This is a genomic window from Agromyces laixinhei (assembly GCF_006337065.1).
In the GTDB taxonomy this organism is placed as follows: Bacteria; Actinomycetota; Actinomycetes; order Actinomycetales; family Microbacteriaceae; genus Agromyces; species Agromyces laixinhei.
In genome coordinates, this window is sequence record NZ_CP040872.1 from 396990 (window position 1) to 623879 (window position 226890).

Annotated in this window: 215 protein-coding genes, 1 tRNA gene and 4 pseudogenes (2 of these 220 running past the window's edge); 127 read left to right on the forward strand and 93 right to left on the reverse strand. The window is 68.7% G+C overall.

Annotation, left to right across the window (positions count from 1 at the left end; genetic code table 11):
* Both FHG54_RS01895 and FHG54_RS16590 read right to left on the reverse strand, forming a co-directional pair.
* On the reverse strand, positions 1 to 206 hold the 5' portion of the coding sequence (locus FHG54_RS01895; protein WP_233437833.1) for a DUF1214 domain-containing protein. 733 nt of this gene lie to the left of the window's left edge; 206 of the gene's 939 nt are visible here — the first part of the coding sequence; the start codon lies at positions 204 to 206; its stop codon lies off the left edge, out of view.
* A gap of 1034 nt (positions 207 to 1240) precedes the next feature.
* A complete protein-coding gene (locus FHG54_RS16590) occupies positions 1241 to 1720 on the reverse strand; it encodes a hypothetical protein (RefSeq protein WP_233437834.1) in 480 nt (159 codons plus the stop codon).
* 333 nt (positions 1721 to 2053) lie between these two features.
* Between FHG54_RS16590 and FHG54_RS16595 the strand changes: the two genes are divergently transcribed.
* The gene (locus tag FHG54_RS16595) at positions 2054 to 2926 is read left to right on the forward strand and encodes a ParA family protein (RefSeq protein ID WP_276528347.1); all 873 of its coding nucleotides are present in this window, start codon (positions 2054 to 2056) and stop codon (positions 2924 to 2926) included.
* Complete coding sequence (locus FHG54_RS01905) at positions 2926 to 3906, forward strand: ParB/RepB/Spo0J family partition protein (RefSeq protein WP_139415652.1); 981 nt, start codon at positions 2926 to 2928, stop codon at positions 3904 to 3906. The genes FHG54_RS16595 and FHG54_RS01905 overlap by 1 nt, the downstream gene beginning before the upstream one ends.
* Positions 3907 to 3968: 62 nt before the next feature.
* Here FHG54_RS01905 and FHG54_RS01910 read toward each other — a convergent pair whose 3' ends face one another.
* The 6 genes from FHG54_RS01910 to FHG54_RS01935 form a co-directional block, all read right to left on the reverse strand.
* A complete protein-coding gene (locus tag FHG54_RS01910; RefSeq protein ID WP_139415653.1) occupies positions 3969 to 4928 on the reverse strand; it encodes a D-alanine--D-alanine ligase family protein in 960 nt (319 codons plus the stop codon).
* 17 nt (positions 4929 to 4945) lie between these two features.
* The gene (locus FHG54_RS01915; RefSeq protein WP_139415654.1) at positions 4946 to 6265 is read right to left on the reverse strand and encodes an aminotransferase-like domain-containing protein; all 1320 of its coding nucleotides are present in this window, start codon (positions 6263 to 6265) and stop codon (positions 4946 to 4948) included.
* Between the two features lie 136 nt (positions 6266 to 6401).
* Positions 6402 to 6725: a thioredoxin gene (gene trxA / locus FHG54_RS01920; RefSeq protein WP_139415656.1), complete on the reverse strand. Its 324-nt coding sequence runs from the start codon at positions 6723 to 6725 to the stop codon at positions 6402 to 6404.
* Positions 6726 to 6780: 55 nt separating this feature from the next.
* Positions 6781 to 7755 carry a thioredoxin-disulfide reductase gene (gene trxB, locus FHG54_RS01925; RefSeq protein ID WP_139415658.1) on the reverse strand — a complete coding sequence of 325 codons (975 nt, stop codon included), beginning with the start codon at positions 7753 to 7755 and terminating at the stop codon, positions 6781 to 6783.
* A gap of 138 nt (positions 7756 to 7893) precedes the next feature.
* Entirely contained in the window at positions 7894 to 9516 is a 1623-nt protein-coding gene (gene murJ / locus FHG54_RS01930) for a murein biosynthesis integral membrane protein MurJ (protein WP_139415659.1), read from the reverse strand.
* Positions 9509 to 11890 carry a DUF6049 family protein gene (locus FHG54_RS01935; protein WP_139415661.1) on the reverse strand — a complete coding sequence of 794 codons (2382 nt, stop codon included), beginning with the start codon at positions 11888 to 11890 and terminating at the stop codon, positions 9509 to 9511. The genes murJ and FHG54_RS01935 overlap by 8 nt, the downstream gene beginning before the upstream one ends.
* A gap of 106 nt (positions 11891 to 11996) precedes the next feature.
* On the opposite strand from FHG54_RS01935, the gene FHG54_RS01940 reads away from it, so the two are divergent.
* From FHG54_RS01940 to FHG54_RS01970, 7 genes are all read left to right on the forward strand, one after another.
* Complete coding sequence (locus FHG54_RS01940; RefSeq protein WP_139415662.1) at positions 11997 to 13463, forward strand: CCA tRNA nucleotidyltransferase; 1467 nt, start codon at positions 11997 to 11999, stop codon at positions 13461 to 13463.
* 185 nt (positions 13464 to 13648) lie between these two features.
* A complete protein-coding gene (rpsF, locus tag FHG54_RS01945) occupies positions 13649 to 14080 on the forward strand; it encodes a 30S ribosomal protein S6 (protein ID WP_139415664.1) in 432 nt (143 codons plus the stop codon).
* 5 nt (positions 14081 to 14085) lie between these two features.
* Positions 14086 to 14607 (forward strand): single-stranded DNA-binding protein, encoded by a 522-nt coding sequence (locus FHG54_RS01950; RefSeq protein ID WP_139415665.1) that lies wholly within the window; start codon positions 14086 to 14088, stop codon positions 14605 to 14607.
* 72 nt (positions 14608 to 14679) lie between these two features.
* On the forward strand, positions 14680 to 14940 hold the full coding sequence (rpsR, locus tag FHG54_RS01955; protein WP_022889097.1) for a 30S ribosomal protein S18: 261 nt from the start codon (positions 14680 to 14682) through the stop codon (positions 14938 to 14940).
* Between the two features lie 11 nt (positions 14941 to 14951).
* Entirely contained in the window at positions 14952 to 15404 is a 453-nt protein-coding gene (gene rplI / locus FHG54_RS01960) for a 50S ribosomal protein L9 (protein ID WP_139415667.1), read from the forward strand.
* Positions 15405 to 15914: 510 nt separating this feature from the next.
* Entirely contained in the window at positions 15915 to 17288 is a 1374-nt protein-coding gene (gene dnaB, locus FHG54_RS01965; protein WP_139418243.1) for a replicative DNA helicase, read from the forward strand.
* Between the two features lie 306 nt (positions 17289 to 17594).
* Positions 17595 to 18599 (forward strand): ImmA/IrrE family metallo-endopeptidase, encoded by a 1005-nt coding sequence (locus tag FHG54_RS01970; RefSeq protein ID WP_168197069.1) that lies wholly within the window; start codon positions 17595 to 17597, stop codon positions 18597 to 18599.
* Here the strand turns inward: FHG54_RS01970 and FHG54_RS01975 are convergent.
* From FHG54_RS01975 to FHG54_RS02000, 7 genes are all read right to left on the reverse strand, one after another.
* Positions 18578 to 19051, reverse strand: coding sequence for a metallophosphoesterase (locus tag FHG54_RS01975; RefSeq protein ID WP_168197070.1), 474 nt, complete (start codon positions 19049 to 19051; stop codon positions 18578 to 18580). The genes FHG54_RS01970 and FHG54_RS01975 overlap by 22 nt on opposite strands.
* An 83-nt stretch (positions 19052 to 19134) precedes the next feature.
* Positions 19135 to 19935, reverse strand: a complete 801-nt coding sequence (locus tag FHG54_RS01980; protein ID WP_338025702.1) for an ATP-binding protein — start codon at positions 19933 to 19935, stop codon at positions 19135 to 19137.
* On the reverse strand, positions 19839 to 20069 hold the full coding sequence (locus FHG54_RS16600; RefSeq protein WP_232333574.1) for a hypothetical protein: 231 nt from the start codon (positions 20067 to 20069) through the stop codon (positions 19839 to 19841). Before FHG54_RS16600 ends, FHG54_RS01980 begins: the two co-directional genes overlap by 97 nt.
* On the reverse strand, positions 20066 to 20458 hold the full coding sequence (locus FHG54_RS01985) for a Mu transposase domain-containing protein (protein WP_139415674.1): 393 nt from the start codon (positions 20456 to 20458) through the stop codon (positions 20066 to 20068). The genes FHG54_RS16600 and FHG54_RS01985 overlap by 4 nt, the downstream gene beginning before the upstream one ends.
* A gap of 32 nt (positions 20459 to 20490) precedes the next feature.
* A complete protein-coding gene (locus tag FHG54_RS01990; RefSeq protein ID WP_139415675.1) occupies positions 20491 to 21168 on the reverse strand; it encodes a hypothetical protein in 678 nt (225 codons plus the stop codon).
* A gap of 233 nt (positions 21169 to 21401) precedes the next feature.
* On the reverse strand, positions 21402 to 21821 hold the full coding sequence (locus tag FHG54_RS01995) for a zinc ABC transporter ATPase (RefSeq protein WP_198169652.1): 420 nt from the start codon (positions 21819 to 21821) through the stop codon (positions 21402 to 21404).
* A gap of 144 nt (positions 21822 to 21965) precedes the next feature.
* Positions 21966 to 22649: a ThuA domain-containing protein gene (locus tag FHG54_RS02000; protein ID WP_139415677.1), complete on the reverse strand. Its 684-nt coding sequence runs from the start codon at positions 22647 to 22649 to the stop codon at positions 21966 to 21968.
* Between the two features lie 168 nt (positions 22650 to 22817).
* Between FHG54_RS02000 and FHG54_RS02005 the strand changes: the two genes are divergently transcribed.
* The 9 genes from FHG54_RS02005 to FHG54_RS02050 all read left to right on the forward strand — a co-directional run bounded on the left by FHG54_RS02005 (position 22818) and on the right by FHG54_RS02050 (position 38731).
* A complete protein-coding gene (locus tag FHG54_RS02005; protein ID WP_232333573.1) occupies positions 22818 to 23801 on the forward strand; it encodes a LacI family DNA-binding transcriptional regulator in 984 nt (327 codons plus the stop codon).
* A 157-nt stretch (positions 23802 to 23958) separates the two neighbouring features.
* Positions 23959 to 25296 carry an ABC transporter substrate-binding protein gene (locus tag FHG54_RS02010; protein WP_232333572.1) on the forward strand — a complete coding sequence of 446 codons (1338 nt, stop codon included), beginning with the start codon at positions 23959 to 23961 and terminating at the stop codon, positions 25294 to 25296.
* A gap of 79 nt (positions 25297 to 25375) precedes the next feature.
* Positions 25376 to 26395 carry a carbohydrate ABC transporter permease gene (locus FHG54_RS02015; protein WP_139415680.1) on the forward strand — a complete coding sequence of 340 codons (1020 nt, stop codon included), beginning with the start codon at positions 25376 to 25378 and terminating at the stop codon, positions 26393 to 26395.
* On the forward strand, positions 26392 to 27276 hold the full coding sequence (locus FHG54_RS02020) for a carbohydrate ABC transporter permease (protein ID WP_232333571.1): 885 nt from the start codon (positions 26392 to 26394) through the stop codon (positions 27274 to 27276). The genes FHG54_RS02015 and FHG54_RS02020 overlap by 4 nt, the downstream gene beginning before the upstream one ends.
* Positions 27273 to 28004, forward strand: coding sequence for a hypothetical protein (locus tag FHG54_RS02025; protein ID WP_139415682.1), 732 nt, complete (start codon positions 27273 to 27275; stop codon positions 28002 to 28004). The genes FHG54_RS02020 and FHG54_RS02025 overlap by 4 nt, the downstream gene beginning before the upstream one ends.
* On the forward strand, positions 28001 to 30121 hold the full coding sequence (locus FHG54_RS02030; RefSeq protein WP_233437835.1) for a glycoside hydrolase family 36 protein: 2121 nt from the start codon (positions 28001 to 28003) through the stop codon (positions 30119 to 30121). The genes FHG54_RS02025 and FHG54_RS02030 overlap by 4 nt, the downstream gene beginning before the upstream one ends.
* Before the next feature lie 12 nt (positions 30122 to 30133).
* Positions 30134 to 31036: a family 43 glycosylhydrolase gene (locus FHG54_RS02035; protein ID WP_233437836.1), complete on the forward strand. Its 903-nt coding sequence runs from the start codon at positions 30134 to 30136 to the stop codon at positions 31034 to 31036.
* Positions 31033 to 33591: a family 43 glycosylhydrolase gene (locus FHG54_RS16875; RefSeq protein WP_233437837.1), complete on the forward strand. Its 2559-nt coding sequence runs from the start codon at positions 31033 to 31035 to the stop codon at positions 33589 to 33591. The genes FHG54_RS02035 and FHG54_RS16875 overlap by 4 nt, the downstream gene beginning before the upstream one ends.
* A 94-nt stretch (positions 33592 to 33685) precedes the next feature.
* Entirely contained in the window at positions 33686 to 38731 is a 5046-nt protein-coding gene (locus FHG54_RS02050; protein ID WP_139415686.1) for a discoidin domain-containing protein, read from the forward strand.
* Positions 38732 to 38736: 5 nt separating this feature from the next.
* Here the strand turns inward: FHG54_RS02050 and FHG54_RS16880 are convergent, their stop codons facing one another.
* Both FHG54_RS16880 and FHG54_RS16885 read right to left on the reverse strand, forming a co-directional pair.
* The gene (locus FHG54_RS16880) at positions 38737 to 39045 is read right to left on the reverse strand and encodes an ROK family protein (protein WP_267898516.1); all 309 of its coding nucleotides are present in this window, start codon (positions 39043 to 39045) and stop codon (positions 38737 to 38739) included.
* Positions 39046 to 39110: 65 nt separating this feature from the next.
* Positions 39111 to 39647: pseudogene (locus FHG54_RS16885) on the reverse strand (ROK family protein); the annotation flags it as partial.
* Between the two features lie 87 nt (positions 39648 to 39734).
* Between FHG54_RS16885 and FHG54_RS02060 the strand changes: the two are divergent.
* The 10 genes from FHG54_RS02060 (at position 39735) to FHG54_RS16995 (ending at position 48485) form a co-directional block, all read left to right on the forward strand.
* Positions 39735 to 40934 (forward strand): Gfo/Idh/MocA family protein, encoded by a 1200-nt coding sequence (locus FHG54_RS02060; RefSeq protein WP_210415456.1) that lies wholly within the window; start codon positions 39735 to 39737, stop codon positions 40932 to 40934.
* Between the two features lie 27 nt (positions 40935 to 40961).
* Positions 40962 to 42179, forward strand: coding sequence for a dihydrodipicolinate synthase family protein (locus tag FHG54_RS02065; RefSeq protein WP_139415688.1), 1218 nt, complete (start codon positions 40962 to 40964; stop codon positions 42177 to 42179).
* Entirely contained in the window at positions 42176 to 43057 is an 882-nt protein-coding gene (locus FHG54_RS02070; protein WP_139415689.1) for a sugar phosphate isomerase/epimerase family protein, read from the forward strand. The genes FHG54_RS02065 and FHG54_RS02070 overlap by 4 nt, the downstream gene beginning before the upstream one ends.
* The gene (locus FHG54_RS02075) at positions 43057 to 44100 is read left to right on the forward strand and encodes a LacI family DNA-binding transcriptional regulator (protein ID WP_198169649.1); all 1044 of its coding nucleotides are present in this window, start codon (positions 43057 to 43059) and stop codon (positions 44098 to 44100) included. The genes FHG54_RS02070 and FHG54_RS02075 overlap by 1 nt, the downstream gene beginning before the upstream one ends.
* Positions 44097 to 45221, forward strand: a complete 1125-nt coding sequence (locus FHG54_RS02080; RefSeq protein ID WP_139415691.1) for a glycerate kinase — start codon at positions 44097 to 44099, stop codon at positions 45219 to 45221. The genes FHG54_RS02075 and FHG54_RS02080 overlap by 4 nt, the downstream gene beginning before the upstream one ends.
* Positions 45222 to 45640: 419 nt before the next feature.
* The gene (locus tag FHG54_RS02085; RefSeq protein WP_232333568.1) at positions 45641 to 46123 is read left to right on the forward strand and encodes a DUF1097 domain-containing protein; all 483 of its coding nucleotides are present in this window, start codon (positions 45641 to 45643) and stop codon (positions 46121 to 46123) included.
* 108 nt (positions 46124 to 46231) lie between these two features.
* A complete protein-coding gene (locus tag FHG54_RS02090) occupies positions 46232 to 46918 on the forward strand; it encodes an alcohol dehydrogenase catalytic domain-containing protein (protein WP_233437838.1) in 687 nt (228 codons plus the stop codon).
* Positions 46915 to 47052 (forward strand): hypothetical protein, encoded by a 138-nt coding sequence (locus FHG54_RS16610; RefSeq protein WP_232333566.1) that lies wholly within the window; start codon positions 46915 to 46917, stop codon positions 47050 to 47052. Before FHG54_RS02090 ends, FHG54_RS16610 begins: the two co-directional genes overlap by 4 nt.
* 25 nt (positions 47053 to 47077) lie before the next feature.
* Entirely contained in the window at positions 47078 to 47680 is a 603-nt protein-coding gene (locus tag FHG54_RS02095) for a hypothetical protein (protein ID WP_139415692.1), read from the forward strand.
* A gap of 529 nt (positions 47681 to 48209) precedes the next feature.
* Entirely contained in the window at positions 48210 to 48485 is a 276-nt protein-coding gene (locus FHG54_RS16995; RefSeq protein WP_269748000.1) for a Txe/YoeB family addiction module toxin, read from the forward strand.
* 138 nt (positions 48486 to 48623) lie between these two features.
* Here the strand turns inward: FHG54_RS16995 and FHG54_RS02105 are convergent, their stop codons facing one another.
* The 3 genes from FHG54_RS02105 to FHG54_RS02115 form a co-directional block, all read right to left on the reverse strand.
* On the reverse strand, positions 48624 to 49262 hold the full coding sequence (locus FHG54_RS02105; RefSeq protein ID WP_139415694.1) for an NAD(P)H-dependent oxidoreductase: 639 nt from the start codon (positions 49260 to 49262) through the stop codon (positions 48624 to 48626).
* Positions 49263 to 49307: 45 nt separating this feature from the next.
* On the reverse strand, positions 49308 to 50024 hold the full coding sequence (locus FHG54_RS02110) for a hypothetical protein (protein ID WP_233437839.1): 717 nt from the start codon (positions 50022 to 50024) through the stop codon (positions 49308 to 49310).
* Between the two features lie 85 nt (positions 50025 to 50109).
* Positions 50110 to 51222, reverse strand: a complete 1113-nt coding sequence (locus tag FHG54_RS02115) for a sensor histidine kinase (protein ID WP_476725964.1) — start codon at positions 51220 to 51222, stop codon at positions 50110 to 50112.
* A 78-nt stretch (positions 51223 to 51300) separates the two neighbouring features.
* On the opposite strand from FHG54_RS02115, the gene FHG54_RS02120 reads away from it, so the two are divergent.
* Entirely contained in the window at positions 51301 to 51876 is a 576-nt protein-coding gene (locus tag FHG54_RS02120; protein WP_139415698.1) for a M15 family metallopeptidase, read from the forward strand.
* A gap of 59 nt (positions 51877 to 51935) precedes the next feature.
* On the opposite strand, the gene FHG54_RS02125 is transcribed toward FHG54_RS02120, so the two are convergent.
* The 4 genes from FHG54_RS02125 to FHG54_RS16235 are packed head-to-tail and all read right to left on the reverse strand — an operon-like array spanning position 51936 to position 54262.
* Positions 51936 to 52865 carry a hypothetical protein gene (locus FHG54_RS02125; protein ID WP_139415699.1) on the reverse strand — a complete coding sequence of 310 codons (930 nt, stop codon included), beginning with the start codon at positions 52863 to 52865 and terminating at the stop codon, positions 51936 to 51938.
* Positions 52866 to 52876: 11 nt separating this feature from the next.
* Entirely contained in the window at positions 52877 to 53431 is a 555-nt protein-coding gene (locus FHG54_RS02130; protein WP_139415701.1) for a PadR family transcriptional regulator, read from the reverse strand.
* Complete coding sequence (locus FHG54_RS02135; RefSeq protein WP_139415703.1) at positions 53428 to 54105, reverse strand: hypothetical protein; 678 nt, start codon at positions 54103 to 54105, stop codon at positions 53428 to 53430. The genes FHG54_RS02130 and FHG54_RS02135 overlap by 4 nt, the downstream gene beginning before the upstream one ends.
* Before the next feature lie 4 nt (positions 54106 to 54109).
* Complete coding sequence (locus tag FHG54_RS16235) at positions 54110 to 54262, reverse strand: hypothetical protein (protein WP_168197071.1); 153 nt, start codon at positions 54260 to 54262, stop codon at positions 54110 to 54112.
* 144 nt (positions 54263 to 54406) lie between these two features.
* On the opposite strand from FHG54_RS16235, the gene FHG54_RS02140 reads away from it, so the two are divergent.
* Together FHG54_RS02140 and FHG54_RS02145 are read left to right on the forward strand one after the other, a co-directional pair.
* The gene (locus tag FHG54_RS02140) at positions 54407 to 54895 is read left to right on the forward strand and encodes a hypothetical protein (RefSeq protein ID WP_210415457.1); all 489 of its coding nucleotides are present in this window, start codon (positions 54407 to 54409) and stop codon (positions 54893 to 54895) included.
* A 71-nt stretch (positions 54896 to 54966) separates the two neighbouring features.
* Positions 54967 to 55494 (forward strand): hypothetical protein, encoded by a 528-nt coding sequence (locus FHG54_RS02145; protein WP_139415705.1) that lies wholly within the window; start codon positions 54967 to 54969, stop codon positions 55492 to 55494.
* 66 nt (positions 55495 to 55560) lie between these two features.
* On the opposite strand, the gene FHG54_RS02150 is transcribed toward FHG54_RS02145, so the two are convergent.
* Positions 55561 to 55944: a DoxX family protein gene (locus FHG54_RS02150; protein WP_139415707.1), complete on the reverse strand. Its 384-nt coding sequence runs from the start codon at positions 55942 to 55944 to the stop codon at positions 55561 to 55563.
* Positions 55945 to 56452: 508 nt separating this feature from the next.
* Here FHG54_RS02150 and rox point away from each other — a divergent pair.
* The 3 genes from rox (at position 56453) to FHG54_RS02165 (ending at position 60733) form a co-directional block, all read left to right on the forward strand.
* On the forward strand, positions 56453 to 57907 hold the full coding sequence (gene rox, locus FHG54_RS02155; protein WP_139415709.1) for a rifampin monooxygenase: 1455 nt from the start codon (positions 56453 to 56455) through the stop codon (positions 57905 to 57907).
* A 129-nt stretch (positions 57908 to 58036) separates the two neighbouring features.
* Positions 58037 to 58534, forward strand: a complete 498-nt coding sequence (locus tag FHG54_RS02160) for a dihydrofolate reductase family protein (RefSeq protein ID WP_233437840.1) — start codon at positions 58037 to 58039, stop codon at positions 58532 to 58534.
* Between the two features lie 243 nt (positions 58535 to 58777).
* Complete coding sequence (locus FHG54_RS02165; RefSeq protein ID WP_139415713.1) at positions 58778 to 60733, forward strand: FAD-binding monooxygenase; 1956 nt, start codon at positions 58778 to 58780, stop codon at positions 60731 to 60733.
* Between the two features lie 23 nt (positions 60734 to 60756).
* On the opposite strand, the gene FHG54_RS02170 is transcribed toward FHG54_RS02165, so the two are convergent.
* Positions 60757 to 61470, reverse strand: a complete 714-nt coding sequence (locus tag FHG54_RS02170; RefSeq protein WP_139415714.1) for an IclR family transcriptional regulator — start codon at positions 61468 to 61470, stop codon at positions 60757 to 60759.
* 226 nt (positions 61471 to 61696) lie between these two features.
* Here FHG54_RS02170 and FHG54_RS02175 point away from each other — a divergent pair, with 226 nt between their 5' ends.
* The 4 genes from FHG54_RS02175 to FHG54_RS02190 all read left to right on the forward strand — a co-directional run bounded on the left by FHG54_RS02175 (position 61697) and on the right by FHG54_RS02190 (position 65703).
* Positions 61697 to 63286 carry a Re/Si-specific NAD(P)(+) transhydrogenase subunit alpha gene (locus FHG54_RS02175; protein WP_139415716.1) on the forward strand — a complete coding sequence of 530 codons (1590 nt, stop codon included), beginning with the start codon at positions 61697 to 61699 and terminating at the stop codon, positions 63284 to 63286.
* 85 nt (positions 63287 to 63371) lie between these two features.
* On the forward strand, positions 63372 to 64721 hold the full coding sequence (pntB, locus tag FHG54_RS02180; protein WP_233437928.1) for a Re/Si-specific NAD(P)(+) transhydrogenase subunit beta: 1350 nt from the start codon (positions 63372 to 63374) through the stop codon (positions 64719 to 64721).
* Between the two features lie 95 nt (positions 64722 to 64816).
* Positions 64817 to 65404 (forward strand): hypothetical protein, encoded by a 588-nt coding sequence (locus FHG54_RS02185; protein WP_139415718.1) that lies wholly within the window; start codon positions 64817 to 64819, stop codon positions 65402 to 65404.
* Entirely contained in the window at positions 65401 to 65703 is a 303-nt protein-coding gene (locus FHG54_RS02190; RefSeq protein WP_198169647.1) for a hypothetical protein, read from the forward strand. Before FHG54_RS02185 ends, FHG54_RS02190 begins: the two co-directional genes overlap by 4 nt.
* A 51-nt stretch (positions 65704 to 65754) precedes the next feature.
* Here the strand turns inward: FHG54_RS02190 and purB are convergent, their stop codons facing one another.
* Both purB and FHG54_RS02200 read right to left on the reverse strand, forming a co-directional pair.
* Entirely contained in the window at positions 65755 to 67137 is a 1383-nt protein-coding gene (purB, locus tag FHG54_RS02195) for an adenylosuccinate lyase (RefSeq protein WP_139415720.1), read from the reverse strand.
* Complete coding sequence (locus FHG54_RS02200; RefSeq protein ID WP_139415722.1) at positions 67134 to 67661, reverse strand: low molecular weight protein-tyrosine-phosphatase; 528 nt, start codon at positions 67659 to 67661, stop codon at positions 67134 to 67136. The genes purB and FHG54_RS02200 overlap by 4 nt, the downstream gene beginning before the upstream one ends.
* Positions 67662 to 67762: 101 nt before the next feature.
* Between FHG54_RS02200 and FHG54_RS02205 the strand changes: the two genes are divergently transcribed.
* From FHG54_RS02205 to FHG54_RS02215, 3 genes are all read left to right on the forward strand, one after another.
* Positions 67763 to 68662 (forward strand): aminoglycoside phosphotransferase family protein, encoded by a 900-nt coding sequence (locus FHG54_RS02205; protein WP_139415723.1) that lies wholly within the window; start codon positions 67763 to 67765, stop codon positions 68660 to 68662.
* A gap of 97 nt (positions 68663 to 68759) precedes the next feature.
* Positions 68760 to 69146: a hypothetical protein gene (locus FHG54_RS02210; RefSeq protein ID WP_139415725.1), complete on the forward strand. Its 387-nt coding sequence runs from the start codon at positions 68760 to 68762 to the stop codon at positions 69144 to 69146.
* Complete coding sequence (locus FHG54_RS02215) at positions 69139 to 70698, forward strand: alpha/beta fold hydrolase (protein ID WP_139415726.1); 1560 nt, start codon at positions 69139 to 69141, stop codon at positions 70696 to 70698. The genes FHG54_RS02210 and FHG54_RS02215 overlap by 8 nt, the downstream gene beginning before the upstream one ends.
* Here FHG54_RS02215 and FHG54_RS02220 read toward each other — a convergent pair.
* Complete coding sequence (locus FHG54_RS02220) at positions 70661 to 71047, reverse strand: phage holin family protein (protein ID WP_139415728.1); 387 nt, start codon at positions 71045 to 71047, stop codon at positions 70661 to 70663. The genes FHG54_RS02215 and FHG54_RS02220 overlap by 38 nt on opposite strands.
* Between FHG54_RS02220 and FHG54_RS02225 the strand changes: the two genes are divergently transcribed.
* From FHG54_RS02225 to FHG54_RS02240, 4 genes are all read left to right on the forward strand, one after another.
* A complete protein-coding gene (locus FHG54_RS02225) occupies positions 71046 to 72218 on the forward strand; it encodes a histidinol-phosphate transaminase (RefSeq protein WP_139415729.1) in 1173 nt (390 codons plus the stop codon). The genes FHG54_RS02220 and FHG54_RS02225 overlap by 2 nt on opposite strands.
* Before the next feature lie 16 nt (positions 72219 to 72234).
* On the forward strand, positions 72235 to 73377 hold the full coding sequence (locus FHG54_RS02230) for a thiamine pyrophosphate-dependent dehydrogenase E1 component subunit alpha (protein WP_139415731.1): 1143 nt from the start codon (positions 72235 to 72237) through the stop codon (positions 73375 to 73377).
* Between the two features lie 131 nt (positions 73378 to 73508).
* A complete protein-coding gene (locus tag FHG54_RS02235) occupies positions 73509 to 74468 on the forward strand; it encodes an alpha-ketoacid dehydrogenase subunit beta (RefSeq protein ID WP_233437930.1) in 960 nt (319 codons plus the stop codon).
* 63 nt (positions 74469 to 74531) lie between these two features.
* Entirely contained in the window at positions 74532 to 75995 is a 1464-nt protein-coding gene (locus FHG54_RS02240) for a dihydrolipoamide acetyltransferase family protein (RefSeq protein ID WP_139415735.1), read from the forward strand.
* 45 nt (positions 75996 to 76040) lie between these two features.
* Here the strand turns inward: FHG54_RS02240 and FHG54_RS02245 are convergent, their stop codons facing one another.
* Entirely contained in the window at positions 76041 to 76526 is a 486-nt protein-coding gene (locus tag FHG54_RS02245; RefSeq protein ID WP_168197072.1) for a GNAT family N-acetyltransferase, read from the reverse strand.
* A gap of 167 nt (positions 76527 to 76693) precedes the next feature.
* Between FHG54_RS02245 and FHG54_RS02250 the strand changes: the two genes are divergently transcribed.
* The 15 genes from FHG54_RS02250 (at position 76694) to FHG54_RS02320 (ending at position 90453) form a co-directional block, all read left to right on the forward strand.
* On the forward strand, positions 76694 to 77800 hold the full coding sequence (locus FHG54_RS02250) for a metal ABC transporter substrate-binding protein (protein WP_139415738.1): 1107 nt from the start codon (positions 76694 to 76696) through the stop codon (positions 77798 to 77800).
* 4 nt (positions 77801 to 77804) lie between these two features.
* Positions 77805 to 78593: a metal ABC transporter ATP-binding protein gene (locus FHG54_RS02255; protein ID WP_139415740.1), complete on the forward strand. Its 789-nt coding sequence runs from the start codon at positions 77805 to 77807 to the stop codon at positions 78591 to 78593.
* 47 nt (positions 78594 to 78640) lie between these two features.
* Positions 78641 to 79606 (forward strand): metal ABC transporter permease, encoded by a 966-nt coding sequence (locus FHG54_RS02260; protein WP_139415742.1) that lies wholly within the window; start codon positions 78641 to 78643, stop codon positions 79604 to 79606.
* Positions 79606 to 80448, forward strand: a complete 843-nt coding sequence (locus FHG54_RS02265; RefSeq protein WP_139415744.1) for a metal ABC transporter permease — start codon at positions 79606 to 79608, stop codon at positions 80446 to 80448. The genes FHG54_RS02260 and FHG54_RS02265 overlap by 1 nt, the downstream gene beginning before the upstream one ends.
* Positions 80449 to 80453: 5 nt before the next feature.
* Entirely contained in the window at positions 80454 to 80855 is a 402-nt protein-coding gene (locus FHG54_RS02270) for a Fur family transcriptional regulator (protein ID WP_139418255.1), read from the forward strand.
* A gap of 360 nt (positions 80856 to 81215) precedes the next feature.
* The gene (locus FHG54_RS02275) at positions 81216 to 82592 is read left to right on the forward strand and encodes a quaternary amine ABC transporter ATP-binding protein (RefSeq protein WP_139415746.1); all 1377 of its coding nucleotides are present in this window, start codon (positions 81216 to 81218) and stop codon (positions 82590 to 82592) included.
* Positions 82589 to 83536, forward strand: a complete 948-nt coding sequence (locus tag FHG54_RS02280; RefSeq protein WP_139415748.1) for an ABC transporter permease — start codon at positions 82589 to 82591, stop codon at positions 83534 to 83536. Before FHG54_RS02275 ends, FHG54_RS02280 begins: the two co-directional genes overlap by 4 nt.
* 64 nt (positions 83537 to 83600) lie before the next feature.
* Positions 83601 to 84497 (forward strand): glycine betaine ABC transporter substrate-binding protein, encoded by an 897-nt coding sequence (locus tag FHG54_RS02285; protein WP_157006566.1) that lies wholly within the window; start codon positions 83601 to 83603, stop codon positions 84495 to 84497.
* A 217-nt stretch (positions 84498 to 84714) separates the two neighbouring features.
* Entirely contained in the window at positions 84715 to 86085 is a 1371-nt protein-coding gene (gad, locus tag FHG54_RS02290; RefSeq protein WP_139415752.1) for a glutamate decarboxylase, read from the forward strand.
* Positions 86086 to 86096: 11 nt separating this feature from the next.
* The gene (locus FHG54_RS02295; RefSeq protein WP_139415753.1) at positions 86097 to 86747 is read left to right on the forward strand and encodes a hypothetical protein; all 651 of its coding nucleotides are present in this window, start codon (positions 86097 to 86099) and stop codon (positions 86745 to 86747) included.
* Positions 86748 to 86968: 221 nt separating this feature from the next.
* Positions 86969 to 87205, forward strand: coding sequence for a 50S ribosomal protein L28 (gene rpmB / locus FHG54_RS02300; protein WP_139415755.1), 237 nt, complete (start codon positions 86969 to 86971; stop codon positions 87203 to 87205).
* Positions 87205 to 87372, forward strand: coding sequence for a 50S ribosomal protein L33 (gene rpmG / locus FHG54_RS02305; RefSeq protein ID WP_022892462.1), 168 nt, complete (start codon positions 87205 to 87207; stop codon positions 87370 to 87372). The genes rpmB and rpmG overlap by 1 nt, the downstream gene beginning before the upstream one ends.
* A gap of 3 nt (positions 87373 to 87375) precedes the next feature.
* Positions 87376 to 87681 carry a 30S ribosomal protein S14 gene (rpsN, locus tag FHG54_RS02310; RefSeq protein WP_056654699.1) on the forward strand — a complete coding sequence of 102 codons (306 nt, stop codon included), beginning with the start codon at positions 87376 to 87378 and terminating at the stop codon, positions 87679 to 87681.
* Positions 87682 to 87972: 291 nt separating this feature from the next.
* On the forward strand, positions 87973 to 88260 hold the full coding sequence (locus FHG54_RS02315; RefSeq protein ID WP_139415757.1) for an HU family DNA-binding protein: 288 nt from the start codon (positions 87973 to 87975) through the stop codon (positions 88258 to 88260).
* Positions 88261 to 88482: 222 nt separating this feature from the next.
* Positions 88483 to 90453 (forward strand): bifunctional copper resistance protein CopD/cytochrome c oxidase assembly protein, encoded by a 1971-nt coding sequence (locus FHG54_RS02320; RefSeq protein WP_210415458.1) that lies wholly within the window; start codon positions 88483 to 88485, stop codon positions 90451 to 90453.
* 3 nt (positions 90454 to 90456) lie between these two features.
* Here the strand turns inward: FHG54_RS02320 and FHG54_RS02325 are convergent, their stop codons facing one another.
* Entirely contained in the window at positions 90457 to 91503 is a 1047-nt protein-coding gene (locus FHG54_RS02325; protein WP_139415759.1) for a hypothetical protein, read from the reverse strand.
* A gap of 101 nt (positions 91504 to 91604) precedes the next feature.
* On the opposite strand from FHG54_RS02325, the gene FHG54_RS02330 reads away from it, so the two are divergent.
* The gene (locus FHG54_RS02330) at positions 91605 to 92930 is read left to right on the forward strand and encodes an ATP-dependent DNA helicase (RefSeq protein ID WP_139415760.1); all 1326 of its coding nucleotides are present in this window, start codon (positions 91605 to 91607) and stop codon (positions 92928 to 92930) included.
* Between the two features lie 94 nt (positions 92931 to 93024).
* The gene (locus FHG54_RS02335) at positions 93025 to 94332 is read left to right on the forward strand and encodes a serine hydrolase domain-containing protein (RefSeq protein ID WP_168197073.1); all 1308 of its coding nucleotides are present in this window, start codon (positions 93025 to 93027) and stop codon (positions 94330 to 94332) included.
* 80 nt (positions 94333 to 94412) lie between these two features.
* On the opposite strand, the gene FHG54_RS17025 is transcribed toward FHG54_RS02335, so the two are convergent.
* Both FHG54_RS17025 and FHG54_RS02345 read right to left on the reverse strand, forming a co-directional pair.
* Positions 94413 to 96203: a response regulator gene (locus FHG54_RS17025; RefSeq protein ID WP_139415763.1), complete on the reverse strand. Its 1791-nt coding sequence runs from the start codon at positions 96201 to 96203 to the stop codon at positions 94413 to 94415.
* Complete coding sequence (locus FHG54_RS02345) at positions 96200 to 96841, reverse strand: DedA family protein (RefSeq protein ID WP_139415765.1); 642 nt, start codon at positions 96839 to 96841, stop codon at positions 96200 to 96202. Before FHG54_RS02345 ends, FHG54_RS17025 begins: the two co-directional genes overlap by 4 nt.
* A gap of 226 nt (positions 96842 to 97067) precedes the next feature.
* Between FHG54_RS02345 and FHG54_RS02350 the strand changes: the two genes are divergently transcribed.
* Positions 97068 to 98690 carry an MFS transporter gene (locus FHG54_RS02350; RefSeq protein WP_139415767.1) on the forward strand — a complete coding sequence of 541 codons (1623 nt, stop codon included), beginning with the start codon at positions 97068 to 97070 and terminating at the stop codon, positions 98688 to 98690.
* Between the two features lie 18 nt (positions 98691 to 98708).
* Here FHG54_RS02350 and FHG54_RS02355 read toward each other — a convergent pair whose 3' ends face one another.
* From FHG54_RS02355 to FHG54_RS02365, 4 genes are all read right to left on the reverse strand, one after another.
* The gene (locus FHG54_RS02355; RefSeq protein WP_168197074.1) at positions 98709 to 99413 is read right to left on the reverse strand and encodes an SOS response-associated peptidase; all 705 of its coding nucleotides are present in this window, start codon (positions 99411 to 99413) and stop codon (positions 98709 to 98711) included.
* 397 nt (positions 99414 to 99810) lie between these two features.
* Positions 99811 to 100284 carry a DUF6790 family protein gene (locus tag FHG54_RS02360; RefSeq protein WP_139415770.1) on the reverse strand — a complete coding sequence of 158 codons (474 nt, stop codon included), beginning with the start codon at positions 100282 to 100284 and terminating at the stop codon, positions 99811 to 99813.
* 71 nt (positions 100285 to 100355) lie between these two features.
* Complete coding sequence (locus FHG54_RS16890) at positions 100356 to 100481, reverse strand: hypothetical protein (protein ID WP_267898508.1); 126 nt, start codon at positions 100479 to 100481, stop codon at positions 100356 to 100358.
* Between the two features lie 81 nt (positions 100482 to 100562).
* Positions 100563 to 100633, reverse strand: a tRNA-Gly gene (locus FHG54_RS02365).
* A gap of 79 nt (positions 100634 to 100712) precedes the next feature.
* Here FHG54_RS02365 and dcd point away from each other — a divergent pair.
* Complete coding sequence (gene dcd / locus FHG54_RS02370) at positions 100713 to 101318, forward strand: dCTP deaminase (RefSeq protein WP_139415773.1); 606 nt, start codon at positions 100713 to 100715, stop codon at positions 101316 to 101318.
* Here dcd and FHG54_RS02375 read toward each other — a convergent pair.
* A complete protein-coding gene (locus FHG54_RS02375; protein WP_139415775.1) occupies positions 101290 to 102234 on the reverse strand; it encodes an alpha/beta fold hydrolase in 945 nt (314 codons plus the stop codon). The genes dcd and FHG54_RS02375 overlap by 29 nt on opposite strands.
* Before the next feature lie 66 nt (positions 102235 to 102300).
* On the opposite strand from FHG54_RS02375, the gene FHG54_RS02380 reads away from it, so the two are divergent.
* Complete coding sequence (locus FHG54_RS02380; protein ID WP_139415777.1) at positions 102301 to 102960, forward strand: TetR/AcrR family transcriptional regulator; 660 nt, start codon at positions 102301 to 102303, stop codon at positions 102958 to 102960.
* Positions 102961 to 103018: 58 nt separating this feature from the next.
* Here FHG54_RS02380 and FHG54_RS02385 read toward each other — a convergent pair whose 3' ends face one another.
* Positions 103019 to 103729 (reverse strand): hypothetical protein, encoded by a 711-nt coding sequence (locus FHG54_RS02385; RefSeq protein ID WP_139415779.1) that lies wholly within the window; start codon positions 103727 to 103729, stop codon positions 103019 to 103021.
* A gap of 252 nt (positions 103730 to 103981) precedes the next feature.
* Positions 103982 to 104347 (reverse strand): hypothetical protein, encoded by a 366-nt coding sequence (locus tag FHG54_RS16630; RefSeq protein WP_233437841.1) that lies wholly within the window; start codon positions 104345 to 104347, stop codon positions 103982 to 103984.
* A gap of 9 nt (positions 104348 to 104356) precedes the next feature.
* Between FHG54_RS16630 and FHG54_RS16635 the strand changes: the two genes are divergently transcribed.
* Positions 104357 to 104635 (forward strand): MarR family winged helix-turn-helix transcriptional regulator, encoded by a 279-nt coding sequence (locus FHG54_RS16635; RefSeq protein WP_232331304.1) that lies wholly within the window; start codon positions 104357 to 104359, stop codon positions 104633 to 104635.
* A gap of 171 nt (positions 104636 to 104806) precedes the next feature.
* Here FHG54_RS16635 and FHG54_RS02395 read toward each other — a convergent pair whose 3' ends face one another.
* The 3 genes from FHG54_RS02395 to FHG54_RS02405 form a co-directional block, all read right to left on the reverse strand.
* Positions 104807 to 106213 (reverse strand): MFS transporter, encoded by a 1407-nt coding sequence (locus FHG54_RS02395; protein WP_139415781.1) that lies wholly within the window; start codon positions 106211 to 106213, stop codon positions 104807 to 104809.
* 75 nt (positions 106214 to 106288) lie between these two features.
* Positions 106289 to 106882, reverse strand: coding sequence for a DUF2165 domain-containing protein (locus FHG54_RS02400; protein WP_139415783.1), 594 nt, complete (start codon positions 106880 to 106882; stop codon positions 106289 to 106291).
* 124 nt (positions 106883 to 107006) lie between these two features.
* Positions 107007 to 107897 carry a serine protein kinase RIO gene (locus FHG54_RS02405; RefSeq protein WP_233437842.1) on the reverse strand — a complete coding sequence of 297 codons (891 nt, stop codon included), beginning with the start codon at positions 107895 to 107897 and terminating at the stop codon, positions 107007 to 107009.
* Positions 107898 to 108154: 257 nt separating this feature from the next.
* On the opposite strand from FHG54_RS02405, the gene FHG54_RS16470 reads away from it, so the two are divergent.
* Together FHG54_RS16470 and FHG54_RS02415 are read left to right on the forward strand one after the other, a co-directional pair.
* Entirely contained in the window at positions 108155 to 108295 is a 141-nt protein-coding gene (locus FHG54_RS16470; RefSeq protein WP_198165678.1) for a hypothetical protein, read from the forward strand.
* Positions 108296 to 108612: 317 nt separating this feature from the next.
* Positions 108613 to 109026: a hypothetical protein gene (locus FHG54_RS02415; protein ID WP_139415787.1), complete on the forward strand. Its 414-nt coding sequence runs from the start codon at positions 108613 to 108615 to the stop codon at positions 109024 to 109026.
* On the opposite strand, the gene FHG54_RS02420 is transcribed toward FHG54_RS02415, so the two are convergent.
* Positions 109009 to 109707: a class I SAM-dependent methyltransferase gene (locus FHG54_RS02420; protein WP_139415788.1), complete on the reverse strand. Its 699-nt coding sequence runs from the start codon at positions 109705 to 109707 to the stop codon at positions 109009 to 109011. The two genes, FHG54_RS02415 and FHG54_RS02420, sit on opposite strands and share 18 nt — an antisense overlap.
* A gap of 304 nt (positions 109708 to 110011) precedes the next feature.
* Between FHG54_RS02420 and dnaK the strand changes: the two genes are divergently transcribed.
* From dnaK to FHG54_RS02440, 4 genes are all read left to right on the forward strand, one after another.
* Positions 110012 to 111886: a molecular chaperone DnaK gene (dnaK, locus tag FHG54_RS02425; protein ID WP_139415790.1), complete on the forward strand. Its 1875-nt coding sequence runs from the start codon at positions 110012 to 110014 to the stop codon at positions 111884 to 111886.
* Between the two features lie 2 nt (positions 111887 to 111888).
* Positions 111889 to 112542 carry a nucleotide exchange factor GrpE gene (locus tag FHG54_RS02430; protein WP_139415792.1) on the forward strand — a complete coding sequence of 218 codons (654 nt, stop codon included), beginning with the start codon at positions 111889 to 111891 and terminating at the stop codon, positions 112540 to 112542.
* A gap of 92 nt (positions 112543 to 112634) precedes the next feature.
* Complete coding sequence (locus tag FHG54_RS02435) at positions 112635 to 113630, forward strand: DnaJ C-terminal domain-containing protein (RefSeq protein WP_139415794.1); 996 nt, start codon at positions 112635 to 112637, stop codon at positions 113628 to 113630.
* A gap of 9 nt (positions 113631 to 113639) precedes the next feature.
* Positions 113640 to 114056 (forward strand): heat shock protein transcriptional repressor HspR, encoded by a 417-nt coding sequence (locus FHG54_RS02440; protein ID WP_139415796.1) that lies wholly within the window; start codon positions 113640 to 113642, stop codon positions 114054 to 114056.
* A 43-nt stretch (positions 114057 to 114099) separates the two neighbouring features.
* On the opposite strand, the gene FHG54_RS02445 is transcribed toward FHG54_RS02440, so the two are convergent.
* Entirely contained in the window at positions 114100 to 114825 is a 726-nt protein-coding gene (locus FHG54_RS02445; protein ID WP_233437843.1) for a hypothetical protein, read from the reverse strand.
* Between the two features lie 80 nt (positions 114826 to 114905).
* On the opposite strand from FHG54_RS02445, the gene FHG54_RS02450 reads away from it, so the two are divergent.
* The 5 genes from FHG54_RS02450 (at position 114906) to FHG54_RS02470 (ending at position 119312) form a co-directional block, all read left to right on the forward strand.
* The gene (locus tag FHG54_RS02450; protein WP_139415798.1) at positions 114906 to 116045 is read left to right on the forward strand and encodes a class I SAM-dependent methyltransferase; all 1140 of its coding nucleotides are present in this window, start codon (positions 114906 to 114908) and stop codon (positions 116043 to 116045) included.
* Positions 116046 to 116115: 70 nt separating this feature from the next.
* Positions 116116 to 116406 carry an ATP-dependent Clp protease adapter ClpS gene (gene clpS, locus FHG54_RS02455; protein WP_139415800.1) on the forward strand — a complete coding sequence of 97 codons (291 nt, stop codon included), beginning with the start codon at positions 116116 to 116118 and terminating at the stop codon, positions 116404 to 116406.
* On the forward strand, positions 116403 to 116894 hold the full coding sequence (locus FHG54_RS02460) for a DUF2017 family protein (RefSeq protein WP_139415801.1): 492 nt from the start codon (positions 116403 to 116405) through the stop codon (positions 116892 to 116894). The genes clpS and FHG54_RS02460 overlap by 4 nt, the downstream gene beginning before the upstream one ends.
* Before the next feature lie 79 nt (positions 116895 to 116973).
* Positions 116974 to 118101 carry a DUF998 domain-containing protein gene (locus FHG54_RS02465; RefSeq protein ID WP_233437844.1) on the forward strand — a complete coding sequence of 376 codons (1128 nt, stop codon included), beginning with the start codon at positions 116974 to 116976 and terminating at the stop codon, positions 118099 to 118101.
* Between the two features lie 56 nt (positions 118102 to 118157).
* Positions 118158 to 119312, forward strand: a complete 1155-nt coding sequence (locus FHG54_RS02470) for an epoxide hydrolase family protein (protein WP_139415803.1) — start codon at positions 118158 to 118160, stop codon at positions 119310 to 119312.
* 64 nt (positions 119313 to 119376) lie between these two features.
* On the opposite strand, the gene FHG54_RS02475 is transcribed toward FHG54_RS02470, so the two are convergent.
* Positions 119377 to 119787, reverse strand: coding sequence for an SHOCT domain-containing protein (locus FHG54_RS02475; RefSeq protein ID WP_139415805.1), 411 nt, complete (start codon positions 119785 to 119787; stop codon positions 119377 to 119379).
* A gap of 299 nt (positions 119788 to 120086) precedes the next feature.
* Between FHG54_RS02475 and FHG54_RS02480 the strand changes: the two genes are divergently transcribed.
* The 10 genes and pseudogenes from FHG54_RS02480 to FHG54_RS17175 form a co-directional block, all read left to right on the forward strand.
* A complete protein-coding gene (locus tag FHG54_RS02480) occupies positions 120087 to 121403 on the forward strand; it encodes an ion channel protein (RefSeq protein WP_139415807.1) in 1317 nt (438 codons plus the stop codon).
* A gap of 62 nt (positions 121404 to 121465) precedes the next feature.
* Positions 121466 to 123121: a SulP family inorganic anion transporter gene (locus tag FHG54_RS02485; RefSeq protein ID WP_139415808.1), complete on the forward strand. Its 1656-nt coding sequence runs from the start codon at positions 121466 to 121468 to the stop codon at positions 123119 to 123121.
* A gap of 39 nt (positions 123122 to 123160) precedes the next feature.
* Positions 123161 to 123832: a GAP family protein gene (locus FHG54_RS02490; protein WP_139415810.1), complete on the forward strand. Its 672-nt coding sequence runs from the start codon at positions 123161 to 123163 to the stop codon at positions 123830 to 123832.
* The gene (locus tag FHG54_RS02495; RefSeq protein WP_139415812.1) at positions 123832 to 124896 is read left to right on the forward strand and encodes an AI-2E family transporter; all 1065 of its coding nucleotides are present in this window, start codon (positions 123832 to 123834) and stop codon (positions 124894 to 124896) included. Before FHG54_RS02490 ends, FHG54_RS02495 begins: the two co-directional genes overlap by 1 nt.
* Before the next feature lie 82 nt (positions 124897 to 124978).
* On the forward strand, positions 124979 to 125407 hold the full coding sequence (locus FHG54_RS02500; protein ID WP_139415814.1) for a DUF6325 family protein: 429 nt from the start codon (positions 124979 to 124981) through the stop codon (positions 125405 to 125407).
* 4 nt (positions 125408 to 125411) lie between these two features.
* Positions 125412 to 125774, forward strand: a complete 363-nt coding sequence (locus FHG54_RS02505) for an SHOCT domain-containing protein (RefSeq protein ID WP_139415815.1) — start codon at positions 125412 to 125414, stop codon at positions 125772 to 125774.
* 78 nt (positions 125775 to 125852) lie between these two features.
* On the forward strand, positions 125853 to 126065 hold the full coding sequence (locus FHG54_RS02510) for a hypothetical protein (RefSeq protein WP_233437845.1): 213 nt from the start codon (positions 125853 to 125855) through the stop codon (positions 126063 to 126065).
* 434 nt (positions 126066 to 126499) lie between these two features.
* Complete coding sequence (locus FHG54_RS02515; RefSeq protein WP_139415817.1) at positions 126500 to 127060, forward strand: hypothetical protein; 561 nt, start codon at positions 126500 to 126502, stop codon at positions 127058 to 127060.
* A 28-nt stretch (positions 127061 to 127088) separates the two neighbouring features.
* Positions 127089 to 127520 (forward strand): hypothetical protein, encoded by a 432-nt coding sequence (locus tag FHG54_RS02520; RefSeq protein ID WP_233437846.1) that lies wholly within the window; start codon positions 127089 to 127091, stop codon positions 127518 to 127520.
* 176 nt (positions 127521 to 127696) lie between these two features.
* A pseudogene (locus FHG54_RS17175) lies at positions 127697 to 128098 on the forward strand (ATP-binding protein); the annotation flags it as partial.
* Position 128099: 1 nt separating this feature from the next.
* On the opposite strand, the gene FHG54_RS02530 reads toward FHG54_RS17175, so the two are convergent.
* Positions 128100 to 128780, reverse strand: coding sequence for a DUF2975 domain-containing protein (locus tag FHG54_RS02530; RefSeq protein WP_139415819.1), 681 nt, complete (start codon positions 128778 to 128780; stop codon positions 128100 to 128102).
* A gap of 356 nt (positions 128781 to 129136) precedes the next feature.
* Here FHG54_RS02530 and FHG54_RS02535 point away from each other — a divergent pair, with 356 nt between their 5' ends.
* From FHG54_RS02535 to FHG54_RS02545, 3 genes are read left to right on the forward strand one after another with little or no spacing between them, the layout of a single operon-like run.
* Positions 129137 to 130279, forward strand: coding sequence for a type III polyketide synthase (locus FHG54_RS02535; protein ID WP_139415821.1), 1143 nt, complete (start codon positions 129137 to 129139; stop codon positions 130277 to 130279).
* The gene (locus FHG54_RS02540) at positions 130276 to 131070 is read left to right on the forward strand and encodes a methyltransferase (RefSeq protein ID WP_233437847.1); all 795 of its coding nucleotides are present in this window, start codon (positions 130276 to 130278) and stop codon (positions 131068 to 131070) included. Before FHG54_RS02535 ends, FHG54_RS02540 begins: the two co-directional genes overlap by 4 nt.
* The gene (locus tag FHG54_RS02545; RefSeq protein WP_139415824.1) at positions 131063 to 132235 is read left to right on the forward strand and encodes an FAD-dependent oxidoreductase; all 1173 of its coding nucleotides are present in this window, start codon (positions 131063 to 131065) and stop codon (positions 132233 to 132235) included. The genes FHG54_RS02540 and FHG54_RS02545 overlap by 8 nt, the downstream gene beginning before the upstream one ends.
* A gap of 157 nt (positions 132236 to 132392) precedes the next feature.
* On the opposite strand, the gene FHG54_RS02550 is transcribed toward FHG54_RS02545, so the two are convergent.
* On the reverse strand, positions 132393 to 132833 hold the full coding sequence (locus FHG54_RS02550) for a nitroreductase family deazaflavin-dependent oxidoreductase (RefSeq protein ID WP_139415826.1): 441 nt from the start codon (positions 132831 to 132833) through the stop codon (positions 132393 to 132395).
* A gap of 169 nt (positions 132834 to 133002) precedes the next feature.
* Between FHG54_RS02550 and FHG54_RS02555 the strand changes: the two genes are divergently transcribed.
* Positions 133003 to 138351: a lamin tail domain-containing metallophosphoesterase family protein gene (locus FHG54_RS02555; RefSeq protein WP_139415828.1), complete on the forward strand. Its 5349-nt coding sequence runs from the start codon at positions 133003 to 133005 to the stop codon at positions 138349 to 138351.
* Here the strand turns inward: FHG54_RS02555 and FHG54_RS02560 are convergent.
* Together FHG54_RS02560 and FHG54_RS02565 are read right to left on the reverse strand one after the other, a co-directional pair.
* The gene (locus FHG54_RS02560; protein WP_139415830.1) at positions 138290 to 139336 is read right to left on the reverse strand and encodes an LLM class flavin-dependent oxidoreductase; all 1047 of its coding nucleotides are present in this window, start codon (positions 139334 to 139336) and stop codon (positions 138290 to 138292) included. The genes FHG54_RS02555 and FHG54_RS02560 overlap by 62 nt on opposite strands.
* A gap of 83 nt (positions 139337 to 139419) precedes the next feature.
* Complete coding sequence (locus FHG54_RS02565) at positions 139420 to 140115, reverse strand: YceI family protein (protein ID WP_139415832.1); 696 nt, start codon at positions 140113 to 140115, stop codon at positions 139420 to 139422.
* A gap of 107 nt (positions 140116 to 140222) precedes the next feature.
* Here FHG54_RS02565 and FHG54_RS02570 point away from each other — a divergent pair, with 107 nt between their 5' ends.
* Positions 140223 to 140708, forward strand: coding sequence for a hypothetical protein (locus FHG54_RS02570; RefSeq protein WP_139415834.1), 486 nt, complete (start codon positions 140223 to 140225; stop codon positions 140706 to 140708).
* 15 nt (positions 140709 to 140723) lie between these two features.
* On the opposite strand, the gene FHG54_RS02575 is transcribed toward FHG54_RS02570, so the two are convergent.
* Positions 140724 to 141434 (reverse strand): TetR/AcrR family transcriptional regulator, encoded by a 711-nt coding sequence (locus tag FHG54_RS02575; RefSeq protein ID WP_139415836.1) that lies wholly within the window; start codon positions 141432 to 141434, stop codon positions 140724 to 140726.
* 115 nt (positions 141435 to 141549) lie between these two features.
* Here FHG54_RS02575 and FHG54_RS02580 point away from each other — a divergent pair, with 115 nt between their 5' ends.
* The 3 genes from FHG54_RS02580 to FHG54_RS02590 all read left to right on the forward strand — a co-directional run bounded on the left by FHG54_RS02580 (position 141550) and on the right by FHG54_RS02590 (position 145786).
* Complete coding sequence (locus FHG54_RS02580; RefSeq protein WP_233437848.1) at positions 141550 to 142542, forward strand: ABC transporter ATP-binding protein; 993 nt, start codon at positions 141550 to 141552, stop codon at positions 142540 to 142542.
* A complete protein-coding gene (locus FHG54_RS02585) occupies positions 142535 to 143347 on the forward strand; it encodes an ABC transporter permease (protein WP_139415840.1) in 813 nt (270 codons plus the stop codon). Before FHG54_RS02580 ends, FHG54_RS02585 begins: the two co-directional genes overlap by 8 nt.
* A 225-nt stretch (positions 143348 to 143572) precedes the next feature.
* Positions 143573 to 145786, forward strand: coding sequence for an ATP-dependent Clp protease ATP-binding subunit (locus tag FHG54_RS02590; protein WP_139418262.1), 2214 nt, complete (start codon positions 143573 to 143575; stop codon positions 145784 to 145786).
* 3 nt (positions 145787 to 145789) lie between these two features.
* On the opposite strand, the gene FHG54_RS02595 is transcribed toward FHG54_RS02590, so the two are convergent.
* The 3 genes and pseudogenes from FHG54_RS02595 to FHG54_RS16900 all read right to left on the reverse strand — a co-directional run.
* Positions 145790 to 146953 carry a Fic family protein gene (locus FHG54_RS02595; RefSeq protein WP_139415842.1) on the reverse strand — a complete coding sequence of 388 codons (1164 nt, stop codon included), beginning with the start codon at positions 146951 to 146953 and terminating at the stop codon, positions 145790 to 145792.
* Between the two features lie 154 nt (positions 146954 to 147107).
* Positions 147108 to 147827, reverse strand: a complete 720-nt coding sequence (locus FHG54_RS16895) for an MFS transporter (RefSeq protein WP_267898509.1) — start codon at positions 147825 to 147827, stop codon at positions 147108 to 147110.
* A 64-nt stretch (positions 147828 to 147891) separates the two neighbouring features.
* A pseudogene (locus FHG54_RS16900) lies at positions 147892 to 148371 on the reverse strand (MFS transporter); the annotation flags it as partial.
* Between the two features lie 365 nt (positions 148372 to 148736).
* Between FHG54_RS16900 and FHG54_RS02605 the strand changes: the two are divergent.
* Positions 148737 to 150302 carry a carboxylesterase/lipase family protein gene (locus tag FHG54_RS02605; protein ID WP_139415844.1) on the forward strand — a complete coding sequence of 522 codons (1566 nt, stop codon included), beginning with the start codon at positions 148737 to 148739 and terminating at the stop codon, positions 150300 to 150302.
* Between the two features lie 375 nt (positions 150303 to 150677).
* Entirely contained in the window at positions 150678 to 151727 is a 1050-nt protein-coding gene (locus FHG54_RS02610) for a zinc-dependent alcohol dehydrogenase family protein (RefSeq protein ID WP_139415846.1), read from the forward strand.
* 90 nt (positions 151728 to 151817) lie between these two features.
* Here FHG54_RS02610 and FHG54_RS02615 read toward each other — a convergent pair whose 3' ends face one another.
* The 4 genes from FHG54_RS02615 to FHG54_RS02630 form a co-directional block, all read right to left on the reverse strand.
* Positions 151818 to 152411 (reverse strand): nitroreductase family protein, encoded by a 594-nt coding sequence (locus FHG54_RS02615; RefSeq protein WP_139415847.1) that lies wholly within the window; start codon positions 152409 to 152411, stop codon positions 151818 to 151820.
* A gap of 120 nt (positions 152412 to 152531) precedes the next feature.
* A complete protein-coding gene (locus FHG54_RS02620) occupies positions 152532 to 153608 on the reverse strand; it encodes a threonine aldolase family protein (protein WP_139415848.1) in 1077 nt (358 codons plus the stop codon).
* A gap of 37 nt (positions 153609 to 153645) precedes the next feature.
* Entirely contained in the window at positions 153646 to 154788 is a 1143-nt protein-coding gene (locus FHG54_RS02625; RefSeq protein WP_139418263.1) for an ABC transporter permease, read from the reverse strand.
* Positions 154789 to 154799: 11 nt separating this feature from the next.
* Positions 154800 to 155684 (reverse strand): ABC transporter ATP-binding protein, encoded by an 885-nt coding sequence (locus FHG54_RS02630; protein ID WP_139415849.1) that lies wholly within the window; start codon positions 155682 to 155684, stop codon positions 154800 to 154802.
* Positions 155685 to 155894: 210 nt separating this feature from the next.
* Between FHG54_RS02630 and FHG54_RS02635 the strand changes: the two genes are divergently transcribed.
* On the forward strand, positions 155895 to 157286 hold the full coding sequence (locus FHG54_RS02635; RefSeq protein WP_139418264.1) for an MFS transporter: 1392 nt from the start codon (positions 155895 to 155897) through the stop codon (positions 157284 to 157286).
* Between the two features lie 10 nt (positions 157287 to 157296).
* Here the strand turns inward: FHG54_RS02635 and FHG54_RS16240 are convergent, their stop codons facing one another.
* Genes FHG54_RS16240 through FHG54_RS02645 form a run of 3 tightly spaced genes read right to left on the reverse strand, consistent with a single transcriptional unit; the run spans position 157297 to position 158321 of the window.
* Positions 157297 to 157440: a hypothetical protein gene (locus FHG54_RS16240; RefSeq protein ID WP_157006661.1), complete on the reverse strand. Its 144-nt coding sequence runs from the start codon at positions 157438 to 157440 to the stop codon at positions 157297 to 157299.
* A gap of 25 nt (positions 157441 to 157465) precedes the next feature.
* Complete coding sequence (locus tag FHG54_RS02640; protein ID WP_139415850.1) at positions 157466 to 157987, reverse strand: SRPBCC family protein; 522 nt, start codon at positions 157985 to 157987, stop codon at positions 157466 to 157468.
* Complete coding sequence (locus FHG54_RS02645) at positions 157980 to 158321, reverse strand: ArsR/SmtB family transcription factor (RefSeq protein ID WP_139415851.1); 342 nt, start codon at positions 158319 to 158321, stop codon at positions 157980 to 157982. Before FHG54_RS02645 ends, FHG54_RS02640 begins: the two co-directional genes overlap by 8 nt.
* Before the next feature lie 325 nt (positions 158322 to 158646).
* On the opposite strand from FHG54_RS02645, the gene FHG54_RS02650 reads away from it, so the two are divergent.
* The gene (locus tag FHG54_RS02650) at positions 158647 to 159447 is read left to right on the forward strand and encodes a hypothetical protein (RefSeq protein WP_139415852.1); all 801 of its coding nucleotides are present in this window, start codon (positions 158647 to 158649) and stop codon (positions 159445 to 159447) included.
* A gap of 798 nt (positions 159448 to 160245) precedes the next feature.
* Here FHG54_RS02650 and FHG54_RS16640 read toward each other — a convergent pair.
* Together FHG54_RS16640 and FHG54_RS02660 are read right to left on the reverse strand one after the other, a co-directional pair.
* Positions 160246 to 160472 (reverse strand): annotated as a pseudogene (locus FHG54_RS16640) (calcium:proton antiporter); the annotation flags it as partial.
* Between the two features lie 326 nt (positions 160473 to 160798).
* On the reverse strand, positions 160799 to 165694 hold the full coding sequence (locus tag FHG54_RS02660) for a glycoside hydrolase domain-containing protein (protein ID WP_210415459.1): 4896 nt from the start codon (positions 165692 to 165694) through the stop codon (positions 160799 to 160801).
* A gap of 179 nt (positions 165695 to 165873) precedes the next feature.
* On the opposite strand from FHG54_RS02660, the gene panD reads away from it, so the two are divergent.
* On the forward strand, positions 165874 to 166287 hold the full coding sequence (gene panD, locus FHG54_RS02665; protein WP_139415853.1) for an aspartate 1-decarboxylase: 414 nt from the start codon (positions 165874 to 165876) through the stop codon (positions 166285 to 166287).
* A gap of 42 nt (positions 166288 to 166329) precedes the next feature.
* On the opposite strand, the gene FHG54_RS02670 is transcribed toward panD, so the two are convergent.
* The 3 genes from FHG54_RS02670 to FHG54_RS02680 form a co-directional block, all read right to left on the reverse strand.
* On the reverse strand, positions 166330 to 167058 hold the full coding sequence (locus FHG54_RS02670) for a response regulator (protein ID WP_139415854.1): 729 nt from the start codon (positions 167056 to 167058) through the stop codon (positions 166330 to 166332).
* Positions 167055 to 168374 (reverse strand): sensor histidine kinase, encoded by a 1320-nt coding sequence (locus FHG54_RS02675; RefSeq protein ID WP_139415855.1) that lies wholly within the window; start codon positions 168372 to 168374, stop codon positions 167055 to 167057. Before FHG54_RS02675 ends, FHG54_RS02670 begins: the two co-directional genes overlap by 4 nt.
* Positions 168375 to 168457: 83 nt before the next feature.
* Positions 168458 to 168844: a phage holin family protein gene (locus FHG54_RS02680; protein WP_139415856.1), complete on the reverse strand. Its 387-nt coding sequence runs from the start codon at positions 168842 to 168844 to the stop codon at positions 168458 to 168460.
* Positions 168845 to 168964: 120 nt separating this feature from the next.
* Here FHG54_RS02680 and FHG54_RS02685 point away from each other — a divergent pair, with 120 nt between their 5' ends.
* The gene (locus FHG54_RS02685) at positions 168965 to 170284 is read left to right on the forward strand and encodes an MFS transporter (protein ID WP_233437849.1); all 1320 of its coding nucleotides are present in this window, start codon (positions 168965 to 168967) and stop codon (positions 170282 to 170284) included.
* Between the two features lie 810 nt (positions 170285 to 171094).
* Here the strand turns inward: FHG54_RS02685 and FHG54_RS02690 are convergent.
* Together FHG54_RS02690 and FHG54_RS02695 are read right to left on the reverse strand one after the other, a co-directional pair.
* Positions 171095 to 171763, reverse strand: coding sequence for an SDR family NAD(P)-dependent oxidoreductase (locus tag FHG54_RS02690; RefSeq protein ID WP_139415857.1), 669 nt, complete (start codon positions 171761 to 171763; stop codon positions 171095 to 171097).
* Positions 171756 to 173216, reverse strand: coding sequence for a DUF6421 family protein (locus FHG54_RS02695; RefSeq protein ID WP_139415858.1), 1461 nt, complete (start codon positions 173214 to 173216; stop codon positions 171756 to 171758). The genes FHG54_RS02690 and FHG54_RS02695 overlap by 8 nt, the downstream gene beginning before the upstream one ends.
* Positions 173217 to 173567: 351 nt before the next feature.
* Between FHG54_RS02695 and FHG54_RS02700 the strand changes: the two genes are divergently transcribed.
* The gene (locus FHG54_RS02700; protein ID WP_139415859.1) at positions 173568 to 173897 is read left to right on the forward strand and encodes a hypothetical protein; all 330 of its coding nucleotides are present in this window, start codon (positions 173568 to 173570) and stop codon (positions 173895 to 173897) included.
* Positions 173898 to 173925: 28 nt separating this feature from the next.
* Here FHG54_RS02700 and FHG54_RS02705 read toward each other — a convergent pair whose 3' ends face one another.
* Positions 173926 to 175344: an NAD(P)-binding protein gene (locus tag FHG54_RS02705; protein WP_210415460.1), complete on the reverse strand. Its 1419-nt coding sequence runs from the start codon at positions 175342 to 175344 to the stop codon at positions 173926 to 173928.
* A gap of 174 nt (positions 175345 to 175518) precedes the next feature.
* Between FHG54_RS02705 and FHG54_RS02710 the strand changes: the two genes are divergently transcribed.
* From FHG54_RS02710 to FHG54_RS02725, 4 genes are all read left to right on the forward strand, one after another.
* Positions 175519 to 175809, forward strand: coding sequence for a DUF4190 domain-containing protein (locus FHG54_RS02710; RefSeq protein ID WP_139415860.1), 291 nt, complete (start codon positions 175519 to 175521; stop codon positions 175807 to 175809).
* 123 nt (positions 175810 to 175932) lie between these two features.
* On the forward strand, positions 175933 to 176547 hold the full coding sequence (locus FHG54_RS02715) for a TetR/AcrR family transcriptional regulator (protein ID WP_139415861.1): 615 nt from the start codon (positions 175933 to 175935) through the stop codon (positions 176545 to 176547).
* Positions 176544 to 177491, forward strand: a complete 948-nt coding sequence (locus FHG54_RS02720; RefSeq protein WP_139415862.1) for an NAD-dependent epimerase/dehydratase family protein — start codon at positions 176544 to 176546, stop codon at positions 177489 to 177491. The genes FHG54_RS02715 and FHG54_RS02720 overlap by 4 nt, the downstream gene beginning before the upstream one ends.
* Positions 177492 to 177535: 44 nt before the next feature.
* Positions 177536 to 178024, forward strand: a complete 489-nt coding sequence (locus FHG54_RS02725) for a DUF3995 domain-containing protein (RefSeq protein WP_139415863.1) — start codon at positions 177536 to 177538, stop codon at positions 178022 to 178024.
* On the opposite strand, the gene FHG54_RS02730 is transcribed toward FHG54_RS02725, so the two are convergent.
* From FHG54_RS02730 to FHG54_RS02740, 3 genes are all read right to left on the reverse strand, one after another.
* Complete coding sequence (locus FHG54_RS02730; protein WP_139415864.1) at positions 178014 to 178634, reverse strand: VOC family protein; 621 nt, start codon at positions 178632 to 178634, stop codon at positions 178014 to 178016. The two genes, FHG54_RS02725 and FHG54_RS02730, sit on opposite strands and share 11 nt — an antisense overlap.
* Before the next feature lie 106 nt (positions 178635 to 178740).
* The gene (locus FHG54_RS02735) at positions 178741 to 179304 is read right to left on the reverse strand and encodes a dihydrofolate reductase family protein (RefSeq protein WP_139415865.1); all 564 of its coding nucleotides are present in this window, start codon (positions 179302 to 179304) and stop codon (positions 178741 to 178743) included.
* A 41-nt stretch (positions 179305 to 179345) separates the two neighbouring features.
* Positions 179346 to 179828: an FBP domain-containing protein gene (locus FHG54_RS02740; protein WP_139415866.1), complete on the reverse strand. Its 483-nt coding sequence runs from the start codon at positions 179826 to 179828 to the stop codon at positions 179346 to 179348.
* A gap of 421 nt (positions 179829 to 180249) precedes the next feature.
* Between FHG54_RS02740 and FHG54_RS02750 the strand changes: the two genes are divergently transcribed.
* Positions 180250 to 188199, forward strand: coding sequence for a DUF11 domain-containing protein (locus FHG54_RS02750; RefSeq protein WP_168197075.1), 7950 nt, complete (start codon positions 180250 to 180252; stop codon positions 188197 to 188199).
* Positions 188200 to 188260: 61 nt separating this feature from the next.
* Here the strand turns inward: FHG54_RS02750 and FHG54_RS02755 are convergent, their stop codons facing one another.
* Positions 188261 to 189034: an ABC transporter permease gene (locus FHG54_RS02755; protein ID WP_168197076.1), complete on the reverse strand. Its 774-nt coding sequence runs from the start codon at positions 189032 to 189034 to the stop codon at positions 188261 to 188263.
* 86 nt (positions 189035 to 189120) lie between these two features.
* On the reverse strand, positions 189121 to 189849 hold the full coding sequence (locus FHG54_RS02760; RefSeq protein WP_139415870.1) for an ABC transporter ATP-binding protein: 729 nt from the start codon (positions 189847 to 189849) through the stop codon (positions 189121 to 189123).
* A 129-nt stretch (positions 189850 to 189978) separates the two neighbouring features.
* Here FHG54_RS02760 and FHG54_RS02765 point away from each other — a divergent pair, with 129 nt between their 5' ends.
* Both FHG54_RS02765 and FHG54_RS02770 read left to right on the forward strand, forming a co-directional pair.
* Positions 189979 to 191103 (forward strand): sensor histidine kinase, encoded by a 1125-nt coding sequence (locus FHG54_RS02765; protein ID WP_139415871.1) that lies wholly within the window; start codon positions 189979 to 189981, stop codon positions 191101 to 191103.
* Positions 191100 to 191750 (forward strand): response regulator, encoded by a 651-nt coding sequence (locus FHG54_RS02770; protein WP_139415872.1) that lies wholly within the window; start codon positions 191100 to 191102, stop codon positions 191748 to 191750. The genes FHG54_RS02765 and FHG54_RS02770 overlap by 4 nt, the downstream gene beginning before the upstream one ends.
* 42 nt (positions 191751 to 191792) lie before the next feature.
* Here FHG54_RS02770 and FHG54_RS02775 read toward each other — a convergent pair whose 3' ends face one another.
* From FHG54_RS02775 to FHG54_RS02785, 3 genes are read right to left on the reverse strand one after another with little or no spacing between them, the layout of a single operon-like run.
* Positions 191793 to 192758 (reverse strand): ABC transporter permease, encoded by a 966-nt coding sequence (locus FHG54_RS02775; RefSeq protein WP_210415461.1) that lies wholly within the window; start codon positions 192756 to 192758, stop codon positions 191793 to 191795.
* Between the two features lie 9 nt (positions 192759 to 192767).
* On the reverse strand, positions 192768 to 193802 hold the full coding sequence (locus tag FHG54_RS02780; RefSeq protein WP_139415873.1) for an aliphatic sulfonate ABC transporter substrate-binding protein: 1035 nt from the start codon (positions 193800 to 193802) through the stop codon (positions 192768 to 192770).
* 58 nt (positions 193803 to 193860) lie between these two features.
* Complete coding sequence (locus FHG54_RS02785) at positions 193861 to 194679, reverse strand: ABC transporter ATP-binding protein (RefSeq protein WP_139415874.1); 819 nt, start codon at positions 194677 to 194679, stop codon at positions 193861 to 193863.
* 219 nt (positions 194680 to 194898) lie between these two features.
* Here FHG54_RS02785 and FHG54_RS02790 point away from each other — a divergent pair, with 219 nt between their 5' ends.
* The gene (locus tag FHG54_RS02790; RefSeq protein WP_139415875.1) at positions 194899 to 195738 is read left to right on the forward strand and encodes an SDR family oxidoreductase; all 840 of its coding nucleotides are present in this window, start codon (positions 194899 to 194901) and stop codon (positions 195736 to 195738) included.
* 14 nt (positions 195739 to 195752) lie between these two features.
* Here FHG54_RS02790 and FHG54_RS16245 read toward each other — a convergent pair whose 3' ends face one another.
* The 8 genes from FHG54_RS16245 to FHG54_RS02820 all read right to left on the reverse strand — a co-directional run bounded on the left by FHG54_RS16245 (position 195753) and on the right by FHG54_RS02820 (position 200777).
* Positions 195753 to 196247, reverse strand: a complete 495-nt coding sequence (locus tag FHG54_RS16245) for a GNAT family N-acetyltransferase (RefSeq protein ID WP_168197077.1) — start codon at positions 196245 to 196247, stop codon at positions 195753 to 195755.
* 56 nt (positions 196248 to 196303) lie between these two features.
* Entirely contained in the window at positions 196304 to 196444 is a 141-nt protein-coding gene (locus tag FHG54_RS16250) for a hypothetical protein (protein ID WP_168197078.1), read from the reverse strand.
* 72 nt (positions 196445 to 196516) lie between these two features.
* On the reverse strand, positions 196517 to 197026 hold the full coding sequence (locus FHG54_RS16255; RefSeq protein ID WP_168197079.1) for a hypothetical protein: 510 nt from the start codon (positions 197024 to 197026) through the stop codon (positions 196517 to 196519).
* Positions 197023 to 198273, reverse strand: coding sequence for a serine/threonine-protein kinase (locus FHG54_RS02800; protein WP_139415877.1), 1251 nt, complete (start codon positions 198271 to 198273; stop codon positions 197023 to 197025). Before FHG54_RS02800 ends, FHG54_RS16255 begins: the two co-directional genes overlap by 4 nt.
* 60 nt (positions 198274 to 198333) lie before the next feature.
* Positions 198334 to 199068, reverse strand: a complete 735-nt coding sequence (locus tag FHG54_RS02805; protein WP_139415878.1) for a cation efflux transmembrane domain-containing protein — start codon at positions 199066 to 199068, stop codon at positions 198334 to 198336.
* Positions 199065 to 199400, reverse strand: a complete 336-nt coding sequence (locus FHG54_RS02810) for an ArsR/SmtB family transcription factor (RefSeq protein WP_139415879.1) — start codon at positions 199398 to 199400, stop codon at positions 199065 to 199067. The genes FHG54_RS02805 and FHG54_RS02810 overlap by 4 nt, the downstream gene beginning before the upstream one ends.
* 87 nt (positions 199401 to 199487) lie before the next feature.
* Positions 199488 to 200120: a dihydrofolate reductase family protein gene (locus FHG54_RS02815; protein WP_139415880.1), complete on the reverse strand. Its 633-nt coding sequence runs from the start codon at positions 200118 to 200120 to the stop codon at positions 199488 to 199490.
* A 78-nt stretch (positions 200121 to 200198) separates the two neighbouring features.
* Entirely contained in the window at positions 200199 to 200777 is a 579-nt protein-coding gene (locus tag FHG54_RS02820) for a dihydrofolate reductase family protein (RefSeq protein ID WP_139415881.1), read from the reverse strand.
* A 385-nt stretch (positions 200778 to 201162) separates the two neighbouring features.
* Here FHG54_RS02820 and FHG54_RS02825 point away from each other — a divergent pair, with 385 nt between their 5' ends.
* From FHG54_RS02825 to FHG54_RS02840, 4 genes are all read left to right on the forward strand, one after another.
* Positions 201163 to 201759 carry a TetR/AcrR family transcriptional regulator gene (locus FHG54_RS02825; protein WP_139415882.1) on the forward strand — a complete coding sequence of 199 codons (597 nt, stop codon included), beginning with the start codon at positions 201163 to 201165 and terminating at the stop codon, positions 201757 to 201759.
* Between the two features lie 236 nt (positions 201760 to 201995).
* Positions 201996 to 202730 (forward strand): MerR family transcriptional regulator, encoded by a 735-nt coding sequence (locus tag FHG54_RS02830; RefSeq protein ID WP_139415883.1) that lies wholly within the window; start codon positions 201996 to 201998, stop codon positions 202728 to 202730.
* 158 nt (positions 202731 to 202888) lie between these two features.
* Complete coding sequence (locus FHG54_RS02835; RefSeq protein ID WP_139415884.1) at positions 202889 to 203482, forward strand: small multidrug efflux protein; 594 nt, start codon at positions 202889 to 202891, stop codon at positions 203480 to 203482.
* A 98-nt stretch (positions 203483 to 203580) separates the two neighbouring features.
* Positions 203581 to 204294: a CPBP family intramembrane glutamic endopeptidase gene (locus tag FHG54_RS02840; protein ID WP_139415885.1), complete on the forward strand. Its 714-nt coding sequence runs from the start codon at positions 203581 to 203583 to the stop codon at positions 204292 to 204294.
* A 20-nt stretch (positions 204295 to 204314) separates the two neighbouring features.
* Here the strand turns inward: FHG54_RS02840 and FHG54_RS02845 are convergent, their stop codons facing one another.
* Both FHG54_RS02845 and FHG54_RS02850 read right to left on the reverse strand, forming a co-directional pair.
* A complete protein-coding gene (locus tag FHG54_RS02845; RefSeq protein WP_139415886.1) occupies positions 204315 to 205151 on the reverse strand; it encodes an exodeoxyribonuclease III in 837 nt (278 codons plus the stop codon).
* Between the two features lie 55 nt (positions 205152 to 205206).
* Positions 205207 to 205704 (reverse strand): DUF6328 family protein, encoded by a 498-nt coding sequence (locus FHG54_RS02850; protein ID WP_139415887.1) that lies wholly within the window; start codon positions 205702 to 205704, stop codon positions 205207 to 205209.
* Positions 205705 to 205795: 91 nt separating this feature from the next.
* On the opposite strand from FHG54_RS02850, the gene cofE reads away from it, so the two are divergent.
* From cofE to FHG54_RS02885, 7 genes are all read left to right on the forward strand, one after another.
* On the forward strand, positions 205796 to 206578 hold the full coding sequence (gene cofE / locus FHG54_RS02855) for a coenzyme F420-0:L-glutamate ligase (protein ID WP_139415888.1): 783 nt from the start codon (positions 205796 to 205798) through the stop codon (positions 206576 to 206578).
* A gap of 65 nt (positions 206579 to 206643) precedes the next feature.
* On the forward strand, positions 206644 to 207612 hold the full coding sequence (locus FHG54_RS02860) for a TIGR03557 family F420-dependent LLM class oxidoreductase (RefSeq protein ID WP_139418269.1): 969 nt from the start codon (positions 206644 to 206646) through the stop codon (positions 207610 to 207612).
* 13 nt (positions 207613 to 207625) lie between these two features.
* Entirely contained in the window at positions 207626 to 208363 is a 738-nt protein-coding gene (gene cofC, locus FHG54_RS02865) for a 2-phospho-L-lactate guanylyltransferase (protein WP_139415889.1), read from the forward strand.
* A complete protein-coding gene (gene fgd, locus FHG54_RS02870; RefSeq protein WP_139415890.1) occupies positions 208360 to 209376 on the forward strand; it encodes a glucose-6-phosphate dehydrogenase (coenzyme-F420) in 1017 nt (338 codons plus the stop codon). The genes cofC and fgd overlap by 4 nt, the downstream gene beginning before the upstream one ends.
* Positions 209377 to 209447: 71 nt before the next feature.
* Positions 209448 to 210698 carry a LolA family protein gene (locus FHG54_RS02875; RefSeq protein ID WP_139415891.1) on the forward strand — a complete coding sequence of 417 codons (1251 nt, stop codon included), beginning with the start codon at positions 209448 to 209450 and terminating at the stop codon, positions 210696 to 210698.
* A 10-nt stretch (positions 210699 to 210708) separates the two neighbouring features.
* Positions 210709 to 211644 (forward strand): ABC transporter ATP-binding protein, encoded by a 936-nt coding sequence (locus tag FHG54_RS16475; protein ID WP_139415892.1) that lies wholly within the window; start codon positions 210709 to 210711, stop codon positions 211642 to 211644.
* A complete protein-coding gene (locus tag FHG54_RS02885) occupies positions 211634 to 212518 on the forward strand; it encodes an ABC transporter permease (RefSeq protein WP_210415462.1) in 885 nt (294 codons plus the stop codon). Before FHG54_RS16475 ends, FHG54_RS02885 begins: the two co-directional genes overlap by 11 nt.
* A 37-nt stretch (positions 212519 to 212555) precedes the next feature.
* Here the strand turns inward: FHG54_RS02885 and FHG54_RS02890 are convergent, their stop codons facing one another.
* Entirely contained in the window at positions 212556 to 213134 is a 579-nt protein-coding gene (locus FHG54_RS02890) for a nucleoside/nucleotide kinase family protein (RefSeq protein ID WP_139415894.1), read from the reverse strand.
* A gap of 113 nt (positions 213135 to 213247) precedes the next feature.
* On the opposite strand from FHG54_RS02890, the gene FHG54_RS02895 reads away from it, so the two are divergent.
* From FHG54_RS02895 to FHG54_RS02910, 4 genes are all read left to right on the forward strand, one after another.
* Positions 213248 to 213583, forward strand: a complete 336-nt coding sequence (locus tag FHG54_RS02895) for an ArsR/SmtB family transcription factor (RefSeq protein WP_139415895.1) — start codon at positions 213248 to 213250, stop codon at positions 213581 to 213583.
* The gene (locus tag FHG54_RS02900) at positions 213576 to 214004 is read left to right on the forward strand and encodes an SRPBCC family protein (RefSeq protein WP_139415896.1); all 429 of its coding nucleotides are present in this window, start codon (positions 213576 to 213578) and stop codon (positions 214002 to 214004) included. The genes FHG54_RS02895 and FHG54_RS02900 overlap by 8 nt, the downstream gene beginning before the upstream one ends.
* Positions 214005 to 214177: 173 nt before the next feature.
* A complete protein-coding gene (locus FHG54_RS02905; protein ID WP_139415897.1) occupies positions 214178 to 214549 on the forward strand; it encodes a nuclear transport factor 2 family protein in 372 nt (123 codons plus the stop codon).
* Positions 214546 to 214905: a TfoX/Sxy family protein gene (locus tag FHG54_RS02910; protein ID WP_139415898.1), complete on the forward strand. Its 360-nt coding sequence runs from the start codon at positions 214546 to 214548 to the stop codon at positions 214903 to 214905. The genes FHG54_RS02905 and FHG54_RS02910 overlap by 4 nt, the downstream gene beginning before the upstream one ends.
* 90 nt (positions 214906 to 214995) lie before the next feature.
* Here FHG54_RS02910 and FHG54_RS02915 read toward each other — a convergent pair whose 3' ends face one another.
* The 5 genes from FHG54_RS02915 to FHG54_RS02940 all read right to left on the reverse strand — a co-directional run bounded on the left by FHG54_RS02915 (position 214996) and on the right by FHG54_RS02940 (position 220987).
* Positions 214996 to 215817: an ABC transporter ATP-binding protein gene (locus FHG54_RS02915; protein WP_139415899.1), complete on the reverse strand. Its 822-nt coding sequence runs from the start codon at positions 215815 to 215817 to the stop codon at positions 214996 to 214998.
* Positions 215814 to 217034: a putative F420-0 ABC transporter permease subunit gene (locus FHG54_RS02920; protein WP_210415463.1), complete on the reverse strand. Its 1221-nt coding sequence runs from the start codon at positions 217032 to 217034 to the stop codon at positions 215814 to 215816. The genes FHG54_RS02915 and FHG54_RS02920 overlap by 4 nt, the downstream gene beginning before the upstream one ends.
* Entirely contained in the window at positions 217034 to 218062 is a 1029-nt protein-coding gene (locus FHG54_RS02925; RefSeq protein WP_139415900.1) for a putative F420-0 ABC transporter substrate-binding protein, read from the reverse strand. Before FHG54_RS02925 ends, FHG54_RS02920 begins: the two co-directional genes overlap by 1 nt.
* Positions 218063 to 218167: 105 nt before the next feature.
* Entirely contained in the window at positions 218168 to 219373 is a 1206-nt protein-coding gene (cofD, locus tag FHG54_RS02930) for a 2-phospho-L-lactate transferase (RefSeq protein WP_233437850.1), read from the reverse strand.
* Between the two features lie 159 nt (positions 219374 to 219532).
* Positions 219533 to 220987, reverse strand: coding sequence for an HNH endonuclease signature motif containing protein (locus FHG54_RS02940; RefSeq protein WP_233437851.1), 1455 nt, complete (start codon positions 220985 to 220987; stop codon positions 219533 to 219535).
* Between the two features lie 419 nt (positions 220988 to 221406).
* Here FHG54_RS02940 and FHG54_RS02945 point away from each other — a divergent pair, with 419 nt between their 5' ends.
* Both FHG54_RS02945 and FHG54_RS02950 read left to right on the forward strand, forming a co-directional pair.
* Positions 221407 to 223455 (forward strand): elongation factor G, encoded by a 2049-nt coding sequence (locus FHG54_RS02945; protein WP_139415901.1) that lies wholly within the window; start codon positions 221407 to 221409, stop codon positions 223453 to 223455.
* A gap of 236 nt (positions 223456 to 223691) precedes the next feature.
* Positions 223692 to 226890: the 5' portion of a family 43 glycosylhydrolase gene (locus FHG54_RS02950; RefSeq protein WP_139415902.1), read on the forward strand. Its footprint extends 1160 nt past the window's final position; the window shows 3199 of its 4359 coding nt (coding positions 1-3199); its start codon is at positions 223692 to 223694; its stop codon lies off the right edge, out of view.

Genomic DNA, 226890 nt, shown 5'->3' on the forward strand with positions numbered 1-226890 from the left:
GTCAACGCCGCGCCGGCGCTGATGTCGACGACTGCAAAGCTGTACAGCGTGTCCCTGTTCAATCGGATGACGGTCTGCTGGTCGATCACGGCGGGTGCACGGTTATGAAGGAATCGGTTCACGCCTTGCGCATTGCCCTGAAGGTCGCGCATCATGCGGTGGGTCTCGGCGAGTGCGAAGTTGTCTGCATTGATGAGAACGGTCACCGCTCGATCATGGCAGCTGCGGGGCGGATATCCGCGGAACTGCGGTCGCGAGCGTTTCGCAACACGTCCTCGACGCCGTTCCACATGCTTCGGTCGCACAGTGGACACAAGGCGGCACACCCTCGCCGCACGCCGCGAACTTGCGTCTGGCGCCGCTACCCGAGGGCACGAAGAAGCGTCAAGCAGCGAGATGCCGCTCACGGAGCTGTCTGAACCTGTGTTCCCGCCCTCCCCCGAATTTCCTCTCACGCCGAGGCAGATCGTCTGACTGTCTATCACCTGCTTCGCTCGAACCGGCTCGCTCGGTGCTGACAGCTACAGCTTCGTGAGTGAGTGAATGAGGTGCTCCATCGCGGGCTCGCGACGTCGGCGCCGTTTCACGTGAAACGGCTCAAGAGGTATCGGGGCCGTGGCACGCGGTGTGTACCGCGCCCGCCTCCAAGCAGTGATCGCACGTTGCCGACGCCGGCCAGTTCTCTGTTTCACGTGAAACATCGAACTCATCTCGGCACTGCAGTCTGGCGATGGCCACGCCATGACCCCGGTGGTGTCGATCGGTCCCGCCTTCGCCGTCCACGCAGATCCCCAACCCACGGTGGCGCGCAGCGGATCGATCGTGTTCATGCGCCGCATCTCGCACAACTCGTCCGCAACACGGGACGAACGGTTCGGATCTCGACGACTTCGCTCGGCGACGGCCTGGGAGTCGGTCGCGGCGGTTAGGCTTGACTCTCGGATCGAGGCAGTCGCCATCGACGTCGGAATCGATCACACACCAACGAGTTGGAGCAGTCGGTATGGCACAGGGCGGGGGACGTGGATGGTTTCATCGCAAACGACATCGGCCCCCTGCCGGAGAACAGCCCTCGGCTCCTTCACACACTGAATCACCGTCCACTCAATCCGACGCGCCACCCACTCCCCCGCAGGTTCCGTCCGATTCGGCCGGGCGCCGCTCGGTCTCATCCGAAGCAGAACCCGCGCCCGCGGCGGCATCGGCGAGTTCTTTCAGGTCTCCCAGCCCAACTCCCGCTTCACCCGGAGCCGACCCGCCGCAGCAGCACCCAGCACCGCAGCCGATCACTCACACGCGTGTTGCCACTGACACGTTCGGGAACGATTCCGGCCGGGCAATCGATTGGGATGCGGCAACGGCCGCAGCTCTCGACGCCGACACTGAGGTGAACAGCGAGCCTGCGGAGCACCAACAGGTGGCCCCCGACCCACTGCTCGAGGACCTGATTCGTGAGATCGTCGGCGGGCCGGCCGTCGATACCGCCTCTGCCCTGCATCCCGACCGTGTGCCGGTTGCCCGCCCGCCGGTTGCCGACGAGACCCCGGTCGCGACGAGCCACGGAACCAACGAGCGCGCAGGGCAGGAGCAACCCGGGCAAGGATTTCCAGCGCAGGTAGAACCTGCACAGGACGCGCCAGCGCAGGTAGAACCTGCGCAGGACCCGCCCGTGCAGGTGCATTCCGCGCATGACGCGCACGTGCAGGTGCATTCCGCTCAAGAGACGCCCTCCCCCGGGCCATCGGCCACCGAATCGGCGGCGGCACCGATCGCTGCCCCGCCATCTGGACTCGCCCTCGACTCCTCATCAACCGCGTCCGCGCCGACTTCTGCGGCGCCGTCCGCGTCCGCGCCGACTTCTGCGGCGCCGTCCGCGCCCGCGGCGTCGTCTGCGGTGCCGACCGTCACTGCGCCGACGAACTCGCCGAGCCTGGCGACATCGCTGTCGAGCGCCGCTGGGCCGGCGGCTCCCCAGACGGAGATCGAGCCCCACGCACCAACCGAAGCCCCTGATGTTTCACGTGAAACGTCGTCTGATCACGGAGGAACTCCCCTGGCCTACGAACTCGCCGACGAGACCCGTCGGCGCATCGCACTCGACGAAGCGGTTCTTCCGCTCCCGCCGTCGACTCGCGTGCTGACGATCTCCAACCAGAAGGGTGGCGTCGGCAAGACGACGACCGCCGTGAACCTTGCCTCTGGACTCGCACGCGCGGGCGCCCGGGTGCTCGTGATCGATCTGGATCCCCAGGGCAACGCATCGACCGCGCTCGGCGTCGACCATCGCTCCGAGCGCAAGAGCGTCTACGACGTGCTGGTCTCCGATATGGCCCTGTCTGAAGTCGTGCAGCCCTCCACCGAGCACGAACTGCTCGATTGCGTGCCGGCGACCATCCACCTCGCCGGCGCAGAGATCGAACTCGTCTCGCTCGTCGCGCGGGAACAGCGGCTTCGCCGTGCCCTCGATGCTCACCTCGCCGCGATGGACCGCCCGTATGACTACGTCTTCATCGATTGCCCGCCGTCCCTCGGCTTGCTGACCATCAATGCCTTCGTAGCGGCGCGTGAGGTGCTGATCCCGATCCAGTGCGAGTACTACGCACTCGAAGGGCTTTCGCAACTGCTCAGCAACATCGAACTCATCGAGAAGCACCTCAACCCGGAGTTGCGACTGTCGACCATCCTGCTGACGATGTACGACTCGCGAACCAACTTGGCCCAGCAGGTCGCCCAAGAGGTTCGTGACCACTTCCCCGCCCAGACGCTCGCGACGATCATTCCGCGTTCCGTTCGAGTCTCCGAGGCGCCGAGCTACGGCCAGAGCGTGATCAGCTACGACTACGGTTCGAGCGGATCCCTGTCATATAGAGAGGCAGCCGCCGAGATCGCTCGTCGCGGGGCTGCCAAACCCGAGGAGTCGAACTGATGGCAACGAAACGAACTGGACTCGGGCGCGGAATCGGTGCACTGATACCGAGTGGAGACGACAGCATGCGAGTGCGCCCGGTCGACGTGTTCTTCCCCGACGCCGAGGCGCAGCAGCCCACGGCGGTCGCCGTGGTCGAGCAGGCCGCTGCGGCAGAGGGACTCATCACGGTGCCCGGCGCTCATCTCGCACGACTTGATCCGCACGACATCGTTCCCAATGCGCAACAGCCGCGCAGCGTCTTCGACCCCGACGACCTCGCCGAGCTCGTGCACAGCGTTCGGGAGTTCGGCGTCCTGCAGCCGATCGTCGTTCGACGCCACCCCGAGCTCGCCGGCAAGTACGAACTGGTCATGGGTGAGCGACGCCTCCGGGCCACCAAGATGGCCGGTCTCGAGGCGATCCCGGCAGTCGTCAAGGACACCGCGAACGAAGACATGCTTCGCGACGCGTTGCTCGAGAACCTCCACCGATCGCAGCTGAACCCGTTGGAAGAAGCTTCGGCGTACCAGCAGCTCTTGGCCGACTTCGGCATCACGCAGGAGGAGCTCGCGTCGCGCATCGGTCGATCACGTCCGCAGATCTCGAACACGCTTCGACTCCTGCGTCTTCCCGAGCCGGTGCAGCTGCGGGTCGCGGCCGGCGTGCTGAGTGCCGGGCATGCGCGGGCGATCCTCTCGATCGGTGATGACACCGAAGAGATGCAGCGCTTCGCCGACAAGATCGTCAACGAGGAGCTCTCTGTTCGCGCCGCCGAAGCGGTCGCGGCGAAGGATCCGAAGACGTCTCGCCCCAAGCCCGCGGCGGGCAAGCGGCAGGACTTTCTCGAAGACCTGGCCGTTCGCTTGGGCGACCGCCTGAACACGCGCGTCAAGATCGCACTCGGCGCGAGAAAAGGCCAGATCACCATTGATTTCGCGACGGTTCAAGACCTGCGCCGGATCCTCACCGATCTGGGCGAGGATCTCGACGGCGTGTGACCGTAACTCGCCCGGAGGATCCGTTCTGACGAACCGAAATCAGGTGATTGCTGCCACGGAGTTCAGTTCGTTCGGGTTCGGGCGGCTTCGACCAACGCACCGTAGAGCTCTTCCGGGCTGGCGCCCGACGCGGCGATCGCGAGCGGCACGAGCGAGGTCTCGGTGAGTCCGGGAATGACGTTCGCCTCGAGGAACCATGGAGTGCCCGCTGCATCGACGATGAAGTCGACACGGGAGAGATCGCGAAGGCCGAGCGTGCGGTGTGCGAGCACTGTGGCTTCGGACACGGTGGAGACCGCGTCGTCGTCGAGCCTCGACGGCGCGTAGAACGTCGTCTCCCCCGCGTTGTACCTCGCCTGAAAGCTGTACACGCCTGTGGTCGGTTCGATTTCGACCGCAGGCAGAGCACGCGGCCCGGCACCGGTGTCGACGACGGTGACCGCGAGTTCGGTGCCGACGATGCGTCGTTCGACGACCGCGACATCGGCGTAGGTGAACGCCTCGACCATTGCGCGGGGAAGGTCGTTCGTGTCTGTGACGATCGTGACGCCCTGCGCCGACCCGCCGGACGCCGGCTTTACGACGAGGTCGCCGTCGAGCGTCGAGCGAACGACCTTCAGCACACTTGATGCGCCGAGCTCACGGAACGACTCGTGCGAGAGCACGATCGACTCAGGGACCGCCACGCCGGCGGCTCCGAGCAGTGAGCTCGCGACGGGCTTGGACCACGCCCGGCGCGCGGCCGCCCCAGAGGATCCGACGACCGGAACCCCGATGGAGGCCAGCAGATCGAGCAACGATCCGTCTTCACCGCTCGATCCATGCAGTGCTGGGAATACGACGTCGGGCCGATCGTCTGTGAGGAACGGCAGCAGTCCGGCATCGGGATCACGAAGCACGACTCGGTGGCCCGCGGCGGCCAGCGCATCGGCGACACGACGCCCGGAACGAAGCGACACATCTCGTTCGTGGGAGATGCCGCCTGCGAGAACGACGACGTAGAGACCGGAAGAATCGCTCATGATCAGGTATTTCTCCACTACTTCAAGTCGGACGGGGCTGTGTCGTAGCCGGAGCTCTCTGGAAGCTGCAGCGTTCCGGTGCCGGCGAAGGTATCGAGCAGGTCGAGCTCGCCGTTCACCACGGTGGCAAGGCGGCGAACACCGAGACGGATCGCTTCGGGAGTGGGGTAACAGAACGATAGGCGCATCGCGTGGCGGCCGCGACCGTCGGCGAAGAATGCTGTGCCGGGTGTGTAGGCGACGAGCTCCTTCACCGCTCGCGGGAGCATCTGTTTGGAGTCGAGCACGTCGGGCATGGTCACCCAGACGTAGAAGCCGCCGTTCGGGTTGGTCCAATCGAGCTGCGGGAGGTGCTCCCCCAGCGCCTCGATCATCGCTTCCTTGCGTTCGCGGTACACACCGCGGAACGTATCGATCTGGGCGCGCCAGTCGGCCGTGGCCAGGTACTCGGACACCACCATCTGGCTGAACGAGCTCGGAGAGAGGATCGCCGACTCGGCCGCGAGGATGAGCTTCTCGCGAATCGCATGCGGCGCGAGGGCCCAACCGACGCGGAACCCGGGCGCGAGGGTCTTCGAGAACGTCCCGAGGTAGATGACACCCTCTGGATCGAGCGAGCGGAGCGCGTTCGGAGCCGGCTCGTCGAAGTGGAGCAGACCGTAGGGGTTGTCTTCGAGCACGAGAATCTCATTCGAGCGGCAGATCTCGAGGATCTCGGGCCGACGCTCGGCAGAGAGGGTCACGCCCGCAGGATTGTGGAAATTCGGAATCGTGTAGAGGAACTTGATCCGGCGCCCCTGCGCGCGCAATGCCGCGATCGTCTGCCGTAGCGCTTCGGGGATGAGGCCGTTCTCGTCGGTCGCGACATGGGCGACGTTCGCCTGGTACGAACGGAAGATGCCGAGAGCACCAACGTAGCTCGGCGATTCGGCGAGGATCACATCCCCGGGATCGATGAAGAGCTTCGTGACGAGGTCGAGGGCTTGCTGCGAGCCGGTCGCCGTCACGACGTTGTCGACGGTGCCGTGGATGCCCTCGAGTGACATGACCTCGAGGGTCTGCTCGCGCAGTTGCGGAATCCCCTGACCAGAGCCGTATTGCAGGGCCGTCGCGCCCTGCTCGCGAATGACCTTCTCCATCGATGAGCTGATGAGGTCGTGCGAGAGGGCGGAGACGAACGGCATGCCGCCGGCGAGCGAGACGACCTCGGGTCGCGATGCGACGGCGAACAGGGCCCGAACTTCAGAGGCGGCCAGTCCGGCGGTCCGCTCGGCGTAGTTCGCATACCAAGGGTCGAGATTGTTGCCGGTCCGCTGGGGGACGCCGTCAGTGGTCACTGCGCTCGTTCCGTTCTGTTCAGGATTTCCATCGTAGTTGCTGGGCTCTGGGTGATTGATCGAGGGGTGCGCTCGACCTCCGGAGACGCGAAAGACCCGCCCGGCGACTGCCGGACGGGTCTTCGTCGACCGCCGGCTACGAGATGTAGGCGGCGAGGTCGGCCTCGAGCGCGGGCTTCGGCTTGGCGCCGATGACGGTCTTGACGACCTCGCCCTTCTCGAAGACCTTGAACGCTGGGATCGCGGTGATCTGGTACTTCATTGCGAGGCCGGGGTTCTCGTCGACGTTGAGCTTGACGATGTCGAGTTTGTCGGAGTGCTCCGTCGCGATCTGGTCGAGGATCGGACTCACGGCACGGCACGGGCCGCACCATTCGGCCCAGAAGTCCACGAGCACGGCCTTCCCGTTGTTGAGGACCTCCTGCTCGAAGGTGGCTTCGGTTACCGCACGTGCAGTCATCTTGCGTTCTCCTTTGGTGTAGCGGATGTCGCTTGCTGAAACTGAGGTCGCCTGGTCAGTCGACCGCGACGAATTGGTTCTCGAGCAGCGCCTCGGCGGCGTTCTCGTTGCCGAGCGCGGCCAGGTAGTGCTCGGCGTCGAGCGCCGCGACCGTGCCGGAACCCGCGGCGGTGACCGCCTGACGGTAGTGCGGGTCGATGACGTCACCGGCAGCGAAGACACCTGGGAGGTTGGTCTTCGACGTGCGGCCGTCGACGGCGATGGTGCCCTCGGCGGTGAGGTCGAGCTTGCCGTGCACGAGGTGCGTGCGAGGGTCGTTGCCGATCGCGACGAAGAGGCCGTCGAGGTCGAGCCCGCGCTCGTCACCGGTCACCGTGTCGCGCAGGGTGACCCCGGTGACGGCCGTGTCGCCGTGGATCGCGGCGATCTCTGCGTTCCAGATGAACTCGATCTTCGGGTTGTCGAACGCGCGCTGCTGCATGATCTTCGACGCCCGGAGCGAGTCGCGACGGTGGATGACGTACACCTTGTCGGCGAAGCGCGTGAGGAAGTTGGCCTCTTCCATGGCCGAGTCGCCGCCGCCGGCGACCGCGATGGTCTTCTGGCGGAAGAAGAATCCGTCGCACGTCGCGCACCATGACAGGCCGTGACCCGAGAGCACCTCCTCTTCGGGGAGGCCGAGCTTGCGATAGGCCGAGCCGGTGGCGTAGATGAGCGCGGTCGCCTCGTGCACGTCGCCGTTGCCCAGCTTGACGCGCTTGACCGGGCCTTCGAGCTCGAGCTCGACGACGTCGTCGTAGACGACCTCGGTGCCGAAGCGTTCGGCCTGCTCCTGGAGCTTGGTCATGAGGTCGGGGCCCATGATGCCCTCGGGGAAGCCGGGGAAGTTCTCGACCTCGGTGGTGTTCATCAGTTCGCCACCGATCTCGACGGAGCTCGCGATGAGCAGGGGGTTCAGTTGCGCACGGGCGGCGTAGATCGCGGCCGTGAAACCGGCCGGGCCGGAACCGATGATGATGATGTCGCGCAAACCCGCTCCTGTCGTTGCTGGTGATTCGTGGCACTCGACGAATCGGATGCCACGAGAAGCACAACACAGTCTAGGTGGCCCCTATTCCAGCGGCCGGTCGCCGAACGGCGTGTGACGCGACGACACGTTGCCGCGGCCTCAGCGCCGGCCGAGCCTCGCGACGAGCGGGGCGGCGAATCCGCGCAGCTCGGGTGAACGAAGCATCCAGAGCGTCGCGAAGTACGCGATGCTCATCACCGTGCCGATGACGGCCATCGACAGGATGGCGCTCAACACGCTCGAGAACGCGAAACCGTCGAAGGTGGTTCCACCGAGTGCCCACAGCGCGACGAGACCGACGATCACCGGCACCACGAGCGCAAGTGCCGATCGGCCGTACGCCACCAGCATGCGTCGCGCGTCGAGCGAGCCGATGCGGCGCCGGATCAGCACCACGGCGAGCGCGGCCTGCACGGTGCCCGCGACGGTGATGACCACGGCGATGCCGAAGGCGACCCAGGCGCTGGGCAGGGCGATGCAGGCCAGGGTGCCTGCGACGATCAGCACGACCTGCACGAGCGTGATGAAGAACGGGGTCTTCGTGTCGTGGAGCGAGTAGAAGGTGCGCTGCACGATGAAGAGCACGCTGAAGGGGATCAGTCCGACGAGGTACGCCAGCACGACCAGGCCGGTCGACCACACGAGCGGCTCGAGTGGAGTGAACACGCGGGCGAAGAGGAACGCGCACACCATGAGCACGGCGGTCGCGATCATCAGGATGACGCCGACGCCGCGCACCGCGCTCGAGAGATCGTCGCGCACCTTGCGGAGGTCGTCGGCCGCGGCGTGCTCGCTCATTCGGGTGAAGTAGGCGGTGGCGATCGACACCGTGATCACCGAGTGGGGCAGCATGAAGATCAGCCAGGCGTTCTGCTGCATGCTGACTGAGGCTTCGTCGGGGGATGCCGCGGAGACACCGACCACGGAGGTCTCGACGAACCCGGCGATCGTCGTGAGCAGCAGCATGCCGAAGGTCCAGCTCGCGATGCCGGCGGTGGAACGGAGTCCGACACCTCGCCACGCGAAATCGGGTCGGTAGCGAAGGCCAGCGCGGCGCCAGAACCAGAAGAGCACGAGCGCCTGGGCGGCCACGCCGAGCGTCGCGCTTCCGGCGAGGAGCGCGATCATCGCCGGATCCCACTCGTTCGCCGGTCGTGTGCCCACGGCATCCGTGCCGAAGACGAGGGCGAACACCGCGAGCCCGGCGAGCGCGACGATGTTGTTCAGCACCGGCACCCAGGTGAACGGCCCGAACACGCGCTTGGCGTTCAGCACCTCACCGAGCAGTGAGTACATGCCGTAGAAGAAGATCTGCGGCAGGCACCAGTAGCCGAACGCGACGGCCAGTGCGAACACCCCGTCGCTCATGCGGCTGCCGATCAGCGTCGTGAGCAGCGGGGTGAGCAGCGTCGCGATGAGGGCTGCTGCCCCGAGGATGACGAAGCCGAGCGTCATGACCTTGTTGATGTACGCGACTCCCCCGTCGCGATGCGCCGCGGAGCGGACGATCAGCGGCACGAGCACCGCGCTCAGCACGCCGCCGGCGACGACCGCGTAGATCGTGTTCGGCAGTTGGTTCGCCGCGGCGAACGCGTTCGCGCCGGCGCCGCTTCCGCCGATGACGGCGGCGAGCAGTGCCGCCTTCACGAAGCCGAGAATGCGGGAGACGATCGTGCCCGAGGCGAGGAAGGCGCTCGCGCGCCCGATGCGATCCTCAGCCATCGCGGCGCCCGTCGTCGGCGCCGGCGGGCGGTGGCTCGGTGCCCGCGGACTCGTCGGCAGGCGGTGCCGTGCCGGCATCCGCTTCTGGGGCACCGGTCGTCTGGCCCGCGGCATCCGCTTCTGAAGCACCAGCCGCCTCGTCTGCGGCATCCGACTCGCCGGTTTCGCCGCTCGCCGCGGCCTCGGCCCGCCTCGTGCGAAGGCGACGGATGTTGCGCCAGATGCCGAGCCCGAAGAACACGACGACGATGATGCCGATGATGGCGGCGCCGAGGCCCTCCCAGTCGGCCTGCACGTTCGCCGGAATCGCGACGGGGACTCCGATCGGCACACCTGTGGGCGAGGTGAGCGACACACTGAGGGTGACGGCACCGTTGCCGATGCCGGCGGCGACCGGCACGGTGGCAGTACCCCGTGACTCTGGCGCGATCGTGACCGTCACCTGGTCTTCGACGACCAGTCGACCGTTCGACGGTGCCACGTTGACGATGACCGTGACGGGATACGGCAGGGCGTTCAGGATCGTCGTCGGAACGCCCGTCTCGGAGGAGACGACGTTGATCAGGCTGCTGGGCACCACCGATACCGAGTCGAGCGTTCTGCTCTGGGCCACGAGCCATCCGCCGACCGCGGCCTCCCAGGCGGGAATGTCGGCGATCCAGCCGACGTCGAGCAGGGCGAGCGCGTCGCGACGGGTCGGCCCGGTGAGCTCGCCGGGGTCGTCGAGCATCGTCGCGAACGCCGCCACGCTCTCGTCGGCGCGGATGATGCGGGCGACGTTGTCGAGGCGAGGCTGCGCCTCGGGAGCGTCGATGAGGGTGCGAGCGACCGGCGGCGCGCCGACGACGTCGGTGAGCGATGCCGCGGCGACCAACGGGTTCGCCGTCACTGCATCGAGGGTGGCGGAGACGCGAGCCGACTGGGCGCCGGCGCTGCGCGAGAGCGTCGCGAGCAGGGTGCCCCTGGGCTCGGCCGATGTGCCGATGAGGGCGAGTTCGGCGCCGAGCCGGCCGGTTGCGGCACGCCACTCGATATCGCTCTGCGCCTCGGTGGCTTCGCGCAACGGCGGCGTGAGCCGTGCGTCGGCCACGACCGCCGACGCACCGTCGACCGTCGATGAGGCGTTGGCCCACTGCACTCCGGGTTCCACGTTGCCGGGGGCGAGAATCGAGGTCGTGAGCCCCGACGCGCCGAACACTGCGAGATCTCCGGCCGCGACGGTGTCATCGGCGGGCCAGGCCAGGTCGGTGCGCGTATAGGGCCACGCCAGCAGCGCTTCGGCGGTGGGCAACTCCCCCGTCGCCGGTGTCGTGGGCGTCGGAGCCGGGCTCGTCGCACCATCGCCGTCGGGGACCCCGGGGTCCGCAGCGCCGCCGGCCTCCGCCGTGAAGTTCGCGGGGTCGAGCGCGTCGGTGAACGAGGTCGGCGCGAGCAGCGCAGGCATGCCGATCTGCGCCTGCGCCGCGACATCCGCATCTGCATACGCGAGCGGGAATATCTCATTCGGCAGCCCGGCGAGCCGCTCGAGCCACGCCACTGCCGAGACCGGCGCGGCGCTGCCCAGCGCGCGGATCGACGCGATGATGCGGGGATCGACGGCGATCGTCACCGGGCGGCCGACCAGGGCGTCGAGCTGCCGGGAGAGGAGTCCGAACGGCGACGTCCAGGTCGCGAGGTCATCGGCGCCGAGCAGGCCGGAGGCGGTGGGCGGCACGGTCACGGGCACCACGACGGCCAGGCTCGTCGGGCCGGTGACCGGCGCATTCGCGTTGGCGGCCACCTCTGCGGCCGTTGCGACCAACCGGCCATCGACGAGGAGTTCCGCACCGAATCCGAGCACCGGAGACGTGTCGATCGGATCGAGCGCCTCGGGAGGCAGCGTGACCGAGACCGTGTCGCTCTCACCCGGCGCGAGCACCGCCGTCGCGGCCTCGCTTGCGATCGTGCCGTCGATGGAGGTGAGCTCGGCCGCCGCCACATCGACGACGGGTTCGGGCGCCTGCGCGAGCCACGCATCGACCTCGCCGGGCTCGTCGATGTCGCTGTCGGATCGCACAACGCGAAGCGCCCCCGCCGAGACCGGCTCGGTGGTCGCATTCCTGACTTCGACCTCGAGAGTGACGGTGGCGTCGGGAGCGATCGTGGTCGAGACGGTCGGCGCGATGCGGAGGGTCACGCTCCCGGCGGCCGCCGGCTCCTCCGCGGCTGTCGCAGCCGATGGAGTCGGAGTCAGGAGCGCGAGCGCGGCGGCAGCAGCGGCGCCGACGACCAGGAATCCGTGCCGGAAGGGTGGCCCGGGGCGCGACCGCTGGGCGCTGTTCGTCGATTCGACTCGAGAGCACCGGCGGCGCGCAGGATTCGACTCGGGCACCATGCTGGCGATTCTACGGCGTGGCGCGCGGGCGTTCGCTCGGCGTCCACAGGGCCGTCGGCTTCCCTTCGCGCCGGGGCATCCGTCACCCGGGCCTTAATATGGGGGCATGCAGAGTGTCGCGGCGGCCCTCGACCGGCTGGGCGAGCTGGCGGCTTCGCCGACCGTTGCGAGACTGGCTTCGGCCTTCGAGGCATCCGGTCATGAACTGGCTCTCGTGGGCGGTCCGGTGCGCGACGCCTTCCTCGGGCGGCCCGTCAACGACCTCGATTTCACGACGGATGCCACGCCGGACGAGATCCTCGCGATCGTGAAGCCCATCGCCGAGGCGCACTGGGACATCGGCCGCGCATTCGGCACGATCGGCGCGAAGATCACCGGTGAGACCGTCGAGATCACGACCTACCGGGCCGACGCCTACGACGGCGCCTCCCGCAAGCCCGAGGTCGTCTTCGGCACGAGTCTCGACGACGACCTCACCCGGCGCGACTTCACGGTCAACGCCCTCGCCCTGCGCCTGCCGAAGCTCGAGCTCGTCGACCCGTCGGGCGGCGTCGAAGACCTCATGGCGCAGGTGCTGCGCACGCCGGCGGCGCCCGAGCGGTCGTTCGGCGACGACCCGCTGCGGATGCTGCGTGCCGCACGATTCGCCTCCCAGCTCGGGTTCACGGTCGAGCCGTCGACGGCGCAGGCGATGACCGACCTCGCGGCAGAGATCGACCGCATCTCGGCCGAGCGCGTGCGCGACGAGCTGGTGAAACTGCTGCTGTCGAGGGCGCCGCGCGGCGGCATCCGGCTGCTGGTCGAGTCCGGACTCGCCGAACGCGTGCTGCCCGAACTGCCGGCGCTCTCGCTCGAACGCGACGAGCACCACCGCCACAAAGACGTCTACGAGCACAGCCTGACCGTGCTCGACCAGGCCATCGAGTACGAACTCGAACGCGGTGTGCTCGAGCCCCCCGACCTCATCGTGCGGCTGGCCGCGCTGCTGCACGACATCGGCAAGCCCGCGACGCGTCGGTTCGAAGGCGGCGGTGCGGTGAGCTTCCACCACCACGATGTCGTCGGCGCCAAGCTCGCGCGCAAGCGGCTGCGCGCACTGCGGTTCGACAACGACACGATCGCGGCCGTCTCGCGGCTGATCGAGTTGCACCTGCGCTTCTTCGGGTACACGGATGGTGCGTGGAGCGACTCGGCCGTGCGCCGCTACGTGCGCGACGCCGGCGACCAGCTCGAGCGCCTGCACATCCTCTCGCGTGCCGACGTCACGACCCGCAATCGGCGCAAGGCCGACCAACTCGCCTTCGCCTACGACGACCTCGAGGAGCGCATCGCCGCGCTTGCGGAAGAGGAGGAGCTCGCGGCCGTGCGGCCGGAGCTCGACGGCGCCGACATCATGCGGCTGCTGGGCGTCGCGCCCGGCCCGGTCGTCGGAGAGGCCTACCGGTACCTGCTCGAGGTGCGGCTCGACGAGGGCCCCATCGGCGCGGATGCCGCGACCGAGCGCCTGCTCGCCTGGTGGGCGTCGCGCGAGGTCGCGGCCGACGGCTCGCCCGGCGGTTCGCCTGACGCCTGACGCCTGACGCCTGACCGCGCGCGCGGGGCCATGCGGCGAGCGGATGGCGCGGGCGCGGGGCATCCGCTATGCTGTCAAGGTTGCCCGTGTGCCGCGATTGTGCGGCCTCCATGGTGTGACGTATGCACAACCCTCCTGCTGCAGAGATCCTGTAGCCGTTTGAGTCCGAAGGAGGTGGGTTAGTCATGCACCAGTACGAGCTGATGGTTATCCTCGATCCCGAGATCGATGAGCGCACCGTTGCTCCCAGCCTTGACAAGTTCCTCAACGTCATCCGCAAGGATGGCGGCACCGTCGACAAGGTCGACATCTGGGGACGTCGTCGTCTGGCCTACGAGATCAACAAGAAGAACGAGGGCATCTACGCCGTCGTCGACTTCACCGCCGAGTCCAAGACCACCGATGAGCTCGACCGCCAGCTGAACCTCAGCGAGGCCGTCATGCGCACCAAGGTCCTCCGTGCCGAAGAGGCGATCGCCCAGGTCGCCGCCCACGCGAAGGCCCAGGAGGCGAAGGCCGCGAAGAAGGCCGCCGCTCAGGCGAAGGCCGGCGCGAAGGCCGCGGCCCCCGCGGCCGCAGTCGCCGCAGCTCCCGCTTCGGCCAAGAAAGACGACTAGTCCTCATGGCCGGCGAGACCATCATCACCGTGGTGGGCAACCTCACTGCAGATCCCGAGCTGCGTTACACGCAGAACGGCCTCGCGGTTGCCAACTTCACCATCGCATCCACTCCTCGTACGTTCGACCGTCAGGCCAACGAGTGGAAAGACGGCGAAGCGCTGTTCCTGCGTGCGAGCGTCTGGCGTGACTTCGCCGAGCACGTGGCCGGTTCACTCACCAAGGGGACCCGGGTCATCGCTTCCGGGCGTCTCAAGCAGCGTTCCTACGAGACGAAGGAAGGCGAGAAGCGCACCAGCATCGAGCTCGAGATCGACGAGATCGGCCCGAGCCTGCGCTACGCCACCGCGTCAGTGACGCGCGCCCAGTCCAACCGCGGCGGCAACAGCTCCTTCGGGGGCGGCGCCGGTGCCGACGAGCCGTGGGCACCCAGCGCCCCCGCAGCAGCAGCCCCGCAGGGCGGCGGCAGCGGCGGCGACGTCTGGAACACCCCCGGTACGAGCTACGGCGACGAGACCCCCTTCTAACATTCAGACGGGTTTCGAGACGGTCGCTGCGCGGCCTGCTCAACCCGCGAACCCAATCAGACAGGAAAGACAATGGCTGGAAAGTCGAGCGGCGATCGCCGCAAGCCGAGCCGCGGGAAGGGCGCGAAGAACGCCGCCCCGGCGAAGTCCATCAAGGTCGGAATCATCGACTACAAGGATGTCGCGACCCTTCGCAAGTTCATCTCCGAGCGTGGAAAGATCCGCGCCCGCCGCATCACCGGTGTCTCCGTGCAGGAGCAGCGCCTCATCGCCCGTGCCGTCAAGAACGCACGCGAGATGGCACTCCTGCCCTACTCGGGCTCCGGCCGCTAAGGAGCACGACAATGGCTAAGGTAATTCTCACCCACGAGGTCACCGGCCTCGGCACGGCCGGCGACGTCGTCGAGGTCAAGAGCGGCTACGCTCGCAACTACCTCGTTCCCCAGGGCTTCGCTGTGGCGTGGTCGCGCGGTGGCGAGAAGCAGGTCGAGCAGATCAAGGCGGCTCGCGCCGCTCGCGCTCTGCACTCGCTCGAAGATGCGCAGGCTCTCAAGGCCAAGCTCGAGTCGAGCAAGGTCAAGCTGGCCGTCAAGGCCGGCCAGGGCGGGCGCCTGTTCGGCTCCGTCAAGACCGCGGATGTCGCGGCTGCGGTTTCGACCGCCGGCCTCGGCGAGATCGACAAGCGCAAGATCGAGATCACGGCCCCCATCAAGGCGGTCGGCGAGCACGAGGCGACGGTGCGTCTGCACGACGAGCTCTCGGCGACGATCACCCTCCAGGTGGTCGCAGCGAAGTAGTTCGCGGCACCACGCACGACGGCGGCGGTTCGGGCTTCGGCCCGGGCCGCCGCCGTCGTCGTTTCCGGCGCAGCATCCGTCGACTCGCAGCATCGAAATCGTCGGATTCCGTACACCCGTCGCGGGGGTTCGCGCAAGTTGCGTGCGGCGTTTTCCGTGACTGTTGTGCACAGGTCAGACGACGTGCTCCAACAAGTTCGAAAGAAGTTTTCCCACACAGGTGTGAATAGATGAAAGTGCTGGTCAACTCAGAGTTCAACCAGTGTAATTCACCGACTTTCCACAGTTATCCACAGGAGTAGTGCACACGTTCGTCGGCGTTTCGCCCAGTTTGTCCCCAGAGTTATCCACAGGCTGGGTTGTGGGGTGCATACCGCCTTCCCTATCGTGAAGCAGCGCCACATCCACCCACGTGCCACACCGGTCGGCCGGCCTTGTCTGAGGCTCCCGAGATACTGAGTGGCGGGCGCGGGCCGCTCGCCCGTCTGAGCCGAACCGGAGGTCATGAAGTTGTCGATCGCGCACATCGGGCTCGCTGAACCGGCTGAAGACGGTGACGCCCGACGGGGCGAACGAGTTCCGCCGCACGACCTCCTCGCCGAACAGAGCGCGCTGGGCGGCATGATGCTCTCGAAAGACGCCGTCGCCGACGTCATCGAGACCATACGCGGCATCGACTTCTACGTGCCGAAGCACGAGGTCGTCTTCAACGCGATCCTCACGCTGTACTCGCACGGCGAGCCCACCGACGTGATCGCCGTCACCGACGAGCTCACGAAGACCGGCGACCTCCAGCGTGCCGGCGGCGTCGAGTACCTGCACACGCTCACGAGCATCGTGCCGACTGCCGCGAACGCCGGCTTCTACTCCTCGATCGTCGCCGAGCGCGCGATGCTGCGCCGACTCGTCGAGGCCGGCACACGCATCGTGCAGATGGGCTACCAGGGCGAGGGCGAGGTCACCGATCTCGTCAACAACGCCCAGGCCGAGATCTACGCCGTGACCGGCTCGGTCGAGACCGAAGACTACGTGCCGCTCTCCGAGGCCGTGACCGTGGCGATCGACGAGATCGAGGCGGCCAAGCACACCGACGGCAAGTTCACCGGCGTGCCCACCGGGTTCGCCGACCTCGACGACCTGACCAACGGCTTCCACCCCGGTCAGATGATCATCGTCGCGGCGCGACCCGCCATGGGCAAGTCGACGCTCGCGCTCGACTTCGCCCGAGCGGCATCGATCACGAACGACCTGCCGTCGGTGTTCTTCTCACTCGAGATGGGCAAGAGCGAGATCGCGATGCGTCTGCTCAGCGCCGAGGCATCCGTACCCCTGCAGATGATGCGCAAGGGCACCGTCGATTCGCGCGACTGGACCACGATCGCGGCGACGCGCGGCCGCATCAACGACGCGCCGCTCTACATCGACGACTCCCCCAACATGACGCTCGTCGAGATTCGCGCGAAATGCCGCCGTCTCAAGCAGAAGGTCGGGTTGAAGATGGTCGTCATCGACTATCTCCAGCTGATGACGAGCGGCAAGCGCGTCGAGAGCCGCCAGCAAGAGGTGTCGGAGTTCTCTCGAGCACTCAAGCTGCTCGCAAAAGAGCTGCAGGTGCCGGTCATCGCGCTGTCGCAGCTGAACCGTGGCCCCGAGCAGCGTGCCGACAAGATGCCCGCCATCAGCGACCTGCGCGAATCGGGCTCGATCGAGCAAGACGCCGACATGGTGATCCTGCTGCATCGCGAGAGCGCCTACGAGCGAGACAGCCCCCGCGCCGGCGAGGCCGACCTCATCGTCGCCAAGCACCGCAACGGCCCGACCCGCACCATCACGGTGGCGTTCCACGGCCACTTCTCGCGGTTCGCCGACATGGTGCAGGGGTAGTAGGCCCTGTGTAGGTTCCACGCGAAGATGTCGGATTCCAGATCGAGATGTCGGCTACTTGTCGGATCCGACACTTCGCGTGGATTTCGCCGAACTGCCTCTGATCAGTGCACTGCGAGACTTTCTCGTGCCGGGGCCCCGGATAGGTCGCCGCGCTTCACCGGACGTAGATCACGGACGAGGTGGCGAGCCGAGCAACCCATACCAACAGGAATATTTCTGCACATGAGACGCGTGATTCTCCGAGGTTCGGGTTGTGCTTCGGGTATGGCAGATTTTGCGTCGGAGGATCGCACGGGTCGGGTGATGCTCGGCACGGTGCGGGTGGCGCGTGGGCTGACTCAGGCGCAGCTGGCGAAAGCGTCAGGCGTTTCTCAGGCCGTGTTGTCGAAGGCGGAGTCGGGTCTGGTGTCATTGGATGAGTCTCGGTTGGCGGAGCTGGTTGATGTGCTCCGGGCACCGGCGAGCTTGCTGACTCTTCCGGTCGATGAGGGCGCGGTCCCGTATGTGTTTCATCGGAAGCGTTCGACCCTGCCGTTGTCGGTGGCGAATCGTCTGCGCGCCGAGCTGGAATGGCTGCACTTGCAGGTCACGGGAGTGGTGGCCGGCGAGGTTCAGGTCGGGCTGGCGCGGCACCCGCTCCCGCCGGACCGGTTCGAGACTCCGGAGGAGGTCGCGAGAGAGGTCCGCGCATCGTTGGGTGTGACCACGGGACCCGTGATGGATCTAGTGGCGGCGTTGGAAGCGGCCGGAGCCGTTGTGATCAAGCGCTCTCTGGGGTCCGAGCGCATCGACGCGATGGTGAGCTGGCCGGAGGCGCACCGCCCGGTCGTGCTGCTCGGGGATCACATCCCGCCGGACCGGCAACGGTTCTCCCTCGCCCATGAGCTCGCACACGCCGTGATGCACCAGGTTCCGTCCGAGTCGCAGGAGGTTGAGGCTGACCGGTTCGCGGCCGAGTTCCTGATGCCGGCACGGGACGTTCGAGAGGATCTGTCTCGGGGACCGGTGACGGTTCCTTCGCTGGCGCAGCTGAAGTCGAAGTGGCGGGTATCGATCGCAGCGCTGTTGCGGCGGGCGTGGGACCTGGATTCGATCAGCGACGGTCGCTATCGGCAGTTGAACATCGAGTTGTCGCGGGCGGGGTACCGCAGCATCGAACCCGTGGTGCTTGTCGACGAGGTTCCCTCCCTGATGTGGGATCTGGTCAGCAAGCGGTTGGAGCACGGGGAAAGCGTGGCGGACATCGCTCGCGACGCGTTCTTGAACGAAGAAGAATTCGCGGATCTCTACCTGAGGAGCGCAGCATGACGGACAAGATCAACACGCAGCACCTGCGAGTCACCCTTGTACGGGTAGTGGGAGGCGAGGATCCGGTACCCGCCACGGGTGCCTTCGATGACCTCCGGCAGGACGGTCGACCCGGCCGCCTCGTATAACGGCGCGAACCGTTCGATCGCCTTCTTCGACTGCGTCGCCGGCGACACCCGGTCGTGGTTGCCGGGCACCAGGTACCGCCGTCCGTTCAGCTGCGCGGTGAGAGCGATCGATTCCTCGATCGGGCCGAGCGCGACATCCCCGAGATGCAGCACCACATCCGTCGGTCCGACCGTCTCGTTCCAGCGGCGGATGAGTTCGGTGTTCATCTCGTCGACCGAGCTGAACGGGCGTTCCGCGAGCTCGCTGATCCGGGCGTGGCTGAAGTGAGTGTCCGCGGTGACGAAGTCGACCTGGTCGAACTCGAACCACGGATACTCACTCACGATTAGCGCTCCTCGCAGGTATGTGTGGTGTCTTGCAGAATCTAGCGGCGTCCTAGCGTTTCAGTAGACGGGGATAGATGTCGCTAGAGTTCGTCGAGATCGATCCCGAACTTCCGGGCGAGGTCGGTGGATATCACGCTGGTCGGGAGCCGGTGTTCCGGTGGCAGGTGAGCCATTGTTCCGGGAGATGGTGAGCCACCGCAACGTCGCGGGGTGAGCCGTTGCGCCCGCTGGGGGCGGGCTCCGCGCGGCCCTGCCCCCGGCGGTTGCTCAGTCGATCTGGGTGAAGTGCCTGCGCATGGAGTCGTCGCAGTGAAGGACGGTCGCGTGCGCGTTGGTAGTGATCCGGTCGACGATGGCGTCGGCGAGGATCTCTTCTCGTCCATCCGGTCGTGCCATTGACCTGGCGCCAGCTGTGTGCAGTAGATCGTCGACGCGGTCTTGTGTCTTCGATCGATCAGGGTGTGCAGTTGCTGGACTTGGGGTCTGGTCGGTGTCGTGAGGAACCAGTCATCGATGATGAGCAGCTCGACTTTGACCAGCGTGTCCAGGCACCGCTTCTTGTCGCCAGCGCGTTCGGCGATCGTGATCCGGTCGAACAGTTCGTCGGCGGGCAGGTAGAGCACCCTGCGGTGTTGCTGGCAGGCTTTGTTGCCCAACGCGCTGGCGACGTAGGTCTTGCCCGCACCGGTCGGCCCTTGCAGGATGACGTCGTGGTGTCTGATGAGGTAGCTGCCGATCGCGAGGCGGGCGATCAACTCGGTGTCCATGCTGCTGCGCCCGGGCATCACCTTGATGTCCGCGATGTCGGCGGCGGGCTGGGCGAGTCCTGCCTGACGGCGTAGCCGGTGCAGTTTGCTGTCGCGCCTTCTGTCGTGTTCCAGTCGACGGCCTGCTTGATCATCTCGGGACCTGTCAACGGCGCTGCCGATGTCACCTCGGCGAGGTTTTCAAAGTACTCGGCCATTCCCGATAGGCGCATCTGTTTGAGCCGGGTCAGGGTCTCGATATCGATCATGCCACCAGCCGACTGCGGTGCGCCTCGGGCATATGCATCGGCACGGTCGCGTATCGGTTTGTGACGCCGACGAACCGGGCGTGGGAGGCGACTCTCTCCGCCCCGTCGAAGACCTCCACGGTGTGTGAGGTGATCCGCACGTCGAGTTGACGGCCGATCAACAACGTGGAGGGAACCGAGTAGAGGTTCTTCTCGACCTGAACGTGATAGTTCGGGCCTGCCTTCGCCTTCCGCAGATCTGCCAGTTCGAACCGGACCTGCGGCAGTGGGACCAGAAGCGGCTGCTCGTCCCGGTAGAACACGATCCACGGGGAGTCTTCCCGTTTCTGGAACGGTTTCGCGTTGATCCGGTCGACCTCGGCGAAGATCGCCTCGTTCAGCTCCGCCAACCCCACGAACCGTCGGTCGCGTAGCACCGCGCTCACCTGCCCGGCGACGAACCGGACGCTGCCTTCGGCGACGGGCTTGTCTCTTGCCTTGATTCGGGCTGGGACGATCGCGGTGCCGTAGTGCTCCGCCAGTCGCGGGATTGAGCACCGGCTCGTATCGGTCTGCCTTCGATACCCCGGTGCGGAGGTTGTCGGGGATCAAGAGCCGCCCGGCCCCGCCGAAGTTTTCGAACGCGTGCACGGTGATCCAGGACCCGAGTGTCATATCGGCGAACGTCTCCACGTACGAGTACGCGCTGAATGAGAACGCAGCCACGAACAGCCACCCCGTTCACCGGCTGACCGGTGATCGGGTCGGCGTAGGCCATCGGATCCCCGGCCCAGTCGACCTCGACCGACTCGCCGGGGTTACGCGGGATCCGCATCGACGCGCCCGTCGCTTTCGCCCACCGCCGGTACTGCTCGTTGAAAAACGAGTACTGGTACGGCACCTCACCGGTCTGCCGGCATCTGGCGACGTATTCGTTCCACAACAGCAGCAACGTCACCGACGGGCGACCCAACTCGTGGTGCACGTACTCGAAATCCGGGGCCGCCCGGTCAGAGACCGATGCCGACGGATCCGGCAGCAGCAGCCTGCGGACCTCATCGACGCCGAGCTCGGCGACCTCACCGAACCCCACCCCTGCGGTGTTCGCCGCGGCGAACACCGCAGCGACCGTGCTACGCGAGCACCCCAAACGTCAGCGATGCCACGCTGGCTCACACCGTCAGCACGCAGCCGAAGGATCTGTTTGTAGTCGACCATCGAAGGCGACTCTTTTCGTCAGGTCCGCACCCGGGCGGCACGGACCTGACGAACCTCTCACCCACCGGCCACTCCAGCGGCCGAACGGCTCACCCCGCCACGTCGCGGTGGCTCACCCTCACCCGGAACAGTGGCTCACCCAACAACGGAACACCGGCCCTCAGCGAGCGCAATATGCAGGCCGGCGAGCGGGACCTCCCGAACCGTCGGCGGGACGCTCCGGGCGATGCGGGCGATCTCCTCGTCCTCCGCCGCATCCTCGGCGGGCGCGATCGCCGCCAGCTCCTGGACCACAACCTCGAGCGACGTGTTCTGGGCTGTCGCACGGCGCCGGATCTCGGCGGCGGCATGGGCGAGGGTGTACATCCGCTGCCACGGATAGTCGCCGTTCCGGGCGATGGCGACGGTGTCGCGGGTGTAACTGCGCTCATCGCCGGGGACGAGCCACCTTTCGGTGCGGTCCGAGGCGAGGAAGAAGTCGACGTAGCAGTTCCCGCACGGCATCCGGTACAACCCCGGCTCGGTGGGAGCGGACTCGGTGCCGCGTGCGATCATGTCGCGGATGACCTGCTCCCAGTCGACATCGCCATCATCGTGTGACGCGGGCGCCCCCTCCTGAGCAGAACAGGGCATGCCCACCTCCGATGCGGATCAACTCGAGGTCTTCGGATGTCCCAGACGGCCATCTGCTGACTTCTTCTACACCCGGATCTTCACCGCGGCCTCACCGAGCCCCCCACTCGCCCAGTGTGCGAGCGAGATCAGCATGCGAGCATGGCCGTCAGATTCGTAGGAGCGTTCGTCGTGGCCAAGGAGGTCGACGGCGATCCTGCTTGCACATTGCGTACGCGTCCATGCCGCCCGGTGTGCGTGTCGTGTCTGGTGGTGGTGCGCCACGGTGTGGTTGCGTCCGATTTCTTGGATGCGGCAGTACCCCTCGTCGAAGACGTCGAATGGGGCGATGGTCGTACCGTCGGGTAGCGTCCCTCCGGTGATGTGTGTGCGGGATGCCGGGGGGTGGAAGGAGAGGCCTGGCACCCACATGCCGCCGATCGCGGGGAACCAGTCGGGGTAGTCGCGCAGGGACGACACGGCACAGTGCAGCGCGAGCACTCCCAGCCCTCGGGCGAGGGCGGCGGCGAACCCTTCCACCGCGTCCGTCGGCACCGGTGCCGCGTCCTGCTCGCCTCGCCACGGGTCGCCGGCGTTGACGACGAGGAGGTCGATGTTCTGCAGGGTGCTCATCGCGTGGTCCACGTCGTCATCCACAGAGACGTTGAATCCGGCCGTGCGCAGAATGTCCGCGATGATCGGGCTCGTCCGGTCGAAGGGATGCCAGGGGTCGCTGTAGCGGCCGGAGCCACTGGCGATGAGTGCTCGCATCCGCGTTTCCTCCGAAGTGGCCGATGAACGCCAGCGGGTCTGGCGCCATGATCCCAACACACTAGCTAATGTGGATAGCGATATCACAGTCGACGGGAGGACCAGGTGCACGCAAAAGCTCCAAAGCCGCCGACGCTGACCGACGTAGCGCGCTTAGCAGGCGTCTCCGTGCCGACGGCGTCGCGCGCGTTGAACGGCGGGGTGCGTGGCGCACAGAGCGGCTCGGCGGAGCTTCGCCAACGCGTCACCGACGCTGCCCGCGCCTTGGGGTACTCGGTGAACCCCGCAGCACAGGCCACCAAAGGTGGCCGGTCGCGAACCGTTGCCGTTCTGGTCAGCGACATCGAAGACTACGGATCCGCGACCATGATCTCCGGCGTGATGCACGCCGCTGAGAAGCGAGGTGCCTCGGTCGCGGTGCGCACCACGAGAGACGACCCGCTGCGTGAGCACGAGTTGCTCGCTCAACTGCCCGGCGAGCGGCATCGTGCCGTTATCATCGCGACAAGTCGCACGACGGACGCGCACCGCGAAAGTGCTCTGGCACGACAATTGGATACCCTGGTCGAGCAAGGAACACGGGTTGTCGTCGTCGGTGACAGTTCGTTGGAGTTCCCATCCGTGACGGTCGACAATCGAGTGGCAGCTCGCCTGCTCGCTGACGGACTGGCAAGGGCCGGACTTCGACGCTTCGCAATCTTGTCCGCGCCGGCATCGGAGATCACGGCACACGACCGGGTCGATGGATTTCTTGCCGGACTCGCTGAGCACGACATCACCGTTCCGCGGCAAGACGTCATCCATCGCACCTTTTCGCGAGACGGTGGCTATGCGGCTGTACGTGCGCTCGAGGGCCGGCTGGACCAGTTCGACGTGCTGGCCGCCATGAGCGACGCGATGGCTGTCGGCGCGATCGCTCGACTGTACGAATTGGGGATCGATGTCCCCCGCGAGATCGAAGTCACCGGCTTCGACCACGTGCCCATGTTGGGCGACGTGCTGCCTCAGTTCAGCACCGTCGAGGTTCCGTTGGAGGCGTTCGGCGAGGCGGCGCTGTCCCTGTGCCTTGACGAGGACGACGTGCCTGCGGATACCACTATCGCGCTGCGTGCCACGCCGATCGTGCGTGGCACGGCGGTGAAGCGCCGCTGACGACGACTCGCTTCACAACCCTCCGCTTCAGCCACAGCTTGGTCTTGTTCGCAACAACCGGGTCGAACTTTTTTCGATCGAAGACTGGCAAACGATATCCATTTGAGCTAGCCTGACGTCGACGCAGAAGTCGTCGGCATGATTCAAGGGAGATCACATGTACAACGCAACGAGGCGCGGCATCCTCATGACCGGCATCGCGGTCAGCGCCATCGGCGCGCTGGCGCTCACCGGCTGCACCGCTGGGGGGAGCGAGGCTGCCGGCAGCCAGGAGAAGACCACCATTCGGTTCCTCTATGCAACCGGCGACGAGACGTGGAACAGCGTGGTGGACTCGGTCGTGACGACGTTCAACGAGCAGAGCGACACCACCACGGTCGAACTCGACCCGCTTCCGGCCGGGTCGGACTACGCAACCGCGCTGAAGACGGTCGACGCCACCGGCAACTGGCCGGCCATCGTCGACATGCGCGACACGCTCACCTATGTCAACGCCGGCAAGCTGGCCCCGATCCCGTCAGAGGTCACCGATCTGCTGGAGCCGACGGCATTCGCGGCGGCGGAGGACGGCAACGTCTACACCGTGCCCTACAGCGCCCTCAACGGCGAGCTCGGCATCAACATCATCTACAACAAGGACTACTTCGAGGAGAACGACCTCGAGGTGCCCGAGACCTACGACGACTTCATCACACTGCTGGAGGACATCAAGGCCAACGGTGATGTGCCCCTGGCGACGGCCGCCGGTGAGGTGTGGCCCTCCGACCAGCTGTGGAAGCCGCTGGCCGCGCCGATCTTCGCGGAGTACACCGACGAGGGCGGCTTCTGGAACGCCGCCGCCGAGAAGACGGCCACGGTGGAGGACCTGCGCGATCCGCTCGAGGAACTGCAGTACATCACCGACAACTTCGTCCTCGAGGGTTGGCAGTCCACCGCCGACGCGCAGACCACCACACTGTTGGTGAACGATCAGGCTGTCATGGCGACGTCGTCCGCCGGTCTGGGGCGACTCAACGACATCCACAAGGTGGACCCCGACTTCAACGCGGGGTTGTTCATCATCCCGGACGAGGACGGCAACATCAACGTCCTGAAGAACAGCGTGGTCGGCGACACCGCTGGTGGTCTCGCGATCTCGTCGCAGGCGGCGGAGGATGAGGACGAGCTGGCCTCGTCGGTCGAGTTCCTCGAGTTCTTCTACTCCGTGGAAGCGGCCAACCTGATGGAGGAGGCCGGATGGATCTCGCCCAACATCGTCGACTCCGACGAGGTCGTCCGTAACAACTCGATCCCTGGTGCCGAGGACTTCTTCGCCCTCCTGGAGAACCCGAACCTCGTCTGGTACGAGAACGCCCCCACCTGGAGCACGTTCAGCGCCTTCAACACGTTCTTCCGTCAGTCTCGCATCGAGATGCAGGACGGACAGTCGTCGCTGGACGACACCATCAACAAGACCCAGACCGAGCTCGACAACCAGGTCGCGGCTGCCGGCTGAGTCCCTTGCACAGGGTGGGTGGCGGCCTGTCCACCCCCCACCCTGTGGCCTTCAAGCATTCCGTCCAAGGGAGAACGACATGAGTGATCAGAGCGCTCAGGTAGGCCAATCCAACGCCGTCGGCCCCGGCGTGCTGCTCACGGGTGAACGACCCTTCGAGGGAGCGCCTATCGGCAGCCAAGAAGAGTTCATCGCCGGCGAGGACCGTCGCAAGCCCCGGCGCTGGAGCCGTGGACGCCTGGTGATGCTCGCCTTCGTCGTCCCGGCGCTGGTCATCTACCTGCTCATGGTCATCGTCCCTTCGCTGCAGACGGTGCAGCTGAGCTTCACCAACTGGGACGGCATCAGCGATGGCTACGACTACATCGGAATCAAGAACTACGAGGACATCCTCACCAGCGGCCGCTTCTGGAACGCCGTCCGCAACACGCTCATCCTCGGTCTCGGCTCGGCCATCATCATCAATGTCATCGCCCTGATCGTCGCGCTCATGCTCGACAAGCTGAACCACGCGCCGGGACTCTTCCGCACCGCGGTGTACCTGCCCGCTCTGGTCAGCGCCTTCATCATGGCAACGATCTGGAAGTACCTCCTCAACTTCAACTTCGGCAGTGTCAACACCGTGCTGCGGGAGATCGGGGTCCCCGACTGGGCACGCGACTGGCTCGGCGACAGCAGCATCGTGATCTGGGTGATCCTCTTCATCACCTGCTTCACTCTCGGCGGCAACACCACCCTCATCTACCTGGCGAATCTGCAGTCCGTTCCGCAGGAGTTGGTCGAGGCCGCCCGCATCGACGGCGCCAACGGCTGGAAGGTGTTTTGGAACGTCACCTGGCCGATGATCGCCGGCGCCGTGACCGTCAACATGACGCTCGCGATGATCGCCGGCTGGGTCATCTTCGACCAGATCCTCGTCCTGACCGCCGGTGGCCCCGGATTCGTCAGCGAAACGATGGCGTTCTTCATCTATAAGGTCGGCTTCGGCGAGTACCGCGCCGGGTTCGGATCGGCGGCCGCCGTCGTCCTGTTCCTCGTCGTGATCGTCAGCACCGTCGGCACCAACGCCTACATGCGCAAGAGGGAGATCCAGGCATGAGCACCACCACCACGCGCCGTCCCTTCCGGCTGCGGCGCAAGGAGAGCTCCGAGAGGAAGAAGTGGAGCGTCGGCGAGGTCATCGTGATGATCGTCCTCGCGGTGCTGGTGCTCATCGTCGCCTCGCCGGTCATCTACGCGCTGCTGAACTCGTTCCGCAGCTACTCGGAGATCACGATCGACCCGATGGGTCTGCCGACGCAGTTCACGCTCGACAACTACGTGCAACTGTTCCAGCAGACCGACTTCGCCGAGGCGATCCTCAACACGGTCATCATCACCGTCGGCACCGTGGTGCTGCTGGTGGCGATCGTGCCGATGGCCGCCTACGGCATCGAACGCGTCGGCGGCGGCACCTCCCGATTCCTGTACGTCCTGTTCATCGCCGGACTGATGATCCCGTTCCAGGTGCGGATGATCCCCCTGGTCGAAGGGTTCAACCAGGTCGGCCTCTACAGCACCCTGCTGTCGGTGATCCTGGTCCACCTGGGAGGCGCGGCGAGCTTCGGCATCCTGTTGTACTGCAGCTTCATCAAGGGCATCCCTATCGAGGTGGAGGAAGCTGCGCACGTGGATGGCGCCGGCAGGTTGCGCACGTTCTGGTCGATCGTGTTCCCAATGCTGCTGCCGGTGACGTCCGCGTTCGTGATCATTCAAGCGCTCGGGCTGTGGAATGACTTCTTCATCCCGCTGGTGTTCCTTGATTCGTCGTCTGCGGGCACGATCAACGTGGCTATCAACCGTATGGTGGGTCTGCTCACCTCGCAGTGGCAGCTCATTTACACCGGCGCGATCCTCGCGATCATCCCGTCGATCGCGATCTTCGCCGGTTTCCAGCGCTACTTCATCAAGGGCATGTCGGTCGGGGCGGTGAAGGGATGACCAGCCACCCTATTGCGCGCCGCCCGTCGCGGAGGGTCGGCCGCGTCGCGGCGCTGCTCGCCTATGACGGGCCGATCGCCACCGCACTGCTGCGCGTGTTCCAGTTCTTCCTGGTGGCGGTGTCGTTCCTGGCCTGCCTGGCGCCCATGCTCCTGTTCGACGCGTTGGTCGGCTGGCAGCCCACCCACCTGGCGCTGTGGCTTGGCGCCGCCTCGCTGCTCCCGGTCGCACCCGCCGTGCTGGGCGCGCTCTGTGCCGCCCGTCGGGTGCTGCTGATGCCCGGGGAGAGGGGCCCAGCTCGCACCTTCTGGCGCGGGTTCGGCCGCGGCGTCCGGTCGCTGTGGTGGGTGGCAGCCGGGGTGAGCGCCGCAGTGCTGGTGATCGGCTACGACCTCGCCCTGCTGGGCGACAGCGACACGATGCTGCTCGTCGCGACCATCGGGTTGGCGCTGCTGCTCGCGCTGATCGTCGGGATCAGCAGCGTCGCCGAGTCGTGCACCACGACCCGACCGCGGGCGCTGCTCGTGGCAGCGGTGCGAGCAATCATCGCGCGACCGCACGTCGCTCTCAGTTGGGTGCTGCTCATCGCCGCCGGCGTGGGCGCATCGATGCTGCCCGTGATCGGGGGAACGGTCGCGCTGTTCGCGCCCGCCCTCGTCGCCTGCGGGATCGTGATCTGCAATCGCACCCTGAACTTCCTCGCCGATAACAAGGAGCTCTCCTCGTGACCGACGCGCTGCAGCGCCTCCAGACCCTTCCCAACACGGAACTGCGACCGGAGGCGCCCACCACCGGCGTGCCGGAACGCGTGCGCGTCGCCGAAGCCACCTTCGATGTCGAATGGTCGGCCGATCGGCCGGCCGCGCTAGTGGTGCGCGACTCGCCGTTCGGCGGTCGCGCGTCCGTGCCGCTGGTGGAGATCTTCACCGCGGAAGAGCAGCGCGCGCGCACCAGCCAGGCCTACTTCCGCTCTGCCGTCGGCGCCCGTATGCGAGTGATCGCGGTGAGCCACGAGGAGGATGCCGCCGCCCGCCGCACCCTGGTGTCGCAGCGTGATGCGACCACGGGTTTGGAAGCTGACACCGTCATCAGCCAGCCGTGGGGCGTCTCCACGGTGCGGGCGCAGACCCGGCTGCGCAACGCCGGCACCCGCCCCGTTGTCATCACTGCGGTCACGTCGTTGTCTTTCGGGTTCGGTCTGTCCGAGTCCGACCTCGACGACGTGCGACTGGCCGTCGCCGACAGTGAGTGGCTGGCCGAGGACCGGTGGAGCGAGATTCCGCTGCGCGCTGTGCTGCCCGGGGTGTCCCTGGGCTTCCACGAGCAGGACGGCCGCGGACACTACGGGCTCAGCAGTCACGGCGCCTGGTCCAGCGGCGAGCACGTTCCGTGCGGCATCCTGACCTCTGGCGATGGCAGCGCTCTGGCCTGGCAGATCGAGACCAGCGCCGGCTGGCACGTCGACATCAGCCAGGCCCGCGACGGCGGCGTGCTGTCGCTGTTGGGACCCACCGACCTGGAGAACCACTTCGCGCACCGAATCGCCCCCGGCGACACATTCGACGCAGTGCCGGTTTCGATCGCCTCCTCGCATGACGGTCGCGACGGCGTGGTCGCGGCGCTAACCGCCTATAGGCGGTGGCTGCGCCGCGGCCAGGACACGTCCAGCCTCCCGGTCGTCTACAACGACTTCATGAACACGCTGATGGGTCAGCCCACCACCGAGCAGCTGCTGCCGCTGGTGGCCGCCGCCGCCGACGCGGGCGCCGAGGTGTTCTGCATCGACGCCGGCTGGTTCGCCGAACCTGAGATCGGCGACTGGTGGGCGACCGTGGGGGAATGGCAGGAAGCGAACACTCGTTTCACGGCGGGCCTGAAGCAGATCACCGACGAGATCCTTAGCCGCGGAATGCGGGTCGGCCTGTGGCTGGAACCCGAAGTCGTGGGTGCCGACAGCCCCGTCGCCGATGTATTGCCGGACGACGCCTTCTTCTGGCGGCACGGCCAGCGGGTCATGGAACACCGCCGTTATCATCTGGACTTCCGCCACCCGGCCGCCCGTGCCCACATGGACGAGGTCGTCGACCGGATCGTGGCGGAGTACGGCGTCTCGTACATAAAGCTGGACTACAACATCAACCCGGGCGCAGGCACAGAACGCGACGCGACCGCCGCCGGCGATGGACTGCTGGGCCACACCCGCGCCTTCCGGGAATGGCTGATCGACGTGCAGCAGCGGCACCCCGGCCTGCAGCTGGAGAACTGCAGCTCAGGCGCGATGCGGGCCGACTACTCGCTGCTGGAAGTCACCCACCAGCAGTCCACCAGCGACCAGCAGGACTTCCGGCTGTACCCGCCGATCGCGGCCTCGGCGCCGATGTCGATCCTGCCGGAACAATGCGCGAATTGGGCGTACCCGGCAGCGGGAATGACCGACGAGGAAACCGCTTTCACCCTCGTCACCGGACTCAGCGGACGGCTCTACCTCTCGGGATTCCTGCACGAGCTCACCAATGAACAGCGCGCACTTGTCGCAGACGCCGCTCAGCTGCACAAGCGGGTTCGCCGTGGCCTGTCCGCCGCGGTGCCGTTCTGGCCGCTCGGCCTGCCAGACTGGGACGCCGACACCATCGTGCTGGGGCTGCACACCGACGACGGCGACCTGCTGTTCGTCTGGGACCGTCACTCCGACGCTCGCACGCTCACCATCCCGGGCATCACCGGCACCGCAGCGCAGCTGTTCCCAGCACTCACCGGCGCTGCCCCGAGGGTCACCCTCGCGGGTCTGCAGCTGCAGACCCCGGCGGGCGCGGCGGCACGGATGCTGCACATCGCCCGGTCGTGAGAGGATGCGACGGTGAACGGAGGACTGATCCGTCCGGGCCGCACCTTCGTGGACGACCGCGGCAGCACCGCCCAGCTGCACGGCATCGGGCTGCACCGCGACGACGACGGCACCTGGTACGCGTGGGGAGAAGACAAGACCGCCGGCGGCACCTTCACCGCGGTTACGTGTTACAGCTCACCTGACCTCAGCACCTGGCGATACGAAGGCGACGCCCTGGTCGCCGGCGACGGCGACCTTGGCGCGGACCGGGTGATCGAAAGGACCAAGGTGCTGCGCCGCCCGGACGGCAAGTGGATCATGCTGTTGCACGTGGACACCGCGGACTACGGCTACGCGCGCGTCGGGTACGCGATTTCCGACACCCTGACCGGCCCGTACCGCTATCTCCACAGCGAACGACCGCTCGGCAACATCAGCCGCGACCTCGGGGTGTACCAGGAGCACGGCGTCTGGTACCTGCTGTCCGAGGACCGCGACAACGGGCTGCACATCTACCGGCTGCGAGACGATTACCTCGGCGTGGCCGAGATCGTCACCACGCTGCGGCAGCAGAACCGGCCCGAGATCGGCTACGAGTCGCCGACGCTGGTACGCCGCGACGACCGGTACTACCTGTTCGGATCCGACTTGACCGGGTGGAGCACGAACGACAACATGTACACCACCGCCACCGACCTTGCGGGCCCGTGGGGCCCGTGGCGGCCCTTCTCGCCAGAGGGGTCGGCCACGTTCGGCTCGCAGGTCAGCGTGGTCGCCGCCGCCGTCGACGGCGGGCACATCTACATCGGCGACCGCTGGCTGAAGGACGATCTCTTCCACTCGCCCGCCGCGTGGTTGCCGATCACCCTGCGCGACGGGAACGCCGAGCTGCGCTGGCATGACCAGTGGAGCGTCGAGGAGTTGCAGTCATGAAGGCCCTGCTGTCCATGGACGCCGCAGCGTTCCCGTTGGTGTTCACCGAACCTGAGCGACACCGGCTGGCACAGCTCGTGGACGTCGACCTGACCCGCCCCGATCGTCCGCTGGCGGACCTGACCGCCGCCGAACGCGAGTCGGTGGAGCTGCTCATCACTGGATGGGGGGCCCAGTGGCTCGGTGCCGCCGAGCTTGATCACCTGCCGCGGCTGCGCGGAGTGGTGCACTGGGGTGGGGGAGTGGGATTCCTGGACCCATCTGCCCCGACGCGCGGTATCGCGGTGTCCTCGGCCCGTGCCGCGAACGCGGTCCCGGTGGCGGAGTTCACATTGGCGATGATCATCCTCGCCGCCAAGGACGCGTTCTGGGTGTCGCGCATCTACGGGCAGCAGCAGGCGGAAGTGCTGCGGGAGGTGGAGCTTGCGCACACCGGTCTGTTCCGCCGTACCGTAGGCATCATCGGCGCCTCAAGCATCGGCACCCTGGTGATCCAGCTGCTTCGGCGCCACGACGTCGACGTGCTGCTGTTCGATCCGTACGCCACACCGGAGCAGGCCGGACGTCTTGGCGCGGATCTGGTGACGGACCTGGCTGAGTTGGCGCGGCGCAGCACCATCCTGTCGGTGCACGCGCCGGAGCTACCCGCTACTCGCGGCATGGTGTCCCGCGACGTGCTGGCCCAGCTGCCTGACGGTGCGACGGTTGTCAACACCGCCCGAGGCGCGCTGGTCGACCAGGCCGCGCTCGTCGAGGAGCTGACGGCGGGGTCGGCTGCGCGCCGTGCTCGACGTCACCGAACCCGAGGTGCTACCCGCGGGACACCTGCTGTACACCCTGCCCAACGTCTTCCTGACACCGCACCTGGCCGGATCGACCGGCAGCGAGCTGCAGCGCCTTGGCGCGGCAGCCGTGGCCGAAGTCGAACGATTCGTTATCGGCCAACCCTTCGCCCACCCCATCACCCCTTAGGGAGCACACCCGTGGGCGTCATTCACAACCCGGTCTTGCGCGGTTTCAACCCCGACCCCTCGATCCTTCGCGTCGGAGAGGACTACTACCTCGCGACCAGCACCTTCGAGTTCCACCCTGCGGTCCGGCTGCACCACTCGACCCACCTGGTCCAGTGGGAGGTCATCGGGCACGCCTTGGACGACGGGTTCGACCTGCGGGGGATCCCCGACTCTGGCGGTGTGTGGGCGCCCAGCCTGTCGTACGTGGACGGCCAGTACTGGCTGGCGTACTCGATCGTGCGATCCATGGACGGCGACGACAAAGACATCGACAACTACCTCACCACCGCACCCACGATCGACGGGCCGTGGAGCGCCCCGATCCACCTCGGCTCTCGCGGGTTCGACTTCTCCTTCTTCCACGACACGGACGGCACCCACTGGATTGTCGGCGTGCAGTGGGACCAGCGACCCGAACACCCCTCCTTCGGCGGCCTCGTCGTGGAGCAGTACCTCCCCGACCAGCAGCGCACGACCGGGTCTGCCCATCTCATCTACCGCGAGGATGGGCTGGTCGAAGGCCCCAACTTGTACCGGATCGGCGAGTGGTACTACCTGCTGATCGCCGCCGGCGGCACCGGTTGGAACCACAGCATCACCGTCGCCCGCTCCCGCACCCTGCTCGGTCCCTACCTGCGCGACCCGGAGATGGCGGTGCTCACCACCCGCGACGCCCCCGGCGAGCCGTTGCAGAAGGCCGGGCATGGCGAGCTCGTGCAGACCCCGGCAGGAGAGTGGATCTTGGCGCACCTGGCGAGCCGGCCGACCCTGCAGCTGGGGGCGCGGTACTCGACGCTGGGTCGTGAGACCTGTCTGCAGAAGGTGATCTTCGATCAGGACGAATGGCCGCGCCTCGCGCACGGCGGGCACCACGCCGCCATCGACGTCCCCGTCGGTCCAGCCAACGACGCCCTCGACAGCCCAACGGACGGGTTCACCGACGACTTCGCATCCGACAGCATCGATTCCCGACGCTGGTCGACCCTGCGCGCCCCGCTCGGCACCGCCGCCGACCTGCGCGGCCGGCCCGGCTGGCTACGGCTCCACGGCGGACACTCACCGGCATCGGTTTACGACCAAGCAATGCTTCTTACGCGCGTCGAGGAGCACCATACGAACGTCGAAGTGGTCGTGGACGCCGACCCCCGCAGCTCCCGGGAGAGCGCTGGGCTGATCGCCTGGTACGACCGCAACGGCTGGATCTGGTTGCAGATCACGTGGGACGACGAAAACGGCCGCCACGCCCGCGTGGTGCGCCGCGACGGGACGATCACAACCCGATCGGCGCCGGTCTCGGTCCCGCAGGGACCACTGCGCCTGAGCGCGGAACTGCGCGGCCCCGTGTTGACCTTCGCCGTCGGAGCGGCTGACGGTAACCCGTCGCCCGTGCCGGGAACCTACCCGGCATGGACGCTGTCGGACGACCACGGCCCTCGGCTGCGGTTTACTGGGCTGTTCCTTGGCGTGCGTGCGGACGATCTCGACGGCCGCCGTTGGACCGCCGACCTGACGGACTTCCGCATCCGGTTCACGCGGCCTTGAAAAAACCCGGGCCGGCACTTGACGTGTCGGCCTTCCTCTCGCCACAGTTAACGGCAAACGATATCCATCACACTGATGTGACACTCGGACCTCAATGAAGAAGGTGCAGATCGTGCAGAACCCTCATCTCTCCGCGGAGCAGCGCGGAGGATTCTGGCGCAGGATTCTGGCGATCGCCACAGCCGGCGTGCTCCTGGGTGCCGGCATTCAGGCAACTGTCGGTACGACAACTCCCGCGGCGCAGGCTGTGGAGGCCTGCACGGTGGAGTTCAACACCACCGAAAGCGCCGCTGGCTTCACGCACCCCGGAGTGAGCGTCACCGCCGAGCACCTCACCAACGCACGCACCCAAATCCAGGCGGGCGCGGAGCCGTGGGCCAGTTACTTCCAGGCCATGTCGACCTCGCCGGCGGCGGCCACCACCGTGACCTCGTCCAACGCGTCGACCGCCGACCACACCGTCGCGGCGTCCACGGCGTTCAACAGCCAGGGCTTCAACGCACGATTCATCGCGGATGGCCTGAAGGCGTACACCCAGGCGTTGATGTACGTGTTCACCGGTGAGCAGGTCTACCGCTCCAACGCGATGCGCATCATCCGCATCTGGGAGCAGATGGACCCAAGTCAGTACGCTGCGTTTGCAGATTCCCACATCCACACCGGCATCCCGCTCAATCGCATCGTGACGGCCGCGGAAATCCTCCGCTACGCCTCGTGCGACGTCGACGAAGCAGCGTGGACCGCCGAGGACACCACCGCGTTCAGTCGGAACCTCATCACCCCGGTGATCAATACGTTCCAGAGCGACCAGAACCATTTCATGAACCAGCACCTGTATCCGCTGCTGGGCGCCATGGCCGGCTATATCTTCCTCGACGACGCTGAAGGGTATGCGAAGTCGGTGGAGTGGTTCACTGTCAACTCCACCGCCAACGACCAGGGCTTCAACGGCTCGGTGGAACGGATATTCCGCCTGGTGGACCGCAACGACGCCACCGGCGAGCCCATCGCCGAGCCGCGAGTGCAGCACATAGAGATGGGTCGCGACCAGGCCCACGGCGGCGGCGACATCACCAACACCTACATCCTGGCCCGGCTGATGATGGCGCAGGGCACGACCGTCGACCCGACTGCCGGCACGATCTCGACCGCCGCAGACGCCGTCGGCCCCTACGAGTTCCTCGACGACCGGATCCTCGCCGCGGCGGACTACTTCTGGAAGTACATGCTCGGTTACGACATCGACTGGACGCCGGTCGGCTACGCGATCTCGCCCGACGGCACCGTCCGCGATACGTACGACCGCCCCTCGGAGGCGTACCGGGGTCGCTACAACACCGCCGGGTTCTGGGACCTGTACTACTACTACACGTACGAACGCGGCGTCGACCTGACCACCGCAGCGCCCTACTACGCCGAGGCGTTCTCGAAGCGGCTGCCCCCGGACTACTACTATCGCGGCGCGGTGACCCGCGCGTGGGACAACGTCGACGGCGGAGGGGACTTCTGGCTGTTCACCCCGGCCGCGGCCGCGGGAACGCCGGTCCCCAAGCCGCAAACCAGCGCGACGACGCTCCAGGTCGAGGACCGCTACACGCACATCTCCGGCGCCGTACACCAGGAGACGGAGGGAGACACCTCATTCGTCCGGCTGACCACCGGCGCCGAGCCCGCGAAGATCGCGTTCCTCAACGGCTCCACCACCAACAAGCGCATCGCGCTGAGGGTACGTGCCGATGAAGCGACCGAGCTGCGATTGTCGTTCGGCCTGAACGAGAGCATCATTGTCCCGGCCACCGGTGGACAGTGGCGCCAGATCGTCATCGACCTCACCAGTGCGGAGACCCTCGCCGACCTGGTCTACATCGAGACCGTCGGCGACGGCGGATCAGTCGACGTCGACAGCATCCTCGTCGACACCGCTGCGCTCAGCCCGGTGCGGTTCAAGGGCGCCGCGGAACGGGTGGTCACGGTCGCCGGCGACGCGGTGACGGCGACGCTGACCACCGAGGGCGGAAACGGGGCCGCGCTGACCTACGACAGCCGCGACCTTCCCGCCGGTGCGCAACTGGACGCCGCAACCGGCAAGCTGCAGTGGTCGCCCGCGGCAGCGGGGCGGCAGGAGGCGGTGATTTCGGTCACCGACGGCATCACCGTGTCTGCACAGCGCCTGCAGTTGATCGCCGGCGAAGACCGGGAAGCCGCGCTGCAGCTGGCACAGCAGGCTCGTGAGGCCGGCACGGTCTACACGCGCACCACCGACACCGCCTACGCCACCGCTCTGGACACGGCCGAAAGCGCCCTCGATGCGGACGATTCCGCGTTCCAGGCGGCTCTGACCGCGCTGACCAACGCCGTCGACGCGTTGACGCTCGTCTCGCCGAAGACCTCGTTGGGATCGCTGGACTACCCGGACCTGCTGGCAGCCTCCACCGCCGGCACCAACACCTCGTTGCTCGTCGACGACAACCCTCAAACCGGCACCGTCTACGGTCAGGCCGTCAACCTGTCGCACGTGTTCAATTTCGGACCGTTCGCCCGGGTGCAGGCCGACCGGTTCGCGCTGCGCTCGAACATATTCGAGGACCGGCTGGCGAACACAGCCGTGTTCGGGTCCAACGACGGTGTCTCATGGACCCGGCTCGCCCCCGGCGTCACCACCATGACGCAGGACATGCAATACCTCGACGTCGCCGAGGAACTGCGGTCCCAGACGTTCCAGTACATCAAGGTGCAGCTGCTGCAGCCGCTCCCGGACGTGCTCTACGGGACCGTGCAAAACCTCTTCGAGATCACCGAGTTCCACATCTTCGGCGAACGTTCCGAAGCCATCGGCGAGCTGACCAGCGTCACGCTCAGCGCCCCCGCGTCGCTGAAGAACCGCGTAGTCGCCGGGAGCACCGTCGCGTTGGACTTCACCGCCTCGGCCCCCATCGCCGACGTGAAGGTGACCATCGCCGGCAAGGATGCTCCCGCAACCAGCTCGGACGGCGGCCGCACCTGGAAGGCGACGGCGATCCTTCCCTCCACGGTTACCGCCGGCGCGCAGCTGCCGTTCACCATCGACCACACCACCAGCACCGGCCTAAAGGCCAACACCGTGCTGACAACCTCCGACGGCAGCAGCGTCTACGTGTCCACTGATCAGGGTCTGCTGGACAAGACCCTGCTCGCGGCGCCGGTCACCGCGGCCGCTGGCACGGCAAACCCGACTCCGGCGGCTGAGGCGGCCAAGCTGTTCGACCAGAACATCGCCACCCACACCGACACCCGGCTGTCCAACGGGAGAGCTGCTCTAGTCTGGGATCTCGCTGAGGGCGCGTCGATGTCGATCAGCGGTGTGGACGTGCTGGTACGCCAGGACCAGTACGGCACCAGCCGGCTGAGCAACCTCCGATTCGAGGGCTCCGTCGACGGCGCCACCTGGACGCCGCTGACCAGTAACGTACAGGCCGACCCGAACTGGCAGCGACTCACTTCGGTCAGCAACGAGGCGTTCCGGTTCATCCGGCTCACCAACGGCAACATCATCAACGTCGCTGAGACCCGGGTATTCGGCACCTACACCGCTCCGGTGACCGTCATCAGCTCGCTGAAGCTCTCGTCCTCGAACTCACTACGCAACTACGCCGTCGGCGGCGACACCGTCACCCTGGACATCACCACAACGGAGGCGCCGACGAAGATCTCCGCCACCATCGACGGGGCGCCCGCCGCCATCCAGACCGCCGGGTCTCCCACGACCTTCAAGGCCACCGTCATTCTGGCCGCCAGCGACCGGATCGGCTCCAACGCCGTCATCACCGTCGACCACACCACGGCCGACGGCCGACAGGCGGTCACCACTCGCCAGACGACCGACGGCTCCACGGTGCGCATCGGCTCGAACAGCGGCCTGGTGGCAAATCTGCTGAAGGTGGCGTCCAGCGTGACGCTCGCGGGTTCGCCCGACCCGTCTACCGTGGCACGTCCGCAGAACCTGTTCGACGGGTCGCTGACCACGTACACCGACGCCCGCATCGTGAACGGGTCCGCAGACATCATCTTCGACCTGGGCACTACCCGGCAGATCGCGCTGAACAGCGTCGAGTTGGCAGTCCGGCAGGACACTCTCGGGACGACGCGGGTGAAGAACATGCGCCTGCTCGGTTCGAACGACCGGCAGCAGTGGAACACCCTCGTGACGGGTGTGCAGCAGACCCTGGCGTGGCAGGGCCTAGCGGTGGATCCGACCCTCGCGGGCACCGGGTATCGCTACCTGCGCGTGACCAACGGTGACATCCTCAACCTCGCGGAACTGCGGCTGCACGGTGCGGTGATTTCGCCCATCGCATCGATCACACCGGCTGAGGCCACCACATTCCGCAACGAAGCACCTCAGCTTCCTGCGACGGTGGTGGCAGTCCGGGCCGACGGCTCGAACACTGTCGAGCAGGTGCAGTGGGCTGCGGTGGACCCATCGGCGTGGGCAACGGCCGGGACAGTCGAGGTCGCCGGCACCGTGCCAGGCACCACCGTGCCCGCGGTAGCGAAGGTCACCGTCACCGACGACGGCTCAACCGCCGCTCCCACGGTCGGGACGCTCTCGCACAACAACGGATGGGACACCGGCCTGCTCGACGGCGATTACATCATCACCTACAACATGTGGTGGGGTGAGAACACTCGCCGCATCATCCTGCGCGAGGGCGACGTCGTGATCGCCGAGAAAACGCTGAGTCGTAACACGCCGAACGTGCAAAGCGCGTCCTTCCCGATCAGCGGCAAGGCAAACGGCAACTACGTGTACACGGCGGAGCTGATCAACTCGAGCGGCACCAGCACCACCCAGCCAGTCACGGTCGTCGTCCGTGACGCCAGCCCCGGCAAACCGGTACTGAGTGCGGACAACTGGGATGGAGACGGGAAGTTCACTCTCACCGCCGACATGTGGTGGGGGACCAACGCCACCTCGTACGTCTTCATCGAGAACGGTGTGCAGATCGGGTCGGGCAGTTTCACAGGCGCGACGCCCGCCGCGCAGCGTGCGCAACTCACCGTCACCGATCGCCCGATAGGGACGCACACCTACGTCGTGGAGTTCCGAAACTCCGCCGGCGTGACCACCAGCTCGGAGCTCAAAGTAGCGGTCACGCGATGAGCTGATCAGGGGAATGTCAGCAACGCTGCTCCCACAAGGGGGGCGTCGGAGCCCAGAGCGGCGCGCACGACCCTGACCGTGCGCGCCGCAGGGAGCACCGCAGCGCTGCGAGCAGACTGCTGCACAAGGTGGACATAGTCGCCGGAGACCAGCGAGAACCCACCACCGATGACGATGAGGCCGACGTCCAGTAGCGCGCACACGCCAGCCAGAGTCTGCCCGACCGCTTTGGCTGATCGTTCGATCGCTGCGCGTGCAACCAGGTCCCCCGTTTGCGCGGACTCGGCAGGTCCATTCCGGTCTGGCCTGACCACCGTTGTCCCCGAGCCCAGGCCACCGTCGCCGGGCCGGACGCGACCGACTCCAGAGTTCCGGCTGTCGGATCCTCTGCAGATTCGTCAGCGGCGACGCGGAGCTGTCCGATATGCCCAGCGTTGCCGTGTTCGCCCCCGATCGGCACGCCGTCGATCACAATGCCACCGCCCACGCCCGTGGAAACCACCATCGACACGCTGTTCGAAACGCCCGATGCGGCGCCAAAGCGGGACTCAGCCAACGCAATACACGTCCCGTCGAGGGCTAGCCGTATCGGCAGAGCATCACCGACAACCTCCCGCACCACAGCGACGATCGGGAAGTCATGCACGGGAAGGTTCAACGGCGACACTGTGGCCTCCCCGCTGTTCAGCGGTCCCGCGCTACCGATCCCCACAGCGGTGATGATTTGAGTTGACAGCCGAGCGGACACAGTGCCCAACGCCACCTCGCCGAGAGCATCCCGCAGCTCAGCGAACCCCGCCCCCGGGCCGGTCTCGGATCGTCGGCGGCTCCCCGACGAAATCACTCCATCCCTGTCGACCAATGCCGCCTCGACCTTCGTCCCGCCCAGATCGATCGCCAGAACAACGTCGTCCATGTCTCTCCTCGGTCACCCGAACAGCAGTTGCGGAAAACGCATTCCCGCTGTCATAGTAGTGGATAACGATTGCCAAAGGAGCAGGGAATGTCAGAGACGACCACGACCATCGCGCATCACATCGACGTCCGCCCGGGGGTGCGCGAGATCGGGATCATCATGAACGGTGTCTCGGGCCGCATGGGCTACCGCCAGCACCTCGTGCGGTCGATCCTCGCGATCCGCGACCAGGGTGGCATCGAGCTGCCCGATGGCTCGAAGGTCACGGTGAAGCCAATGCTGGTGGGTCGCAGCGAGGCGAAGCTCGCCGAGCTCGCGGCGAAGCACGGCATCGAGGACTGGACGACGGATCTTGATGCTGCGCTGGCCGATCCGCGCTGGGAGATCTACGCCGATTTCCTCGTCACCAAGGCGCGGGCGACGGCGCTGCGGAAGGCGATCGCGGCGGGCAAGACGATTTACACCGAGAAGCCCACGGCGGAGTCGGTAGAGGAGGCGCTCGAGCTCGCGCGCCTGGCCGCCGCGGCCGGGGTGAAGACGGGTGTCGTGCACGACAAGCTGTACCTCCCGGGTCTGCAGAAGCTCAAGCGCCTCATCGACTCGGGCTTCTTCGGGCGCATCCTGTCCGTGCGCGGCGAGTTCGGGTACTGGGTGTTCGAGGGCGACTGGCAGCCCGCCCAGCGCCCCAGCTGGAACTACCGCGCCGAAGACGGCGGCGGCATCATCGTCGACATGTTCCCGCACTGGAACTACGTGCTCGAGAACCTTTTCGGCGAGGTCAAGTCGGTCTACGCGCAGGCGTCGGTGCACATCGCCGACCGGTGGGACGAGAACGGCGAGCACTACACCGCCACCGCCGAAGACGCCGCCTACGGCATCTTCGAGCTCGAGGGCGATGTCGTCGCGCAGATCAACTCCTCGTGGACCGTCCGCGTGAACCGCGACGAGCTCGTCGAGTTCCACGTCGACGGCACGCGCGGCTCGGCCGTCGTGGGCCTGTTCGGCGCCAAGATCCAGCACCGCAACGCGACCCCGAAGCCGGTGTGGAACCCCGACCTCGCCGACGACCACGACTACGACGTCGACTGGGCTGAGGTGCCCACCAACGACGTGTTCGAGAACGGCTTCCGCCAGCAGTGGGAGGAGTTCCTCGCCTCGTACGCCCTGGGCACCGACTACGCCTTCGACCTGCTGTCGGGGGCGCGCGGCGTGTTGCTGGCCGAGGCCGGCCTGCAGTCGAGCCGCGATGGCCGCAAGGTCGAGCTGCCCCCGCTGTCGCTGGACTGACCGGCTGGAACTGTAGAAGGAATCGGGATGTCAAACCTCACACTCTTCTCCAACGCGGGGGCCGTCTCCACGGTCGACTTGAACGACTCCCCGGGCTACACCAAGCCCGAGGGCGCGCTCCAGAGCCGCGTGGCGTACGCCGCGGCGCACGTCGTTCCGAAGACCTGGGCCGACAACACCCCGGGCCGGGCGGCCGAGGTCGACTGGGATGCCACGCTCGACTTCCGCCGCGCGGTGTACTCGTGGGGCCTCGGCGTCGCCGACGCCATGGACACCGCCCAGCGCAACATGGGCCTCGACGCCGCGGCGACGCGCGACCTCATCGCGCGGTCGGCCCAGGTCGCTCGCGAAGAGGGCGGCGCCGTCGTCGTCGGGGTCAACACCGACCACGTCGACGAGGAGCGCATCTCGATCGACGAGGTGATCAGCGCCTACAAGACGCAGCTGCACTTCACCGAGGAGCAGGGCGCCGGCCCTGTGCTCATGGCGTCGCGCCACCTCGCGCGCGTCGCGGACTCGGCCGACGACTACCGCCACGTCTACCGTGAGGTGCTGCAGTCGGCGACCGTGCCGGTCGTGCTCCACTGGCTCGGCACCGCGTTCGACCCGTCACTCGAGGGCTACTTCGGATCTCCCGACTGGCGTGAGGCCTCGGCGGTTCTCCTCGAGATCATCGAGGAGAACGTCGACAAGGTCGCGGGCGTCAAGATGAGCCTGCTCGACGCCGCGTCCGAGGTGTCGGTGCGCGAGCGACTTCCCGAGGGCGTGCGTATGTTCACCGGCGACGACTTCAACTACGTTGGCCTCATCGGCGGTCAGGACGTGCCCGACGCGACGCAGCCGGAGCGCAACCCCGAGAGCCCGCGTCAGCACTCCGACGCCCTCCTCGGCGCGTTCGCGGCGATCACGCCGGTCGCATCCGCGGCGATCCAGGCGCTGGATGCCGGTGACCCGGCGCGGTACGTCGAGATTCTCGGCCCGACGGAGGAGCTCAGCCGCCAGGTGTTCGCCGCGCCGACGTTCTATTACAAGACGGGCGTCGCGTTCCTGTCGTGGCTCAACGGGCACCAGTCCGCGTTCCAGATGGTCGGCGGGCTGCACTCCGCGCGCAGCCTTCCGCATCTGTCGCGCATCATCGAGCTCGCCAACGCCGCGCACGCGCTCGAGAAGCCCGAGCTCGCGGCGATCCGCTGGCACGCCATGCTCCGCCACAACGGCATTGGCGTCCCCGGAGTGCTCGCATGATCGTCGACCCTCGCCTGTCGATCAACCAGGCGACCATCAAGCACGCCGACCTCGCGACGGCGCTGCGCGTCACCGCCGAGGCGGGCGTGCAGGCGATCGGCCTGTGGCGCGAACCCGTGCAAGAGGTCGGCCTCGCGACGGCGGCGTCGATGCTGGCCGACTCGGGGCTGCGGTTCACCACCCACTGCCGGTCGGGCTTCTTCACCATGCCCGAGGGCGCGGCGCGCCGCGCCTCGATCGATGACAACCGCGTCGCCATCGAAGAGGCGGCAACCCTCGCCGCCGCCGGCGCGGAGGGGTCGACCGCGATCCTCGTGCTCGTCGCGGGCGGCCTGCCCGAGGGCTCCTGTGATCTGGTGGGCGCCCGCGAGCGCGTGCGCGACGCGATCGGCGAGCTGGCTCCGGATGCCTCGGTGGCAGGTGTCACCCTCGCCATCGAGCCGCTGCATCCCATGTACGCATCGGACCGCTGCGTCGTCTCGACGCTGGGGCAGGCGCTCGACATCGCCGCCGACTTCGAGCCGCATGTCGTCGGAGCCACCGTCGACACGTTCCACATCTGGTGGGATCCCGACATCCTGGCATCCATCGCCCGTGCCGGGCGCGAGGGACGCATCGCGACGTACCAGGTGTGCGACTGGAAGACCCCGCTGCCCGCGGACGTGCTCCTCAGCCGCCACTACCCGGGCGACGGCGTCGTCGACCTCGCGACGCTGACGGCAGCCGTCGAGGCCACCGGCTACGACCGCGACATCGAGGTCGAGATCTTCAACGAGGACATCTGGAACACGGAGCCCGGACAGGTCGTCCGGCGCACCGCGGCGACTTTCGGTGCGACCGTGTCACCCTCGCTCAGTAGTGTCGCAGACTCTCACTGATGAAGCAGACGATCATCACGATGGCGGCGGGCCGACGGAGCGCTTCATCTCCGACGCTGCACGACGTCGCGATGGCGGCGGACGTCTCTCTCGCCACGGCATCTCGAGTGTTGAACGGCTCGGCACGAAAGGTCGCCGATTCCTACCGTCAGCGTGTCGAAGCGGCGGCACAGCAGCTCGGCTACTCGGCGAACCTCTCGGCCCAGGCGACGGCGAAGGGAACCTCGGCGATCATCGCACTGCTCGTCGCCGATATCGCCGATCCGTACTTCGGACAGCTCGCATCCGGTGTCGGACGCGGCGCCGACGAGGCGGGCCTCGTGGTGACGATCGCGATGACGGCGCGCGACGCGGCGCGCGAGGTGCGTCTCGTCCGCGCCCTGCGTGGACAGCGGCCCCGGGGTGTGATCCTCGCCGCGTCGCGGAGCAACGAGACGTCGACCGCGGCGCTTCAGCACGAGATAGATGCGGTCACAGCCGCGGGGGGACGCGTGGTCGCTCTCGGCCCAGGTGCGGGTCTCACGGTGCGCTCCGTGCTCGTCGACAATCACGGAGGCGCACGCGAGCTCGGACTGGTGATGGCGAGTCGTGGCTATCGGTCGGCGATCATCCTCGCTGCATCCGAGGGCGTGCGTACCTCGGATGACCGCGTCGCCGGATTCACCGAAGGCTTCCTCGCCGGTGGCGGGGCGGTCGACCGGGTCTACCGCGACGGATTCACGCGAGAAGGGGGCCAGCGTCTCATGAGGGACGCGCTCGCCGACGGCGTGGAACCCGGCACGGTCGTCTTCGGCATCAGCGACGTCGTGGCGATCGGTGCGCTCTCCGTTCTGCGAGACGCGGGTCGCGCGGCCGTCGCGGTCGCCGGGTTCGACGACGTTCCCGCCAGCCGCGACGTGAGCCCGGCCCTCACGACGGTACGGGTTCCGCTCGAAGAGATCGGCTACCAGACCCTGCGTGCGGCCCTCGATGAGACGTGGCAACAGAACGACGGTGCGATCCGACTCGATGTGCTCGTGCGCGAGAGCACCCCCGAGCGATGAGCACGGCCGCCGGCACAGTCGTCTTCGCGCCCGACAGCTTCAAGGGCTCGATCGGCGCAGCGGATGCCGCCTCGGCACTCTCCGCGGGCTGGGCGTCTGTCCGGCCCGACGATCGCGTCGTGCTGCGACCCGTCGCCGACGGCGGCGAGGGCACGCTCGACGCGTTCGCGGCTGCCGTCGCGGGCGCCACTCGGATGCGGGTGAGCGTCACCGGACCCGACGGCACGCGGACGGATGCCTCGTGGCTCCGCCTTCCGCCGACGGAAGAGGCACCGGCTGGAACCGGAGTCGTCGAGCTCGCCTCGACGTCGGGCATCGAACTCCTCGGCGATCAGCGTCTGCCGTGGGACGCCGACACGACCGGGTTCGGGCAGGCGATCGCGGCCGCGCTGGACGCCGGCGTGTCACGGCTCGTGCTGGGGATCGGATCGTCGGCATCGACCGACGGTGGCACTGGCCTTCTCCGCGCACTCGGCGCCACCCTGACCGATCGCGACTCTCGGCCCATCGGTCGCGGCGCGCGAGGCCTTTCCGCCCTGATGCACGCCGACCTGACGGCGCTGCAACCGCCGCCCACGGGCGGCGTGATCGTACTGTCCGACGTCACCAACCCGCTCCTCGGCCCGCTCGGCGCCGCCACCGTGTTCGGGCCGCAGAAGGGCTTCACCCCCGACGACATCGCCGCCGTCGAGGATGGCCTCGGCCGCTTGGCGGGTCTGCTTCCCGCCGACCCACGCACTCCCGGTGCCGGCGCGGCAGGCGGATCGGGCTTAGCCCTCCTCGCGTGGGGTGCGCAGCTCGTGCCCGGTGCCGGCGCAGTAGCCGAGCTCGTCGGGCTGAGAGACGCGCTGGCTGCAGCATCCGTGGTCGTGACAGGCGAAGGGTCGTTCGACCGCCAATCTGCAGCGGGAAAGGCACCAGCCCACGTTGCTGAGGTGGCTGGATCGCTCGGCGTCCGCATCGCGCTGGCGGCGGGGCGCATCGCAGCGAACGCCGACCTGTCGGCGTTCGCGGCCGCCGTTTCGCTCATCGACATCTCAGGGTCACTGGACGCAGCGCGCACCGAGCCCGCGCGCTGGTTGCGCGAGGCGGGCGCGGTACTAGCCCGTTCCTGTGGGTGAGACACTCAGGCAACGAGAGCAGATCCAGTAGGAATCCGCCATTTCGCGTGGAATCCTGAGCCGCAAACAACTGCCAACATCGGTGGAATCCCGGCATCCTCCGCCATATCGGACGGGAACCTACACCTGCTGCCTGCTACGACGCTGTTGGCTCCATGTGAAGATGGCGGCTTCCACGGGTAGTTGGCGGACATACGGCGGTTTCGCCGTTTGCTGTGGACACTCGCTTCTGGATGCAGGCGGGCGTCATGAGCGAGCCGCTTGCGGCCTTCTTCATGGGTGGGGTGATGCGGTGATCCCACTGAGTCGAACCCATCTCACGATGCGATAGCGAGTGGTGCGGTGGCATGATGTCACCTTCATCCTGATCTTCATCGACCGAGCGGACACCGATGTCCGTTCAGAGTGGAGATTCGACGATGAAATCCGCAATCAACCCGAACGTGGCGGTAGGCATCACGATCGGTGCGCTCGCCGGCGTATGGACGTGGGTCAGCATCTCGCTGGGGATGCTGACCTGGGTCGCGTTCCTCACGTGGGCGCTGTTCTTCGCCGCCGGAGGCAAAGCCGCCGCGATCCGCACGGTTCTTCCCCCCGCACTGACGGGAGTGCTCTACGCAACCGTGCTCCTGCTCACGGCAGCCGCGGTCGGCGGAGATCTGATCCTCCCCGTGGGCGTCGCCGTGATCGCGTTCTTCATGTGCGCGCAGGCCAATTGGAAGACGCTTGCGTTCATCCCTGGCGCGTTCGCTGGGTGCGCAGCCGTGTTCGGCGCCGCCGGGGGCTGGCTTCCGGTCGCGGTCGCGCTCGTGATCGGGGCACTCCTCGGGTGGGCGAGCGAGGCGCTGGCAGGCCTGCTCACTCGTCCGCGCGCCGCGCGCGTCACCGCCGACGCATTGTGATGCGGTCGTCCGTTCTCACCATGCGAGAAACATTGTGGCCGAACCTCGGTGTCGGATCGCAGACTCGCATCGTACCGAAACGCACCAGCGCTCGATGAGGAGTCACACATGAAAGCCGTCCGTCTCCACACCTACGGAGAGAACCCCGTTCTCGACGAGGTCGCCGAGCCCACCATCACCGGACCCTGGGACGTCGTCGTCGACGTCGGCGCCGCAGGGCTGTGCCGCACCGATCTGCACATCATCGAGGGTCAGTGGGATCCGATCCAGCACCCTTCACTTCCGTACATCCTCGGCCACGAGAACGCAGGCTGGGTACGCGAGGTCGGCAGCGCCGTGCACAACGTCAAGCCTGGCGACGCGGTGATCATGCACCCGCTCACCAGCTGCGGACTGTGCCCCGCGTGCCGCGTCGGCCAGGACTCGCACTGCGAGAACGCCACCTTTCCCGGGATCAACGTGAACGGCGGCATGGCCCAGCAACTCCTCACGAACGCGCGTGCGGTCGTGAAGCTCGACGAGGGACTTGCGCCGATGGATGTCGCCGCCCTCGCCGACGCCGGGCTCACCGCGTACCACGCCGTGCGGAAGGCGGCGGATGTGTTGTTTCCCGGCACGCACGCCGTCGTCATCGGCGCCGGCGGTCTCGGGCACATCGGTATCCAGGCGCTCGCGGCGATCACCAGCGCGCGGGTCACGGTCGTCGACCGCAGCGAGCAGGCCCTTGAGCTGGCGAAGCAGCTCGGCGCGCATCACATCTCGTCGGCACGTACAACGATCTCGTGGAGCTCATGACCCTCACTGCGGAGGGGCGCGTCAAGCTCCATACCGCGGTCTACCCGCTCGACGCCGCTGTCGACGCGATCCACGACCTCGAAGCCGGCCGTCTGGTCGGAAGAGGCATCCTCGTCCCCGAAGACCCCCGTTAGAACACCGCACGATAGGAGCCGAACGATGGCGTTCCCCGCGAAGTATTCCCAGCTCAACGACACGGAGCTTACCGACGAGGCGCGCGGCGTCCTCATCCGCGTCCTCCGTGTCGCCTTCCCACATCCGTCGTTCCCCGACGGTCCGTACGAGCGCACCGCCGACACGATCCTCGCCGAAGCTCAGAACTCGACCTGGTTCCGCGTCACCGTCACGCAGGGCCTGCTCACCCTCAGCCACCTGGCGGGAGGCGACTTCCGCGATCTCGACGACGCCGCCGCAACGAGCGTTCTGCGCCGGATCGACGCGACCGAGTTCTTCGGCTTCGTCCGTCGTACCGCAGTCCTGAACCTCTACGACAACGCCGACGTCTGGGAGGTTCTCGGCTACGAGGGTCCGAGCTTCGACAAGCATGGGTACATCAACCGCGGGTTCGACGACCTCGACTGGCTGCCCGACCCGCGGATCGACACCTACGACGGCCCTGACGCCCTCGTCGAGATCGCCCCGAACGTGCCGCTCGCCGCCACGGGCACCATCACCATCAACGCCGCCGGTCGGCACAGGATCCGCGACACCAGCAACCAACCCGGACGGCGCGACGCCGAGATGGCTGAGGTGAAGAAGTGAACATCGACCACGACGAAGAGGCGATCGTCAGCCGATCGGCAATGACCTCGTCCGTCCATGGCGCCTGACCGCGCAACCACAGCCGAATCAGCACTTCAGACTGTGGACTCGAGAACCGTGAAATGTAGGGCGAACGTCCTACCTGAGACTCAACGGCCGCAGCATAGAGTCCGAAGTTGTCGACGACGTTGTCCACAAGGAAATGCACAACGGTGCGCGCAGCAGCCTCGAACGAAAGCAGATCATCCACTTGTCTAGAAAGCATCAAACGCGCCGCGGATTCGGCGTCCTCGTCGAAAACCGCCGAGGCGATGCCTGCGAGATCCCCGAAGAGGTCCTGACACGCTTCCGACGCAACGCCCGCGAGGCTCGCGATGTCATTCAATCGCAATCTTGGCGGTGCAGAGAGACCCAGTGATCGAGCCGTATCGATCAAGAGTCGCCGCGTCAAGCAGCCAAAGCCCGGACCTTTCTCGAAGCTTGATGGAGAGCCCTGCGGGCCTTCGAGCGACATCACCCAGAGGCTATAGTGCAAAGAATCGAATTGCCCAACCCTTGCAGGTTCGATACACGATCGCCGGCCAGGCCGCTTGGTGAGTGTGTCCGCGCCGACGAACGTGAACGGGCCCGCGTTGCCGAGGGGCGGTCCAGCAACGACAACGAGGGCATCGGCAAGCCTGAACCCCTGAAGCACGGATTCCACGGGCTTTGGTCGCGCCGCATTACTGACGAGCACCGCCTGATCTACAAGGTCGAGCACGACGAGATCCGCATCGCCGGCTGCCGATGTCGCTACGGGCGCTGAATGAGGGCAACACCTGACGCCGGCGGCTTTCGTGGCAGACACTGCCGCGTCGAAGCCCGCGGCCTCCCTGCATCGCAACATCGACATGGCCGTTCACGCTGAGCGAATAGGAGGGGTCAAGTCCCTGGCAGCAGGTGATCATGCCTTGGCATGGCGTACCGTTCGATCGGGTGCGACGAATGCCTCGCCGATGGCGCGAGCCGTCTCCAACCCGGCTCCGCGCTGGAGACCATTGCCGTCGCCTTCCACATCGAAGATGAGGTGGCTCTCGACGTCGGTGACTCCGCAGTACGCGAAGATTCCCACGTCGATCTGCGTTCGCATGGCATCGCGGTAGCCGTACTTGTCGTACGTACGCTCCCTGGACCCACCGATGCCGATGAGTGTCGTCGGGATATTTCGGAGCAGGGCATCAAGCGGTTTCCGACCGCGGTCGGCAACTCCCTCGCCGTACTGGTACGCCCAACCGCCGGTGAAGACGCGTTCGATCCACCCTTTCATCAGTGCCGGCATGCTCCACCAGTAGACAGGGAAGACGAGCGCGAGCCGATCAGCTGCTTCGACGCGCGCGTGCATCTGCGCGATGCCCGGCGGGATGGGCCCACCCCAGAAGTGTGCGTGGTCAGCCTCCGAGAATCGCGGATCGAATTCTTCGCGGTGCAAGTCCAAGACGTCGATTGTGTGGGCATCGCGTCGGAACGGCTCATGGAAGGCATCCATGATTGCGGAGGGGTACCTGTTCGCGAAGGGATGGGCGAAGACTGTCAACAGATGCATAGTGAAGAACCCCTTGTCTCGTAGTCGAGGTGTTGTGTGAGTGGCTCAGTTCCCAAGGCCATCGAGCAGCCAGTTGTACCGGAGGCGCAGGCCGCGTTCGAAGCTCGCTACCGCAGCACCCACTCCGAGCGTGATGTTGAGCCAGAGGGGGAGCTGGATGGGGGAGACGAAGGAACCGAAACGTTCCGCGATAGCCGGTGTCTCCGAGATCGTCTGCGCCAGCTGTGGAACGTTGACACCGACACCGATCAGCAGAAGCGCGATCGAGGTGGCGGCTATCCATCTGCTGAGGACTGGATGAGCGCGCTGCAGACGCAGGCGAAGCCCGACCGCCGAGCTCGGGTGGGGGATCAACCGCTGCTCGGAACGGTCACGCGTGACGTAATGCATGCGCTTCAGGCCATATGTGCCCAAGACGACTTCAATCACCCCCTGCTCGACGGTGAAGGAGGCCGGTAGCGCGGACTCGGCCACGTGCGCTCCATCTCGATAGAGGTGCGCCCGTTCGCCTTCGTCTCCGGCCTGCTCTCCGGAAAGGCGCACGTCCACGACGTAGATCGAGTCCGGCCCGTACCTCTGCGGGATGCGGAGCGAGAACAACGAACGACCCGAGAAGACCTGCCACCATCGGTACGGCTCGAGCGCCCGCCCGTCGCCTCGCCGGACGCGTGTTTCCTGGGCATCGGCGTCGAGATACTCGAGCATCCCGGATACGTCGTCATCGCCTTCGTCGAAATCAAGCATCATGCGATTCAATGCCATGTTCTCGCCACACGGTCAAGGCTCCGCTCTGGCCGAAGGATGTCGCCTTGGCGAAGGAACCGATGCTCGCGCTGTTCGTCAGCCGTCAGGCCTGCGTCGTCGTGGCTGGGAGCTCCACTGCGACGCGCAGCCCGCCGGCCTCGAGCGGCGTGATGGCGAGCACCCCGTCGTGGGCCTGGGTGATGCTCTTGACGATCGCCAGACCGAGACCCACTCCGCCATGAGAGTCACGGATGCGCTCGCTCCCGCGCTGGAACGGTTCGGTGAGCGTCGAGACCAGCTGCGGACTCAGCAGTTCGCCGCTGTTCTCGATCGTCAGCACGACCGACTCCGGATTCGCGCTCGTGTGCATCTGCACGGTGCCGTGCTCGGGCAGGTTGTGAACGATGGCGTTGTGCAGGAGGTTCGTCGTCAGCTGCAGCAGAAGCGCATGCGAGCCCGAGGTCGAGGCGATATCACCGGATGTCTCGACGGTGACATCGTGTTGTTCTGCCAGGCGCAGGAGTGTTTCGGTGGCTTCCTCAGCGAGCAGCGAGAGATCGACGCGCTCTCTCGGGAAGGATCGCTGGTCGGCGCGGCTGAGCAGGAGCAGCGCCTCGGTGAGGTTGATCGCGCGGGCGTTGACGGCGAGGAGACGTTCGGCGAGTTCGCCCGTGACGCCGCCCGGGTCGTTGCGGGCGACCTCGAGAAGCGTCTGCGTGATCGCCAGCGGTGTACGCAGCTCGTGGGAGGCGTTCGCAGCGAACCGCTGCTGTTCGGCGACTTGCGCTTCGAGCCGCGCGAGCATGGCGTCGAAGCTGTCCGCGAGCTCCCGGAACTCGTCTTGGCGGCCTTCCAGTTCGATCCGATACGACAGCGAACCGTTTCCAGCTCTTCGGGTGGCGTCCGTGATTCGCGCCAGGGGCACGAGCATGCGGCCGGCGAGAAACCATCCTCCGACCAGGCCGATGACCAACAGGAACACGAGGACCCAGGCGACGGCCGGGCCGAACGCTCGGACGAGGTCATCGCGGCCGGGAACGAACCCGCCGAATGTCTCGATCGCCCGAGCGGGCACGTAACGCAGGAGGAAGAGCCACACGGCCGCGAGCAGCAGGAAACTCGCCACCATCAGGAACCCCGCGTAGCTCAGGGTGAGCTTGAGGCGGACGCTCAACCCGGGCGCTCTTTCGGCAACCAGCAACCGCATGATTCCCATGCTAGGAGCCGGGGCGTATCGTCGGCGTATCGAGAACCGGATACGGGCTGGCAACGCCGCGCTGCCTTGACTGGCAGCATGAGTCATACGACAGCACGCCGACGCCGATTCCGCAGATGTCTCACCTTCCTGTTCGTCGGATCGGCCGTGGGCGCAGCGGTGATCATCGGTACGCTTCTCGCCCAGCCGGATTCGTCGGCCGCACAAGACGACGGCGTATTGCCGCACGGCACGAGCCTCACCGATGCCGGGTACCCCGGTATCGCCAACCTCGATACCGCTCTGATGCAGGCCCTCAACGACGCGGCGGCGGATGCCGCTGACGACGGCGTCGCGTTCCTCGTGAACGACGGCTGGCGCTCGCCCGCCTATCAGGAACAGCTGCTTCGCGACGCGATCTCGACGTACGGGACGGAAGACGAGGCGCGACGATGGGTCGCGACCCCTGCGACATCCGCTCATGTGTCAGGTGACGCGGTCGACATCGGTCCCTTCGATGGCACGTACTGGCTGTCGCAGAACGGCGCGCAGTATGGGCTCTGCCAGATCTACGTCAACGAGCCGTGGCACTACGAGCTGATTCCCGATGCGATCGATCACGGCTGCCCGCCGATGTACGCCGACCCCACGGAGGATCCGCGAATGCAGCAGTGATCGCACGCCGGACCCTGTGTGCTTCTGAGCCAGTCGACGTACGAGCCGTTCGCTGTGTATCACCCCGTCAGTACGGCGGACACCTCGGAGAGCGAGTTCAGGGAGGCGATGCGCCGTGGGAGTTCCTGCTCGACGGTCGGCCACGTGGCGGGGAGCAGCACCGTGGCTCGCGGGATGGGTGGCGCTGCGTGGAGGGGCACGGTGCCGTCCGCCCAGGCGCGTCCGGCCTGGGTCACCTGTTCCTGCATCGATGCGAGGGCGGCGGAGACATCCTCGGCGTCCACGACCGGTGATCCCGCGCGCACCGCTTGGCGCACCGCTTCCGCGGCTACGACGGCACCGATCGTGGTTTCGCCGGAGCCGGAGATTCGAGCGAACAGCCCACGCTTCTTCGTCGGCCCCGTCAGCGCACCGCTGTGCTCGAGTGCCTGCAGTGATGGTGTGCGGATGCCTTCCGACACCGCGGGCAAAGCCTCGATGTGCCCAAACGTGGCAGCGACGTCGACTCCCCCATGCTGCAGCGCCTCGGTGGCCCTGTTCTGGGGTTCGGATACGAGTGCTGCTGCGAGGTCACGGATGTCTGCAGCCGAACTCCCCCGCTGCGTCGCTCGAACAAGTGCACGCTCCACTGTGGCGACGAACTCATCCGTCCACCCCACCAGCGGCTTGCCCTCGTTCGCGGCTTGCCATGCGCCCTCGCGCAGTTCCGCGGCGGCCGGCGACTGCGCCGACGATTCCACGACGCGTTCACCGGTCTTCCAGGTTGCGGGATCGTCGCCGGTCGCCGCCATCGCCATCAGATAGCCGACGGCCTTCGTGCTCTGCTTCGTCGCCGCCAGCGCATGGCTCACCGGTTTCAGCTCATCCCAGATATCCAACGGTCCGTCGAGGATCTGCCGCAGCAGGTAGTCGGTACCCGTCGAATCCGTCTCATGCTTCGGCGCCCGAGCAAGAGCACTCTGTACCACCAGAAACGCGACGCGATCCAACTGAGCTGTCATCAGCCCACGCTATCGGGCGGCATGCGAGGGGTGCGAATCTCGATCGGCAGGGCGTCGAACCAGGCGAGGACCGCCCGCTCGTACTCGATGCCGAAGGTCAGTGTCGCCCGCGCGTACGGATCGCTCGACTCGGGCGGCGCGCCGGCCGCCTGCGCCTCGTACTCAGCCAGCTGCCGCTCGTGGGACTCGCGGTGAATGTCGATGAACCCTGCGAGGCGCTCCGCATCCACGAAGCTCCCGAAGCTGATCTTCAACAGGAGGGGGAATCGGATCGTCTCCGGTCCAGGCTCGGTGTTCGCCCACGCGAGGAAGGCTGACCGGCCGGCATCCGTCAACTCGTAGGGCTGGCGTTCTCGAGAGCCACGCGCTCCCGCGACAATGAGGCCATCGCCCACCATTCGAGTCAGCTCGCGGTAGACCTGGCTGCGGGTGAGAGACCAGAAGTCGCCGATCACCTGCTGGGCCTGCACCGTGAGGTCCCAGCCTGACATCGGCCCCCGGTGCAGGAAACCGAGGAGCGAGGCGGCTGTGGCGTTGAGGCGATGATCCGTCATGCCGGGCGCCCCGTCGCAGCCGGCGCGCGTTGACGATCGAGCCACTCCGCGATCCCGGCCAGGGCGGCATACGCGGCGAGGTTGCTCAGCACGATGATCGCGAGGGTCTCCGGGGTCACGCTCGTCACGACGTAGAAGTTGAACGCGATGAGACCGATCACGAGACCGATCATGCCGTATCTGCCGAGGGGGTTGCGAGCGACCGTCGCCCGCAGGTAGAGCCACAGCCCTGCGAGCAGCAGGGCCGTCTCGAGCGCGAAGGCCCACGTTGCGGCCAACCCCAGGCCGATCTCGAGTGAGTGATCGATGATCGGCAGCTCCGCTGGGTGGACGATGACGTCGAGAAGGTAGTGCGCGGCGGCCACCGCGGCGACGAGTGCCGCCGTGGCCGCTCGGGTCGACCCGCTGCCGATCGGGGCAAGGCGGACTGCCAGGTAGACCACGGCGGTCAAGACGAGCGTTCCCGCCATCCCGTGGCTGAAGGGCACGAAATCATGCTCGACGCCGCCGGGTCCCACCCCGCCCGGGATGAGCGCCACCCGCTCGATGCCGATCAGCACGAGGGCACCCCAGGCCACGTCAGCCAACTGGGCCGCGAGGAACAGCCCACCCAGAGAGGTCTGGGGCCGGACGACCTTGGCGGCCAGGCTGATCCCGTAGTGCCCGACGAACATCGGCCTAGGATTCCGGCACTCGCGCCGCTTTGCCGTTGGTATTGCCGCGAATGATGCGGTCGATGTGATGGCCCCGCGACATGCTGATGGCCGGAGCGGTGAGGTGGTAGGGCCTTCGGTCGCGCACGATCGTCTCACTGTTCGCCGGATAGTCCATTGTGGACTATGCTCGCAACCATACGACCGCCCACTGTGGACTGTCAAGGCAGCGTGGTGGACAGCGTCGACCTCACCCGATCGAGCGAGCCGGGTCATCTGACGGAGGGATGTCGGCCGGCGCGCTGCGCTGCAGGCTTGCTGCATGACACAGCTCCGCGGCCCTGCACGTACGCCGAACATCCCGCCCAACCGCGATCAGCCCGGCCACCAGCAGCGAACCCGCGCAGATCGACTGACGGTCGCCGCCGCGATATCTCTGTTGCTGATCAGTGCGCTTCACACGGCGGCCTTCGCGCTGCACCCGTGGTGGGGTGCCTGGGTGGCCGGCCCATTCCGAACCGAGCAACTGCCGCTCGATGCGGCCGTGCAATTCTGGGGGCTTCCCGGGGGCTTCGTCGTTCCCGGCGTGCTGCTCGCGCTCCTCATCCTCAGGGCCGGCCGGAACGGCCGGACGGTTCCGGTGTACGTCGGCGCGGTGCTCGGCGTCTGGGCGCTCAGCTGCGTGTGGGTGGTGGGTCCGAGCGGTTTCCTCCTCCTCCTGGTGCCGGCCGTGCTGTTGCTCAGCGCGAGCATCCGGGCGCGGCGTCGCGGCGAGCGTCAGGACGATCCGCGCACCCAGACGGCGTCATGACTGCCGGTCGATCACGCGTCGACGGGAGGCCGGCGCTTCCAGCCCGAAGTTCCCCGTCGGCGATCGTCACAGTGACGGCGATTCTCGGCACCATCGCCCTGCTCGCCTTCGCGACTGTGAACGTCGTGTTCGAGGGAACGGGCCGCTTCGCTGACGGGCCTCTCGCCGATTACGCCTCCGGCATCACGGTGATGAACTGGCTGGTGGTCGGTCTGAAGCTGTTCGGAGCGGCCGTGTTGATGCTCTCGGTGAGCGCACGAGCGAGCGCCGTCGCTCCCACTGTGATGACCCTCTTGCTCTGGGGGGCGTTCGGCACGTTCCTCATTTATGCGGTCGGCACGATCGGTGAGGCCGTTGCGATCGCGGCCGGCATCACGGGTCGCCCCGAACAGATCGATGCGGCCGGTGTGGGCTACGTGCTCGGTGCGGTGTTCTTTGCGACCTGCTTCGGAGTCGTGGCCGTCTCCGATTCCAGGCGTTGCGGGTGGCGACCCGTTCCGATCGTGCTCGGCATTGCCGGCGCGCCACTCCTCCTCGCCGGCATTCTGGTGCTCGCGCCGACGTTGCTGGTCGCGCTCGGCATCATGCCCCCGCTCTGAACCTGCCGCCGCACGGAGTCATGGCGTCGATGTCGAGCCCGGGCCCGCACCACTGGCAGGTCGCCATCAGGTGACGAACGGCTCGAGAACGAAACGGCCCCACGCGATGAATGCCGCGAGCACGAGATAGCTCAGGTTCAGCATCATGAGGCCGGATTCGCCCCGGCGCCCGTGGGTGATCATGGCGCCGGCCATCAACATCACCCAGCACACGGCGGTGATCGGCACCATGGCCGGTGCGATGCCGACAACGGCAGGCAGGATCAAGCCCACTGCGGCCAGGATTTCGAGCATGCCGAGCGACTTGACGAATGGCACGCTGGCGTTTCGAGTCCAACCCCCGCCGGAAGTGTTCGACAGCGCTTCTTTGGGGACGAATACTTTGGTGGCGCCTCCCGCGAGTGCGACAGCCGCAAGCACGCCGGCAGCGATCCAGAGGGCAATGTCCATCGTTCTCTCTCTCTTCCTTGTCGATAGTCGGCTTCATCTCATGGGACACGACAGAGCCCTGAGTTGTGACATCCGCAGACCCGCCTCTCCGAACTCCGATGCGACTCCTCGAAGGTGAGTGGCGGTGGATCTCCCGTTGTCGCGCTCGCGCTCCTCACCGTCATGGAGTTCGGGAGTACTGGGTTCGGTGGCGGGCTGATCATGATCGGCCTGATCGCATTGATCACCGGTGTGTACGGGTCAACCTCGCAAACGACCCGATCAACCTCTTCGCCGTCGACGGCTCGTGCCGAGACCGGACGATGTGACGCCACAATGCTCGACTTCTGGGCTGCGGGACGCCGATGTGACGCTTCACGCGGACTTCGTCGTCACCGAGCACGCGAACCGTCGACGACGGCTCAGTCGTCTCTGCGCCCTGCCCCTCCCAGTTTAACGCGAGGTAGGGGGCTTGCGGCAAGGCCCCGGTCGTGACGCAGAATCGTGGGTCGAAAGATAGGGAGTACGCATGATCGATGTGATCGTCGTGGGTGGTGGACCGAGCGGTGTGATGCTGGCGAGCGAACTTCGCCTGCAGGGTGTGTACGCCGTGGTGCTGGAGAAGGAATCGGAGCCGTCAAAGGTGGTGCGGTCTCTCGGGCTGCACGCTCGGAGCATCGAGGTACTGGACCAGCGCGGGTTGTTGGAGCGGTTCCTCGCACTCGGCACGACGCACTCGGTCGGCGGATTCTTCGCCGGCATCGCCAAGCCCTCGCCCGAGGGGCTCGACACTACGCACCCCTACGTCCTCGGCATCCCGCAGCCGATCACCGAGCGGCTGCTGACCGAGCACGCCACCGAGCTCGGCGTGGAGATCCGACGCGGCTGCGAGGTGGCTGGATTGATCCAGGCCGACGACTGGGTGACGGTCGAGCTGGCCGACGGCACCCAGCTTCGCTCGCGCTACGTCGTGGGCTGCGACGGCGGCCGGAGCACCGTGCGCAACCTGGTGGGCATCGGTTTTCCGGGTGAGCCGAGCAGGGTCGACACGCTGCTCGGCGAGATGGCGATCGCCGATCCGCAGGAGACGGTCATGTCGGTGATGGCCAAGATCCGCGAGACCGAGAAGCGCTTCGGCGCCATGCCGTTGGGCGATGGCGTGTACCGCGTCACTGTGCCCGCCGCCGGCGTCGCCGAAGACCGTGCGGTGCCGCCGACTCTTGATGAATTCAGGGAGCAGTTGCGCGAGTTCGCAGGCACCGATTTCGGTGTGCATTCCCCGCGCTGGCTCTCCCGCTTCGGCGACGCCACACGTCTGGCCGAGAGCTACCGGAGCGGGCGGGTGCTGCTGGTCGGCGACGCCGCCCACATCCATCCGCCGACCGGCGGGCAGGGTCTCAATCTCGGCCTTCAGGATTCCTTCAACCTCGGATGGAAGCTGGCCGCCGAAGTGCAGGACTGGGCGCCGCAGGGCCTGCTCGACACGTATCAGAAGGAACGGCGCCCGGTGGCCGTCGACGTGCTCGACAACACCCGCGCCCAGATGGAACTGCTGTCCACCGAGCCGGGACCGCAAGCGCTGCGCCGGCTGCTGACGGAGCTGATGGACTTCGAGGAGGTCAACCGGCACCTGATCGAGAAAGTCACCGCAACCGACATCCGCTACGACTTCGGGACAGTGCACCCGCTGCTCGGGCGAAGGCTTCGAGACCTGCGGATGTCGCGTGGTCGACTGTACGAGTTGATGCACGAGGGCCGGGGTCTGCTGATCGACCAGACGGGCCGGCTCTCGATGTCGGGTTGGGAGGACCGGGTCGACCTTGTCGTCGACGTTTCCGACGATCTGGACGTGCCCGCGGTGCTGCTGCGCCCAGACGGCCACGTGGCATGGGTCGGCGAGGAGCAGCAGGACCTCCTCGATCACCTGCCCACCTGGTTTGGCGCCGCAAGCGAGACGGCGCACGACGCCCCGGGGCCCCTCTGAGGTCGAGGATCCAACGTCTCAGACGCAACGGACATCGCAAGAACAAGAAGAGGAGGAACAGACATGGGGAAAGTCGCTTGGGGGTTCACCTGCTCGATCGACGGCTTCATCGCCGGACCCGGTCACGACATGAGCTGGATGTCAGCCGCGGAACCATCGGCCGATGGCGTCACCGAGCGCATGGCGGGCGAGGTCGCGGTGATCATTTCCGGCAGGGCAGGCTACGACGCCGCGAAAGCGCAGCAGGACGATCGGGATGAGATGACCTCCGAGGCATACGGCGGTGCATGGTCCGGAACCGAGTTCATCCTCACCCACCGCCCCGACGAGATCGCGGACGACCCGACCATCATTGCGCAGAACTGCGACGTCGTGGAGGCGATCCGCCGTGCACGGGAGATCGCCGGCGACCGGGACGTGCAGATCATCAGCGCCGATATCGCCCGCCAAGCCCTCGAACACGACCTGATCGACGAATTGCAGGTCTTCGTAGCCCCGGTGTTCCTCGGCGACGGCACCCGCATCTTCGACGTCCCCGGCGGGCGTCGCTACGACTGGGACCTCGTCGAGACCTACAAGGGCGCGGAACGTAGCTTCGGGAGGACCTACCGCCCGAAGCGGCGATAGCTCGATGCAATCGATGATCCGGACTGGCTCACCCCCGACCCCCGTGGCCGGGGGTGCCCAGCACGGAGACCTCGGCCCGATGAGGTCGATGCGCGCTTGCCCGAACCGGGGCACGGCTCTATGCTGGGTGCGCGATATGAGAATGTCCCGTTCGATTATCGAACAAAAGATCACACGATCGATCACCTGAGCGATCACCTGAGCGATCACGCAAGCACACCCACAGCGCAGTGAGGAGAGGCCGTGCAGTTCCATCACAACGGCTACGTGTCGGGCGATCCGCGAGTGCAGCCCGCGGCCGGCGTCGGCATCGATCGACCCGAGGAACTCCCCGACGAGGTCGACGTGCTCATCGTCGGTTCGGGCCCCGCCGGCATGGTCGCCGCCGCCCAGATGGCGCAGTTCCCCGACATCGTGACCCGACTCGTCGAACGCAGGCCGGGCCGGCTCGAGATCGGGCAGGCCGACGGCATCCAGGCCCGCAGCGTCGAGACCTTCCAGGCCTTCGGCTTCGCCGAGCGCATCATCGCCGAGGCGTTCCGCATCACCGAGATGGCGTTCTGGAAGCCAGATCCCGGCCAGCCACGAAACATCCGCCGTGCCGCGGTCACCCCCGATGACCCGAGCGGCATCAGCGAGTTTCCGCACCTCATCGTCAACCAGGCGCGCGTGCTCGACTACTTCGCCGAGTACGCACACAACTCCCCCGGCCGGATCAGGCCCGACTACGGCTGGGAGGTCGTCGGGCTCGAGGTCGCGAGGCCCGGCGACGACGGCGCGCTTCCCGAGCACCCGGTCACGGTGATGCTCGAACGGGTCACCGGGGTGGGCGTCGGCGCGGGCGACGCCTCGCATGCCGCCCCCCTCGAGGGCGAGCTCACCGGCGAGCGCCGCACCGTGCGCGCGAAGTACGTCGTCGGGGCTGACGGCGCACGCAGCCGGGTGCGCGAATCGATCGGCGCCAAGCACCTCGGCGCGCAGTCGTTCCACGCCTGGGGCGTGATGGACACGCTCGCGGTCACCGACTTCCCCGACATCCGCACGAAGTGCTCGATCCAGTCGGAGGCCGGCAACATCCTGCTCATCCCCCGCGAGGGCGGGCAGCTGTTCCGCATGTACGTCGACCTCGGAGAGGTCGGGGCCGACACCCACGGCGAGGTGCGCAAGACGACCCTCGACGAGATCATCGCCAAGGCCAACGACATACTGCACCCCTACGCGCTCGATGTGCGCGACGTTCCGTGGCACAGCGTCTACGAGGTCGGCCACCGCCTCACCGACCGCTTCGACGACGTGCCGCTCGAAGAGCACGGCACCCGAACGCCCCGCGTGTTCATCACCGGCGACGCCTGCCACACGCACAGCGCGAAGGCCGGTCAGGGCATGAACGTGTCGATGCAAGACGGCTGGAACATCGGCTGGAAACTCGGTCACGTGCTCGACGGCCGCGCGGCCGAGGCCCTGCTCGAGACCTATCACGACGAGCGGCACGTGGTCGCGAAGAACCTGATCGAGTTCGACCGCGAATGGTCGCGGCTCATGGCGACGAAGCCGGAGGATCTCGGCGACCCCGCCGAGCTCGAGGAGTTCTACATGCGCACCTTCGAGTTCCCCGCCGGGTTCATGACGCAGTACGAGCCGTCGATGACCGTCGGTTCGCCGGCGCACCAGGCGCTCGCAACCGGGTTTCCGATCGGAAAGCGCTTCAAGTCGGCCCCGGTCGAGCGAGTGTGCGACGGCAACCCGGTGCAACTCGGCCATCATCACCGGGCCGACGGGCGCTGGCGCATCTATGCATTCGCGGATGCCGCGGCTCCCGCCGTGCACGGCACGGCACTCGCCGACTGGGCGAACCGCCTGGCCGAGGCATCCGATTCGCCGTTGCAGGCGCACACGCCGGACGGCAGCGGCTTCGACGAGCTCTTCGACGTCAAGGTCGTGTACCAGCAGCCGCACGGCGAGGTCGATCTCGGCAGCGTGCCGCGGGTGTTCCTGCCCGAGTACGGCCCGTTCGGGCTGACCGATTACGAGAAGGTGTACGCGACCGACCCCGCGCACGATGTCTTCGAGCAGCGCGGGCTCGCTCGCGACGGCGTCGTCGTGGTCGTGCGCCCCGACCAGTACGTGGCGCACGTGCTGCCGCTGTCGGCGACCGACGAACTCGCCGAGTTCTTCCGCGGGGCGATGCTGCCGCGGTGAACCGGAATGGCGGGCGGCCCGGTTCAGCCCCCGTACGCGCGCCGCACGGCGTCGGCGGCGAGCCGCAGGCGCTCGGCGATCTCGGCCTCGGGCAGCGAGAACGAGACGTGGATCACCGCGATCGAGGCCGGCGGCTGCCCCGGCAGCACGAGCGGCACCGCCACCGACGCGAGCGAGGGGACGACCTCGTCATGGCTCAGGGCGTAGCCGCGACGCCGACTCTCGGCGATCTCGTCGCGCAGCCCGTCGGGCACCTCGGCGGGCCAGGCGCTCTCGGGCAGGCTGAGCAGGATCGCCTTGCCGGGCCCGCCGCGGGTGATCGGATGCCGGTGGCCCGGCCGGTACGACACCACCGCCACCGACTGGCGCGGCGAGGCGCTCACGAGCGTGACGGCGTCTTCGGCGTCGACGAGCACGGCGAGCAGGCACGTCATGCCGAGTTCATCGGCGACCGCAGTGAGCTCGGGCAGCGCGAGATGCTGCAGGTCGCGGGCGACGCCAGAGGCGAGGGCCGCGAGACCGGTGCCGAGGGCGAGGCGGCCGGCCGCATCGCGGGCGACGAGCCCGTGGCTCTCGAGGGTGCGCACGAGCCGGTAGGCGACCGAGCGGTGCACGCCGAGCTCAGCGGCGACCTCGTCGATCGAGCGGGCGCGGTCGGAGTCGGACAGGACCTCGAGAATCCGGATGCCGCGACTGAGCGTCTGCGACCCGGCCCGGGTGGCGTCGTCTGCGACCATGGTGCGCCCTTCCGGCATCCCTCGATGCCGCTCCTCGTTCGTCCGATACTAGAACGCCCTGATCGATCATCGGACGCGACGGAGTTCCGCAGCATGAAAGATCCGCGATTCCTTCGCGCCGATTCCGGCGTATTCAGCGCAGTGGGCGTCGCACGCGTTCTACGCTGAGCGGACGTGCCCGCGCGAACGGCAGCTTCGATGGAGAAGACGAATTGAGGAATTCCGCATGACCCGTATCGGGATCGTCACCGAGCAGAGCCCTGAGACTCGCGTCGCCGCCACCCCGGCGACCGTGAAGCAGTTGATCGACCTCGGCCACGAGGTCGTGGTCGAGGTCGGAGCCGGGGCGCGATCGGCATTCCCCGATGAGGCGTACCTCGCGGCAGGTGCCGAGCTCGTCGACGGCGCCGCCGCCCGCGCGAGCGGTCTCGTACTGCAGGTCAACGCACCGACCGAGGCCGAGATCGCCGGGCTCACGCCGGGCGCCACGCTCATCGCCCTGCTGGCCCCGGCGTTCAAGCCCGAGTTGCTCGAGGCCCTCGCCGCCCGCGGTGTCACCGCGCTCGCGATGGATGCGGTGCCGCGCATCTCACGCGCACAGTCGATGGACGTGCTCAGCTCGATGGCGAACATCGCCGGGTATCGCGCGGTCGTCGAGGCGGCGCACGAGTTCGGCCGGTTCTTCACGGGCCAGGTGACGGCGGCCGGAAAGGTGCCGCCGGCCAAGGTCCTCGTCGCGGGAGCGGGGGTCGCCGGCCTCGCCGCGATCGGCGCGGCGTCGAGCCTCGGCGCGATCGTGCGGGCGACCGATCCGCGTCCCGAGGTCGCCGACCAGGTCAAGTCGATCGGGGGCGAGTACCTGAAGGTCGAGGTGGAGGTGGAGCAGTCGACCGACGGCTACGCCAAGGCGACGAGCGAAGACTACGACCGGCGCGCAGCCGAGATCTACTCGGAGCAGGCGGCCGACGTCGACATCATCATCACGACCGCGCTCATCCCGGGGCGCGCGGCGCCGCGACTCATCACCGCCGCCGACGTGGCGAGCATGAAGTCGGGCAGCGTCATCGTCGACATGGCGGCGGGCATGGGCGGCAACGTCGAGGGATCCGTCGCGGGCGAGCGCATCGTCACGCCGAACGGCGTCGTGATCCTCGGCTACACCGACCTCGCCTCCCGCCTGCCGACGCAGGCCTCGCAGCTCTACGGCACGAACGTCGTGAACCTCGTGAAGCTCCTGACCCCGGCGAAGGACGGCGAACTCGTGCTCGACTTCGACGACGTCGTGCAGCGATCGGTGACCGTCACGAGAGACGGCGCCGTCACCTGGCCGCCGCCCCCGGTGCAGGTTTCGGCGGCACCGGGAGCTGCGGCATCCGCTTCGGCAGCAGGCGGTGCCGGGACCGCCGCAACCGCCCCCGTGACCAAACGGCCGATGTCGCCGGTCAAGAAGGTGGTGCTCATCGCGATCGGCATCGCGGCGCTCTTCGCCGTCAATGCGATCGCCCCGCCGCCGTTGCCGCAGCACTTCACGGTGCTCGTGCTCGCCGTCGTCGTCGGCTTCTACGTGATCGGCAAGGTGGCGCACGCGCTGCACACGCCGCTCATGAGCGTGACGAACGCGATCTCGGGCATCATCATCGTCGGCGCCATGGTGCAGATCACGAGCGAGGTGCTCGCCGTGCAGATCATCGCCACAATCGCCGTACTGCTCGCCGGCATCAACGTCTTCGGCGGGTTCGCCGTGACCCGACGCATGCTCGCGATGTTCGCGCGCGGAGCTGCCGACAACGCCAAGACTGGAGCCGACCGTGCCTGAGTTCGCCGCCGCCGAGGCCACGCCCTTGCTGACCCCGGCGTCGATCGCCGGCGCCGCCTACATCGTCGCCGCCCTGCTCTTCATCATGAGTCTCGCGGGGCTCAGCCGGCACGACACCGCCAAAGCCGGTGTCGGCTACGGCATCGCCGGCATGACGATCGCGCTCGTCGCCACCGTGTACGCGACGTTCGCCGGCATCTGGGGCTCGCCGCAGGCGACGACCGGTCTCATCCTGCTCGTCGTCGCCGCGCTCGTCGGCGGCGCGATCGGCCTCTGGCGGGCACGCATCGTCGCGATGACCGGCATGCCCGAGCTCATCGCCCTGCTGCACAGCTTCGTCGGCCTCGCCGCAGTGCTCGTCGGCTGGAACGGCGCGCTCGAGGTGACCGGCATGACCGGCGCCCTCCTCGACATCCACCATGCCGAGGTCTTCATCGGCGTCTTCATCGGCGGTGTCACCTTCACCGGTTCGATCGTCGCGTTCCTGAAGCTCTCGGCGCGCATGTCGTCGGCGCCGCTCATGCTGCCGGGCAAGAACGTGCTGAACCTCGGTGCCCTCGTCGCCTTCGTCGTGCTCACCGTCTGGTACGTCATCACCCCCGAGCTGTGGCTCCTCGTGGTCGTGACGGCCCTCGCGCTCGCGCTCGGCTGGCACCTCGTGGCATCCATCGGCGGCGGCGACATGCCGGTCGTCATCTCGATGCTCAACAGCTACTCGGGCTGGGCGGCCGCGGCGGCGGGATTCCTGCTGAACAACGACCTGCTCATCGTCACCGGCGCGCTCGTCGGCTCCTCGGGTGCCTACCTCTCGTACATCATGTGCAAGGCGATGAACCGGTCGTTCATCTCGGTGATCGCCGGCGGGTTCGGCATCGCGGCGCCCACCTCGTCGGGCGATGGCGAAGAGGCGCGCGAGGTCCGCGAGGTCACGGCAGCGGATGCCGCGGAGATGCTGCGTGACGCGAAGTCGGTCGTCATCACGCCCGGCTACGGCATGGCCGTGGCGCAGGCGCAGTACCCCGTCGCCGAACTCACGAGCCGGTTGCGCGAGCGCGGCGTCGACGTGCGCTTCGGCATCCACCCGGTCGCCGGGCGGCTGCCCGGGCACATGAACGTGCTGCTCGCCGAGGCGAAGGTGCCCTACGACATCGTCGAGGAGATGGACGAGATCAACGACGACTTCACCGAGACGTCGGTCGTGCTCGTGATCGGGGCGAACGACACGGTGAACCCCTCGGCCGCCGAAGACCCCGGCAGCCCCATCGCCGGCATGCCGGTGCTGCGGGTGTGGGAGGCGGGCAACGTGATCGTCTTCAAGCGCTCGATGTCGGCCGGCTACGCCGGGGTGGCGAACCCGCTCTTCCACCGCGACAACGCGCAGATGCTCTTCGGCGACGCGAAGGCCCGGGTCGAGGACATCCTGCGGGCGCTGTGAGTCGGCGCTCGCCCCGCGCATGCGGCACGGACTCGGCGCCCGCGCCGCCAACGTAGGATGGATCGGTACCCCAACCGATGTGAAAGAGGTCGCAAGTGGCCATCGCCGCCGCTCCCGAGCGCGCCCGGTACTGGGTCGTCCCGGTCGTCCGCGGATTCCTGGCACTCGCGCCCGCCGCCGCCATCACGTTCTCGCAGAACCACTCCCCCGAGTTCGGTCTGCTCGTCTTCGGCCTCTGGGCCGTCGTGTCGGGTCTCATCACGGGGGCGCTGTCGCTGCGATTCACGGAGGAGCGCGGCATCCGCTCGTTCTTCGTGATCGCCGCAGTGGTGACCGTCGCTGCCGGCCTGCTCGCGCTCACCGTGCCGGGCGGCCTGCCGTTCCTGCTCTACCTCGTGAGCGTCTGGGCGGCCGTCACCGGCATTCTCGAACTCTTCGCCGGCCTCCGCGCGCGGGGCCGCACCACGGCCGCCCGCGACTGGATCGCCGCCGGCGCGTTCACCGCGATCCTCGCGCTCGTCTTCCTCGTCATTCCGCTCGACGCCGTCACTGCGGTCGGCCTGCTCGGCGGCTACCTCGTCATCCTCGGCGTCTACCTCCTGATCGGCGGCTTCTCGCTGAAGTGGGCGGGCAGCCAGCCGGATGCCGCGACCGATGCCCCCGGAACGGAGCCGACCTCGTGACCAACAGCTCAGGTGACTACAAGCCGAGTCGTCGCGACGTGCTGCGCCCCATCGAGTACGTCGGCGGCGCCGCGATCGCCGCGATCTTCACCGGGCTCGTGGTGCTCATCACGGCGCGCGAGCCGATGCTCGCCCTGATCATCGCCGGCATCGTGTTCATCGTCGTGCTCGTGACGCTCGCCCTGCTCTCGATGGCGGTCAAGCCCAACGCCGAAGAGGCGGCCGAGATCGAGGGCGATGCGCCGGCATCCGGAGAGGCCCCGCCCGAGCCCGACGCGCCCTCCTCGCCAGGCCACTGATCGACTCGGCGGCATCCGCGTCGCGCAGTACTGCGGATGCCGCGGTGCTCGTCAGCCGAGGCGGTCGACGAGCTCCGAGGCGATGCCCGTGTACGACCCCGGCGTGAGCGCGAGCAGACGCTGCTTCGCCTCGTCGCCGAGCTCGAGGCCGCCGACGAACTCGGCGAGCTCTGCAGCGCCGACGCGCTTGCCGCGGGTGAGCTCCTTGAGCATGGCGTAGGGGTCGGCGATGGTCGAGCGGCCGGCCACCACCTCGGCGCGGATCACCGTCTGGATCGCCTCGCCGAGCACCTCCCAGTTGCCGTCGAGGTCGGCGGCGAGCACGGCGAGGTCGAGGTCGATCTCGCCGAGGCCGCGCTGGATGTTGTCGAGGGCGAGCATCGAGTGCCCGAAGCCGACGCCGATGTTGCGCTGCGCGCTCGAGTCGGTGAGGTCGCGCTGCATGCGGCTCGTCACGAGGGTCGCGGCGAGCGAGTCGAGCACGGCACTCGAGAGCTCGAGATTCGCCTCGGCGTTCTCGAAGCGGATCGGGTTGACCTTGTGCGGCATCGTCGACGAGCCGGTCGCGCCGGGCGCGGGGATCTGGCGGAAGATGCCGAGCGAGATGTAGGTCCAGATGTCGGTCGCGAGGTTGTGCAGCACGCGGTTGGCGTGCGAGACCTTGCCGTAGAGCTCGGCCTGCCAGTCGTGCGACTCGATCTGCGTGGTGAGCGGGTTCCAGGTGAGGCCGAGAGACTCGACGAACTCCTGGGAGACCTCGGGCCACGAGACATCCGGGGCCGCGACGACGTGCGCAGAGAACGTGCCGGTGGCACCCGAGAACTTGCCGAGGTACTCGGTCGCGTCGATCTGGCGCTCGATGCGGCGCAGGCGGAACGCGAAGACCGCGAGCTCCTTGCCCATGGTCGACGGCGTCGCGGGCTGGCCGTGGGTGCGGGAGAGCATCGAAGCGCCCCGGTGTTCGCGGGCGAGCGCTTCGATCGTCTCGATCACGGCGCGGAACTTCGGGAGCCAGACGGCCTGCACGGCATCGCGCACGGTGATCGCGTAGGAGAGGTTGTTGATGTCTTCGCTCGTGCAGGCGAAGTGCGTGAGCTCGGCGATCGCATCGAGACCGAGGTCGCTGAGGCGGCGGCGCACGTAGTATTCGACGGCCTTGACGTCGTGCCGGGTGGTGGCCTCGAGGCTCGCGAGCTCGTCGATGTCGGTCTGGCCGAAGTCGGCGACGACCTGGCGCAGGCTCGTCTTCTGGTGGTCGGTGAGCGGAGCGGTTCCGAAGAATCCGCGGTCGGTCTGGGCGATCAGCCACTCGACCTCGACCTGCACGCGCGCCCGGTTGAGACCGGCCTCCGAGAGGTGCTCCCCGAGCTCTCCGACCGCCGAGCGGTACCGACCGTCGAGGGGGCTGAGGGGCTGGGGAGGCAGCGAAGTCATCGGATTCCTTGTCTGAGTGCTGGTGCGAGTTGCCGGAAGAGCGCCGACGTCGACCGTTCAATCATCTCAAGGACTCGGTCGAAGGTCGCCGCGTCGGAATAGTACGGGTCGGGCACGTCGACCCGTTCGGTCGCGTCGGGGCTGAACTCGAGCAGCATCCGCACCTTCTCCTTCTCGGCAGTCGTCGGCGCCCAGTTGCGCAGGATGCGTGCCTGACCGCGGTCGAAGGCGACCACGAGGTCGAACTGCGGAAAGTTCGCCGGGTCGAACTGTCGCGCACGATGATGGCTCCCGTCGAAGCCCGCACGCTCGAGCGCATCGATGGTGCGCTGGTCGGCGGGCTCCCCGACGTGCCAGTCCCCGGTCGCGGCCGACTCGACGGCCAGCTGGTCGGTGAGGCCGGCCCGCTCCGCACGGGCGCGCAACACGACCTCGGCCATCGGAGAGCGGCAGATGTTGCCGGTGCACACGAAGGACACCCGGAAGGGTTGCGCGTCGTCACCCGAGGGTTCCGCTCGCGTCATGGGTTCCATTGTGGCCGACCTCGCGAAATCCCACACCACCAATTCGGGGGCGATACGCTGGGCGATCGATCGATGAGCGAGCCGGACGGCGGGGTGGACAGATGACGGATGCCCCCGAGCCCGACATCGTCGTCGATGAACACCTCGCTCGCGAGCTCGTGGCGGCGCAGCACCCCGATCTCGCCGGCGAGATCGTGTTGCTCGCGAACGGTTGGGACAACGTGATGTTCCGCCTCGGCGAGCACCTCGTCGTGCGGCTGCCGCGTCGGGCGATCGCGGCTCGCCTCGTGCTGCACGAGCAGCTCTGGCTCCCCGAGATCGCCCGGTTCGTCTCAGTGCCGGTGCCTTCGCCCGTGCGCGTCGGTCGGCCGGCACCCGAGCTCGGGTTCGACTTCCCGTGGAGCATCCTGCCGTGGTTCGACGGGGTGAGCGCGGCCGACGTCGCTCCCCCGGCGCGAACTGCATCGGCCCCGCGGCTTGCTGCTTTCGTCGCAGAGCTCGGAGTGCCCGCTCCTGCGGAGGCGCCGATCAACGCGTTTCGCGGGGTGCCGCTCGCCGCGCGCGATGAGGTCGTGCGAGGCAGGCTGGAGCGCGGGCTCGCGCTGGGCTTCGACAAGATCGAGGCGCTCCGCGCCGTCTGGAACCGAGGACTGGCCGCGCCGGAATGGACGGGGCCGCCGGTGTGGCTGCACGGCGACCTGCATCCGGCGAATCTCGTGCTCGCGGCATCCGGCGATCTCGCAGCCGTCGTCGACTTCGGCGACGTCTGCGCCGGCGATCCGGCGGGCGATCTCGCGACGGCCTGGCTCAGCTTCGACGCTCATGGGCGGGCCGCCTTCCGCGCCGAGATCGATCGGCTGCGCGAGACGGATGCCGCGATGTGGGAGCGCGCTCGCAGCTGGGCGCTCGTGCTCGGCAGCGCGATCGTCGACACGATCGGCACCGAGGGGCGCCTCGGCCGGGTCGGTGTGCACGCGCTCGATGCGGTGCTCGCCGAGTGAGCAGCACCGCTCCTCCACAGCACCGGGAGTCGAGCGATCGTGCACCGTTCGTGCTCCGGCGGCGGGGCCGCCCGGGTGCATCCGAGACGATCGACGCATGGAGGGACTGGATCCGGCAACGCTCATATTCGGTGACCCGAGCATCGAGCAGCGGCTCGCAGAGGTGCGGTCGGTGCGTCGCGCGGTGGTCGACCTTGCCGACGAGGTGGTGGATGCCGCGGCAGGGCTGCCGTCGTCGATGTGCACGAGTTGGCGGTCCGACGCATCGGCCGGCTACGCGACGCGGCTCGCGGAGCTCGGCACCGAGGTGCGGCGGGCGCGCGCCGCGCTCGACGACGCAGGCATCGGCCTCGAACGCGCGATCCGAGCGCTCGAGGCAGAGCAGGCAGCGCAGGCAGAGCAGGCTGCGGCGGGCGCTGCGGCCGCTGCGGCGGCGACCATCGGCCCGTCGATCGGCTTGACGCCGGCGCAGGTTCATGGGTGAGCTGACAGTGTCGGGCGGGTCGTCCGGTGCCGGATCCACGGCCGTCGACACGGCGGAGCTCTTCGCCGAGGCGGCACGGCTCGGCGCCTTCGCGTCGGTGCTCGACGGGTGGCGCGCAGCGTTCGTCGAGCAGAGCCGACGCCTCGACGTCGTTGCAGGCAGTGCGGCGGGGGTGCCGCTCACGCTCGCGCGCTCCTCCGACCCGCTCGGCGAGGCCGCCGTCGAACTCATGTGGGGGCGGGTGGCGGTGGAGCGCGCATCCGATCACGCGGCAGAGCTGCACCGGGCGCTCGTCGAGGCGGGCGAGCGATACGGGGCGTCCGAGGCGTCGATCGAAGGCTACGCGCGACTCGGCGGCCAGATCGGCGCGTGGATGCTGGGCTTCGGCCTGAGGGTCATGCCGATCGTGACCGTTCAGGCGATCGCGGCCGGTGCCGCCGCGATCGTGCTCGAACGCGGCGGCGACCTCGACGCGGTGCTCAACGACCCCGAGTTCGCCGCATTCGTCGCGAACGCGGTCGATTCGCTCGACGAGGTTGTCGCCGGCGCGCTCCTCGTGCCGCTGCCGCTCGCCACCGCTGTCGGCGAAGGCATCCGCGCACCGGAATCCGCCTCGGCGCTGCTGGGCGCCGCGGGTCTGTTCGGCGTCGCCCTCGGCAGCCGGGTGCTGGTCGACGGGCCGGTGCGAGTGAGCCGCCCGATTCCAGACGGGCGTGCCGACCAGAGCGCCGGCCCTCGCGTTTCCCGCACCGACGCGCATCCGCTCGAGGGACCGGTGAGCGCGCCCGCCGGCGTCGGCGACCTCGTCGATCGCATCCCGACGACCGATGGGGGCGCGCAGATCCGGGTGGAGCGCTACGGCGAGCTCGGCGACCCGCGGTGGGTCGTCTACATCGGCGGCACGGTCGACTTCTCGCTGACGGCCGGCACCGAGACGCACGACATGACGAGCAACCTGCACGGCATCGCCGACGATGCTGCGATCGATGCCTTGCGTTTCGCCGGCGCGGAGTCGGGCGCGGGCGAGCGCGCCGTGCGGGCGGCGCTCGCCGAAGCAGGGGCGGAGCCGGGCGACCCGATCCTGTCCGTCGGCCACTCGGGCGGCGGCGTCGTGGCGGCCGGGCTCGCCGCCGACCCCGAGCTGAACGTGGTCGCCGCGGTGTCCGTCGGCGGTCCGGTCGCGTCAGCGGAGATCCGCGAGGGAGTGCCCCTGCTCTCGGTCGAGCACGCGGAAGATCCCGTACCGGCGACGGGCGGCACGGGGCATCCGTCGCCCGGCCGCCTCACCGTCTCGCGAAGCGTGCTCGAGGAGGGCACCGGGTACGACGAGGTGCTGCCCGCTCACGGGCTCGTGCGCTATCGCGAGACCGCGCAACTCATCGACGCCTCGGAGGAGGAACGGCTCGTGGCGTTCCGCCGGCGAGTCGCCGAGTTCACGGGCGACGGCACGGGAGAGATGACCCGGTGGATCGGGACGAGAGGGCCCGATCCGGGCGAACCGGACCCGGGCGAGCTCAGCCCTTCGTCGCCGGACGCAGCACGAGCCCGATGAGCCAGCTGATGAGTCCGAGCACGAGGGCGCCGAGCACGCCCCACCAGAAGCTCTCGACCACGAGGCCGAAACCCATCAGGTCGCTGAACCAGTCGACGATGAGGAGCAGCAGGCCGTTGACGATGAAGGAGATGAGGCCGAGGGTCAGCACATAGAGCGGGAACGCGACGATTCTGATCAGGGTGCCGATGATCGCGTTCACGAGCCCGAAGATCAGGGCGACGAGCAGGTACGTGAGCACTGTCGCGACCTCGGTGTCGTCGTAGGGCACGACACTGACTCCCGAGACGATGAGTGTCGTCAGCCAGAGAGCGAGCGCGATGACGATGACTTTGACGATGAATCGCATGCCTCCACTCTTGCAGACGGCACCCGACGAACGAAGGAGTACGGTGGAATTCGTGACCGCACCGGAGCCCACGGGGGCGCGCGTACGCCTACGCCCCGAGATCGCCGCCCTTCCGCCGTACCGACAGGGCCGCCCCGCGCCCGCCGACGGCTACAAGCTCTCGAGCAACGAGAACCCGTTCGCACCGCTTCCCTCGGTCGCGAGGGTCGTCGCCGAGGCGGCGAACGAGATCAATCGCTACCCGGATGCCACGGCCCTCGCCCTTCGCGAGCGGCTGGCCGAGCGCTTCGGCGTGACGGCCGACGAGGTGCTCGTCGGTGCCGGGTCGGTCGCGCTCCTCGCCCAGTTCATCCTCGCGGCAGCGTCGCCCGGCGACGAGGTCGTCTACTCCTGGCGCTCGTTCGAGGCGTACCCCGGTCTCGTCACGGTGGCCGGAGCCACGAGCGTGACGGTGCCCAATCGCGCCGACCACGGCCACGACCTCGACGCGATGGCCGCCGCGATCACCGATCGCACCCGCGTCATCATCGTGTGCTCGCCGAACAACCCCACGGGCGTCGTCGTGACCGCCGCCGAGTTCGAGGCCTTCATGGCCCGGGTGCCCGCCGACCGGCTCGTGCTGCTCGACGAGGCGTACATCGAGTTCGTGCAGGGTGCGGGTGCCGACCTCGCCGTCGACGGCCGCACGCTCATCGGCCGCTACCCCAACCTCGTGGTGCTCCGCACCTTCTCGAAGGCCTACGGCCTCGCCGGTCTCCGCGTGGGCTACGCCATCGGCCCGGTCGAGTTGCTCGACGCGGCTCGGGCCACGGCGATTCCGCTCGGAGTCACGGCTGCCGCGGCATCCGCTGCGATCGCCTCGCTCGAACCGGCCGCCGAGTCCGAACTGCTCGAACGCGTCGCCGCGATCGCCGAACGGCGCGACCGTGTTCACGCGGCGCTCGCCGAACAGGGCTGGCCCGTGCCGCGCGCCCACAGCAACTTCGTCTGGCTGCCCGCGGGCGAGGCGACGATCGAGGTCGCCGAGCGCCTGTTCGATGCCGGTCTCGTGACGCGGCCCTTCGCCGGCGACGGCATCCGCATCTCAGTCGGCGAAGAGGAATCTGTGCAGATCCTCCTTACGATTCTCAGTGAGCTTGTACCGGGTTCACAAGAAACGGGCTCGCGGTAGCGGGTAGCGTGGAACGGTGACAGCCCGCGAACGAGACTTCACCGCGCCGACGGTCCAGCTTCTGACCCCAGAGGGCGAGCTTCGCGCCTCCGCCGAGGCCGAGGCGTACCTTCCGCTCGTCGAGGCGCTCCGCGACGCCGAACTCGAACGCTTCTATCGCGACATGGCCGTCTCGCGCCGCATCGACGTCACCGGCGCGAACCTGCAGCGGCAGGGCCAACTCGCCCTCTGGGTGCCGAGTCACGGTCAGGAGGCGGCGCAGGTCGGCTCCGCGCATGCGGCTCGGCCGCAAGACCACCTGTTCCCCTCGTACCGAGAGCACATCGTCGGCATGATCCGCGGGCTCGACCTGACGCACGTCTTCGCGCTGTTGCGCGGCGCCACCCTCGGCGGCTGGAACCCCGAGGAGAACGGCAACTTCCACCTCTACACGCTCGTGCTCGCCTCGCAGACGCTGCACGCCACGGGCTACGCGATGGGCCTCCAGTTCGACGGCGCGACCGCGACCGGCGACCCCGAGACGGATGCCGCGGTGCTCGTCTACTACGGTGACGGCGCGACCTCGCAGGGCGACGCCAACGAGGCGCTCGTCTTCGCATCGAGCTATCAGACACCCCAGGTCTTCTTCATCCAGAACAACCAGTGGGCCATCTCGGTGCCCGTCGCGCGCCAGTCGCGCACCCCGCTCTCGCTCCGCGGCGGCGGCTTCGGCATGCCGGGCGTGCGCGTCGACGGCAACGACGTGCTCGCGAGCTATGCGGTGACCCGTCAATCGCTCGAGGAGGCCCGCGCCGGCGACGGCCCCAGCCTGATCGAGGCGCTCACGTACCGCATGGGCGCCCACACCACTGCCGACGACCCCACGAAGTACCGCACCGACGACGAGGTGGAGTACTGGAAGGTGCGCGACCCGATCACGCGCTACCGCACGTGGCTCGAGAGCCGCGGGGCATCCGCCGCCTTCTTCGCCGACGTCGACGCCGAGGCGAACGACATCGCGGCAGACCTGCGCCGCCGCGCCCTCGAGTTGCAGGCACCGACGCGTGAGGCGATCTTCGAGCACGTCTACAGCGAGCCGCACCCGCTCATGGTCGAACAGGCCGCGTGGCTCGAGAACTTCGAGACCTCGTTCGAGCACCCGGCAGGAGGCGCGGCATGAGCGCGCGCATCGAAGAGGAGAACCACGTGACGGATGTCGCGAGCGACACGACCTCGACCGGCGAAGCGTCGCCGACCGGTGCAGCGTCGCCGACCGGTGAAGCGCCTGTGCGCGGTGTGCAGACCCTCTCGATGGCGAAGGCCATCAATGCCGGACTCCGCGAGGCGCTCCGCGCCGACGAGAAGGTGCTGCTCATGGGCGAGGACATCGGTCCCCTCGGCGGCGTCTTCCGCGTGACCGAGGGGCTCTCGGCCGAGTTCGGCGAGCGGCGCATCCTCGACACCCCGCTCGCCGAGTCGGCCATCGTCGGCACCGCGATCGGCCTCGCGATGCGCGGCTACCGCCCGGTCATCGAGATCCAGTTCGACGGCTTCATCTTTCCCGCCTTCGACCAGATCACGACCCAGCTCGCGCGCCAGACCGTGCGCCACGACGGCTCCGTCTCGATGCCCGTCGTGATCCGCGTGCCCTACGGCGGGCACATCGGCTCGATCGAGCACCATCAGGAGAGCCCCGAGGCGTATTTCGCGCACACCCCTGGCCTGCGCGTGGTGAGCCCGTCGAATCCGCACGACGCGTACTGGATGATCCAGGAGTCGATCCGCTCCGACGACCCGGTGCTGTTCTTCGAGCCGAAGAGCCGGTACTGGCCGAAGGGGCCGATCGACCTCGACCACGCCGGGCTTCCGCTGCACGCGAGCCGCGTCATGCGCAAGGGCACCGACGTGACCGTCGTCGGCCACGGCGCGATGATCGCGACGCTGCTGCAGGCCGCCGATATCGCCGAGACCGAGGGCCGGAGCATCGAGGTCGTCGACCTGCGCTCGCTCTCCCCCATCGACTACGGGCCGCTGCTCGAGTCGGTGCACCGCACCGGCCGGCTCGTCGTGGCGCAGGAGGCGTACGGCAACGTCTCCGTCGGCTCCGAGATCGCGGCGACCGTCGCCGAGCGCGCCTTCTACTCGCTCGAAGCCCCGGTGCTGCGCGTGTCGGGCTTCGATACGCCCTTCCCGCCGGCGGCGCTCGAGACCGAATTCCTGCCGAGCCCCGACCGGGTGCTCGAAGCCGTCGATCGCGTTCTGGGGTACTGACGCGGCGGCGCGCGGGCCACGACATGACGACGACGGCATAGATCGACTGCGAAGGTAAAGACCATGAGCGAGATCCGATTCCCCCTTCCCGACGTCGGCGAGGGTCTCACCGAGGCCGAGATCGTGCAGTGGCGAGTGGCGCCCGGTGATCGCATCGCCCTCGACCAGGTCTTCGTCGAGATCGAGACGGCGAAATCACTCGTCGAGTTGCCCAGCGCCTTCGAGGGCGTCGTCGCCGAACTGCTCGTCGAAGCGGGCAACACCGTCGATGTCGGCACTCCCATCCTGGTGATCCAGACGGATGCCGCGGGGCAGCCCGTCGGCGGTCCGGCCGCGACAGGCTCGGCCGCTGACGCTGACGCTGACGCTGACGCTGACGCTGACGCTGATGTTGCCGCGCCCGCGGGCGTTGCCGCCTCCGACGGTGGTGATGCCTCGGCGGCGGCACCCGGCACCGACGCCGCAGAGACGAGCGGCGCGGTGCTGGTGGGCCACGGCAGTTCGGGTCCGGCCGCGACGCGCCGGCGCCGCCACCCCGGCCCCGATGGCGCCCATAGCCACCTCGCGCCGGTCGCGCCCACTCCCCCGCCGGCCCCGGTCGACGTGACCGCCGGGTCCGCGACGGGTGCCGCGGCATCCGCTGCACCGACGCGCGCCGAAGCGAGGGTGCCTGTCATCGCGAAGCCGCCCATCCGCAAGCTCGCGAAAGACCTCGGCGTCGACCTGTCGCGCGTCTCGCCCACCGGCCCGATCGGCGACATCACGCGCGACGACGTGATTCGCGATGCGAGCCAGGCGAGCGTGTTCCGCAACATCCAGACGCCCGAGCGACCCGAGGGCCGGGAGGAGCGCATCCCGGTCAAGGGCGTGCGAAAGGCGATCGCGAGTGCGATGGTGCAGAGTGCGTTCCAGGCGCCGCACGTCAGCGTCTTCGTCGACGTCGACGCCACGCGCACGATGGAGTACCTGAAGCGGCTCAAGGCTTCACCCGACTACGCGGGCGTGCGCATCTCCCCGCTCCTGATCATGGCCAAGGCGATGATCTGGGCGGTGCGCCGCAACCCGACGGCGAACGCCCAGTGGACCGACTCCGAGATCATCGTCAAGAACTACGTGAACCTCGGCATCGCCGCTGCGACGCCCCGCGGCCTCATCGTGCCCAACGTCAAGGAGGCGCAGGCGATGACGATGGTCGAGCTCGCGACCGCGCTCGAGCAGCTCACCCTCACGGCCCGCGAAGGCAAGACGCAGCCCGCCGAGATGCAGAACGGCACGATCACGATCACGAACATCGGTGTCTTCGGCATGGACACGGGAACGCCGATCCTGAACCCCGGCGAGGTGGCGATCGTCGCGCTCGGCACGATCAAGCAGAAGCCGTGGGTCGTCGACGGCGAGGTGCGGCCGCGCTTCGTCACGACGATCGGCGCCTCGTTCGACCACCGTGTGGTCGACGGCGACGTGGCGTCACGGTTCCTCGCCGATGTCGCGTCGATCATCGAGGAGCCGGCGCTGCTGCTCGAATAGCACCGTGCACGTTCGGGTGCGGCGGTGCGGCGCGGTGCGGCGGTGCTAGAACCTCAGTTCGTACGTGATCGCGTCTGGGGTTCGACTCGCTTCGGCGAACCCGGCGTGCTCGAGTGTGCGGCGCGCGGGCAGATTCGAGACGTCGGCGTCTGCACGCACTCGACGCGCGCCCGCCGACCGGGCGCGCTCCACCGCGGCGAGCACCGTGTGGACGGCCAGGCCCTGGCCCCGCACCGCCGGCACGAGAGCGAACGCGAACTCGACGGCCCCGTCGTCGCCCGGCGGACCGAAGAGGTTCACTCCCCCGATGGCCGGGCCGTCTTCGCCACGGCGCACGAGGTACGGACCGAACGGCGTCGGGTCGCCGTTCTCCTGCACGCCGCGGAGGTACTCGCCGAGCAGTTCGGGCTCGTCGGTGAAGGCGTACGCGCCTTCCCATCCGTCGTGCGGGTCGACCTCGCCGGCGAGCACACGCTCGGCATCGGCGACAGTGAACGGATGCAAGGTGAGCGGAGATGTCGTCGTGACCACGTGCTTCACTCTTTCACGTCGGTACGACACTTGCCAGAGCGCTCCACAGGTCGACCCGGAAACGTCATCGTGCGTTGGCATTGCGGCCATTCGCGGGCGCCGTCACCACGGCGAGGGCGCGTGAGCTTGGTTTTGACAATCATTATCAATAAGCCTACGGTGGAACCATGCTTCCCCGAAACCTCTCACCCCGTCGACGGTCGAAGGTCGCGTCAGTCGGCATCACTTCGGCCGGTGCGACGATCGCCGTCGCATCGCTGGCGCTCGCCGGCTGCTCGGCGCCTGCGGCATCCGGAGCTTCGGGTGACGGGCCCAGCGTCGTCGCGACGACGACCCAGGTGGGCGACTTCACTCGAGAGCTCGTCGGCGGCGCTGCGGAGGTGACGCAGCTCCTCTCCGCGGGCCAGAGCGCCCACGCATTCGACCCGTCTGCGGCGCAGCTGCTGGCCCTGACCCAGGCCGACGCGCTCGTGGTCAACGGCGGCGGGCTCGAGAGCTGGCTCGATGATGCCGTACAGGCCTCAGGCTTCGACGGCACGCTCATCGACGCGAGCACCGGCATCGAGCTGTACGGCACCCACGACCACAGCTCCCACGACCACGGCACCGACGACCACGGCACTGAGGCCGAGCACGCCGAAGACCACGACGCCGAGACGACGGATGGCACTGACGAGCACGCCGGTCATGACCACGGCGCCGGCAACCCCCACATCTGGACCGACCCGCAGCTCGCCGCCACGATGGTGCAGAACATCGCAGCCGGGCTCGCCGAGGTGCCGGGGCTCGACGACGACGCGCTCGCGCAGAACGAGGCGCAGTACCTCGCGAAGCTCACCGCCCTCGACGAGTGGATCGCGGAGAACGTCGAGACGGTGCCGGTGGCCGAGCGGCTGCTCGTGACGAACCACGACGCCTTCACCTACTTCGTCGACGCGTACGACATCACGTTCGTCGGCAGCGTCATCCCGAGCTTCGACGACAACGCGGAACCGAGTGCCGCAGAGATCGACGCCCTCATCGACCGCATCCACGCGAGCGGTGCGCCGGCGGTGTTCTCCGAGGCATCCATCTCACCGAAGGCGGCCGCGACGATCGCCGACGAAGCCGGCGTCACCGTCTACTCCGGGCCCGATGCACTCTACGGCGACTCGCTCGGCGCCCCGGGCAGCGACGGCGCGAGCTACCTCGGCAGCCAACTGCACAACGCTCGGCTGATCCTCGAATCATGGGGCGTGACGCCTACCGCGTTGCCCGAGTCACTGCAAGGATGACTCCATGAACGACTCCCCCGTGCTGCGCCTTCGCGACGCTGCATTCACCTACACGGGCGGCACCGGGGTCAGCGGCCTGAACCTCGACATCATGCCCGGCGAGGCCGTTGCGTTGATCGGCCCGAACGGGGCGGGCAAGTCCACACTGCTGAAGGGCGTGCTCGGGCTCGTGCCGCGCACGGCGGGCACGATCGAGCTCGGCTCGCGGGTGCCAGGCGACGGCGCACCCGACGTACATGCAGCGTCCGGAATGATCGGCTTCCTCCCGCAGTCGGCAGATCTCGACCCCGACTTCCCGATCACGCTCGAACAGGTCGTGATGCAGGGCCGATATCGCAGGCTCGGCATATTCCGCTGGCCAGGGCGAGATGATCGCGCCGCCGTGCGAGGCGCGATCGCGACGGTCGGACTCGCCGAGCTCGCCAAGCGATCGTTCGGCGAGCTCTCGGGCGGCCAGCAGCAACGTGGGCTCCTCGCCCGAGCGCTTGCCTCCGAACCTCGCCTGCTTCTGCTCGACGAGCCGTTCAACGGTCTCGACCAACCCAACCGCGATGCCCTCATCGCGACGGTGCGCACACTCAAGACGCGTGGCGTGGCGGTGCTCGTCTCGACGCACGACCTCGATCTCGCGCGTCGCGTCTGCGACTCCGTCGTGCTCGTGAACGGTACCCAGCTGGCGAGCGGGCCGGTCGACGAGGTGCTCACGCTCAGCAACGTGCAGGAGTGCTTCGAGGGCGTTGAGGTCGAGATCGACGAGCACACCCTCGTCGTTCCCGATCACGAGGGCCACTGAATGCCGCAATCGACATACACAGCGGCGAACCCGACGATCGGCAGCGGATGTCGCTGACCGACGCGCTCTTCGGGGCCTTCGCCATCCCGTTCATGGGGCGGGCACTGCTCGTCATGCTCGTGCTCGCGGTCGTGGCCGGCGTCGTCGGTGTGCTGGTCAACCTCAGAGGCCTCGAGTTCATCAGCGACGGCTTGACGCACGCCGTGTTCCCCGGTCTCGCCATCGGGCTCGCGATCGGCGGCAGCGCCGGACTCCTGCCCGGCGCGGCGATCGCCGCCCTTGCAGGTGCGCTCGCCCTGACCTGGCTCGATCGCGCCGGCATCACCTCCGATGCCGCGATCGCCATCGTGCTGACCGCGACGTTCAGCGTCGGTGTCATCGTCGTCTCGCGCAGCGACGACTATGCCGGTGAACTCGAGTCGCTGCTCTTCGGCCGCGTGTTGACGATTCCGCCCGGCGAGGTGGTTCCGGTCGTCGTCGTGAGCCTCGTGGCACTCGGCACGGTGCTCCTCACCCTGAAGCAGCAGCTGTACCGGGCCTTCGACGCGAAGGGCAGCCGTGCCGCCGGCGACTCGGCCATGGTGCTCGACCTCACGCTCAATGCGGCGATCGCGCTGGTCGTCGTGGCGGCGGCGAGCACGATCGGCACGCTGCTCGTGCTCGCGCTGCTCATCGTCCCGGGCGCGGCCGCCCGGCTCATCACCGCCCGCATGTGGTGGCTCTTTCCCGCGGCAGCGATCTTCGCCGCGGTCTCGGCCTGGCTCGGCCTGTCCCTCGGCTTCGCGGTCTCGGTCGGCGCCGCCGTCGACCTGCCGGCCGGCGGCACGATCGTGGCCGTGTTCGTGATCGGCTACGGCCTCGTGCTGTTCGTGAGCTCGCTCGTGCGCCGGCCGGCCGGGGGAGACCGAGTGCGGGGGACACCGAGCCGCGTGACGCCGCCTCCTTCGCCAGACGCTCCTCGGGCGGCGGCCCCGGGCGCTGCCACGGCGCGACGTGCGGGGGGGCGGCGCTGATGGGCTATTTCGAGCGGGCGCTCATCGCCGCGATCGTCATCGGCGCCGGTGCCGGACTCGTCGGCAGCCTCGTCGTCGTACGGCGCCGCACCTTCTTCGCGCAGGCGTTGACGCACGGCACGTACCCCGGCGCCGTGGCGGCAGCGGCCCTCGGGGTGAGCGTGCCGGTCGGGGCGGCCGCGGCATCCGTCGTGCTCGTGGCCGTGATGTCGGGCATTGCGCGCGTGCGGCGCCAGGGCGCGCAGGTCGCGGCCGGCATCGTGCTCACGGGAGGGTTCGCGGCCGGTGTGCTGTTGCAGGCGTTGATTCCCGGCCTGCCGGTGCGCGCGGAGTCGTTGCTCATGGGGTCGATTCTCACGGCGACCACCGGAGACGTACTGCTCGCGGCATGCGTCGTCGTCGTCGCGGTCGTCTGCGTCTCCGTGTTCGGCAAGGAGCTCGCCTTCTCGACGTTCGATCCGAACGGCTTCCGCGCGGCCGGATACCGGGAATGGCCGATCGAGTTGCTGGTGCTCGGGCTCACGACCGCCTCGGTTGTCAGTTCGCTTCCGGCCGTCGGCGCGATCCTCGCGATCGCCCTGATCGCCGCGCCCGCCGCGGCCGCGCGACTCGTCGTGCGCTCGTTCCGGGGGCTCCTGTTCGCCGCTCCCGTGATCGGCGCGGCCGCGGGCGTGCTGGGGGTCATCGCCTCGCGCCTGTTCGCGATCGCAGCCGGCCCGGCGATCGCCCTCGCCGCGACCGCCTTCTTCCTTCTCGCTCTGGGCATCTCCAAGCTGCGGGGGCTACCGTTGAGGCGGGTCCCCATACCGGTGGAGACCGCAGAGGACGCTCGGATCGCATGAATCGAATGAAACGCAACACCTGGCAGCGGGAGGCCGTTCGCGAGGCCCTCGACGACACTTCAGGATTCATCAGCGCGCAGGCGTTGCACTCGTCGTTGCACGCGGCCGGCTCGCCGATCGGACTCGCGACCGTCTACCGCGCGCTCGGCGACCTCGCCGCGAGCGGTGACGCCGACTCCCTGCAATCGCCCGAGGGGGAGGCGCTGTACCGCGCGTGCTCCACGACCGGCCACCACCACCACCTGATCTGCCGCAACTGCGGCCTCACGGTGGAGATCGCCGCCGATGAGGTCGAGGCATGGGCGAAGACGGTCGCCGCCGAGCACGGCTTCACCAGTGCGGCGCATGTGGTCGACGTGTTCGGGCTCTGCGCGAACTGCACACGCTTGCAGTCCGCAGGGGAGTAGCGCGTGATCGCGGCAACCGAAACGCCTGATCAAGTCGAGTTTCACCCGCGTTGGTTTGGGTTGTCTCGATCGCTTCGATAGGGTATATGAGGTCCTGCAAGACCGAATCGCCCAGTCCGCGTGCCCTCATCCCGAACTTCGGAATGCTGATGCGTATGGTTCGGCGGCGTGGCATCCGGCCCCTATGACCGGTTGCACAGATGTCCTGTTTCGCCCGTGATCGCACTCTGTGACCGGGCTTGAGCCCAGACTTCCGAATCGCCGTGAACCCGGCCGTGACCCACGAGTCAGCACAGCCCGATTCCCGACTGCGTACTTCTTTCGTGCGCGGATTCAGGCGTGCGCTCCGGGAGCCCGACCATGTCCGAAACACCCGCGCTCGAGGTACGCCACCTCACCAAGTTCTTCGGCCGCAAGCCGCGCGAAGCGCTCGACCGACTGCGTGACGGCGCCAGCCGCGACGAACTCGCCGCGCTCGGCACCGCCGCCGTCATCGACGCCGACTTCGACGTGCGAAGCGGCGAGATCTTCGTGGTCATGGGGCTGTCGGGATCGGGGAAGTCGACGCTCATCCGCACCCTGAACGGCCTGCTCGAACCGACCGACGGCTCGGTCACGGTGATGGGGGAGACGATCACCGGCATGACGCCGAAGCGGCTCCGAGAGGTACGGCGGCGCCACGTCTCGATGGTCTTCCAGCACTTCGCGCTGCTCCCGCACCGCAGTGTGCTCGAGAACGCGGCATACGGACTCGAGATCCAGGGCGTCGCGCCCGCTGAACGGCGTGAACGCGCCGAGCGGATCCTCGACCGGGTCGGTCTCGGCGGCTGGGGCGACAAGATGCCCGACGAGCTCTCGGGCGGCATGAAACAGCGCGTCGGCCTCGCCCGTGCGCTCGCGTCCGACACCGACATCCTCCTCATGGACGAGGCATTCTCGGCGCTCGACCCGCTCATCCGCAAGGAGATGCAGGAGCAGCTCGTCGACCTGCAGCAGGAACTCGGCAAGACGATCGTCTTCATCACCCACGACCTCAACGAGGCGATGTTCCTCGGCGACCGCATCGCTGTCATGCGAGACGGCCGCATCGTGCAGCTCGGCACCGCCGAGGAGATCCTCACCGACCCCGCCGACGACTACGTCGCCCAGTTCGTGGCAGACGTCGACCGTTCGCGCGTGCTCACGGCCGGCAACGTCATGGAGGCGCCGCGCGCCGTCGTGAACGCTTCGGCCGGCCCACGTGCCGCGCTGCGTTCGATGCGCGACCTGCAGACCTCGATGGTGTTCGTCGTCGGCAGCGCCCGGCGCCTGCTCGGCGTCGCGCACGACCGTGATGTGCTGCGACTCGTGCAGCGCGGCGAGCGTTCCCTCGAGCCGGCGATCAGCGACGATCACCCGGTCGTGCGCGCCGAGGAGCATCTCTCCGAGCTCTTCGAGAGTTCGGTCGAGAGCCAGATGCCGCTCGCGGTCGTCGACGACCAGGGGCGCCTTCTCGGCGCTGTGCCCCGGGTGACGCTGCTCGCAGCCCTCGGCAACGTCTCGTCGAACACCGGCGAGCACGCCGTCATCGAGACGCACCAGAGGATTCCGGTCGACGTGATCACTGCAACGCTGCACAGCACGGCAACGGTGGGGGATGCCGCTGGCGACGCTTCGGCGGATGCCGCTGGCGACGCCCCGGGGGATGGCGAAGCCGATCCCGACTCGGCCGCCACGGCTGAAAGGAGCCGCGCATGAACGACTTCCGACTTCCGCTCGGCGAATGGGTCGAGGTATTCATCGACTTCCTGACGGGCGCACTCGCGGGACTCTTCGATGTCATCCGTGCACTCTTCCTCGGCCTCTACGACATCGTCGACTTCGTACTCGGCGCACCGCCGTTCTGGGCGATCATCATCGTCATCGCCGGCCTCGGCTACCTCGCGAAGGGCTGGAAGCTTGCGGTCGGCACCTTGGTGGGACTGCTCATCATCGTCGGCGTCGACCAGTGGGAGAACGCGATGGACACGCTCGCGCTCGTGCTGGTCGCCAGCGTCATCGCCGTCGCGATCTCGATCCCGCTCGGCATCCTCGCCGCGCGCTCCGACATCGCGTCGAGGATCATCCGCCCCATCCTCGACTTCATGCAGACGATGCCGGCGTTCGTCTACCTGATCCCGGCGCTCATCCTGTTCCGCGTCGGCGTCGTGCCCGGCATCGTGGCGACGATCATCTTCGCGATGGCGCCCGGTGTGCGCCTGACCGAACTCGGCATCCGCGGTGTCGACAAGGAGGTCGTCGAAGCCGGAGCCGCGTTCGGCTCGTCGCCGTCGCGCATTCTCCGCCAGATCCAGCTGCCGCTCGCGATGCCGAGCATCATGGCCGGAGTCAACCAGGTCATCATGCTCGGCCTGTCGATGGTCGTCATCGCCGGAATGGTCGGCGCAGGCGGGCTCGGCGGCGACGTCGTGGCGAGCCTGAACCGCATCGACATCGCGCTCGGCTTCGAGGCGGGCCTCGCCGTGGTGATCCTCGCGATCATCCTCGACCGCCTCACGGCTTCGCTCGGCAACCGCTCGCCGCGCCGTCGCCGGAACCGCGGCGCCGCCACCGGCGCGCCCGTCGACGGCGATGCGGCGAACGACGAGGAGAAGAACCTCGTCGGCGCCGGACCGCGCCGCGCGCCGAGCACCGGCATCTGACCCCACACACTTTGGGCGCCTGCACCGGTGCCCATGGAACCCGATCGATCAACGAGAGGAACGAATGAAGAACCACAGCAAACTCACCATCGCGGCGATCGCAGCGGTCGGCCTCCTGGGCCTGTCCGGCTGCGCGGCAGGAAGCTCCGGCGACACCGGCGGCGACACCGGCGAGAAGATGGACGTCACCATCGCAGTCTTCAACGGCTGGGACGAGGGAATCGCCTCGAGCTGGCTCTGGAAGACCATCCTCGAGGAGAAGGGCTACACGGTCGAACTCGAGAACGCCGACGTCGCGCCCGTCTTCGAGGGCCTCTCGTCGGGTGACTACGACTTCACCACCGACGTGTGGCTGCCCAACACCCACGAGAGCTACATCGAGGAGTACGGCGACGAGATCGTCGAACTCGGCGCGTGGAACGACGAGTCCAAGCTCACCGTCGCCGTGAACGAGGACGCCCCCATCGACTCGCTCGCCGAGCTCGCCGACAACGCCGACCTGTTCGGCAACCGCATCGTCGGCATCGAGCCGGGTGCAGGCCTCACCGCGGCCATGGAGGACTCGGTCATCCCGACCTACGGCCTCGAGGGCATGGAGTTCCTGACCTCGTCGACCGCAGCGATGCTCGCCGAACTCAAGGCGGCGACCGACGCCGGCGAGAACGTCGTCGTGACGCTCTGGGAGCCGCACCGCGCCTACGGCCAGTTCCCGGTCAAGAACCTCGAAGACCCCGAGGGCGCGCTCGGCGGCACCGAGACCATCAACGTCTTCTCGAGCAAGGACTTCGCCGAGAACTCGCCCCAGGCCGCCGAGTGGCTCGAGGGCTTCAAGATGGACACCGAGACGCTCTACTCGCTCGAGACGGCCATGTTCATCGACTACGAGGGCGACGACTACGGCCCCGTCGTCGAGCAGTGGATCGCCGACAACCAGGAGTACGTGGACTCGCTCACGAAGTAAGACGACACGTAGTACGTCACCGCGACGTGAACAGGCGGGTGACGGATGCCGCGGCATCCGTCACCCGCCTTGTGCCGTATACGGGCGGTGCTTCTTCGTTGCATCTGCGTGATGCCGGGGCATGACGCGGCGACGTAGGGTCGACGGTCAAATGGTGTGATCCGGCGGGTCTACGTGATGTGCAGGCTCGGTGCCGGACTGAGGAGAGGGACCGAAGATGGCTCACGATCCGAGTGTGCTCGCCCCGACGTACACGAGGACGGCGGTGCGTTCGGTCGCCCCGCGGTTCACGATGCCCGACGGCGAGATGGACCCGAAGACGGCGTACCAGATGGTGCACGACGAGACGATGCTCGACGGCAACGCCCGGCTGAACCTCGCGACCTTCGTCGCGACCTGGATGGGCGACGAGGCCGACCGCCTCTATGCCGGGTCGTACGACAAGAACATGGTCGACAAGGACGAGTACCCGCGCACGGCCGCCGTCGAAGAGAACTGCTGGCGCATCCTCGCGTCGCTCTGGAACGCGCCCGATGTCGCGAACGCGATCGGCACGTCGACGATCGGCTCCTCCGAGGCGTGCATGCTCGGCGGACTCGCCTTCAAGCGCCGATGGCAGATCGCCCGTCGCGCCGCGGGCAAGTCGACTGAGAAGCCGAACCTCGTCATGAGCTCGGCCGTGCAGGTCTGCTGGGAGAAGTTCTGCAACTACTTCGAGGTGGAGATGCGCCTCGTGCCGATCAGTGAAGAGCATCCGTGTCTCGACGGCAGCCGACTCGAGCACTACGTCGACGAGAACACCATCGGCGTGGTCGCGATCATGGGTGTGACCTACACGGGCATGTACGAGCCGGTGAAGGAGATCGCCGCAGCGCTCGACGCCGTGCAGGCGAAGACCGGGATCGACGTGCCGATCCATGTCGACGGGGCATCCGGTGCCATGATCGCGCCGTTCCTGCAGCCCGAGATCGAATGGGACTTCCGTCTCGAGCGCGTGCACTCCATCAGCACCTCGGGCCACAAGTACGGGCTGGTCTACCCGGGCGTCGGCTGGGTCGTGTGGCGCTCGCTCGACGCACTGCCCGAGGAGCTCATCTTCCGGGTCAGCTACCTCGGCGGCGACATGCCGACGCTCGCGCTGAACTTCTCACGCCCGGGTGCCCCGGTGCTGCTGCAGTACTACCAGTTCCTGCGCCTGGGGCGCGAAGGCTTCACCGCCATTCAGCAGGAGTGCCAGGATGTCGCGAAGTACCTTGCGAAGGGCATCTCGGAGATCGGCGCCTTCGACCTCTGGAATGACGGCTCGGACATTCCCGTGTTCGCCTGGCAGTTGAAGGCGGGCCACACCGACAAGTGGAACCTCTACCACCTGTCGGACCGGCTGCGCATGAAGGGCTGGCTCGTGCCCGCCTACCCGATGCCCGACAACATGAACGACCTCACGGTGCAGCGCATCGTGGTGCGCAACGGCCTCAGCCACGACCTCGCCGACGAACTGCTCGAAGACATCAGGGTCGAGACGGCGTGGCTCGATGCGCTCTCGTCACCCATGCCGGTCGAGGCGCAGAAGTCCGGGTTCCACCACTGAGCGGGAGTCTCGTGAGCGCGCGGCGCGTGCGACTGCGCCGCGAGGCCTGGGGCTTCGCGGTCGGTTCGACGTGCTTCCTCGTGGGCGCGTTCCCGTTCTACGCCGAGTGGGCGGGACCGGTCGTGGTGGGCGTCACGTTCTTCGCCGGCTCGATCTTCTTCACGCTCGCCGCCTTCATCCAGCTGAGCCTCAGCGGGCGCCATGTGCCGAAACGGGGAACGAACCAGGCCGACAGCTGGGACTGGTGGGCGGCAGCGATCCAGTTCGTCGGCACACTGCTCTTCAACATCAGCACTGCAGCGGCGCTCGCCGCGGCCATCGCCGACCCCGAACGGCTCGGTGCCGGCTGGCGGCCGGACGCATGGGGATCGGCAGCGTTCCTCGTCTCGAGCATGTTCGCCGTGGTCGCGACGAAGGACCGGGGTCAGCTCTGGGATCGGGATGCCCGCTCGTGGCACGGCACGTGGTTGAACCTCGTCGGCTCGGTCGCGTTCGGCGCCTCGGCGATCGGCGCGTACGTCGTGCCCGTGACCGATTCGCTCGTGAGCGCGTTCTGGGCGAATCTGGGCACGCTCATCGGTGCTCTGTGCTTCCTCGTGGCGGCGCTGCTGTCGCGGCGTGTGATCGACGAAGCGCCCGATTCGCTCGCGTCGGCCGGGTGACGTCGCGCCCGCGGCATCCGCTCGGTTCCGGTTCGGTTCCAGCTGTTGCGTCTCGTCTGGTAAGCTGACTCGTTGGCTGGGCACTTCCACTGCCCATGCCGCGACACTCCCCACCAGCCGCGCCCGATTCTCCATGCGAGAAATCGCGGCCGTCTGTGCGGGAGGTCAGCAGACAAGAGACCTTGGGAGGGGCATCCGCCCCTCGGTATTGGAGGAAACCAATGGCAGCAGTGTGCCAGGTGACCGGAGCCATTCCCGGCTTCGGACACAACATCTCGCACTCGCACCGCCGGACGAAGCGCCGCTTCGACCCGAACGTGCAGAAGAAGACCTATTTCGTGCCGTCGCTGCGTCGTAACATCACCATCAACGTGTCCGCCAAGGGCATCAAGGTGATCGACGCTCGTGGCATCGATGCAGTGGTCAAGGACATGCAGGCACGTGGGGTGAAGCTCTAATGGCGAAGGCGCAAGACATCCGGCCGATCATCAAGCTTCGGTCGACCGCCGGCACCGGGTACACCTATGTGACCCGCAAGAACCGCCGCAACAACCCCGACCGTCTCGTGCTCAAGAAGTACGACCCCGTGGTGCGCAAGCACGTCGACTTCCGAGAGGAGCGCTAAGACATGGCGAAGAAGAGCAAGATCGCGCGCAATGAGCAGCGCAAGGTGATCGTCGAGCGGTACGCCGCGAAGCGCCTCGAGCTGAAGAAGGCTCTCGTCGACCCCAACGGCACCGACGAGAGCCGTGAGGCCGCTCGCAAGGGCCTGCAGAAGCTTCCCCGCAACGCGTCGCCGGTTCGTCTGCGCTCGCGCGACGCCATCGACGGCCGCCCCCGTGGCGTGCTCACCAAGTTCGGTGTCTCGCGTGTCCGCTTCCGCGACATGGCGCACCGTGGCGAGCTGCCCGGCATCACGAAGTCGAGCTGGTAGGCGCCAGCCTCACGCTTCACCGAAAGGGGCGTCCAGGGTTTCCTGGGCGCCCCTTTTCGCGTCTGCGCGCGAGCGGCGCCGGTTCGATCGGGGTGCTCGAAAGGGTGAATTCGCTCCCAGCGGATGCGACACGCCGAGAAGAAGGTGCCGGAAACCGCCGGAAATCCGCGAGATTCCGCGGAATTCTGTTACATTCGAGGCGGCCTGATCGGCCACGGGGGCGGTTGAACGATCGTTCCCGAGAACTCACAACTGCTGTACCGAACAGCGAAGGTCCGAGGAGGACATTCAATGGCTGACAAGTCGCTCAACAAGACCGAGCTCGTCGCGAAGGTCGCTGCGTCGACCGGACAGAGCCAGGCCACCGTCGACGCCGTTCTCGGCGGCCTCTTCGAGGCGCTCGCGGAGTCCGTGGGATCGGGCACCAAGGTCTCCATCCCGGGCTGGCTCGCCGTCGAGCGCACGCACCGTGCTGCGCGCACCGGCCGCAACCCGCAGACGGGTGCCGAGCTCCAGATCCCGGCCGGATACTCGGTCAAGGTCTCGGCCGGTTCGAAGCTCAAGGCTGCTGCGAAGTAACTGAGACTTCACGACGGGGCGTGCGGCGTGAGCCGCGCGCCCCGTCGTCGTTCCCGCCCCGCCCCCGCACCCGCGCGCTCCCACTCTTTTCAGGAACTTTCCGGCTCGGCGGCACGATATGTCTGGTTTCCTCCTGAGAAAGGCACGTTTCCGGGAGGGGGTTCCTGAGAAACGAGGAATGGGGCGGGCGGAGGTTCGAGCGTCGGCGTCTAGGCTGGTTCGGTGCCCCGCTCCGTGCGAGTGCTCGGCCCCGCCGCACTCATCGCCGTCGCCATCGCCGCGACGCTCGCCGGCCTCGCCTTCGGCGGGGGAGCGGCCGAACAGCTGATCCAGGATCCGGGCCCTGTCGCCCGCTACGGCGTTCCGATCGCGAAGCTCTTCGTCAACCTCGGCGCCGCGGGCATGATCGGCGCCCTCGCACTCGCGGTCTGGGCGCTCAGCCCGAAACGACGCGAGTTCGACCTGGCACTCGACGTCGCCGCGGCATCCGCTGCCGTGATGACCGTCGCGAGCGCGGCCACCGGACTCTTCACCTTCCTGCTCGTCACGAGCGTGCCGTTCGACCTGAGCGACGAGTTCGGTCAGAAGCTCGGCCAGTTCGTCACGACGATCGAACTCGGGCAGGCGTGGCTCACGACGACGCTCGTCGCCGCAGCGGTCACGGTGCTGTGCTTCGCGGTGCGCAACCACACGGCCCTCGTCTTCGTCACGGTGCTCGCGGTCGCCTCGCTCGTGCCGCTCGCGCAGCAGGGGCACGCCGCCGGCGCGGCCGGCCACGCCGCCGCCGTCTCCGCGCTCGGTCTGCATGTCGCCTTCGCGTCGGTGTGGCTCGGCGGACTCGTGACGATCGTGCTGCTGAAACGCGAACTCGGGCCGAAGCGCCTGGCCGTCGTGCTCGCCCGGTACTCGACGGTCGCGCTCATCTGCTTCATCGTCGTCGCGCTCTCGGGGTACGCGAGCGCGGCCCTGCGCATCGGCACGTGGGACCAACTGGCCACGCCCTACGGCGGGCTCGTCGCCGCGAAGGTCACGGCGCTCATCGCGCTCGGACTCTTCGGTGCGGCCCAGCGCCGGTTCCTGATCGGGCGGATGTCGCGGGGCGACGGGTCCGGCAACGGCGCGTTCTGGTGGCTGGTCGTGGCAGAGCTCGCGTTCATGGGGCTGGCCTCGGGGGTCGCCGCGGCGCTTGCCCGTACCGCCACCCCGGTCTCGGAAGAGGAGGCGGGTTCGCTCGCGCGCACGCCAGCCGAGATACTCACCGGTGAGCCGCTGCCGCCGTGGCCGGAGTGGACGCGCTTCTTCACCGAGTGGCGCCCCGACCTCATCTGGCTGCTCGCGTGCGGCTTCGGCATCTTCTTCTACCTCGCGGGGGTGTACCGGCTCCGCAAGCGCGGCGACCGCTGGCCCGTCTACCGCACCGTGCTGTGGGTCTCGGGCCTGCTGCTGCTCGTCTACATCACCAACGGCGGCGTCAACGTCTACGAGCAGTACCTCTTCTCGGCTCACATGCTCGCGCACATGGTGCTCACGATGGCCGTACCCGTGCTGCTCGTGCCCGGCGCGCCGGTCACGCTCGCGGCCCGCGCCATCCGTGCGCGCAAAGACGGCAGCCGCGGCGGCCGTGAGTGGATCCTGCTCGCCGTGCACTCGAAGTTCGCGTCGATCATCGCGAACCCGCTCGTCGCCGCGGCGCTCTTCGTCGGCTCGCTGTGGGTGTTCTACTACTCGCCGCTCTTCCGCTGGACGATGCTCGACCACATCGGGCACGAGTGGATGATCGTGCACTTCATCATCACGGGCTACCTCTTCGTGCAGTCGCTGATCGGCATCGACCCGGTGCCGTACCGCCTGCCGTACCCGTTCCGGCTGCTGCTGCTGCTCGGCACCATGGCGTTCCACGCGTTCTTCGGACTCACGATCATGTCGAGCACGAGCCTGCTGCTCGCGGACTGGTACGGCGCGATGGGATGGGGCACCGACGCGCTCACCGACCAGCAACTCGGCGGCGGCATCGCATGGTCGATCGGCGAGATCCCGACCGTGGCGCTCGCGATCACGGTCGCCGTGCAGTGGGCGCGAAGCGACGAGAAGGAGTCGAAGCGCCGCGACCGGCACGCCGATCGCACCGGGGACGCCGAGCTCGAGGCGTACAACGCGCAGCTCGCCGCGATCGCGGATCGCGACCGGTCGTAGGGGTCACTTCAGCTGGATGGCTATGTTGCCGTCGGGCGTGATCGTGGCGGCGAGGGCGACGGTGAAGGGGCGGTCCTCTTCGAACGTGTAGTGGTGCCCGTCGAAGAGCGACTGCACCTTGACCGAGATGTGGGCGATGCCCTCGGTCGGCGGCATGTCGAATGACGACTCGCCGGGTGTCAGGGTGACCTGGGGCATGCTGACGATGCTCCAGACCGGCTCGCTCGCGACGCGGTCGTCGATCTGCACGCCGAAGGGGCACTGGGCGGGCAGCAGCACGGCCTGTGCGGCGCATTGGGTGAGGAAGTCGTCGACCTGGACCTGCACGCGGTCGACGAATGCTGCGGTCGGTTGCGCATCGACGGTGACCGGGGTGCGTGCCGAGGCACCGGCCTGCACGGGCACCGGCACGGCTTCGAGCAGCACCGAGGAGTACGAGAACTCGTAGACCGCCGGCGCGATCGCGAGGTACGGGGTGACCTGGGTGAACGCCGCGAGTTCGTCGCCCGACTTCGTGGCCCTGGAGTCGAGGGTGAGCGTGCCCACCGTGAACGTCGGGTTGTGTGCGGCCGTGACGTCGATCACGGCGAGCGGGCTGACCGCGAACTCCCAGCGGTTCAGCACGCCGTAGAGCGATTCGATCGGCCGCACGTCGAACGAGGACTCGACGATCGCCTCGGCGAGTCGGTAACTGGCGGTGACGGTGTGCGAACCGTCGGACTGCGCGACGTCGCTCATGATGCGCACGTCTTCGGGGCCTGATTCGACGACGCCGGTGCGGAGCATCGCGGTCGACACGTCTGCGGGCAGGCCGAGCTCGGCGAGCTCCGCCTCGTCGAGGGCGACACCGGGGGTCGTGGATGCCTCGGCGATGTCGTCGTTCGCGATGGCCGAGAGGTAGCGCTCGACGAAGCTCGACGAGCCGTAGATCGTCTGGTTCAGTGCGCCGAGCGCTGCGAGGAAGGCGCCCGCGAGCAGCACCGCCAGCGCGAGCCAGGCGGCGAGTGACAACAGCGAGATCTGACCGCCGCGCCCCCTGGAACTCCTCACCCGCTCCAGTGTAAGGGGCGGTTGGAGGCGGGCCGGTTACAGTGGGAGCGCCGTGCCCGCACCCGTGCGCGGCATCCGTTCGTCGAAACGAAAGCGCGCCCGTGCAGAACGTGACCCTCAGCCGTGAACAGGCCGCGGTGTTCCAGGCGATCGAGGGCACGCGCGAGCATGTCTTCGTGACCGGTCGCGCCGGAACCGGCAAGTCGACCCTGCTGAACCACCTGAACTGGAACACGCAGAAGCAGATCGTGATCTGCGCGCCGACCGGCGTCGCCGCGCTGAACGTCAGCGGCCAGACCATCCACTCGCTGTTCCGCCTGCCGATCGGCGTCATCGCCGACCATGACATCGAGCAGAACGACACGGTGCGCAAGATCCTGAACGCGATGGAGACCCTCGTGATCGACGAGGTGTCGATGGTGAACGCCGATCTGATGGACGCGATGGACCGCTCGCTCCGTCAGGCCAGGCAGCGGCCGCTCGAACCGTTCGGCGGTGCCCAGGTCGTGTTGTTCGGCGACCCGTACCAGCTCGCGCCCGTGCCGGGCGATGCCGACGAGCGCGCCTACTTCGCCGACACCTACGACTCGATGTGGTTCTTCGACGCGAAGGTGTGGCGCGAGGCCGACCTGCGCATCTTCGAGCTCGGCGAGATCCACCGACAGCATGACGACGAGTTCAAGCACATGCTGAACGCCGTGCGGCACGGGATGGTGACGGCCGAGATCGCCGGGGTGCTCAACAGCGTCGGCGCGCGGCGGCCGTTGCCCGAGCACGGCGCGATCACGCTCGCGACCCGCAACGACGCCGTCAATCGCATCAATCGCACGCAACTGCACCGACTGCCGGGGCAGTCGCAGGGCAACGAGGCAGAGGTGAACGGCGATTTCGGCGGACGCGCGTTCCCCGCCGACGAGAACCTCGAGCTGAAGGTCGGCGCGCAGGTGATGTTCCTGCGCAACGACACCGCGATCGGGCCAGAGGGGCAGCGTTGGGTGAACGGCACGATCGGCACGGTCACCTCCCTCGACCGGGCGGTTCGCGTCGACGTCGACGGCGAGGAGCACGAGGTCGACCAGGTCACCTGGGAGAAGTACAAGTACACGTGGGATCCGACGCGCAAGAAGCTCGAGAAGCAGATCGTCGCCGAGTTCACGCAGTTTCCGCTGAAACTGGCATGGGCGGTGACGATCCACAAGTCGCAGGGAGCGAGCTACGACGCCGCGATCGTCGATCTCGGCCAACGGGTGTTCAGTCCCGGTCAGACCTACGTCGCGCTGAGCCGCCTCACCTCGCTCGAGGGCCTCTACCTCGCGCGCCCGCTGCGGCCGAGCGACATCATCGTCGATCGCAACGTCGAGCGCTTCATGTCGGGTGCCGAGCGCGAGCCGGGTGCCGGCCGCGAAGTCACGGCACCGCAGGCATGACCGTGCATCCGACGTCATCGGCCCGCCCGTGCCGGCGCGCCCGTCTTGGCGGGTTACACTTTCACCGGACGACACACGGCTGATGGGGGGCTCGGTGGCTGGCCGCAACAGGGGCGCACGGCGGCGAGGACTCCTCGCCGTCCTACTCATCGGGGCATTCGGGCTTTCCGGATGCACCGGGGGTGCCGTCGACCCGCTGGCCGCACTCGACCCCGTCGAAACAGCCTTCGACGACGACCTGACCGCCGGGCTTCAGGCGGTGCTCGACGAGGCCGTGGTGCTCAGCGGATCGAGCGGCGGCATCGCGGGTGTCTGGTCGCCGTGGTCGGGGGAGTGGACCGGGGCCTCGGGCGTGGCCGACTTCAGCGAGAGCCCGGCGCCGCTCACCACCGACACCGAGTTCCGCATGGGCACGCTCACGACCGAGGTGACCTGCACCGTGCTGCTGCGTCTGGTCGACGAGGGCCGCGTGCAGCTCGACGACTCGGTCGCGGAGATCGTCGACTGGGTGCCGGGTCTCGACGGCATCACGCTCGGGCAGTTGTGCGCGCACACCTCGGGCATCGCCGACTACTACCCCGAGCTGCGCAGCCACTTCGTCTCGAACCCCGAGCGCGTGTGGCCGGCCAGCGAGCTGCTCGCGAGCGGTCTCGCATCGCCTCGCACCGGAGTTCCCGGCGAACACTGGGCGCAATCACGCACTGGTGTGCTGCTGCTCTCGATGGCGCTCGAGCGCGTCACCGGCCGATCATGGAACGACCTCGCCGACCAGTACGTCTTCGAGCCGCTCGGCATCGAAGACACCGTGCTCCCGTCGCCGACCGACACCGAGCTCGATGCCGGTCTGGGCGCGTACTCGGCGACGCTCGCACCGGATGGCACGCCCGACTGCGCGGTGATCCGTGACGTCTCGTCGCAGTCGAGCTCGATGGGGGGCGCTGCAGCGGGGGCGGTCTCGACCCTCGAGGACACCCGCCGGCTCGGCATCGCCTTCGCGACGGGCGCCCTGCTCGACGAGGGCACCGCCCGCACGCAGTGGACTCCGGTTCCACTCGGCGGTGACACTCCCACCTGGCAGAACCGGGGGCTCGGCGGTGCCGAGTTCGGCCCGATGCGCGGACTCGCCGGCGAGTCGACCGGAGCACTGACGGCGGCCTTCACCGATCCGGACACCGGACTCACCGTCGTCGTCGTGCTCAACAACTCGACCTCGGGCGACGACTTCGTGCGGGAGGTGGCCTTCGCCCTCGCCTCACTCGCGTCGAAGGCGGACGCGGCCGGGGGGCACGAGCAGCCGACCGTCGAGCTGCCGTGGTCGTTCGAACAGTCGACGACCAAGATGCGCGAGCTCGCGAAGTGCCCGGCGCCGGCCGCCGCGGCCGAACCCGCGCCCGCCGGCTGACGACGAGCGGCCGCCGACTGACGACGAGCGGCCTCCGACTTCGAGTTGCTCTTCGGCGGCGTCGTCGAAGCCCTGTCGATTCATGTCCCGTCGAGGTAGGCGAGGACGGCGAGGACGCGGCGGTTGTACGTCGTGCCCGGCTCTATCTGCAGCTTGGTGAAGATGGCGTTGATGTGCTTCTCGATGCCGCTCTGACTGACGTAGAGCTGCGTGGCCATGGACGCGTTGCTGTGGCCCTGGGCCATGAGCTCGAGCACCGATCGCTCGCGTTCGGAGATGCCGGCGAGCCGGCTGTCCGGCGCGCTCCTGGCGGTGATGAGCTGGCGGATGACTTCGGGATCGAACGCGGTTCCGCCGGCACGGACACGGTTGAGTGCGTCGAGGAAGCCGCCGATGTCCGAGACGCGGTCCTTGAGCAGATAGCCGACGCCGCCACGACCGTCGAGGAGTTCGCTGGCGTGGCGGCGTTCCACGTACTGCGAGAGCACGACGACCGCGACATCCGGCCATTCGAGACGGAGACGAAGTGCGGCGTGAATGCCCTCGTCGACGAAGTCCGGTGGCATGCGCACATCGACGATCACCAACTCGGGCGGGTCTGAAGCGACCGCCCGGAGGAGGTGGTCGGCGTTGCCGACGGAATGCGTGACGGTGTGGCCCTCGGCGGCGAGGAGCTGCGCGATGCCTTCCCGCAGCAGCGTGGAGTCTTCGGCGAGGGCTATCCGCATGGGATCACCGCCGTGACGACCGTCGGGCCCCCGGCGGGGGCTTTCGACTCGAAGCCGTCCGCCGTGCGCTGCGACTCGGGAGCCGATGCCCGACAGCCCGGCGCCGGCGGGATCGGCTCCGCCCTTGCCGTCGTCTCGGACGGAGAGGATGAGGTCGGCGCCCGCGCGCGCGACCTCGATATCGATCCGCGACGCGTCTGCGTGCTTGATGGTGTTGGTCACTGCCTCGCTCGCGACGAAGTACGCGGCGGCTCCTGCAGCGCGGTCGGTGACGTCGGCAGCGTCGACGTGAAGACGGATCGGCATGATCGTGCGGTCGCGGAGCGCTTCGAGCGCGGCCGGGAGGCCGTCCCTCGCGAGCATGGCCGGAAACGTGTGCCAGGCGACGCTTCTGAGCTCGTCGAGAATCTGCTGTGTCTGGGATCGGGCATCCCGGTGCAGCTCACGTCGTTCTGCTGCATTCGATGTGCGCTCGGCCCGTGCCAGAAGGATGGACAGCGCCACGACGCGCTGCTGAACGCCGTCGTGGATGTCGCGCTCGATGCGGCGGCGCTCGGCATCGACCGCCGAGACCACATCATCGAGAGTGGTGTGCAGTCGGGAGACCTCGCGAGCGAGTTCTCCGGCGCTCGGCCGTGTCGATGCGGCCCAGGTTCGACGGTCGAGCCACGCAACTCCCGCGAGACCCGAGACAGCGAGGAACAGCAGCACGATCCCTGGAAGCACGAAGTAGGCGACCGTCGCCCAGGTGACGGCCCCCGGCTCGGCGTCGAAGACGGCGACGGGTCGCCCGGTCGCGGCGCTCAGGAGCAGGTCGGCGGTGACGACGAGCCCCATCGCGATCAACACGTAGACGCACCCGGCAAGCGAACCGAGGATCGCCTCGACTCCGAGCAGCCTGATCAGGCGCCCGCCCGTGGGGCGCTCTTCTCGGCGCTCGCCATCCGCCCAGGCCAGTCGTCGCGCCACCCACCCGGCCGTCGTTCGGGCGGGCGCCGTGGAGACGGGCGCGGCGACGATGGCGATCAGGAGCGCCGGCACCAGGAGGGCGCCCGCCACCGATGCGAGCAGCGCTCGACCGGCACGGCGCACGGCGAAGGCGGTGCCGTGGCCGCCGCCGACCGTGACACCGCTGACGCTCATGAGGCCATCTTCCCACCTGCCCGCTGACGCAGTCGGAGTACCACGAACACGGTGACTCCGCCCGCCACCGCTGCGATCACGAGGAGCTGGAAGACGTCGGCGTACTGTTCGACCGCGGCCCAGTTCTCGCCGAGGAGATACCCCGCGAGAACGAAGATCGAGTTCCAGATCGCGCTGCCGGCCGTCGTCAGCAGCGTGAACCGCCCCAGCGGCATTCGCTCGATTCCCGCCGGGATCGAGATGAGGCTGCGGAACAGCGGGATCATCCGGCCGAAGAACACCGCCTTGGCGCCGTGTCGCGAGAACCATTCCTCGGCCCGGTCGACGTCGGAGACCTTCACCAGTGGAACGCGCTCCACGATGCGCCGCAGCCGTTCGCGGCCGAGCCACGCGCCGAGCCCGTAGAGGATCAGGGCACCCACCACCGAGCCGAGCGTCGTCCACAACAGCACTTCGACGATGCCGAAGGTTCCCCTGCTGGCCGTGAATCCGGCCAGCGGCAGGATGATCTCACTGGGCAGGGGCGGGAACAGATTCTCTGCGGCGATCGCCAGCCCGGCCCCGGGAGCTCCCAGCGACTCCATCAGGGAGACCGCCCACTGGGCGATCGCGTTCAGGTTCTCAGCGTCGTTCTGCATGCCATCGAACGTATGAAACGAACAGCGCTGCGTCAGTGGGGGCAGCCGTCGCAGCGGGTGCGGAAAACCACATCGCTTGAGCCGGAGTCATCGCCGCGCACGAAAGCCGCCCGGCGCGGGGCATCCGCTGTCATACTGACCTCGGCTGCAACTGCCACAGGTCGCCCGGGTCAGCCGGCCCGCCCGGCCGCACGTTCCACGTCGCGCTGTCGAAAGCGGGGATCAGATGAAGAAGTGGTCCGTCGTCGTGATCCTCGGGGCAGCGCAGTTCGTGATGGTGCTCGATGGCACCGTCATGAACGTGTCGATCTCGACCGTCGTCGACGATCTCGACACGACGGTCACCGCGATGCAGGCGGCGATCACGTTCTACACACTCACGATGGCGGCGCTCATGCTGTTGGGCGCGAAGCTCGGCGATGTCTGGGGCCGACGCCGTGCGTTCGTCGTCGGCTCGTGCGTCTACGCGCTCGGCTCGCTCCTGACGGCGCTCAGCCCGAACGTGCAGACGCTCTTCATCGGGTGGTCGGTCATCGAGGGCGTCGGTGCAGTGCTCGTGATCCCCGCCGTCGCGGCCCTCATCGCCGACAACTACGAGGGCACCGACCGCATCACCGCGTTCGCGGTCATCGGCGCCGTCTCGGGCGCCGCCGTCGCGGCCGGACCCCTCATCGGCGGGTTCCTCACGACGTACGCGAGCTGGCGCTACGTGTTCGTCGGCGAGGTGGTCATCATGATCATCGTCGTGCTCTTCACACGTGTGATCGCCGACCGCACGGCCCGGCAGGCCTCGCACATCGACGTCTGGAGCGTGCTCCTCTCGGCCGTCGGCCTCGTCTTCGTCGTCTTCGGCATGCTGCAGAGCAAGACGTGGGGTTGGATCACCCCGACGCAGTCGCCCGAGATCGGCGGCGTCCCGATCGCTCCCCTCGGCATCTCGCTCTGCGCGTGGCTCATCGTCGCGGGCGGCGGCCTCATCGCTCTCTTCGTGCGTCGTCAACGTCGGCTCGCGGCGACCGGCCGCCAGCCGCTCGTCGACATCGGACTCTTCGGGATCACGCGGCTCCGCAGCGGCCTCGCCGTGCTCGGAGCGCAGTACGCGATCACGGCCGGGCTGTTCTTCATGGTGCCGGTGTACCTGCAGATGACGCTCGGCCTCGACGCGCTCGAGACCGGCCTCAAGATCTTCCCGCTCTCGATCTCGCTCATCCTCTTCTCGATCGTCGGCACGCGCCTCTCGCGCCTCTGGTCGCCGCGTCGCATCGTGCGTGTCGGCCAGGTGGCGCTCGTGCTCAGCTCGATCATGCTGCTCGCCTCGGTCGACCTCGAGTTGGCGAACCTCGCGTTCGGCCTCGGCATGTTCGTCGCGGGTGCCGCCCTCGGCCTTCTCGCCTCGCAGCTCGGCAACGTCAACATGTCGAGCGTCGGCGAGGCGCAGACGAGCGAGGTCGGCGGGCTGCAGGGGGTCTTCCAGAACCTCGGCTCCTCGCTCGGCACGGCGCTGATCGGCTCGGTGCTGATCGGCGCGCTCGCGTCGAGTTTCGCCGTCGGCGTCTCGTCGAGCGAGCTCTCGGCCGAGACGAAGGCGCTCGTCAGCGAACAGACCGAATCCGGCCTCGCGATCATTCCGGCCGCCGACGTCGACGACATCGCCGCAGAGGTCGGCCTCGACAAGACCGAGAGCGCCGAGCTCACCCGCATCTACACCGACTCGCAGATCTCGTCGCTGCACACGGCGTTCTTCGCGCTCATCGTGATCGCCTTCTTCGCACTCTTCTTCTCGCGCGGCATTCCGAACGAGGTCATCGGCAAGAGGCCAGAGCGAGCGGATGCCCCGCCGGCGACGTGAGCCGGGCGGGGCGAGCGGTCAGCCGAGCGGATCGATCAGCGTCGGGTCGGCGGTGTCGACGGCCCGTGAGTTGTTGACCCGTCGGTCGACCTCGTAGTTCGAGATGGAAGCGGCAATGCGCTCGGACTCGGCGGTCATGAGTGCGATCATCTCGGCCTTGCCTGCGTCGTCGAGCTTCACCGGGGCGAGGTAGTCGTTCCATGCGTCGCGGCCGAGAAAGACGGGCATGCGGTCGTGCACCTCGCCCGAGGCATCCCGAGCCTCACGCGTGATGATCGACGTCGAAACCTCCCACTCCTCGCCGACCTTGCGCGCGGTGCAGATGCCGGCCGCGGCGAGCAGAGGTTCGTCGCCGTGCAGGAACCAGGCCTGCTTGTCGCCGGGCGCGCCGGTCCACTCGAAGTATCCGCGCATCGGAACGAGGCAACGGGATGACGCGAACGCGCCCTTCCACAAGCCGTTGGTGGCGACGGTCTCGATGCGCGTGTTGAACTGCGGGCGCTTCGACTCGTTCATGAACGACGGACGGAAGTTCCAGACGGCGGGGTCGACCGAACGCCTGACCTCGCCGGTGTCGCTGTTCTGCCGCTCGCGCACGATCGGCACGACCTGGGTCGGCGCGATGGAGAACTGAGGTCGCCAGTCGCGGTAGTCACCGCCTTCGGCGACGAACTCCTGGATGAGCTCGTCGATCTTGGCATCGTTCGCGAAACGGCCGCACATGGTGCCAGTCTGCACCCGACCGCCGACAGTGGCCAGTGGGCGCGGCCGCCAAGGGGGGCGGCTGCCACGGGGCGCGGTGCCGCCAGGCCGGTGAAGGGGTCTCACCGGCCCGGCCATCGATGGCCTACGCGGGTAGGGTCGCGGTCGCATCGATGGCGCACGCCTGCGCGCACGCGTCTCTCGGGGACGAAGAGCGGCGTACCCCCTCCTCTACTTCGCCCGGCCCGACACGAACGGTAGGAAGGAGGCTGCGAACCCGAATCGCGGTCGCCGCCGTGCGTGCCGGTGTCTCGACGCTACCACCGGAATGGCCCCCATCCGGGGGATACACGCGGAAAGCGGATGTCGCGTCGGCACCCCGAGGCAACGTCGGCGCCCCGAGGCCGCGCTGTCGTCGCTACGCCGCGCCGGTGACCAGCACCCACCCCACGTAGACGAGCACGATCACGGCGATGAGGAGGTCGGTCGCGAGGGCGATCCACTCCTTCGCGTTCTTGTTCGGCTTCGCGATGTGACGGATGCCTGCAAGAAGGAGGAAGAGCCCGCCCGCGAGTGCGGCCGCCGGTGCCCAGTCGGGGAAGAAGTAGCTCAGGATGCCCGCGGCGCCCATGCCGATGTTCGCGTAACCGAGTTCGCCCACGAGCTGCGTGGCGCCCGGTGCATCGATGCGGAGGATCTTCTTCATCGTGAACTGCGGCCGCAGCGCCTGACTGAGCCCGGCGGTGAAGAGCCGGATGCCGACGCCCCAGAACACCCATTGCTGACCTGCGATCACCACCAGCCCGGCATCCCAGTCGGTCGTGACGCCTTGCACGACGGTGGTGACGAGTGGTGCGATGACGGCGAGCGTGATGATGATGACCAGATACACGGTGCTCCTCACGGTGGTGGCGGGTTCCGATCCGTCTGCACGATCCGCAGCACATGGCGCCCGGCCGTTGACTACATCAGCGAGACCGACCAGGCGACGGCCGCGGTGCCGACGAGTAGCAGCACGCCGAGCGCGATCGCTTGGTAAGGCGGGTCTGCGGAAGAGCTCTGAACCTGGTGCTGTTCTTCCGCGCCCATGCCCACAGTGTAGGGGGATGAATGGCGCGGGTGGAGGAGCGGGTGACGGGGGTAAGGATCGCAGATCGCACTGGCCTTCAGAGCGGATGACGGGAATCGAACCCGCGCTATCAGCTTGGGAAGCTGAAGTTCTACCATTGAACTACATCCGCACGCGGCATCCGCCGGCCGCCGAAGCGACTGCAGAAGCAACGTCAGCCATCCTAGCAAGTGCGTTGCTACGCTGGCAGCGTGCTGCTCTCAGATCGTGACATCCGGGCCGAACTCGACGCGAACCGCATCGGACTCGACCCGTACGAACCGGGCATGATCCAGCCGTCGTCGATCGACGTTCGCCTCGATCGGTACTTCCGTCTCTTCGACAACCACAAGTACCCGTTCATCGATCCGGCAGAAGACCAGCCCGAGCTGACCCACCTCATCGAGGTGCGGCCCGACGAGGCGTTCATCCTGCATCCGGGGGAGTTCGTGCTCGCCTCGACGTACGAGGCCGTGACGCTGCCCGACGACGTCGCCGCCCGTCTCGAGGGCAAGAGCTCGCTCGGGCGTCTGGGTCTGCTCACGCACTCGACCGCCGGCTTCATCGATCCGGGCTTCACGGGCCACGTCACCCTCGAGCTGTCGAACGTCGCAACCCTGCCGATCAAGCTCTGGCCCGGCATGAAGATCGGCCAGATGTGCTTCTTCCGCCTGTCGTCGCCGAGTGAGCGGCCCTACGGCTCGGCCGAGTACAGTTCGCGGTACCAGGGGCAGCGGGGGCCGACGGCGTCGCGCTCGTTCCACAACTTCCACCGCTCGGATGTCGGTGTCACCGACGCCGGCTCGCAGGGCGAGTAGCTGCACCCGGCGAAACGGCCGACGCGACGGTCTCGTCGAGCAACGCATCAGAGGCGCCGCCGGCGCTCAGGAACGCCATCACCGCGTCGAGCGTGACATCGGCGCGCAGCACCCGGTTGTGGCCGAGGCCGTCGGTGGCGACGAGCCGGGCATGACCCCGATTCACCTCGAGCAGCCGCTCGGATTCGGTGAACGGCACCCGCCGGTCGCCGCGGTCGTGCACGAGCAGCAGCGGCACGTCTTCAGGCAGCGGATGCCGCACCGCCGAGTAGCGCGCGAACGGGTCGGGCCGCCCGGCGAACACGCGGCCGGCGAACCGTGCGGCGAGGGCCTCACGCGTGCGCGCGTCGAGGCCCAGCATCGCACCGAAGCCTTCGATGAAGACGGCCGGGTCGCCGGCGCCCGCGATGCCCACGACCCGGGTCGCCGGGGTGCCATCGTGCACGGCCATGAGTGCGGCGAGGGAGCCGAAGGAGTGCCCGACGACCCCGTGCCACGGACCCTCGCGGCGCGTGAGCTCGGCGATGATGTCGAGGTGGTCGAGGAGGTACGTGCCGCGACCGGGGGAGTCGCCGTTGGCCGGCGCGTCGAAGGCGAGCACACGGAACCCCTCGCTGCGGAGCTCACGCACGAGCGGGCTGAACACGCTCGCGCGTGATTGCCACCCGTGCGCGAGCAGCACTGAGCGCGCGCCCGCGCCCCACTCGTAGGTCACGACGTCGACGCCCGTGCCGCGGATGCCCGGAATGCGCACGGTGCCGCGACGCGCCGATCGATGCGTCGCCAGGTCGGTCGGGGCGACCGCAGTGGGGCGGCCGACCCGCATGAAGAGCGGGAGGGCGAGGGCGGCGCCGAGTTCGGGGGAGACGCGCGATGCGGCACGGACTCCGGTGGCGATGGCGGATGCTGCGGACACGGTGTCTCCTAACAGTACGAACGATCGTACGCACACTATACGTACGATCGTGCGTACAATCAAGGCATGATCGAAACCGACGGTCGACGACTCAGGGGCGACGCGTCGCGACGCCTCGTGCTCGACCACGCCGTCGACCTCGCCTCGATCGAAGGGCTCGACGGGCTTTCGATCGGCCGACTCGCCGACGCGGCGCACGTCAGCAAGAGCGGCGTCGCGACGCTCTTCGGCACGAAGGAACGTCTGCAGCTCGCCACGGTCGACGCGGCACGACAGCGATTCGTCGCAACCGTCATCGAGCCGGCCCGGCTCGAGCCACGGGGCATCCGTCGTATCGTCGCGCTGCTCGACGGCTGGATCGCGTACTCGCGAGACCGCACCTTCACGGGCGGATGCTTCTTCGCGGGGGCCACCTCGGAGTTCGACACCAAGCCGGGGCCCGTGCGCGACGCGCTCGCCGCAGCACTCGCCGAGTGGAACGGCTACGTCGCCGTCTCGTTCGGGTACGCCGTCGCGCAGGGCGAGCTCAGCGGGAGCGACGACCCCGAGCAGTTCGCCTTCGAGGCCACCGCCTTGCTCGATGCCGCGAACAACCGCTCGCTCCTCGGCGGCTCGAACCAGCCGTACGCCTTTGCGAGACGCGCACTCGTCGCGCGGCTCCAAGCGGCCGGGGCGGATGCCGCGGTGCTCGCCCGCCTCGCCGACGTCGACGACCTCGCCGCCTGACCCCGAAGCGCACCGACGCAGAGAGGGGCCCGCACATGCGGGCCCCTCTCGGTTCGGGTCAGGATGCGTCGTGGTGACGCTGATCAAGCTCGCCGCGGTGGCGTCGTCCGCCGTCACGGTCGCCCTTGCGACCGTGGCTGTGCCGGTCGGCTTCGCCGTGGACGTGCACGTGGAGGTGCACGTCGGTGCGGGCGGCGCTGTGTCCGCAGCGGCTGTGCCTCTCGCCGTTGCTCTCGCTGCGGCCGCGGCCGTGCTTGTCGCCATGCTGACGCTGGCCGTGGCTGCCGCCGTGCTGACGCCGGCCGGAGTCGCGGTGGTGTCGCCGCGGCATCCGCTCGCCTTCGACCCAGCCGAGCTCGCCGGCGATCGCCTCGAGCGAGACCATCGTCGTGGCGAAGTCCTCGGGGCTGACGGCGCCCGCGACCTTCGCGCGGAGCTCTGCGACGCGCTCCTGGAGTGCGGCGCGGGCGGCGTCGCCTGCGTCAGTCAGGCGCCAGGCGCCGGGCTCGCCCTCGACCCAGCCGCGCTCGGTGAGAGGCTCGACGCGCTCGGGGCGCGCTGCGAGCCGCTCGCTCATGCGAGGGTCGGTGACGGTGCCGGCGATGAGGTTGATGCGCCGCCAGTCGCGGCGGGTGATGCCCTCTTCTGCGAAGAGTTCGCGCATCGCGTCGTCGAGGCGGCGGTCGATGACCGTGAGCCAGAAGCCGAAGGGGCGGGGGCTCGCCGAGTTGTCGTCGGTGTTCTGAGTGGTGTTGTCGGGGGTGGTCATGGTGTTCCTTTCGTTGACGCGGTGCGCGTCGAGTGTCGCGGGCGGCACTGGAGGCTCGCCCGTAGGTCCGGGTGCGCTCGGGCGGCGTTCGCTCAGGAGGCGTTCGCTCGGGCGCCGTTCGCTCGGTCGGCGTTCGCTCGGTCGGCGTTCGCTTCGACCCGAGTGGAGCATCCATCTATTGCATGCACTGTAGCATGTATATGTACACTGACATATATGAACGCATCGAGTCAAGTCCCTCCCGGAGGACCCTCAGGATCGAATGCCGCGGCTTCCGCCTCCGACGACCCGATCGTGTTGATCGAGCAGGCCCTCGTCACGATGCGACGCGACCAGGAGCGGCGTCGGCTGCAGCGGCGGGCCGAGCACTTCGGCCAAGAGAGGCACGATGGGCACGGCAGCGAGCGTGCGCGCGGGCACGGGCACCCCGACCGCCGCCCCGGGGGCGACCCCGAGCACGATGAGCACGGCGATCACTCCGCGCATCGCGGTGGGCGCCGAGGCGGTGCTGGGGGGCGGGGCGGTCGTTGTCGAGGTCCGCGCGGCGAACCGGGTCGGCACGCACTCGCGCATGCGGCGCGCTTCCGCCTGCTCGATGCCCTTGAAGGTGCAGAGCACCCGGCGTCGGTGAGCGAACTCGCCGACGCGATCGGCGTCGATCAGCCGCGGGCGAGCCGGCTCGTGCAGGCCGCCGTCGAGGCGGGCCACGTGCGCCGCGAGGCGGACCCGTCGGATGCCCGGCGAAGCGCGCTCGTGCTCACCGCTGCAGGGCGCAAGCTGCTCGCCGACGCTCGCGATACCCGCCGCGACGCGGTCGAGACCGCGCTCGCCGCGTTCACACCCGAGGAGACCGATGAATTCGCGCGCCTGCTCTCGCGCTTCATCGCCGACTGGCCGCGCGACTGACTCGCATCCGGCGCAGCGAGAGCCGGTGCGCCGGATCGGGACGCCGCCCGCTGAGTCGCAGGACGATCCGGCATGGGTGCGGCGTGTCGTACGGCCTGTCGCAGCATCATCTTGCGATTCGCCGCCGCGCCGCCCGGCTGCGACTCGGTGCGCGGCGCCCGCGCTGCCCCACTACGTCGCCCGCGCGGTCGCCTTCACCGGAATGAGCAGCGCGAGCCCGAGCGCGATCACGAGCACGATGCCGAGGATGCCGTAGTACGGTTCGCCGCCGATCGTCACGAAGAGTGCGAACGCCGTCGGCGCGAGGAAGCTCACCGCGCGGCCGGTGGTCGCGTAGAGGCCGAAGACTTCGCCCTCGTGACCGGCCGGAATGAGCCGGGCGAGGAAGGTGCGGCTCGCCGATTGCGCCGGTCCGACGAAGAGGCAGAGGGCCAGGCCCGCGGTCCAGAAGACGATCTGGCCGCCGTCGTGCAGGAAGAACACGAGCAGGCCGCTCACGACGAGGCCGACGAGCGCCGTCATGATCACGGGTTTCGCGCCGAGCCGGTCGTCGAGGGCGCCCACCGCGATCGTCGAGATGCCGGCGACGATGTTCGCCGCGATCGCGAAGATGATGACCTCACCTGCCGAGAAACCGAAGACGGATGCCGCGAGCACGCCGCCGAACGTGAAGACCCCCGCGAGCCCGTCGCGGAACACCGCGCTCGCCAGCAGGAACCAGACCGTGTTGCGCTGCTCGTTCCAGAGCCGCTTGATGTCGCGGCCGAGGCGGGCGTACGAGGCGAAGAAGCCGATCTTCTCGCGTTCGACCGCGGCGGGGTTGCGATACTCGGGCACCGCGAAGAGCACGGGCAGGGCGAACAGCCCGAACCACAGGGCGGAGACGAGCATCGTCACGCGCACGTCCATGCCGTCGTCGCCGGTGACGCCGAAGAGGCCCACCTCTGGCTGGATGAAGCCGAAGTACACGATGAGCAGCAGCACGATGCCGCCGACGTAACCCATGCCCCAGCCGAAGCCCGAGACCTTGCCGATCGAGCGCGGCGTCGAGACCTGCACGAGCATGGCGTTGTAGTTGACGCCGGCGAACTCGAAGAAGACGTTGCCGGCGGCCACGAGGAAGAGGCCGAGCATCAGGTACTCGGGTGCCGGCAGCACGAAGAACATCGCGAGGGTCATCGCCACGACGATGAAGGTGTTCACGGCGAGCCAGAGCTTGCGGCGACCGCTCGTATCGGAGCGCTGGCCGGTGATCGGTGCGAGCACTGCGATCAGCAGGCCTGCGATCGCGAGCGCCCAGCCGAGTTGGGCCTCGACCGTGCCCTTCGGGCCGAACGACTCGCTCGTGAGGTAGACCGTGAAGACGAACGTCGTGACGACCGCGTTGAATGCCGCGGATCCCCAGTCCCACAGGCCCCACGCGAGAATGCGCCCCTTGCGTGCGCCGGCGTCGGTGACCGTCTCGACCTGCCCGGTGCCGACCCCGATCGTCGCTGCGGCGCCGTCGGGCGGCGTGAGGTGCGAGGGCGGGTAGTTGCGGGGCGCTTCGGGTGAGCGCGGCGACTGGGGGTCCGTCATGGCTGCATTCTCGTTCTCTCAGGTGAACAACCGGTGGCGGATGCCGCGTGGCGTGCGCCGCGGCATCCGTTGGTCTCAGTCGCGCTCTCGGGGCTGCCAATGCGCGCTCGGCAGGTGGATGATGACGAGCGCGATGAGCGCGAGCACCGAGTTGCGGAACGCGGGGTCGAGGCCGTTCCACGACGTCGACTTCCACATCTGGAACCACTCGCCGCCGATCGTGATGAAGCCGCCCATGAAGAGGGCCAGGAGCATCAGCAGGCCGATCGTCGAGAGAGCCCGGGCGACGCGATAGCCGTGGTGCCGCTCGCGGATCCAGAACACCACGGCGGCGATGAGCGCGATCGCCGTTGCCGACTCCCACACGATCACGCCCACGTAGCCGATGTTCTGAAGGACGGGGTCGGTGATGGCACGCCACATCACATCGGGGTCGAGGTCTTCGCCTGCCGGGGCACCGAAATTGGTGGTGTCCATCGCGAGCACGTGGTGCACGAAGGCCTGGTTCGTGCCGAAGTCGGTGATGTTGCCGAAGGCGACGAGCAGGATGTAGAGGCCGTTCAGCGCGACGAGCACGACGGCGACGACCGGCAGTGTGCCGAGGGCGAGCCAGCCGCGTCGGGTTTCGTCGGGAGCGGGTACTGCGGTGGCTGAGTGGTGGTCGGACATGGCGTCTCCTCACACGATGGGGTCATCGTCGACCCGTGGGCACTGTATCGCCAGCGCATGCCGCAGCGCACGCGCGACGCGCGGCATGGCACGGGAGTCGATGGCAGCGCGCCGCAGCATCCGCTCAGCTGTAGACCTCGGCGATCAGCTCGCCGAACAGCTGCTCGGCGTCGCATTCGAGGCGCTGCCGGGTGAACCAGTCGCAGACGTTCCTGCAGTCGCGGTGCAGCAGGTCGAAACCCTGCGGATTCGAGACCACGTCGACGACCTGCGGCAGGTCGATCGCGACGACCCGGCCATCGTGCACGAGCAGGTTGTACGGCGAGAGGTCGCCGTGCGTGAGCGAGGCGTGCGCGAGCGTGCGCATGAACTCCACGATCTGGTGGAACAGCTCGCGCAGCTCGTCGGGCGTCGCGCGCACCTGAGCGAGGCGCGGCGCGGCCACCCGGTCGTCGCCGATGAACTCCATGAGCACCTCGGTGCCGCCGACCTGCACCGGGTACGGCACGGATGCCCCGAGCTCGGTGAGCCGCCTCAGCGCTTCGAACTCGGCGTAGGCCCACTGCACGCGAGCGACTTCGCGCCCGAACGTCGTGCCCTTCGCGAGTGCGCGGGCGTCACGGCTGCGGCGCGTGCCGCGCCCCTCGGTGTAGACGGTCGAGCGATGGAAGTCGCTGTGCTCGCTGCCGCGGTACCGCTTGGCGGCGAGGAGCACGCTTCGGCCGAGCTCGCCGGGCTCGGCGCCGGGAACGGCGCGCTCGATGAGGTCGAGGTCCGCCTCTTTGCCGGTCTTCACGACACCCAGTTCGGTGTCGATCGCCGCGGCATCCGTCACGAGCCAATCGGGGCGCGGGCTGGGTCCGCGCTCGGAGGGGGTGGTCGCCGGCCAGGTCGACCAGCGTTGGTCGTCGCCGGGTTCCGTGGTCTGGAACACGAGGGCGACGGATGGCGCGCCGAAGGGCGGCGCGACGGAATCGTCGGGTACAGCGTCGTCGAGAGACGAGAGGAAGGTCACGGTGGTTCTCCGAGATCGGGAGGCCACCGTTGCGCCGATCGAATCGGCTACGGGCGGGCGGCCCCACAGGGAAGGGTGTCTGCGATGCGCACGACGATGACGGCGTTCATCAGGCTTCTCCTTCCGGTCTCGTTCGGTTCCGTGGCGAACGGATGCCGCGTTGCGCGACTCGCAGGCGAGCATACTCGCCGAGCGCCCACTCGTCTACGATTCGATTCTTCGGGGTTGCCGCACGAACTATCGGATAATCTGATCGGGTGAAGACCCTGACGGCAACCGAGGCGAGCCGAGCTTTCGCGGCGCCCCTCGACGGCGCCGAGCGAGGCGAGACGGTCGTCGTCACGCGCGGCGCGCGTGATGCGGTCGCACTCGAGGGGTCGGCGTGGGTCGACGACTGATCGTCGACACGGGCGTACTCTCACGACTGTCGGTTCCGCCCGCTACGCAGAGCTGCCGGGTGTCACCGCGCTCGTGATCGGGGTGTGATGCGCGCCCGCGGCGGAGAGGGTCGGCACATGCGCGCCGACACCGCGATCGAGGCATCCGGCACCGTCGTGCTCGTCGAGGGCGAGAGCGACCGGCTCGCGGTCGAGGCCCTCGCCGCGACTGGAGGTCGACCTGCTCGCGGCCGGCGCGGTGGTGCGCTCGATGAGCGGCGTGACCCAACCTGCACCACCACCTCGCCGCGCTCGCCGGGGAGTCGGCGCGCCGCCGCGTGGTCGGGCTGTTCGACGCGGGCGAGGCCGCCTACGTACGGCGCTGCATCGAGGACGCCGGGCTCGGAGGCGCAGATCTCGAGTCCGCCGGGTTCTTCGCGTGCGAGCCCGATCTCGAGGGGGAGTTCATCCGTGCGCTCGGTAGTGACCGCGTCGAGCAGTTGCTCGGCGAGCACCATGAACTGGGCCGGTTCCGCACGTTCCAGAACCAGCCCGAATGGCGCGGAGAGCCCGCAGACGCCCAGCTTCGGCGCTTCATGGGCACCCACGCCGGACGCAAGGCACGGTTCGCGCCGCTCATGGTCGACGCGCTCGAGGAGTCGCGGATTCCGGAGCCGATGCGCTGCGTCATCGAGGCCGTGGTCGCGCTCGCGGACGAGCCGGCGGCGGGCGATTCAGCGCCGGGTCGCTGAGAGCGCGATGCGTCGCGCCCGGATCTCGTCGTCGTACGCATCTCGAGCCGTGAGTTCGTCGACGACGAAGCCGGAGACCTCCGCCGCGCTGCGCAGCTCAGCCTCGGAGTACTCGGCCCAATAGACCCGGATGCCGGTGCCGAGCGGGTCGTCGATGACGCCGTCACCCGCGCCCTCCTTCGCGACGACGAGCAGCCTGCCGCCGGGCCGGATCGCCGCCGCCCACGCAGCGAGGGTGTCCGGGAGCTCTCGCTTCGGCTGGTCGTGCAGCGAGTAGTAGGAGACGAGCCCGTCGAGCGGACCGTCGTTCACGGCAGGCGCGACCGCGCGTTGATCCATCACCTCGAACCGGATGCCGGGTTGCTCCAACCGGGCGAGCTCGATGCATCGGGGTGACAGGTCGACGCCGAGCACGTCGAGGCCGTGTTCGGCGAGGAACGCCGCAACATGGCCGCACGGTCCGCACCCTGCGTCGACGACGCGCGCCCTCGTGCCGAGCCGCGCGGCGAACGCTGCGAGCAGCTCGCGATCGAAGGGCTTGCCGTCGAGCTCATGGCGGAAGAGCTCGAGATAGAGATCGGCGCGGGCGTTCCAGGTGCACAGGACATCGGCGACGCTGCCGGGCTCAGGAGCCGCCGCACGGCCGAGCGGGTCGGAGGCGGGCTGCGTCTCGAACGGCATTGCGGCATCGTATCCCGCGGTCGAGCGCGCGGTGCTCGGTTGACGTGCGGTCGCAGGCCTCTCCGACGGCAACGCTGAGCGTGACCTGTGAGTTGAGTCGAGTGCGCTCAAGTTTCGCGTTCTCGACTTGACACGAAAAGTCGGTGCTGCGAAGCTTGAGTCGGCAAGGCTCAAGTCTTGCCTCAGGTCTTTGGTTCGGTCCCGAGTTCGTCGAAGACGGGCCGGCAGGGTCGAACCGGTATCCGCTCAATGGTCGATGCGCTCTGCGCCTTGCGCCCGGCGAGGGGGAGAAGGAGAAACACACATGTCACGAGCAGTAGGAATCGACCTCGGCACGACGAACTCGGTCGTGTCGGTTCTCGAGGGCGGCGAGCCCACGGTCATCGCGAACGCCGAGGGTCTGCGCACCACTCCGTCGGTCGTCGCGTTCACGAAAGACGGCGAGGTGCTCGTCGGCGAGACCGCGAAGCGCCAGGCCGTCACCAACGTCGACCGCACCATCGCATCGGTCAAGCGCCACATGGGCACCGACTGGAAGTCGACCGAGGTCGACGGCAAGCAGTACACGCCGCAGGAGATCTCGGCACGCATCCTGCAGAAGCTGAAGCGCGACGCCGAGCAGTACCTCGGCGACACCGTCACCGACGCGGTCATCACGGTGCCGGCGTACTTCAACGACGCCGAGCGCCAGGCCACGAAGGAGGCCGGCGAGATCGCGGGCCTCAACGTGCTCCGCATCATCAACGAGCCGACCGCGGCCGCGCTCGCCTACGGCCTCGACAAGGGCAAAGAGGATGAGCTCATCCTCGTCTTCGACCTCGGCGGCGGCACGTTCGACGTGTCCCTCCTCGAGGTGGGCAAAGACGACGACTTCTCGACGATCCAGGTGCGCGCCACGGCGGGCGACAACCGCCTCGGCGGCGACGACTGGGACCAGCGCGTCGTCGACTGGCTCATCAAGCGGTTCAAGGAGTCGACGGGCGTCGACGTCTCGAACGACAAGATCGCCAAGCAGCGCCTGAAGGAGGCCGCCGAGCAGGCCAAGAAGGAGCTGTCTTCGAACATGAAGGCGTCCATCCAGCTGCCCTACCTCTCGCTCACCGAGAACGGCCCCGCGAACCTCGACGAGACGCTCACGCGCGCCGAGTTCGAGAACATGACGAGCGACCTGCTCGACCGCACGAAGAAGCCGTTCGAAGACGTCATCCGCGAGGCGGGCGTCAAGCTCACCGACATCGCGCACGTCGTGCTCGTCGGCGGATCGACGCGCATGCCCGCCGTCTCAGAGCTCGTGAAGCAGGAGACCGGCCAGGAGCCCAACAAGGGCGTCAACCCCGACGAGGTCGTCGCCGTCGGCGCGGCACTCCAGGCGGGCGTCCTCAAGGGCGAGCGCAAAGACGTGCTGCTCATCGACGTCACCCCCCTCAGCCTCGGCATCGAGACCAAGGGCGGCATCATGACGAAGCTCATCGAGCGCAACACGGCCATCCCGACCAAGCGCAGCGAGACCTTCACGACCGCCGACGACAACCAGCCGTCGGTCGCGATCCAGGTGTTCCAGGGCGAGCGCGAGTTCACTCGCGACAACAAGCCGCTCGGCACGTTCGAGCTCACCGGCATCGCGCCGGCTCCGCGAGGCGTGCCGCAGGTCGAGGTCACGTTCGACATCGACGCCAACGGCATCGTGCACGTGTCCGCGAAAGACAAGGGCACCGGCAAGGAGCAGCGCATGACGATCTCGGGCGGCTCGAGCCTCCCGAAAGACGACATCGAGCGCATGGTGCGCGAGGCCGAAGAGCACGCCGCCGAAGACAAGGCGCGTCGCGAGTCGGCCGAGACCCGCAACCAGGCAGAGCAGCTCGTCTACTCGATCGAGAAGCTCATCACAGACAACGACGAGAAGCTCCCCGCCGACGTCAAGTCCGAGGTGCAGGGCGATGTCGACGCGCTGAAGACCGCGCTCGCGGGCGAAGACGACGACGCGGTGAAGTCGGCCTTCGAGAAGCTCAACGCATCGCAGGGCAAGCTCGGCGAGGCGATCTACGCGCAGAGCCAGCAGGCCGATGCGGGTGCCGCGGCCGGTGAAGACGCGAACGCGTCCGGTGCCGAGAGCGACGAGGCATCCGACGAGGATGTGGTCGACGCCGAGGTCATCGACGACGAGGAAGAAAAGAAGTAGCCATGGCAGACGAGAACCAGAACCACGAAGAGCCGGTCATTCGCGACAAGCGCAGGATCGACCCCGAGACCGGTGAGGTTCGTCAGCCGGACCCCGACGCCGAAGGGGCGCCCGCACAGGGTGCCCCGGAGGCGACGGGCGACGAGGCGACGGATGCCGCGGCATCCGTCGCGTCTGAAGACGACGTCGACGAACTGACGGTCGACGACATCCTGAACGCGGCGAACGCCGAGGTGCAGAAGCCGAGCGACGAGCACCTCGCCGACCTCAAGCGCATCACCGCGGAGTACGCCAATTACCGCAAGCGCACCGAGGCGAACCGCGAGGTCGAGCGCGAACGCGCGGTCGGCGCGGCCGTGGCGGTGCTGCTGCCGGTGCTCGACGACCTCGACCGTGCCGAGAAGCACGGTGACCTCGAGGGCGACGCTCCGTTCGCGACCATCGCCGCGAAGCTGCGCGGCTCGGTCGAGAAGCTCGGCCTCACGGCGTTCGGCGAGGTCGGCGAGGCGTTCGACCCGCAGCGTCACGAGGCGATCTTCCAGCAGCCCGCAGACGACGTCGAGATCGATACGGTCGCCGACGTCGTCGAGACCGGGTACACCCTCGGAGGCACGCTGCTTCGCGCGGCGAAGGTCGTCGTGAAGACCCCGCAGTAACCGGATCGGCCGGCCCGCGGCATCCGTTCGCTGATGCCGCGGGCCGGCCGACTGGCAAGATCGAACGACACACACCACGAAAGGAGGCGCCGGTGGCCAGTCAGGATTGGTTCGACAAGGACTTCTATCAGGTGCTCGGCGTCTCCAAAGACGTGAGCGACGCGGAGCTCAAGAAGACGTACCGCAAGCTCGCCCGCAAGTACCACCCCGACTCCAACCCCGGTGACGCCGCCGCCGAGGCGAAGTTCAAGGAGATCAGCGAGGCGCACTCCGTGCTCTCCGACTCCGAGCAGCGCAAGGAGTACGACGCCGTGCGGGCCATGGGCTCCGGCGCCCGCTTCACCGCGCCCGGCGGCGGCGGCGGGGCAGGCGGGTTCGAAGACGTGTTCGGCGGCATGTTCGGGCAGGGCGGCGGTGGCCGCAGCCAGTCGTACACGTACCAGCAGGGCGGCGACTACGACGATCTGCTCGGCGGACTCTTCGGCAGTGGCGGCTTCGGCCAGACGACCGGCGGCTACCGAGGGTATGGCGGTCCGACCAAGGGGCGGGATGTCACGGCGTCGACGACCCTCGACTTCATCACCGCGACCAAGGGCGACCAGATCACCCTGCAGACCTCAGAGGGCAAGCCGATCACGGTGCGCATCCCGGCGGGCGTCGCCGACCGGCAGAAGATCCGCCTGCGCGGCAAGGGCTACCCATCACCCGACGGCGGAGAGCCCGGCGACATCGTGCTGACCGTGAGCGTGCGCAAGCACCCCGTGTTCGAACGCGACGGCCTGAACCTGCGGGTCAACGTGCCCGTGACGTTCACCGAGGCGGCGCTCGGCGCGACCATCCAGGTGCCGACCCTCGGCGGCGACCCCGTGAAGCTGCGCGTGGCGCCCGGCACGCCGAGCGGCCGAGTGCTGCGCGTCAAGGGCCGCGGCGTGCAGACGCCGAAGGGCACCGGAGACCTGCTCGCGGTCGTGCAGGTCGCCGTGCCGTCGCACCTGTCGAAAGAAGCCGAATCGAAGCTCGAGGAGTTCGCGGCGCTGATGCCCGACGAGAACCCTCGCGACGACCTGCTCGCGAAGGCGAAGGGCTAGGCGGTGGAGATGCACGAGAGAAGCCCGCTCTTCGTCATCTCCGTCGCGGCCGAACTCGCGGGCATGCACCCGCAGACGCTGCGCCAGTACGACCGGCTCGGGCTCGTCTCACCGACCCGCACGGCGGGCAAGTCACGGCGCTACTCGATGCGCGACGTTGCGCAGTTGCGCGAGATCGCCCAACTCTCGAGCGAGGGCGTGAGCCTCGAAGGCATCCGCCGCGTGCTCGACCTCGAAGACGAGGTGACGACGCTGCGAGCACGGGTGCGCGAACTCGAGGGTGCGCTCGCCGACGAGATGCTGAACCGCCCGGGCCGGCGTGTCTTCGCGGCCGGATCGGCCGGCGAGGTCATCTCGCTGAAGGCGGGCACGCGGGTGCGGCGCGAGAACGCCGTCGTCGTGTGGCGGCCGCTCGAGCGCGAGTAGCCGGAGCAGCGGGAATCGCCGGAGCAGCGCGAATCGCCGAGGGTCAGCGACCCCAGGCGGAGGCCGGCGCCTCGATGACCTCGTAGGGGCGGGAGCTCCAGTGGGTGCCGTAGCCGTAGTGGCTCGTCGCCCACGCCGAGGCCCAGATCGCCTGCGCCGTGGCGTCGGCGGAGTCGCCGCGAGCGAGCGCCGCGTCGACCGCGGGGTAGCGGCCCGACTGCAGGTTCTCAGCCGCGTAGTACGCCGCCTCGATGAGGGTCGGGTAGCTGCCGAGGCCCGAACCGCCCCCCGAGCCCTGGCCGTTGTTCAGCGGATTGTTGCGGTTCCACCAGTTGTCGGCGCCGTTCTCCTGGCGCATCCAGCGCATCATGAAGGTGACGTTCTCCTCGGTGACGGGCCACGCGCCCTCGACGAGCACGAGCTTGGCCCAGTCGACGTTCGTGCCGCCCGCGACGAGGCTCTGGGCGCCGGTGGTCGCGACGTAGGACTCGTGCGAGACGGCAGGGGCCACGACATCCGGTGCGACCGTGAGCTCTTGCACGTCGCCGAGATGCGGCGCATCGGCTGCGGCGACCGGCAGCACGGCGCCGGGCTGCGGCAGTGGGGCGAGGGCGAGACCGGCGAGCAGCCCGAGTACGGAGAGCACCGCGGCGGCGGCGAGGGAGTGACGCGAACGAGCGGGTGCGGAGGCGGTCTGCCGGGGACGCGTCGCGGGCGTCGCGACCTCATGTCGCGCCGCCCGTCGTCCCCCGGCTCGTGCGTCCTGCATGCGGCACCGAGGGTAGCAAACCCCGTCGAGAGTCGCATCCAGGGAAATCCGCCGTGATCGGGCGCGCGTAGCCTTGGGGGATGCCTTTCGACTTCGGCGCCCTGCGCCGCCGCCCAGACATCGAGGGCCAGGGACTCGAGGCATCGGATGCCGCCGACCGCCTGATCCTCGACGAGGCCGCGGCACTCATCGGCGAAGCCGGGCCGGGGGAGATCGTCGTCGTCGACGACGCCTACGGGGCGCTCGCGCTGGCTGCGGCGGACGCCGGGGCACGGGGCATCCGCGTGCATCAGGATCTCGTGACGGGGGAGCGCGCGCTCGCCGAGAACGCGGGCAGGCTCGGCTTGACGGGCGAGGTGCGATCGCTGCCGCTCGGCGCCGAACTCCTTGCGGGAGCGCGGCTCGTGCTCATGCGCCTGCCGCGTTCGCTCGACCGGCTCGACGAGGTGTCGCAGCTCATCTCGACCCACGCCGACCCGGGGGTCGCCGTCGTCGCCGGCGGCAGGATCAAGCACATGTCGCTCACGATGAACGAGGTGCTCGGTCGCGGTTTCGGGCGGCTCGACGTGAGTCGTGCGCGGCAGAAGTCGCGCGTGCTGCTCGCGCGCGAGCCGCTCGACGAGACGCGGTCACCGGCCGCGTCCGGCCCGTCGTGGCCGCGCAGCAGCAGGCACGACGATCTCGGCCTCACGGTGGTGGCGCACGGCGGGGTCTTCGCCGGCACCGGCGTCGACATCGGCACCCGGTTCCTGCTTGCGCAGCTGAACGACGCGGTTCCGGATGCCGCGACCGCCGTCGATCTCGCGTGCGGCACGGGTGTCGTGGCGTCGTGGCTCGCGCGGGCACGGCCCGAACTGGTCGTCAGGGCGACCGACCGGTCGGCGTCTGCAGCGGCATCCGCTCGGCTGACCGCCGAGGCCAACGGGGTCGCCGGCCGTGTGCTCGTCACCCGCGCCGACGGGCTCGAGGCGTTCGCCGATGCGAGCGAGCGCCTCATCGTGCTGAACCCGCCCTTCCACAGCGACGCCGCAATCTCGGCGGGCATCGCGGCGCACCTCTTCGCCGACGCTGCGCGGGTGCTCGCCCCGAGCGGCGAACTCTGGTGCGTGTGGAACTCGCACCTGGCGTACCGGCCGCTCCTCGAACGTGTGGTCGGGCGCACCCGGCAGATCGCGCGGAACCCGAAGTTCACGGTCACGGCCTCGCGGCGGGCGGCTTGACGAACGGGGATCACCCCGGCGACGGCGCTCGCGAGGTGCGGGCGCGCGGACATCGTGTCAGGCTTGGAGAATGACACTGACGCTCGAGCAACTCGACACCGAAGACGCCCTGCGCGCCGCGGTCGAGCTGCCGTGGCGCACGGTCGTGTGGGACGACCCGGTGAACCTCATGACGTACGTGAGCTACGTCTTCCGCAGCTATTTCGGCTTCCCTCGAGACGAGGCCGAGCGCCTCATGCTGTGCGTGCACACCGAGGGCCGCGCCGTCGTCGCCACGGGCAACCGCGAAGCCATGGAGCGGCACGTGCAGGCGATGCACGGCTACGGGCTGCAGGCCACGGTCGAGAAGGCCGAGCCATGATCGTCGCCGGGCTGGGCGGCGGCGACGGCGTGCGCATCGTGCTCGAGATCGAAGAGGCGATGCTGCTCTCCGAGCTCGCCGATCAGGTCGATTCGGTGCTGTTGCTCGGTGAAGCCGACGACCCGGCGCTCGGCCGGCTCCTGCCCGACGCGTACACCGATGACCGTGATGCCGCCCACGACTACACCCGCTACACGCGGGACAGCCTCGTCGACGGCAAGCGCCAGGCGGCTCAGCGCGTGCGCGATGCGACCGCGGTCGACGAGCACGGCGGCGCCGTGCAGATCGAACTCGACCAGTCGGAGGCATGGGGCTGGCTGACCTTCCTCACCGATCTGCGGCTCATTCTCGCCGAGCGGGTCGGCATCGTCGACGAAGACGAGGAAGAGGCCGACGAGACCCGCGACGACTACCTGCGGGCCGCCTACGAGTGGGCCGGGTTCGTGCAGGGGTCGATGCTCGAGGTGCTCGACCCCATCAGGGGCTGAACCGGTCGCAGGAACGTTCTCGACGGCTGGGTGTGCGTCGCTCCTCGGTCGGTGGGCCGATCGCTGGCATGCTGATGCCGTGAGTCGAGGAACAACGGCCATCGCACCGAAGCCGATATCGATCGGCCGCGTGCTGCGCCACCCGGCGGCCACCGCCGAATCGCTCGAGTCCATCGCGTTGCTCATCGGGGCGGCGACCTTCGTCGTCGGCATGGGCGTCGCCTGGTTCGTCTTCCTCGGTCAGGACCTGCCGATCGCCGGTCCCGGCTCACTCGGCGAGTTCGTCGCCGTCGGCTCCGCGGCCGCGACCCTCATCGCCTTTCTGCTCGGTCGTCTCGTGTTGAGAACGCGCAGCGCGGCGGGCTTCGCCGACGCCGCCGTGCCGGGCCTCGACGCTCCGGGCGCTCGAATCCACTGGTTCGACCTCACCGCGATCGCCCTGGCGCACGCGGCGATCGCGCTCCTCGGCTGGATCGGTCTCGCCGACCTGCTCGAGCAGAGCTTCCAGGGCGCGGTCGTCTTCACGATCCCGGGCGCCGTGCTCGCGGGCGTCGGCATGGCGGTCACCACCTACGCGGTCTTCCTCTCGTCGGCGCACCTGACACCGATGCTGCTCTCGTTCGTGCTCGCCCTCTTCCTCGTCGTCGGGGCGCTCGCGAGCATGCTGAGCGCGAGCGATCCGCTCTGGTGGCAGGAGAACCTGAGCGCACTCGGCATGACGAACGACGTGTCGTCGCTCGCGTTCAACATGACGCTCATCATCGCCGGCGTGATCGTCACGACGATCGCCCGGTATGCGACCGCCGCGGTGCCCGCGACGACGCACGTCGAGGTGCGCGGCCGCACCATCGTGCGCGTCGGCATGATCCTCATCGGCATCTTCCTCGCGTGCGTCGGCATCTTCCCGGTCGATCAGTTCTTCGTCGTGCACAACACGGTCGCCACGGGCATGGCGGTCGCCTACGCCGTGCTCGTGATCGGACTGCGCTGGTTCATCCCGTCGATGCCGAAGGTCTTCATCCTGCTCGGCTACGTCTACGTCGGGGTGATCGTCATGCTCGCCGTGTTCTTCGCGACCGGCTACTACAACCTCACCGCGGTCGAGCTCGTCGCGGCCGTGCTCATCTTCAGCTGGATCATCGTCTTCCTTCGCAACACCGGGGCGAGTCACGGTCCGTCGACGGATGCCACGGCGCCCCCTCTCTGAGTCAGTTCCGAGAATGCGGACAGGAACTGTCCAGTTGGGTGCGTATCGTCGCCGGTATGAATCACGAAGACACTGACATCCGGCCCTTCCGCATCGACGTTCCGCAGGCCGACCTCGACGACCTGAACCGTCGTCTCGCCGACACGCGCTGGCCCGAGGAGTTGCCCGGCGTCGGCTGGTCGTACGGAACCCCCACGAGCTACCTGCAGGGGCTCGCCGACTACTGGCAGAACACCTACGACTGGCGCGAGCACGAGGCGAAGCTGAACGCGTTCCCGCAGTTCACGACCACGATCGACGGCCAGAACGTGCACTTCCTGCACGTGCGCTCGCCCGAACCGAACGCCATGCCGCTGCTGCTCACGCACGGCTGGCCGGGCTCGATCGTGGAGTTCATGAACATCATCGGACCGCTCACCGATCCGCGTGCGCACGGCGGCGACCCGGCCGACGCGTTCCACATCGTGGCCCCGTCGATGCCCGGCTTCGGCTTCTCAGGCCCCACGCACGAGACCGGCTGGGACATGTCGCGGATCGCCCGCGCCTGGGCCGAGCTCATGGGCCGGCTCGGCTACGAACGATACGGCGCCCAGGGCGGCGACACCGGCTCGGTGATCTCGCCGATGATCGGCCGGATCGCGCCCGAGCGCGTCATCGGCGTGCATGTGAACGGCGGCCTCGGCTTCCCGTCCGGCGATCCGGCGGAGTTCGCGGCCATGACCGAGACCGAGCAGGCGCGGCTTGCGGCGTTGGAAGAGCAGATGGAGGACGGCGCCGGCTACGCCATCATCCAGTCGACACGGCCGCAGACGGTCGGCGTCGGTCTCTCGGACTCGCCGTCGGCGCAACTCGCGTGGATCGTGGAGCGGTTCAAGGAATGGACCGACCCCGCCGCCGAACTGCCCGAGGACGCGGTCGACATCGACCAGCTGCTCACGAACGTGAGCGTCTACTGGCTCACCGGCACGGCGACGTCGGCCGCCAGGCTCTACCGGGAAGGCCGTGCCAGCTGGGGGCAGGAGACCGAGCGGAGCGACGTGCCCTCAGGGGTCGCGGTGTTCCCCGGAGACTCCGGAATCCGCACGGTCGCCGAGCGCGAGCACAACGTCGTGCACTGGTCGGAGTTCGATCGCGGCGGCCACTTCCCGGCCATGGAGGTTCCCGAGCTCCTCGTCGGCGACGTCCGCGGCTTCTTCCGCGGCCTCCGCTGACGGAGGAGATGCAGAGAGGGCCGGATGCACGACGCATCCGGCCCTCTCACGTGCAGGTCTGGAATCAGACGGTCTGCGTTGGGTGCGCGAGCGCCTTGGCCTTCAGGAGGTCGAACTCCTGCTGGTTGATGCTGCCCGAATCGAGCAGGCCCTTCGCCTTCGCGATCTCATCCGACGGGCTCGCGGCGGTGCCGGCGGCCTGGCGGATGTAGTCGTCGGTCGCCGCCTGAGCCTGCTTGTACTCCTTCTGCGAGCGCTCGGCCATGCCCTTGCCGCGTGCGATCAGGTACACCAACGCGGTGAGGAACGGCACGAAGATCAGGAAGATGATCCAGAGCGCCTTCCACCAGCCGTTGAGCTTCTGGTCGCGGAACAGGTCGCCGATGATCGCGAAGAGCGCGAACAGATAGGCGATGAACGCGAACGCCATGACGAACCACCAGATCAGATCCCAGAAACTCTCCCAGAAACTCATATGCAGCCTTTCGACGAAGATCGAGCGCCCCCCAATTGAGCGCTGCTGAGGTGAACCTATCGCGTGGTGCGACCGCGCGTCCAGAGCATGTTCTGCAGGGCACGATGGCCGCGCGGCGGCGCACATTCCGGCCGCAGCGCCCGCGCGCCGGTATTCTCTGCTGCAGGAGGGACCATGGCGGACTGGGTGGCATGCCTCGACATCGTCGGCGGGAGCCTCGGCTCCGGCCTTTGCGCGCCAGGTGCGCGCCGCCATGACCTGCCGCCGGCACCTGTGGCGCCACCCGACGGGATCCGACCATGAGTCTCGCCATCCCGCCGCGCGACCCCGACGTCACGCCGAAGCGGCTCGCGCTGCTCGCGATTCCGGCGCTCGCGATCGGGGCGATCTCGGCCGTCGTGCTCTGGGCGCTCAACGGCGTCGCGAGCATGCTGGAGTCGGTGCTGTGGGCGACGATCCCCGATGCGCTCGGTGTCGACCCCTCGGGCTGGTGGATCGTGATCGTGCTCACGCTCACGGGACTCGCGGTGGGACTCGTGTTGCGGTACATCCCCGGTCACGGCGGCCCCGACTCGGCGACCACCGATCTCGTCGAGGAACCGCAGCCCCTGAGAAACCTGCCGGGCGTGCTGATCGTCACGGTGCTGGCGCTCGCGGGCGGGGTGAGCCTCGGGCCCGAGAACCCGATCATCGCGGTCAACACGGCACTCATGGTGGCCGCCATCGCACGGCTGATGCCTGCGGTGCCGAAGCAGCTCACCGTGCTGCTCGCGGCCTCTGCCACGATCGGAGCGCTCTTCGGCACCCCCGTCGCAGCAGCGCTCATCTTCACCGGCATCCTGGCCGCGCTGAAGTCGGGCGGCGCGCTGTGGGATCGCCTCTTCCTGCCGCTCGTCGCGGCCGGGGCGGGCTCCTTCACGATGCACCTCCTCGGTGCACCGCCGTTCAAGTTCGCCGTGCCGCCCTACGGAACCCCGCAGGCGTTCGACCTCCTCACGGGCGCGATCGTCGCGACCGCCGCAACGGTCGTCGGGCTCGCGATGCTCGCGGCGTTCCCGATCATCTACCGAGCGATGCATTCCCTGCGGCACCCCGTGCTCATCGCCACGGCGGGCGGGCTGCTCCTCGGGCTCCTCGGTCTGCTCGGCGGCCCCATCACGATGTTCAAGGGCCTCGAGGAGATCGGTGAACTCCTCGAGGATCCCGGCGCCTACAACGCGCCGCAGCTGGCCGCCATCGCCGGAATCAAGATGCTGGCGTTGCTCATCGCGGCGAGCTCGCTGTTCCGCGGCGGCCGCGTCTTTCCGGCCACCTTCATCGGGGTGGCCCTCGGCATGCTCGGCAATGCACTCATTCCCTCGCTGCCGCTCGGCCTCGCGATCGGCTGTGCGATCGTCGGGGTGCTCCTCGTCGTGACCCGCGACGGCTGGATCGCGATCTTCGTCGCCGTCGCCGTGGCCGGCGACATCACGATCCTCCCGATGCTCTGCGTGATCGTGCTGCCGGCGTGGCTCCTCGTCACGCGGGCTCCCGCGTTCCGGATCCTTCCGCCCGAGACGCCCGCGCCGCCGCCGGCCGCCTCACCGCCGGCCTCGACGACCGGGGGAGTCGAATGAGCATCGTGTGCGAAGCGGCATCCGCTCGCTAGTGTCGACCTGAGCAGACGGAGGGGGAACCGGTGCAGAGACCGCTGGCGGGCCTCAATGGCAAGAACCTCGTTCGCGAACTGACCGCGGGCGTCACGCTGCTTGCGATCGCGATCCCCCTGAACATCGGCTACGCGCAGATCGCGGGCCTGCCGGCGACCGCCGGCCTGTACGCGCTCATCGTGCCGACCGTGGTCTACGCACTCGTCGTCTCGTCGCGCCAGCTGATCGTGTCTCCGGATGCCGCGGCAGCCGCCCTCGTCGCCTCATCGATCGGCGGTCTCGCGACGGCCGGCAGCGACGACTATGCGACGCTCGCCCTCGCGCAGGCGATCATCTGCGGCATCCTCTTCGTGCTCATGTCGGTGTTCAAGCTCGGCTTCATCGCGAACTTCCTGTCGAAGCCGATCCTCGTGGGCTTCGTCGGCGGCCTCGCCCTCGACATCCTCGTGAGCCAGATCGCGAAGATGCTCGGCGTGAAGATCGACTCCGGCGGCGAGTTCGTCGACAAGGTCGTCGGGCTCGTCTCGGGCATCGGCACCCTGAACCCGTGGTCGTTGCTCATCGCGACGATCTCGGTCGCGGTGCTGATCGTCGGGCAACGATTCGTCAAGCTCGTGCCGTGGGCGCTCATCGTGCTCGTCGTCGCGACGGTGACGGTCGTGATCGCCGACCTCGACGACGCCGGGGTCGACGTGCTCGGCGAGGTGCCCGCCGGCCCACCCGCGCTCACCTGGCCGGTCATCGACTGGACGACGTGGCTCCTGCTCGTGCCCTCGGCGATCGCGCTCACGATGGTGACGACGGCCGAGGGGCTCCTCGTCTCTCGCGCGTACGGTGAGAAACGCAACTACGCCGTGCGGCCGAACCGCGACCTGCTCGCCTTCGGCGTCGGGAACATCGCGGCCGGCGCGAGCGGGAGCTTCACCATGGGGTCGTCGACCTCACGAACCGCGGCGATGGATCAGGCGGGTTCCCGCACGCAACTGCCCTCGCTCGTGCTCGCCGTCGGCACGCTCCTGCTCCTGCTCTTCGGCACCGCGCTGCTCGCCGACATCCCGTCGCCGGCGATCGGTGCGATCGTCGGCGTCGCGATCCTGCCGCTCCTCGGCATCACGGACTTCCGCATGCTGTGGCGGGTCGACCGCTTCGAGTTCACGATCGCCGCAGTGTGCTTTCTCGTGACGCTCTTCGTCGGCTCGATCGCCGGCATCGTCGTCGCCTTCGTGCTCGCGCTCATCAACCTCGCGAAGCGCGCGGCGAATCCCCCGATCGACGTGCTCGCGGCCGGCGACTCGCCCGCAGAATCGCTCCTCGGGGAGGCCCCGGCCGGCACGATGACGGCGCCCGGCGTGATCGTCGTCCGGCTCGCAGCGCCGTTGTTCTTCGCGAACGGCTCGGTCTTCGCCGACGCCGTGAAGAAGGCCGTCGCCGCCGTGCCCGATGGCACGGTGCAGCACGTCGTGATCGACATGGAGGCCGTCACCGACGTCGATGTGACCGGAGCCGAGAGCTTCACCGCGCTCGTCGCCTGGCTCGACGCTCGGAGCATCGAGCTCGGATTCAGCCGGGTTCGCTCGGACGCGCGCGACCGGCTCGCCGACCTCGGCCTGCTCGGCGACCGGCGTATCTTCGACACCAATCGGGCCGCGATCGTGGCCCTTTCGAGCACGCCGCAGGAGTTGTAGCAGACGGCGGCCCGGGCCGCCAGACAGGAGTGAGTCATCATGGGTGAGGTCATCGGCGGCATTCTGCCGCTCGCACTCGGTGTTGCGATCAGCCCGGTGCCGATCATCGCGGCGATCCTCATGCTGCTCTCGCCGAAGGCGAAGGGCACGAGCGTCGGCTTCATGCTCGGCTGGGTGCTCGGCATCGTCGTCGCGGTCGTGGTGTTCACGCTGCTCGCCTCGGTCATCCCCGAACAAGACCCCGACGCCTCGAATCCGATCGCCGGCGTGATCAAGCTGGTCCTCGGCGCGGGCCTGCTGTTCCTCGCGCTGAGGCAATGGCGCGGTCGCCCGAAGGCGGGTGAGGCGGCCGCACTGCCGAAGTGGATGTCGGCGATCGACACGATGACCACGATGCGGGGCGCGGTGCTCGGCTTCCTGCTCTCTGCCGTCAACCCGAAGAACCTGCTGATGGCCGCGGGCGCCGGCGTGATCATCGGCACGGGCGGCCTGAGCGGCGGCGAGATCACGCTGTCGATCGTGGTCTTCACGATCATCGCCGCGTGCTCGGTCGCGGTGCCCGTCATCGCCTACCTCCTCGCCTCCGCGAAGATGGCCGCACCGCTCGAGTCGCTCCGCGGCTGGCTCGTGCAGAACAACGCGACCGTCATGGCGGTGCTGCTCCTCGTCATCGGGGTCGTGCTCATCGGCAAGGGCATCGGCAGCTTCTGATGACGGATGCCGCGCGGCCCGCCGAGCCCGGGCGAGGCACCCTCGCGTACGGCAGCCGCGTGCTGATCACGCTCGCCGGCGCAGTCGTCGTGTTCGCCGGAGTCTGGTTCGCCCGCGACATCCTCGCACCGGCTGCGGTCGCCGCCGTCGTCGTGATCATCGCGCATCCGTTGCGCCGCCCGCTCGAGCGTCGCGGCTGGCCGGGCTGGCTCGCGACCACCGCGGTGATCGTGCTCGCGTACGCGATTCTCGCGATCCTCGGCACACTGCTCGTCGTGGCATCCGCTCAGTTCATCGGAATGCTCCCCGACTATGCCGACGAACTGGCTGCGACCGTGCAGTCCATCATCGACTGGCTCACCTCGCTCGGCATGACGAGCGAATCGGCCGCCGGGGCAGCAGCCTCGATCGATCCGCAGACGCTGCTCGATGTCGCGGCCGGCATCGCCGACGCCGTGTTCGGTGCCGCGACCGCATTCTTCTTCGTGCTCGCCTACGTCATCTTCATGGCAGCGGATGCCTCGCGCCTCGGTCGCGACGACCGGGTCTTCGGCACCGCGGCGGCCGACGTGATCGGGGCCCGCTACTTCTCGGGTGTGCGCCGGTATTACGTGGTGAACGCGTCGTTCGGTCTCGTCGTCGCCGTGCTCGACGGGCTCTTCCTGTGGTGGGTCGGGGTGCCGATCCCGCTCGTCTGGGCGATCCTCGCCTTCGTCACCAACTTCATCCCGAACATCGGCTTCGTGATCGGGGTCATCCCGCCCGCCGTGCTCGCGCTCGTCGTGGGCGGCTGGCCGCTCTTCGTCGTCGTGGTGCTCGTCTACAGCGTCATCAACGTCGTGCTCCAGGTGCTCGTGCAGCCGAAGTTCGTGAGCGACGCGGTGGGGCTGAGCCTCACCCTCACGTTCTTCTCGGTCGTGTTCTGGGCGCTCGTGATCGGGCCGATCGGGGCGATCCTCTGCATCCCGCTGACCCTGCTCGTGCGCGCCCTGCTGCTCGAGCCCGACCAGCGATCGGGGCCGCTGCGACGACTCTCGGGCGACCCGCAGGCACGGGCGACCTGACGTTCACCGGGGATTCGCACCGGACTCTGGTGCACTGGCCCCGTGCGCGCGTAGTCTGCAGACACGTGAGATTGGGGAGATCATGGCGGAGTTCGAATACGGCCCGGTGGAGCTGTATCTGGTGGGGTTCGAGGGCGACCGTCCAGACGCCGGCACCATCGAGGCGATCAGCGAGCTGATCGAGGGCGGTGAGATCCGGTTGCTCGACTTCCTCGTGATCTCGCGCGAGCCCGACGGCTCGGTGCAGATCACCGAGTTCGAAGACGTGAGCGACGAGTACGGCTTCGGCGCGGTCGAGCTCGAGGCGATCGGCCTCGTCGCCGACGAAGACGCCGCCGAGTTCGCCGAGGGCATTCCGCCCGGCACCTCGGGTGCACTGCTCGCGATCGAGCTCGTGTGGGCCAAGCGTCTCGCATCGAAGTTCGCACAGTCGGGCGGCATCGTGCTGCAGACCGAACGCATCCCCGCGCCCGTGGTGAACGCCGCGCTCGCCGAAGCAGAAGAGGAGTAGGAAGATGCCGTTCAGAAGAATGGGTCGCCCGGGGCTGATCGGCATGGCCGCTCGCACGGCCGTCGTCGCCGGCACCGCCACCGCCGTGAGCGGGGGCATGCAACGACGTCAGCAGGAGAAGGCCCAGGGCCAGTACGAACAACAGCAGTACGAGGCACAGCAGCAGCAGGCGCAGATCGATGCCGCGGCGCAGCAGGCCGTCGCCCAGCAACAGGCCGCGATGGGCGTCGCCCCTCCGCAGGCCGCAGCGGCGCCGGCAGGCGGGGTCGACATCGTCGCCGAACTGCAGAAGCTCGGCGCGCTGAAGGAGCAGGGCATCCTGAGCGACGACGAGTTCGCCGCCGCCAAGGCGAAGCTGCTCGGCTGAGGCGTGACTCCCCATAGCCGATCGACGCAGTGGGTGGAACCCCTGTCGCCGATCCTTTCGAGCTGCCTAGGCTGAGGCATGACCGTCTCACTCAGGGGTGTCTCAACCGTGGTTCCGTCGACCGTGCTCGTGCAAGACGAGGTACGCGACGTGTTCGCGGGGCAGCCCGGGCTCGGCCGACTCGGCCAGCGCATCGTCGCCACCTCGTTCAACGTGTCGGGCATCGAGACCCGCTACACGGTGCTCGACGAACGACGTGGCCGAGCGCCAGCGAAACCTCCTGAAAGCTGAGCTGCACGTCACTCGGATCAGGCTCGCTCAAGTCACCGACGACTCACAGCTGCTTCGTGAAGAGCTCGACGCCGCGCGCACTGCGGTCAAGCGGATGATGCGTGGTCATGTCGTCGACGTTGGCGCTTGAGCTGCGCACAGGTGGTCGCGGTAGCCGCCAGGGATACGTGGCTATGTCAAGTTGATTCGGGACCAGGTGACGGCTCGATTCAAGACCACCCCAACCGCTCCCGCCTGCTCGATCTTGGAACCCTTGGGGTATGCGGGCATCTCCTCATGACCGCGATGGCGATTCACGAAGGAGTGCTGATGCCACGATCCCGACCGCTGTTCTCGTAGCCGGATTGGCCCTTGGCGGTAGTGCGGCTGCACTCGACCGAGACCTCCTTCACAGAATTGGGAACCGCTCAGCCCTTGCCGGACATTGAAAAGTAGTGGACGAAGTTCGCCCACGTCTTGACGAGAGGATTGCGTTCTGGGCACTGCGAAAGGCAGTAGCGGCGATCGTGGCCGCGTCCTTCATGATGATCGGTCTCGGTGCGACGAGCGCCGTAGCTGCAGAACCGGACGCGTCGGATTCCGTGGTTGAGAACGGCACGACGTACGGCCCCAACGAGGATGTCGGGGCGGTTCGCGTCATAGATCGAACCTTCGAGAGCATGCCGATTCCCGCGACTGCGGCGAAGACGCTGCAATCGACAGGAGTGACCCCTTACGTCGCCACAGAGTACGCTCGATCGCGGCATTCCCACGGAATCAGCTCGGGGTGTGCCCAAACGGCATCCGTCAACGGCATCCTTTCGTCGTTTGCGTGGCCCTGGTGGTACCAGCGATCCTTCGTGACGGTGAAGGTCAACCCGGGTGCTACGGTTTCCTGGTCAACGACCCGGGCATGTCAGAACAGCGGATCTACGACATGGCATTCCGAGAATGCAATCGGCTCGTCTGTCACGGCGCTGTCGCCTGACGTCAATCTGGCGTGCAATCCCGGTTGACGCCGAAATTGATGTGTGAGAAGGAGGCATGATGGTCGAATCGGATTCCCCTGCTGAGTTGGGTCGTGCACGATTGAGCGTTTCCAAGATCGCCGTGTCGTTGATACTCGGTGTCCTCACGGGCGTTGTGGTCTACTACGTCATCGCGGTGGTCGCGACGGCGCAAGTCCCTGGGCCCTTCACGGTCCATCCCCTGACCTTGGCGTTGATCGCCATCGTCGGTGCCCTCGTGGTAGCCATTGCGTGGCGCTGGCCCGTCGTGGGCCTGACGGCCGGCGTTGTCATCGTCCTCGTGGTCGCCGCCGTTGTGGCAGCGCGAATCGGATGGTCGGCGGCGGGTTCGGATTGGCTGAATCCGTTCAATGCGGTGGCCTTCGGCGCAGCGAGCGGCTACCCGGCCCTCGTTGGCGCCGTGATGGCCAGCGTGTCCGGGTTGAGACTGCGCTCCCGAACCGCGTAACACCGAGCCACTGATCCTCAACATGGCTCCCGGTCACCTCGGGCGACCGGGGGCCACCCCTCTTGCCGTCGACGACGACGGCTATTCAGCAATGGGCGGCGGGCGGCGCCAGACGCTCAGGCGACCGACTGAGCAGCCCCACGAAGGTCACCACCACCCTCCGCCGCCAGCGGGGCATGACCAGGAAGTCGCCGCTGCCGCCGTCGAGCAAGCCTGCCGCAGACTCCGACTACCGACTATGCGAGCAGTCAAGGACGAAGCCGTGAAAGCGGCCGAACGGTGAGCAACTGTCCTGCCACGGCTTCCTCGCCGATGCGATGACCGCGACCGCCGCTCCACGATCCGCCGCGTCTCAGCCGCAAGCTCCCCCCGGGAACAAGTGGCTCGGCAACTTCGACTTCGACGCGATTCCGAACGTCAACGCCGCGACCATCCACACTCTCGCCACCGGCGACTGGATTCGCCGCGGCGACCCGCTCAGCCTGATCGGCGACTCCGGCACCGGGAAGAATCACCTCCTGATCGGGCTCGGCACCTCGCACGCGGCGGACAGATATACAACCTGGTATCAAGCCGCGGTCAGTCCTCGCCATCCACAACGGTGAGCTCCAACGTCTTACGTCGCAGCACGACCGCGCAGACGACGACAGCGAGGGCAGCGAGCAGGCCGAAGAGCATTGGCGGGCCGCCGACGCGCGCTACAGATCCGGCGTGGATGAAGACGCCTGCGAACAGCACGCCCGAAGAAATGAGAGCAAGAGTGAAGATCGTCGCCCACAATTTCCGTCGCCGAGGGCGGGTGTCTGCGGTCGCGGCAGACAGTACCTGCCAAGCGGCAATGAGGGCTAACTCAAACAATCCGATTGCGATTCCGATGACGATGACGTAGGGGCGCGCTAGGTCTGCATACTCCGGGTATTGGGTCGCAGACTGGGCGGCGGCGCTCGGGACGATCCAGAACTGTAGCAGTAAGGCAATAACGAACAGCGCAACCAGTGCGAAGCGCACTGTGGGAACGTGCTGGTTGGAGAGGACCATCAGAAAATTATCTCGCCTTGATTCTCGAAAACTGTGCCAACGAAGTGAGCGGCCGTGCGGGGCCTGGCTGAAGACCCGCGTCGCCCCATCTGTACCGAACGCCACATTGAATGACAGCAATGCCCAGACCACGAAAACACCCGCCGATCCGACCGTGGTCGTCAGGGCTCCCGCCGACTTGAGGATCAAGCGGCCACGCAGGGTTCCTTGCTGGGTGCTCACGCAACGATGATGTCCGGCACACCGGAATAGGTTGCATTACGGGCTCTCAGCAGACCCCCCTTTCTTCTCTTCGCGTGCGGTGAGGACTCGGAACAGGAGTTCGGCGGCCCCGGCGACTCGTACGACGACAACGCCCTCCCCTCGCGCCCTGCGGAGATGTCACTGCCGTTATAGCCACGTGTACGTGACGCTTGTGCCTCGCTAACCTGGCGAAATCGGACTCGCCGCGATCCCAGGACGCAGGCCATTGCGAGGACAATCAGCCCCAGAAGCTGAAGATAATTCGCGGTGAGCGGTTCCCTCCGAGCCTCGTGCGAGTCCTGTCGCGGCATCCGCTCGGCTGCCTACACTGAGTCATGACCGTCACTCTGAGGGGCCTCTCCACTGTCATTCCGCCGACCGTGCTCGTGCAAGACGAGGTACGCGACGTGTTCGCGGGGCAGCCCGGGCTCGGCCGTCTCGGCCAGCGCATCGTCGCCACCTCGTTCAACGTGTCGGGCATCGAGCGGCGCCACTCGGTGCTCGACGAGCTGCGCTGGGACGCGCGCCCCGACAACCCGGTGTTCTTCGACATCGACTCGGGTGAGCTGCTGATGCCGGGCACGAAGGTGCGCAACGAGCTCTACGCAGAACATGCGACGAAGCTCTACATCGAGGCGGGCCGCGCGGCGATCGAGGCGACGCCGGGCCTCGAGGCATCCGATGTCACGCATGTCATCACCGTCTCGTGCACGGGCTTCTACGCGCCCGGCCCCGACTTCATGATCGCCCGCGAGCTGGGGCTCGACCCCGGCGTCGAGCGCTACCACCTCGGGTTCATGGGCTGCTACGCGTCGATTCCGGCATTGCGCATCGCCTCGCAACTTGCGAAAGCGGATGCCTCGGCGGTGGTGCTCGTCGTCTCCGTCGAGCTCTGCACGCTGCACCTGCGCACCTCGAACGACCCCGACACGATCGTGGCGTCGTCGCTGTTCGCCGACGGTGCGGGCTCCGGAATCGTCACGGCCCGGCCGTTGGAATCGGGGGAGCGGGCCTTCGATCTCGACCGCTTCGCGACCCGCATCACACCGGTCGGCGAGGGTGACATGGCGTGGAAGATCGGCGACCACGGCTTCGAGATGGTGCTCTCCAACGCGATCCCGGCGATCATCGACGACCACATCACCGGTGCGCTCGAGCCGCTCTTCGCGCACGACGACGCGCTCGCCGCGGCGCTCGCGGGCGACGGGTCCTCCGACGCCGTCGAGCACTGGGCGATCCACCCCGGCGGGCGGTCGATCCTCGACAAGGTCGAGTCGCGGCTCGGTCTCACCGAGGCGCAGCTCGTGCCGGCGCGCGAGACGCTGCGCGACTACGGCAACATGTCGAGCGCGACGGTGCTGTTCGTGCTGCGCAACATCCTGCACTCGGATGCCGCCGCCGACGGCGACCGGGTCGCCGCGATGGCCTTCGGACCGGGGCTGACGGTCGAATCGGCGCTCATGACCGTTCGGGTGTGACGGTCGTGTCGCCCTGCTCATCTGCGTCGCCGGCGTCTGGGTCGCCGGCGGGCCTCGGGTCGCAGGCGTCTGGGTCGCCGGCGGGCCTCGGCTCGCGCGACGGCGAGGCGCAGGAGCTCATGGACAGCCCCGACGCCGATCCCGCGATGCTCGCGAAGACCTACGAGCGGTTCCGGCTCGTGAACGCCGTCGTCTCGGGGGAGCGCGCGGTGTACCTGCAGTGGGTGCGGCCGCGGCTCTCCCCGGTCTGGGGCACGCGCCTGCTCGACATCGGAGCGGGCAGCGCCGACCTGCCGCGACGGCTGCTGCGATGGGCCGAGGAAGACGGGCTGCGTCTCGAGGTCACCGCGATCGATCCCGATGCGCGGGCGATGGCGTGGGCGGCGGCGAAGCCGCCGACGGCCGGGTTGACGCTGCGGCGGGCCATGAGCGGCGAGCTCGTCGACGAGGGCGAGCACTTCGACGTCGTCATCTCGAACCACGTGCTGCACCACCTCGATGGGCGCGAGTTCGGGGCGCTCCTGCGAGACAGCGAGCTGCTGCTCGGCCCCGGCGGTCTCGCCGTGCACGGCGACATCGAGCGCACGCGGCTCGGCTACGCGGGCTTCTGGCTCGGCACACTGCCGTTCGCGGGCAACCTGCTCGCCGGTTCGTACATTCGCCCCGACGGGCTCACCTCCATTCGTCGCAGCCACACCGCGGCAGAACTCGCGCCCGTACTGCCCGATGGCTGGGCTGTGCGGCGGGCGTTCCCGTCGCGACTCGAGGTGATCTGGGGAGTGGATGTCTGAGGCATCCGCCGCCCGAAGCGGTGACGGCGGGCACGTTCGGATGCGCGACGTCGCCATCGTGGGCGGCGGACCCGTGGGCCTGTTGCTCGCCTGCCTGCTCGCGCAGCGCGGCCGCGATGTCGTCGTGCTCGAGCGGCGCACCGTGCGCTCGGGGCGGTCGCGGGCGATCGGCATCCACCCGCCGGGGCTGGGCGCGCTCGGCCGGGTCGGCCTCGACGCCGAGGTGCGGGATTCGGGCGTCGAGATCCGTGACGGACGTGTGACGTGCGAGGGCCGCGTGCTCGGGTCGATGTCGTTCGCGCGAGCCGGCTCGGTGTGGTCGCTGCCGCAGCTCGAGACCGAGGCCATGCTCGAGCGCCGTCTCGAGGACCTCGCGCCTGGCGCACTCGAGCATGGCGTCGAGGTGCGTACGCTCCGCGACCGGGGCACGCACGTCGAGGTCGCGGGCGACCGAGGCGACGGGACCGTCGCAGTACGCGCGCGCTACGTGGTCGGTGCCGACGGGGTGCGCAGCGGCATCCGCGACCTCGTGGGCATCGGCTGGGCGCCGCGTCCTGGCCGCGCGCACTATGTGATGGGCGACACCCGCGACGACACCGGGGAGCCGTCGACGGCGCTGCTGCACTTCGAGCCCGCGGGCGTCGTCGAGTCGTTTCCCCTGCCCGGCGGGCGTCGCCGGTGGGTCGCGTGGGTGCGGCGGCCGCCGCGGGAGGCCGGGGCGCCGCAACTCGCCACGATCGTCGCCGCGCGCGTCGACGGCCGGTTCGACGTGTCGGCCGCGGCTGAGCCGAGCGTCTTCGAGGCGCGCCAGCACCTGGCCGAGCGGATGCATCGCGGCCGCGTCGCGCTCGTCGGCGATGCCGCGCACGAGATCAGCCCGATCGGCGGTCAGGGCATGAACCTCGGCTGGCTCGACGCCCTCGCCCTCGACCGCGACCTTGCGGCGGCGCTCGACGCCGGCGCCCCGCTCGACGCGTTCGAGCGCTACGAGCGCGTGCGCCGGGTGTCGGCGTCGCGGGCGATCCGCCAAGCGGCGTTCAACATGCGCATGGGCGCGCCGGCCGCGGGCGGGCGCCTGCGACTCCGCAACGCCGCCGTGCGCACGCTCGCCGTGCCGCCGCTGAGGGCGGTGCTCGCCCGGGCGTTCACGATGCGCTGGCTGTAGCTCGCTGCATCCGTTCGCTGCTCGCTGCGCGCCGCGCCGCTCGCCGCGCCTCGCGTCGGAGGACGGTTCTCGCGTCGGAGGACGCCGACCCGTTGCCTCCGACGCGACCCGTTACCTCCGACGCGACCCGTTACCTCCGACGCTCAGAGCACGACGCTCAGAGCACGACGCGGGTGAGGCGGAAGACCGGGATCAGGCGCTCGGTCTTCAGTTGGTAGTCGGCGTAGGGCGGGTAGGCCTCGACGGCCCGTGCCCACCAGCGCTCGCGCTCTTCACCCTCGAGTTCGTGTGCCTCGTAGTCGTGCTTCTCGCCTCCGTCTTGCAGCTCGACGTGCGGGTGCTTCTTCACGTTCCAGTACCAGACCGGATGCTTCGGCGCCCCGCCGAGCGAGGCGACCACCGCGTACTCGCCGTCGTGCTCGACGCGCATGAGGGCGGTCTTGCGGAGTTTGCCCGACTTGGCCCCGACCGTGGTGAGCACGATGATCGGCATGCCCCGCAGGGTGTTCGACGCCTCGCCGTTCGACGCCTCGAACGCCTCGGCCTGCGTGCGCGCCCAGCCCGACGTGCTCGGCTCGTACTCGCCTTCCAACGGCATGGATCCTCCTCGTTCGGATGCACCATCCACGATACGGCGAGAATCTCAGACCCCTGCCGGGCCGAGCGTTCACCGCGGCGTCACCCGGCGTTCATCGACCGTCGCCGTCACGTCGACTTCGCTCGATACGGTCAGGCTCGTCCTCCGCCCCCGATGAAAGAGCTGCGCCGTGTCTGCATCTGGATCCGATCGATTCCGCACGCGGCTTCGCCGCTTCGCCGCACTCGCCCTGAGCGGTGCCCTCGCCGCGACCGGGGTTTCGCTCGTCGCGGTGCCCGCGTACGCCGCGAGCACCGCGGACCCGTCGACCTGGCCGCTCATCGTGAGCGAGATCGTCGCCGACAACACCGGGTACGACGACTTCGAGTTCTTCGAGGTGCACAACACCACCGGCGAGGCGATCGACCTCGACGCACGGGGCATCCGCTTCTCGTACCTGTACGCCGACGATGACAACACCGCGGCCGACGTGCCGCTGACCGTGCCGGCCGGCACGACGATCGCCGCGGGCGAGACGCTCGCGATCTGGCTGAGCTACCGCACCGCGACGGTCGACAGCTTCGCGAAGAGCGAGGCCGACTTCAGGGCGCACTATGCCGCGGGCCGGTCCGATGCCGACTATCGCGTCGTGCGCGCCGAGGGCCAGCCGGGCTTCGCGAACGGCGGTGACCGCGGGGTGCGGGTCAGCGAAGCCGGCGGCACCCAGCTCAGCCGGGCGTTCTACCCGGCGGGGTCGCTCGGGGCGGGAACCGCGGCGACCTTCCGAGTGCCCGCCGACGCGGAGGCCCGCTCGCTGCCGGTGCTCGATCGCCTGCAGGCCCCGACCCCCGGCGTGCTCGACCCCGATTCGCTCGTCGCCGACGACAACAACCCCGACCCCGGGGCCGAGCTGGCGCCGCGTGACCTGCTCATCACCGAGATCGCCCCCGACAACGTCGGCACCGACCGTTACGAGTTCATCGAGGTGCGCAACACCACGTCGAGGGCGATCGACCTCACCGACGCCGGGGCGCGGCTCGTCTACGACTTCGGTTCGGGCACGAAAGACCTCGTCTACCCGGCCGGCACGGTGATCGCCGCCGGTCAGGCGGCCGTGTTCTGGGTGTCATACGAGAACACCGCTGACCTCACCGCGGCCGACTTCCAGGCGCACTACGCCGACTCGGGCGCCGACAACTATCCGGTGGTGCCGGTCACGGGGCAGGCGGGGCTCGCCAACGCCGGCCCCCGCGGAGTGGCGATCGTCGCCGCCGGCGTCGAGATCTCGTCAGCGCAGTACCTGGCCGGTCAAGTGGGCCCGGGACTCAGCGCCCACTACCGCCTTCCCTCACGAGCGGATGCCACGAGCCTCGCGCTGCTCGCCGCGGCCGCAGCGCCGAGCCCCGGTGTCGTCGACCCAGAGGCGCTGCTGCCGGCACCGTTCGAGCCGCAGCCCGACCCGTCGCTCGTGACCGCGCCCCTGCAGATCACCGAGCTGCTGCCCGACTCGGCGAACATCGGCGGATCCGACGGCTATGAGTTCGTCGAGGTCTACAACGCGACCAGCGCCCCGGTCGACTTCGCCGACTACTCGCTGCGCTACCTCTACCCGCTCGCCGACCTCACCAACTCGTCGACGGCGCTGTGGCCGTCGTCGCCGCGCGAGGCGATCATCGAGCCCGGCGGAAGGCTCGTCTTCTGGATCAAGAACGGCTCGAATGCCGAGCTGACGGCGACCGACTTCAACGCGAAGTGGGGCACGGCCCTCACAGGCGGCACCGAGCTGCTCGAGATCGCCAGCGGCGGCATGGCCAACGGTTCTGCTCGCGGCGTCGAGATCGTCACGAACACCGGGGCGAGCGTCAACCGCGCCTATTACAACCTCGGCGGCGTCGACGACACGGTCGCCGATCAGGGCATCCAGTACGCCACGAACCCGGCGGAACTCGGGATCCAGACCAAGCTCGGCACTCAGGCAGCGACACCGGGGGCCGTGCACGCGACGCAGGTTCCCGCCGGCCTGATGGTCGTGCCCGTCGATGCGGTGGCCCCCGTGATCACCGATCGCACGCCCGCCGAGATCGACCCGTCGACCGAGTTCGCATTCGCGTTCACCGTGAGCGACGACGTCGCCGCGCGCACCGTCGCGCTGTCGTTCCGCACGAATCTCGACGCCGAACCGCAGCGCGTCGAGCTGCTGCGAACCGGAGCCGACGAATACACGCACAGCCTGCCCGCCGTCGACCTGATCGGCAAGCGTTTCGTCGAGTACACGCTGACCGCCAGTGACGGCACGAACGTCACGACGACGGAGCTGCGCACCCTGCCGGTCACGGGGATCGACCCGTCGCCGCTGCGACTGAACGTGACCGACGGGCAGTACGCGGCGGGCACCCTGCCCCTCTCGGCGGCCGGAGACGTCTTCCCAGCCTCCATCGGGCTGACCGTCGACGGGGCAGCCCTCGACGGCACTCCCGGCCTCGAATCCGAGCCCGTCTTCGCCTTCGAAGCGAGCCGCGTCGACACGTTCTTCAAGAACGGCGTGCTGATCGGCGACGAGGTGCTGCGCATCTTCGACGACGGCATCTACTCCGGATGGGAGACCATCACCACCCCGGTGCCGCGGGGCCACATCGAGCAGGGTGAGCCGCTCACGGTCAGTGTGTTCGCCGGCACGAAGGCCGCACCGGAGATCGACCCGAACGAGAACAACGACGACTTCAGCATCCGCAACCTTCGGCTCGTGCTTCCCGACGGGCGCTCCCTGCGGCCCGCGGGGTACGACGACGGCCAGTCGGAGCTCTCGATGGGCGACAGCACCGGCACGCTCGACGCCTTCCACTCCGAGTTCAGCATTCCCGAAGACGCGTTCACCGCGGTGAGCGCCGCGTGGAACACGACGAGCGTCACCGACGGCGCGCACCCCATCGGGGCATCCGATGGCACCACCGCCATCGAACGAACCGTCGTCGTCGACAACACCGCCCCGGCCATCGAGACGACGATGGTCGACGGCAAGCTCTACCAGGGCGAATTCATGATCGAAGCGGATGCCGCCGATGACGGTTCCGGCCTGGAATCGCTCTCCGCGACGCTCGACGGGCGGGCGATCACCCTGCCCTACGCCTCGTCGTCGATCACGCTGCCCGACGGCACGCACGAACTGGTGCTGACCGCGGCCGACGCGGTGGGCAACCAGGCGGTGCGCACGATCGCGTTCGACACTCCGGTCGAAGAACCCGGCAACGAACTCATCTCCCCGCTCGACGGCACGGTGGCGGCGCCGGGTGAGCAGCAGCTCGTCGCTCGAGCGGTCGACCCCTCCGGCGACCGCCTCGACGTGGCGTTCAAGGAGGGCTACCGGCTGACGCCTGCCGCCGGCGTCTCGGTGAGCTCGGGAAGCACGAACATCGCCGACTCGGTCGATCGGGCCGCCGGCCGGGCGCTCACCGCCGACGAGGCGACCGCGATCGGCCTGCTCGACCGGGCCGCCGTGCCCGAGACATCCGATACCGCCTTCCCCTACCAGCTCTTCACCGTCGACGTGCCGAGCGACGCGGGTGCCGACTTCCAGACGCGCGTGCGGTGGGACGGCTCGGCGAATGCGGGGGCGAAGGTGCTGATGTACGTGCTCGACGTCGAGGCCGGCGCGTGGGAGGAGATCGACCGGCACCTCACCACAGGCGGCGCCGCCACGGAGTTCGTGCTCGAAGCGCTCGTTCCCGCCGCCGGGCACGTCGAGGGCGGCACGATCACCGTGCTCGTGCAGCACTCCGAGGGCTTCGCAGGCGAGAACCTCTCCGATCGAACGACGGTCGTTCAGCCGCGCAATCCCGCCGACACGCCGCGTGCCGAGTACGACTTCACGCTCGGGTGGGAGTCCGACACCCAGTACTACAACGCCACGTACTACGACCGGCAGCTCGACATCCACAAGTACTTCCTGGAGGAGCGGGCGGACCTGAACCTGCAGTACATGTTCCACACCGGCGACATCGTGGATGACTCGGAAGACCCTGCCCAGTGGGCGAACGCAGACCCCGCCTACCGGATGCTCGATGACGCCGCGCTTCCCTACGGCGTGCTCGCCGGCAACCACGACGTCGGCCACAAGGGGGTCGACTACACGAACTTCGGGCTGTACTTCGGCGCCGAGCGGTACGCGGCCAATCCCTGGTGGGGCGGCGACCACGCCGACAACCGCGGGCACTACGACCTGATCAGCTCGGGCGGCATCGACTTCCTGATGCTCTACATGGGCTGGGATCCGGGCGACGCCGAGATCGCCTGGATGAACGAGGTGCTCGCCCAGTACCCCGAGCGGGTCGCGGTCATCAACCTGCACGAGTACATGCTGACCACCGGCGGCCTCGGGCCGATCCCACAGCAGATCTACGACGAGGTCGTCGCGCCGAACGCGAACGTGCGGTTCGTGCTCTCAGGGCACTACCACGACGCATTCACCCGGGTCGATGCCTTCGACGACGACGGCGACGGGGTCGCTGAGCGTCAGGTGACGCAGATGCTCTTCGACTACCAGGGGCTGCCGGAAGGAGGCCAGGCGTTCCTCAGACTGCTGCACTTCGACAATGCGGGCCAGCAGATCACGGTGCGCACGTACTCGCCGTACCTCGACCAGTACAACTCCGAGGATCCGACGCTCGCGCCGGAGCACCAGGAGTTCACGATCCCGTACACCCAGGCGGGCATCGCGCCGCAGACGAAGTCCCTGGCGACCGACGCGTTCCGGGCCGACATCCTCACGTCGAAGGTGATCGAACAGTTCGACGACGTCGAAAGCGGCAGCGAACTCTCCGCAACCTGGAACCCGGGCCTCGGCACGCACGGCTGGTACGTCTCCTCAGCGGATCCGTACGGTGCCGCCGCGGTCTCCGAGGTGCGACTGCTCACGCTCGAGGAGGACGGCGGGCCCGGAGAACCCGGCGGCCCGGGCGAGCCGGATGGCAAGCCCGGCGACGCATCCGTGCCGGTGCCGGGCGATGAACTCGACCCAGCGCTCGAGGGGGCGATCACCTCGCCCGCCTCGGCTCGCATCGGCGACCCGATCACGGTCGGCATCGGTGCGCAGCGCGCAGGCGAATGGGTCGCACTGTGGCTGCACTCCACCCCGACTCCGCTCGGCGGCTGGACACAGGTGGGTGCCGACGGCAGTGTGCGCACGGTCGTTCCGGCCGGCCTCCCGCTCGGGGCGCACTCGCTCGTCGTGCAGGACGCCGGCAACGCGGTGCTCGGGTGGAACCCGATCACGATCGAGGCGGCACCGGGCGACGCCGGGCTCGGCGGCGGGGGCAGTGGCATCGGCGCCGGGAGCGGAGGGGCCGGCGCCGACGGTGCTGCGGACGCCGGATCGAGCGGCCTCGCGGCCACTGGATTCACGGTGGCGCCCGCGGCCGTGACCGGCCTTCTCGTGCTCATCGCCGGTGGCGTGCTGCTCATGCTGCGCCGGCGGGAGGCGTTCAGCGGTTCGCAGGTTCCCAGCCGAGGCTCGGCGCCACGTGCTCGGCGAAGGCCGCGATGAGTCGCAGGTTGAACTCGACGCCGAGCTGGCTCGGGATCGTGATCATGAGGGTGTCGGCCTCTCGGATCGCCGCGTCGCGCTGCAACTGCTCGACGAGCTTGTCGGGCGTGCCTGCGTAGGTCTTGCCGAAGGTCGAGCGCATGCCATCGATGTAGCCGACGCCGTCGCCGTCTTGCCGGCCGCCGAAGTAGAGCTCGTCTTCGGCGGTCGAGATCGGGAAGATCGAACGACTCACCGAGGTGCGCGGCTCACCCGGGTGGCCGGCCTCCCGCCAGGCCGCGCGGAACGTCTGGATCTGCTGCGCCTGGAGCTCGTCGAAGGGCATGCCGCGGTCCTCGGTGAGCAGGGTCGACGACATGAGGTTCACGCCCCGGCGCCCGGCCCAAGCGGCCGAGTCGCTGTTGCCGGCTCCCCACCAGATGCGGGAGCGCAGGCCGGGCGAGTACGGCTCGATGCGCTGCAGACCGTTCGCCGTGCCGGTCGGGCCGCCGCCGCCGAACGGCGATGAGGCATCCGGTTCGGCGATGCCCTGGCCCTCGACGGCCTCGAGGAACCGGTCGAAGTGCGCACGGGCGATGTCGGCCCCGCGCGGGTCCTGTGAGCCGGTGTAGCCGAAGGCCTCGTAGCCGCGCACGACCGTCTCGGGTGATCCCCGGCTGACGCCGAGCGCGAGTCGGCCGCCCGAGATGAGGTCGACCGCTGCGGCCTCCTCGGCGAGGTGCAGCGGGTTCTCGTAGCGCATGTCGATGACGCCGGTGCCGACCTCGATGTGGCGGGTGCGCGCCGCGATCGCCGCGAGCAGCGGCATCGGCGACGCCTGCTGGCGAGCGAAGTGGTGCACGCGGAAGTATGCGCCGTTCACGCCGAGCTCGTCCATGCCCTGGGCGAGGTCGATCGCCTGCAGCATCGAGTCGGCGGCCGAGAGTTCGCGACCGCCGCCGAGCGGGCCGTAGTGTCCGAAGGAGAGCGTTCCGAAGCGTTGCACGTCTGGTGGAACGACCGGGCGCCGGAGGCTATTCCGGTGCGTGGATGCCGCGGCGCTCGCGGCTCAGCTGTGCCCGCCGGTGCTCAGCTCCGTGCGAGCACGAGCGAGAATTCGACGAACCCGTCGGGCTCGACCGAGACGAAGCCGAGGTTCGGTGCCTCGACGCCGAAGTCGGCGAAGGTGATCGGGATGCTGCCGGCGACCTGGCCGTCGGCGCCGTTCCAGACCGCGTCGATGTCGACCGTGACGGTGCGGGTGACACCCGCGAGCGTGAGGTCGCCTGTCGCCTGCAGGGTCTGTGCGCCGCCGACGACCGGTGCGGTGTCGACCGCGATCGGTTCGGCGAGCACGAAGGTCGCGGTCGGGAACTCGTCGACGCGCAGGGCGCTCGAGCGGAAGTACTCGTCGCGGTTGCCCGAGTCGGTGGCGATCGACGCCACGTCGACCTCGAGCGACGCGGCGGTGAGGCTCAACCCGTCGACCGTGAAGTCACCGGTCACATCGGAGGTGCGACCGGTGACGGTGACGTCGGTGCCGTTCAGCACCTCGTCGACCCGGTAGCCGGCGAAGGAGCCGTCGGCGACGGTCCAGTCGCCGGTCAGGTCGGGTGCTGCGGCACCGGGGTCGGACGTCGGAACTGCTGTGACGGAGGGCGCGGCCTCCGCCTCTCCGACGATGAGGTCGCGGTAGATGATGGGCCCGGCGATGGCGGCAGTGGCGCCGAGCACGAGCACCCCCGCGATGATCGAGGCGATGATGATCTTCGTTCGCTTCTGCATGCTGCTCCTCCGGGTCGGACATCGAGCCTTGCCGACGAACGTATGAGAAAGCATAGAATTGACTGGGATCTTCTCGAGATGACGGCGGATGACGCAGACTGTCGAACATGAGCGACCCACACCTCCTCGGGCCGGGCCTCTTGCCGACGCCGTTCACCGCCGACGAGATCCGCGACGCGAGCGGGTCGGGCAAGACGATCCGCATCCTCGTCGAGGAGCCCGGCGGCGAGACGTTCGAGCGTGTCAACCGCTTCAGCGACTGCGACGACGAAGGCGCGACCCTCGAACGCTGGCGGGTCGCTGTCGACGGCGAGGTCGACGGCGAGGTCGCGAGCGGGCGGGTGACCTGGCGCGAATTGCAGGGGCATGCCGCATTCGCGGCCGAGCGCACGACGCTGACCGAGGAGACCCTCGAGCTCCCGATCGGAAGCGTCGAGTGCCTGCGGTACGACACCCGCGACGAGACGCCGGATGCCCCGATCGAGACGTTCTGGTTCGCCCGGGCCTTTCCGGGCATGCCGGTGCGGTACGAGTCGCCGACGCCCGCCGGGATCGTGTGCACCACGGTGCTCGCCGTCGAAGCGACGCGCTGACGGGCTGGACGCGCCCTACGAACGCGCCTCTTCGGTTGACAGCTGCTCTTCGATCGCGGCGGCGATCCTGCGCTGGATGACCCGGTCGTGCAGTGCCGGCCCGGTTGCAGTGCCGTCGTCCTCGTACTCGCCCGCGCGGCTCGGATCGAGCAGGCGCCGCATGCCGGCGCGCGTCACGCGCTCGTCGAGCGCGGTGCTGCCGCTCAGGGCGAGCAGGGCGGCACCTTGGTCGAGGGCGGCGAGCAATGCCCCGACCTCGTTCGAGGCGAGGATCTCGTCTTCAGGGCGGGATTGCGCTGCGATCGCCACATAGGCGTCGGTCAGCTGCGACATCCGCTTGCCCAACTCGACGACCAGGGCCCCGTCGCGTGCGGCCGTCGCGATGAACTCGAGGGTCGCGAGCGCGAAGCCGCGGATCGCCTCGACGACCTCATCGCTCCCGTAACGGCCGGCGTCGACGTCGTCGGGCTGCTCGAAGAGATCCCACGAGCCGTCGGCGAGCGCCGTCTCGAGGTTCGCGTCCATCACCGCGAGGAAGAGGGTGGCCTTGCCGTCGAAGTTCGAGTACACCGCTCCCTTGGAGAAGCCCGCCTCGCGTGCGATGAGTTCGAGGCTCGCCCCGTGGTACCCGTCGCGACTGAAGACGGTTCGCGCCGCGAGGATCAGTGCGTCGCGCGTCAGCCGCTGGCTCTCCTGCCGCGAGCGACGGGAAGTAGGGGCGGCCATGCACAGATCATACGTCGAGACGGTGGTGTTGACATTCTCTAGGTATCTGAATACTGTCGGTATTCAAATACCGACAGTATTCCGGAGGGTTTCAATGGACCAGGATGTCCTGTGTGTGTCCGGCCTCACGCGCCGGTTCGGCACGACCGTCGCGAACGACGACGTCTCGTTGCGAGTGAAGCCCGGCGACGTCGTGGGCCTCCTCGGCCACAACGGCGCCGGAAAGACCACTCTCGTCTCGCAGCTCGTCGGCCTGCTCCGGCCCGATGCCGGCACGATCCGCGTCGGCGGCATCGACGCGGTCGCCGACCCGGCCGCCGCCCGGCGCCACGTCGCGATGCAGCCGCAGGCACAGGCTCCGATCGACGGGCTGACGCCGCGCACGGCGATCGAGATCGCCGGCCGCATCCGCGGCCTGTCGAACCGAGACGCGCGAGCCGGCGCCATCCGCTTGGCTGAGGAGCTGGATATCGGGCACTGGCTCGATCAGCGCGCCCTGCCCGAGGGTCGCGGCCTGTCGGGAGGCATCCGACGCCTCACCGCCTTCGCCATGACCGTCGCCGCTCCGACGCCGCTGCTCGTGCTCGACGAGCCGACGAACGACATCGACGCCTCGCGGCGACGCCTGCTCTGGAACGCCGTTCGCCGGCGTGGCGACGAGGGCGCCGGCGTGCTGCTCGTCACCCACAACGTCATCGAGGCGGAGCGGATCGTCGACGACCTCGTCATCCTGGACCGCGGCACGGTGATCGCCTCCGGTTCGCCCGCCCGGCTCCGCGGCACGCACGACGGCGACCTCCGCCTCGAACTCGAGCTCCCGCCGGGTGGGCCCGACCCCACCGCAGACGCCCGCGACCTTCCCGTCACCCCGCTGCGTCTCGTGCGCACAGGCCGCCGCGTGCTGCTGACCCTCCCCGCGGGCGAGGCGGCTCCGGCGGTCACGTGGGCGACCGGGCTGCGTGCCGAGAACCGGCTCGATGGCTACTCACTCGGGCCGACCACCCTCGAAGACGCGTACCTCGCCCTCACCGCGCGCGACGGCGAGCGCGACGACACGGCTCCGCGCACCATCGCCGCGACCATTTCGCAGGAGGCCCCGAATGTCTGAGCTGCCCACCGCGACAGCGCGCCCCGAACTCGACCCGGCACGGCAGTCGATCCCCAAGCGGGTGCACGTCAGCCTCTGGACCAGCTACATCACGCTGCTGCGCTGGACGCTGGCGCAGATCGGCAGCCTGTTGCCGCTCGTCATCATCATCCAGGCGCTCCTCGCCGCCGGCATCATCATCGGGTTCGGCTTCCTCATCCCCGACATCGACTCGTCGACGGCGATGTTCCTCTCGACGGGCGCGCCCACCGTACTGCTCCTCACCATCGGGCTGGTGATCGTGCCGCAGGGGGTCTCGCGAGCCCGTGCCGACGGCACCTTCGACTACATGCGCTCGCTGCCGATCGCCCGCCCGCTCCTGTTCGCTGCCGACCTCACGGTGTGGCTCATCATCGCGCTGCCGAGCGTGGCCGTAGCGATCGTCGTGGGGTGGCTCAGGTACGACCTGGTCTTCTCGTTCGACTGGCCCCTGCTCATCGCCGCGGCCATTCTCGTCACCGTGATGGCGACGGCGGTCGGCTACGCGATCGCCGTGAGCCTGCAGCCGATGCTGGCGCAGCTCGTCTCGCAGGTGCTCGTGTTCTTCGTGCTCCTGTTCTCGCCGATCACCTTCGCCGCCAGTCAGTTGCCCGAGTGGTTCCAGACGGTGCACGATTTCCTGCCGCTCCGCCCCGGGGCGGACCTCCTGCGGTCCGGATTGGCCGCCGACAGCTTCGAGGCGAGCGGCCGAGACCTGCTCGTGCTGATCGCGTGGTGCGTCGTCGGCATCGCGATCACCATTCGGGCGCTCGTTCGCCGCCGCTGACCGCGCTCAGGCCCTCGCGGCTCAGCCCGCGCCCAGCCGGTTGCCGCGACCCGCGACCTGCCCGCGACCCGCGAATGCGGCCCATCGAGCGCTGGCGCGCCACGCGGCATCCGTCTAGCGTGAGAGCCGGGGGAGATTCGGCGCGCAAGCCGGAATACCAGCCCTCTCGACAAAGTTGAGTTAAGTACACTCAAGTTTTGAACGAAGGGAGAGCCTGTGGCCAACATGCAGGGTGCGCCGAGCACGCAAGAGGAAGAGCAGAAGTCGGCGCTCGAACAGTACGGCGTCAACCTCACCGAGATCGCGAAGGCGGGCAAGCTCGACCCCGTCATCGGGCGTGACTCCGAGATCCGCCGCGTCAGCCAGGTGCTCACGAGGCGCACGAAGAACAACCCCGTGCTCATCGGCGAACCCGGCGTCGGCAAGACCGCCGTCGTCGAGGGGCTCGCCCAGCGCATCGTCGCGGGCGACGTCGCCGAGTCGCTGAAGGGCAAGCAGCTCATCTCGCTCGACATTTCGGCGCTCGTCGCGGGTGCGATGTACCGCGGCCAGTTCGAGGAGCGGCTGAAGGCCGTGCTGAAGGAGATCAACGACGCCGAGGGTCAGATCATCACCTTCGTCGACGAACTGCACCTGCTCATGGGTGCGGGTGGCGGCGAGGGCTCCGTCGCGGCCTCCAACATGCTGAAGCCCATGCTCGCCCGCGGCGAGCTGCGGCTCATCGGCGCGACCACGCTCAACGAGTATCGCGAATACATCGAGAAGGATGCCGCGCTCGAACGCCGATTCCAGCAGGTGTACGTCGGCGAGCCGAGCGTCGAAGACACGATCGCGATCCTGCGCGGACTCAAGGGCCGCTACGAGGCGCACCACGGGGTCACGATCTCCGACGCCGCGCTCGTCGCCGCGGCATCCCTGTCGAATCGCTACATCTCGGCCCGCCAATTGCCGGACAAGGCGATCGACCTCGTCGACGAAGCCATGTCGCGCCTCAAGATGGAGATCGACTCTTCGCCGGTGGAGATCGACCAGCTGAAGCGTCAGGTCGACCGCTTGCGGCTCGAGGAGCTCGCCCTCAAGAAGGAGAAGGACGACGCGTCGAAGGAGCGGCTCGGAAAGCTGCGCGAGACGCTCGTCGAGCAGGAGCGCGAGCTCGCCGGTCTCGAGGAGCGCTGGGCGCGCGAACGGATGTCGCTGAACCGCGTCGGCGAGCTGAAGAAGCAGCTCGACGAAGCGATGACGCAGCGTGACCGCGCCATGCGCGAGGCCGACTACGCGACGGCGTCGAAACTCGAGTACGAGACGATCGCTCGGCTGCAGCGCGACGTCGTCGAGGCGGAGCGGGCAGAGCAGGCCCCCGATGAGCCGCGCATGGTCAACGAGCAGGTCACCGAGGAGGACATCGCGCAGGTGATCGCCGCCTGGACCGGCATCCCCGTCGGCAGGCTCCTGCAGGGCGAGACCGAGAAGCTGCTGCACCTCGAGCAGGAACTCGGAAAGCGACTCATCGGCCAGAAGCGCGCCGTCGCGGCGGTCGCCGACTCGGTGCGCCGCTCGCGCGCCGGCATCAGCGACCCCAACCGGCCGACCGGGTCCTTCCTCTTCCTCGGCCCGACGGGCGTCGGCAAGACCGAACTTGCGAAGGCCCTCGCCGAGTTCCTCTTCGACGACGAGCACGCCATGGTGCGCATCGACATGTCGGAGTACGGCGAGAAGTTCTCGGTCTCCCGCCTCGTCGGCGCGCCCCCCGGGTATGTGGGATACGACCAGGGCGGTCAGCTCACCGAGGCCGTGCGTCGTCGCCCGTACTCCGTCATTCTCTTCGACGAGGTCGAGAAGGCGCACCCCGAGGTGTTCGACGTGCTGCTGCAGGTGCTCGACGACGGGCGTCTCACCGACGGCCAGGGTCGCACCGTCGACTTCCGCAACACGATCCTGATCCTCACGTCGAACCTCGGTTCGCAGTACCTGATCGATCCATCGCTCAGCTGGGACGAGAAGCAGCAGGCCGTGCTCGCGGCCGTGCGGCAGTCGTTCAAGCCCGAGTTCGTGAACCGGCTCGACGACATCGTCGTGTTCTCCGCGCTCAACGAGGAGGAACTCGGCGAGATCGTGAACCTCTACATCGACCGGCTCGGGGTGCGGCTGCACGAGCGGCGGCTGCAGCTCGGGGTCACCCCCGACGCTCGGGCGTGGCTCGCCGAACGCGGCTACGACCCGCTGTACGGAGCCCGGCCGCTGCGCCGCCTCATGCAGCACGAGATCGACGACCGGCTCGCCCGGGCGCTGCTCACCGGAGAGGTGCGCGACGGCGACACCGTCGTGGTCGGGCTCGAGGGCGACGGCGAGTCGCTCTCGGTCGCTCGCGCCGAGGTGCCGGTCGGAGGCGGGGCCGCGTCTGGCTCCGACGACGTCATCGACGCCGAGATCATCGAGTAGGACCTACCGGTCTTCGGTGCGGTCGTCTTCTTTGAGGATGCGCGGCAGGTATCCGAGATCGTCGAGTTGACGGATGACGAACTGACCCAGTGGTGCTCTCGCGAGTGACACCCGGTAGAAGCGTTGGCCGCGTTCATCGTGGACGAGCAGACCGCGCTTCACGAGCGACCGGATCGCCACCGAGCGTTGCGATGGGCTTCCCGGCAAGGCCGGCTCGAGGTCCCTCGCCTTCACGACCTCGCGGCGCGCCGCGATCTTGAGGGCTGCGCCTTCGTATGCGGTCGCGGCGCCACTGGCAGTCAGCCGGTCGATCGCAGGGTCGATCAGTTTGTCCATGACGAATGAGAAGTCCTGCATCTGCACCAGGCGTTCGAGATCGACGTGCAGGCCGCGTACGAAGAACTCGCACCAAGCCACGGTTCCTGCTGCCGAAAGATCATCGGCGGCCTCCAGCGCCGCGTAGTAGCCGTCGCGATCATTGCCGAACACCGCGGTGGGATTCACAGCACGGTACCCGGGAACCGAGTCGAACCCGTTGCGCCGCAACATCGCGTAGGTGAACAGGCGCGACACGCGGCCGTTGCCGTTCGTGAACGGATGGATCCAGACGAACCGGTGATGTGCGATCGCCGCGTGGAGCATCTGCTCGTGCGGAGGCATGCTGCGATTCGCGAAGTCGAGGAGCTCTGACATGTCGGCGTGAACATACACAGGCGATGGCGGCGAATGGGCTGAGTCGCTGATCGACACTTCATTGGCGCGATACTCGCCCGGAGTCCGGTCTCCCTCGCGACGCAGCCCGTTCGCGGCGATCCGATGGAGTTCACGGACGAAGACATGAGTCAACGGTTGAGACGGATCGATCGTGTCGATGAAGTCGATGCCGTCGAGGATGTTGGAGATCTCACGAAGCGAATCTGACGTCTGTGGTGCCGCCGATCCAACGGCTGGGAGATCGCTCAATGCGTCATATACCGTGGTGCGGTTGCCTTCGATACGCGCAGAGATCACACTCATGACGACACGGAACAAGGCATGGAGCTCCGTCAGGGTTCTTGCCGGAGTCGTCCCGCTGCCGAGATTGCCGCGGAGCCGTTCGATCTCGAATGCGTACCGCACGAGCTCCGAGCTGAAATCGACTGGTGGCAGTTCGTACTTCTTGTTCACGATGCTGGCCTCTATTTGTGGGCTGGTCAAGAACTATTTGTGCATGTTGTCGATTCTATCCCGGAAAATCAAGGGGTCTGTGGAGCGCTTGATCGTCACTATTTGCGAACGCGGTATCCGCTATTTGCGGAGTCCGGGTATGGCACGCCGCCGCTCAGGGCGCCGTGCTCTCCTCGGGTTCGGGGGCGCGCACGCCGTTCGCGCCCGCCGGGATGCGGCGCTCGAGGGCGATGGCGAGCACACCGATGCCGAGGCATCCGGCGACCATGATCGCGATGTACCACGCCCCCAATCCGTGGTCGAGCAGCATGCCCGCCGCGATCGGGCCGGCGATCGCCCCGCCCTGGAAGGCCGCAGAGTTGATCGCGTTGTAGCGGCCGCGATTGTGGTCGGAGGCGAGGTCGTTGTAGATCGCGGGAACCGTCGGCTGCAGTAGCGTCTCGCCGAACGCGAAGACGCCCATGAAGGCGAGCACGCCGATCGCGGCCGCCAGCGAGTCGGGCAGGAGCCCTGCGGTGCCGAGGATGAGCCAGGAGCAGGCCCAGACCCCGGCCATCACCCACATCACCCGGGTGCGCCGCTTACCGCTGATCTTCGCGAGCACGGCGAACTGCAGCAGCACGATGACCGCGGTGTTCACGGCGAACGAGAACCCGATGACCCGGGTCGAGACTTCGGCCACCTGCCGCGCGTACGCCGGGAAGCCAGCCTCCATCTGGCCGTAGCCGATGAACATGGCGAGGAACGTGAGCAGCGTCAGCCAGAGCACCGCGGGCTTGCGGAGGATCTTGCGGTACCCGCCCGCCGCTGCAGACTCCTCGCTCGGCTCCGCCTGCGTGTGCACATTGCGGAGCGGCCAGAGGAGCAGCGCCATCGGGCACCAGGCTCGTCGCGGCGTCGATGAGGAAGATCACGGTGAACGTCTCGGGCGAGTGCACGTCGACGTAGAAACCGCCGACGATGCCGCCGACCCCGATGCCGAGGTTCAGGAGGGCGAAGTTCACGCCGAAGTACTGCTGCCGCAGGTCGCCCGAGACCACCGCAGCGATGAGCGCATTGAAGCCGGGCCACGAGACGCCGAAGTTGACGCCGATCAGCACGAGCGCGACGGCGGCGACAGAGGGGTGCGTCGCGAAGGCGAGCAGGGTGCAGCCGGCGATCATCGAGACGAGGCCGACGAGCAGTACCGCCCGTGCGCCGAAGCGGTCGATGAGGGTGCCGCCCGGGCCCGTGACGATGAGTCCGACCACGGCGATGAGGCTCATGAGCGCGCCCGAAAGCCCGAGGTCGAACCCTCGCACCTCGTGCAGGTAGATGATCGTGAACGGCAGGGTGAGCCCTCGGCCGAGCGTCTGGATGGCGACGGTCGACAGCAGCCAGCGCCCCTCGGTGGGCAGGGCGCCCCAGAAGCCTCGCATGCCCGTCACCCATGCATCCTTTCGGATACCTCCGACATCGCGCGTCGAGGTCGCGGATCAGATCGTCGACATTCCCACGCGGCAGCCGGGGGAGCGCGCTCGTCAGCACCGATGCCGCGACCCAGCGCTGCGGATGCCCGGGAACGGCGGGCACGAGCTTGAAACCGACGCTGCGCCCGTGGCGCGTGATCTCGTGCTCTTCACCGCTGGAGCGCACTCGTCGGTACACCTCGGCCGGATTCTTGCTTCAGCTCACGAGACGTGATGGTTCGCATGCTCGATCGTCCTGCAGGTGTAGCGCACGTCTACAACGTGGGCGGGGCAGTAGCCACCCGCGGTTCACCTCGCGGGCGTAGGGTTCGAGCGTGCTGCTGAACTTGGGAACGCGCACCGACGGCGACCTGTTCGTGAAGACCGACGCCGGTGTCGTCAAGGGTGTGCGCCGGCGGGGAGTGCGCGTGTGGCGGGGCATCCCGTATGCGGCCTCGACCGCGGGCGACCGTCGATTCCGGCCGCCGCTGCCGCCGCCCGGCTGGGACGGCGTGCGAGACGCCGCGGAGTACGGGCCGGTCGCGCCGCAGAAGCGCAAGGGCCAGTTCATCGGTGCGTCGCCGCGGCTCGTGCGCAGCGAGGACTGCCTCAGCGTCAACGTCGTCGCGCCCGACGAGTCGGATACCCCGGCCGGCGGCCGACCCGTGATGGTGTTCATCCACGGCGGCGCCTACAGCGTCGGCTCGTCGGGCGAGTACCCCCGGCAGGGCGAGGGGCTCGTGCGCCGCCACGGCGTCGTCTACGTGAGCCTCAACTACCGGCTCGGAGCGCTCGGGTGGCTCGACTTCCGGCCGTACTCGTCGCCGCGGCATCCGTTCGAGTGCAACCTGGCGCTGCGCGATCAGGTGGCCGCTCTCGAGTGGGTGCGCCGCAACATCGGCGCGTTCGGCGGCGACCCCGGTAACGTCACGCTGTTCGGCGAATCCGCCGGCGGCAACTCGGTGACGACGCTGATGACCGTGCCCGCCGCCGAGGGGCTGTTCCAGCGGGCCATCGCCCAGAGCGCGCCGGTGAACGCCGTGTACCTTCCCGAGACCGCGGCGGCCTGGGCGCGCGAGTACGTCGGCATTCTCAGCGGCCTCGTCGACGACGACGACCTCGAGAGCGAATCGACGGATGCCGCGGCCACCATGCTGCGGGCAGCGGATCCCATGCTGCTCGCCGAGGCGACCACCGCCCTCACCGTGCGCACGCCCGACGAGAACCCGGGCACGATCAGCCTCGCGCCCGTCATCGACGGCGAGTTCCTGCCGCATCGCCCGCTCGACGCGTTCCGCGACGGACTCGCGCACCGGGTGCCCCTCGTGATCGGCACCAACGACCGCGAGGGGTCGCTCTTCGAGGGGCGCATCAGCATCCTCCCGTCGACGAAGCCGCGCATCCGCGCGATCTTCACGAACACGAAGAAGAAGGCGCGCAAGGCGATCAAGCGGCAGTATCCGGGCCTGCCCGAGCGGAGGCCGGCCGCCGATTTCGCCGGTGACTTCACCTTCTGGTTCCCGACCGTGAAGGCCGCCGAGCGGCATTCACGGTACTCCCCCGTCTACTTCTATCGATTCGATGCAGCCCCCCGGATGCCGCGGCTCCTCGGTCTCGACGCGACCCACGGCCTCGAGCTCTTCGCCCTGTTCGAGAAGTTCGACACCCCGGTCGGCACCGCACTCACGGTGTTCGGCGGACGGCGGATGTTCCGTGAGGTCGGGCGGCGGATGCAGCTGTGCTGGACGTCGTTCGCGGCATCAGGCGTGCCCGGCTCCGCGTGGCCGCGCTACGACGAGCTCGAGCGCGGCACCCTGGTCTTCGACGGCGTCGATCGCGTCGAGCTCGACCCGCGCCGTGAGAAGCGACTGGCGTGGCAGGAGTTCGTGCCGCACGTGTGAGTGTTCCGTCGTGCACGCAGTGGTGAGAATCTCGGGCGTGCGTGCGTGCGTGCGTGCGGGCCTGCGTGCGGGAGTGCGTGGGCGCGGGCGTGGGCGCGGGGGTGCCGTGGGTGCGGGGGTGCGTCGTGCGGGCGTGCGGGCGTGCGGGCGTGCGGGCCTGCGTGCGGCGTTGGAATGTAGGACTCAGGGCGGTTTGTAGGACGCGGTTGCACCGGCCTGTCCTACAAACCGCCGATCGTCCTACAGTCCCGCGCGCCCGGCGCGCGCCCCGGCCGCGCCCCGGGCCGCGCCCCGGGCGGAGCACGGGCCGCGTCCCGCACGATGCTCGTCGCGTAGCGGTGTCGCAGCGGCGGCCCGAGGCCTAGGCTCGACCTCATGCTCGCCACCGTCATCCACGCGCCCCGTGACATCCGAGTCGAGACCGTGCCCGACCCCGTGCTCTCGACCGGCGGCGACGCGATCGTGAAGGTCGTCGCCGCGTGCGTCTGCGGCTCAGACCTCTGGCCCTACCGCGGCGTGACGCCGACGCACGAGCCGCATCGCATCGGTCACGAGTTCGTCGGCGTGGTCGAGGCGATCGGGTCGGATGTCGCGGGGGTCGCCGTCGGCGACTTCGTGATCGCCCCCTTCTACGTCTGCGACAACACCTGCATCAACTGCCGCAACGGCGTGTCGACGTCGTGCCTGAACGGCGGGTGGTGGGGTTCAGACGATCGCGCCGGGGCGTTCGCCGACGGCGCGCAGGGGGAGCGCGTGCGGGTGCCGCTCGCCGACGGAACGCTCGTCGTCGTGCCCGGCCCCGTGGGCGATGACGAGGTGCCGGGGCTCCTCACGCTCGCCGACGTCATGGGCACCGGCCACCACGCCGCCGTCTCCGCAGGGGTCTCCGCGGGTGACTCGGTCGCCGTCGTGGGCGACGGCGCCGTCGGTCTCTGCGCGATCATCGCGGCGAAGCGGCTCGGCGCCACGACGATCATCGCGATGTCGCGGCATCCGGATCGCCAGGCGCTCGCCCGCCGATTCGGCGCGACCCACGTCGTCGAAGCGCGCGGCGACGACGGGGTGGCCGGGGTGCACGAGCTCACGGGCGGCATCGGGGCCGACCGGGTGCTCGAGTGCGTCGGCACGAAGGAGTCCATGGACCAGGCGATCCGATCGACCCGCCCGGGCGGCATGGTCGGTTACGTCGGGGTGCCGAACGGCGGGCCCGAACTGCCGGTGCGGCCGCTCTTCAACCGCAACGTCGGCGTGAACGGCGGCGTCGCTCCCGTGCGCGGCTATATCGAGGAACTGCTGCCCGACGTGCGGTCGGGCGCCATCGAGCCCGGGCTCGTGTTCGACCTCGAGCTTCCGCTCGCCCGGGCAGCCGAGGCGTACGCCGCGATGGATGAACGGCGCGCGACCAAGGTGCTGCTGCGTCCGTGAGCGCCGGCTCGATGAAGCCGCCAACGAGATCGCATGCCGATCCGCCGCATCGGCGCCCGGCCACCTGAGCGGTGCCGGGCGCCCGTTCGACTACTCGCCGAGCAGCACGAGCTCCTCGAGCGGCTTGCGCAGCCTCGGCGCGACCTCGCGCTCCCGGAGCACCTCGGGCAGGGCGTTGGCATCGCCGACCACGCCGATCGTCGTGATCGAGACGATCTCGAGGTTCGGGGCGAGCGCGAAGACCTCGTGCAGCTTCGCCGCATCGAAGCCGCCCATCTGGTGGGTGTGCAGGCCCTCGTGCTGCGCCTGCACGGTGAGGTGCGCGACCGCTTGGCCGAGGTCGTAGCGCGCCCACGGGTGCGGGTTTCCATCGGCGTCGGCGATCTCGGCGATGTTGATCACGAGGGCGGCGGCCGAGTCGGCCCAGACCTGGTTGAAGCCCGCCATCGCATCATGCGCTGCGGTGAAGGCGGACGTGCCGCGGCGGGCGACGACGAAGCGCCACGGCTGCGAGTTGTTCGCCGAAGGGGCCCAGCGCGCCGCTTCGAGCACGGTGCGGAGCACATCGGGATCGATCACGGCTGCGGGGTCGAAGGCCCGTGGGCTCCAGCGATCGACGAGGGCGCCGATGAGCGGTGCGGAGGTGTCGGCCCGACGGGAGGCGGGTTCGGAGACGAGCGTCATGCTGGTGCTGCTTTCTTGCGGGGGGGGGGGTTTGCCGGGGCGTCGTCGACCCGCTCGATGCAACGCGGGGGGTGGCATCCACTATTCCATGATTGTGCATGTTTCTTCCTGGGAGCGTACTCAGGCGCGCGTGAGCTCCTCGCGAATACCCGCCACGAACGCGTCGATGTCGGCCTCGCTCGTGTCGAACGAGCACATCCAGCGCACCTCGCCGCGCGCGGCATCCCAGTCGTAGAAGCGGAACCCGCCGTCGCGGAGCCGGTCGGCGACGCCTGCCGGCAGCGTCGCGAACACGCCGTTCGACTGCGTCGGCTGCGAGAAGCCGAGACCCGGCAGCTCGCCGGCGGCGATGCCCGCGTCGAGCGCGTCGCGAAGGCGCCGTGCCATCGCGTTCGAGTGACGCGCGTTCTCGAGCCAGAGTTCGCCTTCATACAGCGCGATGAGCTGCACCGCGGTGAAACGCATCTTCGAGGCGAGCTGCATGTTGAGCTTGCGCAGGTACTTCAGGCCCACGGATGCCTCGGGGTTCAGCACCACGATCGCCTCGGCGCCGAGGGCGCCATTCTTCGTGCCGCCGACGCTCACGACGTCGACCCCGGCGTCGCGGGTGAACGCGCGGAGCGGGAGATCGAGCGATGCCGCCGCGTTGGCGAGGCGCGCGCCGTCCATGTGGAGCGTCATGCCGCGCTCGTGCACGTGGTCGGCGATCGTGCGCACCTCGTCGGCGGTGTAGGCCGTGCCGAGTTCGGTGGTCTGCGTGATCGAGACGACGAGCGGCTGGGCGCGATGCTCGTCGCCCCAGCCCCATGCCTCGCGGTCGATGAGCTCGGTCGTGAGCTTGCCGTCGGGAGCGGGAACCGTGAGCAGCTTCATGCCGCCGACGCGCTCGGGTGCGCCGCCCTCGTCGGCGTTGATGTGCGCGGTGCTCGCCGAGATCACGGCGCCCCAACGCGGCAGCATCGATTGCAGTGCGGTGACGTTCGCGCCCGTGCCGTTGAAGACGGGGAACGCCTCGACGCCTTCGCCGAAGTGCCGCGCGAAGACCCGCTGCAGGCGCTCGGTGTAGGCGTCTTCTCCGTAGGCGGCCTGGTGGCCGTCATTGGCGGTGGCGATCGCGGCGAGCACTTCGGGGTGCACACCCGAGTAGTTGTCGGAGGCGAAGCCGCGGACGGAGGTGTCGTGGAGCTGTTCGGTCACCGAACCATCCTCGCACCCCTCGCCGCGCACACCGCGATCAGCCGCGCAGCGCCTCTCCCCACGGCACCCGCGAGCCGGTCTTCAACAGCGAGTTGCGATACATCCGCTCGCCGATCCAGACCGCGAGTGCCGCGGTGGCGAGCAGGATCGCGAGCGATACGAACGGCTCCCACCACTGGGCGGTGCCGAGGAAGACCCGCATGGGCATGCCGACCGGCGCAGAGAACGGCACGTAGCTCATGATCGCGAGCACCGTCGGGTTGCTGTTGAAGAAGATCACCAGGAAGTACGGGATCATCACGAGCATCGTCACCGGCGTCGTGACCGAGCCGATGTCCTCCGCGCGCGAGACGAGCGCCGCGGTCGCCGCGAACAGCGCCGCGAGCATCACGAACCCGATCGCGAAGAACACGACGAACCAGATGACGGAGCTGCCGAGCCCGCCGAGCAGCACACGCTGCCCGGTGAGCAGGAGTCCGAGCGTCGCGAGCGCCGCGATCGCGACGATCTGCCCGAACGCGAGCACGCTGTTGCCGATGACCTTGCCCGTGAGCAGGGCACGCGCCGACACGGTCGAGAGCAGGATCTCGACGACCCTGGTCTGCTTCTCCTCCACGACCGATTGCGCGATCGTCGTGCCGAACGTGATCGCCGACATGAAGAACACGATGCCGAACCCGAACGCGACGAGGTAGGCGATCGTGGGATCGACCGCGCCCGGGTCGAGCAGCTCGACCGTCGGGGTCACCGAGAGCGCCGAGACCACCGAGGTCGGCGCCTGGTCGAGGCCGAAGACGACGATGCCGAGCGGTTGGGATGCCGCGGGCGCGACGATCGCCTCGACGTCGCCGTCGCGCAGCAACTGCTCCGCGGCATCCTGATCGGCAGCCGGCACGACGTCGAGTGCCGCGTTGCTCTCGACGACGTCGGTCGCGCCCGCGACCGCGGCGACCTTCGGCACGTCGGACTGGCTGCCGAAGATGCTGCCGAGCATGACCGAGGCGAGCACGGCGAGCATGAGCACGCCCGTCGAGATGAGGAACGCCTTGCTGCGCAACCGCATCGTGATCTCTCGCCCGGCGATGAGGGAGACGTTCTCGACGAAGCTCTGCGTGCGGCGTTCGCCGCTCGTCGAGCGGGTCGACGTGCGCGTGGCCGCTTCGGCGGGTTCGGGGTGCATGGTCTTGTCGCTCACAGCACGACCTCCTTGAAGATCTGGGCGAGCGTCGTGTGCTCGCGGGTGAAGCTGACGACCTCGCCGCGGGTGACGGCCTCGGCGAGCGCGGCCTGCCGCGCGGCATCCGTCTCTGCCTCGAAGCGGGCCCAGCCGCCGTCGAAGTCGGCGACGCGGATGCCGGGCTGCTGACGCAGCCAGCCCAGGTCGCCGGCGGTGAGCAGCTCCCATCGCTCGGAGCCGTGCTCGGCACGCAACTCGTCGCCGCTGCCCGAAGCAGCGATGCGGCCCGCTGCGATGATCACGAGGTCGTCGCAGAGTCGCTCGACGATGTCGAGCTGGTGCGAGGAGAAGAGCACCGGTGCGCCGGATGCCGCGGTATCTGCCAGCACGCCCTGCACCGTCTCGACGGCCATCGGGTCGAGGCCCGAGAACGGCTCGTCGAGAATGAGCACCTCGGGCCGGTGCACGAGCGCCGCCGCGATCTGGGCTCGCTGCTGGTTGCCGAGCGAGAGCGACTCGATCGTGTCGTTCGTGCGCTCGCCGAGACCCAGACGGTCGAGCAGCTCGAGGGCGTTGCGGTGTGCGGCGGCCGCGCTCCAGCCGTGCAGGCGTGCGAGGTAGACCGTCTGCTCGAGCACGCGCATCTTGGGGTACAGCCCGCGCTCTTCGGGCATGTAGCCGAAGTTGCGCCGGTCGACGGTCGTGAGCGGCCGGCCGCCGAGGGTGACGGTGCCGCCGTCGGATGCGAGCACCCCGAGGATGATGCGCATCGTCGTGGTCTTGCCGGCGCCGTTGCCGCCCACGAACCCGGTGAGCCGGCCATTGCCGACGGTGAAGCTCACGTGGTCGAGTGCGAGGCGCTCGCCGTAGCGTTTGGTGACATCGTGGAGTTCGAGCATGGGTTCAGGCTACGGATGACGCGTGGGCTGCGTCATCCGTCGCGCGACGGGTTGCCCGCATCCGCCGCGCGACGGAGGGTGCCGGATGTCGCCGGTGCCGGTTACGCTCGCAGCGTGAATGAGCGGGTCGACGGATCCGACGGCGGAGGGTCGCCCGAGACGGCGGCACCACCGACGACGCCCGAGCGAGCCGTGCCGCCGCCGCACGGCATGCGCACGTTCGTGCAGGTGCTCGCGAACACGATGATCGCGAACGTGACCACGAGCTTCCTCTGGTTCGCGCTCACGTTCTGGGTGTACCTCGAGACGCGGTCGGTGCTCGCCACGGGCATCATCGGCGGCGCCTACATGCTCTTCATCGCGGTCTTCTCGATCTTCTTCGGAACGATCGTCGACCGTCACCGCAAGCACCGGGTCATGATGCTGTCGAGCCTCGTGACGCTCGTCTCGTTCACGGTCGCCGGTGTGCTCTACGTCGTGCAGCCCGAGTCGGCGCTGCTCGACCTCGGCGGTCCGTGGTTCTGGTTGTTCTCGGGCATCATCCTGTTCGGCGCCGTCGTCGAGAACATGCGCAACATCGCCCTGTCGACGACCGTGACCCTGCTCGTTCCCGAAGAACGGCACGCGAACGCCAACGGCATGGTCGGCACAGTGCAGGGGCTCGCGTTCCTCGTCACGAGCGTGTTCAGCGGGCTGGCGATCGGCATGCTCGGCATGGGGTGGACGCTCGCGATCGCCATCGCGGCGACCCTGGTCGCGCTCGTGCACCTGCTCATGGTGCGCATTCCCGAGGCTCGCCCCGTCGCCGACCGCGACCATACTCCGGCGATCGACCTGCGCGGCAGCATCTCCGCCATCCGCGGCGCACCCGGGCTGTTCGCGCTCATCCTCTTCTCGACGTTCAACAACCTCATCGGCGGCGTCTACATCGCACTGATGGACCCGTACGGTCTCACGCTCTTCCCGGTCGAGGCATGGGGCATCGCGCTCGGCATCTCCTCCTCGGGCTTCATCATCGGCGGCATCGTGATCGCGAAGTGGGGTCTCGGGCGCAACCCGATCCGCACGATGCTGCTCGTCGTCGTCGGCATGGGGCTCCTCGGCGCCCTCTTCACCATCCGCGAATGGTGGGTGCTCTACGGGGTCGGCATCTGGATCTACATGGCGCTGATCCCTGCGGTGGAGGCGGCAGAGCAGACCGTCATCCAGAAGGTCGTGCCGTACCGCAGGCAGGGGCGGGTGTTCGGCTTCGCGCAGGCACTCGAGGCGGCGGCGGCGCCGATCACCGCGTTCCTGATCGCGCCGATCGCCGAGTTCTGGATCATCCCGTACATGGAGTCGGGCGCCGGTCAGGCGACGTGGGGGTGGGTGCTCGGCGATGGCGACGCACGCGGCATCGCCCTCGTGTTCCTGTTCAGCGGGTTGGTGCTCGTGGTGCTCGCCCTCGTCGCGTTCAGCACGCGCTCCTACCGGATGCTCTCGGCGGAGTTCCAGGGCGCCCCGTCGGATGCCGCCGACGAGAAGATCGCCGGTGGGACGCACGCTGATGCGACGCACGCTGATGCGACGCCCACTGATGAGGCATCCGTCGATCGCAGATGACCGGCCGGACTCAGCTCAGCAGGTAGGCCACGCCGAGGTGCCCGCTGGGGTGCGAGGCCACATGGTCGAGTTCGAGCGGTCGGTCGCCGAGGTCAGCAGGGGTGAACGGGCGCCCGGCGCCGATCAGCACCGGCACGACGCGCAGCCGCAGCACGTCTGCTCGACCGTGAGGCGGCCCATCAGCGCTGCCCTCCGTTGTCGAGCGGCGCGTCGGGTCCGCCCGCGCGTCGCCCGTCGAGCGGAGCGTCGAGGCGACCGTCGAGTCGCCCGTCGAGCACGTGGAAGGCACTCTCCCAGCCGTCGTAGACGTTCTCGTCGCCCGGCACTCCGGCGATGCCCACGAGGTGGAACGTCATCTCGGTGCGATCGCCGAGGTCGGCCAACGTCACGGTGATGAGCGGGGCGCCCTCGTCGTCGGGCATTCCCCACGTGAAGACGAGCCGTTCGGGCTCGACCACCTCGCGGTAGACGCCTGCTGTCGGGTACTCGGAACCGTCGGGTGCGATCATCGTGTAGCGATAGCGCCCGCCGGGGCGCACGTCGAGCTCCACGCTCTCACGCGGCGTCACGACGCCCTCCGGGTGCCACCACGCTGAGGCCTCGTCGGGGTCGGTCCACGCCCGCCAAATGACATCGCGGGGTGCGTCGAAGACGCGTGTGATCGTGAACTGCTTCGTTGCGGAAGCGGTCTGCTCAGGCATCCGTCGGTCCCTTCATCTCACGGAGTCGCTCGTCGAGCTGATCGAAGCGTGCGTTCCACTCGCCGCGATGGCGCTCGACCCAGGCGGACGCCTCGTCGAGCGGTTCGGTGCGGAGGGTGCAGGTGCGCCATTGGGCCGACGCTGTGCGCTCGATGAGCCCGGCGCGTTCGAGCACCTTGAGGTGCTGCGATATCGCCGGACGGCTCATCGCGAAGGGCTCGGCCAGTTCGCCGACCGTCGTCGACCCGCCGCGGAGCCGTGAGAGGATCTCGCGTCGGGTCGGGTCGGCGAGCGCTTGGAACACGAGGCTGAGCTCGTCGGGCCCCTGCTCCATGTAAGCAACTCCTTAATTAATGATTTGCTTACGTTACGCCGAACTCGCGTCTGCGTCAAGCGGCGAACGATGTCGGGAATGGTTCTGCGTGACACAAACCCGCCTTTGTGACATACGACACTCAGTGTCACCAAAGCCCGCGCGTCGCGCCTCGGCTGGACGTTGGCGGACGGCCTGGAGGGTTCGGGCACCCGTTCCTTGAGCAGCCGCCGCGGAATATCCCCTGGACTTGTCGCGGGCTGACCATCACGAGTTCCCTCCTTGGCGGCATCCTCATTGGTGCTCGTACGCCGCCGCGCACATCGCGCTGGCAGACAACGACACCGTGACGGCGAGGACCCTGGAAGCGATCCGGGTCACCAACGCAGCCCGGCGCAGCGCGATGAAGGCACGCACCGAGGTGATCGTGCAACTCAAGTCGCTGATCGTGACCGCACCCGAGCCGATCCGCGCCGAGTACCGCGACCCGCCCTTGGGCCGCTCGATCACGCGGCTGACCGACTCCCGCGCGCGTGCCGGCGACGACGAGATCGCCGCCCGCACCTGTACCGCGTTCAAGCGACTCGCCGCCCGCTACCAGCAGCTTGACGAGGAGATCGCCGCCTACGACACCGACCTCGCCCACCTCGTCGACGCAGTCAACCCGGGCCTCGTGCAGACCCATGGGATCAAGACGGTCACCGCCGCGCAACTGCTGATCACTGCGGACTGGCGGAACGACGATATTGCGGGCTGCGGTATAACCGCCCGAGACCATCACCCCGAATCGGGTGCGGAAGATGGCAAATCCTGCTGCTGCGCCCTGTGGGCTCGGCAGCACCATCGTGTTCCGGCGTTGCAACCATTCAGGCCGATCGGACATACATTCAGAGAGGCGGTTTCAACCGCCAGTAAGGAGGCACCATGGTTCATGCTCGACAACCGGCTAGCCACCAAGTGGCTGGTGCGCGCAGAAGAGTCTCGGTGTCGGCAGTCTTGGGTGCTGGGCTTGGGGTCGTGGCGGTCCTCACCATCCCTCTGGGGGCGGTCTCGTTCGCGGTTGGGGCTGCCGCGATCGCAGGAGGCTTGGTTTCAAGGGAGAAAATGCGGCATGACTGGGCGCTGCAAGGAGTGCCGCTCTCGATGATCGCGGTGCTTCTGGGTGGTGTGGCGATCTTCTTTACCGGACCTGGGCTGCTCCTGTGGCTCTCGCATGAAGTCCAGATGACTTGGCCCTTCTAGCCGACGCAACCAGTGCGGGGTTCGACCTGATAGGTCGAACCCCGCACTGCTCCCGTATTAGCTCAGTAGTCCGTGACCCAAGCCGAACCTGAGTTGACGCGGAGGGACAGGTACAGATCCTCGCTGGTCGAGCCGGCCCAACTCTCGTAGCGGCAGTGCTCGTCGCGACTGCAGGCAAGCTCCCGCTTTGGCTGCCTCGAACGATCGACACCGTGGGCGTCGCCACGCACCCACCGTAGTATGTCTGCGCCCGTGCGGTGTCCGCCCGGGTGATCTGCGCGCCCCCGGTGTATCGCGTGTAGTTGGCAATGAAACTGAGCGTGGCGTATCCAGACGCCTGACTCACTTCGCAGCCACTGTACGATACGAAACCACCACCGGAACTCACGCTGCAGCCGGAGATTCCTAGAGTGCCGATTGCCCCGAGCGCCGGTGTGGCCACCCCCTCCATTTCCATGACCAAGATCGACCCATCCTCGAATCGCTCGATGGTGGTCAGGCCGTCGTCTAGGCCACCCTCCCCGGAGAGACGTGCGAGTGCGAGCGAGGATTCGACGACCCCCGCGGCGACGGCGCCGGACCAGGCGATGACTGGAGAGTTTCATGGATGTCGGAGTGTTCATGGGGTCGACACTATGGATCCGCGCCGAAGCCTGGCATCACGTTGTGGAGCGATTTCGGACCCGTACCGCCGTAGGGCGCCGAGGAGCAGGTTGGCTGGAGGCTCGCCCAGCACGACGATCTGATCGGTGAGGGCGCCGATGACGAGGACGGTGGGAATTGTCAGTCCAACTGTGGAGACCACGGCGCCATGAGAGAGATTGCTGACACGCTGGATCTCGCCCTGGAGCGCTGCTCGGACCGACGTGATCGATTCGGCAAGAAGACGATCATGGCGATCAGAATGCCGGAAAGCGCCACCGGTGCTCCGGCGGCGCGATCCGCACGAGCACCTCGGCACGATGCTCGGCGATGACCTGGGTGATGCATCGTGCCCGCTCACCCGCCGTGGCAAGCGTATTTCACCCCAGCCCCGCCCGCAGAAATGGCCGGTGAAGGCACGTCAAACGCCACACCGTTCGCGCTGCCCCGCCTGAGCGGTGCCCGGAAAGTGTCACGACAAAGACGACTCGATTCACCCCGCGCATGTCCGTGAACATGACACCTGATGTCATCTCACTCCGATACCGACAAACGACACGGCGGATGCCCCAGGGCGCGGCCCCGGGGCATCCGTCATCGGTGCTCGGCGTGGATCAGCCGCAGGAGCGCGCTTCGTAGTCCGCCGTGAGTGTCGTCGTCGCATCAGCGCCGTTCACGGTTGCACTGGCTTCGAACGTGACCGTTCCGTCTGGCACGCTCGATGCGCGGGTGGTGAACGAGTGCACCGCGTTCTTGCCCGCCGAAACGCTCGCGAACGACTTCTCTCCGTACGTCGAGCTCACGAGAAGCGAGATCGGCACGGTCTCGCGGTTGGTCGCCTTGACCGTGACATACGCCTTCGAGCCCACGCACCGGGTCTCGGCGACGGCGTCGAACTGCACCTGCGGCGCCGCCACCTCGCACTTCGCCCAGATGTTCGCCCAGTCGCCGTGGTCCTGGCCGACCCCGCCCTGCGGGTCGAGCACGAGGTCGAGCCGGTCGACGCCCGTCACGTCGACGACCGCGCTGCCGGTGGCGCTCGCCGCCGTCATGACCGCAGGGGAGCGCCACAGCTCGCTGTCGTCGCCGCGAACGAGGAACAGGATGGAACCGCCCGCGGCGATCTCGTCGTCGATGCCGTAGTCGAAGGAGACCGCGTTGCACTTGCCGCCGAGCTCGAGCGAGATCGTCGATGCGGCGTGCGCGCCGAAGCCCTTCGGGTACTGCTTGCCGCCGAGCGAGATCGCTGCGCCGTCGCCGGCGGCGTCCTCGCCGTTCGACCGATCGATCTCGACCGGACCCCAGCCGTTCGTCGCCTGCGTCAACTCCGCGTCGGAGAGGAAGTACCCGCCCGCCACGAGGCTGACGTCGTTCGACGCGAGCACGGCTCCGTCGTCGGTCGAGAGCTCGAGATGCAGTTCGTCGAGGCCGCTGCGCCCCTGCGGGTCGAGCACGAGCTCGACCACCTGGGTGTCCCCGGGGGCCACGGTGACGCTCACCGGCGCTCCGGCGAAGGTCGCGAGGCCCGTGGCCGCGAGCGTGACCGTTCGCGCCTCGGCCCCGAGGTTCCGCACAGGAATGCTCGCGGTGATCGTGTCGAGCGGGCTCGCGACGCTGATGCGATCGAGCTCGATCGGTGCGAGCGGAGCGACGGCGTCCACGATGCCGGCCCGCACGGTCACCGCCTCGATCACGCGATCACCGTCGGCCGAGACGACGACGTCCGCCGTGAACCTCTCCCCTGGGGCACCGCTCACGGGCATCGTCACGGTCCACGTGCCGGTCGTGCCCGCTGCGATGGGTTCGTCGCCCTGATGCGAGGTGACGCTGGTCGCGCCGGGCACGTCGACCGTCACGCCGGTCAGCGGTTCCGTGCCCGCGGTGACCGTCACGTCGAAGGTGGCGATGCCGCCGGCAGCGACCACGCCGCCCTCGATCGACGCGTCGACATCGGCGCCGTCGGCGTTCGACAGCGCGGTGATCAGTGCGGCGCGGTGGTCGAGCATCGTCGCCCACGCCGCAGGCGTTGACGCGCCCGCAGGGTCGATACCGGCGAGGGCGGCCGCGACGACCGGGTGATCGGAGCCGAGCTCCGCCTTGGCGATGTCGAGCAGTTCGGCGTCGTCCTGCCCGTCGCGGAACAGCTCCCATCGGGTCGACGAGACCGGGCCGTCCTCGCCCGGATAGATGATGTACTCGTCACCCTGGCCGTAGCGGAAGCTCGGGTCGGCGTACACATCCTCGGGCCATGAGTTGTACGTCCACCGCAGGTAGCCGTCGAGGTCGCGCTGCTCGACGACCCAGCCCAGCGTGCGGGTGTTGTACGGGGGCGTGGGCACCACGGTGTTCGGCACCGTCGGCTCGTTCCAGGTGTAGAAGAGCGTGGGCTTGTCGGCGGCGCGGCGCTCGTCGATGAGCGATTGCGGCACGTCGTCGAGGAAGCTCACGTTGAACGAGATCGCCTCGGCGATGTCCGCTTCGGCGAGCGAGTTGGCTGCGAGCGCGATCTTGTCGCGCCACTCGGGGCTCACCGTGTCGAGCACCGCGAAGGCGGCGTTCATGCGTGCGAGCGGCTGCTCGTCGAAGGCGAGTCGCGTGTCATCGAACCAGCCCTTCGCCTGCAGGTGCTCGGTGAACGCCGTGAGAAAGGCCTCCCACGCCTCGTTGTAGCGGGCATCGCCGACGACGACCGTCTCATCGACCCGCTCACCCGTGCGCGTGTCGGTGTAGGTGATGCGGTCGTAGTTCCGGAACTGCAGCATGGCGAAGACATGGATGTCGTTGCCGACCCCCGCGGCGCGGGCGTCGGTGACGAGGCGGTCGAAGACCGCGAAGTCGAAGCCGAACTCCGTGCCGTCCCAGGTCCAATCGACCGTCGAACGGTACGGGCTCCACGTCTGCGCGCGGATCTGGCCCTCGTGCTCCACGAGCCACGGGTCCTCGGTGATCGCGAGGTTCACGACGTCTTGGCCGGCCGCGGCGAGGTCTTCCCAGTACGGTTCGAGCGCCGCGAAGTGCTCTTCGCTCCACGGCTCGAGTCCGAGCTGGTCGGCGACGGCGTCGGGGTGCGACCAGAGGTCGAGCACGAACGGGCGGTCCGCGACCGGGCGGAGCGCGGTCTCGGGCACGACGACGCGCAGGGTGCGCTCGGCGATCGCTCCCGCAGCGCTCGACACCGCGACATCCGCTTCGTAGACGCCCGGCTCAGTGCCGGTCGGCACCTCGACCGTGAACCAGACCGGCTGGTTCCTTCCTGCAGGAACGTCGACCGAGCCGACCTCCTGCAGGGGGTCGGCGATGAGCCCGCCCTCGACCTGGTTCTCGATGTACTCGGGGTAGCGCACCGTGACGGCGCCTTCGATGCTCGCCGAGCCGCCGCCCTCGCCCACCTCGGTGAGCGTGGACACCGTCACGGCGAGGTCATCGACGTCATCGCCGGCGGTGACGGCGAGCTGTGCGCTCGCGCGCCCGTTCGGCGGAACCTGCAGTGTCAGCGGCTGGTCAGCGCCCGCGGCGGTTCCGGCCGCCCCGACGCGAGGCACGCGTGCGAACGAGGAGGTCGCGAACTCGCCCGATGGGACCGTCACGGAGGCGCCGCCCTCCTCGACGAGTCCTTCGGTCAGGTCGACGGGGAACAGGCGGGCGTTCGCCTCGATGGTCCGTCCGGCAGCCTGCGCGGTGGCGCGGTAGTTCGTCGACCACGCGCCGGCACCCATGTCGGCCGCGGTGATCGTATGGTTCGGCGAGTTGTTGCGGCAGACGTAGCTCACGCCCGGCGCGAGCGACGAGAAGTTGCAGGCAGCACCGCCCGCGGGTTCGACGAGCCGGATGTTCGTCAGCGTCACGTTGCCGGTGTTGACCACTTCGAGCCACGGCTGGATGCGGTCGCCGATCAGGCCGTCGGCGCCGCCCGTGTAGATGGCGTCGAGCACCGGGCGGAGCTCGAGCGCGGGCGCAGGCACGAGACCGGACGCCTGCACGCTGAGGGCGGCGTCGACGAACGAGGTGCCGCTCGCGGCACGGTATTCGAGTCGCACCGTGTGCGTGCGCGTGTCGGCGGTCGCCGGCGGCGTCAGGGGCACGGCCACGGTCGCGGATTCGCCCGCGGCGAGCGCGGGGACCTCGACTCCGGCACCGCTCCACGTCGAGTCGTCGGACAGCGCGATGGCGGCGGCGGGGAGCTCTGCTCCGCTCTGGTTCGCGACCGTGACCTGCACGGTGGCCTGCTGACCGGCGGTGAAGGTCGGCGGCGTCGCCACGCTGAGAGAGGCGCAGGCGCCGCCGAGCCAGTCGAAGTCGAAGCTCGTGTACGAGATGTGCCGGTAGCCCTCGCGCTCGTAGAGCAGGCCGTACGATCCGCCGAGCTCGCCGTCATCGCCGGGAAGGGGGGTGAGGGTCGAGTAGGCGGATGCCCCGGACTGCACGACCTTCTCGACCGGCCAGGTGGCGCCGCTGTCGCAGCTCATGCGAACCGTGAGGTTGCGGCGTACGTTCTGGTTGGCGGTGTTCGAATGCAGGAGGATCTGCGCGCGCGGGTCATCGGCGGGCGCATCGGGGAACGCGCGGATCACCGAGCCGTTGTTCGCGGGGTCGGGCAGTTCGCGATCCTGCGTGAACGCCGAGTAGGTCTCGCCGCCGTCGGTCGATTTCGCCGTCAACCGGTAAGGGGCGGCACGCGAGACGAGCAGCACGCTGCCGTCGGCGAGCTCGGCGACCTTGTTCTCGTCGGCACCCGGGCCGACCGGCTCCGAGGTGTTCCACGTCTCACCGTGGTCGTCGGAGTATGCGGAGACCGCGAAGTTGGCGCCGCCGATGCGCACCGTGTACTGCTGGATCAGTCGCCCGGCGTGCTCGCCGGTGCGGAGCTGGATGCCCTCGCCGCTCGCGGCGAACATGCCGGCCCAGTTCGTGCGGTCGCCCTTCAGCTCGCGCGTGATGCGGTGGTGCTCCCAGGTCGCGCCGTCGTCGCGTGACACCGAGTAGTCGGCGTGCAGCACGTTCGGGTCGTTCGGGTCGCTGCCCGTCGTGGAGCTCGCGAACCCGGCGTTGATCGAAGCGGCGTAGAACACGAAGATGTCGTCGGTCTCGCGGTCGACGACCACCGACGGGTCGCCGTAGCCGTTCGGCGCAGCGTCTTGGCGGATGACCTGCTGCTCCTGCCAGGTCGCGCCGCCGTCGGTCGAGCGGCGCATGAGCAGCGCGATGTTCGACGGGAGGTCGTTCATCGTCGGCCGGCCGTCGAAGATCGCGAGCAGGTCGCCGTTCGGGGCGGAGGTGAGCGACGGGATGCGGTAACGCAGCCAATCGCCCTCGCCTCGGCTGGCGATGTCGGCCAGCTCGAGGTCGGGGTCGAGGCCGTCGGCGGGCGCTGCGCTCAGCGCACTCGACGCGGCCGACGGTGTCTCGGTCGTGGCCTGCACCGGCGCGGCAGTGGCCGGCGAGCCGACCACCAGCAATCCGGCCACGAGCGAGAGGCTGGCGGCAACCGCCAGCGCGGGTCGATGCAGCATGGGGAGATCTCCTTCGATCGGCGACTGCCGCGGGGCATCACCGTGCGATTCCCCAGTTCGTGTCCGCTCACGGTAGTCGGACATCAGACGTCGCACAAGGGTCCGTTCGGAGTATGACGCTCCGAGCGCGAGCCGCGCCCCCGATTTCGACTCGGGGTCGCCGCAGTAGGCTGGAATCCGTGTTCCGCACCATGCTGAAGTCGAAGATCCACCGCGCAACCGTCACGCACGCCGACCTCCATTACGTCGGCTCCGTCACGATCGACCGCAACCTCATGGATGCCGCCGAGCTCCTCCCCGGCGAGCAGGTCTCCATCGTCGACGTGACGAACGGCGCGCGGCTCGAGACCTACGTGATCGAGGGCGAGCGGGGCTCGGGCGTGGTCGGCATCAACGGTGCCGCGGCCCACCTCGTGCACGAGGGCGACCTCGTCATCCTCATCTCCTACGCGCAGTTCGAGGATGCGGCGGCGCGCGCATTCGAGCCGCACATCGTGCACGTCGACCACGAGAACCGCATCGTCGCCCTCGGCCATGACGCCGCCGAGCCCGGCGAGACCGGCGCGCGGCGCTCGCCGCACGCAGCCGCCTGACGGGCGGCAGGTGCCGCGGCGTCCGTCGCGTTCATGCGTGGATCAGCCGCGAGGCCGCACCACCCCGTGCTCGTAGGCGTACACGACCGCATGCACCCGGTCGCGCAGGCCGAGCTTCATGAGCACCTTGGAGACGTGCGTCTTGACGGTGGACTCGCCGACCCAGAGCCGCTCCGCGATCTCGGCGTTCGAGATGCCCGCCGCGAGGTGCTCGAGCACCTCGCGCTCGCGTTCGGTGAGCGAGTCGAGTTCGACGGTGTCGTCGATACGATCGCCGGCGATCGCCGCTCGGTCGGCTGTGCGATGGCCGCCCGCTGCCCGGCCGGCAGCTGCTCGGCCGGCGGACGCGCCCGTGGCGGCCTCGATGACGCGCCGCGTGACATCCGGAGACAACAGGGCGTCGCCGCGGGCGACGACCTGCACCGCCTCGATGAGCTGTTCGGGGCTCGAGTTCTTCAGCAGGAACCCGCTCGCGCCGGCCTCGAGCGCGGCGAACAGGTAGTCCTCGCGATTGAACGTCGTGAGCACGAGCACCGCGGCGTCGGCGGCCTCGTCGGCGGTGATGCGCCGGGTCGCCTCGAGTCCGTCCATGCCGGGCATCTGCACGTCCATGCAGACCACGTCGGGGGCGAGCGCAGCCACCGCGGCGATCGCCTCTTCGCCGTTCGCGGCCTCGCCGATGACCTCGATGCCCTCCTCCGAATCGAGGATCGTGCGGAACCCGCCCCGCACGAGCGACTGGTCGTCGACCACGAGCACGCGGATGTTCATGCGGGCACCTCCTCGACGCGGCGCAGTGGGAACCGGGCGCGCACGAGGTAACCCCCGCGCGTCCGCGGCCCCAGTTCGAGGTGTCCGCCGGCCGCGGCGACCCGCTCCCGCATGCCCAGCTGCCCGAGGCCCGGGTCCGTGGCATCCGCTGTCGAACCGGGCCGGGGGCGGCGTACCGCACCGGTGTTCGTCACTTCGACTTCGACCGTGCGCTCGTCCCAGCGCACCCGCACCTCGGCCGTCGCAGCGGCGCCCGCATGCTTGCGCACATTCGTGAGCGCCTCCTGCACGATGCGGTAGGCGCTCAGGTCGACGACGGCGGAGACGGGCACCGCGTCGCCCACGATCGCGAGCGTCGTCGGCAACCCGCTGGCCGCAGCTTCGGTGACGAGCTCGCCGATGCGCTCGATGCCCCGAGTCGAGGTGCTCGTCGTCGTGCTCGTCGCGGCCTCGGCGTCGCTGCGCAGCGTGCCGAGCAGCCCGTGCAGTTCGTCGACGGCGTCGCGCGCGCTCTCCTCGATCGACGAGAGGGCGGTCGAGGCGGCGCCGGGGTCCTTGGCGAGCACGCGCCTGGCCGCGCCCGCCTGCACCCCGATCACCGAGACGTGGTGGGCGACGACGTCGTGCAGTTCGCGGGCGATGCGCAGTCGCTCGATCGCGACGGCGTGTGCGCGTGCGCGTTCCCGTTCGGCGGCGAGTTCGGCGGTGCGCTGCTCGAGTTCGGCGCGCGACCTCGCCGAACGGTACGCGCGGTCGCCGAAATACCACGCACCGCCGAAGTAGAGGAGGTTCGTGAGCACGTTGATGAGGCCGAATGCGAGATACGGCGAGACCAGTCCGTCGCGTGAGAAGTCGGGCAGGAAGTCCTGCATGGCCGAGTAGTAGATCTGGTTCCACAAGAGCCAGGCGAACATCACGACGACGATGACGCCGCGCACGATCGTCGCCCAGCGCCGGCTGCGCCCCCACGCGCCGACCGTGTAGATCGCGACGAACAGGCAGATGTTGCCGATGAGCCCGTCGGCGACCTCGGCGACGGCGCCCACGATGAACGCGGCGGAAGCCACGACCGCCACGATCTCCGGCTGGATGCGCCGAGCCGCGAGCGGCAGGCTCATCGCCGCGATCCAGATCGCAGAGCCCCACCACGGAGCACCCTCGCCCCAGCCCGTGATGCGGTACAGCGCCGAACTGGCGGCGAGGCCGACCGCGAGCACGAGGGCCAGCACGACGTCGTTCCGGTGGGCGCGACGCCCGGGCCGCGGGCGCACCCATTCGACGCCGTCGACGACGGGCGGAGGTGCGGCGGAGGTCATGCCCCCAACGCTAGCGATCGCGGCACCCGAGCGGATCCGCCGCCCGAGGGAGATGCCGGGCGCGACCACGCGGATGCCGCGGCTCAGGCCTTCGCCTTCTTCGCCTTCTCCTTCAGGAAGATGAGCGGCAGGAGCCATGTGCCGAGCGCCGTGATGATCCAGACGATGAGGGTCGCGAGGATCCACGTCACCACCCCGCTGATCGTGATGCCGCCCGGGAAGAGCGAGGCGATGAGGAGCGCGACGAACGTCGAGACGAGACCGATGCCGCCGAGGATCGCCGAGGCATGCTGGCGTGCCAGGTTGAAGATGAAGGGACTGAGCACGGCCTGCGCGATCGCGAAGACGAGGATCGCGACGATGAATCCGCCCCACTCGATACGGAATTCGGGCAGGATCCACGAGGCGACGAGCAGGCCGAGAGCGGCGGTCACGAGAGAGATCGCCGTGCGGATCAGGAAGCGGATCATGTCGTGATCGTAGCTGCGTAACGCATGGCGTGCCCAGCACCGCGCCGCAGCGGCATCCGCTGCTCTGCTGCAGGGAAGCCGGATGTGGCGGCCCGGTCGTGAAGCGAGCAGGATACGCACATGGCCGAACGCGCGATGCGCGACGAGACAGCGCCGAACCCGGCAGCGCGCAGGGTGCAGACGGTGTATTTCACGCTGCTGATCGGCAACACGCTGGCCGCCTCGTTCATCTGGGGCGTCAACACGCTCTTCCTGCTCGATGCCGGCCTCTCGAACTTCGAGGCGTTCGCCGCCAACGCCTTCTTCTCGGTTGGAATGGTGATCTTCGAGGTGCCCACCGGGGTCATCGCCGACACACTCGGCCGCCGGGTCTCCTACCTGCTCGGCACCATCACCCTCGCCGTCACGACCGCGCTGTACTACCTGCTCTGGGTGGGGCATTCGCCGTTCTGGATGTGGGCGATCGTCTCGGTGCTGCTCGGGCTCGGATTCACGTTCTTCTCGGGCGCCGTCGAGGCCTGGCTCGTCGACGCGCTCGCCGCGACCGGCTACACCGGCGGCCTCGAGCGCGTGTTCGGTCGCGGCCTCGCCCTCACGGGCGCGGCGATGTTCATCGGCTCGATCGCGGGCGGCGTGGTCGCGCAGGCCACGAACCTCGGCGTGCCGTTCGTCATCCGCGCGGGCATCCTCGTCGTCATGTTCATCGTGGCCGCCTTCGTGATGCACGACCTCGGGTTCACGCCCGCCGGGCGGGCACACCCGATCGAGGCGACCAAGCAGGTCTTCAGCGCGTCGGTGAAGTACGGACTCGGCCGGCGGCCCGTGCGGTACGTCATGTTCGCGTCGTTCTTCACGACGGGCGTCGGCTTCTACGTCTTCTACGCGCTGCAGCCCTACCTCGTCGAACTCTGGGGCGACCCGGGCGCCTACTCGATCGCGGGTCTCGCGGCGGCGATCCTCTCGGGCGCGCAGGTGATCGGCGGTCTCGCGGCACCCTGGCTGCGGCGGCGATTCGCGAAGCGCACGACGACGATCATCCTGAGCCTCGTCGTCTCGAGCCTCGTGCTGCTCGCCCTCGGGGTGAATCAGAACTTCTGGGTCGCGATCGTGCTGCTGACGCTCTGGGGACTCGTCGATGCCGCGGCGGGCCCCGTGCAGCAGGCGTACCTGAACGACATGATCCCGTCGCAACAGCGCGCGACGGTGCTCTCGTTCGACTCGCTCCTCGGCAGCTCGGGCGGGGCCGTGATCCAGCCCGTGCTCGGCCGGTCGGCCGACGTCTGGGGCTACCCCGGATCGCTGCTCGTCAGCGGCGGCATCCAGGCGCTCGCCGTGCCGTTCCTGTGGCTGAGCCGCAAGCAGGGTTCGCCGGCGGATGTCGCGACGAACGAGTCGCCCGTGACGCCCGAGTCGCCCGACGGGCGGGCCGAACTGGGGTAGCGGAGGCGCGATGCGGCGCCTCGGACACCGGTGTGTACCATGGAGTGGACACGCCCGAACGGCCGAGCGGTCGTTCCCGAGTTGCACGGGAGGTGACCGATGCGCAAGAAGATCGTACTCTTCAGTGCCACCGTCGCCGCCCTCTTCGTCGGGTCGGTCTTCATCGGCGTCGCTGCCGCAACGACCGGTGCGCCGGTGCTCTACGACGCGCGCTCGCCGCAGCCTGTCGCTCCGAGCCCCGGCGGGTACGACGTCGACGCCGGAGAGGCGAACGGCGCCGAAGCACAACCTGACGTCGACGGCGCCGAGACGGGCGACTCCCCGCTGCCGAGCCCGAAGCCGCCGAAGGCGACGCCGGCTCCGCAACCGCCGGCTCAGCAACCGCCCGCTCCGACGCCGGCCCCCACGACTCCGCCGCCCGCCGACCCGATGCCCACGCCCGAGGAGCAGCAGGCGTGGCTCGGCTTCCAGCAGCTCGTGCGCGCGTGCATGGTCGATGCCGGCCATGAGTACCTCGAGTGGGAATGGTGGACCACCGAGCCCCGCGACCCGACCTCGACCGCTCCGGCGATGCCCGACGGGCTCACGGCCGAAGCCGAGGCGGCCTGGCACCTCGCACTCGTGGGCGACGGCAGCGAGAACGACGGATGCATCGGCGAGGCCGTTCGCGCCGACCAGCGGCCGCCGGTCGCCCCCGCACCGCCGCCTTCGACACCGCCGCCGGGGGCCGACTCCGGGGCGGAGCCGGCGCGAGCGCCGAGCCCGAGGCGGAATCGGGCTCCGAAGCCGGAACCGTCGGCTGACGCCGCGTCAGGCCTGCAGGGTCTCGACGCGCCCGTTCAACTCCGAGGCATCCGTGCCCCAGAGATCGACGACAGAAGCCGCGAGCCGGTCTTCGAGGCCCGCGAGCGACTGCACGCGGAAGGTGACCGCGGCGGCGCTGTCGCCGGCCGTGTCGAAGCCCTGCGCGAGCGATCGCATCCACGACTCGCTCGCCGCCTTGACCGCTGTGTAGTTGGCGCCGCCCGCCGTCGGTCGTTCGACCGTGGTCGAGGAGACGATCGCGATGCGCCCGGCAGTGGAGGCGACGAGGTCGTCCCAGAACGCGCGGCTGACGTAGCGGAGCGCGGTGAACGATCGCTCGAGCACGCGGTAGTCCTCCTCGGTCTGGCCGGCGACGCCGCCGCCGCCGCGCCATCCGCCCACGAGGTGCACGACGCCGTCGACGTCACCGACGCGTGCGTGGACGCGCATCGCGAGCTCGAGCACGTCGTCGCCGTCGGTGAGGTCGGCGCGCTCGCCGATCACGCCGGGCAGCTCGGCCTCGAGCGCCTCGATGCGACCCTCGTCGCTGCCGACGGCGATCACTCGCCCGCCGGCGTCGAGCAGGGCGCGGGCGACCGCCCGGCCGGAGGCACTCGTCGCTCCAGCGATGAGCACCGTGCGGCCGGACAGGTCGTGTGCCACGGACTCAGGCATCTTCTGCCGTGATGCCGACCGTCGACTCGATGACGGGCCTCATCTTCTTGTCGAGCGCTTCGTAGAACATCGAGAGCGGGAACTCGTCGTCCATGACCAGGTCGGTGTATCCCTTGGGCGGGCCGGCGAGCACCTCTCGCGGCAGGCCCTCGGCCCACACCGATGCCGGGTTCGGCGTCACGACGCTCGTCACGAGGTCGTAGGCCGCGAGCCAGTGCACCGTCTTCGGGCGGTCGATCGAGTTCCAGTAGAGCTCGTCGATCGCGTCGCCGAGTTCGACGACCGCATCGGGCACCGCGTCCCAGTCGAAGCTCAGCGAGACGTCGGTCCAGTCGAGCACGTGCTTCTGGTGCAGCCACGCGAACAGCAGCTGACCGCCGAGCCCGTCGTAGTTGCGCACTCGCGAGCCCGTGATCGCGAAGCGGAAGATGCGGTCGAAGATCACCGCGTACTGCACGAGCTTCGCGTGCTCGAGGGTCTGCGCCTCGGTCTCCGAGAGCGGTTCGGCCGATTCATCCGCCGCCTTGGCCCGGAGTTCGCGTTCGATCCTCACCGACTCGCGGAACGCGGTGAGGTCGCACCGCAGCTCTTCGAGCGAGTAGAGGAAGAACGGCATGCGCTGCTTGATCATGAACGGGTCGAACGGCAGGTCACCGCGCATGTGGGTGCGGTCGTGGATGATGTCCCACATCACGAAGGTGCGCTCGGCGAGTTGCTGGTCGTCGAGCAGCGCCGCCGCGTCGGCGGGCAGCTCGAGCTTCGTGATCTCGGATGCCGCGCGCACGACCCTGCGGTAGCGTGCCGCCTCCCTGTCTTGGAAGATCGCACCCCACGTGAAGGTCGGGATCTCCCGCATCGCCACGGTCTCGGGAAAGAGCACCGCCGAGTTCGTGTCGTACCCCGGCGTGAAGTCGACGAGTCGCAGGCTCACGAACAGCTTGTTGGAGTAGTCGCCCGCTTCGAGCGCCCCGATGAACTCGGGCCAGATCGTCTCGACCACGAGCGCCTCGACGTGCCGGTCGGTCGACCCGTTCTGCGTGTACATGGGGAAGACCACGAGGTGGCGGATGCCGTCGATGCGGTGCCGTTGCGGCTGGAACGCGACGAGCGAGTCGAGGAAGTCGGGCACGCCGAAGCCCTCTGCCTGCCACCGACGGAAGTCGACGACGGATGCCGCGAGGTACTCGGCCTCGTGCGGGAACCGCGGGGCGAGGGCTTCGATCGACTCGGCGATCGCGTCGACGAGCGTCGATGCCTGCGCGTGGTCGGATGCGTCGGGCACCGAACCGTCTTTCACCTGCAGCGACTGGAGGGCGATCGCCGACTCCTTGAGGCGGAGCCACGCGGCATCCGACTCGACGCCCGCTGCGAGCGCGAGGTCAGCGGTGGTCGCACCGTCTTCGAGAACCTCGGGTTCGCCGATGATGGCGTCGGTCATGGTGTTGCTCGACATGTGAACCTCCGATCCTCGATGAGGGCAGCTTGGGTGGTGGCGCGCCGGGCGTGGTGCACCGGCTCCTTCAAGGCTAGACGCGAACTTCCCGCGATGTGTTGCGGGCCGGTGCTGCTTTCTTGCGTGCACCCGAGATTCCCCGGCGAAGTTCGCCGAGCGACGCAGACCTGTGCCGCGGCCGGTAGCCGGTGGCGCACTCCATTCGGAGCGATGTTCTCTCGACGATACTGAGTAAATCTCAGGAAATTCCGCCGACTTCTCAGGGGCCGGCCCCGATCCGGTGAACCCGCACTGTCCGTAGCTTCGGGGCATCCCATTCCTGGGGGCATCCATTCGGGAAGGAAAGAGATCATGAACACGAAGAAGGCGACACCGGTGATCGCCACCGTGTCGCTGGTGGTGCTGCTGAGCGGTTGCGCCGGGGCGGCGGGCTTCGCCGGTGCTGCGCACGGCGGCCAGGTGCGCGACGACCTCAGCCCCGCGGCGAACGCCGCGATCGGGCTCGCGCGCGGTCACGTGATCGTTCGCGACGACCTCTCGCCGACCCGCGGTGTGAAGAGCACGGCGACCGTCGACGTGGTCGACGACCTGTCGCCGCTCAGAAGCGGCGCATCCGTGCCCAGGTCATCCCAACCCGACATCGTGGTCGACGATCGATCGCCGCTGCGAGGTTCCCGCTGAGGCGACGGGCGCGCGGGCGCGCGGGTCGTCAGCCCGCGCCCGTCGCTTCGGCCAGCAGCGTTTCGAGCCGCCCGATTCCCGGCCGCACGAACCCCTGAAAGCGCGACATCGCATCTTGCACCTGCGGGTCGGCGAAGCGCTGCCGCAGCCCCCGCGAGGCGTTCAGGCGTGCCCCCTCGAGCCACCGCGCGATGTCGGGCTCCTTCGACCACGCACGATCGGCCCCCATCTCGGTGATGAGTCCGCGCACCCAGTCGAGCGGAACGTCTGGCAGCCGGTTCGGCGGGCACAGGCGATTCTTCTCGCGGATGTCGCGGCCGGTCGCCTCGACGTAACCGACGAGCGCCGCGTTGAAGGGGATGAGCCCTGACCTGATGGGCTGCAGGGTGATGCGGCGTTCCGCGAAGATCGGCACCGCCGGCGCCGGGTTCAGCCCGGGCGCGGCGCAGTGCACGTAGAGGTCGCCCGGCCGGGCCGGGATGGTGCCCGCTTCGAGCACGACCTCGTCGCGGGTGATGCGACGAACGCGCCCGAGCCGCACGACGTCGTCGATGCGGCGGAGGAGTTCGAGCTCGGCGGTGCTCATCGTCGGCGCCTTGTACATGGTGGGTGCGACCCGCTCGTCGACGCGGAGCAGCTGGCCGTTCGCCTCCAGGCGGTCGAACAGGTCGTCGAGCGACTGCGCGTGCGCTGCGGCCTCCAGTTGCAGGGCGATCCCGTCGAGCAGGTCGCCCACGAGGTCGCCGCCCTGCGCGTAGAAGCGGTTGCGCAACCACGGCTCGCGCGGCTTGATCCAGCGAATGGCGTCGGGCGGGGCGCCGGACGCCAGCAACCACAGGCAGGCGTCGATCGCCGTCTTGCCCGCCCCGATGACGACGAAGCGGCCTTCGGGCGGCTCGGCGACCCGGGTGAGCGCACCCACGGGGATGCATCGCACCTCGGATGCCACGTCGAAGGGCGGCGCCGACGTCGCCGGAATCGACGGCTCCAGATAGCGGGCGTCGACCACGGCCGTGCGGACGTCGACCTCGAACTCATCCCCCGAGACCCGGGAGACGAAGCAGGCATCGCCGGCGGCCTCGCACATCGGGTGATACCGGACCGACCCGCTCGGCACCAGGTTTCGGCGCATCACTCGGTCGTAGTAGCCGCAGATCTCGGCCGCGCCGGCCTGCTCGTACATGCCTGCGTTCAGCCCGTCGGCATCGATCGCGTCGTCACCGAGGGCCAGGGAGTTGACCCCGTAATATGCGGCGGGTTGGTGCAGGCGCACGAAGGGGTAGGCGTCGTTCCAATGGCCGCCGGGCGCGTGCCGCCGGTCCACCACGACGACATCGGCGTCGGCGTCGGCGATCAGTGCGTCGGTGAAGGCCATGCCGGCCGCGCCCGCGCCGATGACGAGATAGTCCGTTTCGAGGTGGTGCGTCACCATGGCTGCTCCCGCCATCAGGATTCCACGTGGTGACGGGCGTGTCCACGGCGGTCGGGCGCCGCACTCGGCGGCGGAGGGTCCGCCGTGATATTCCTCGACGGGCCGCCGCGGTCGTTGACAGCGGTGTTCAGGCACTGGGAGCATGCGGGTGTTCGCACCAATGCGACCACGAGAGCGAGGACTCTTCACATGACCGCATCCGTTCCGCAGCCCCCAGCTTCCGCTCCTCAGCCGGCCCAGGCTGAAAAGTGGAACATCCTGTCGATCATCGGCTTCGTCATCGTCTTCTTCGGATTCAGCGTCATCTCGATCATCCTGGGCTTCATCGGGCTCAGCCAGATCAAGAAGACCGGCGAGCGTGGCCGTGGGCTCGCCATCTGGGCGATCGTCCTGGGCTTCGCATCGATCATCATCGGCGCGATCGTGTTCTTCACGATCCTCGCGGTCGTGGCGGCGAACCCGAACGTCACCGTCAGCTGACATCACCGTGATCGAAGTCCCCGCCCGGCCCGATGGGGCTCGAGGCGGGGACTTCGTCGTGCAGCTCGGCGCGCGGTGCAACTACACTTGACGTAAAAATAACTATTGCTGTAGTTTACTCGCATGACCTCTCGCCGGAATCAGGTTCTGGACGCCGCCATTCGGGTGCTCGGCACCTCGGGCACCCGCAGCCTGACGCATCGTGCCATCGACACCGAGGCCGGGCTTCCGCCCGGGTCCACGTCCAACCTGTTCCGCACCAGGGACGCCCTCATGCAGGGAGTCCTCGAACGGGTGCTCGACCGCGATATCGAGGCCTGGAACCGTCTCGCCGACACGACCGACACGTTCGACATCGACTCCTTCGCGGTCGTCGCCGGGCGCATGATCAGTGAGCTCGCCGCAACGGATCGGGTGTTCGCGCTCGCGCGCTTCGCCGTCTTCGTCGAGGCCGGACTCAACGACGACCTGCGTCAGCGCATCGACGAGAACGCTGCACGCCTGTCGGCATGGGCGACACCGCTCATCGCCGCTCTCGGGTCTCGTGCACCGCGCCGCCACCTGAAGCTGGTGTCGTCCTACCTCGACGGCCTGCTGCTCAACCAGCTGGTGCTCCCGTCGCCGACCTTCGACCCCGCCGATGCGATCGCCGTATTCCTGCGCGCGGCGCTGCAAGACCCCGCGCCCGCGATCGCGTCCGCACCCGCGATCGCGTCCGCGCCGGAGTACGCACCGTGAGAGTGCTGCTCGCCGGCTCCACCGGTGCGATCGGTCGACCGCTCATCGGCGCTCTGCGCGCCGCCGGGCACCACGTGACCGCACTCATCCGCTCGCCCGGCAGCGCCGATTCCGTTCGCGAACTGGGGGCGGCGCCGCTGGTGGCCGACGTCATGCAGCGCTCATCGCTCCTGCGGGCCGTCGATGGCGTGACGGCCGACGCGGTCATCCACGAGGCGACCGCGCTGCGGGGCGCGGCGCCCCGGCTGCGGGCAGACGATCCGACCAACGCGCTGCGCCGCGCCGGAACCGAACACCTCCTCGACGCAAGCCGTGTCGTCGGGGCGCGGCGATTCGTCACGCAGTCGATGACGGGCGGCTACGGCTACCGGAACCATGGCATGCGGCCGCTCGTCGAAGACGCGGGGTTCGGCCGGCCGCACGGGGGCTACGCCGACTCCATCATCGCCGGATGCCAGTCCACGGAGCGTCAGGTGTTCGAGGCTCACGGGATCGACGGGATAGCCCTTCGCTACGGTCTCTTCTACGGGCCGAGAGCCTTCAGCGACCTGTTCGCGACCATGATGCGCAAGCGCACCCCGGTCATCCCGTTCGGAGGCGGCGGAACCAACAGCTGGATTCACGTCGACGACGCTGCAACGGCGACGGTGGCGGCGCTCGAGCGCGGTGTCGACGGCCAGGCCTACAACATCGTCGACGACGTGCCGATCGACTGGAACAGCTTCGCGGGCGCGGTCGCCGTCGCACACGACACACCTCGAGCCGTCGCGATACCGCGGTGGCTCCTGAGGCTCAGCGCACCGTATCTCGCAGCCCTCATGGTCGACACCTCGATGCGGGTGTCCAACACCAAGGCGCGCCATGAGCTGCGCTGGGCGCCGGCCTTCGCCTCCGTTCCCGACGGGCTGGCCGTGAGCGGTGACCGCGCAGATCTCCGGCGGTGAACCGGGCCGTTGCCGCGGCAATAGACGAGAAGGAGCCGAACCTCATGCAGGACTCCGCACGGCGCAGGGCCGGCACGACGGTGGCAGCGATTCTGCTGGCGGATGCCGCGGCCCACGTGTACTGGCTGACCGGCGCGACCTGGCCGGCATCGAATGTGCGCGACCTGTCGCTCGCGCTGCTCGGCGCCGAGTTCCCGTTCACGCCGCGAGTGCTGATTCCGTTGGCCGTCGCGCTCTGCGTCGGGGCGGCCTCGGCACTCGTGCTCTCCCGTCGCAGCGGCCCGAGGTGGGTACGGATACCTGCGCTGCTGGTGACCGCGACGGTCTGCGCGGCCACCGGCGCACGTGCGATCCTCGGTGTCATTTGGATCGCGGGTATCGGCATCGCGGGCAATGACGTGCTGTTCTGGCTGAACCTCGTGCTCTACACGCCGCTGTGCCTCGTGCTCATGGTGAGCAGCGGCCTGCTGGCCGTCGACGCATTTCGTGAGACGCGTGCGCGAGATGAATCCCGAAGGCGGGTCATCGGGTGACGACCCCCGCCTCCCAGGCGAAGCCGTCGGGGTCGCTGAACGAACCGTCGGCGTTGACCGCGATTCGATGCGAGCCGGTTCCCGTCGCGTCGACGACCCCGACCTGCTTGGCCAGGTTCTCCCGCTTGTAGAGCGCCAGCGTGATCGGGCCGGAATCGAACTCGACGTACTTGCTGCCATAGCTCTTCGACACGGTCACCCCCTGGCCGCTGTAGAACGCCTTGCTCGCCTTGACGTCGTCGACACCGAGCAACAGGACCAACTTCTCGATCGCTCCGGTCGCCGGGCCCGTGCTCGTCTTGTTCGCGCTCGCGATCTGCCAGACCGTGCCCTCTGGAGCACGCAGCGAACCGCCATACCCCCACAGGCTCTTGGCGACCGGCTTGAGCGTCTCGGCGCCCGCCTCGAGTGCCCGTGCGAACAGCGCGTCGACATCCGCCGGCTGCGCCAGGATGAGCGACGGAGCGAAGCCGCGGAAGCCCGAGGTCGGGGCCTCGGCACGGCGCACGCCGACCCGGCCGTCCAGTCCGAAGGCGTCGCGGTAGAAACGTTCGGCGGCTGCGACGTCGTCTGCGCCGGCCACCTCGAGAGTGATGCTGTGAATGTTCATGTCTCGACGCTAGAAGTGCCGCGGCGCAGATCCTTCTCCATTCCTGCCCGATACCGACTCATGCCCGATGTCGACGCTCCGTTCGCGAACCCTCGGTGGGCGGCGTTCAGCGTCTGGTCTCGTACCTGGTCAGCATCACGCCGCCGGGAAACGCGCGGGTCTCGACCAGGGTCAGGTTCACCCGGTTGTCGAGGGCGGTGAAGAACGGCGTGCCGCCGCCGACCAGCACCGGATGGGTGACGATCGCGTACTCGTCGATCAGGCCGGCTCGCATGGCCGCCGCGGCGAGTGCGGCACCGGTGACGTCCATCGGGTTGCCGTCGCCGGCCTTGAGCCTGGCGATCTCGGCGACTGCGTCGCCGGTGACCAGGCGGGCGTTCCAGTCGACCGTGCTGATCGTCGAGGAGAACACCACCTTCGGCATGTCTCGCCAGCGCCGGGCGTACTCGATCGCAGCCGGGGTGGCGCCCGGCTGCTGGTCGGCGGTCGGCCAGTGGGAGCTCATCGACTGCCACAGCCTGCGCCCGTACAGCGCCAGGCCTGTCGCGCCCACCCGGTCGGACCACCACTGGAACAGCTCGTCGCTCGGCACGCCCCAACCGAGGTCGCCGCCGGGCGCGGCGATGTAGCCGTCGACGCTCACGTTCATGCCGAAGGTCAGCTTTCGCATGACGCCAGCTTCCCACGAGCCGGCGCGGGCAACGCAACGCCCTAGACGTCTGCGGCGAAGGACGCCGCGCGGAGCTGCAGGTCCTCGATGCGCCGCAGGCGGGCCGCATCGACGTCGTAGCCCTCGTACGCGAGGGTCGGTGTCTTCCGCACGTTCCGCGAGCACTCGAAGTGCTGGCAGATGAGCGTGCCGACGGTGTTGCCGTTCCGGCCCGCCTTTCCAGACCGCTTGGCGCTGTAGAACACGACGTCGTTCGGCAGCTTGACGTCTTGGCACCAGGAGCACTGAGCGCGCGAGCGCGGAGAACCGTCGGCCTGCCGGAGCAGGATGCCGGTGACATCACCGGTGAGCGTTGGGATCACGGCATATGCGCGCCGACCGAACTTCGTGTCGCGCCAGCCGAGATAGTCGAGTGCGTCCCAGTCGATCGTGTCGAAATCGGCTGGAAGGGTGAGGTCGCCGACCTCTTTGCGGGAGGCGTTGACGAATGACGTGCGGAGGGTCTTCTCCGTGATGGGGAGCATGGTGTTCGCTTTCGATGACACCCTGGGCGCGCCGGATGCGCGCCGCACGAGCGGAAGTAATCAGGGTCAGCACTGTCGGCCACACCGAACGGCGTGACCGGGGGCGTCATGCCCTGATGCCGGCGATGTTGGCGCCGACCACCTCCTGGAAGCTCACCTGTCCAGCGTACATGGCAGGGTGATGATCGGCACGGTGGGGGCTCACGGTACGAAATGACCCCTGATCTGGTGTCAGTGCCCCCCACAATTCCGCTCGCGCTTCTGAAAGTATCGATCCGACCCCCGCACCCGATGGGGGGTCGCACGATGTCAGGCGTACCCGTACAACGCCGAAACCCGAAGGTCTCTGCCCCACCGAGGCCGCACCACCCTCACGCAGGCGCACCCGAACGGCGCCGAAACCACGAAGGCCAGCCCCGCCATGCTTACCCGACTCTTCGGCGCGCCCGCGCGCTCTCGCACGCCAGACTCCGCCCGGCACGGGCGACGCACGCTGCAGACCGGCATCGCCGCGCTCGCGATCGGCGCACTGCTCGCGATCGGCCTGCCGACGACGGCCTTCGCAGCGCCCGGCGACGGCGCGCCCGACGTCACCTCGGAGACCACGCTGACACCGGCACCCGAAGCGCCAGAGACCGAGGCGCCCGGGACCGAGGCGCCCGGGACCGAGGCGCCCGAGGCGCCTGAGACCGAGGCGCCCGAGACCGAGGCGCCCGAGACCGAGGCGCCTGAGACCGAGGCGCCCGACGCGCCGGTCACGGATGCCCCGGCGACCGAGCCCCCGGCGTCGCAGCAGCGCGTGGCTCCGCTGAGCGTCGACGGCGCTGGCAAGGCCGTGGCGAAGAAGCCGACGAGCACGACCTCGATCATCAAGGTGGCCAAGGGTGATGTGCGCACGGGATCGGGCAACGACGCCATCGCGCACACGTATGCGGTCGGAGCGCGCTTCCAGCTGCTGGCTGACGATGACGGCGATCCGGGCGCACCGCTCGGCGAGCCGTGGTCGGAGTGCACGATCACCGCCGATGACAACGGCATCTGCTACTTCTCGGTGCCCGACACCGACAGCGGCGGCGACAACGAGGGCGAGCGGTTCTGGGTGCAGGAGATCGCCCCGGCCGCCGGGAGCGTGGCCGCCGCGAACTACGACATCGCCGGTTCCTTCCAGACGGGCGGCGGCACCGACGTCACGCTCTACGCCTACCGCACGCCGCGGCTCTGGGCGAACACGAGCTACTCGATGCCGGAGGACCAGTCGAAGAGCAGCAGCATCTTCAACACGAGCGGGTTGTGGGCCAACAAGCTCAAGAACCCCACGCTGCAGCCGCGCTGCGACGCCGGGCTGAAGGTCGCGATGCTCTTCGACCTCTCGGGGTCGGTCAAGAACGCCAATGCCGCGGGCACGCTCGGCGAGGCCGGCAAGGGCTTCATCGACGCGCTCGCCGGCACGAGCTCGTCTGTGGCGCTCTTCTCGTTCGGCAACACCTCCCCGCGCGCGGGCACGAGCAACAAGCCGGCGCTCCGCAGTGCCGACACGGCCGCGACCGCGCTGAAGAGCGACATCCAGGGCTACATCGACTCGTTCACCGCCCCGGGCTACGACTCGAACGGCACCAACTGGGACCGCGGGCTCTGGGAGGTCGCCAAGCAGGCGAGCGCATACGACATCGTCGTCGTGCTCACCGACGGCAACCCGACCTTCTCGGGCGCGTCTGCGGACGGCCCGGGCAACAGCACGTACTTCCGTGAGCTCGAGCGGGCGATCTTCTCGGCCAACGCCATCAAAGACCTCGGCAAGCGCGTCATCACGGTCGGCATCGGCGCCGACCTCAGCGCGCACAACCTGAGCGCGATCTCGGGGCCGAACGGCTACACCCCGGGCTCGACGCTCAACACGGCCGATTACTTCAGCACCGGCTGGGCACAGCTGAAGCCCCTGCTGACCGACTTCGCCAAGTCCGTCACGTGCCAGGTGCCGATCACGATCCACAAGACCGAGGTGCCCGCGACCGGCCAGCCGAGGAACGGCAAGGACTGGACGTTCACCCCGTCGAATGTGACGAAGGGCGCGCTCAGCCCCAATGGCCCGCAGCTGACCGACGCGAGCGGCAACGCCGCGTGGACCCTGAAGTTCGCGGCGCCCGGCGATCAGGGCTCGGTGAGCTTCGCCGAGACCCAGAAGCCCGGCTGGGCGCTCGAGAGCGTCGTCTGCAACGGGCAGAACATGACCGTCGGCGGCGACGGCAAGTGGACGGTCTCTGCGAAGGTCGGCGACCCCGCGATCACCTGTGAGGTGCGCAACAAGCAGGCCGCCCCCGCCACGGTGAAGGTCAACAAGCAGTGGGTCGTCAACGGCGCGGCATCCGCTCTCAACACGATCCCCAGCGGATTCACCACCGGGCTGACGCTGGCTCCGGCACCTGCCGACACGCCGGTCGCCTTCGGCACGACGCACACCGGCTACGTCGCCGGCAACGCCCTCACGGTGGGCGAGCGGTACACGACGCCCACCCAGTGCAACGCGGTGACGACGAGCTACGAGACGGTTGCGGGCGCCGCGATCGGCCAGGCCGGTGCGGTCGCCGCGCTCGCCGCGGGTGCGAACGAGTACACGATCGTCAACACGGTCGAGTGCGGGGCATCCCTCACCCTCGAGAAGGTCGTCGTGAACGACGACGGCGGTCAAGCGAAGCCGGCCGACTGGAACGGCAAGCTGCAGGCCGGCGACGCCGCCTTCCGACACGGTGAGACCAAGACGGTCGCCGCGGGCTCCCACGTGCTCTCAGAGCAGCAGCTCGCGGGCTATGCGCAGACCGGCCTCACGTGCGTCGGCGGCACCTTCGACGCCGCGACCAAGACGGTCACGCTCGGCGCATTGGCGTCGGCCACCTGCACCTTCACCAACGACGACATCGCCCCGACGCTCCAGCTCCTGAAGAAGGTCGCCGGCTCGGATGTCTCGAACAACAACTGGGTGCTCGCGGCCACCGGAACCAAGGGCTCCTCGGTCACCGACCCCGACGGCGGCGACACCGCCGTCGTCGACGTGAAGGCCGGTGAGAAGTTCACCCTCGGCGAGACGGCGACGCAGTACGGCGCCGACTTCACCGCCGGTGACTGGGCGTGCACCGTCGACGGCGCTCCGCTCGCGGTCGAGCAGGGCCAGCCGGGAGCCGCGACGACGAGCACTGCGCTCACCCTCGGCCAGCACGCCGTCTGCGAGATCACCAACACCGCGAAGCCCGTCACGGTCACGCACGAGAAGACCCTCGTCGATGCCTCGGCCGCAGCTGACGGCAGCTGGAACCTCGAGTACCTCGTGACGGTGACGAACCCGAGCCGCGTCGCCGCGGCCGAGTACGACCTCGCCGACGAGTTCCGCTTCGGCGCCTCGGTGCTGCCGACGGCGGGCACCGCGATCGCGGAGTTCCGCGCGACCGGGTCGGCCGCCTGGGCCGCGATCGACGGCTGGAACGGCGTCGACGCGACGCAGCTCGCGAGCGATCGCGGCATCGCGAAGCAGGCGACGCACGAGTACCGGGTTCGCGTGAACGTCTCGATCGCGGCCGGCGCGGACTTCTCCGCAGGCGGCGCGCTCGACTGCTCGGCGAAGCACGATGAGCGCGCATTCCGCAACGTCGCGACGCTGAACGGATCGGTCGAAGACGACGCGTGCGGCGAACCCGCGCTGCCGAGCTTCTCGAAGACCGCAGGCTCCGCCGCCGCAGTTGCGGGAGCGCCCGGCCAGTGGGACCTCAGCTACACGCTCACCGTGACCAACGCGAGCGACGAGGAGCTCTACTACGGGCTCGACGACCCGACGCCCGCTCTGCCGGCAGGGGTCACCGCGGTCGGCAGCCCGACGATCAGCCCGCTTCCCTCGGGCCAGACCGGTCTGCCCTTCACCGGCGTGAAGATCGCCAAGGCGGGTGCTGAGCCGACCGAGCACGAGTACACGGTCACGATCCGCGTCGCCGTCGCAGCGGATGCCCCGGCCGCGGGCCTGAGCTGCGAGACGACGCCGGGCACGAGCGGCGTCGTGAACCGCGCCACGCTCACCTCGAGCGGCCAGGGCATCCCGGGCGACGCGTGCGTCGGCATCCCGGTGGCCGAGATCACCCATGAGAAGAACGTCGACTCCGCCTCGGTCACCCAGGCGGCCGACGGCACGTGGTCGGTCACGTACTCCATCACGGTCACGAACGACGACACGATCGGCGGCAGCTACGACCTCGCGGATGCCACGGCGTTCGGTGCGGGCATCAGCTACCCGGCCGACGGCGCGACGAGTGTCGTCGGCCCCGCCGGTGTCGCCGTCGCGACGGACTGGAACGGCCAGGACCGAACCGGCATCGCCGACGACGTGTGGATCGCCGCGGACGCCGAGCACGTCTACACCGTGACGGTCTCGCAGATCGCCGTCGGCGCCGGCGTCATCGGCACTGCCGCAGGCACCTGCCCCGACGCCGAGACGCCGGGCGCGTTCAACAACGTCTCGTCGCTCACGGTCGGCGGCGTCATCGTCACCGACGACGCGTGCGCGGCACCGACCCTGCCGGTGCTCTCCAAGACGCCCGGCTCCGCGACCCAGGCCGACGACGGCAGCTGGAACGTGGACTACACGATCACGGTCGACAACGCCGACGGGGCTGCTTCGCACTACGCACTGACCGACACCGCCGCGTTCACGGCCGACGCCGAGATCAACTCCTGGACGGTCGAGTTCGACGACGTCACGATCATCGACGCCGCCGACTACACCGACGGCATCATCGTGGCATCGAGTACGCCGCGCGAGATCGCCGCAGGCGCGACGCACGTCTACACGGTCACGTTCAACGTCGAGGTGCCCGCCGGTTCCACCGGCCTCGAGTGCACGGGTGAGCCCGGCTCGGGCTTCTTCAACTCGGCGACGCTCACGAGCGGTGCCGACGAGCGGGGCGACGCCACGTGCATCCCGGTCACCGAGGTCGGCGTACCCACGGTCGAGAAGACCGTGAAGAGCACCGTTCAGGGCGACGACGGAGAGTGGACGATCACGTACGACCTCGTCGTCTCGGGCAACCCCGCACACGTCACCCGCTACTCCCTGACCGACACGCTCGACTTCGGCGACGGCATCGTCGTGAAGTCGGCCGCATGGAACGGAGCATCCTCCGGCACGTGGAACGATCTGCCCGACACGCGCTCAGCGACCCTCGCGACCGACGTGAAGATCGGCGTCGCCCCCGCGACGCAGCGCTACACGGTCGTGGTCGTCGCCGCGGTCCCGGCCGGCGCCTTCACCGAAGCGCCCGCCCAGCTCGTCTGCGCGAACGACCAGGCCGACGGCGATGGAACGGCGTTCCTGAACCGCGCGACGCTCACCTCGGGCAACACGACGCCGCAGCACGTCGAGGCGTGTGCAGCGCCGGCCACGCCGAAGATCGAGAAGTCCGTCATCGAAGGCCCGGTCGCCGACGGTGACGACTGGAAGGTCACCTATCTCGTCACTGTGGCGAACACGCATGCCACGCAGGCGCTCCGTTACAGCCTGAGCGACACCCCCGACTTCGCCGAGGGCACGCAGATCGTCTCGGCGACGGCCGTGAACGACGCGGGCTTCGACACCACGGCCTGGAACGGCCGGGGTGAGACGGGCCTCGTCTCGAATGTCGCGCTCGATGGCGGGCAGACGCACCGGTACACCGTGACGGTCACCTTCTCGGTCGCCGCTGACGCCCAGGTCGGCGACTTCGTGTGCGGCGACGGGCAGGACGGCGCCGGACACGGCACGTTCAACTCGGCCACCGTGACCTCGGGTGCCGACTCCTTCACCGATGTCGACTGCGCGTCGATCCCCGTGACGGTCGAGCTGCGCAAGGTCTGGCGGCTGAACGGCGAGGAGTTCGCCGACGCCGACGCGCCCGCCTTCCTGCGAGGCGCCGCCTCGCCGACGCTCGACGGCGTCGAGCAGGAGTGGGGCACGGTCTACGGGCCGAGGGTTGCCGGCTCGAACGTCGTGATCGGCGAGAGCGTCGACGCGCTGCCCACGGGCTGCGTCGCGGGCGACGCCGCCGGCCTCGGCACGAAGAAGCTCTCGAAACCGCACAACGTCTTCACGATCACGAACCCGGTCGAGTGCGCGGCGAACCTCACGATCGACAAGGAGGCCGTGTCGTCGACGCAGCTCGAAGACGGGCGCTGGAAGAACGTGTACTCGATCACCGTCGACAACGACAGCCCCGTGATCGACGTCGACTACGACCTCACCGACACGCTCGAGGGCTACGGTGCGGGCATCACGGTCGACGAGGCATCCTGGACCGGCCGGACGGAAGGCTCGTGGAACCTGCTGCCGATCATCGGCGGACCGACCGCGACCCTCGCCGACGACGAGACGATCGACGGCGGCTCTGACGCACACGTCTACACGGTGACCGTGATCGCCACGGTCGGTTCCGACGCGTGGGCCGGCGGAGACGAAGCTCCGGTGCTCTGCGTCGGAACCGACGCCGAACCCGGCGACGGCGGATTCCGCAACTCGGCGACGCTCACGCCCGCCGGCGAGGAACCGCGCTCCGACAGCGCCTGCGATGAGCCCGCCCGCCCGAGCGTCGAGAAGACCGTGCTCGCCGAGCCCGTGCAGAACGCCGACGGTGACTGGACCGTGTCGTACGCGCTGACCGTCACCAACTCGAGCGAGAAGCCCGTCTTCTACGATCTCTCCGACACCCTCCGGTTCGCCGGCGGCGTGACGGTGCTGGATGCCGCGGCGACCAACAACGCCGGATTCGACACCGACGCCTGGTCGGGCGACGGCGTGCTCGTCGAGAACGAGACGATCGCGGCGGGTGCCGGTCACATCTTCACGATCACGGTGCGTGCCGAACTCGGCACCGACTTCTCGGTCGACGACGCGCTGTGCGGCGAATCGGGTTCGGGCTTCCTGAACACGGCCGTGCTCACGAGCGGCCGGGTCGACATCCCGGCCGAGGCGTGCGCCGAGATTCCCGTGGGCGAACTCGTGCTCGTCAAGCACGTCGACAACGGGGCGTTCGACGGTCTCGAGACCGCGCCGCACGAGCTCGCGACGCCGGGTGACTGGCGGCTCTCGGCCGACGGCCCCGAGCAGCTCAGCGTGACCGGCGACGACTCGGGCACGGCGCAGGTCGTGCAGGTCGGCGACTACCTCCTCACCGAAGCCGCCGACAGCGACAACCCGCTGCTCTGGGCATACAGCGAGGGCGAGTGGGCATGCAAGACCGACGGCACGTCGAGCTCGGCGACCGTCGTCGCCGGCGGCCGCACGGTCTGCGAGATCACGAACACGGGTCAGACGGTCGACCTCGCGATCGAGAAGCGGCACGTCGCGCAGATCGATGGCGAGGGCACCTGGTACGTGCCCACCGACACCGACTCGCGGTACTCGTACACCCTCACGGTGACGAACAACGGCGAGATCGCGGCACCCGGCGCGGTCGTGACCGACGAGATCCCGGCGACCCTTGCCGTCGACACGACGAACTGGACCGTGCCGGCCGGCTGGACCGCCGAGCTCACGGGAGCGGACGCCGACGGCTTCGGCGGCGTGCTCACGCTCACGGCCGGCGAGGACTTCGCGCCGGACGCGGAGGCCGTCTTCGGGTTCTGGGTGACGACCGCGGCCGAGCTACCCCGTGAAGGCGACGACCCGCAGGGCAAGATCGCCGACATCGTGAACACGGCGGTCGTGACGAGCGATGGCATCGAGCGAACGCCCGACGACAACACCTCGACCGAGCGCACGCCCGTGAAGTCGGTCGAGGTCTCCGCCGTCGGCATCTGCGAGGCGAACGCGCCGTGGGTCGACTACGAGGTGACGCCGTACAACACCGAGAACGTGGACCCGCTCACGATCGTGCTGGTGTGGTGGACGTCGTCGGCCTACGAGCAGCGCGACCCGTCGATCCCCGCGAGCGACTCCGCTGCGATCATGGCCGACGGCGCCTCGCGCGTCGACCCGATCACGATCCCCGAAGGCTGGACGCCCGGGCAGGCGATCAGCGGTCGTCAGCTCTGGCCCGGTGCGGCGATCGATGAGAACGGCACCGCGACGGCCTGGCCCGGCTGGACGCTGCAGCCGAACGGCGGCTGGAAGCTCGACCCTGCCGCACCGTTCTACGATCTGCGCGGCGGCACCGTCGTCGAGGTGCGCATGAACCCGTCGACGGCCGGGGTCGAGACGTACCCGCCGGCGACGCCGGACTGCAACCCGGCACCCCCCGGGCAGCTGCCCTCGACGGGCTACGACCCGGTCTGGGCCATCGGCCTCGGCGGAGCGCTCGTCACCGCGGGCGTGCTGTTCCTGCTCGCGTTCTGGCTGCGTCGTCGTCGCGGAGAGGCTGCGTAGCGAAGATCGGCCGACGCGAGTCGGGACGGGCCCGGAACCGAGAGGTTCCGGGCCCGTTCGGTCATCCGCGCCGTGTGACGGCCTCACGCCGTGCGCCGAGTAGCGCCGCAGCTCCCAGGATGACGGCTGAGCCGGCCACCCACGCCAGATGCACCCACACCGGCTGTGTCTCGGCTCCCGTCCAGAACTCGACGTCTGCGCCGGGCATGACCACGCCGTAGGCGAGCTGGCCGAAGTGGAAGGTCGGCAGGAACTCCGCCACCTCTCGCAACACCTGCGGAAGCTCGCCGAGCGGCACGAAGAACCCCGACATGAAGGCCAGGGGCAGGAAGACCAGGTTGGCGATCATGGCTGCCGTCCTCGGCCGGGCGACGAAGGCGATCGCGAACCCCAGGGTGCTGAAGGCCAGGACTCCCGCGAGCATGGTGGCGCCCAGCAGGAGCCACGACGCGGCAGGCATCTGCGCCCCGCCGACGGTGACCGCGAGAAGCGCGATGGCGACGACGACCAGGATGCCCAGCACCAGTGCGTTCGTCGTCTTGCCGGCGAGCGCGACCCAGGTGGGCATCGGGGTGGCCCCGAGCGTGCGGAACCAGCCGCGACCGCGCTCCTTCGCGACATCTTCTCCGAACGTGAAGATCGCCAGGGACACCACGCCGTATGCACTGATGGAGACCGCCATCGCGAGCCCGACGGTCGTGCCGCCCGGCAGCACGCTCGAAGCGTTGGGCAGCCCGAACATCGCGTACAGCAACACCGGGATGGCGATCACCCCGATGGCGAAGTCCGGGGTTCGCAGCCGCGTTCGCAGTTCGGTCGCGGCGGCGAGAAGCACCAGGCCCGCGACTCCGCCGTTCCGCCGCGGGCCTTCCGGGCGGGCGTCCGAGCTGCGGGAAGGTCGTGTCGATGTCTCACGGATGTTCATCGGTCTCCTTCTTTCTCCAGGGCGGAGGATCGCTCCGCGGTCAGCGAGAGGAAGACCTCTTCGAGGTCCTCGTCGCCGTGGTGCGTCAGTTCGTCGGCCGTGGCGTTCGCCACCAGGCGACCCTGCGAGATCACCAGCACGCGATCGGCGACATCGGATGCCTCGACGAGGTCATGCGTGGCGAAGAGGATGGTGGCGCCGCGCTGCACGCTCGCGCGCGCCTGCTCCCAGAACCCACGCCGCGACGCGATGTCCATGGCTGCCGTCGGCTCGTCGAGCAGCAGCAGCTCCGGCGCGCCGACCAGGGCGAGGGCGAGCAGGAGGCGCTGGCGCTCGCCACCCGACAGTGCGGTCACGGTCCGTCCCGCTCGTGTCGTCAGCGCCGTGCGAGCCAGCACGTCGTCGACGTGAAGCGACTGCGGGTAGCTGCGCCCGATCAGTCTGACGAGCTCCCTCACGGTCGTCTGCTCGGGCAGCCCGGCAGACTGCAGCATCGCGCCGACACGACGGCGGACGTGCCGCCCCGGCTGTTCGCCGAGCACCTTCACCGTTCCGGAGGTCGGGCGCACGAGCCCGAGGAGGACCTCGAAGGCCGTCGTCTTGCCAGCTCCGTTGGGGCCGAGCACCGCGACGATCTCGCCTCGTTCGACCACCAGGTCCAGTCCGTCCAAGGCGGAGACTCCGGCGTATTCCTTGCGCACATCGTGCATCTCGAGCACGGTCATGATGGGCTCCTCTCTTCACCGAAGACGCTACGGAGCACGGCGAGCCGTCGAACGTGCCGGTCGGCACCTCTTCGACCCGTGACCAATGGCAGGTCCCGCCGCCAAGCCGTCTCTCGTAGCATTCGGGGTATGGCGATCAAGTCGGAGGAGCTCCTGAGCGCCGTCGCGGGCCTTGCCGCCGCCCTCGTGGTGGGCATCGGCGCGCTCGTCGCCGGATTCGGCGCCGATGAGGATCCCGCCCGAGCCGTGCTGTGGTGGGCGGCCTATCTCGTGTACCTCGCGGTCTTCGTGTTCGACGCCGGCTTCCTCCGGAGCCGCCTGCCGTGGCCCTTCGCCGTCACCGTCGTCGTGCTGTTCGTCACGGAGTCGGTCGTGTGGTTCGCGGCGCCAGGTCTCAGTTCGTCGGCGCTGCTCTTCGTGATCACCACCGCCGTCGCATCGTTCGGGCTCGGGCCGCGAACGGTCGCGGTGCTCGTCGTGGTGCAGAGCATCCTGATCGCGGTCGGCGGTGCGAGCGCCGGATGGTCCCTCGCGGAGGTCGTCATCTCCACGCTCGCGTACCTGACCTTCCAGGTGTTCGCGGCGCTCGTCATCGCCGGCGCCCGGCGTGAGGCTGCGGCGCGGGCCGAGCTCGCGGCGGCTCATGCCGACCTCAGGGCGGCCACGGCATTGCTCGCCACCTCGAGCCGTGATGCCGAGCGACTTCGGATCGCCCGAGACCTGCACGACGTCATCGGGCACCAGTTGACGGCTCTCGCCCTCGAGCTCGAGGTCGCCTCGCACCGCACGGCAGGTGAGGGCCGGGAGCATGTCGTCAGGGCACGCGGCATCGCGAAGGACCTGCTCGCCGACGTTCGATCGACGGTCGGCGAGCTTCGCGACGCCCGTACCCGTCTCGAGCCCACGCTGCGCGCCGTGCTCGAGCGGATTCCGGGTCTCGAGGTCGACCTCACCGTGAACGAACGCACGCCGCTCGACGAGGCGCAGACGATCGCTGTCGTGCGATCCGTGCAGGAGATCGCGACCAATACGGTGCGCCACGCGCACGCGACGAGGCTCGAGGTGACGGTCGTCTGCGACGATGACGGCCTGAACGTGCACGCCAGCGACAACGGGGTCGGCGTGCGTCATCTCGAGCGGGGCAACGGCCTCACCGGCATGGGCGAGCGGATCGAGGAACTCGGCGGCGAGCTGCTGCTCGAATCCGCTCCCGGTCATGGCTTCAGCGTGACGGCGCGGGTGCCCGCCCGATGACACGCGTGGCGCTGGTCGACGATCAGACCCTGGTTCGCCAGGGCATTCGCAGCCTGCTCGCGCTCAGTGAGGAGATCGAGGTGGTGGGGGAGGGCGACGACGGCGACGCCGCACTCGAGCTGGTGGCGACGAGCGCGCCCGATGTGCTGCTGCTCGACCTCCGGATGCCGCGCCGTGACGGCATCGCCACGCTCGAGGCCCTCGCCGCGCGCGGCTCGACGGTTCCGGTGCTCGTGCTCACCACGTTCGACGACGACGAGCTGGTGCTCAGGGCGCTGCGGGCCGGCGCGAAGGGATACCTGCTCAAAGACGTGACCCTCGACCAGCTGGTGAGCGCCATTCGCCTCCTCGCGGAGGGCGGCACCCTCCTTCAACCGGGGCTGACCGATCGGCTCTTCCGGGCCGTCAGCGCCCGGCCGGCGGGGGTCGAGGGCTTCGAACAGCCCGAGTCGCTGACGACACGCGAGACCGATGTCCTCCGGCTCGCCGCGGCGGGGTACTCGAACGCGGAGATCGCGTCCGCACTCCACCTCGCGGCCGGCACGGTCAAGAACCACCTCTCGAGCGTGTTCCTGAAGCTCGGGGTGCGCGACCGCACTCGGGCGGTGCTGCGAGCGCTCGACCTCGGGATCCTCGACGACGCCTGAGCCGCCAGCTCATCGCCGTGCCGGTGTCGCGTGCGAGACCGGCTACGCCCAGCGGCGCACGGCCCAGCGCTCCACGAAGGCGACGACGGAATCGGTGAGCTTGCCGAGGAGTGCGAGCAGGATGATCGCGAGGAAGATGCGGTCGATGCGGCCGTTCTGCCCCGAGTCGTTGAGCAGGAACCCGAGCCCCATCGACGAGGCGATGAGTTCGGCCGCGACGAGGAAGAGCCAGGCCTGCGCGAGCGCCAGTCGCAGTGCCGACAGCACCGACGGCACCGCGGCCGGCAACTGCACGGTCGAGAAGAGCGCGACGCCGTGCAGTCCGAACGCGCGCCCGGCCTCGATGAGCTGCCGGTCGACGTGCAGCAGCGACGCGGAGACGATCGTGTAGACCGGGAAGAACGCGCCGATCGCGATGAGGATGATCTTCGAGTCCTCGCCGATGCCGAACCAGAGGATGAGGAGGGGGATCCAGGCGAGCGACGGCACGGCACGGATGCCGCCGAGCGTCGGGGCGAGCAGGATGTCGCCGAGCTTCGAGAGCCCCACGACCGCACCGAGCGCGAGGCCGATCGCCGCGCCGAACGCGAATCCGAGGAACACGCGCTGGGTCGAGATCGCCACGTAGAGTCCGAGCAGACCGCGCTCGGCGAGGTCGACCGCCGCGAGCCACACCATCTCGGGCGAGGGCAGCTGCGAGAGCGGCACGAGCCCCGAGGTCGAGACCCACTGCCAGAGCGCGAGCAGGGCGAGCGGGATGAGTGCGCCGCCGACGATGCGGAACCAGCGACGGTCGATGAGCCGAGCGGATGCCCCGGGCTTCGGTCGCGGCTCGGTGGGCGGGATGACGGATGCCTCGTGGGTGCCCGGCCGTCGGTCGACGCCCGACGATCCGTACTGGCCGGCCCCCGCGATCGCGAGGCCCGCCTGTGTGACGGGCGCGGCGAACTCGTCATCGACGGAGATCGTGCCCGTCGGGGCATCCGTTCGCTGCGAGGCGTGCGTCATGGTGGATCCCTACTCGAACCGGCCGGCGTCGGCCTTCGTGACGAAGGTGTCGTTGACGAGCGTGTCGAGTGCCTGGTCGACCTGGGCCTGGGTGGCGACGTCGCCGAGCTCGACGAAGATCGGGCCGATCTTCTCGAGCACCTTCACCTGCTTGTCGCCCGGAACGCCGTCGACGTCGAGGTTCGATCGCTCCTCGATGACCTTCGTCGCGATCGCGAGGTCGAGGCCGGCGACATCCGCAAGAATCTGCGCCGTCTCCTCGGGGTTCTCGGCGGCCCAGGCGCGCGCCTGCTCGTAGGCGTCGACGACGGCCTGCGCGACCTCGGGCTTGCCCTCGAGGAAGGTCTCCGTCGCGTTCAGGAACCCGTAGCTGTTGAAGTCGACGTTGCGGTAGAAGAGGGTCGCGCCCTCGACCTCGGCGCCCGCCATGATCGGGTCGAGGCCCGACCACGCGTCGACCGAGCCGTTCTGCAGCGCCGCCCAGCCATCGGCGTGCTGCAGGTTCTGCACCGTGATGTCGTCGGCCGAGAGACCGTTGGCCTCGAGCGACTGCAGCAGGAAGAAGTAGGGGTCGGTGCCCTTCGTCGCCGCGACCTGCTTGCCCTTCAGGTCTTCGACGGAGGTGATCGGCGAGCCGTCGGGTGCGACGAGGGCCGACCACTCGGGCTGGGAGTAGAGCGAGATGACCTGGATCGGCGAGCCGTTCGAGCGAGCGAGCAGTGCAGCCGAGCCCGCGGTCGAACCGACGTCGATCGCACCGGCGCGCAGGGCCTCATTCGCCTTGTTCGACCCGGCCGACTGCACCCAGTTCACGGTGAGGCCGGCGTCTTCGAGCCAGCCCTGCTCCTTGATGATGAGGCTCAGCGGGTTGTAGGTCGCGAAGTCGATGTTCAGCGTCTGGCCCTCGAGCGAGACGGCTTCGCCGTTCGCCGCGGGCTCGGGCTCGGCGGCCTGGCCTTCTCCGGCGACGCAGCCCGAGAGCAGGAGTGCTGCAGCTGCGGCGCCCGCGACGAGTGCGGTGCGGAGGAATGGGGTGCGGAACACGGTGGACTCCTTCAGTCGTGGTGGCTTCAGTGGCGGCGGCGCGGTGCTGTGGCGCCGGTCAGAACGGATAGTGCGGGATGGTCGTGGTGGCCTCGATGCCGCGTGCGGCGCCGTGCCGGTCGATGCCGAGCCCGTCGAGCAGGCGACCGCGCAGCTCCGCGAGTTCGGCCGAACCGCGGTCGCGCGGCCGGGAGCCGGGAACGACGACGATCTGCCGGATGTCGGCGCCGGGCGCCTCGCCGTCGGGGCCGAGCAGGATGACCCGGTCGGCGAGCTGCAGCGCCTCGTCGACGTCGTGCGTGACGAGCAGCACGGTCGTGGGTGCTGCGGCGTGCACGTCGAGCAGGAGATCCTGCATCTTGAGGCGGGTGAGGGCGTCGAGTGCGCCGAAGGGCTCGTCGAGCAGCAGCACGCCGGGGTTGCGTGCGAGGGCACGGGCGAGCGAGGTGCGCTGGGCCATGCCGCCCGAGATCTCACGCGGGCGGTGACCGGCGAACTCGGCGAGGCCGACGAGCTCGATCAGGCGTGCGACCTTGTCGCGGCCCACGGTCTTCGAGGTGCCGCGCGGCAGCCCGAGGGCGACGTTGCCGGCGACGGTCCGCCACGGCAGCAGCCGGGGTTCCTGGAAGCCGACGGCCGAGCGGGGGTCGAACGGTGCCACCGCGATGTCGTCGACGGTCACGGCCCCGGCGCTCGCGCGGTCGAGCCCGCCTGCGATGCGGAGGAGTGTGGACTTGCCGCATCCGCTCGGGCCGAGGATCGCGACGATCTCGCCCGCCTCGACGTCGAGGTCGACATCGCGCAGCACCTGCCGGGTGCCGGCGGCCGTGTCGAACGCGCGCCCGACACCGCGAAACGAGACGGATGCCGCGGTCATGACGCCTCCTCGACGGGTGGTGGGGTGGGATCCTCACGCTATACATCGAAGAGAACGCTGTCAGGCGGGCCCGACCCGCGGCGTAACACGAGGAATCCGCGCGGGATCTTGCGATCATCGAACATTCTTCGACAGCACGTCGTCAGGCCTGGTCCCGATCGCCCGTGATGCGGCGCCGTCTCTGCTCGGGCGACCGTGTGCATGGGCGAAGATGGACGGATGACGAGAACGGTTCGCGGCGCCAGGGTGCTGATCACGGGTGCTGCGGGCGGCATGGGTCGCATGTACGCCGAGCGGGCCGTGGCCGAGCACGCGGCATCCGTCACCCTCTGGGATCGCGACGCGGCCGCCCTCGCCCGCACCGTCGATGAGCTCGGCGCGATCTCGCGGGGGCGAACCCGCATCCAGTCGTTCGTCGTCGACGTCGGCGACCTCGGCGCCATCGCGAAGACCGCGCAGCGGGTGCGGCGCGAGGTCGGCAACCCCGACGTGCTCATCAACAACGCCGGCATCGTGCGCGGCAACCGGTACTTCTGGGCGACCGACAACGGCGATGACACCCGATCGACCATGCAGGTCAACGCACTCGCGCCGATGTACATCACGCGCGAGTTCCTGCCCGGCATGATCGCGAACGCGTACCGCGCGGCGCGCATCGTGAACATCGCGAGTGCCGCCGGCACGCTCGCGAATCCGCGGATGGCAGTCTATGCCGCGTCGAAAGCGGCACTCATCGGCTGGAGCGACTCGCTGCGTCTCGAACTCGAGCAGGCCGACCACGGCAACGTGCGGGTCACCACGGTGACTCCGAGCTACGTCTCGACCGGCATGTTCGCCGGTGCCCGCGGCCCCGTGCTCGCGCCGGTGCTCGACCCCGAGTACGTCGTCGACCGGGTGTGGCGGGCCATGCTCGCCGGGCGTCCGCTGCTCGAACTGCCCTGGAGCGTCGGACTCTCACGCGCGCTGCGCGGCCTGCTGCCGACGCGCGTGTTCGATCGCCTGATCGGCGACGGCTTCGGCGTCTACCGCTCGATGGACCGGTTCACCGGGCGGGCCTGACCCGGCTGGGTGAGTCAGGCTCCCGGCAGTTCCTTGCGCATATGCACTGAGGCAGTGAGGTAGCCGAGGCTCTCGTACAGCGTGATCGCCGCCACATTCGTGGCGAACGCGTTGAGGCCGAGCGACTTCGCGCCGTGCTCGCGCGCGATGGCATCCGCGCGCTGCATCACGACCCGAGCGATGCCGCGCCGTTGGAATCTGTCGAGCACGCGGAGGTCGTAGATCCACCAGTCCTCCGATCCGGAGCCGCCCCGCCACGGTCCGATCCAGAGCCATCCCGCCTCTTCGCCGCGAAGTGCGACCGTGAAGAGCAAGTGCTCGTCGACGAGCCGCCCGTCGGGAAAGAACTGCTGTTCCGATTGGATTCGAGCCGCATCCGCGGCCTCGGCGCTGTCGCCGGCCTCGAGGCGCGCCTCTTCGTACTCCCGCATCGCGATGGCCAGCCATCGGGCGACCTCGTCGACGCCTTTCGGCACGAGTTCGACATCTGCAGGGTCCACCTTGGTCATGACCCCATGGTGCCGGATGTGCGCGCTGCCGTCGATGCCGCGCGCGGTTGCATACGCTACCGCTCGATGGACCGGTTCACCGGGCGGGCCTGAACGCGCACGGGTTGCGGACGCGGTCGTCGCGCGGCGAGGCCGAGCAGCATCGGCACCACGAGCCCTGCGGCGCAGATCACGGGCAACCAGAGTTCGGACGTCATGGCGTGACGGTACCCCGCGAAACTGGAAGCGAGCCTCGAATCGCGGCCCGGATCGCGCGTGAGCCGTCGGGGTCAATCGTCGTCGTACCGGTCGTTGCCCTCGTTGCCGTTGCCCCGGTCGTCGTTGCCGGTGTCGTTGCTTCCGTTGTCGTTCTCGTCCTTGTTCTTGTTCGTCTTCTTGTCGTTGTCGTTCTTCTTGTCGTTCCTGTTGCCCTGCTTGTCTTCGTCGTTGCGGTCGCCGTCGGTGTCGTCGCCGCCCGTCGTGGGGCTGGGCGTCGGGGTGCCGGCGGTCTCGGCCGCTTCGAGGTCGGCTCGCACGAGCGCGAGCGCCGCGCGGATGTCGGCCGCCTTGTCGGCATCGATGGCGCCGTCGTCGACGGCCGCGGTGACGTCGTTCTCGAGCAGTGCGAGCGCGGCGATGGCTCCGAGGTAGTCGCCGACCTCCGCCCGTTCGGCGACCTGCACGACGGAGGCGTGCAGGCTTGCGCTGACCGCCTCGGGGGTCTGCCCGCATGCGCTGAGTCCGAACGCGAGCGACGCGGCGAGGAGCCCGCCGCCGATGACGGTGCGTACGCGCCTCATCGGGTCACCGCCTCGCCCAGTTGCTCGAGATGCACCCCGAGCTCGCCCGGCAGGCTCGGCAGCGGTTCGGCGGGCGCGGTCGAGGGTTGCGTGAGGCTCGCGATCGCCGGCGGGATGACCAGCGCCGCCCCGATCGCGATGAGACCGAGCAGGGCGATCGAGATCGCCGGTCGCACCCAGCGCCGCGAACGGGCCGGGGCGGGCGTGAGGGCTGCCGCGACGGCCCGCGCGGCGACGGTGTCGTCGGACGAAGCGGTCGCTCCGAGGGTATCGGTGGGCGTCGCCGGCAGTTTCACGGTCGCGTCGGATGCCTCGAGCACGACGGTCGCCGCAGCATCCGGCTCTGTCGTGGTGGTGGTGGTGGTGGTGGTGGTGGTGGTGGTCGTGGTCGCCTTCGCCGTCTCGAACCGGCTCGCCGCCATCGCGACTTCGAGCGCCGTCGGCCGGGCGGATGGCTCGCGCGCCGTCATGTCGCGAAGCAGCGACGCCCACTCCGGGCCGAGTTCGGAGGGAATCTCGGGGTCGTGCGCGAGCCGTGCGGCCGTCGCCTCGGTGGCCGTGCCCGGGAAGGCCGGCCGGCCGGTGCGCGCTTCGATCAGCACGAGCCCGAGCGAGTAGATGTCGGCCGCGGTGCCTGGCGCGCGTCCGCTCACCTGCTCGGGGCTGAGGTAGCCGGGGGTGCCGACGTACGCCCCGGTGCGAGTGAGGCGTGTGTCGTCGATGAGGCGCGCGATGCCGAAATCGGCGAGCTTCGCGTTCCACGCTCGCGTGGGCAGGTGGGCCGCCGCGAGCAGCACGTTGGCGGGCTTCACGTCGCGGTGCACGATGCCGCGTTCGTGGATCACGTGCAGCGCCTCGCCGAGGTCGGCGGCGAGCCACGCGGCATCCGATGCGCTGACTGGGCCGGTCTGCAGGGTGCCCCGCAGATCGCGACCGTCGACGAGCTCCATGACGAGGTACTCGCGGTCGATCGAAACGTCGTGTGCGGCGTCGTAGAGGCGCACGAGCGCACGGTGCTCGACGCTCGCGAGCAGGGCGATCTCGGATCGGCGGCGTGCGGCGTCGTCGATGCCCTCAGCCGCCTCGGCGAAGACCTTCACGGCGACGGATCGGCCGAGGCTCTGATCTTCACCGCGATAGACGCTCGCCATGCCGCCGCGGCCGATGAGACCGCCGAGCCGATACCGCCCGCCGAGGGTTGCACCTGTGAACGGGCCGCCGACGGGTCGATCAGTGGAGCTGGTCACGTGTTCGAGGGTAACCTCGCCGGCTGGGAGCCGGCGACGACGGAGTGTCGGGATGCGCGGTCAGCGAGCGCGCCCGTGCCCGTGGTCGTGGTCGTGGTCGTGCTCGTGCTCGTGGTCGGCCTCGCGTTCTCCGGTCAGCACCGAGACCGGCACCGTGCACGCATCGCCGCGCCAGGCCTCGATGCCCTCGCGCACGGCGAACGCGGCGATGACGAGGGCGGCGATGGAGTCCGCCCACGCCCACCCGAGCAGGCTGTTGAGCAGGAGGCCCGCGAGAAGGGCGGCCGAGAGGTAAGCGCAGATCAGCGTCTGCTTCGAGTCGGCGATCGCGGAGGCGGAACCGAGCTCACGGCCGGTGCGCCGCTCGAACCACGACAGCAGCGGCATGACGGCGAGGCTCACGGCGGCGAGCGCGATGCCGACCGGGGAGTGCTCGGGTTCCGAAGCCCCGAGCAGCGAGCGGGCCGCATCGATCGAGACGAACAGCGCCAGGCCGAAGAACGAGACGGCGATGAGGCGCAGGGCGAAACGCTCCCGCCGGTGCGGATCGGGGGCGGCGAACTGCCAGGCCACGGCTGCGGCCGAGAGCACCTCGACGATCGAGTCGAGACCGAAGCCGATGAGCGCGGCCGACGAGGACGCCGTTCCCGCGGCGAGGGCGATGATCGCCTCGATCACGTTGTACGTGATGGTCGCCGCGACGATCAGGCGGATGCGGCGGACGAGCACGACGCGGCGCTCGGCGGTGAGCGGCCGAGGTGGGCTCGCGCCCGGAGTGAGAGGTACCGACGTCATGCGCAGGTGCATCCCTCGCTCGAGCAGCAGGCCGGGTCGACGACGAGCACGAGTCGGAGCAGGTCGCCGAGCGCCGGTGCGAGGAGCTCATCAGCGAGACGGTACGAGGTGCGGCGGCCCTCTGGCACCGCCTCGACGAGTCCGCAACCGCGCAGGCATGCCAGCTGGTTGGACATCACCTGCCGGGAGACGCCGAGCGACTCGGCGAGGTCGGAGGGGTACGCCGGCGCGTCGCGGAGCGAGAGCAGGACCCGGGCGCGGGTCTCGTCGGAGAGCGCGTGCCCGAGGCGTGCGAGCGCCGCGGTGTGGGTCAGGGTCGCCGTATCGGTCATGTCGATGACAGTACACGCGATTGTGGATTCACAAAAGACTGTACCGACTTGATGGCGAGGAGGCGGTTCGCGTCGGACCCGGTTTGCTCATGCCCCCGCCCTGGTGAAGGTCACATGGGTGACGCCGCTGGGTGCTGAGGTTGCCTCGACGCCGTAGTCCTGCTCGATGCCCTCCAACCCGTCCCAGAGCCGCACGCCACGACCGAGCAGGATGGGGACCACGACGACGTGCAGGTAGTCGACGAGCCCGGCGGCGAGGAAGTCGCGGATCACGGTGGGGCCGCCGCCGAGGCGCACATCGAGGCCGTCAGCGGCAGCTTTCGACTTCTCCACCGCTTCAGCAGGCGGGGCATCGATGAAGTGGAACGTCGTGCCGCCCTCCATCTCGATGGACGGGCGGGTGTGGTGGGTGAGCACGAAGACCGGCGTGTGGAACGGCGGGTTGGGTCCCCAGGCGCCCTTCCAATCCGGATCCTCGTGCCATCCGGGGTGCCCGAACTTGCCGGCGCCCATGATCTCGGCCCCGATCCCGGAGTCGTGTCGCTGTACGAAGGCGTCGTCGACGCCGCCGCTGCCGCCGGGCTGCCACCACTGCGTGGCGAACATCCATTGATGCAGTCGGTCACCGGCGTGACCGAAGTGCGCGTCGGCGTCTTGGCCCTCACCGGTGCCGAAACCGTCGAGGGAGATGGCGAAGTTGTGAACGCGAACGAGAGACATGGGGTGCTCTTTCTCTGGAGACGATTGGTTCGTCAGTCGTGAACATGCGGGTGAGGCTTCGTGATCGGCGGCTCCGGTTCAGCTCTCGACCGCTGGAGGTCCGTCGAGCACGGTGGGGACGTACTCGAGTAATTGGATGCTTCCGTCGAAGGTGCGGCTCTCGACGAGTTCGAGGGAGAGGTCCGGGTAGCCGTCGAAGACGCGCTCACGTCCCGTGGCTCCGGTGATCACCGGGAACACCACCACACGGAAGCGATCCACGAGCCCGGCCGAGAGCAGCGTCCGAACAAGGCTGAGACTGCCGATGGTGCGCAGTTCCCGCGACTCGCGCCGCTTCAGGTCTCGAACCGCCGCGACCGGGTCGTTGTCGACCAGTTCGGTGTTCGCCCACGAGAGCGGTTCGCTGAGCGTGGAGGAGAACACGATCTTGCGCGCTGCGGCCAATGCCCGTGACGCAGGGTCGTCCGCCTGGGCCAGGTGCTCGGCGAAGAGCCGATAGGTGGTCGCGCCCATGAGCTGGATGGGCTCCCCCTTCAGGCTGTCCTGCTCCAGCCAGGCGAGGTACTCGGGTCCCTCCATGCCCCAGTAACCGGGCCAGCCCTCGGCGCCTCCATAGCCGTCGAGCGAAATGATGAAGTCCACCATCAACGCTGACATCGCAATCCCCTTCCATGGGGCTCTCGTGTTCCGAACAACGCGACCCACGCGGCTCTGCGGCGAGCGGTCGCGGCGGCGGTGAGGTAGATGAGTGCGGAGCGCATGGTCAGCAGGGTGACCACGTGCACGTCGGCCGTGCGAAAGGATGTCGCGCAGATCATGACCAGGCCCAAGATGCCGGGCCGGCGCGACCGCAGCACTGCCTCCATCGCGGGGCTCTCCAGGCACGGCGGCTCAGCGCCTCGCGGCTCAGTTCGAGATCGGCCTCGAGCTTGGGTAAGTGCTCGGACACGGGTCGACCTCCAGCAGATAACGTGAACAGGTAGTGTCGAGTTACAGCGTAGACCCATATCTTGAACATGTCTATTCAGGTTAGGAGATTGATGTGACCACCGCCGCATCGAAGACCCCCAAACGCGCCGACGCCCGCAAGAACATCGAGAAGATCACCCAGGCCGCCATCGAATGCCTCGGGCAGGATCCCGATGCGAGCCTCGGGCAGGTCGCACAGGCCGCGGGCGTGGGCCGGGTCACCCTGTACGGGCACTTCCCCTCACGCGAGCTGCTCGTCGAGGCTGCGCTCGTCCGTGCCCTGACCGACGGCGACCGAGTGCTCGAAGCGGTCGACCTCACCGGCGACCCGCGCGCGGCACTGCGTGCGCTCATCGAATCCAGCTGGCAGTTGACGGCGCAAGCCGGCACCATCCTCGAGGCGGCCCAGGCGGTCCTCCCGCCCGGGCGCATCCGCGAACTGCACGCCGAACCCGAAGCGCGCGTGAATCACCTGATCCGTCGCGGCCAAGCCGAGGGCGTCTTTCGCACCGACCTCCCGGTCAGCTGGCTCGCCAGCTCCATGCACCACGTCATGAAGGGGGCTGCGGCCGACATCACGGCCGGACGTCTCGACCCCGGCGACGCCGGACAATTCATCGCAGAGGTGATCCTCGGCGCCTACACGCCACCGGTGATCCGGAGCACCTGAACCGGCATCGACGAGGCCGCATCTCCTGATCGGCGTATCCAAGGGAGGATCGCGCAGAGTGTGACGCATGGCCGGGCGGCCCAAGCGCGTGCCAGGGCAGATTCTTGTGATCGATGCCGCCCCCTGTGATTCCGGACCGCGCCAGGAGCCCGACTTGACTGTGCCCCAGGGGCATGGTTTCTACTTGCCCTAGCCCCCGATCGGCGAAGTCGGGGCGCAGGGGCGGAGGAGTCGAGATGGCATGGAGTACCCGGGAGCTGGCGCAGATCGCTGGAACGACCGTGAAGGCGGTGCGCCACTATCACGAGGTCGGGTTACTCGACGAGCCTGAACGGTCGTCGAACGGGTACAAGCAGTACGAGGTCCGGCATCTCATTCGAGTGTTGCAGATTCGGAGGTTGTCGGAACTCGGTCTGTCCTTGACGCAGATCTCCACTCTGCAGAGCACCGAGGAGAATCCGAGGGAGGCGCTTCGGGCCATCGATGCGGAGCTCGCCACGACCATCGACCGACTCCAGAGCGTGCGGACCGAGATCGCCGCGCTCCTCGAGCACGGCTCACCGGCCGTGCTGCCCCGGAGCTTCGGCGCGGCTGCACATGGGATGACGGAAACCGACCGATCGCTCATCATGATCTACTCGCGCATCCTGTCCGATGACGCCATGCGCGACATGAGCGAGATCTTCACGGCCGACCGAAGCGATGCTGATCGGGAGTTCGAGACGCTCTCGCCACATGCCGACCTCGCCACGCGCGTGCGCCTCGCCGAGCAACTCGCCCCCGAGCTCGGAGCCCAGTACGCGAAGTACCCGTGGCTGTCCGATCCGGCGACGCAGTCCACTGATCGCTCCGCTTTGCTCCACGATCAAGATGCGGTGGTGCAGTTGTACAACCTTGCCCAGCTCGAGGTCCTGTACCGCGCGCACCTGCTCGCATCCGGTCAGACCGACGAGCGACTTCCGATGCAGTGACCCGCAGGTCGATCTCGTCCGAGCCGCCGGCGCACGCCGACATCACGGCCGCCCGGCCACGCTGACCCCGGATCGCCACTTGTCGACGCCGCGCTCGCGGCGTCGTCTCACTTGCCATGCCTGTTGGCGTCAATCGCGCCGTCGTGAAGGGAACCCCCATGTCCAACCCCGTCGAAGGACTCATCTCCGGCTTCCAGGACCTGGTCGCCCAGGTGCCGGACGCCGTCCAACCGCTCATCGTCGCCGCGGCCGGCGCGATTCCATTCATCGAGGAGGGCGCCGCCGGGATCGGCGTCGTCGCGGGCCTCAATCCAGTCGTGGCGTTCGGCGCGAGTGTGGTCGGCAACCTCGTCAGCGTCGTGTTCGTCGTGCTGCTCGGTGCGCGGGTCCGTGGCTCGATTGTGAACCGTCGGTCGCAACGCATCACGGTGGCGAGCACCGCGAGTACAGCAGCGGCTGTCGGGGAAACCACCGACCGAGGTCTCGACACCGACCGTCCCGAGGTGAAGGCGGGTGGAGAGTCCATGGGAAAGCAGAAGCTCCGGCGCTGGCTCGTGCGTTTCGGGGTCCCAGGCGCCAGCCTGCTCGCGCCGATGGCGCTCCCAACCCAGCTCACCGCCGCGTTCCTCGTGAGCGTCGGCGTCAACAAGGGCCGCGTCATCGTGTGGCAGGCGATCGCCATCATCCTCTGGACAGCCCTCGTCACCATCTCGGCGACCCTCGCACTGCTCGTGGTCACGAACGTCGGCTGACACGAACCAGCTGCCACGAACCAGCTGCCACGAACCAACTGACACGAACTACCCGACCCGAACTCTCCGAAACGACTCTTCGACACGAAAGGCGGACCATGAAACCCAACCCCGAACCCACTGTCCTCCCCGCACGTACCCGCCCGTCCCGTCCCGGCTGGCCCGAGATCATCGTCGGTCTGTCCGTGACGCTCGCGGTCGGGTCGCTTGCGCTCCTCATCGTTCCGCTACTCCCTGAGTCCGAGCCAGTCCTCTCGGGCCTGGTGCTCGCCGGGTGGTCGGTTCTCGCACCATTCGCCGGGTTCGCCGCGGCTGCGCTCATCCGCATCCGATCCTGGCCGGCGTTCAGCATCAGGCGAACGACTTGGCGTTGGCTGCTCGTCGGCATCGTGGCGGGCGTCGTGGGATTCATCCTGAAGGGGGTGCTCAACGCCGCGATCATCGCGCTCGGGTTCGAGGAGAACGCGCAGGTCCCGTACTACGAGGCTGCCGGCGGCGGCATCCTTCCGCTCGTCCTGACCTTCGCGATGATCTCTCTCCTCGTGCCGCTCGGGGAGGAGTTCCTGTTCCGTGGCGTCGTCATGAACGGACTGCTCCGCTACGGCGCGGTGGTCGCCGTGATTGCGAGCTCGGTCGTCTTCGCACTGTTCCACGGCATCAATCTGGCGCTGCCCGGCGCCGTGGTCTTCGGCATCATCTGCGCCGAGCTCGTTCGGCGCAGCGGCTCGATCTGGCCCGCCGTCGCCGCGCACACGATCAACAACCTCGGCCTCCCGGTGTTCGTGCTCATCGTCAGCACAAGCGGGATGTGAGCGCAAGCAGCCTGAGCTGACTAGAAGATCATCGGCCGATCGTCGTCGTCTTCGCCGAGTGCGAGCTCGACGAGCACCGGCACATGGTCGCTGGGGGCGTCGCCCTTGCGCTCGTTGCGGTGGATCGAGGCATCCGTCACGGCCTCTGCGAACGCGGCCGAACCGAGGATGAAGTCGATGCGCATGCCCTCGTTGCGCGGGAACCGGAGCTGCTTGTAGTCCCAGTAGGTGAAGCCCTCGGGGATGCGGGGGCGCACCACGTCGGTCACACCGGCGTTCTCGAGCGTGAAGAACGCCTGCCGCTCGGCGGGCGAGACGTGCGTCGTGACTCCCTCGATCACCGTCGGGTCGCCGTTGTCGACATCGAGCGGGGCGATGTTGAAGTCGCCGGTCAGCGCGAGCGGCACTTCGGGCCGGGCGGATGTCTCGGCGCGCGTGTACTCGGTGAGTGCTGCGAGCCAGTCGAGCTTGTAGGTGTAGTGCGGGTCACCCAGCGAGCGGCCGTTGGGCACGTAGAGGCTCCACACGCGAGCACCGCCGACCGTCGCGCCGATCGCCCGCGCCTCCTGGGGCTGGTCGGGGCCCTCGAGACCCTTGAGGAACCCCGGCATGCCCGGGAACGAGGTCTCGACCTCGCCGATCGGCGAGCGGCTCGCGATCGCCACGCCGTTCCACTGGTTCAGGCCGTGGATGGCGAGCTCGTAGCCGGCCTCTTCGAATGCCTCGACCGGGAACTGCTCGGGTCTGCACTTGATCTCCTGCATGGCGAGCACATCGACGTCTTCGCGCACCATCCAGTCGACGACGCGACCGACTCGGGTGCGGATCGAATTGACGTTCCAGGTGGCGATGCGCATGGGCCAAGCCTATTCGGGCGGGATGACAGAGCGGAGCGCAGGTGCTGCTGAGGGCTTACGAACGCCCCATCGAGAGCCGTGGCAGCGCGATCCAGAGCAATGCGGCGACGACCAACGCGATGCCGAGGGCCACGAAGCCCGCTGTGCGGCTGAGCGCCAGCTCGAAGATGAGCCCCGCCACGCCCGCCGCGAGCAGCGATGCGACGAGCAGGTGCGCCCGCAGCAATCGGTCTCCGCGCCGGACGATCTGCTCCTTCTGCCGTTGACCGAACAGTTGCCGATGCAGAATCACCGGGGCGAAGCCGAGCAGCGTCGCGGCGAACGCGAGTGCCACGAGCACGAGGTAGAGCCACAGCTGGTAGCCGTCGAGCTCGGTGAACCTGGGCTGGAACGCCGCGGCGAGCAGGAAGCCCGTGATGATCTGCGTGCCGGTCTGCGTCGCCCGCAGCTCCTGCAGAATGTCGTTCCAATTGCGGTCGAGGCGCTCGGTGCGGGTCTCGTCGCGACCGTCGCTGCGGTCGTCCTCCGCAGAATTGCTCTCTTCGGCGGCCATGAGGTGAGCGTAGCGCAGCGGTCTGGAGCACCGAAGTTCTGGTGCACCGGCATCCGAAGCTGCGAAGATCGAGGTACGCGAGAGCCGGGGGTTGACCGTGAAGTTCAGCATCGAAGGTGTCGATGGCCTGCCAGAGATCGCGCAGGGCGCCGACCTCGCCGCGCTCATCAGCGGTGCCGTCGAACTCGACGACGGCGACATCCTCGTCGTCACCTCGAAGATCGTCTCGAAGGCCGAGGGCCGCGTCGTTCAGGCGGCCGATCGGGAGCAGGCGATCACCGACGAGACGGTGCGCCTCGTGGCGAGCCGTGAGTTCGATGGCGGCGTGACCCGCATCGTCGAGAACCGGCAGGGCATCATCGGTGCCGCGGCCGGCGTCGACGCGTCGAACGCGCCCGACGGCACGGTGCTGCTGCTTCCGGTCGACCCGGATGCCTCGGCGCGGGCGCTGGCCACCGGCATCCGTGCGCTGACGGGCGCCAACGTCGGCGTCATCCTCTCCGACACGCTCGGCCGCCCGTGGCGCGAGGGCCAGACCGACCTGGCGATCGGTGCGGCGGGGGTGCACGTCTTCGACGATCTGCGCGGGGGCACGGATGCCTCGGGCAAGCCGCTCTCGGTCACGATGCCGTGCGTGGCCGACGAGATCGCGGGCGCTGCCGAACTCGTCAAGGGCAAGTCGGCGGGCGTGCCCGTCGCCGTCGTGCGCGGACTCGACCGCCTCGTCGGCGACCTCGATCTGCCCGGCGCCCGTTCCATCCAGCGGCCGGCGGAACGCGACCTGTTCCGGGTGGGCGCCGACGAGGCGTACAACGAGGGATACCGCGACGGGTTCGACGAGTCGCAGTCCGAAGGGCCGTTGGTCGCCGGCTGAGAAGACGTCGTGCGCCGATCATCCGTCAGGATGGAGGTGTGTCAGTGCACATCGGTTACGCAGCGATGCTCGAGCAGTTCCCGCCGACCGAGGCGGTGGCGCTCGCAGCGCTCGCGGAGCAGCACGGCTTCACGGGCGTCATGGCGTCCGACCACTTCCAGCCGTGGGTGCCCAGGCAGGGTCAGTCGTCGTTCGTCTGGAACGTGCTCGCCGCACTCGGCGAGCGCACGGTCGGCGATCTCGGGCCCGTCACGACGCCGACCTTCCGCACGCACCCCGCCGTCGTTGCGCAGGCGAGCGCGACGCTCGCCGCCATGTACCCGGGTCGGCACTGGCTCGGCATCGGCTCGGGCGAGGCGCTGAATGAACACGTCGTCGGCCAGTACTGGCCAGAGGCCCCGGAGCGCATCAACCGCATGTTCGAGGCCGTCGACCTCATCAGAAAGCTGTTCTCGGGCTCGCTCGCCGGCCGTGATGTGCGTCATGCCGGCCCGAACTTCAGGCTCGAGTCGACTCGACTGTGGACCATGCCCGACACCGCCCCCGAGATCCTCATCGCGACCGCCGGGCCGGTCACCGCACGACGGGCCGGCACGCACGGCGACGGCCTCATCACGACGAGCGCCCCGATCGACCGCGTCGCCCCGCTTCTCGCACGGTTCGCCGCGGGAGCGAAGGAGTCCGGGCGCGACGCCTCGACGCTGTCGAAGGTGCTGCAGCTCCACCTCTCGTGGGCGCCCACCGACGAGGCCGCGATGCGGGGCGCGCTCGAAGAGTGGCCGATCGGGGGTCTGCGCTTCGGTCGCAGCGACATCCGCTCGCCGTTCGAGTTCGAGCAGATCGCGCGCACCGTGCGCCCCGAGGACTTCGAGGGCCGCATGCTCGTCTCGGCCGATCCAGACGTGCATCGCGCGCACATCCAGCGCTACCTCGACCTCGGGTTCGACCGCATCTACCTGCACAACGTCGGACGCAACCAGGCCGAGTGGATCGAGGTCTTCGGACGCGACGTGCTGCCGGGGCTGCACCGATGACCCGGGTGCGCCCGTGAGCGGCTGGGTCCTGGTGATCCCGGTGAAGGCGCTCGATCTCGCCAAGAGCCGGCTCGGCGGCGTCGGCCCGCGCGGTCGGGCTGCGCTCGCGCAGGCGTTCGCCCTCGACACGATCGACGCTGCGACCTCGTGCCGGGCCGTCGACCGCGTCGTGGTCGTCGGCGATGCATCCGAGCTGGGCCGGGTGCTGCCCGCGACTGGGGTCGAGATCGTCGACGAAGGAACGCGCGCGGGGCTCACGGCCGCCATCCGCCGCGGCATCGACCATGCTCGTGCCGACGAGCAGTTGCCGGTGGCGGTGCTGCTCGGCGACCTGCCCGCCCTCACCCCGATGGAACTCGCGGCGGGGCTCGACGCCGCCGCGCGGCATCCGCTCGCCTTCGTGCCCGACGCCGACGGCACCGGCACGACGCTCGCGACTGCGGCGGCCGGGACGCCGTTCGCACCCGCATTCGGCGACGCGTCTGCCGGTCGGCACGCCGACGCCGGGTTCACCGACCTGACCCGCGCCGAACCCGGCGTGATCGGGGCAGGACTCCGCCGCGACGTCGACACGATCGAGGCCCTCGAGGCCGCACTCGTCGAGGGCGTCGGCGTGCACACCGCAGCGGTCGTCGCCGCGCTCGCCGACGGGTCACTGCGCCGCGACCACCGGCATGCCCCGTGGAACGGCCAGAACAGCCAGAACAGCCAGAACAGCCAGAACAGCAGGAACGGAAAGGGAACATCGTGACGCTCACTCTCGGATACAAGGCCTCGGCGGAGCAGTTCGCACCTCGCGAGCTCGTCGAGATCGCGGTCGCCGCCGAACAGCACGGCTTCGAGTCGGTCGCCGTGAGCGACCACTTCCAGCCCTGGCGGCACGACGGCGGGCACGCGCCGTTCTCGCTCGCGTGGATGGCCGCGGTGGGCGAGCGCACCTCGAAGATCAGGATCGGCACGAGCGTCATGACCCCGACGTTCCGCTACAACCCCGCGGTGATCGCGCAGGCCTTCGCGACGCTCGGCTGCCTCTCGCCGGGCCGCATCATGCTCGGCGTCGGCACCGGCGAGGCGCTCAACGAGATCGCCACGGGATTCCGCGGCGCCGGCGAACAGGACTGGCCCGAGTTCAAGGAGCGCTTCGCGCGGTTGCGGGAGTCCATCCGCCTGATGCGCAAGCTGTGGAGCGAGGATCGCGTGAACTTCGAGGGCGAGTACTACTCGACCCACGACGCATCGATCTACGACCGGCCCGACGGCGGCGTGCCGGTCTACGTCGCCGCGGGCGGCCCGGTCGTGGCGAAGTACGCCGGACGTGCGGGCGACGGCTTCATCTGCACCTCGGGAAAGGGCATGGAACTCTACACCGAGAAGCTCATCCCGGCCGTGAAGGAGGGAGCCGCCGCCGCCGGGCGCGACTTCGACGAGATCGACCGCATGATCGAGATCAAGATCTCGTACGAAGAGACCGAGGATGCCGCGCTCGAGAACACGCGCTTCTGGTCGCCGCTCTCACTCTCACCCGAGCAGAAGCACTCCATCACCGACCCTATCGAGATGGAGCGCGCCGCAGACGCGCTGCCGATCGAGCAGATCGCCAAGCGCTGGATCGTCGGCACCGACCCCGACCAGGTCGTCGACGAGATCAAGCAGTACGTCGACGCCGGGCTCAACCACCTCGTCTTCCACGCGCCCGGTCACGATCAGCGCCGGTTCATGGAGCTCTTCGAACGCGACCTCGCGCCGCGGCTGCGCGCGCTCTGAGACCCGGTCTCGATCCTGAGTGTTCTCCACGGATCGACCCGGGATGCCGCGGTCCGGCGTAGCCTGAACACATGCGCGCCCAGAGTTCCGGGGCATCCCGCAGGTTCAGCCGCTGGATTCCCGCCATCGCAGCGCCGATCGCGATCGGCCTTGCCGTCGTGCTGGTGCCGATGCAGGCGAACGCCGCGGTCGACCTCCCCGACCTCACGCCCCGGCAACTGCTCGAACTCGCTGCATCGAGCGAGGTCGACGCCCTGTCGGGAACGATCGAGCAGAGCTCCGAGCTCGGGCTGCCCGACCTCTCCGCGCTGACCGGCGGTGGATTCGACGGCGGCTCGCCGGGCGACGACGGCGACGCGGCATCCGCCACCGACCTCGACGACCTCATCTCGCTCGCGACGGGCACGCACACGGCTCGCGTCTACCTCGACGGCACGAATGCACGACTGCAGGTGCTCGATTCGCTCGCGGAACGCGACGTCTACCTCTCGAGCGACGACGCGTGGATCTACGACTCCAGTGAGCAGGCGGCGACGCACGTCACGGTCGACCGAGCCGGTCTCGACGCGCTGAAGGCCGAGGCCGAGGCGCGCGCCGGCGATGCGCGCGCACGACTCGAGGCCGAGCTCGCCGCCCCGCTCCCGACCCCTGGCGAGGTGCTCGACCGGGCGCTCGAGAAGCTCGACGAGTCCACCGAGATCTCCGTCGGCACCGATGCACGCGTCGCCGGGCGAGAGGTGTACGAACTCGTGCTCGAGCCGCGCGACGCCGAGACCCTCGTCGGCGAGATCACGGTCGCGATCGACGGCGAGACGGGCGTCGCGCTCGCCGCGTCTCTCACTGGCCGCGAGGCCGCAGAACCGGCCTTCAGCGTCGAGTTCACCGAGGTGTCGTTCGAGACACCGGATGCCTCGGTGTTCGCCTTCACCCCGCCCGAGGGCGCATCGGTGACCGAGCACGAGGTGCCGATCCCGACCGTCGCCGAGCTCGATCAGTGGAAGGCGGAGGCCGAAGCCGGTGCCGAGGCCGGTGCCGCAGCCGGTGTCGCAGACGGCGAGCGGATGCCGCAGCCGATCGTGCACGGCGAGGGCTGGGGCACCGTGGTCGAGCTGCCGGCCGGTGATCTCGGGGCGACGGGCGGCGAGGGTGCCTTCCCGCAGGCTCCGGATGTCGCCGCGATGCTCGAGACGCTCACGCAACCCGTCGACGGCGGACGCGTGCTGCAGACGTCGCTCGTCACCGTGCTGCTGACCGACGACGGGCGCGTGTTCGCCGGTGCAGTGACGGCCGAGCGTCTGCTCGACGCCGCGAACGGGCGCTGAGGCGCCGCGCGTGCCCGAACTCGCGATCGAGACGCACGGCCTCAGCAAGCGTTTCCGTTCGCAACTCGCCGTCGACGGGCTCGACCTCGCGGTGCCGCAGGGGGCCGTGTTCGGATTCCTCGGACCGAACGGCTCGGGCAAGACCACCACGATCCGGATGCTCCTGGGCCTCGTCGCCGCCACCGCGGGCGAGGCGCGCGTGCTGGGCGCCGAGATGCCGAGACGCCTCGACGCGGTGCTTCCGCGGGTGGGTGCGCTCGTCGAGGGGCCGGCCTTCTCGCCGTACCTCTCGGGCGAGGCGAATCTGCGCCGTTTCGACGCCGCCGACCGGCGGGCGCCTCGGACGACGCGCGCTGCCCGCGTCGCCGAGGCGCTCGATCGCGTCGGCCTCTCGCACGCGGCTCGCAAGAAGGTGCACGCCTACTCGCTCGGCATGAAGCAACGCCTCGGCATCGCGAACGCGTTGCTCATGCCCCGTGAGTTGCTCGTGCTCGATGAGCCGACGAACGGCCTCGACCCGCAGGGCACGCGCGAAGTGCGTGCGCTCATCCGCTCGCTTGCCGGCGACGGCACGACCGTGTTCGTCTCGAGCCACCTGCTTGCCGAGGTCGAGCAGGTCTGCTCCCACGTCGGCGTGATGCGGGCCGGGCGACTCGTGACGCAGGGCACCCTCGACGAGTTCCGGGGCGACGGCGACGCCCGCGTTCTGGTGCGCACACCCGATGCCGAGGCGGCTCGCGCAGTGCTCGTCGGATTGGGGCTCACGCCCGATGCATCCGGCCCGCCCGATGTCGTCGCCGCCGGGCTCGGCTCGGCCGCGCCCGAATCCCTCGTGGCCGCCCTCGTGGCCGCCGGCGTACGGGTGCGCGGCTTCGAGACGGTGCACGCGAATCTCGAGCAGCGATTCGTCGAGCTCACCGGAGAGGGGTTCGACGTTGTCGAGTGAGAGCGAGGCGGCCGTCGCCGCCGGTAACGGCGAAGTCGCCGTGCCGCGACCCGTCCGGGCCGCCACGCTCTCCCTCCTCGGCTCCGAACTGCTCACCCTGTTCCGCCGCCGACGCACCTGGGCGCTGCTCGGAGCACTCGCGCTCATCCCGATCCTCATCGGTGTCGCGATCCGCGTCGCCGGCGACTCGCCGAGCGGGCGCGGCCCGGCGTTCCTCGACCAGATCACGAACAACGGGCTCTTCGTCGGCGTCACGGCGATGCTCGTCGCGACACCGCTCTTCCTGCCGCTCACGATCGGCGTCGTCGCCGGCGACACCATCGCCGGCGAGGCGAGCCACGGCACCCTGCGATATCTGCTCATCGCGCCGGCCGGGCGCATCCGCCTGCTCGTCGTGAAGTACCTCACCGCGGCGGCGTTCTGCGCGGCAGGGGCGCTGACCGTCGTCGTGGCCGGCACGGTCGTCGGCTGGGCACTGTTCCCGATCGGCCCGGTGACGCTGCTCTCGGGCACGTCCGTGAGCGTCGGCGAGGCCCTCCTGCGCTTCCTCGCGATCGCCGTCTACGTGACGGTGTCGCTCCTCGGCATGTCGGCGATCGGGCTCTTCCTGTCGACCCTCACGACGGTGCCGGTCGGCGCGATGGCGGCGACGGCGATCCTGGCGGTCGTGTCGCAGATACTGGATGCGCTGCCGCAACTCGAGGCGCTGCATCCGTGGCTCTTCACGCACTACTGGCTCGGCTTCGGCGACCTGCTGCGCGACCCCATCGTCTGGAGTTCGTTCGCCGACAACGCACTACTGCAGGCGGGCTACCTCGTCGTGTTCGGTTCGCTGGCCGTCGGCCGCTTCCTCACGAAGGACGTGCTGTCGTGATGGCGCTGGCGCGGCGTTGCCCGCCCCGACGTCGTGGTCAGCGCAGCCCGGGCCGGTTCACGCTCGGCGGCAACGCGCAGTAGTCGTAGAAGAATCGGCTCGGGGAGGCCGCGTCGGTGGCGTCGACGATGACGGATGCCCCGGAGTGCGGCAACTCGTCGCCCGCGAGCAGCCACAGCGAGAAGTGCCAGATGCCGCGCACACCGTCGTCGAGCAGATGCCGGCCGTCGACGACGAGCACCGAGTCGGCGGTGGCCCCGGCCATGGCGCCCGAGCGGAACGGTTCGATGGTGTCGGCGCGCAGGGCGGCCTCGTCGGCCTCCCCGACCGAGGCGCGCACGACCGACTGCCCGTGCGCGGCGAGCACGTCGGCCAGGCCGTCGGCGAATCGAGCGGAATCGACGGCGGCGCGAGCGTCAGCGCCCGCATCGGCGCGAGCTTCAACGCCCGGCTCGGCGGGTGCTTCAACGCCCGGCTCGGCGCGAGCGTCAACGCCCGGCTCGGTGCCTGCCTCGACGGCGATGAGCCGGCGCCCGTGCGACGCGTTGTGCAGGAACTCCTCGGCGATGCCCTCGAGGAACTCGCTTCTCGTGGTGGGGGGAGCTTTCGGAGTCACCCCTTCAGCGTACGCTCGCGCATCCGTAGCGCGCGCGTGCGTACGCGGTCAACAAGTAGACGTTTGTACAAACGTGCATTTGTGCTAGCGTGGCTGTCGGGGAGGTGCCGATGATGAGTGAGCCGCAGCTCGCGCTCGACCGGGCGTTCCACGCGCTGTCAGACCCGAACCGCCGCACCATATTGGCGATCGTCCGCAACGGGCATCGCGCGGTGGGCGAGATCGCCGAGGCCCTCGGCGGGTCGCAGCAGATCGTCTCCCACCACCTCAAGGTGCTTCGCGAGGCCGGCCTCGTCACCGACTCGCGATCGGGCACTCGCCGTCTCTACGCCGTGCGCGTCGAAGGACTCGCCGTCGGCAAGGCCTTCTTCGACGACTTCTGGCCCGAGCGCCTCAGCGCCTTGAAGCGTGCGGTTGAGGAGTCGGCGACGAGGAGCGCCGATGACTGAGTACCGAACGTCGATCGACATCGACGCGACACCCGAGGCCGTCTTCCGGTTCCTGGTGACGGAGAACGGAATGACCTCCTGGATGGGTCAGTGGGCGTCGCTCGACCCGGTGCCCGGCGGGGAGTTCGCGGTGGACATCGCCGGATACCCCGTGCGCGGCTCGTACCTCGAGGTCGACCCGCCCCGGCGCATGACGGTCTCCTGGGGGTTCGCCGGCAATGAGAGCCTGCCGCCCGGCGCATCGACGGTGTCGTTCGAATTGACCCCGATCGGTGCCGGAACCCGGGTCGAGGTCGTGCACACCGACCTGCCCGATACCGAGGTCGCCGGTCACGGCGGCGGATGGACCCACTTCCTCCCTCGCCTCGCACGAACCGCCGCAGGCGAGCAACTGCCGCCCGACACCTGGCAGCCGCGCTGACCGCCGGCACCGGCGGCCCGAATCGACCAACCCCGAATCGATCAACCCCGAATCGATCAACTCAGACCCCGACCAACCCCGACCCGATCAACCCCGACCCCGACCAACCCCGACCAACCCCGACCCCGACCAACCCCGACCCCGACCAACCCCGACCACACGAAGGAGTCGCCATGCCGAACACCGATGACCACGCACTCTCGACCGTCGAGGCCTACCACCGGGCCTGGACGAGCGGCGACGTCGATCGAGCAATGGGCTACGTCTCGGACGACGTGCGTTGCTTCGCCCCCGACGAGAAGGTCACCACGAAACAAGACTGGCGCGAGTACCTCACCGGTTTCGTCCCCATGTTGACCGGCGCGCCCGAGCATGCCCGCATGACCGACGGCGATCGGGTTGCGCTGTGGTACTTCCCCCAGACCGCGGTGACGACGACGACGCTCGCGAGCGAACTGTTCACGGTCCGAAACGGCCAGATCGTCGAGATCCGTCTCGCGTTCGACCGCCTCGGCTACGTGCCGCCGGAGGGGCGGCCCGCATGACCCCGGGAACCGCGAATGCCCGCGAACTGATCGACCGGATCCGGGCGCGGCTGCCCGATGAGCATGAGCACGTGCGCGAAGTACGCATGTTCGGAACGATCGCCGTCATGATCGACGACGCCATGGCCGTCGCCGTGCACAACGACGGCGGCCTGCTCGTGCGAGTCGCTCCGGACGAAGACTCGCGGCTGCTCCAGAGCCCGGGTGCCTCCCGCGCGGAGATGGGCACCGGCCGCTCGATGGGCACGGGCTGGATCCACGTCGAGGCGAGGGTGCTCGCCGACGACGCGGCCCTCGACGGCTGGCTCGAGTGCGCGACCCGGAATCTCGCGCAGCGCGGATCCGCGCGCGGCTGAGCCGCAGCCGCGCCGGCAGTGGGCGCCGCAGCCGTGCCGGCAGTGGGTGCTCGCGTCACGGTGCAGGCGATTTCACCGTATGTCCGCTCCTCAGGGCCCGTGAGCGGGAATCGCCTGCACCGTGAACGACGCGGCGACGCCCGAGTACGCGATGATGGGTCGTCCGGTGGAAGGGCGCTCGAGCACCTCGGCTTCGACGCCCCAGACCTCGCGGATCAGTCCGGGTTCGAGTACCGCGGCCGGGGCTCCGGATGCCACGACCCGACCGCCGTCGAGCACGATCACGTGATCGGCGTACGCGGCCGCGAGGCCGAGATCGTGCAACGCCGCGAGCACCGTGCGCCCGGACTCGGCGAGGCCGCGGAGCAGTTCGAGGCTCGTGAGCTGCGCCCGCACGTCGAGGTGGTTCGTCGGTTCGTCGAGCAGCAGCAGCTCGGGCTCCTGCGCGAGCGCCCGCGCGAGGTTCACGCGCTGTCGCTCGCCGCCCGAGAGCGTTCCGTACCCGCGCGACGCGAGCGACTCGAGTCCGAGCAGGGCGAGTGCCTCGGCAACGACGGTGCGATCGCGGTCGCCCGGGCCCGACCAGGCGCCGAGGTGCGGGGTGCGTCCGAGCGCGACGACCTCGTCGACGCGAAGTTCGGGGGAGTCGTGGGTCTCCTGCTCGGCGAGCGCGATGCGTCGTGCGCGGTCGCGGCGGCGCAGCGCGGCGAGGTCGCGGCCGGCGAACGCGAGCGTACCGGCATCCGCTCGCTCGATGCCCGCGATGAGGTGCAGGAGCGTCGACTTGCCGGCGCCGTTCGGCCCGAGCAGCGCACCGAGCGCGCCCGTCGGCACCGTCACGTCGACGTCGTCGACGATGAGGCGTCCGGGGCGCGAGAAGCGCACGCGCGCGAGGTCGAGTCCGTCGCTCATGAGACCCTCCGTCGCATGAGCAGCAGCGCGAACACCGGGCCGCCGACGAGCGCCGTGATGATGCCGACCGGCAGCTCGCGCGGGTCGAAGAGCGTGCGCGCGGCGGTGTCGGCCCAGACGAGGAACAGGGCGCCCGCGAGCGCCGACAACGGCAACAGCGCACGGTGGCGGGAGCCCACGAGCAGGCGCACCCCGTGCGGCAGGATCAGGCCGACGAAGCCGATCGAGCCGCTCACCGCCACGAGCGCGCCCGTGAGCAGCGCCGTGCCGCCGAGCAGGAGCACCCGGCTGCGACCGACGTGCACACCGAGAGCGGATGCCGCGGCGTCGCCGAAGGCGAAGGCGTCGAGCGTGCGGGCGCTCGCGATGAGCGGAATGCCGATGGCGACGAGCGCGCCGCCGGCGATCGCCACCGACGCCCAGTCGGTGCCGGCGAGCGAGCCGAGCAGCCAGTTCAGGATCTCGCGGTAGCTGTCGCCGGTGGCGCTCCAGAAGATGACGAGGCTCGTGATCGCGCCGAACATCGACGAGACGGCGAGGCCTGCGAGCACCGTGCGGGTGGGCGAGAGCGGGTTGCCCGCGAGCCCGCCGCCCGATGCTCGGCCGGCCGCGCCGGCGAGGGCGAGCGTCGCGACGAGGGCGGCGAGGGCGCCGGCGAACGCCGCGACCGGAAGCAGCAGGCCGACGCCGAGCACGATCACGACGACCGCGCCGACCGAGGCGCCCGACGAGAGGCCGAGCAGGTAGGGGTCTGCGAGCGGGTTGCGCGTGAGTGCCTGCATGACGGCGCCGCAGATGGCGAGTCCGGCGCCGACCGCGGCGGCGGTGAGCACGCGGGGCATCCGCAGCTCCCAGACGATGCCGTCGCGGAGCGGGGTGAGCGTGGGCTCGCCGAGCCCGAGGTGCGCGAGCACGCTCGCGACGACGTCGGTAGGCGCGAGCCCGGCGGGGCCGATGGTGACGGCCGCGATGACGGATGCCGCGAGCAGCGCTCCGAGCGCGACGGCCCACAGCGCCGTGCGCACGCCGCGAGCCGGCGGGGTGCGAGCGGCGTGAGGCGCGGCAGGCGGTGGAGGGCTGACCCGCTGGGCCTCCTCGACCCGGTGCCCCTCCTCGACCGGCTGGGCCTCGTCGACCCGCTGGGCCTCCTCGACCCGGTGCGCCTCCTCGACCGGCTGGGCCCCGTCGACCCGCTGGGCCCCGTCGACCGGCTTCATCAGCCGAGCCCGCCGAGGCTGCCGAGTTGCTCGACGAGCGATGCGACGGCGCCGACGTTGCGCACGCCGGCCTCGGTCGCGGGGAAGTCGATCACGAGGTATCGCTGCGCCTGCACCGCGGGCAATGCCGCGGTCGCCGCGCTCGACTCGAGGTGTGCGATCTTCTGCTCTGCCGTGTTCCACGCAGCATCGACGAGCACGATCACGTCGGGATTCGCGTCGACGATCGCCTCCCAGCCCATCGAGGTCCAGGTGTCCTCGACGTCGGCGGCGATGTTCTCGAGGCCCGCGGCCTGCATGATCATCTGCGGCGCGCCGATGCCGGCCCCGACGTACGGGGTGTCGGAGCCCGAGCTGTACCAGAGCGCCGTGAGACCCTCGGTGTTCGGCTCGATCGCCGCGAGCTCGGTGCGCTGCGACGAGACGAGGTCGGCCGCGACATCCGGAACGCCGAAGATCTCGCCCGCCTCTTCGAACTCGCGGAAGACCTCGTCGAAGGTGAGCGGGTGCGGCATGTAGCCCTCGCTCTTGCATGCGGCAGGGGCAACGTAGCTCGCGACGCCGAGCTTCGCGAGCGTCTCGCGATCGCCCGCGCCCTCGGCCGAGAGGTTCGACTCCCAGCCGGCGAACACGAGGTCGGGTTCCGCCGCGAGCGTGACCTCGTGCGATGGCACCTTGTCGGAGAGCGACTCGATGCCGGATGCCGCATCGGCGAGCGCTTCGGGCACGGGGCCATCGCTGAAGGCCGAGCCGACGATGCGGTCTTCGAGACCGAGTGCCAGCATCAGTTCGAGCGTCGAGGACTTGATCGTCACGACGCGCTCGGGCGCCGCTTCGAAGGTGACCTCGGTGCCGCAGTTGTCGATGGTGAGGGGGAACGCGGCGCTTCCGGCGCTTCCGGCGCTGCCTGCGTCGGATGGCCCGCCCCCGGCGCCCGCAGCCCCTGTGCTCGCGCAACCCGCGAGCAGCAGCGCTGCGACGCAGGCAATGCCCGCTGGGAGATGGGCGTGGACACGGTGCGTGGGCATGAGGCCTCCGGGAGTGCGTGCGAACGGATCCGACGAGGTCGGCGACACACAGCCCAATCCCGGGCCATCACGACCGGTGAAAGCCCACCGGCGGTCGTTCACATCCTAACCTCTGCGGCGCAGGGCTGTGCCGAGATCGATGGCCGCACCGGCGAGGGCTGCGGAGGTGTCGAGGTCGCGCATCCAGAGCGGCACGGATGCCGCGGTGAGCCCGATCGACTCGAGCGACGGGAGCGCCGCGGCATCCGCGTCGTCGACGAGCCAGCCGTCGAGCAGGCCACCGGTCGACCTCGCGCCGTAGTGGCGTCCGACCGCCTCGGCACTCGTCTCGACGCCGATGACGGGCAGGCACGCGTCGGCCATGCCGCGCACGACCTTGCCGCCGATGATCGGCGAAACGCCGACGACGGGTGCCGAGGTCTCGGCGAGCGCCCGGCGGATGCCGGGGACGGCGAGGATCGTGCCGATCGAGACGACGGGGTTCGATGGCGCCAGGAGCACGAGGTCGGCCCCGACGATCGCCTCGACGACGCCGGGTGCCGGACGTGCCGTCTCGATATTCCGCTGGCGGAATGCGATTGCAGGGAGCGCAGCGCGATACCGCGTCCACCACTCCTGGAAGTGCAGTTCGCGCTCGCCGTCGAGTCTGTCGGGGTCGGCCACCTCGACGTAGGTGTCGACCTCGGTGTCGGTCGCCGGGAGCAGGCGCACGCCGAGCGGCCAGCGCTGCTGCAGGCGGTGGGCGACCTCCGACGGTGTCGCCCCCTCGCGGAGCCAGGCTGTGCGAGCGAGGTGGGTGCCGAGGTCGAGGTCGCCGAGGGTGAACCACGGCCAGCCGACGCCCCACTCGCGGAGCTCTGCGGCAACGCGTTCCGTCTCGCCCGCCCGGCCCCATCCGCGCTCGGTGTCGTTGACGCCCGCGAGCGAATAGAGCAACGAGTCGAAGTCGGGCATGAGGCGTACCCCGGCGAGCCAGAGGTCGTCGCCGGTGTTCACGACCACGCTGATGTCGGGTGCGTTGGGTGCGTTGGGTGCGTTGGGTGCGTTGGTTGCGTTGGTTGCGTTGGTTGCGTTGGTTGCGTTGGTTGCGTTGGGTGCGTCGGTTGCGTCGGGTGTGCCGGGTGCGTCGGGTGTGCCGGGTGCGTTGCGTGTGCCGGGTGCGTTGCGTGCGCCGGGTGCGTCGGTTGCGCCTGATGTGCCGGGTGCGCCGGGTACGTCGGCAACGCCGGCACGGCGCCGCGCGCATTCCTCGCGCACGCCTCGCACGAAACGCGCGCCTCCGACTCCGCCCGCAAGCACCGTGATCGCCACGTTGCAACGCTACAGCCGGCCGCACGCGGGCATGACGATGGAGCGTACACGCGACCGTGGACAGCGCGTGGCCGCAAGCGAGCTGCGCAGAGCCGCGCGAACTCACCACACGTGCGCGCTCGAACCGGCCTGCACCGCGCAGCGCGTGAACAAGTACCGTCAGGCGGCGACGCTGACGTCAGGCCCGCCCGTGTCAGTCGGGAGGCTGAACCGCGCCTTGCCGCCGAGGCGCGGAACCCGGCCGGGGTCGATGTGCGGGGGCGGGATGAACCACACCGCAGTGGCATCGGCTTGGATGTGCCAGCCTTCGCGGTGTATTCGGTGGTGGCAGTAGCTGCAGAGCATGACGCCGTTGTTCAGATCGGTGGGGCCCGCGTCGCGGTGCCACCACCTGATGTGGTGGGCCTCGACATAGCCGATGTTCTGCCCGCACGAAGCGCAGCCGCCGTCGCGTTCGGCGAGTGCGAGTCGTTGTGCTCTGGTGAAACTGCGGGCCGCGCGACCGACGTCGAGGGGGAGGCTCTCTCGGCCGAGGACGGCGGGGATGAGGTCGGCGTCGGCGGCCAGCCGCCTCGCCGTGCCGGCCGAGATCGGTTGATCGAGTCCGTCGATGGTGGCGTGGCCGAGCCCATCGAGCAGGGCATCGAGGTTCATGCGCACGACCACCGTGGTCTTCGCCAGCGGAGGGAGGGTGCTTCGGCAGCCGAGGGTGTGCCGGGCGAGCGCGGCGAGCGCATCGGCCTGGATCTGCGGAATGGTGCGCTCATCTTCGACCACGGGCTCGGCCGCCGCGGCGGCGGTGCCGTCAGTACCGGCACGGGCACCCGCGGCGCCGAGGTCGCGGCGATGAAGCACGTCGGTGACGAGTGCTTCGATCGCGGCCTTGATGGGGGCAGCGGTCTCGGAGTCGAGGCGCGCGTGCAGGTGCACCATGCCATTGCCCAGTTCGCGGATGGTCAGCGATCGGTCGTGTCTGAGCTGTTCTTCGCGGGGTTCGACGCCATCGGCATCGAGCCGCGCTTCAGCCTCGCGCACTCCGCGAAGCAGTGTCTCGAGCGGCACCTGGCCGGCCAGCCCCACGAGCGCCTGCTCGGTCACGTGCATGAGGGACGGGTCTGCGCGCAGCGAGACTCGATCGAGCATGGAGGTGATCGCCGAAGCCGCGTCGAGGCTGATCTGCGCGTGCTCGAGCGCGTCGGCGACATGCGGGTGCTTCGACGGGATGCGCCCGCCGGTGAATGAGGCTCGTTCGGCGGTCGCAGTGCCGACCGCGATCAGTTTCGCCGCGTCGCCGCGGGTCGACCCGGTGGATGCTGCGATCAATCGCACAGAGTTGTGGAACCCTTGCTTCTTCGCCAGCCCGATCTCACCGAACTCCCGATCGGAGCGGCGCGCGACTTCGGCTGCGACCCGGGCCAGCAGCGCGTCGGCATCGCGGCGCGCCTTCGCGATCAGGTCGGTGATCTGCACGAGGCCGGAGTCGCTCATCTGTTCGACCTGCATCTGCACGCCGCCGGTCGCGGCGCCGAACGCGGGCTGGCTGCCGGCCCAAGCCGACCGCAACGCGTCGAGGTCGCGCTCGAGCGATGCGAGCGGGTGCGGCGTACCTTCCATGCTTGAATTCTGCCTGCAGCCACCGACATTGGACCGACCGCTCGATTGGCGTCGCGATCAGGGAAATCTCCTGTGGAGAACTCTCCAGATCCACTGCCTGTGGAGGACGAGTCGTGTGCGCGGGAGCGGTCGGCGCCGAGAGAACTGGCGTTCCGGCCGCGACGGGGCCACGATGGAACGCACAGCGCAGCACAGCACAGCAACACGAAGCACACCACAGCAACGCGAAGCACAGCACAGCAACACGAAGCACAGCACAGCAACACGAAGCACAGCACAGCAACACGAAGCACACCACAGCAACACGAAGCACACCACAGCAACACGAAGCACACCACAGCAACGCGAAGCACACCACAGCAACGCGAAGCACACCACAGCAACGCGAAGCAGAGCACCGCACCGGCGCGGGAGGCCACATGAACTCGGCATCGACCCCGACCCACCGGACCGTCGCCCTCGTGGGCGCCGCGGGATCCGGCAAGACGACCCTGCTCGAAGCGCTGCTGCTGCGTGCCGGCGCGATCCCGCGGGCGGGCAGCGTCGAGCAGGGCACCACGACCGGTGACCACGAGCCCGAGGAGATCGCGCGAGGCATGACCCTCGGGCTCTCCCTCGCCCACTTCGGCTGGGCAGCGACCGACGGCACCGAGCACACCCTCACGTTCGCCGACGCACCGGGGCATCCGGATTTCGTGGGCGGGCTCGACACCGCGCTGGCGGTGGCGGATGTCGCGGCGCTGACCGTGAGCGCGGTCGACGGCGTGACGCCGGGCACCCGCTTCGCCTCGGCCGCGGCGCGGGCGGCAGGCGTGCCGCTCATCGTCGTCATCAGCCAGGAGGACAAGGCGCGAGCCGACTTCCATCGGGTGCTCGATGAGCTGCGCGCCGTATACGGCGATCGCCTCGCGCCGCTCGAGCTGCCGCTCGGCGAGGAGCACGACTTCACCGCGCTCGCCGACGTGCTCAGCGAGCAGGCCCTCGTGTACGACGAGGCGGGGCGTCATCATGACGAGCCGCTTCCGCCCGGCGCCGAGGCGGAAGAACATCGGATGCACGTCGACGTGACCGAGGAGATCGTCTCGCACGACGACGAGCAGCTCGAGGCATACCTCGACGGCAGGGAGCCCGCGGCATCCGACCTGCAACGAACCCTCGCGCGCGAGGTCGCGACCGGCGAGGCGATCCCGGTGGTCGTCTGCTCCGCCGTGACCGGCACGGGCGTCGACCGGGTCGCCGACCTCGTCTGCGCCCTGGCGCCGACGGCGCAGGCCCACGACAGCCGGATCGTGATGGGCACCGCAGAGGTCGCGGTGGCCCCGAACCCCGACGGTGAGACGCTCGTGCACGTCTTTCGCACCGTCACCGATCCGTTCGTCGGGCAGGTCTCGATGTTCAAGGTGCTCTCGGGCGTCGTGCACCCGAGCGACCGGCTGCACAACGCCACGACCGGGGCCGACGAGCGACTGCACGGGCTGTTCCGGCTGCGCGGCGCCGAGCACCTGCCCGCCGACGTGCTGCGCGCCGGTGACGTCGGCGCGGTCGCCAAGCTCACGGGATCGCCGTCGGGAACCCTGCTGTGGACGCGCACGAACGGCAGGGCCGAACCGGCGCCCCTGCCGCACCGCGAACCCGTATTCGCGGCGAGCCTGACCCCGGTCACGCAGTCCGACGACGAGAAGCTCATGGCCTCGCTCGCCCGCATCGTCGCCGAAGACCCGACCCTCGTCATCGATCGCACCGGGGGTGCTGCGATCCTCCGTGGCCTCGGCGACGCGCACATCGACGTCGCCGTCGAGCGACTCGCCCGCGTGTTCGGCGTGCACGTCACGACCGGGCCCGCGCCGATCGCCTATCGCGAGACCATCATGGGCCGGGCCGAGGTCGAGGGCCGGCTGAAGAAGCAGTCGGGCGGTCACGGGCAGTTCGCCGTCGTGCAACTGCGGGTCTCGCCGCTGCCGACAGGCGGCGGCTTCGAATTCATCGACTCCGTGGTCGGCGGAGCGGTGCCGCGTTCTTACATCCCGGCCGTCGAGAAGGGCGCGCGCGACGCCCTGGCCGCGGGCGGACCGCAGGGGCATCCCGTCGTGGACCTGCGAGTCGAGCTGGTCGACGGCAAGTCGCACTCGGTGGACTCGTCGGACATGGCGTTCCGCACGGCGGCGTCGATCGGGGTGAAGGCGGCGCTCGCCGAGGCGGGCACGGTACTGCTCGAGCCCGTGTCGCTCGTGACGGTCACGGTGCCAGGCGAGCTGCAGGGCGCGGTGCTGACCGATCTGTCGGGTCGTCGCGGGCGCGTCGGCGCCACGGAGGTCGCCGCCGACGAGCGTGCCCGCATCATCGCCTCCGTGCCCGAGGCGGAGCTCGGCAAGTACGTGCTCGATCTGCGCTCGATCACGGGGGGCCGCGCCGAACTGACGATCACCCCCGACCACTACGCGAGGATGCCGGGCAGCGCGAAGGGGTGACGGGCGCTCTCGACAGCTGGTGGTCGACGGAAGCCACGCGTGCTCGGTTGATGAGCGCGGCGTGATTCAGGTCGACATCGTCGAGACCCGGTGCATCGTGTCGAATGCGTACGCCGGGCCGGCAAGCGACGCTGACGAACGACGTTCGATCGCGAACCATTGACCTCTCATTGTGTGACCGCTAACATTCCGAGGACAGCTTTCCGGCGCGGACGCCGGGCCGAACAAGGAGTGCAATGAGGCATACAGTCACTCGGCGACTCTTCGCCGGAATCGCCGCGGCCGCGGTGGGACTCGCGGGAGCGGTCGTCGCGACACAGCCGGCTACTGCGGCCACCGAGCTGGTGGCCCACTATCCGCTGAATGAAACCGGAGGGACGACTGCGGTCGACGCCTCGGGGTCAGGTCGGGATGCCATCTATGCGGGCTCGCCCGCATTGACCGGCGCAGAAGGGGTGCGGCTCGACGGAACCGACGACCACGTGCGGCTGCCGAACGACATCCTCGCCGGCCTGACATCGATCACCGTCAGCGCCGAGGTGCTCGTGCGCGGATCGCAGGGAACGCCGTATTTCATCTACGGCTTCGGCAACACCGACGGCGGCGGCGCCGGCAACGGGTACCTGTACTCGACGGGCAACACGTACAAGGCCTCGATCGCGACCGGCAACTGGTCGACCGAGCAGACGGCGAACAGCGGCGCGAACCTGGCGCGCGACGTCTGGAAGACGATCACGTACACGCTCGACGACGCCACCGACACCTCCCGCATCTACCTCGACGGCGTGCAGGTCGGGCAGAACACGAACGTCACGATCACACCGGGCTCGATCGGCAACGGTGTCACGACGGCCAACTACCTCGGCCGCTCCGTCTACAACGCCGACCGATACCTCGCTGGAAGCCTGCGCGAGGTGCGAATCTACGACGCGGCGCTCTCGGCGACGGACGTCGCAGCCCTGCACCCGTCGGACGAGACGAAGGTCGAGCGTGACGCGGCAGCCCTCTCGCTCGGCGACCTGCGCGGCGTGACGGCCGACCTCACGCTCCCCGCAACAGCCCCCAACGGATCAGAAGTGACCTGGATGTCCAGCGACCCCGACGTCATCTCGGCGTCGGGTGCGATGACGAGGCCGGCGGCCGGTGAGCCCTCGGTCGACATCACCCTCACCGCCACGCTCACTCGGGGCTCCGCCTTGCAGACGCGGGAGTTCGTCGCAACGGTGCTTCCGCAGCCGGGCGGGGAGTCTCTCGCGCAGGAGGACCTCGACGCCCTTTCGATCCCGAACGCCGACGAGATCCGCGGCAACATCGCGCTCGCGATGGTGGGAGCGGTGAACGGAAGTCAGATCACCTGGTCCGCCTCGCCGGTCGGTGTCATCACCACCGACGAACAGAACGGCAAGGCTCCGGGCGTCGTCACGCGCGGCACGGCCGACACGACCGTCACGCTGACGGCGTCGGTGCCGGACACCGACGCGGAGCGGGAGTTGACGGTCACGGTGAAGGCGGCGCCGGTCGACCTCGACACCGACTACTCGGCCGGATACCTCTGGACGCACTTCGCAACGGAGGGCGGCTACGAGAAGATCTTCTTCGGCCACAGCGATGACGGCCTGCACTGGTCGAAGCTGAACGACAACTCCCCGATCCTCGCCAACCTGGGCGGCGACCTCGGCGTGCGCGACCCGCATCTGGTGCGCGCCCCCGAGGGCGACAAGTACTGGATCATCGGCACGGATCTGCACGCCGAAGGCGGCGGACCGGGTGGTTCGGGTTGGGATCAGCTCAACGCCAGCCAGAATATCGTCGTCTGGGAGTCCACCGACCTCGTGAACTGGAGCGACCAGCGCATCGTCTTCGCGGGCTTCGAACACGCGGGCAACGTGTGGGCGCCCGAGGCGATCTACAACGACGCGACGGGCGAGTATTACGTCTACTGGTCGGCGCGAGACCGCCGCGAGAACGAGACGCCCGACTGGGCGCTGCGGGTCTACCTCACCAAGACCCGCGACTTCGTGAACTTCACCGAGCCGCAGGTGTGGGCATCGCTGAATGCTCAAGGTGACGGCCAGACAGGCCCGAACATCATCGACTCGACGATCGCAAAGGAGGGCGACACGTACTACCGCTTCTCCACGTCCGACTGGCACACGATCGTCGACACATCCACGAGCCTCGACGGTCCGTGGCAGACCGTGATCGATCGCGAGGAGGCGGCATCGCATGGCCTCAAGCCGCGCATGGAGGGCCACACGGTATACCAGTTGCCCGACGACCGCTGGGCCGTGATGGGTGATGACAGCGGCTACTACGGGCACACCGCCGACACACTCGCCGGAGGGCAGTTCACGCAGCTGACGGCCGGTGCCGGTGCCGACCAGTACTCGTTCGACCAGCGATTCCGGCACGGGTCGGTTCTGCCGCTCTCGGCCGCTGAGGAATCGCGCCTGCTCGAGGCGTACGGCGAGCCGCCCGAAGAACCGGAGGAGCCTGAGGAACCGCAGCAGACACCTATCGCCGAGTACACCTTCGACGACGGCACTCTGACGGACTCGGTCGGCGACGCCGATCTCATCGCGAGCGGCACGGCAGCCGTTGCCACGGATGCCACGAAAGGACAGGCGCTACGACTGACCGGGGCCGCGAACGGCTTCGCGTCGTTCCCGACCGGCTTCTACGACGGACGCAGCACCATGACCGTGTCGATGGACGTCAAGTCCGAGAAGACGAGCGGCAACTTCTTCACCTTCGCGCTCGGTGCGGATTCGACGAAGTACTACTTCCTCCGCGTGCGTGGCGGTGACGTGCGCAGCGCCATAACGCCGAACTCGTGGCAGAACGAGTCCGCGGTCACCGGATCGGTGACCGCAGGTGAGTGGCACCGCATCGACGTGGTCTTCGAGGGCGCGACGATGACCGTATACGCCGACGGCGTGAGGCTCGGCGAGAACACCGCGCTCAACACCACCGTGGCCGATCTCGGATCAGACCTGGTCGGCTACCTCGGCAAGTCGTTCTATTCGGCCGACGGGTACTTCCAGGGCTGGTTCGACAACGTGCGGGTCTACAATCGCGCGCTTCCGGCTGCAGAGATCCTTGCGAACGCGGGGGCGACCGACCAGCTCATCGACATCTCCCTCGAAAACCCCGGCGTTCTGAAGACCGACCCCATCGTCGACGGGGATGCCCACACGGTGATCTTCCCCGTGAAGAAGGGAACGGATGTCTCGGCGCTCGCTCCCACGTTCGCGGTCGCCGAGGGGGTCAGCGTGTCGCCCGCGTCGGGTACGACGGTCGACCTGTCCGAGCCGGTCGAGTACACGCTCACCGAACCGGACGCCTCCACCACGACCTGGCACATGGAAACGCGGGTCGTCGGAAGCCCGGTTCTTCCCGGCCTGCACGCCGACCCGAACATCGCGGTGTTCGGCG

Excerpts from the sequence above, each read along its gene's own strand:
- FHG54_RS01905 (WP_139415652.1), top strand. The coding sequence starts at position 2,926 with ATGGCAACGAAACGAACTGGACTCGGGCGCGGAATCGGTGCACTGATA.
- FHG54_RS01910 (WP_139415653.1), bottom strand. The coding sequence starts at position 4,928 with ATGAGCGATTCTTCCGGTCTCTACGTCGTCGTTCTCGCAGGCGGCATC.
- trxA (WP_139415656.1), bottom strand. The coding sequence starts at position 6,725 with ATGACTGCACGTGCGGTAACCGAAGCCACCTTCGAGCAGGAGGTCCTC.
- murJ (WP_139415659.1), bottom strand. The coding sequence starts at position 9,516 with ATGGCTGAGGATCGCATCGGGCGCGCGAGCGCCTTCCTCGCCTCGGGC.
- FHG54_RS01935 (WP_139415661.1), bottom strand. The coding sequence starts at position 11,890 with ATGGTGCCCGAGTCGAATCCTGCGCGCCGCCGGTGCTCTCGAGTCGAA.
- FHG54_RS01940 (WP_139415662.1), top strand. The coding sequence starts at position 11,997 with ATGCAGAGTGTCGCGGCGGCCCTCGACCGGCTGGGCGAGCTGGCGGCT.
- rpsF (WP_139415664.1), top strand. The coding sequence starts at position 13,649 with ATGCACCAGTACGAGCTGATGGTTATCCTCGATCCCGAGATCGATGAG.
- FHG54_RS01950 (WP_139415665.1), top strand. The coding sequence starts at position 14,086 with ATGGCCGGCGAGACCATCATCACCGTGGTGGGCAACCTCACTGCAGAT.
- rpsR (WP_022889097.1), top strand. The coding sequence starts at position 14,680 with ATGGCTGGAAAGTCGAGCGGCGATCGCCGCAAGCCGAGCCGCGGGAAG.
- rplI (WP_139415667.1), top strand. The coding sequence starts at position 14,952 with ATGGCTAAGGTAATTCTCACCCACGAGGTCACCGGCCTCGGCACGGCC.
- FHG54_RS01970 (WP_168197069.1), top strand. The coding sequence starts at position 17,595 with ATGCTCGGCACGGTGCGGGTGGCGCGTGGGCTGACTCAGGCGCAGCTG.
- FHG54_RS16600 (WP_232333574.1), bottom strand. The coding sequence starts at position 20,069 with ATGATCGATATCGAGACCCTGACCCGGCTCAAACAGATGCGCCTATCG.
- FHG54_RS01995 (WP_198169652.1), bottom strand. The coding sequence starts at position 21,821 with ATGATCGCACGCGGCACCGAGTCCGCTCCCACCGAGCCGGGGTTGTAC.
- FHG54_RS02000 (WP_139415677.1), bottom strand. The coding sequence starts at position 22,649 with ATGCGAGCACTCATCGCCAGTGGCTCCGGCCGCTACAGCGACCCCTGG.
- FHG54_RS02010 (WP_232333572.1), top strand. The coding sequence starts at position 23,959 with ATGTACAACGCAACGAGGCGCGGCATCCTCATGACCGGCATCGCGGTC.
- FHG54_RS02015 (WP_139415680.1), top strand. The coding sequence starts at position 25,376 with ATGAGTGATCAGAGCGCTCAGGTAGGCCAATCCAACGCCGTCGGCCCC.
- FHG54_RS02020 (WP_232333571.1), top strand. The coding sequence starts at position 26,392 with ATGAGCACCACCACCACGCGCCGTCCCTTCCGGCTGCGGCGCAAGGAG.
- FHG54_RS02025 (WP_139415682.1), top strand. The coding sequence starts at position 27,273 with ATGACCAGCCACCCTATTGCGCGCCGCCCGTCGCGGAGGGTCGGCCGC.
- FHG54_RS16875 (WP_233437837.1), top strand. The coding sequence starts at position 31,033 with ATGAAGGCCCTGCTGTCCATGGACGCCGCAGCGTTCCCGTTGGTGTTC.
- FHG54_RS02050 (WP_139415686.1), top strand. The coding sequence starts at position 33,686 with ATGAAGAAGGTGCAGATCGTGCAGAACCCTCATCTCTCCGCGGAGCAG.
- FHG54_RS02060 (WP_210415456.1), top strand. The coding sequence starts at position 39,735 with ATGTCAGAGACGACCACGACCATCGCGCATCACATCGACGTCCGCCCG.
- FHG54_RS02065 (WP_139415688.1), top strand. The coding sequence starts at position 40,962 with ATGTCAAACCTCACACTCTTCTCCAACGCGGGGGCCGTCTCCACGGTC.
- FHG54_RS02070 (WP_139415689.1), top strand. The coding sequence starts at position 42,176 with ATGATCGTCGACCCTCGCCTGTCGATCAACCAGGCGACCATCAAGCAC.
- FHG54_RS02075 (WP_198169649.1), top strand. The coding sequence starts at position 43,057 with ATGAAGCAGACGATCATCACGATGGCGGCGGGCCGACGGAGCGCTTCA.
- FHG54_RS02080 (WP_139415691.1), top strand. The coding sequence starts at position 44,097 with ATGAGCACGGCCGCCGGCACAGTCGTCTTCGCGCCCGACAGCTTCAAG.
- FHG54_RS02085 (WP_232333568.1), top strand. The coding sequence starts at position 45,641 with ATGAAATCCGCAATCAACCCGAACGTGGCGGTAGGCATCACGATCGGT.
- FHG54_RS02090 (WP_233437838.1), top strand. The coding sequence starts at position 46,232 with ATGAAAGCCGTCCGTCTCCACACCTACGGAGAGAACCCCGTTCTCGAC.
- FHG54_RS16610 (WP_232333566.1), top strand. The coding sequence starts at position 46,915 with ATGACCCTCACTGCGGAGGGGCGCGTCAAGCTCCATACCGCGGTCTAC.
- FHG54_RS02095 (WP_139415692.1), top strand. The coding sequence starts at position 47,078 with ATGGCGTTCCCCGCGAAGTATTCCCAGCTCAACGACACGGAGCTTACC.
- FHG54_RS02105 (WP_139415694.1), bottom strand. The coding sequence starts at position 49,262 with ATGCATCTGTTGACAGTCTTCGCCCATCCCTTCGCGAACAGGTACCCC.
- FHG54_RS02110 (WP_233437839.1), bottom strand. The coding sequence starts at position 50,024 with ATGGCATTGAATCGCATGATGCTTGATTTCGACGAAGGCGATGACGAC.
- FHG54_RS02115 (WP_476725964.1), bottom strand. The coding sequence starts at position 51,222 with ATGGGAATCATGCGGTTGCTGGTTGCCGAAAGAGCGCCCGGGTTGAGC.
- FHG54_RS02120 (WP_139415698.1), top strand. The coding sequence starts at position 51,301 with ATGAGTCATACGACAGCACGCCGACGCCGATTCCGCAGATGTCTCACC.
- FHG54_RS02130 (WP_139415701.1), bottom strand. The coding sequence starts at position 53,431 with ATGACGGATCATCGCCTCAACGCCACAGCCGCCTCGCTCCTCGGTTTC.
- FHG54_RS02135 (WP_139415703.1), bottom strand. The coding sequence starts at position 54,105 with ATGTTCGTCGGGCACTACGGGATCAGCCTGGCCGCCAAGGTCGTCCGG.
- FHG54_RS16235 (WP_168197071.1), bottom strand. The coding sequence starts at position 54,262 with ATGGACTATCCGGCGAACAGTGAGACGATCGTGCGCGACCGAAGGCCC.
- FHG54_RS02140 (WP_210415457.1), top strand. The coding sequence starts at position 54,407 with ATGACACAGCTCCGCGGCCCTGCACGTACGCCGAACATCCCGCCCAAC.
- FHG54_RS02150 (WP_139415707.1), bottom strand. The coding sequence starts at position 55,944 with ATGGACATTGCCCTCTGGATCGCTGCCGGCGTGCTTGCGGCTGTCGCA.
- rox (WP_139415709.1), top strand. The coding sequence starts at position 56,453 with ATGATCGATGTGATCGTCGTGGGTGGTGGACCGAGCGGTGTGATGCTG.
- FHG54_RS02160 (WP_233437840.1), top strand. The coding sequence starts at position 58,037 with ATGAGCTGGATGTCAGCCGCGGAACCATCGGCCGATGGCGTCACCGAG.
- FHG54_RS02170 (WP_139415714.1), bottom strand. The coding sequence starts at position 61,470 with ATGGTCGCAGACGACGCCACCCGGGCCGGGTCGCAGACGCTCAGTCGC.
- FHG54_RS02175 (WP_139415716.1), top strand. The coding sequence starts at position 61,697 with ATGACCCGTATCGGGATCGTCACCGAGCAGAGCCCTGAGACTCGCGTC.
- pntB (WP_233437928.1), top strand. The coding sequence starts at position 63,372 with ATGAGTCTCGCGGGGCTCAGCCGGCACGACACCGCCAAAGCCGGTGTC.
- purB (WP_139415720.1), bottom strand. The coding sequence starts at position 67,137 with ATGACTTCGCTGCCTCCCCAGCCCCTCAGCCCCCTCGACGGTCGGTAC.
- FHG54_RS02200 (WP_139415722.1), bottom strand. The coding sequence starts at position 67,661 with ATGACGCGAGCGGAACCCTCGGGTGACGACGCGCAACCCTTCCGGGTG.
- FHG54_RS02205 (WP_139415723.1), top strand. The coding sequence starts at position 67,763 with ATGACGGATGCCCCCGAGCCCGACATCGTCGTCGATGAACACCTCGCT.
- FHG54_RS02210 (WP_139415725.1), top strand. The coding sequence starts at position 68,760 with ATGGAGGGACTGGATCCGGCAACGCTCATATTCGGTGACCCGAGCATC.
- FHG54_RS02215 (WP_139415726.1), top strand. The coding sequence starts at position 69,139 with ATGGGTGAGCTGACAGTGTCGGGCGGGTCGTCCGGTGCCGGATCCACG.
- FHG54_RS02225 (WP_139415729.1), top strand. The coding sequence starts at position 71,046 with ATGCCTCCACTCTTGCAGACGGCACCCGACGAACGAAGGAGTACGGTG.
- FHG54_RS02220 (WP_139415728.1), bottom strand. The coding sequence starts at position 71,047 with ATGCGATTCATCGTCAAAGTCATCGTCATCGCGCTCGCTCTCTGGCTG.
- FHG54_RS02235 (WP_233437930.1), top strand. The coding sequence starts at position 73,509 with ATGGCGAAGGCCATCAATGCCGGACTCCGCGAGGCGCTCCGCGCCGAC.
- FHG54_RS02240 (WP_139415735.1), top strand. The coding sequence starts at position 74,532 with ATGAGCGAGATCCGATTCCCCCTTCCCGACGTCGGCGAGGGTCTCACC.
- FHG54_RS02250 (WP_139415738.1), top strand. The coding sequence starts at position 76,694 with ATGCTTCCCCGAAACCTCTCACCCCGTCGACGGTCGAAGGTCGCGTCA.
- FHG54_RS02255 (WP_139415740.1), top strand. The coding sequence starts at position 77,805 with ATGAACGACTCCCCCGTGCTGCGCCTTCGCGACGCTGCATTCACCTAC.
- FHG54_RS02260 (WP_139415742.1), top strand. The coding sequence starts at position 78,641 with ATGTCGCTGACCGACGCGCTCTTCGGGGCCTTCGCCATCCCGTTCATG.
- FHG54_RS02265 (WP_139415744.1), top strand. The coding sequence starts at position 79,606 with ATGGGCTATTTCGAGCGGGCGCTCATCGCCGCGATCGTCATCGGCGCC.
- FHG54_RS02270 (WP_139418255.1), top strand. The coding sequence starts at position 80,454 with ATGAAACGCAACACCTGGCAGCGGGAGGCCGTTCGCGAGGCCCTCGAC.
- FHG54_RS02275 (WP_139415746.1), top strand. The coding sequence starts at position 81,216 with ATGTCCGAAACACCCGCGCTCGAGGTACGCCACCTCACCAAGTTCTTC.
- FHG54_RS02280 (WP_139415748.1), top strand. The coding sequence starts at position 82,589 with ATGAACGACTTCCGACTTCCGCTCGGCGAATGGGTCGAGGTATTCATC.
- FHG54_RS02285 (WP_157006566.1), top strand. The coding sequence starts at position 83,601 with ATGAAGAACCACAGCAAACTCACCATCGCGGCGATCGCAGCGGTCGGC.
- gad (WP_139415752.1), top strand. The coding sequence starts at position 84,715 with ATGGCTCACGATCCGAGTGTGCTCGCCCCGACGTACACGAGGACGGCG.
- rpmB (WP_139415755.1), top strand. The coding sequence starts at position 86,969 with ATGGCAGCAGTGTGCCAGGTGACCGGAGCCATTCCCGGCTTCGGACAC.
- rpmG (WP_022892462.1), top strand. The coding sequence starts at position 87,205 with ATGGCGAAGGCGCAAGACATCCGGCCGATCATCAAGCTTCGGTCGACC.
- rpsN (WP_056654699.1), top strand. The coding sequence starts at position 87,376 with ATGGCGAAGAAGAGCAAGATCGCGCGCAATGAGCAGCGCAAGGTGATC.
- FHG54_RS02315 (WP_139415757.1), top strand. The coding sequence starts at position 87,973 with ATGGCTGACAAGTCGCTCAACAAGACCGAGCTCGTCGCGAAGGTCGCT.
- FHG54_RS17025 (WP_139415763.1), bottom strand. The coding sequence starts at position 96,203 with ATGAGCGTCAGCGGTGTCACGGTCGGCGGCGGCCACGGCACCGCCTTC.
- FHG54_RS02345 (WP_139415765.1), bottom strand. The coding sequence starts at position 96,841 with ATGCAGAACGACGCTGAGAACCTGAACGCGATCGCCCAGTGGGCGGTC.
- FHG54_RS02350 (WP_139415767.1), top strand. The coding sequence starts at position 97,068 with ATGAAGAAGTGGTCCGTCGTCGTGATCCTCGGGGCAGCGCAGTTCGTG.
- FHG54_RS02355 (WP_168197074.1), bottom strand. The coding sequence starts at position 99,413 with ATGTGCGGCCGTTTCGCGAACGATGCCAAGATCGACGAGCTCATCCAG.
- FHG54_RS16890 (WP_267898508.1), bottom strand. The coding sequence starts at position 100,481 with ATGGGCGCGGAAGAACAGCACCAGGTTCAGAGCTCTTCCGCAGACCCG.
- FHG54_RS02380 (WP_139415777.1), top strand. The coding sequence starts at position 102,301 with ATGATCGAAACCGACGGTCGACGACTCAGGGGCGACGCGTCGCGACGC.
- FHG54_RS02385 (WP_139415779.1), bottom strand. The coding sequence starts at position 103,729 with ATGACCACCCCCGACAACACCACTCAGAACACCGACGACAACTCGGCG.
- FHG54_RS02395 (WP_139415781.1), bottom strand. The coding sequence starts at position 106,213 with ATGACGGACCCCCAGTCGCCGCGCTCACCCGAAGCGCCCCGCAACTAC.
- FHG54_RS02400 (WP_139415783.1), bottom strand. The coding sequence starts at position 106,882 with ATGTCCGACCACCACTCAGCCACCGCAGTACCCGCTCCCGACGAAACC.
- FHG54_RS02420 (WP_139415788.1), bottom strand. The coding sequence starts at position 109,707 with ATGCCGTTCGAGACGCAGCCCGCCTCCGACCCGCTCGGCCGTGCGGCG.
- dnaK (WP_139415790.1), top strand. The coding sequence starts at position 110,012 with ATGTCACGAGCAGTAGGAATCGACCTCGGCACGACGAACTCGGTCGTG.
- FHG54_RS02430 (WP_139415792.1), top strand. The coding sequence starts at position 111,889 with ATGGCAGACGAGAACCAGAACCACGAAGAGCCGGTCATTCGCGACAAG.
- FHG54_RS02440 (WP_139415796.1), top strand. The coding sequence starts at position 113,640 with ATGCACGAGAGAAGCCCGCTCTTCGTCATCTCCGTCGCGGCCGAACTC.
- FHG54_RS02445 (WP_233437843.1), bottom strand. The coding sequence starts at position 114,825 with ATGCAGGACGCACGAGCCGGGGGACGACGGGCGGCGCGACATGAGGTC.
- FHG54_RS02450 (WP_139415798.1), top strand. The coding sequence starts at position 114,906 with ATGCCTTTCGACTTCGGCGCCCTGCGCCGCCGCCCAGACATCGAGGGC.
- clpS (WP_139415800.1), top strand. The coding sequence starts at position 116,116 with ATGACACTGACGCTCGAGCAACTCGACACCGAAGACGCCCTGCGCGCC.
- FHG54_RS02460 (WP_139415801.1), top strand. The coding sequence starts at position 116,403 with ATGATCGTCGCCGGGCTGGGCGGCGGCGACGGCGTGCGCATCGTGCTC.
- FHG54_RS02470 (WP_139415803.1), top strand. The coding sequence starts at position 118,158 with ATGAATCACGAAGACACTGACATCCGGCCCTTCCGCATCGACGTTCCG.
- FHG54_RS02475 (WP_139415805.1), bottom strand. The coding sequence starts at position 119,787 with ATGAGTTTCTGGGAGAGTTTCTGGGATCTGATCTGGTGGTTCGTCATG.
- FHG54_RS02480 (WP_139415807.1), top strand. The coding sequence starts at position 120,087 with ATGAGTCTCGCCATCCCGCCGCGCGACCCCGACGTCACGCCGAAGCGG.
- FHG54_RS02490 (WP_139415810.1), top strand. The coding sequence starts at position 123,161 with ATGGGTGAGGTCATCGGCGGCATTCTGCCGCTCGCACTCGGTGTTGCG.
- FHG54_RS02495 (WP_139415812.1), top strand. The coding sequence starts at position 123,832 with ATGACGGATGCCGCGCGGCCCGCCGAGCCCGGGCGAGGCACCCTCGCG.
- FHG54_RS02500 (WP_139415814.1), top strand. The coding sequence starts at position 124,979 with ATGGCGGAGTTCGAATACGGCCCGGTGGAGCTGTATCTGGTGGGGTTC.
- FHG54_RS02505 (WP_139415815.1), top strand. The coding sequence starts at position 125,412 with ATGCCGTTCAGAAGAATGGGTCGCCCGGGGCTGATCGGCATGGCCGCT.
- FHG54_RS02510 (WP_233437845.1), top strand. The coding sequence starts at position 125,853 with ATGACCGTCTCACTCAGGGGTGTCTCAACCGTGGTTCCGTCGACCGTG.
- FHG54_RS02520 (WP_233437846.1), top strand. The coding sequence starts at position 127,089 with ATGATGGTCGAATCGGATTCCCCTGCTGAGTTGGGTCGTGCACGATTG.
- FHG54_RS02535 (WP_139415821.1), top strand. The coding sequence starts at position 129,137 with ATGACCGTCACTCTGAGGGGCCTCTCCACTGTCATTCCGCCGACCGTG.
- FHG54_RS02545 (WP_139415824.1), top strand. The coding sequence starts at position 131,063 with ATGTCTGAGGCATCCGCCGCCCGAAGCGGTGACGGCGGGCACGTTCGG.
- FHG54_RS02550 (WP_139415826.1), bottom strand. The coding sequence starts at position 132,833 with ATGCCGTTGGAAGGCGAGTACGAGCCGAGCACGTCGGGCTGGGCGCGC.
- FHG54_RS02565 (WP_139415832.1), bottom strand. The coding sequence starts at position 140,115 with ATGCAGAAGCGAACGAAGATCATCATCGCCTCGATCATCGCGGGGGTG.
- FHG54_RS02570 (WP_139415834.1), top strand. The coding sequence starts at position 140,223 with ATGAGCGACCCACACCTCCTCGGGCCGGGCCTCTTGCCGACGCCGTTC.
- FHG54_RS02575 (WP_139415836.1), bottom strand. The coding sequence starts at position 141,434 with ATGGCCGCCCCTACTTCCCGTCGCTCGCGGCAGGAGAGCCAGCGGCTG.
- FHG54_RS02585 (WP_139415840.1), top strand. The coding sequence starts at position 142,535 with ATGTCTGAGCTGCCCACCGCGACAGCGCGCCCCGAACTCGACCCGGCA.
- FHG54_RS02590 (WP_139418262.1), top strand. The coding sequence starts at position 143,573 with ATGCAGGGTGCGCCGAGCACGCAAGAGGAAGAGCAGAAGTCGGCGCTC.
- FHG54_RS16895 (WP_267898509.1), bottom strand. The coding sequence starts at position 147,827 with ATGGCGCTGCTCCTCTGGCCGCTCCGCAATGTGCACACGCAGGCGGAG.
- FHG54_RS02610 (WP_139415846.1), top strand. The coding sequence starts at position 150,678 with ATGCTCGCCACCGTCATCCACGCGCCCCGTGACATCCGAGTCGAGACC.
- FHG54_RS02615 (WP_139415847.1), bottom strand. The coding sequence starts at position 152,411 with ATGACGCTCGTCTCCGAACCCGCCTCCCGTCGGGCCGACACCTCCGCA.
- FHG54_RS02625 (WP_139418263.1), bottom strand. The coding sequence starts at position 154,788 with ATGCACCCCGAACCCGCCGAAGCGGCCACGCGCACGTCGACCCGCTCG.
- FHG54_RS02630 (WP_139415849.1), bottom strand. The coding sequence starts at position 155,684 with ATGCTCGAACTCCACGATGTCACCAAACGCTACGGCGAGCGCCTCGCA.
- FHG54_RS02635 (WP_139418264.1), top strand. The coding sequence starts at position 155,895 with ATGCGCACGTTCGTGCAGGTGCTCGCGAACACGATGATCGCGAACGTG.
- FHG54_RS02640 (WP_139415850.1), bottom strand. The coding sequence starts at position 157,987 with ATGCCTGAGCAGACCGCTTCCGCAACGAAGCAGTTCACGATCACACGC.
- FHG54_RS02645 (WP_139415851.1), bottom strand. The coding sequence starts at position 158,321 with ATGGAGCAGGGGCCCGACGAGCTCAGCCTCGTGTTCCAAGCGCTCGCC.
- FHG54_RS02660 (WP_210415459.1), bottom strand. The coding sequence starts at position 165,694 with ATGCTGCATCGACCCGCGCTGGCGGTTGCCGCCAGCCTCTCGCTCGTG.
- FHG54_RS02670 (WP_139415854.1), bottom strand. The coding sequence starts at position 167,058 with ATGAACATCCGCGTGCTCGTGGTCGACGACCAGTCGCTCGTGCGGGGC.
- FHG54_RS02675 (WP_139415855.1), bottom strand. The coding sequence starts at position 168,374 with ATGACCTCCGCCGCACCTCCGCCCGTCGTCGACGGCGTCGAATGGGTG.
- FHG54_RS02680 (WP_139415856.1), bottom strand. The coding sequence starts at position 168,844 with ATGATCCGCTTCCTGATCCGCACGGCGATCTCTCTCGTGACCGCCGCT.
- FHG54_RS02685 (WP_233437849.1), top strand. The coding sequence starts at position 168,965 with ATGGCCGAACGCGCGATGCGCGACGAGACAGCGCCGAACCCGGCAGCG.
- FHG54_RS02690 (WP_139415857.1), bottom strand. The coding sequence starts at position 171,763 with ATGCCTGAGTCCGTGGCACACGACCTGTCCGGCCGCACGGTGCTCATC.
- FHG54_RS02695 (WP_139415858.1), bottom strand. The coding sequence starts at position 173,216 with ATGTCGAGCAACACCATGACCGACGCCATCATCGGCGAACCCGAGGTT.
- FHG54_RS02700 (WP_139415859.1), top strand. The coding sequence starts at position 173,568 with ATGAACACGAAGAAGGCGACACCGGTGATCGCCACCGTGTCGCTGGTG.
- FHG54_RS02705 (WP_210415460.1), bottom strand. The coding sequence starts at position 175,344 with ATGGCGGGAGCAGCCATGGTGACGCACCACCTCGAAACGGACTATCTC.
- FHG54_RS02710 (WP_139415860.1), top strand. The coding sequence starts at position 175,519 with ATGACCGCATCCGTTCCGCAGCCCCCAGCTTCCGCTCCTCAGCCGGCC.
- FHG54_RS02715 (WP_139415861.1), top strand. The coding sequence starts at position 175,933 with ATGACCTCTCGCCGGAATCAGGTTCTGGACGCCGCCATTCGGGTGCTC.
- FHG54_RS02725 (WP_139415863.1), top strand. The coding sequence starts at position 177,536 with ATGCAGGACTCCGCACGGCGCAGGGCCGGCACGACGGTGGCAGCGATT.
- FHG54_RS02730 (WP_139415864.1), bottom strand. The coding sequence starts at position 178,634 with ATGAACATTCACAGCATCACTCTCGAGGTGGCCGGCGCAGACGACGTC.
- FHG54_RS02735 (WP_139415865.1), bottom strand. The coding sequence starts at position 179,304 with ATGCGAAAGCTGACCTTCGGCATGAACGTGAGCGTCGACGGCTACATC.
- FHG54_RS02740 (WP_139415866.1), bottom strand. The coding sequence starts at position 179,828 with ATGCTCCCCATCACGGAGAAGACCCTCCGCACGTCATTCGTCAACGCC.
- FHG54_RS02750 (WP_168197075.1), top strand. The coding sequence starts at position 180,250 with ATGCTTACCCGACTCTTCGGCGCGCCCGCGCGCTCTCGCACGCCAGAC.
- FHG54_RS02760 (WP_139415870.1), bottom strand. The coding sequence starts at position 189,849 with ATGACCGTGCTCGAGATGCACGATGTGCGCAAGGAATACGCCGGAGTC.
- FHG54_RS02765 (WP_139415871.1), top strand. The coding sequence starts at position 189,979 with ATGGCGATCAAGTCGGAGGAGCTCCTGAGCGCCGTCGCGGGCCTTGCC.
- FHG54_RS02770 (WP_139415872.1), top strand. The coding sequence starts at position 191,100 with ATGACACGCGTGGCGCTGGTCGACGATCAGACCCTGGTTCGCCAGGGC.
- FHG54_RS02775 (WP_210415461.1), bottom strand. The coding sequence starts at position 192,758 with ATGACGCACGCCTCGCAGCGAACGGATGCCCCGACGGGCACGATCTCC.
- FHG54_RS02785 (WP_139415874.1), bottom strand. The coding sequence starts at position 194,679 with ATGACCGCGGCATCCGTCTCGTTTCGCGGTGTCGGGCGCGCGTTCGAC.
- FHG54_RS02790 (WP_139415875.1), top strand. The coding sequence starts at position 194,899 with ATGACGAGAACGGTTCGCGGCGCCAGGGTGCTGATCACGGGTGCTGCG.
- FHG54_RS16245 (WP_168197077.1), bottom strand. The coding sequence starts at position 196,247 with ATGACCAAGGTGGACCCTGCAGATGTCGAACTCGTGCCGAAAGGCGTC.
- FHG54_RS16250 (WP_168197078.1), bottom strand. The coding sequence starts at position 196,444 with ATGACGTCCGAACTCTGGTTGCCCGTGATCTGCGCCGCAGGGCTCGTG.
- FHG54_RS16255 (WP_168197079.1), bottom strand. The coding sequence starts at position 197,026 with ATGAGGCGCGTACGCACCGTCATCGGCGGCGGGCTCCTCGCCGCGTCG.
- FHG54_RS02805 (WP_139415878.1), bottom strand. The coding sequence starts at position 199,068 with ATGACGTCGGTACCTCTCACTCCGGGCGCGAGCCCACCTCGGCCGCTC.
- FHG54_RS02810 (WP_139415879.1), bottom strand. The coding sequence starts at position 199,400 with ATGACCGATACGGCGACCCTGACCCACACCGCGGCGCTCGCACGCCTC.
- FHG54_RS02815 (WP_139415880.1), bottom strand. The coding sequence starts at position 200,120 with ATGTCTCTCGTTCGCGTTCACAACTTCGCCATCTCCCTCGACGGTTTC.
- FHG54_RS02820 (WP_139415881.1), bottom strand. The coding sequence starts at position 200,777 with ATGTCAGCGTTGATGGTGGACTTCATCATTTCGCTCGACGGCTATGGA.
- FHG54_RS02830 (WP_139415883.1), top strand. The coding sequence starts at position 201,996 with ATGGCATGGAGTACCCGGGAGCTGGCGCAGATCGCTGGAACGACCGTG.
- FHG54_RS02835 (WP_139415884.1), top strand. The coding sequence starts at position 202,889 with ATGTCCAACCCCGTCGAAGGACTCATCTCCGGCTTCCAGGACCTGGTC.
- FHG54_RS02840 (WP_139415885.1), top strand. The coding sequence starts at position 203,581 with ATGAAACCCAACCCCGAACCCACTGTCCTCCCCGCACGTACCCGCCCG.
- FHG54_RS02845 (WP_139415886.1), bottom strand. The coding sequence starts at position 205,151 with ATGCGCATCGCCACCTGGAACGTCAATTCGATCCGCACCCGAGTCGGT.
- FHG54_RS02850 (WP_139415887.1), bottom strand. The coding sequence starts at position 205,704 with ATGGCCGCCGAAGAGAGCAATTCTGCGGAGGACGACCGCAGCGACGGT.
- FHG54_RS02860 (WP_139418269.1), top strand. The coding sequence starts at position 206,644 with ATGCTCGAGCAGTTCCCGCCGACCGAGGCGGTGGCGCTCGCAGCGCTC.
- FHG54_RS02875 (WP_139415891.1), top strand. The coding sequence starts at position 209,448 with ATGCGCGCCCAGAGTTCCGGGGCATCCCGCAGGTTCAGCCGCTGGATT.
- FHG54_RS02895 (WP_139415895.1), top strand. The coding sequence starts at position 213,248 with ATGAGTGAGCCGCAGCTCGCGCTCGACCGGGCGTTCCACGCGCTGTCA.
- FHG54_RS02900 (WP_139415896.1), top strand. The coding sequence starts at position 213,576 with ATGACTGAGTACCGAACGTCGATCGACATCGACGCGACACCCGAGGCC.
- FHG54_RS02905 (WP_139415897.1), top strand. The coding sequence starts at position 214,178 with ATGCCGAACACCGATGACCACGCACTCTCGACCGTCGAGGCCTACCAC.
- FHG54_RS02910 (WP_139415898.1), top strand. The coding sequence starts at position 214,546 with ATGACCCCGGGAACCGCGAATGCCCGCGAACTGATCGACCGGATCCGG.
- FHG54_RS02915 (WP_139415899.1), bottom strand. The coding sequence starts at position 215,817 with ATGAGCGACGGACTCGACCTCGCGCGCGTGCGCTTCTCGCGCCCCGGA.
- FHG54_RS02920 (WP_210415463.1), bottom strand. The coding sequence starts at position 217,034 with ATGAAGCCGGTCGACGGGGCCCAGCGGGTCGACGGGGCCCAGCCGGTC.
- FHG54_RS02925 (WP_139415900.1), bottom strand. The coding sequence starts at position 218,062 with ATGCCCACGCACCGTGTCCACGCCCATCTCCCAGCGGGCATTGCCTGC.
- FHG54_RS02940 (WP_233437851.1), bottom strand. The coding sequence starts at position 220,987 with ATGGAAGGTACGCCGCACCCGCTCGCATCGCTCGAGCGCGACCTCGAC.
- FHG54_RS02945 (WP_139415901.1), top strand. The coding sequence starts at position 221,407 with ATGAACTCGGCATCGACCCCGACCCACCGGACCGTCGCCCTCGTGGGC.